Raw genomic sequence first — 230,686 nt, 5'->3', positions numbered from 1 at the left:
TTCAAATTGATGAATTATTTTCATATTAAGACCTCTTTGTTTCATCAAATAAATCAATCCTTTTTCTTGGCCTTCTTTTGTGTAAGACAATTGTTTCATGAAAAAAAATTTTGCATAATCTTGTATTAAGTATAAATTTTCATGATCTATTTTCCTAATAAATGTATTCTTATTTTCTTCCTGAATTTTAATATCATACTTTTTAGCTAAATAATGTAATGATTCTACATAAGTATAATTTTCGTGTTCCATAAGAAAAGTGATAATATTTCCCCCTTTTCCAGAACTAAAATCCTTCCATATTTTTTTTATAGGAGAAACTATTAGAGACGGAGTTTTTTCATTGGAAAAGGGACTAAGTCCTCTATAATTTAATCCGCTTTTTTTTAAGGAAATAAAATCTCCAATGACTTCTTCTATACAAGAAACGGAAAATATTCTTTTTATAGTTTCTTTAGATATCATGATATCTTATCTGATAGACTAAATTAAGTTTTTCCAAATTTCATTCTATGAATCATTTTTTGTGGATTTTCATTAGAAAAAATAGTAGTTCCTGCTACTAAGATATCCGCTCCATTTTTGAACAATAAAGAAGCATTTTCTAAATTCACCCCTCCATCCACTTCTATAAGCGCAGAAGAATGTTTTTTTAAGATTAAATCTTTAGTATCTTCTAGTTTTTGATAGGTTTTTTTGATAAACTTTTGTCCACTAAACCCAGGATTTACGCTCATTAACAAAACGAAATCTATATCTTGAATAAGATCTTGTAACAGATAAACTGGAGTGTGAGGATTGACTGCTATCCCCGCTTTCATTCCAGATTCTTTAATAGAAAAAATAGTTCTGTTTAAATGAATACAAGCTTCATAATGAATATGTAAGTGATCTGCTCCACATGCTTTAAATTGTTCTATGTAGCGTTCCGGTTGCATAATCATTAAATGAACATCCATGGGTTTATTTTTATTGGCATATTTTTTGACATATTTGACAAAGGAGCTTCCAAAAGAAATATTAGAAACAAAAGAGGAATCCATAATATCAATGTGGTACCAATCCGCTTCACTTTCATTCAACATTTTTATATCACGATATAGAAAGGCTAAATCTGCTGAAAGTAGAGATGGAGCAATAATTCTTTTCATATGATATTATATTTGGTTTCTAATTTTAGATATTTTTTCTCAACGGATAGGAGTAAGTAATCAAGAAATCATCGTTTCACTAATTCCTGTATTAGAAAAACCTCCATCATGATACAAATTTTGCATAGTCACTTTTTTTGTCAAATCCGAAAAAAGTGTAATGATATAGTTTGCACAATCTTGTGCAGATGCGTTTCCTAAAGGGGATATTTTTTCAGATAATAGAAAAAATTTGTGAAACCCTTTAATAGACTTTGCTGCTTTAGTTATAGTAGGGGATTGTGAAACTGTATTTACCCTAACTTTTTTTTTAACTCCCCAATGATAACCAAAATTCCGTGTAATGCTTTCCAGATAGGACTTATAATCCGACATATCTCCATAATGAGGAAAACTCCGTTGAGAAGCAATATATGTGAGAGCCACTATAGATCCCCATTTGTTCATCGCGTTTTTATCCCATGCGGTTTGCATGATCTTGTGATAGGAAACGGCAGATATTTCCCACCCCTTTTTCAAGAATTCATAGTTAATAGATGTGTAAGAACATCCTTTTCGAATATTTATGGACATAGCTATGGAATGCAAAATAAAATCTATTTTTCCTCCAAAATGATCTAAAGTTTTATCAAACAAAAAATTAAGATCCGCAATAGAAGTAGCATCTGCCGGAATCACTCTAGATTTTGTCTTATGAGATAATTCATGAATTTTCCCCATTCTCAAAGAGGCAGGAGTGTTTGTTAAAATAAAAGACGCCTTTTCTTCATAAGCACGTTCTGCTACTTTCCAAGCAATAGAATTTTCATCTAAAGCACCAAATATAATTCCTTTCTTTCCCTTCAATAAATTGTAAGACATAGTGAAATGAAAAATTTAACTAAAAATACCTATTTTTTTTTGAAGAATTATTCCATGTTAAAAACTTTTTTGATCACAGGCAAATAATCCAATTTTTCCCAGGTAAACAGTTCTACTTCTTGTTTTTTTTGATGACCTTCTATATCCGAAAAACATTTCCATACTTTTCTTGGTTTTTTCCCCATATGTCCATATACAGCTGTTTCTTCATACATTGGTTGACGTAATTTTAATCTTTTTGTAATAGCATAAGGACGTAAATCAAAAATTTTTTGGATCTTTACTACAAGATCTTCATCAAGAAGTTCTCTTTTAGAGGTTCCATAAGTATTTACATAAATCCCCATCGGCTCAGACACTCCAACTGCATAGGAGATTTGTATCAACAATTCATCTGCAATTCCTGCTGCTACAAGATTTTTAGCAATATGTCTAGCAGCATAAGCTCCAGATCTATCCACTTTAGAAGGATCTTTTCCAGAAAAGGCTCCTCCTCCATGAGCCCCTTTCCCTCCATAAGTATCCACAATGATTTTTCTTCCGGTAAGGCCAGTATCTCCATGAGGTCCTCCAGTAACAAATTTTCCTGTAGTATTTATGTAATATTTTGTTCTATCCGTAAATAATTTTTTAATCTCCTTAGAGAAGAGATTCTTGACTCTTGGAATCAAAATATTTCTAATATCTTGAACTATTCGTTCCTGCATTCTTTCTTTTGTATCGAATTCATCATGTTGAGTTGAAATAACAATCGCGTGAATATGTATAGGGACATTATTATCCGAATATTCTAAAGTTACTTGAGATTTAGCGTCTGGACGTAAATAAGGCATTTTTTCTCCTTCATTTCGTATAGAAGAAAGTTCCCTTAGGAGATGATGTGACATCTCTAATGAAAGAGGCATATAATTCTCTGTTTCCTTAATGGCGTAACCAAATACAATTCCTTGATCTCCAGCTCCTTGATTATCTTTATTCAAACTTTTTATCCCCTGTAATAGATCCATAGACTGTTCTTGAATAGCAGAAAGTATTCCACAAGAATCAGCATTGAACCTGTATTCATTTTTAGTATATCCAATTTTTCTAAGGAGATCACGAGCTATTTTCTGAACATTTACATAAGTTTTAGAATTTACTTCTCCAGATAAGATGATTTGCCCTGTGGTCACTAAAGTTTCTATAGCGACTTTTGCTTCTGGATCATATGCTAAAAAATGATCTAATATCGCATCCGATATCTGGTCCGAAATTTTATCAGGATGTCCTTCTGAAACAGATTCGCTAGTGAATAAATAAGCCATTTTTTTTTCTTTGATGACGGATCTTTGAACTTTTCCTTCATCCATTCTAGAATTAGATTCTATTTTGAATATTAATGGATTCTTGATGCAATAGTTTGAAAACCCCTTCAAGGAGTTCTTCCGAAATCCCTAAACTTTTACCTAATTTTAGATATTTTTTCATAATAGAATCCCATCGATTTGGTTGAAAAATCGTTATATCTTCGGCTTTCTTAAAGGTTCCTAATTTTTTGGAAATTTTCATTCTTTCTGCTAAGAGAGCAATAAGATTTTCATCTATTTCATCAATAAATATTCTTAAAGAATCTAAATTCTTCTGATTTTTCTCATGACATGTATTAGAACCTGTCAACTGTTTTAACATTTCTAAAAGTTTTTCCGGAGTAATCTGTTGTTGTGCATCACTCCATGCATGATCTGGATCACAATGACTTTCTATCATCAATCCATCATATTTAAAATGATAAGCAGTTTTTGCAATATCTAAAATTCCTTCTTTATTTCCGCAAATATGTGAAGGATCACATATCACAGGAATTCTAGGAAGAAGATTCCTAAATCTGAACAAAAGATTCCAGTTCGGTTGATTACGGTATTTCGAGGTTTTATAAGTGTAAAAACCACGGTGAATCACACCTAACTTCCTTATCCCTTTTCCTAACAAACGTTCTAAAGCTCCTATCCACAATTCTATATCGGGATGTATAGGATTTTTTACTAAAATAATTTTATCTTCTTTCCCTTCTAAAGAATCTGCTATCTCTTGAACCGTAAATGGACTGGCCGTACTTCTTGCTCCTATCCAAAGAACATCTACATCAAAAGATAACGCCAATTTTACATGTTCTGCATTAGCTATTTCTGTAGAAACCATTAATCCTGTACGTCTTTTTACATTCTTGAGCCATTTAAGTCCCTGTTCCCCTATCCCTTCAAAATTATTTGGTTTAGTTCTAGGTTTCCATATCCCTGCTCTAAATACTTGTACATAAGATGGATCTAACTTTCTAGCGGTTTCCATTATTTGTTGTTCGCTCTCTGCACTACAAGGACCAGATATGGTTAGAGGTTTATCAAATTTTTCAATCCAAGACCTGTCTATCCTATTATTCATAATATCTTTTTCCATCACAATACATTTAATTTATACATATTTTTTTTTTATATCGTTTGCCTTTTTTATATACTGATCAATTTTATGAAATTCTTTATTTCTTAAATAGTTACGAAATATTTCTAAATGATTCATATAAGCATCTATAGCTTGAATCAAATTTTTTCTATTAGAAATAAAAATAGGTAACCACGTTTCAGGATTGCTTCTCGCCAAACGTGTAGTAGAATACAATCCACTTCCCATTATATTATTAAAAATATCTTCCTTATTTTCAAATTTTTTTAAAACTGTATTAGCTAAAGAGAAGGAGATGGCATGAGGTAAATGAGATCCATAGGAAATATAAAAATCATGTTCTTTAGAGGTTAAATAAATCCTACGCATTTTCATAGTAGAGTAAATTCTTTCTGCCATATAAATCGCATCTGGAGCACTGAGTTCAGAATCGCAAAAAATACAATTCTTTTTATAAAAAAGATCTGACTGAGCTGAAATAGGTCCAGAACTTTCAATTCCTGCAATAGGATGTGTAGCCACAAAACGACTTCTTTTTGGATGAGAAAAAACCCGATTACAAATATCATACTTAGTAGATCCAGTATCTAAAATAACTGTATCATTCCTGATTTTGTTTAGAATAATTGGAAGGATTTTTTCTATCCCATCTACAGGAATAGATAAAATGATAACGGAAGATTGTATAAGAAGATCCTGTAAAGGGATTATTTTATCTACAATTCCAAGTTTTACGGCATTCAAAGCATTTTCTTGATTAGAGTCTGTTCCTAGATATTTATCTCCAAAATTGTATTTTCGTAACCCTAAACTCATCGAACCACCGATCAAACCTAATCCTATAATTCCAATATTCATGAAATAATTCTATTTTTTGCTTCTTCCAAAGTATTTACAGGACGACACATAGACAATCTTACATATCCTTTTCCCTGATCCCCAAAAATGCTTCCAGGTGTAATAAATATGTGATAATTTTTTAGAATTTTCTCTGACCATTCACGATCATTTTTATCTACATCTGTAATTTTTGCCCAAACAAAGATTCCAGAACTATTTCTCCTATATTCTAAATATAGACGATCACATATTTCCCATAGAATTTTTTGACGTTTTAAATATTCTGTATTCAGTTTTTTAAACCATTCAGAATCATGATTCATGGCTTCTATAGCCCCAATCTGTATAGGATAATACATCCCAGAATCCATTTGGCTTTTTACTTTTATGATATTTTGAATAAATTCAGGATTCCCTATTACCATTCCAACACGCCATCCTGCCATATTATAACTTTTACTTAAAGAATTTAATTCTAAAGCAATATCTTTAGCTTCTTTAATATTAAAGATACTCAATGGACGTTGATTATTTAAAATGAAACTATAAGGATTATCATGAACAAGTAAAATATGGTTTTTTTTAGCAAAGAAAACCACTTCTTCTAATTGTTCAAAAGTAATAGCGGCGCCTGTAGGCATATGAGGATAATTGATCCACATAATCTTTACCTTAGACAGATTTTTATTCTCCAAAAAGTGGATATTTGGGAACCAATCATTGCTTTCCTGAAGATCATAATAAATAATTTCCGATTCTAAAAGTTTAGAGATAGAGGAATAAATTGGATATCCTGGATTTGGAATTAATACTTGATCTCCTTTTTCTAAATAAGACATGCTTATATGCATAATTCCCTCTTTAGACCCCATTAAAGGCAATATCTCCTTGTTAGGATCCACTTTCACTTGATAGGTCTTTCCATACCAATTAGCCATGGATTTACGCAAATTTTCTATCCCTACATAGCTTTGATAAGTGTTTGCCTCCTCCAATTCAGATGCTTCTTTCATTTTATTAATCACCTCATTTGGAGGAAGAAGATCCGGATTTCCAATTCCTAAATTAATCACTTTTATTCCTTGATTTTCAAGAAGATGTATTTCTTTCATTTTTTCGGAAAAGAAGTATTCCGATATTTGATGCATTCTTTTTGCTGCTCCAATCATTAAGATCTGATTCTACCATTTTTATATTCTCCCATAATAGAAAATTTATGAAGACATGGAATTTTTTGTATACGTTCTTTCATCATCTCATAATCTTTTATACTATTGAATATAATATCTACATAAAATGAATATTCCCAAGGTCTTTGTATAATAGGAATAGATTGTATTTTAGTCATATTAATTCCAAGACTGGATATAAGACTCAAAATCTTAGATAGAGTTCCAGTAGTATGTAAAATTTTGAATCTTAGTGAAGCTTTATTAAAATTATTTTCTTTTTTCGAAGAATTTTTAATGACAAAAAACCTGGTAAAGTTCCTTGTAATGGTTTGTATATTTTTAGAAAGGATTTCTAACCCATATTCTTTAGCCGCATCTTCAGAGGCAATCGCCGCTAAACCTTTTTTATTACATTTAGAAATGTATTTAGCAGCAGCTGCCGTATCCGAGTATTTGGAGATTTTTATATCAGAATGTTCCTCTAGAAAGGATTCACATTGTAAAAGAGCCATGGGATGAGAATAAATTTCCTTAATATCTTTTACTTTCTGTCCAGGAAAAGCCATTAAATGATGTTGTATAGGCATGTAGATTTCTCCCACTATTCTTAAATTGTATTCAGATAAAAGACTATAATTTGTCAATATAGTCCCCGCTATGGTATTTTCTATAGCCATCACTCCAATATCCACATCGGATTTAGCCACGGAACTGGAAACTTCTCTAAATGAAGAACACTCCATCAATTTATAATGACAACCCTCAAAATATCTGGAAACTGCTGCATGATGAAAACACCCCTTTACTCCTTGTATAGCTATTTTTATCATTTAATCAATCTACACATACATAATATAGTACGTACAGATCAAAGGTATAAAATAATTTGATTTTATGCAATTTCATTCTTTTTTTCAGGAAAATAAGAATGAAATTTACCATTCCTATTGGCCTTCCACACAAATAAAAACAAGTAAAACGGTTAACTTTATATTATTTTCATTTCATATTTATTTTATATGCCAAAAAAAAGGTATTCTATAAAAGGATGGAGAAAAGAGAATAAGTCCCCTTCCCTATCGGAAGTTTTTTCTTCTGTTTCTGTTCCTCAAAAACAGGGAAAATGGAAAAAATTATTGGCTTTCACTGGACCAGGATTATTGATTGCCGTTGGATATATGGACCCAGGAAATTGGGCGACAGATATTGCTGGAGGAGCTAAATTCGGATACATGCTTTTATCCGTTATTTTTATATCCAATCTTTTTGCTATAATCTTACAACATTTGGCTCTTAAATTAGGAATTGTTTGTGAACGAGATTTAGCACAAGCTTGTAGAGACCATTATCCCCCATTTATTAGTTTTATCTTATGGATTTTATGTGAAGTAGCTATTGCGGCTTGTGACTTAGCAGAAATTATTGGTTCTGTGTTAGCCTTAAAATTGCTTTTTGGGATTCCCATAACATGGGGGGTTTTAATTACTGCTATAGATGTTTTGCTTATTTTATTTTTTCAATACAAAGGATTCAGATACATTGAAAGTGTAGTTGCTGCGTTAATCTTTACAATTTTAGTTTGTTTTAGTTTTGAAATTATTAGTTCTAAACCAGAAATTATTCCCATTTTAAAAGGAATTATCCCTAATCCGGAAATAATCAAAAATTCGCATTCTTTCTATATATCTATTGGAATTCTAGGGGCGACAGTCATGCCTCATAATCTATACCTACATTCAAGTATTATACAAACTAGAAATTATCCACGTACTATTGAAGGGAAAAAGATGGCCATAAAATATGCCACTATAGATAGTACGTTATCTTTATCCTTAGCTTTTTTTATCAATGCAGCTATATTAATTATATCTTCCGCTACTTTTCATAGATCTGGACATACAGAAGTAGCAGATATTATGGACGCACATAAACTTTTAACCCCTATACTCGGTTCTAGTCTCTCTGGAATTTTTTTTGCTTTAGCTTTACTAGCCTCAGGACAAAATTCAACACTTACTGGAACTCTATCTGGACAAATTGTAATGGAAGGGTTTCTTCACATTCGATTAAAACCATGGATAAGAAGATTAATAACAAGACTCATCGCTATTGTTCCAGCTATGATTGCTTCTATTATTTATGGAGAGAAAGGAACTGCTGAATTACTAATAATTAGTCAAATTATTTTATCAATACAATTAAGTTTCGCTATTATTCCCTTAGTAAATTTTACAGGAAATTCTGATAAAATGGGATCATTTGTAAATGGACCTGTTTTAAAAATATTAGCTTGGATTATCACCGTTATTATCGTGATACTCAATTTATTCTTATTATATGACACTTTAATAAATTAGTCAGATACTACTTCAAAATTTAGGGGAATTTCCCGTTGACGAGGTAAACGTATACAGGCCTGATGTTTTCCAATCGTTTTAATAACTCTATTTCCAGGAATTCTGATAAATTTTTTTTCTATAGAAATCCCTTCTTTGTGCAAAGCTACCATCAATTCTTGATTATTAATTGAACCGAACAATTTTCCTCCTCTTCCTACTTTAGCTGTTATTTTTATAGTCAATTGTTTTAATTTTTTTTCTATTTCTTTGGATTTTTCAATGAAAAAACTTTCCTTTTTAGAGCGTTGTTTTAAGATTTCTTGAATATTTTTCACTTCTCCAGGTAAAGCGATAATAGCATACCCTTTAGGAATTAAATAGTTTCTAGCATATCCTGGTTTCACATTTAATTCATCATATTGAAACCCCAAATTTTCAACGTCTTTTTTGAGAATAATTTTCATTTTTTTATCTTAAGTCATCTGTAACAAAAGGTAAAAGTCCAATTTGTCGGCATCTTTTTATAGCCGCATTTAATTTATTTTGATTCTTTTGTAAAGTTCCTGTAATACGACGTGGCAATATTTTACCTTGCGCATTCAGAAATTTGATCAAAAATATCGGGTCTTTATAATCTATATACTTAATATTTCTTTGTTTAAAATAACAATATTTTTTTTCTATTTTAGTTTCTATCTTAAGAGGAGACAAGTATCTTAAATCGCTGTCTCCCCCTTGTTGTTGTTTTGTATGATGGGGTTGATTGATCTCCTCTTCTAAAATCATAATTCTTGGTCTTTTTTTAATAATTTATTTCTCCTTCTTTCTGCATATTCTATTCCATATTTATTTAATTTTACAGTGATAAAACGTAAAATACGTTCGTCTTGTCTTAATTTCAATTCTAAATCAGATACTAAATTAGAACTTAATAAAAACTCAAATAAATGATAACATCCACTTTGTTTTTTTTGAATAGGATAAGCTAATTTTTTTAATCCCCAATGTTCCTGATGAACTATTTTTCCATTTTTTTGGATGAGATAATTTTCATACTCTTTTGCCGTTTTTTTGTCTTGATCATCAGACAAAATAGGAGTGATTATCATGATATTTTCATAATGTCTCAGCATTGGAATTTTTTTTGCAAAAGTGTAAATCTATGTTTTTATGTTCTTTTTTCAAAAAAATCTAGATCTTTTCTCTTATTTTTTTCATTAATTTCTCTATCCGATGGATACTTTCTTTCTTTCCTAACATTTCAAAAATCATAAAAAGATCAGTCCCTTTTAGGCTCCCAACTAAAGCTAAACGAAATATTTTCATCATTTTATGTCTATTTTTTTGATTGTATTTATGAAATAATAATCTCAAATCTACGGATGTAAATTGAGGAATATTTAATAATGATTTTTTACAAGACTCTAATTGATCAATGATATTTTGATGAAAAATTTGATTAAAAAAACTGTATTCATAAGAATTAGGAGAAATAAAAAAGTAAAAAGTATGTTCCCAAATTTCATGGACAAAATGTAGCCTATCGATTGTGAGATGGATGACTTTATATAAATAATCTATTTCATAGGAAATAGAACGTTTTTGCAGTTCCATAGAAAGATAAGAAAATATTTCTTCCCCTTTTTTTTTCAAGTATTGTTTATTGAACCAATTGGCTTTTTTTAGGTTAAAATAAACTCCAGATTTAGTGATTCTTTTTAAAGAAAAGAAATTAATTAATTCTTGTAAGGAAAAAATTTCTCTTTGGATTCCTGGATTCCATCCCAACAAAGCTAACATATTAACGAAAGCTTCTGGAAAATATCCTAGCTCTCTGTATCCTGGAATAATCGTCTTAGTTTCTGGAACTTTCCATTGTAAAGGAAATATAGGAAAATCTAAATCTTCTACGTTTCTTTTGCTAAGCTTTCCTTTTCCATCCTCTCTTAATATTAAAGGCAAATGTGCAAAACTAGGCGGAATCCAACCAAAAGCACGATATAATAATAAGTGTAAAGACATAGATGGTAGCCATTCTTCACCTCTGATCACATGAGTGATTTTCATTAAATGATCGTCTATAGTATTAGCTAAATGATAAGTAGCTATTCCATTAGATTTTAACAATATTTTATCGTCTAAACTATCTGTGTTGACTACAATATTTCCACGTATCATATCCTCCATTTTCAATTTTTCTCCAGGTTGAATTTTAAATCGAATAACATAGGAAAAACCAGAATTTAATTTTGTATACAATTGTTTTTTCGTCATGGTCAAGGAATTGTTCATATCCATTCTTATACTCGCATTATAAGAAAAGGTTAATCCACGATTTTGATATTCCTTTTTTTTTATATAAAGTTCCTTATCTGTGTCAAAAGCGTAATATGCATACCCTTTCTCTAATAATTTAGAAAGATGGAAACGATAAATATCTCCACGTTTAGATTGATGATAAGGGAGATGAACTCCTCCATAACCAACTCCTTCATCAGGTTCTATCTGGCACCATTTTAATGTTTCCATAATATAGGATTCAGAATTAGGAACAAATCTTTTTCGATCCGTATCTTCTATTCTAAGAATAAAGGATCCTCCATATTTTTTAGCAAAAAGATAATTGTATAAAGCGGTTCTTATTCCACCTAAATGTAATGGACCTGTTGGACTAGGAGCAAAACGAACTCTGACAAGATTGTGTTTTTTTTGCATCATGAATCTTACTTTCCAATACAAAATTTGGAGAATATGTTTTTTAGGATCTCTTCATTTGTTATTTCTCCTGTTATCTCTCCTAAATACCGCAAAGCTTCTTTAATATGTATAGAAATTAAATCTTCTGAAATCCTTTTATTGAAAGCTTCATGAGCTAGAAAAACTTCTTCTAAAGATTTTTTCAAAGCTTCATAGTGTCTGTTTTGTGTCACAATAATATTTTTTTCTTGTAGTTTTTTTATGAATAAATTACTTAAAGTATAGAGCATTTTTTTTATTCCGTGATGATTTTTTGCAGAAATTTCAAAAAAATAAGGAATCTTTGACTTTATCTTGTAGAAGTCTTTAAAAGAGGATACATCTGATTTATTAGCAATAGCTAAAATTTTTTTCATTGGATATTTCTTGTGAAGAAGTTGAATTTCATGAAGAATTTTTTCTTGTTTTTTTTCTTCCTTGGTAGAGGCTTCAAAAAGATATAAGAGAACTTGAGATTCTTGTATTTTTTCCATCGTTTTTTGAACTCCCATCATTTCTATTGGATCTTTAGTTTCTCTAATTCCTGCAGTATCCACAAAGTGAAAATGGATCCCATTCAAAACAAATTCTCCTTCTATACTATCTCTAGTAGTTCCTTCTATATGAGATATGATCGAACGGTTCTCATTAATCACGTAATTAAATAACGTAGATTTCCCTACATTTGGTTCTCCAATAATAGCTACATAGATTCCTTTTTTTATCGCATTTCCTAGTGAAAAAGATTCAATTAAATCTTTTAATGTTTTTTCTAAATCCTTTAAGAAAGAAAAAAGTTCTGATCTTTTGGCAAAGATCACATCTTCTTCTGAAAAATCCAATTCCAATTCTAGGAGAGATGCAAAATCCAATAATTTTTTTCGTAAATCTTTAATGGTATGAGTCAAGGATCCTTTTATTTGTTGCAAAGATATTTCATGATAAGCTTTATTTTCCGATAAAATCAGATCTGCTATAGCTTCAGCTTGTGATAGATCTATTTTCTTATTTAAAAATGCACGAAATGTAAATTCTCCAGGACGAGCTAAACGTAATCCTTTTCTAATCAGCAATTGCATTATTTTTTGTTGAATATAATAAGATCCATGACAAGATATCTCTATCATATTTTCTCCTGTGTAAGAAGAAGGAGATCTAAATATAGATACTAATACTTGATCCAATAAAACATTTTCATCCACAATAGACCCTAGATGAAGAGTATGTGTGGATTGATTTTCTAGTTTTTTTCCATAGATAACGGAAACAAAAATTTTTTCAACAGTGGATATGGAATTATTTCCAGAAATACGAATAACAGAGATAGCGCTTGATCCCATAGGAGTAGCCAAAGCAACAATGGTATCTTCATCTAACATAGGAAAAAAAATTCTAATACTAAACTAAGGTAGAAAAAATAAATATTTTTTTTAATTCGTACATTGTAGAATGTCTATCGAGGAATTCTACCATCTATTTTATGAGGATCTTCAAGAAGTCTATCAAGACTCTAAAGAGTTAGAAAGTCTCTTTTTTTTGCTGACAACCCACGTGTTTAAATGTGATAAAACCACAATTATCTTAAAATTAAGTAAAAAAGAAAAAATAGAAGATTATATCTACAAAAAATTGATAAAAAAATTATGGGAATTGAAAAAAAATAGACCCATTCAGTATATAATTGGAAAGACTTATTTTTTTGGAATGGATTTTTTAGTTAATGAAAAAGTCTTTATTCCAAGACCAGAAACAGAAGAACTTGTATCCTGGATTATACAGGATCACAAAAGAAATAGTGAAAACGTTCAAGTATTTGATCTTGGAACAGGAAGTGGATGTATTGGGATTACTTTAAAAAAGAAACTTCCTAAAATACGTCATATTCATGCCGTAGATATTTCTCCTGAAAGTCTTTTTATAGCAAAAAGAAATTCAAAATTTCACAAAGAAAAAATTTTTTTAAGAAAAGTGGATATATTGCAAAATTTAATTTCTCTTCCCATTATAAAAAAATATCCTGTTAACATTGTCGTAAGTAATCCTCCTTATGTAAGAATCTCTGAAAAAAAATTACTGCATCCGAATATTTTTCAATATGAACCTTTTCAAGCTTTATTTGTTCCTGATGAGGCCCCATTCATTTTTTATCAAAAAATTCTTTCCTGGATCAAAAAAAAATTTACTGGAGTATTAGTATGTGTTTACTTTGAAATTAATCAATTTCTTCATCTAGATTTCATTGAATTTATGAAAAAAAAAGGATTCAGAAATTTAGAAATTAGAAGAGACTTTCTAGGTTTTTTCCGAATGATTCGTGCTATATATTACCAAAAAACATGAAAAGGATAGAAATAAAAAAGACATCAAAGAAAAAATATATAAGTTAAGAAAAAAACTTTCGGAATATAATTATCAATATTATGCCCTGGATACTTCTGAGATATCTGATTACAATTTTGATAAAAAATTAAGAGAATTATTTCTATTGGAAAAAGAACATCCAGAATTCTATGATCAGAGCTCTCCCACTCTGAGAATAGGAGTAGAGGGAAAAAAATATGCAGATTCTTCCATTTATTATCATAAATATAAAATGTACTCTCTTCAAAACACCTATTCTAAGAAAGAGTTAATGACTTGGAAAAAAAGGATTCAGAAATCCATTTCTTCTTCTTCTTTCGTATGTGAACTAAAATATGATGGAGTGTCTGTTAATTTAATTTATAAAAACGGATTTTTAACTCATGCTGTGACTCGTGGAGATGGAAAAAAAGGAGAGGAAGTCATAGAAAATGTACGGACCATCCAATCCATTCCCCTAAAATTAATAGGGAAAAACCATCCGGAATATCTTGAAATCCGTGGAGAGATTTTTCTTCCTATAAAAAAGTTTTTAGAAATCAATGCGAAACGCACAATAAGTGGAAAGAATCCTTATGCTAATCCTAGAAATACGGCAAGTGGAACTCTGAAAATTAAGAATAATAAAGAAGTATATAAACGGACTCTATCTTGTATCGTCTACTCTATAATGGGAACAAATTTGCCTTTTGATACACAATATCAAGCTTTACAAACCCTACGAAATTGGGGGTTTGAAATATCCGAAAAGGTTTTACTTTGTAAAAAAATCAAGGATATATTTCATTTCCTGGACTATTGGAGTCAATGGAAACAAACACTTCCCTATCAGATTGATGGAATAGTCATTAAGGTCAATGAACATAAGAATCAATCTCTTTTAGGATATACGAATAAATATCCCCGTTGGGCTATAGCTTACAAATTTAGACCAAAAAAATTATCTGAGACAAAATTATTAAACCTGAAATTTCAAGTAGGACGCACTGGAATCATTACTCCTGTAGCCGAGGTAATCCCAAAAAAAATTTCTGGAACAATAGTGAAAAGAGTGACGCTTTATAATGATCATTTTATTCAAAAAATGGGGATTCATTATGGAGATGCTCTTTTATTAGAAAAAGGAGGGGACATTATTCCTAAAGTAGCTAAAATAAATTTAAAAAAAAGATTAATCAATGCATCTCCTATATATTTCTTAACAAAATGTCCCTCATGTAGGAGCCATTTAAGAAAAAAAAATGAATCGTTCTACTGTCCCAATAATTTGTGTCCTTCTCAAAACATGAGAAAAATACAACATTTTGTGAGTGAAAGGGCTATGAATATAAAAGGAATTGGAAATGAAATGATAAAAAAATTGTACCAAAAAGGTTTTTTATATAATATTTTCCGATTTATATCAATTAAAAAGGAAAAACTTCTTCAAATAGATGGAGTGAAAGAAAAATTAGCAGATTCTTTAATAAAGAACATAGAAAAATCCAAAGAGAATCCCTATCAAAGAGTCTTATATGCTTTAGGAATTCCTCATGTAGGAGAATATATTTCTAAAAAATTAACAGAAAATTTTTTAAATATAAATTCCTTAATACAGGCGGAGGAAGCACAATTAACCTCTATTTCAGGAATAGGAAAAAAAATTTCCGAAAGTATAAAAACTTATTTTTCCACTAAAGAGAACAAAAAAATTGTGGAAATTCTGATGAAACATGGATTAAATTTTTCCGATTTCTATAAAAAAAATCCAGCAAAAAGCAAATATTCTCCTATTGAAGGAAAATCTTTTTTATTTACAGGAAGACTGTCTAGTATGACTCGTAATAAGGCTAAAAACTTGGTAGAACTTTTAGGAGGAAGAGTATTTCATACGGTGAATAACCAAATTAATTTTATTGTTGTAGGAAAAAACTTTGGTTCTAAACTTGAAAGATGTATGAAAAAAACCCATATAAAAATTTTAACGGAAGATATTTTTATTAAACTCCTTGAACAAGAAAAAAAAGAAAAATAAATCAATTTTTCATACTGAATAATCGTTTTTTCAAAAGAAAATAAGTCCGCCATTAGGGTTTTTTTTTTCATATAGAAAACAGTATATTTAAGGTGGTGGTTCCTCTAGAATAGTAAAGAATAGGATAGGAATCCTCATTTAAGTAAGAAATCTATTTTTTTATGTTACTAAAAAATATATTTACCGAATCTGGATTCGAGTCTGAAGCAGAATTTATTCCTTTAATGAGTCAGGATGAAGAAGATCAACTTCTTAAAGATGACATTCCGGAACAATTATGTATATTAACAGTGAGAAATATGGTTTTATATTCTGGAATTGTTTTTCCCATTATAGCAGGAAAAAGTGGATCTATCCAATTATTACAAGATGCTTATGGATTGGATAAAACCGTTGGAGTATTAACACAGAAAAATTCAGGAATAGAAAATCTTAGTGAAAAAGATTTATACTCTATAGGAACAGTGGCTAAAATCTTGAAGTTATTGAAAATGCCTGATGGAAATACCACTGTTATTTTACAGGGAAAAAGAAGATTTAAGGTCAGTCGTTTTATTCAAAACGATCCATATTTTAAAGCAGAAATTATAGCTTTAGAAGAAAACAAACCTTCTTGTAAAGATAAGGAATACCTTGCTTTGGTAGAATCCATCAAAGAAATTGCCATAAAAATTATTCAGGATAATCCAAATATTCCATCAGAAGCAAGCATTGCTATTCGCAATATAGAAAGCCCTTCTTTTTTAATCAATTTTGTAGCAGCCAATATGAATTTAGCTACTAGAGACAAACAAAAATTGTTAGAGTATGATGATTTAAAAAAGAGAGCCATGGAGACGCTGCGTTTTCTGAACGTAGAACATCAACAAATAAAGTTAAAGAACGATATTCAGTCCCGTGTTCGTAGTGATATGGATCAGCAACAAAGAGAATATTTTCTACATCAACAAATTAAAGCTATACAAGAAGAGTTAGGAGATATTTCTTATGAAAAAGAGATTGATGAAATGCGTGCAAAAGCTTCCAGAAAAAAATGGTCTAAGGAAGCTAAAAAACAGTTTGATAGAGAGTTAATAAAAATGCAAAGGACTAATCCTCAAATGCCAGAATATACTGTTCAAAGAAATTATCTAGAATTGATGATTGATCTCCCCTGGGGAAAATACTCAAAAGATAGTTTTGATTTAGAATTTGCTCAGAAAATATTAGATAGAGATCATTACGGGTTGGAAAAAGTTAAAGAACGTATTATAGAATATTTGGCAGTTTTAAAATTAAGAGGAGATATGCGTTCCCCTATTCTATGCTTTTATGGTCCACCTGGAGTGGGAAAAACTTCTTTGGGTAGATCTATAGCTACTGCACTTAAAAGAAAATACGTACGTATTTCTTTAGGTGGATTACACGATGAGTCTGAAATACGTGGTCACAGAAGAACTTATATTGGAGCTATGCCGGGAAGATTATTGCAATCCATCCGAAAGGTAGGAACTTCCAATCCTGTTTTTGTTCTTGACGAAATTGATAAAATAGGTTTAGGAGCGAATGGAGATCCTTCTTCTGCCATGTTAGAAGTTTTGGACCCAGAACAGAATACCTCATTTTATGACAATTTTTTGGAAATGGGTTATGATTTGTCCAAAGTATTGTTTATCGCTACAGCCAATTCTCTTTCTAATATACAACCAGCTCTTATAGATAGAATGGAGGTTATAGAGATGAATGGATATACGGTAGAGGAAAAGACCCAAATCGTCAAAAAACATATCCTTCCTAAACAATTGAAAGAAAATGGATTGAAAAAATCAGACTTGATACTTGGAACTCAACAAATTGAAAAAGTTATAGAAAGTTATACCAGAGAATCCGGTTTGAGAACTCTGGAAAAACATATGGCTAAATTAGCACGTTATGCCGCTAAGCATATTGCTATGGATAGGAAATATGTGAAACGTTTAAGTATTGAAAAAATAGAGGAAATTCTGGGAATTCCAAATGATCCGGATCGTTATGAAGAAAATAAAGTTCCAGGCGTTGTTACAGGTTTAGCTTGGACTAATTTTGGTGGAGATATTTTATACATAGAATCCAGTTTGTCCAAGGGAAAAGGAAATTTAAGTATTACTGGAAATTTAGGAGAAGTTATGAAAGAATCTGCCACAATTGCTTTGCAATATATTAAAGCTCATTATAAGGATTTTAACATAGATCCTAAAATGTTCGAAGAACAAAATGTACACGTTCATGTTCCTGAAGGTGCTGTCCCTAAAGACGGTCCATCTGCAGGAATTACTATGTTAACTTCTCTAGTATCAAGTTATACTAAAAGAAAATTAAGACCTCATTTAGCTATGACAGGAGAAATTACATTAAGAGGAAAGGTTCTTCCTGTGGGAGGAATAAAAGAGAAAATTCTAGCTGCTAAACGGGCTAATATAAAAGAAATTATCCTTTCACAGGATAATAAAAAAGATGTAGAAGAAATTAAACAAGACCACTTAAAGGGATTAACCTTTGATTATGTTAGAGACATGAATGATGTGATTCATTTAGCCCTGATATAGATAGATGATATAATTATGAATGAAAATAGGAATTATTCAGTTTCTAGAGACCAGTTAATGCAACTAGGAAAAAAATACGGAACTCCTCTTTATATATATGATTCTAGAAAAATAGAAAGACAATATCTAAAGATGAATAAGGCTTTTAGTGAAGTTGGACGTTTAAGAATTAACTATGCTTGTAAAGCAAACACTAATTTGAATGTTTTAAAATTTTTACAAAAGTTAGGAAGTGGATTAGATACCGTTTCTATTCAAGAAGTAGAACTAGGGTTAATAGCTGGATTTTCTCCAAAACATATTATATTCACTCCAAATTGTGTTTCTCTACAAGAAGTTAAAAAAGCGGTTGATTTCGGAGTCAGAATTAACATAGATAATCTATCTCTTTTAGAACAGTTTGGAAGTGAAAATCCAGATTATCCTATAGGAATAAGAATCAATCCTCATATTATGGCAGGAGGAAATTATAAAATTTCAGTTGGACATGTCGATTCCAAATTCGGAATATCTTACTATCAAATTCCTCATCTAAAAAGGATCTTAAAAAATACAGGACTGAAAATAGAGGGATTTCATATGCATGCAGGATCTGATATATCAGATATAGAAGCCTTTTTACAAGGAGCTAAAGTGATATTTCAAATAGCTCTGGATTTTCCAGATATTGATTATATAGATTTTGGAAGTGGATTTAAAGTTCCATATAAAAAAGATGACATAAAAACGGATTTGACTTTTTTAAGTCGTTCTATTATAGAAAAGTTTGAAATTTTTTGTAAAGTGTATGGAAAAAAAGTAACTTTAATATGGGAACCTGGGAAATTTTTGGTGAGTGAATCTGGGTACTTTTTAGTTCATGTCAATGTCATTAAACATACTACTTCTACCGTATTTGCTGGAGTAGATTCCGGTTTTAATCACTTTATTCGTCCCATGTTTTATGAAGCTTATCACTGCATAGAAAATATTTCTAATCCTAACGGACGTTCTCGTTTCTACACAATAGTAGGATATATTTGTGAGTCGGATACATTTGGATTCAATCGTCAAATTGCAGAAATCCGTGAGGGGGATATTTTATGTATTAAAAATGCAGGAGCTTACTGTTTTTCTATGTCCTCTAATTATAATTCTCGTTATAGACCTTCTGAAGTTATGATTGTAAAAGGACAAGATTTTCTTATTAGAAGAAGAGAAACTATGCAAGATCTTCTTAGAAATATTGTAGAAATTCAAATTTAGGAGAGATGGCAGAGTGGTTAATTGCGTCGGTCTTGAAAACCGTTGAGGTTTTTACTTACCTCCGGGGGTTCGAATCCCTCTCTCTCCGCTGATTAATTATGTGATGAAGGATGGAAAAATATTTGTATATGATCTAATTTATTCCTTAAAACTTTTTGTTTTTCATCAAAAAAGTATAAAGATATAGGATCCTTTCTTTTTATAGAATATTGTAAGCATAATTTATCATTTTTTTTTACTGGGATTTTTAAATGGAAGTTTCCTTTTAAATCTAATTTAGAGATCTTTTTATCCTCCTCATTTATAAAATCTTTGAAATAAGTTTTATACTTTAAAAAATTATTAATAAATACATCGACTCCATAACTTATAGTGTGATATTTTTTTTTTTTCTATTCTGAATATTATTCAATCTCATAGTGCCCCATATAAAAAAAATATCCATCTAAAGGAGCTTTGATCATATTATCAGAAATAAAAAACCGTAATTTATCCGAATTTTTATTATTTTTTTCATGATAATGAAATATGGAATTTTCATCCATATTTTGAAAATTTTCTTTGTTTTTTAAGAAATCTTCATCATTACATGAAAAAAATAACAAAAAAAATACAAAGAGTAACTTATTTTTCATAAGTCACTTTTCCTAATTTTACTAGTTGATTTTCAACACTTTTATCTGTTATTTTGTGAAATAACAATGTAGACTTTCCTAAAACATGTCCTGGACGTAAAAATTCCTTCACGTTTTCTATTTTTTTCCAAAAAAAAGCTTCCAAACGAAGCATTTTTAATAGTTTCTTGGAAGTATATGGAAGAAAAGGCTCTGCTAATTGCGCTAACATCCCAACAATTTGCAAAGAAACGTAAAGGATGGTCTCTATCCGTTGTTCCGTTTTTTTTATATTCCAAGGTTCCTCTTCCGTTAAATACTTGTTTCCAAGCCTAGCTAAATCCATAAAACAAATTAAAGCTTCACGAAATCGAAAGGATTCGATCAAATCCCCTATATTTTCCGGATATTTCCTTATTTTTTTTAAAATAGATTTATCTGTGATGGAAAAAATACCAGGAGGGGGAATAATCCCATTGTTGTATTTTTGAATTAAAGTCAAACTACGATTAACGAAATTTCCTAATATAGCTACCAGCTCCGTATTATTTGTTTTTTGAAAATCCTTCCAATTAAAATTGTTATCTTTTTTTTCTGGCATCTTAGCTATAAGAATGTAACGAAGTGTATCTTGTTGATTTGGAAAATCCATTAAGTATTCATGAACCCATACTCCCCAATTTCTGGAAGTAGAAATTTTTTCATTTTCTAAATTTAGGAATTCATTAGCAAGTATTTTATCCGGTAAAATATATCCATGATTATATGCTTTAAGTACAGATGGAAAGATAATGCAATGAAATACAATATTATCTTTTCCTATAAATTGAATTAATTTTGTCCTTTGATCTTTCCAATAAGGTTTCCAGTCCTTTTTTTTCCGTTTTGCCCATTCTATAGTAGAGGAAATATAACCTATAGTAGCCTCAAACCATACATATAAAACTTTTCCTATCTCTTTCGGAATCGGAATAGGAATTCCCCAATCCAGATCTCTTGTAATAGCACGAGGTTTTAATCCTTGATCTAACCAAGATTTAGCTTGTCCATAAACATTCACTTTCCAGTCTTTTTGATGATCCATTAAAATCCATTTTTCCAAAAAATTTTGATATTCATTTAATGGAAAATACCAATGTTTAGTTTTTTTTAAAACTGGATTGCTTCCACTTATAGTAGAAAGAGGATTTATTAATTCTTCAGGACTTAACGAAGAACCACAACTTTCGCATTGATCTCCATAAGCTTCCTTGTGTTTACAATGGGGGCAAATTCCATATATATATCTATCCGCTAAAAATTGTTTAGCTTGATTGTCATAGTATTGTTCAGATACTTTTTCAAAGATTTTTTTTTCTTTATGTAGCTTCTTAAAAAAAGAAGTAGAAATTTTTTGATGAATAACTGTAGAAGTTCTGGAATAGTTATCAAAATGTATCCCAAAATTTTCAAAACAATCTTTAATCATGAAATGATATTTATTGACTATTTCTTTAGGAGTCGTATTCTCTTTTTTAGCTTGTATCGTAATCGGAACCCCATGTTCATCGGACCCACATATAAAAATAACCTCCTTTTTTTTCCTTCTAAGATAACGAACAAAAATATCTGCAGGTAAATAGACACCAGCTAAATGTCCTATATGAATGGGTCCATTTGCATATGGAAAAGCAGCAGTTACTGTATATTTATTATTTGATTTTTTCATACTTATTTATGACATCCTCTACCTAGAGAAAGGAAAACGGTTGTGATTATAAAAGCTCTTTTTTCTACATATTTACATAATAAAAATAAAATATGAATAATAAAAAATTATTTTTAATAGATACATACACTATTCTTTATCAAGGCTATTATGCCTATATAAAAAATCCACTTTTTACTTCCCAAGGAATAAACACTTCTCCTATCATCCATTTTACTTATTTTTTGATTAATACTTTAAATGAGGAAAAACCTTCTTATATGGCTGCTTTTTTTGATACTAGTCGAAAAACTTTTCGAAAAAAAGAATATCCTAAATATAAAGCTCATAGAAAAAAAACTCCAAGAGATATTTCTATTGCTATGCCTTATGTTGTAAATATTTTAAATTCTTTTCGAATTTCCTCCTTTTATGCAAAAGATGGATACGAGGCAGACGATCTCATTGGAACTATAGCAAAAAAAGCAGAAAAAAAAGGATATATGATTTATATCATTACTTTTGACAAAGATTTTAGCCAACTTGTCACAAAAAACATACAGATTTATAGACCTCCTTTTAAAGGAAATCCAAAAAAAATATTAGGAATTGAGGAAATAAAAAAAAAATTTGGAGTGATAGAACCTAAACAAGTTATAGATTTATGGAGTATGATGGGAGATTCTTCTGACAATATACCAGGATTACCGGGGATAGGAGAAAAATATGCTAGAAAATTTATTCAAAAGTATGGAAGTCTTGAAAAATTTTTAAATTCTACCCATGATCTTAGCGGAAAGATTAAAAAAAATATTGAAAAGAATAAAGAATTAGCTCTTCTATCTAAAAGATTAGTTACCATTATTACTAACGTTCCCTTCTTTTATTTTCAAGAGGAAAAATTTTCTGTAAAAAAACCCAATTGGAATTCCATAAAAAAAATATTTTGTGAACTTGAATTTCAAAGATTATTAAAAAAGGCTTACCAATACAAAAAAAAAGAAATGGGAGAATAATCCATCCCATTCTTAATTTCATTATTTTCTATAAAATTTATGTTTTTTCATATACTTCCATACTTTTGGTTGAAGCAAAGGTTTTATATTCTTTCCTTTTTGAATAGAATTTCGAATAAAAGAAGAAGATATTTCAATCATAGGCGCTTTTAAAAGATAGATATTTTCCTTTTTAAAAAAAGGATTAGAGAAAGAACCAATACGAGGGTATACGAAAATATCATATTTATTTAAAATAGTTTTATAACTCTTCCATTTTTTTAATGAATATAAAGTATCTCTTCCTATAATGAGAGTAAATTTCTCTTTAGGATATCTTTTCTCTATTACATCAAGCGTATGAATAGTATAAGAAGGAGAACATTCAGATTCTATATCTAAAACACTCATTTTCTTATAACCTTCAACGGCGATGCGGACCATCTTTATTCTATGGACATAATCTAAAAGATTCCGTTTTTTTTTTAGTGGATTTTTTGGAGAAACAACAAACCAAATATGATCTATATCCAAAAACTCTACTATGTGATTAGCAAGGATTACATGACCTAAATGAATGGGATTAAATGATCCAAAAAAAAGTCCTATTCTCATTCTCATGCATAGAAAAATATCGAGAATCCTGCTCGATATTTTTCTTTTTGTTATTAAAATAATTTGATGCGATAACTTAATCCCAAAGCCATAGAATGATTATCCTTATTTTCTTGTTTTATATTTATAAAATTCATATAATAATCAACTTTTTGTTTTTTATATAAAAAATATAAACTTAAATCATCCTTACAAGGCATATATTCTATCCCCCCATAATAAGTATATGCTTTTTTTAGTAATTGATCTTTAACCAGTCCATAAATTTCATTAATGTCTTTTTTAGATCTTCCAACCTCATATACTCCTTTCGCAAATAAATTCCATTTTGGAATGAAGTTATACTTAAATTTTAGAAAATAAGTTCCATATTTTGTAGAGGCAAAATCCTTATAATTATTATTATTTGATGAACGTAAAATTTTTGTAAAAAAACCGTTTTTTTCTATATCTTCATCACTCAATATGTAATCCGCTTCTATAGAAATCGGTTTTAAATCTAATCGACTCCCCAATGCTAATAATTTCCAAAATTTATCCTTTTCACTTTCTTGAAAAATAGAATAAGACCATCTATTTTGAATGATTTTATTAAATAAATTCCAATTCCAATTCGCAGAATATCCCATAGGATGATTGACATTTTCAGGGTGTATATCTTCATTTAGTTTTCTAGAATGGCTATTTACAATCTGAAACTGTAATTCATGATTTTTTTCTGGAGTATAAATAAAATTTATCCCAACAGGATTTTCCTTATTTTTGTATACATCAGGATACTGATAGATATGAAGATCTTTAGAATTATATTCCATACTTCCAAAAGAAACTGGTTGTTTTCCTATCAAAAACGATAGTTTATCATTATGCTTATATTTCAAATAAGCTAAATTAATGATGAGAGGATCATACATCTTATGGTCTTCCACATTATCTAAATCTTCCTCCTTATCCACATGGGTTTTCTTATTATTAAATTTTTGTACAAAACGATAACTGATTTTATCATTCGCCTTTCCTATCAGGTCTAATTTGAAAGATTCCATAGAAAAAGGAGATCCATCAAAAATCTCTTTTTCTGCTTCTACTGTAGAATGAATACTACTCGTAAAATCCATGTAAATATTAAAATTACGATGGGGATTTACATTTTTTTCCATTGTTGTTCTTAGCTTTTCTCCTTTTTTTATCATTTCACTATGGACATCATGCCAAGGATAAAAAAATCCCAAAACAATAAAAAGAGAGATCATTCTTGTTTTTTTCATTTTTTTTTAATATTTATCGCAATGTTTTTCTAATAGAATAGCCCTAAGATAGTATAAAAAAACTTTTTTTTCAAAGAAAGGATAATTAATTATGGATAGAAAGATGGAAATTTCAATTCAAAAACATGAAAAAAAATTTCAAAAATCTTAAAAACAGAGAGAAAATAAATATGATTAGAACTATTTCTGGTTTTTTTTTATTAGGAAATAGTCTTTTCTTATTTTTAAGTTTTTCTCTTTTCTTTTTCATTGGAAAAATGATCAAAGTCAACTGGATAAACTTTTTGATAAAGAAATAAGAGCGGAAAATTTACTTGGAAAAAATAGGAGCTATTCTATCTCACTATTTTATATACTGCGGAATAGGAATTAGCGCATTTTTTTTTCCCTTATTATTGTTCCTCACAGGATTCATAATCCTTTTGGAAGGAAGATTTTTACGGAATAAGTATCAATCCATAATATGGAAATTTCTATTTCTAAGCATATGGATTCCTATAACCTTTTATCTGATTTTTCCTGAAAACGGAATACTAAGTGGTATTTTTGGTTTTGAAATAGGAAATTTTTTGATCAGCTTATTTGGAAAGGTAGGACTAGGATTCCTAGTCCTTACAAGTATCATCCTTTATTCAATCATCATATTCCGGATTACTACTCCAAAGTTAAAAAATGGAATAAAAAAAAAAATAAAATATGTTCATGAAGATATGGGGTGGATAATCCAATTATGGGAATTATTAAAAAATTTTTTTAATTATAGAAAAAAGGATTTATCCATTGATCCCCCTCCATTTTTTGAAGAAAAAAAAATAAAAAGTTCTATCATAAATTTTCCTATACTTTCTTCTTCTAAAAATGAAGATTTTCTATTATCTCTATCTGGAGAAGATCTGGAAAATAATAAAAAAAAAATTATTCATCTCCTCAACTATTATAAGATCACAGTAGATAAAATTAAGGCTACTATAGGACCTACTATCACTTTATACGAAATATTTCCTCAGGTAGGCGTGCGGATTTCAAAAATAAAAAACTTAGAAAAGGAAATCGCTTTAAATTTATCTGCTTTATCTATAAGAATCATAGCTCCCATACCTGGAAAAGGTTCTGTAGGGATAGAAATCCCCAATAATAAACGTTCTCTCGTATATATGAAAAACATCCTTGATTCTGAAGAAAGTTTCAAAAAAAGTCATAAAATGGAACTCCCTATTTCTTTAGGAAAAACCGTATTTAATGAAATTTTTATGATAGATTTAGCCAAGATGCCACATCTACTTATAGCAGGATCTACTGGACAAGGGAAGTCAGTTGGATTAAATGCTATGATAGTCTTCTTATTATATAAAAAAAAACCAGAAAATCTAAAATTTATTTTGATCGATCCAAAAAAAGTAGAGTTATCTATCTATAAAAAAATTTCTAAATCTTATTTTGCTCTTTTACCTAATTCTATAAATCCGATCATTACAAACATACATGAGGTAAGAGATATATTAAATTCTTTATGCAAAGAAATGGATAATAGATATTCTCTTTTAGAAAGAGCAATGGTTAGAAATATTCAAGAATACAATGGTAAATATGAAAAAAAATATCATATCCCTTATATTATCCTAATTATTGATGAATTTGCAGATTTAAGTCTTTCTTTTAAAAAAAAACAAATAGAAATATATATAACCCGTTTAGCACAGTTAGCTCGTGCTGTGGGGATTCATTTGATTATAGCTACACAAAGACCCTCTGTTGATGTCATTACTGGATTAATTAAATCTAATTTTACCGCAAGAATTGCGTTTAGAGTAAGTTCTAAAATAGACTCTATAACCATTCTAGATTGTACAGGAGCGGAACAATTAATTGGAAAAGGAGATCTTTTATTTTCTAATAAAAATGAACTAATTCGATTACAAGGTCCTTTTATCGACCTATCAGATATTCAAAAAATCGTTGATTTTTATGGAAGAAATACTTTTCAAAAAACGGATATTTTTCTTACCAGAACCGGATGATAATAAATATAAATGAGTAAAATACTTTTCTTATATTATAGGAAAAGAAGAAATCCATGAGTATAAGGATTCAAATAAAAAAATTAGATCTATACATGATTCGTTTATTTATGGCTCCTTTTTTGATCATTTTTTTTTCTATTTTTTTTGTATTTATTGTTCAATTTTTTTGGAGTAAAATGGATGAATTAACAGGAAAAAATATTAACATTTTAATTATTCTAAAGTTTATATATTATTTTGGAATTTCAATTACCCCATTAGTGATCCCCATTTCTATATTGCTTACTTCTATCATAACTTATGGATATATTTCAGAATCCCAAGAACTTATAGCTATTAAATCTTCTGGAATCTCCCTTTTTAGAGTCATGAAACCTCTTTTATGTATAACATTCCTTCTATCCGTTGGACTATATTTTTTTTCTGATTTTTCCATTCCAGAGGCAAAAAGAAAAGCTCAAGAACTAGGATATCAAATTTCAATAGCTCATCCCTCCTTGAGGTTAAAAGAAGGAGTTTTTGTTAACCTTTTTCCAGATTTTTTCATAAGAATAGGCAAAAAAAAAAATAGTAATTTACTAGAAAATATATTCATTTTTTTTTACGGAAAAAATTTAGCAATCAATACGATCCTTGCCGAAAAGGGAGTTTTAATTCCAAATAAAAAGGAGGAGGGTTTTCAAATTAAACTCATGAAGGGATTTTTCTATAGGGATAATCCTTATGAAGGAAAAACTTATTCGTATCAAATGGTCTATTTTGATTCTTTCATTCAATCTTTTAAAAAACCTTTAATAGAATACAAAAACTTAGATTATTATTATGATGATTCCTATAAAACTCTTGATACAAAAAAACTGATGGAAAAAATACATTTTTTAAAAAAAGAAAATTGTCAATTGTATTCTGATTTTAAAAAATTGAATTATAATTCCCTTTTTCAGAAAAAAAAATTTTTTTCAAAAGATCCAAGAATAAGAATAGATCTCTTCTCCTACATAAGAAAGATCATTTTATCCCTTTTAATAAATGAACTTCAACATCAAAAAAAGTTTCTTCAGAATAGAAAAAAATACTTAGCTAAGTATCAATTCGAATTACAGAAAAAATTTACCTTTCCAGTAACATGCATTATAATGTTTCTTATTGGAGCCCCGCTAGGAGCTATCATTCGAAAAGGAGGGATGGGGCTTCCCACCCTGATAGCCATAATTATATTCATTATTTATCATACTTTACTTACCATTACACAAAATCAAGGAGAAAAAGCAGAAATATGGCCATGGATGGGGGCTTGGATTCCAAATTTTGTTTTTTTCCCACTGAGTATATGGATTACTTATAAAACTGTAATGGATGATTTTTATTATATGTAACAATAGTTAAAACTAAAATATAAAATAGAGGATTTATTTATGGTTTTTTATTCTTCTGATAAAGGGAATCTAAATTGTATAGAATCTGCTTTGCAGGATATTCAAAATGGAAAACTTATTATTGTGGTGGATGATGAAAATCGTGAAAATGAAGGAGATTTTGTAGTGGCCGCAGAAAAAGTAACCCCTAAAATTGTCAATTTTCTAATTACTCATGGTAGAGGATTAGTTTGTGTTTCCTTAACAGAGGAAAAATGTGATCAATTAGAACTTCAAATGATGGTGAACAATAACACAGATCCTAGAAAAACAGCTTTTACAGTATCCGTAGATGTACGAGGTTATGGCGTAAGTACAGGGATATCTGTTTCAGATAGAGCTAAGACTATATTGGCACTAGTTCACGAAGTAAAACCAGAAGCTTTTAACAAGCCAGGTCATATTTTCCCTCTTCGCGCAAAAAAAGGAGGTGTCTTAGAAAGACCAGGACATACAGAAGCGGCAATAGACATAACTAGAATGGCAGGATGCATACCTGGAGGGGTATTGGTAGAGATTCTGAATAAAAACGGATCTATGGCGCGTCTTCCACAATTAATTCAAATGTCCAAAAAATTTCATATGAAAATTATATCGATAGAAGATCTAATCAAATATAAAATAAAAAACAAAATATAAAAAGTTTAAAGGCGGTCTGGACGGGACTTGAACCCGCGACCCCATGCGTGACAGGCATGTATTCTAACCAACTGAACTACCAGACCAAAAAAAGTATTAAATCAAAGCCTCTAATTTTTTTCTGATATCTTCCTTAGAAGATACTCCAATCTGCATATCTTTTTTTTCTCCGTTTTTAAAAAAAAACATGGTAGGAATACTACGTATTCCATATTGAGAAGAAGTTTTTGGATTGTTATCTACATTTAATTTAACAACCAATGCTTTCCCTATATATTCAGTAAATATATCTTCTAATATAGCAGATAAGGTTCTACATGGAGCACACCATGGAGCCCAAAAATCCACTAAAACCGGCTTATTCGATTCAAAAACAATTTTTTCAAAATTATCATCGTTTATTTCTTGTATCATACTTTTTCTGTTTATAAAGAGAACAAATTTACCTTTTTTGTTTTAAAATTGAAGTCTTTTAACAAACGGATATAAATATCTATTCCATCTAGGATTTCATAAATATGAATATACTCATTTGTCGTATGAGAACGGTTGCTATCTCCCACACCCATTTTAATAGTTGGAAAAGACATAATACTTTGATCCGAAAGAGTAGGAGATCCATAAATTTTTCTTCCTATGAACTTAGCTTTTGATACAATTGGATGCGATGGATTTATGAAAGAATAATTTGAATGAGAAGAACGTGGTTTCATTTTAGAATGAATTTTTTTTCGGATCATTTCAATCAATTCCTCATTTTTATATAATTCATTAGTTCTAATATCTATGACAAAAGAGCAAGAATCCGGAATCACATTATGTTGTATACCTCCTTGTATTTGAGTGACTGTTAATGTAGGATAACCTAGAAATTTAGACTTTCTATCAAACTGAAGATTTCTTAAACATTCTATATCTTTTGTAGCTATATAGATAGCATTAACCCCTATATATCTTGCAGAATGTCCGGTTTTTCCTTCAGCTAGGCAATCTAAAACTACTAACCCTTTTTCCGCAATAGCTACTTGCATTTTTGTTGGTTCTCCTATTATCCCTAAATCTATTTCTCCTAATTCAGATAAAATGGATCTTACACCTAATGGTCCAGAAATTTCCTCTTCTGCTGTAAGAGCAAGTACCAATTTGTAAGGTAAGACAGATAAACTGTTTAAGTATATAAAAGTTGAAATTAATGAAACAACAGAAGCTCCCGCATCATTACTTCCTAAACCTATTAATTTATCTCCTTGTCTTATAGCCGTAAAAGGATTTGTTTTCCAGTTTTTTCCTGGTTTCACTGTATCATGATGAGAATTTAATAAAATCGTACGAATATTTTCTTTTTTAGCATCATAATTAGTATTTTCTGTCCATATATTGTTAAATTTTCTTTTTATATGGAATCCATATCTAGAAAGATAGTCTTCTATCAGAAAAGATACTTTTTTCTCTTGCTTAGATATAGATGGCGTATTTATCATTTTTATAAGAAGTTGTATAGCTTCTTTCTTTAATATTTTTAAATCTACTACAGACATAAAACGGTCTTATTATTCAAGTCATTTAAATAATAAGGTTGACCTATACTTACCTTAGAGACTCCATTTTTTAATGCAAAAAAAGCATTTTCCAATTTCGGAATCATTCCATTTTTAATAGTATGATTTTTTTTGATTATTTGAAATAAACGAAAATCTATTTTTTTATAATAAGATTCAGCATCATGTAAGTATCGTAATACTCCCTTTTTTTCAAAACAAAAATGCAATTCTATTTCATCCCCTTCTTTGGTTAAAGATATGGCTATACATGCCGCTATAGTGTCTGCATTAGTATTTAGAAGAACCCCTTTTCCATTATGAGTAATAGAACAAAATACAGGAACAATCTTTTTTTTCAAAAGAAATTTTAGAAAAGAAGTGTTAACACTTCTACTGTTGATATCCCCTACGTATCCATAATCAATATCCGTTTCTATTTTTTTTAAACGAAAGGAAGACTTTATACTATTTCCATCCGCTCCACATAATCCCAAAGCATTACAGTCATAAGATTGAAATTTCGCTATAATGTTTTTGTTTATTATACCTGCATAGGTCATAACCACTAGATCAAGTGTTACTTTATCCGTAATCCTTCTTCCTTGCATAAATTTTTGAACAATTCCCATTTTATCAGCAATAATGTTTGCCTTACTCCCTCCTCCATGAACGAATATTTTATTCCCTTGTAGTTGCAAAAAGGACTCTAAAGAAGCATTAAGCCATTTTGGATCATTAATTAAATTTCCTCCAATTTTTACTATATGGATTTTCATGATAAAGATTGTAAAATTTTCAAAAAAATTATTTGCGCCGCATAAATTCTATTTTCTGCTTGTTGCAAAACAATGGAATTTGGACTATCCAAAACTGCATCTTCCACTACCATATTTCTTCTTACAGGTAAACAGTGCATAAATTTAGCTTGATTAGTCAACTTCATTTTTTTTTCAGTAATCATCCAACTAGAACTAGAACAAAGTATTTTTCCATAATTTATATAACTGCTCCAATTTTTTGCATAGATAAAATCTGCATTTAAAAATGCTTCATTTTGGTTATGGATAGTATAAATCCCGTCAGAAAATTTTTTACATAAGTCATACTTTTCAGGACAAGTAATGAGAAAATCTATTTCTTCTATTTTTGAGATCCATTGAGAAAGTGAATTGGGCACGGAATGCGGTAATGGTTTTATATGAGGAGCCCAACTTAACACCACTTTACATTTTTTTTTAGCAGAAAAGGGTCTTATTTCTTCGATAGTCATCACATCAGCTAAAGACTGTAAAGGATGCAAGGTGGCACTTTCCATGTTGATTACTGGAACTTTAGAATAGTTCAAGATCTTATTAAAAATTACTTCTTGATAATCCTCATTTCTGTCTAAAAGATTTGGAAAAGTTCTTACTGCTAGAATATCACAATAGGTACTCAGGACAGAAATAGCTTCTTTTAGATGTTCTTGAGTATTTCTCATGACACTTCCATTACTCATTTCTATTTTCCAGGAATCTTGATGAATATCTAATACCCAAGTATTACATCCTAAGTTAAAAGCCGCTTTTTGACAACTAATCCTTGTACGTAAACTAGGATTAAAAAATACCAATCCAATTGTTTTATTTTTTCCAATATGTTGAAAACAATAAGGATTTTTCTTCAAATTAATTGCTCCTCTAATAAGATCAGATACATTTAAAACATCTTCTACGCTAAAAAATTTTTTCATAAATTCATTTATTCATATTCATCCCAAGCTGTTATAAAAAGTTTATCCATAGATAAATGACAAAAAGCTTGTATAAAAGCCTTTGCTAAACGAGTATTAGTGAGTAGAGGAATATTAAAATCTACGGAAGAACGTCTTATAGCATAATCATTATTCAACTCTGATTTACTTAAATTTTTGGGAATATTAATAATCAGATCTAATTTTCTATCCTTTATCAAGTCAAGAACATTTGGATCTTTTCTAACATTTGGCCAATGGACCCTTATAGAGGGGATTCCATAATCAGATAAAAAATTATTTGTTCCTTCTGTCGCAAATAATATATATCCTCTTTGATGCAAAAGCTTCACCATATCTAAAAGATCTAATTTTGATCCCATTGGACCTCCTGATATAAGAATATTTTTTTTTGGAATAGTATAACCAACAGAAAGCATAGATTTTAAAAGGGCTTCATCAAAAGTATATCCTAAACATCCTACTTCCCCAGTAGAAGTCATATCTACTCCTAAAATAGGATCCGCATCTTGCAAACGGGAAAAAGAAAATTGTGAGGCTTTTATTCCTAAGAAATTTGTTGTAAAGAAATTAGGTTCCTTTTTCTTCTTTTTCTTTCCAAGAAGGACTTGGGTGGCTAGTTCTATCATGTTGAAATGAGATACTTTTGATACGAAAGGAAAACTTCTAGAGGCTCTCAAATTGCATTCAATTACTTTTACTTCATTATCTTTAGATAAAAATTGAATATTAAAAGGTCCAGATATATTAAAATATTTGGCTATTCTTTTAGATATACGAACTATTTCTTTTAATGTAGATAAATATAGATTTTGTGGAGGATATACTAACGTAGCATCTCCTGAATGTACTCCTGCAAACTCTACATGTTCTGATATAGCATAATATAAAATCTCTCCAGTTTGAGAAACTGCATCTAATTCAATTTCTTTGGCATTTTTTATAAACTCTGTAATAACTAATGGGTGCTCTGGAGAAACCGATACTTTATCTCTAAGATAACGATGAAGTTCTTCTTGATTAGAAATCACATTCATATCCGCACCTGATAGAACATAGGAAGGTCTAACTAATATAGGATAGTCTACTTCTTCTACAAATTGATAAATCGTTTCAAAATCTGATAATTCTTTCCATTTAGGTTGGCCTATCCCTAAATGATCCATTGCATGAGAAAATTTGTATCTATTTTCCACTTCGTCTATAGAAAGTGGTGAGGTCCCTAATATCTTGACTTTGTTTTCATAAAGCTTTAAAACCAAGTTATTGGGGATTTGTCCTCCCATAGATACTATGGTCCCTTTTGGTTTTTCTAAATCAATAATATCTAAAACACGTTCTAAAGTTAATTCCTCAAAATATAATCTATCACACACATCAAAATCGGTACTAACTGTTTCTGGATTGTAATTAATCATTATAGATCTATAAGATTCTTTCTTAATAGCATTTAATGCATTAACACAACACCAATCAAATTCTACACTACTTCCAATTCTATAAACTCCAGATCCTAAAGTTATTACAGATTTTTCATCCTTTTCGTAAAGAACGTCATGCTGAATGGAATGATAAGTCAAATACAAATAATTTGTATATGCTGGATATTCAGAAGCTAAAGTATCAATTTGTCGAACATATGGGAGAATACTTCTTTTTTTTCTATATTTTCTTATTCTTTTTTCCAGATCATAAATACTCTCTTCCTTCTCTTTTTTATGAATAAAAAGACTAGCTATTTGCATATCAGAAAAACCTTCTTTCTTAGCTTTATGGAATAATTCATCTGGAATATCCATCCAACTTTCATAAGAAGAAATTTCTTTTTTTGTTTGAAAAATGTTATTCAACTGGTATAGAAACCACGGATCTATTTTGGTTAAATCATGAATTTCTTTGATAGAAAAACCTTCTTCTAAAGCTTCTTCTAGAAATAGAATTCTTTGATCGGTAGGTTTTTTCAAAGCATCTTTGAGCAGATGAAGGGATCCAATTTTTTTTTTATTTGTATTTATAAATCCTAACATTCCAATATCTAACATACGAATCCCTTTCTGTAAGGATTCCTCAAAAGATCCTCCAATAGCCATAACTTCTCCTACACTTTTCATACTACTTCCAATTCTATTGGAAACTCCATAAAATTTCTTCAGATCCCACCTAGGAATTTTGCATACAACATAATCCAATGCTGGTTCAAAAAAAGCACAAGTAGTTTTAGTCACAGAATTTTTTAATTCATGTAATCCATATCCTATAGCTAATTTTGCAGAGACAAAAGCTAAAGGATAACCAGTTGCTTTAGAAGCAAGAGCGCTAGAACGAGAAAGACGAGCGTTCACTTCAATAACCCTATAATCTTCCGATCTTGGATTTAAAGCAAATTGAACATTACATTCTCCTACTATTTCAAATTTTCTGGCTATCTGTAGAGATAATTGTCTTAATTTATAATATTCTGAATTTGTTAAAGTTTGCGAAGGAGCTATTACAATACTTTCTCCTGTATGAATCCCTATGGGATCAAAATTTTCCATATTGCACACAGAAATACTACTATCATATTGATCTCTAACTATTTCATACTCAATTTCTTTCCATCCTTCCAAATACTCTTCTACAACTACTTGAGAAGAATAAGAAAAAGCCTTATTGACAATTTTTTTTAAATCATGAATATTTTTTGCAAAACCACTTCCTAAACCTCCAAGAGTGTAAGCTGATCTAATTATAACAGGAAAACCAATCTTTAAAGCATAGGATATGGCATGATCCATGGAATACACCACAAAACTTTTTGCCGTTTTTATATTCATACGGCTCAATCTCTTTCGAAAGAGATTTCTATCTTCACTCTGTATAATCGATTCAATAGACGTTCCTAAAACTTGAATTTCATATTTTTCTAGAAGACCTTCTTTAAAAAGTTGAATACCACAATTCAAGGCGGTTTGTCCTCCAAAAGAAAGCAAAATTCCTTTCGGTTTTTCCTTCTCAATAACCTTTTTTATAAAAAAAGATGTGAGAGGAAGAAAATAAACTTTATCAGCCACTTCTTTCGAAGTTTGAACAGTGGCTATATTTGGATTAATCAATATAGTATAAATCCCCTCCTCTTTAAGGGCTTTTAAAGCTTGTGTTCCAGAATAATCAAATTCTCCGGCTTCTCCTATCTTTAAGGCTCCTGATCCCAGGATAAGTACTTTATCTATTTTCATACTTGGAAGATTCTTTTTTTAATTATTTTCCATAGAATTGATAAAAATATCGAATAAAAATTCCGTATCTGCAGGTCCACTTGATGCTTCTGGATGAAATTGTACCGAAAAAAAAGGTTTGTAATCATGAATAATTCCTTCGCAAGTGTTATCATTTAAATTTTTGAAGAACACTTTCCACTCTTTAGAAATATTTTTAGTATCCAAAACATATCCATGGTTTTGTGATGTGATAAAATTTTTTCCTTTTTCTAATAAGACCACTGGTTGATTATGTCCTCTGTGTGCATATGGAAGTTTGTAAGTATCTCCTCCTGCAGCAATTCCCAAAAGTTGATTTCCTAAACATATCCCAAATATAGGTCTTTCTTTTTTCATAGCTTTACGAAGATAATATATGGGTTTTTCATAAATTTTTGGATTTCCAGGACCATTAGAAAGGACCAACCCGTCATATTCTTCCTTCGTAAAATCATAATCCCATGGGACCCTTATGATAGTGCAATCTCTCCGTAAAAGACAACGCAAAATATTATTCTTTAATCCAAAATCTACAAGTAATATTTTATATTTTCCTTTTCCATATAGAATTTTATTCTGTACAGATACTTTTTCAGAAAGATTTTCCTGGTTAGGATCATAAAAAGGAAGATCTTCTTTTTCCATTAAAATTTTACCTAACATGCTTCCCCTTTTTTCTAAGTTTTGTGCCATAAATCTAGTATCTATTCCATATAATCCAGGTACGCCATTTTCTTTCAACCAATCCGATAGAGAGAAGCACATATTCCAATGATACGGACGATTGGAATAATAGGAAATAATAAGGCCGGATACTTGAACCTTATCGGATTCATAGAATTCATGAATTCCTTCCTTACAAGAGGAAGAGGGGACTCCATAATTTCCTATTATAGGATAAGTATAAGTCAATATTTGACCTTTGTAAGAAGGATCAGTTAAACTTTCCGTGTAACCTACCATAGCTGTATTAAAAACTACTTCTCCAGAAGAAGAGACTTTCGCTCCAAAATGATAAGCTGGATACTCTGTTCCATCTTCCAGTACAAGCATAGCCTTTTTTATATTATTTTTCATTTTTTAGATATGCTAAGGCATTTTTTAGTTTTGTTAGAAATAATTTAATATGATTTACGTTAATAATCAGTGGAGGGAGTAATCGTAAGACATATGAATTGTTAGATGTTCCTACAAATACTTTTTCTTTGTATATTAAAATATTTTTCAAATCCTGAATAGGAAAATCAAATTCTAACCCTAACATCAATCCTCTTCCTCTTATTTTTTTGATTTGAGGAATCATCCGCAATTCTTGCAACAGTATATTTCCCATTTTTTTAGCATTTTCAATTAAATTTTCTTTTTTCATAATCTCCAATACCGCAATACCAGAAGCACAAGCTAGATGATTTCCACCAAATGTAGTACCTAACATTCCATAATAAGGGATAAATTTAGGATGTATAAGCACTCCTCCTATTGGAAATCCATTTCCCATTCCTTTAGCGATAGTAATTAAATCTGGCTTAACAGAATAAAACTGGTGAGAAAAAAAAGATCCAGTCCTTCCATATCCACTCTGAACTTCATCAACAATAAAAATTGTATCGTACTTTTTGCAAAGTTCCCAAACTTTACAAAAAAAATTTAAACCAGGATCTCTAATTCCAGATATCCCTTGTATTCCTTCCGTGATTAAAGCACAAATCTCTCCAGTTTTTAATTCTCTTTCTAAGAAATTAATATCCTTATAATCTATAAATATAGTTTCATGTTGGGCATCAAAAGGAGATACTATTTTGTAATTATCCGTCACGGATACACTTCCACTTGTTCTTCCATGAAAAGCTCCTTTAAAAGCAATAATTTTTTTCTTTCCTGTATGAAAAGAGGCTATTTTCAAAGCATTTTCATTGGATTCAGTTCCTGAATTACAAAGAAATAACGAATATTTTTCATATCCTGAAAGAAGACCAAGTAAATTAGCCAATTTTTTCTTTTGAGAAATAAAAACACTATTCGAATAATAAGATATTTTATGAATTTGTTCTGTTAAGGCTCTCAAATAATATGGATGCGAATGACCAATGGAAATAACGGCATGTCCTCCATAAAAATCTAAATACATATGACCTTGTTTATCAAAAACATAAACCCCTTCCCCCTTGGTTAATTCTATATCTAAAATAGGATATACGTCAAATAGCTCCATTTTTTTTCAATTAAAAACGAACGGATTTTAATTTTAAGCCACAAGTTTCATCCAAATTAAACATAAGATTCATATTCTGGACAGCTTGACCGGAAGCTCCTTTTATAAGATTATCTATCACACTAAGAACAATCAATTGATTCTTTTCTTTCAGAAGATGTAAAATACATTTATTGGTATTTACTACTTGTTTTACATCTATATTTAGATCAGAAATTTCCACAAAAGGATGATTCTTATAATAATCTTTATAAATTTCCTTATTTTCTTCCAAAGAAAAACTAGAATGAGTATATAAAGTAGTTATAATTCCTCTAGAAAAATTTCCCCTATAAGGAATCAAATATACTTCCGATGAAAAATTATTTTGTATTTGATGAATAGTTTGTTGGATTTCTTGTAAATGCTGATGATTAAATATTTTATAAGTAGAAATATTATTGTTTCTCCAACTAAATTGGTTAGTCTCACTCATGGTCTTTCCCGAACCTGTGGAACCAGTTATAGCGCTAATATGAATATTTCTTTTCAATAGTTTTTTTTTAGCTAAGGGTAATATAGCTAAAAGAATAGCTGTAGCAAAACATCCTGGATTAGCAATATTGCTAGATATTTTTATAATCTCTTTTTGTAATTCTGGTAATCCATAGATAAATTTTCTTCCTAAAAAAAACGATTGATTGATTATTCTAAAATCTTGACTAAGATCAATAACTTTTATAGTTTCTAATAGATTTTTTAATTCTTTTCTAGATTGTCCATGTCCTGAACAAATAAATACTACATCAACATCCTTGTTTAAAGAATCGGTAAACTTCATATTATCTATTTCTCCTAATAGATCTTGATGAACTGAATGAATTAAATCTCCTGATTTACTCCTGCTTACCACACTATTTATCCTTACTTTTGGATGATTAATCATCAATCTCATTAATTCTCCAGCAGTATATCCAGTTCCTCCTATAATGCCTATCTTAATCATTCTTCTTTTTTATTTAAATTATGATACATTTTCATTTGATTACTCAATATTTTTGTAAAACCTTTAACATCTTCTGCTGTCCAAGCATGATTTATTTCTCCATATTGAGCCATGTTAGAATCCATTAAATCAAATTTAGATTTAATTCCAACTAAATGAAATCTATAAGGATATAGAATGATATGCACTGTTCCAGTCAATCTTTCTTGTGTACTCCTTAAAAACATCTCTATATCACGCATGACAGGATCTAAATATTGTGCCTCATGAAGTAACATTCCATACCAATTAGATAATTGTTCTTTCCAATAAAGTTGCCATTTTGTAAGAATATGTTTTTCTAACAAATGATGAGCTTTAATAATAATAATAGCAGCTGAAGCTTCAAAGGCTACTCTTCCCTTAATACCTAAAATCGTATCCCCTATATGAATCCCCCTACCTATAGCAAATTCTGAGGCGATTTTTTCAATTTTTATGATATTTTTTATGGCCTTTCCCTTTTCTCTGTTAACACTTACTAATTCTCCTTTTTCAAATTCTAATTCTAAATTTTCACTTTTTTTTCTCCTTAACTTTGTCGGATAAGCTTCATCTGGAAAATCGTTAGAAGAGGTAAGAGTTTCCTTCCCACCAATACTAGTTCCCCAAATTCCTTTATTAATAGAATATTTTGCTTGATCCCCACAAATATTATAAACTCCATTATTTCGCAAATACTCTATCTCTTCTTTTCTAGAAATTTTTAGATCTCTTATAGGAGATAAAGTTATTTTTTCTGGACAAATAATTTGAAAGGCTATATCGAATCTAATCTGATCATTTCCAGCGCCTGTACTTCCATGAGCTATCGCTTTTGCCTTTATATTAGTTGCATATTTCGCAATTTTAATAGCTTGAAAAATTCTTTCTGAACTTACTGAAAGTGGATAAGTGTTATTTTTAAGAATGTTTCCAAATATAAGATATTTTATGCAATTTTGATAATATTCCTCGATAGCATCAATAGTTCTGTGTGATATAGCTCCAATATTTAAAGCTCTCTCTTGAATCTTTTTTAATTCCTCTTCTTTAAATCCTCCTGTGTTGATAATTACTGTATGAACTTCATATCCTTCTTGAAGTAGATATTTTAAACAATAAGACGTATCTAACCCCCCGCTATAGGCCAAAACAATTTTATCTCCAGGAATTAAGTAATCTATATTTTTTTGTTTTTTAAGAATATTTTCCTTTTCATATGGATTATATAAAAGTCCTGTGCAAAGACACATTTTTTTTTGTTTCCTAGTTAATATATCGAAATTCGCACAACTTTGACATCCTTTCCAAAAATCTTCTGATTTGGTCAGTTCACTAAAAGCTACAGGTTTAAACCCCAATTCCGTATTAATTCTGATCACTGGATGACTTGTTGTAATACTAAATATTTTAGAATTCGGATACTTTTTTCTAGAAAGTTTAAATATTTCAATTTTTATAATTTTTGCCAATCCTTGTTTTCTAAATTCAGGAAAAACAATCAAACCAGAATTAACTACAAATTCTTTATTTTGATAAATTTCTAGATAACTAAAACCTGCTAATTTTCCATCAAAAAATGCAATCACCGCGTTCCCACTAATCATTTTTGATTTAATATATTCTGGATCTTTTTTAGCAATACCAGTTCCTCTAATTTTTGCTGATTCCTGGATCTTTTGGCAAATTAAGGAAGCATATTTTGTATCCTGATCATGAGATACTCTAACTTTTATTTTCATCTTTAGTAAAGAACCCAAAAACCATAAAAATAGACGCGTTTTATTGAAATGTAATATGATGAATGATTCCTCATAATATTTCTTTAATGTACTGTCCTAATAAGTACAAAGTTAATAAAGTCTTTTTAATAAATGTAAAGTTTTAATTTAAACAAAAATCCAAGCCTTTTATTTTTTCTAATTTTTTTAGAAAATCAGAGTTAATATTAATTCCATACATTTTAGATTCTAAATTTAAAGAAATATGATCGTCCTTATCATAAAGAAAAACATAAAGTTTTTTATTTCCTATTTGTTGAGAAAATAGCCGATCTATATTATCAATGATTACCTGGTCTAAATCATCTAGATCAATTTTTATTATCAATTTTTCGGCTAATTTTTTTAGAACATTTTGTAAACTTTCCATATGAATAATATGGACTTTACAGCTATTATATTTCGATTGAGAAATAGAAATATATAAATGTAACAGGCTATTATTAAATAGTAAATGTTCATATTTTAAATACTGTTGTCCAGAAATACAAAACTCCTTAGAAGAATGATAATCTTCTAATAAAAAAATTCCATATTTTTTTCCACTTTTTATATAGATCTTTTTTTCTATTTTCGATAGAATACCACATATATAAATTTCTTTTCCTATAAGTTTTTGTTCATTCTTATTTAATTGATCTAAAGATAAATTAGTAAAATATTTTCTTTCATAAGAATAATCATCCAAAGGATGCGAAGAGGCATAAATCCCCAATACTTCCTTTTCTTTGGATAATTTATATATATTATTCCACGGTTCACTTTTTATAATTAGGGGTTTTTCTACTTCAATTTTTTTCTTCTTTTTTGGAGAATTTTTCTCTTGTATTTTCCTTTTTTGGAATTTAGATCCAAATCGAATGATATTCTCTAGAGTGCTTAATTTTTTTTCTTCTTCAAAATGAAAATATTCCTCTCTATGTATATGAAATTTATCCAAGGATCCGGATAAAACTAAACTTTCCAAAGTCTTCTTATTCACTATACGCAAGTCAATCCGTTTTACCAAATCAAAAATAGATGTATATAATCCGTGATTTTCTCTTTCCTGAATAATATTTTTTACTGCATTTTCTCCAACTCCTTTTATTCCCCTCATTCCAAATCTAATGCAATTAGAATCTGTGACTTTGAAAAAGGCGTCACTTTCATTGATATCCGGACCTATCACAGAAATTCCCATACGTTTGCTCTCTTTTATAAAGTAAGTAAGCTGTTTAATATTATCCATATTGTGACTTAATACAGACGCCATATATTCAGAAGGAAAATGTGCCTTAAGATAAGCCGTTTGAAACGCTATATAGGCATAACAGGTAGCATGAGATTTGTTAAAAGCATAACAAGAAAAATACTCCCAGTCCTTCCATATTTTTTCCAATATTTTTTTCGGATATCCTTTTCTAGAAGCTTGAATGATAAACTGATTTTTCATTTTATTTAATACCTCTTTTTGTTTTTTCCCCATAGCTTTTCTAAGAAAATCTGTTTCTCCTTTACTAAACCCAGCTATTTTTTGGGCGATTAACATAACTTGTTCTTGATAGATGGTTATCCCATAAGTCTCTTTTAAGAATTCTTCCATTTCTGGCAAATCATATGTAATGGGTTCTTTTCCATGTTTTCTGTATATAAAATTAGTAAGATATTGTAATGGCCCAGGTCTGTACAAGGCGTTCATGGCAATGAGATCATCAAATTTATCCGGTTTTAGCAACCGTAAATATTTCTGCATCCCCGTAGATTCATATTGAAAAACAGCTACAGTTTCTCCTTTCTGAAAAAGAGAATAAGTCTTTGCATCTTCCAAAGGGAATGAAATTTTTTCAATACTAATACGTTTTTTGATAATATTTATAGCTTCCTTGATAATAGTAAGGGTTTTTAATCCTAGAAAATCCATTTTCAACAATCCAGCTTGTTCCACTACATGGTTGTCAAATTGCGTTATCAATAAATCAGATTCTTTTGAAATAGAAACTGGAACATATTCTTTAATATCATATGGACTTATAATAATCCCACAGGCATGTATTCCTGTACTTCTTATAGAACCTTCTAAAATTTTTGCCTGTTGTAAGACTTGTCCTTCCAAAGTATCTTTTTTCTCTGAAATGCTTTTCAATTTTTTAACATTCTCCATATCTTCTTTACTCATCTTTTCTAGAAGATGATCTTTTTTTGACAAGAGAACTTTTAATGAAAGCAAATTTGGGACCATTTTTGCGAGATAATCTGTTTCCTTTAAAGATAAATCTAACACTCTTGCTGTATCACGAATAGCGGATTTTGCTCCCATAGTGGCATACGTGATAATTTGTGCAACTTGATTTTTCCCATATTTTTGAACTACCCATTCAATAATTTTTTCACGTCCTTTATCATCAAAATCAATGTCTATATCTGGTAAAAAAATCCTATCTGGATTGAGAAATCGCTCAAAAAGAAGATTGTATTTTATGGGATCTATATCGGTAATTCCTATACAATAAGCTACTACAGATCCAGCAACAGATCCTCTTCCTGGTCCTACGGATATATTCATTTTTTTAGCTTGAGAAATAAAATTTTGAACAATTAGAAAATAACCAGGATATCCAATTTTTTCAATTGTTTTTAATTCGAAATGAATTCTTTCTTGTATTTCCGGAGTCATATGTGGATAACGTTTTTTAGCCCCTTCATATGCGAGGCTTCTTAAAAAAGAATTTTCTCCCCTGTGACCTCCATCTATTTTATCTAGAGAATTTTCAAAGGATTCTGGAATTTTGAATTTTGGAAGCAAGACTTTTTGTGAAAGATGATAAGATTCTACTTTATTAACTAATTCTTCTAAAAAATCAAAAGATTCCGGAAAATCCGAAAAAATTTCTTTCATCTCTTCTGGACTTTTAAAATAAAATTCATGATTTGGAAATCCGAATCTATAACCTTTTCCCCTGCCTATAGGAGTTGATTTTTTTTCTCCATTTTTTACGCAAAGTAAAATATCATGAGCATAAGATTCTTTTGGATCTAAATAAAAAGTATTATTTTGCACAATATATTTTACATGATATTTTTCGGAAAACTTCAGTAAAACTTTGTTTACATAATCCTCTTCTTCCAATCCATGACGTAACAATTCTATATAAAAGTCTTCTTCAAAAAGTTCTTTCCACCACAAAAAACTTTTTCTGCCTTCATTTTTCCTTTTATTTAGGATCGTTTGTGGAATCTCTGCATATAGATCTCCCGTAAGAGCTATCAAATTTTTCTTATATTTTTCTATTAAATCTTTTCCCACTCTAGGAACTCCCGCATAAAAACCTTCTATGAATCCATGAGAACATAGTTTTGACAAATTTTGATACCCCGCTTTATTTTTAGACAAAAAAACTTGATGATAACGTTTATCCGGCTGTTCTTTAGTAAACTTTTTCTGTGAATAAAAATCAGAAATAAACACTTCACATCCTACGATCCCTTTGATGGATTTTTTTAAGGAAGAATATTTTTTGTTTGCAGAATGAATAGCATTTAAAAAATGGAAAGCTCCCATCATATTTCCGTAATCCGTTATTCCTACGGCTGGCATATCAAAATATATAGCTCTTTCAATCAAAGATTGAATATCTATGGTAGAATAAAGTATGGAAAAAGAAGTATGATTATGAATATGAGAATTATTTTTTTTTTTAATTTCTTCATGATTAATCTTCTTCTTTTTTTTATTTTTTTTATTAGATATATATGAGGAATAAGGTTTATTAAAAGAAACCATAGAAGAAGATATTGTAGACTGATGTAATGTTCTGAACTTTAAAATAAAATTTTCATCTATTTTAAGATTTTCGGATGAGATAATTCCTAAACGCAAAAGTTCTAGAAAACAACGAGCTGTTGCTTTTACATCATTTGCTGCATTATGTGAATGGGACAATTTTGTTCCAAATAACTTATAATATAATTCGGTTAATGTGGGCCATTTAAATTTTTTTCTTATCCCAGGTAATTTGCAATAAGAAACAGATACTTCTTTAGTATCTAAAATTTTCTTTCTTTTAAAAGAAATTTGTTCTTTTTTTCTAAAGAATTCACACTCAATAACTCTTATATCAAATTCTAAATTGTGTCCAATTAAATATTTAGATTTCTCAAAAGATTTCTTAAATTCTTTAAGAACGAAAATTAAATCCTCTCCATTTTTTTCCGCTATTTCATTAGTGATTCCATGAATTTTAAAAGCATTGAAAGGAATGTCATAATGATCCGGTTTTATAATAAAATTTTTAAATTCCACTAAGTCCCCTGAAAAATCGTGTAGTTGCCATGCAATTTGAACAACTCTTGGCCAGTTCTCCGTATTGGATATAGGAAAATTATAATTTACAGGTAATCCCGTAGTTTCGGTATCAACAATAAGATACATGTTTTTTTAACGAATTATTTTTTATGAACAAAATGATCAATTTACATCATCATGATGGATTTTCGGGAATTATTCACAATGAGTAAGTATTTAAAGATCTTATAAAAGATATTAGTAGATATAAAAACTTATGTGATGAAAAATTATTAGTTTTGTATTATCTTTTTTTTATACAACAATAAGCTTGCTAATCCTAATCTAGTGGATAGATACAATTCTTCTCTTTATTTCATATTTTGAATAAATATTTTAGATAGCAGTAGTAGCAAGTTTCGATATTCTTACAAAAATTAAAACATATGTCTAATCAAACCGAAGAAATTAAAAAAGATACCAAAAATTCATCTGAAAATAATGAGAATATAGGATTAAAGGATAAAAGAAAAAGTTTCGATTGGACGAAATACGAAACTCATTTGAACAGTGAGCAAAAGGAAGAAAGAAAGAATTTTGAAAAAATCTATGCAGAAACTTTGCCAAAAATACAAGAGCTAGAAATATATCCGGGAACTATCACACATATCACGGAAAAAAATCTGATTGTGGATATAGGATTTAAAGCGGAAGGAGCTATTCCTATTAGTGAATTTCGAGAGGATTTTAATTTTAAAGTAGGAGAAAAAATGGAAGTTATGGTGGTAAAAATGGATTATAAGGGACAATGTATTCTTTCATATCAAAAAGCAAAAACTATGAGAAATTGGGAAAGAATCAATAAAGCACATGAGAAAGGAGAAGTTATATTAGGTTATGTAGCTGCTAGAACTAAAGGAGGTTTAATCATAGAAATTTTTGATATTGAATGTTTTTTACCAGGATCCCATATTAATGTAAAACCTGTTAGAGATTATGACACATATGTCGGAAAGACAATGGAAGTAAAAGTGGTCAAAATAAATCAAAAAACTAAAAACGTTGTGGTTTCTCATAAAGTATTGATAGAAAGAGATATAGAAGAACAAAGAAAGGAAATGATCTCTAAACTTGATAAAGGTCAGGTTCTAGAGGGAAAAATAAAAAATATTCTTCCTTATGGAGCTTTCGTAGATTTAGGTGGAGTAGATGCTTTGTTACATATTACTGATATGAGTTGGCCTCACATCAATCATCCCACAGAAGTGGTTCAATTAGAACAAGAATTAAAATTTGTAGTTTTAGGTGTAGATAAGGATAAAAACAGAGTTCAACTAGGATTAAAACAATTGCAACCTCATCCTTGGAACTCTTTAGACAAGAATTTAAAAGTAGGAAACAAAGTAAAAGGAAAAGTAAGCGTTTTAGCTGATTATGGAGCTTTCGTGGAAATCATCCCTGGGGTGGAAGCTTTATTACATATTAGTGAAATGTCTTGGTCTTATGATTTATCTTCCATACAAGACTTTGTGCAAATAGGAGATGAAATAGAAGCCTTTATACTGACTATAGACAGACAAGAACGAAAAATGTCTTTGAGTATTAAACAATTGACTCCAGATCCTTGGATAGATATTCAAAATAAATACCCTATAGGATCAAAACATGTGGGAGTTGTTCGTAAGTTTACTAATTTTGGAATTTCTTTGGAATTAGAAAAAGGAATATCTGGAATCATTTATGCGAATGATCTTTCATGGGGAAAAAAAATAAAACATCCCTCTGAATTTTGCAATATCAATGATAAATTAGAAGTAATAATTTTAACTTTAGATCCTCTAACTAGAAGATTAAATTTAGGTCACAAACAAATTACTGAAAACCCATGGGAAAAATATGAAAAAATCTATTATGTAGGAAGTATTCATAATGGATTTATCGTCAATTTATTTGATAAGGGAGCTTCTGTTAAATTATTAAATGATCAAATAGGAGATTTTCAAGAAATAGAAGCATTTGCTCCATTGCGTTTCTTGGAAAAAAAAGATGGAAGTACTCTGAAAAAAGAAGAAAAAAGCAATTTTAAAGTGATTGAATTTAATAAAGAAACAAAAAAAATTGTAGTTTCTCATACTTCTATTTATCGTGAAAAAAATCAAAAGAAAGAAAAAACACGTGTGAGAAACAGAAAATTCGAGAGATCTACGCTTGGAGATATTGCTGGATTAGCAAAATTGAAAGAACAAATAGAAAAGGAAAAGAAATAAAAAAAAAGGAAATTTCAGTACTAAAAAAATGGAAACACACCCTATTGCAGAAAAGAAAGGATGGAAAGTAGGAATAGATTTTCCTGTATGGGCAAATAATGAACTGTATCTGACTACAATTAAAGGTGGATATTTATTAAATGGAGAAACTCCTTTTGAAGCATATAAAAGATTGTCTGAAAATGCGGCAAAAATTCTTAAAAAGCCAAAAATAGAAAAGAAATTTTTTAATATTTTATGGAAGGGATGGCTTATCCCCTCTACTCCAGTTATGGTGAATCTTGGAACGGAAAAAGGATTACCTATTAGCTGTTTTTCCGGTCGTGTTGGAGATAGTATGTATGAAATCTATAGGAAAAATTTGGAAATGGCTATTTTGAGCAAACATGGAGGAGGTACCTCTTATGATTTTAGTCTTATCAGACCAGTAGGAAGTCCTATAAAAAATGGAACATTAGGAACTTCTGATGGAATTATTCCTTTTGTGAAATCATATGATAGTGCCATTATTGCTAGTAAACAAGGAAGTACACGAAGAGGCGCAGTAGCTATTTACTTGAATATAGAACATCAAGAATATCCAGAATTTTTAAAAATAAGAGAACCTAAGGGAGATATTAATCGTCAATGTCACAATGTTCATCAAGGGGTTATTCTTTCTAATTCTTTCATGGAAAAAGTGTTAAAAAAAAATGGAAAAGAAAGAAGTTTGTGGATAAATACCCTCAAAGAACGTGTAAAAACGGGAGAACCTTATTTATTCTTTAAAGACAATGCAAATAGAAATCTTCCAGAAAATTGGAAAAAAAACGGATTAAAAATACATCACAGCAATCTTTGCTCAGAAATAATGTTACCAACAGATAAAACTCATACACTTGTATGTTGTCTCTCTTCTTTAAATTTATATAAATATGTAGAATGGAAAGATACTCAAACTGTATTTTATGCTATTTTGTTTCTTGATGCAGTTTTGCAAGAATTCATTAATAAAGGAAAAAACATTAAAGGAATAGAAGATGCTGTTCGTTTTGCAGAGAAAAGTAGAGCTTTAGGTTTAGGAGCCTTAGGCTGGCATTCTTATCTACAATCTAGAATGATTCCCTTTATTTCTGTAAAATCTGAAATATTAACTCATGACATCTTTGGAAAGATTCGATCAGAATCTCAAAAAGCAACTCGATATTTAGCTAAGGAATATGGGGAGTCAGAATGGAACATAGGCACAGGAAGAAGAAATTTGACCTTAATGGCTATGGCTCCCAATAGGAGTTCCGCAAAATTAGCTGGAGGTCTATCTCAAGGGGTTGAACCATTAGCAGCCAATATATATGTAGATGATGACGCAAAAGGTATGCATATTCGAAAAAATCCTTGCTTAGAAAAAATCCTTATAAAAAGTGGATGTAATTTACCAGAAGTCTGGGAACAGATAGCCAATGAAAAAGGATCTTGTCTAGGATTAACAGGTCTTAGTGAAAAAGAAAAAAATGTATTTCTATGTTTCAAGGAAATAAATCAATTGGAATTAATCAAACAAGCTAGTATACGACAAAAATATATTGATCAAGGCCAAAGTATTAATCTTGCTTTTCACCAAAATACTCCAGCTAAATTTATCAACAAAGTCCATTTAGAAGCCTGGAAAATAGGATTAAAAAGTCTTTACTACTATAGAAGCGAAAGCATTCTCCGTGCAGAAAACACAAAAAGCAGAGATCTCTATTCAGAATGTCTGTTGTAATGTTGTAATAAAGAAAAAAGGGCGGCGACTTACTCTCCCGGAATAACCAGTACCATCAGCGCTAACGTGTTTAACTTCTCTGTTCGGAATGGTAAAGAGGTGGGTCCACATTGCTATAGCCGCCCATAAAAAAAATTAAAAAAACATAACATACAACAAAGAAAAAAGGAAAAAATAAAAGCCTACGGGTAATTAGTACTACTCAGCTATGACATTACTGTCTTTACACTTGTAGCCTATCTACGTTGTGATCTTCAACGACCCTTAAAAGAAGCCTTATCTTGTGGTGAGTTTCGCACTTATATGCTTTCAGTGCTTATCTCTTCCGAACGTAGCTACTCAGCAATGCATCTGGCGACACAACTGATACACCAGAGGTTCGTCCAATTCGGTCCTCTCGTACTAGAATCAGCTCCACTCAAGCTTCTAACGCTCGCAATAGATAGAGACCGAACTGTCTCACGACGTTCTGAACCCAGCTCGCGTGCCACTTTAATGGGCGAACAGCCCAACCCTTGGGACCTTCTCCAGCCCCAGGATGTGACGAGCCGACATCGAGGTGCCGAACCTCCCCGTCGATGTGAGCTCTTGGGGGAGACTAGCCTGTTATCCCCGGAGTACCTTTTATCCTTTGAGCGATGGCCCTTCCATACGGAACCACCGGATCACTATGCCCTACTTTCGTACCTGATCGACTTGTATGTCTCACAGTCAAGCACCCTTATGCCATTACACTCTACACACGATTACCAAACGTGTTGAGGGTACCTTTGGGAGCCTCCGTTACCTTTTTGGAGGCGACCACCCCAGTCAAACTACCCACCACGCAATGTCCTCAATAGATTTGATTGAGTTAGATTTCAAATAAAAAAAGGGTGGTATTTCAAGGTAGACTCCATATTGCCTGACGACAATACTTCTAAGTCTCCCACCTATCCTACACATTTTTTAATCAAAATCAATACGAAGCTATAGTAAAGGTTCACAGGGTCTTTTCGTCCCATTGCGAGTAATCGGCATCTTCACCGATATTACAATTTCACCGAGCTCACGGCTGAGACAGTTTCCAGATCGTTACACCATTCGTGCAGGTCGGAACTTACCCGACAAGGAATTTCGCTACCTTAGGACCGTTATAGTTACGGCCGCCGTTTACTGGGGCTTCAGTCAAAAGCTTTGCCTAAGCTAACCTTTTTCTTTAACCTTCCAGTACTGGGCAGGTGTCAGACCCTATACATCATTTTTCAATTTAGCAGAGTCCTATGTTTTTGATAAACAGTCGCCTGGATCTTTTCACTGCGGCCTTCTTTATGGGAAGGCAACCTTTCTCCCGAAGTTACAGGTTCATTTTGCCTAGTTCCTTAGCCGTGAATCACTCGAGCACCTCAGGATTCTCTCCTTAACTACCTGTGTCGGTTTTGGTACGGATCACTTTTATCTGAAGCTTAGAGGCTTTTCTTGGGAGCTCTTACCTGTACTATCCACTCTCCCGAAGGTTTGTGGTACTATCATAGATCAGCAAAACATACGGATTTTCCTGTATATTTTAATACCTAACTATTTCAACGTACACTTCCGTCCGTACGCGACAGTTTCATTTCTCCGTCCCCCCTATCGCAATAAAAGCAAGTACCGGAATATTAACCGGTTTTCCATCGACTACACCTTTCGATTACGTCTTAGGATCCGACTAACCCTCAGTTGATTAACATAGCTGAGGAAACCTTAGTTTTTCGGTGTGCGGTTTTCTCTTCCGCATTATCGTTACTTATACCTACATTTTCTTTTGTAATCACTCCACTAGATCTCACGATCTAGCTTCATTGTCATTACAATGCTCCCCTACCGATTTTTCAATCCCATAGTTTCGGCGATATATTTATGCCCGATTATTATCCATGCTCAATCACTCGACTAGTGAGCTGTTACGCACTCTTTAAATGAATAGCTGCTTCCAAGCTAACATCCTAGCTGTCTGTGTAACTGAACTTCGTTTGTTCAACTTAATATATACTTTGGGGCCTTAACTGATGATCTGGGTTGTTTCCCTCTTGGACATGGATCTTAGCACCCACGCCCTCACTACCGTGAAACATAATGACAGCATTCGGAGTTTGTCAGGAATTAGTAGGTGATGAAACCCCTTCATCCAATCAGTAGCTCTACCTCTGTCTTATTTTAACACGATGCTGCACCTAAATGCATTTCGGGGAGTACGAGCTATCTCCGAGTTTGATTGGCCTTTCACCCCTACCCACAAGTCATCCGAAGACTTTTCAACGTCAACCGGTTCGGTCCTCCACTATGTGTTACCACAGCTTCAACCTGCCCATGGGTAGATCACTCGGTTTCGCGTCTAATTCTTCCGACTAAACGCCCTATTTAAGACTCGCTTTCGCTACGGCTCCATAGCTGAACTACTTAACCTTGCCGGAAAAATTAACTCGTAGGTTCATTATGCAAAAGGCACGTCGTTACCTTACTGAAAGGCTTCGACAGCTTGTAAGCGTATGGTTTCAGGATCTATTTCACCCTTCTATTCGAAGTACTTTTCACCTTTCCCTCACGGTACTAGTTCACTATCGGTCTCTGAGTAGTATTTAGCCTTACCGGATGGTCCCGGTCGATTCAGACAAGATTTCCCGTGTCCCGTCTTAATCAGGTTACTACTGAGGTTATTTTTTTATTTCGCATACAGGATTATCACCTTCTATGATTGATTTTTCCAAATCATTCTACTATAAAAAAATATTCCTCATATTATGTAGACCTACAACCCCACTATGGCCGTAACCATAATGGTTTGGGCTATTCCGATTTCGCTCGCCACTACTAACGGAATCACTTTTGTTTTCTCTTCCTCTAGATACTTAGATGTTTCAGTTCTCTAGGTTCGCCTTACTTTAAAAAAAGTAATATCATATGATTAATATGATAGGTTTCCCTATTCGGAAATCTGCGGATCAATTTGTATGTGCCAATCCCCGCAGCTTATCGCAGCTTATCACGTCCTTCATCGCCTCTCAGAGCCAAGGCATCCACCATACGCCCTTACTTAGCTTTTATTTTCCCTGTATCTTATGTAATATGTATGTTATGTTAAAGAACTTTAAATGGAGAATATCGGAGTCGAACCGATGACCTCCTGCGTGCAAAACAGGCGCTCTATCCAGCTGAGCTAATCCCCCTCCACGATATATATAGTCTCGCGCGGAATTGAACCGCGGACCTCTACATTATCAGTGTAGCGCTCTAACCAGCTGAGCTACGAGACTGATATCAAAATCAATCTCCAATATTTATAAAAAACTTCTAGCCCAATTCTTCAAATTCTTTTAATAAACTCTAAAAAAGAGATGTTCCAGCCGCACCTTCCGGTACGGCTACCTTGTTACGACTTAGCCCCAGTTATCGATTTTACCTTAAGCAGTTCCTTTTATGGTCACCGATTTCAGGTCCCCCCGACTTCCATGGCTTGACGGGCGGTGTGTACAAGGCCCGGGAACGTATTCACCGCATCATGGCTGATATGCGATTACTAGCGATTCCAACTTCATAGAGTCGAGTTGCAGACTCCAATCCGAACTGAGATCGACTTTTAGAGATTAGCTTCTGATTGCCCAGTAGCAAAACCCTTTGTACCGACCATTGTAGCACGTGTGTAGCCCAAGGCATAAGAGCCGTGATGATTTGACGTCATCCCCACCTTCCTCTCGACTTACGTCGGCAGTCTTGTTAGAGTCCCCGACTTTACTCGCTGGCAACTAACAATAAGGGTTGCGCTCGTTGAGGGACTTAACCCAACACCTCACGGCACGAGCTGACGACAACCATGCAGCATCTTGTACTCCGTCCGAAGACTAAACTATTTCTAGCTTATTCGCAGTACATTTAAACCTTGGTAAGGTTCCTCGCGTATCATCGAATTAAACCACATGCTCCACCGCTTGTGCGGGCCCCCGTCAATTCCTTTGAGTTTCAGCCTTGCGACCGTACTCCCCAGGTGGATCACTTATCACTTTCGCTTAGCCGCTGAATACAAAATCCAACAACTAGTGATCATCGTTTACGGCGTGGACTACCAGGGTATCTAATCCTGTTTGCTCCCCACGCTTTCGTGCCTCAGCGTCAGTATAGACTTAGTAACCTGCTTTCGCGATCGGTGTTCTGTGTGATATCTAAGCATTTCACCGCTACACCACACATTCCAGTTACTCCAATCTCACTCTAGCTTATCAGTATCAATAGCCATTTTAACAGTTAAGCTGCAACATTTCACTACTGACTTAATAAACCGCCTACGCACCCTTTAAACCCAATAAATCCGGATAACGCTTGTGTCCTCCGTATTACCGCGGCTGCTGGCACGGAGTTTGCCGACACTTATTCGTATAGTACATTCACAATTTTTATCTCGTAAAAATTTTTATTCCTATACAAAAGCAGTTTACAACCCATAGGGCCTTCTTCCTGCACGCGGCGTGGCTGGTTCAGAGTTTCCTCCATTGACCAATATTCCTCACTGCTGCCTCCCGTAGGAGTCTGGTCCGTATCTCAGTACCAGTGTGGGGGATCACCCTCTCAGGCCCCCTACCGATCATTGTCTTTGTAGGCTATTACCCTACCAACTAACTAATCAGACGCACGCCTATCTTTTGCCGCATTATATGCTTTAATAATATTATCATGCAATAATATTATATTATAGAATATTAATCCAAGTTTCCTCAGGCTATTTTCTAGCAAAAGGTAAGTTACGTACGTGTTACGCACCCGTTCGCCGGTCGCCATCAAGATCTAAAAAATAGATCTTATGCTGCCCCTCGACTTGCATGTGTTAAGCCCGCCGCTAGCGTTCATCCTGAGCCAGGATCAAACTCTCCGTTGTAATAAAATAAATCAAAATACGCAAAAAATTTCATTAAAAAATCCTCAGAATCAGGCATAGAAGCTCCTTATTCAACATGACAAAGAACAACTTAAAAAGTTTTTTTTAAAAAAACTTTATTAGCATACACAAATGTATATATATTTTTTTGTTAAAAAAAAAATAATCTAATTTTATCAAAAAAAAACCTATAGTATTAATTTGTCTAAACAAACTCTTTGCTAATCTAAATTATGAGAACTTCAGATTTCGATTTCGGTCTTCCATTAGACCTTTTAGCTAATCAACCTACTGAGGAAAGAGATGAATCTAGGTTAATGATTATAGATAGAAAAAATAATGGCATTAAACATGAAATTTTTAAAGATTTACATCAATATTTCGAAGAAGGTGATACTATTATTTTTAATAACACAAAAGTATTTCCTGCAAGATTATTCGGAAACAAAGAAAAAACAGAAGCAAAAATAGAAGTTTTCTTACTTAGAGAATTAGACCCAATAGATAGAACTTGGGACGTATTAGTTGATCCAGCAAGAAAAGTTAGAGTAGGAAACAAATTAAACTTTGGACATGGATTGACAGGAGAAGTCATAGATAATACAACTTCTAGAGGAAGGATATTACAACTTCATTTCAGTGGAACACATAATGAACTCATAAAAAAAATTAAAGAATTAGGAAAAACTCCTTTGCCAAAATACATTAAAAGATTGCCTGATAAAAATGATGAAGAAAGATATCAAACTATTTATGCAAAAAAAGAAGGATCTGTTGCCGCACCTACAGCAGGATTACATTTTTCAAAACACTTATTAAAAAAATTAGAAATAAAAGGAATAAACTTGGTAGAAATAACTTTACATCTTGGGTTAGGAAGTTTCTTACCCGTGGAAGTAGAAGATATATCTAAACATAAAATGGATTCTGAAAAATGTTTTATAAAAAAAGAAACATGTGATATTATTAACAAAAGTATTCAACAAAAAAAACGGATATGTGCTGTAGGAACTTCATCCATGCGTTCCATAGAAAGCTCTGTATCTTCCAATAAATATTTAAATCCTTTTTCTGGATGGACCAATAAATTCATTTTTCCTCCTTACAATTTCAGCATAGCCAACTCTATGATTACAAATTTTCACATGCCAAAATCGACTTTATTAATGATGACCGCCGCATTTACTGGATATGATCTTCTTATGAAAGCATATAAAATAGCTACAAAAGAAAAATACAGATTTTATTCCTACGGAGATTCCATGTTGATTTTGTAAATATTATAATCTTTAATTACAAAAAAACATAATCTTAAAAAAAAGATCAAAATATTATGAAGAAAATACTTGAAAAAGTTAAAGAATCTATAAATGAAGAAATGAAAACTTTTGAAAAAAAATTTCATACCATTATAAAAAGTGATGTACCTCTTATAAATAAAATAACACATTATATTGTTCATAGAAAAGGAAAACAAATTCGACCTATGTTTGTCTTCCTAATTGCAAAAATGCTAGGAACTATTCAAAAAAAAACCTATCATACAGCCTCTTTAATAGAATTGATACATACTGCTACTCTTGTTCATGATGATGTTATCGACAATAGTTATCTTCGTCGTGGTTCTTTTTCCATAAATGCTATATGGAAAAATAAAATAGCTGTTTTAGTAGGAGATTACTTACTTTCTAAAAGTCTTTTATTAGCTACAGAAAATAATTATCATGATCTTCTAAAAATTATTTGTAGAACAATTAAAGATATGAGTGAAGGGGAATTGTTACAAATGGAAAAATCTAAAAAACTTGATATCACTGAAAGAATTTATAATCAGATCATTTATCATAAGACTGCAAGTCTAATTGCAGCTTCTTGTGAAGGGGGAGCTCGTTCAGTAAATGCTAATGAAGATATCGCATTAAAAATGCGAAAATTTGGAGGATTAACGGGGGTTGCTTTTCAAATAAAAGATGATTTATTTGACTACAATGAATCTAATAAAAATTTAACAGGAAAACCTATTGGAATTGATTTTATGGAAAAAAAAATGACTCTTCCACTTATTTATACAATTCAAAAAGCATCTCAGAATGATCAAAAATGGATATTAAATTCTATAAAAAATTATGATGAAAAAAAAAGACATCAAATTATTGCTTATGTGAAAAAATATGGAGGCATAGAATACGCAATCCAGAAAATGATAAGAATACGTAATAATGCATTAAAAATATTAGATCCTTATCCAGATAGTATAATCAAGAAGTCTTTAAAAACAATGGTAAATTTTATTATTGAAAGGAATATCTAATAAAAAAAACATGAAAAAAAACTTAGTAATTGTTGAATCTCCTACTAAAGCTAATACCATACAAATATTTCTTGGAAAAGAGTTTTATGTAGTTCCAAGTTACGGACACTTAATAGATCTTCCAGAAAAAAAAATAGGAATCGATATCAATAAAGATTTTCAGCCCAATTATGTAATTCTCACCAAAAAAAGAAAAATAGTTCAGAATTTAAAAACTTTAATAAAAGATTTCAATCTAATTTGGTTAGCTTCCGATGAAGATCGTGAAGGAGAAGCTATTGCTTATCAAATTTACAAAATCCTAAACATTCCTTCTGAAAGATTTAGAAGAATAGTCTTTCATGAGATTACAAAAAAAGCTATTCTACATGCCATAAAAAATCCTAGATTAATTGATTATAATTTAGTTTATGCACAACAAGCAAGACGAATTTTAGATCGATTAGTAGGATTTCAATTATCTCCTATTTTATGGAAAAAAATTAACGCTGGACTTTCTGCGGGAAGAGTCCAATCTGCAGCACTTAGACTTATAGTAGAAAGAGAAAAAAATATTCAAAACTTCATCCCAACTCCTGGATATCAAATATTTGGAATATTTACCAATAAGAATGAAATGACTATGAATGCAAAGTTGGAAAAAAAAATAGAAGGGGTGAAAAAAATGAAAAACATTTTACAAGCATGTATTGATTCTTCTTTTTTCATTAAAAAAATTGTTACTAAACAAGAAAAAAAAACTCCACCACCTCCATTCACAACTTCTTCTTTGCAACAAGAAGCTTGTAAAAAATTAAATTTTTCTATATCAAAAACTATGTTTTTGGCACAAAAATTATATGAAAAAGGATACATTACATATATGCGTACAGATAGTACTAATTTATCCAAAGATGTTTTATCAGAAATAAAAAACTATATTCTCTCTTCATATGGAAAATTGTATTTATCTCCAAAAGAGTTTTCATCTAAAAAAAAATTTTCTCAAGAAGCTCATGAAGCTATTCATCCCACCGATATAGAAAAAAATTCTTTGGAAAATTTAGATACGTATCAAAAAATCCTTTATAAACTCATATGGGAAAGAACTATAATAGGACAGATGACGGACGCAAATATTGAAAAAAAAATTTTTTATATTCAATCTTCAAACTTTGAGATTCCTTTTGTCTTTACCCAAAAGACTATCATATTCGATGGGTTTATGAAAATCCATGGAAAGGAGGATTTAAAAAAAACAGAAAAAATTTATCAGAAATTAAAAAGGAACACTTTTACAAAAAAAGTAATTACAGCAAAACAAGTTTTTACAAAACATTTACCAAGATACAACGAAGCTTCTTTAGTAAAAAATTTAGAAAAACTAGGAATAGGAAGGCCTTCTACTTATGTTCCCATTATTTCTACTATCCAAAAAAGAAACTATGTCAACCTGCAAAAATCTATTAAGAAGAAAGAATATCGTGAGTCTTTCATTCTAAAAAATAATAGAATCATTGAAAAAAAAGATGAAATTACAGAGATAGAAAAAAACAAATTTATCCCAACTGAAATAGGTGTTCTAACTACTAATTTCTTGAAAAAGAATTTCCATGAAATTGTCGATTATGATTTCACAGCAAATTTAGAAAAAGAATTTGATAACATAGCTAAAGGAAAAGTTTCTTGGAAAAAAATCATAAAAAATTTTTATGATGGATTTCATGAAAAAATAGAACACGTTGAAAAAAACGTAGAAAAAGTTCATAAAAAACGTTTTTTAGGCATAGATCCAATATCTAAAAAAAAAATTTTTTCCCAAGTAGCCAGATTTGGACCTATTGTTCAAATGGGAGAATTTAAAGACAAAGAAAAACCTAAATTTTCTCCATTGCTCATTAGTCAAAAAATTGATACAATCTCCTTAGAAACTGCATTAAAACTTCTAGAATTGCCTAAATTCTTAGGAATTTTTGAAGAAGAAAAAGTTTTATTAAAAATAAACAAGTATAATGTCTATATTAGACATAAAAATAAATCCATTCCAATTGAAGAAGAAATTTTTTTTAATTCCTTTCATTTAAAAGATGCTATTGATGTGATCAAAAAAAATAGAAAAAAATAAGAGTTTTTAACTCTCAAAATATCTTTGATTTAAATATGTAGTAGGATATGCTTGATCATGTCCTGTTCTTTTCACATGGTCTAAATACTTAGGTATATAAGACAAGGCTTTTATTCTATCAGATAAAGACATTCTATCCCATAAATTTTCCGCCATCTTTTTTTTTCCTACTTTATATTTATAATCTGTCCAAAAACGATTAAAAGATAAGTCTACAGGAATTTCTTCTATAGAAAACGCTGCTTTTGCATTTTTCATTTTATTTATAATAGATTCGTTATAAGGAATATATTTTCCTATCCATACATAATGTGATAAAGAAAGTTTTTCTGGAAACACGACTTCTCTCAAAAAACCATTTAAATCATACTTAAATATGATCTCTCCAGATACCAGGGGACTTCTAAATATATATTGTTTACCTTTCATTCCTTTTTTTATTTCACCATCATCTATTAATTCTTTTAATTAATAAAAATACCATGAACAACTATCATAAAAAAATTTTACATATATACAATGATAATGAAATGTCAATCTGAAATATGCTTAAATACAATAACGATTTAATTAAAAAAAATAATATAATAGAAAAACTATAAGGAAAGTTATAGATTTTTTATCTAGGAAAAATCTAAACAAAATCTATCATTATAAGATCTTTTTTTCATATATTATGAGATAAAATGCTGTATATAATTCCTACCCCTATAGGAAATAGAGAAGATTTAACTTTTAGAAGTTTGCGTATCTTAAATGAGGTAGATCTTATTTTAGCAGAAAATAAGAAAATTTCTAAAAGATTATTGAATTTTTATAACATTAAAACCCACATAAAAACTTATCATGCATATAACGAACATAAAATGATTTCTTCTATTTTGGAAAAAATAAAAAAAGGAAAAAAACTGGCGTTAATTTCCAATGCAGGGACTCCAAGTATATCCGATCCAGGATTCTTGCTTATTAAATCCTGTATTAAAGCTTCTATTTCCATAGAATGTTTACCTGGACCAACCGCCCTTATCCCAGCTGTAGTAATTTCTGGATTTCCTATTAATGAGTTTACTTTTGTTGGTTTTTTGACCCAAAAAAAAAGAAAAATACAATTGAGTAATTTGTCAAAAGAAAATAGAACAATCATCTTATATGAATCTCCTCATAGATTATTACGAACATTAAACGACTTAAAAGATTTTTTTGGATTAAAAAGAAACATTGTTATCTGTAAAGAAATATCTAAGATGTTTCAGGAAACTTTAAGAGGAAATATTGAAGACATAATTCTACATTATAAAAATATAAAGAAAGTATTGGGAGAATATGTCATAATTATAGAGAGAAAGCTCTAAATATATTTTTTTTCAATCAAAGATTCCACTATTTGTATTGCATTTGTAGCTGCCCCTTTACGTAAATTATCTGCAACAATCCAAAAATTTAGAGAATTTGAACAAGAATAATCTTTACGAATACGCCCAACAAATACTTCATCTTTTCCATGAGCAAACAATGGCATTGGATAAATATTTTTTTTTGGATTATCTTGAACCACAATTCCTTTCTTTTTAGAAAAAATTTCATAAATATGATCAATATTAGGCTCTCTTTTAAACGTGACATTCACACTTTCCGAATGTCCACCTATAACAGGAACACGTACGGCCGTAGCTGTTATAGCTATGTTCTGATCATTTATGATTTTTTTTGTTTCTCTCATTAGCTTGATTTCTTCTACGGTATAACCATTTTCTCCAAATGAATCACAATGTGGTAATACATTTTGATAAATAGGATATGGATATACTTTTTCATAAGTCATTAATGATTTCTTTTCACTATTTAATTGATCTATAGCTTTTTTTCCTGTACCTGTCACGGATTGATAGGTAGAAACAATAACACGATTTATTCCATACTCCAAATGCAAAGGATGTAAAATCATAACCAGTTGTATTGTAGAACAATTTGGATTAGCTATGATCTTATCTTTTTTAGATAAAGAAGATATATTAATTTCAGGAACAACTAACTTTTTATCAGGATCCATTCTCCATGCAGAAGAATTATCTATTACAGTAGTCCCTATTTTGGAAAACCTAGGAGCCCATTCTTTGGAAATAGAAGATCCAGCCGAAAATAAAACAACATCAAGATTCTTTAAAATCAAATCTTGAATTCCAATTATCGGATATTTTTTTTTTCGAAAAAAAAATTCTTTTCCTATTGATTTTTCGGAAGCGGATAGATACAATTCTTTTACTGGAAAATTTCTAGTTTCTAAAACTTCCATCATTACACGTCCTACCATTCCTGTAACACCTACTATTCCTAATTTCATAAACTTGTTAAATTTATTCCTAGATTTTCTTATTTTCCATATACTTAGTCCATGTTAAGGAAAAAATGACCAAAGTATGAACAAAGTTAGGAAATAATAACGAAGAAATGAAAATAAATTATAATATTCTTATTTTTTAATTCAATAATCCTGATAATAGTTTATAATGATAAAGATGAAAAAAGGAAAGATGATTATTTTATCAGGTCCTTCAGGATCTGGAAAAACGACTATTTCAAAGCATATACTTTCAAAAGTTACAGAATTAAAATTTTCTGTTTCATGTACTACACGTCCTATAAGAAATAAAGAAAAACATGGGATAGACTATTATTTTATTTCTACGAAAAAATTTATTTCTAAAATAAAAAAATATCAGTTTGCAGAATGGGAAGAAGTTTATCCAAAACTATTTTATGGAACCTTAAAAAGCGAGATATCTAAAATATGGAATGAAAATAAACATATTTTATTTGATGTCGATGTGAAAGGAGGATTACATTTAAAAAAACTATATCCAAATAATTCTCTATCTATATTTGTTCTGGTACATTCCATAGAAATATTAAAAAAAAGATTATTAAAAAGAAATCACGAAAATTTATCTAAGATAAAAACACGTTTAGAGAAAGCTAGCATAGAATGGAGATATGCAAATTTATTTGATGTAATATTGCTAAACCTAAATTTGTATCAAACAAAAAAAAAGACTGTAAATCTAGTATCAAATTTTATTTACAATCGGGGTGACTGGACTTGAACCAGCGACCACACGTCCCCCAGACGTTTACTCTATCCCAACTGAGCTACACCCCGAAGAGCTCCTCAGGCTGGATTCGAACCAGCGACACCCTGATTAACAGTCAGGTGCTCTAACCAACTGAGCTACTGAGGATTTTCATTTTTATTGGTAATTTTTTCTATCCTTCTTTTATGTCTTCCACCTTCAAAATCTGTTTTCAAAAACATTTCTACTATTTCCAAAACCTCTTTTTTACTTTCTAAAAAACGCGCAGGCAAACTTAACACATTAGCATTATTATGTTTTCTAGCTAAAAATGCGACTTCTTTATTCCACACTAATGCCGCGCGGATCTTTTGATATTTATTAGCAGTCATAGAAGCTCCATTTCCGCTTCCGCAAATAATAATCCCAAAATCCATTTCCCCTTTATCTACTGATTCAACTGTAGGATGGATGAAATCTGGATAATCAACTTTCTTTCCATAGCTAGAAAAACCAAAATCCTTTATATGATAACCCTTCTTAACTAAAAAGTCAATTATCAGATGTTTATAATCTACTCCTGTATGATCAGATCCTATTGCTATTTTCATTCATTTCTTATTAAGAAACATAATATAAAAATACATGAAAAATTACATAATTAAAATCTATTTATTTTTGTATATTTCATATGAACATTTCAATATTGGTTATGATAGAGAATATAAAAACCGCAAATGATTTCAATTTTAAAAATAAAATAGCTTTAGTGAGAGTAGATTTCAATGTTCCTGTTAATAATAATCAATCCTATCAAATTATCGATGATACACGTATTCTATATAGTCTTCCTACCATTCAAAAAATAATTTATGATTCCGGAAAAGTAGTTCTTATTTCTCATTTTGGAAGACCAAAAGGAAAATGTTCAAAAATTTATTCCTTAAGATTCATCATTTCTTATTTATCCAAAAAATTAAAAACCCCTATACAATTTTCGGAAAATTGTATAGGAAAAGCAGTAGAAAAAAAAATTTCTGAATTAAAAAATGGAGAAGTTTTACTATTAGAAAACATTCGTTTCTATAAAGAAGAAGAGGAGGGAAATGAAAATTTTGCTTTCCAATTATCCAAACTTGGAGATATTTATGTAAACGATGCTTTTGGCGTATCTCATCGTCCACATGCTTCCATTAGCATAGTTCCTAAATTTTTTAGAGGAAGAAAATGTATAGGATTTCTTATGAAAAAAGAAATTCAATCTTTAAAAAAAGTTTTAGGAAAAGGGATGGCTCCCATTACAATCTTATTAGGAGGAGCAAAAATTTCTTCTAAAATAGCTATCATTGAAAATCTAATTAACTTGGTAGATTACATATTGATAGGAGGAGCAATGTCTTATCCTTTTATTAAAGCCAAAGGAGGAAAAGTTGGGGATTCCCTTGTAGACGAATATAAAGATCTTAAAATATTGCAAAAAATTATTGAACAATATCAAAAACAAAAGAAAACAAAAATTTTTTTCCCAAAAGATGTGATCATCGCCGATTCTTTTAAAAACTCTGCTAAAACTAAAATCGTTTCTATTCACTCTATCCCTAATGGTTGGATGGGATTGGATATAGGTCCTGCATCCATAAAACATTTTTGCGAAATCATAAATTATTCTCGTACAATTCTTTGGAATGGACCATTAGGAGTTTTTGAATTTCAAAATTTTTCTTCAGGAACTACTTCCATAGCAAAAGCTATCGTGAGAGCTACTGAAAACGGAGCCTTTTCTTTAGTAGGAGGTGGAGATTCTATTGCTGCATTAAAAATGAAAAAATATGAAACTAAAATTAGTTATTTATCTACTGGTGGGGGGGCCATGTTAGAAAGCCTAAAAAATAAAATTCTTCCTGGAATAAAAGCAATAATTTCATAGTTTTTCTTGTATTTTTAATTTTAATTATATTTGTTCATTAAAACAATTGCATTAAAAAAATAATGAATATGTCATTCAAACTTCCAAAATTATCTTATAATTATAAAGATCTAGAACCTTATATAGATCAAAAAACTATGGAAATCCATTATACAAAACATCATGCAGGATATACTAATAATTTAAATAAAGCTATTGAAGGAACAGATCTTACACTTCTTTCTATAGAAGAAATCCTGCGAAGATCTAATATTGAAAAGCGAATAGTACGTAATAATGGTGGAGGTTTTTATAATCATAATTTTTTTTGGGAAATATTAATTCCTCATTTAGATTATACCCCTCCAAGCAAATATATAAAAAACGCCATTGAAAAAGACTTTAAGTCCTTTGACGCTTTTAAAGAAAAATTTACCTCTATTGCTATGAATCGTTTTGGTTCTGGATGGACTTGGTTATGTGTAAAAGAAAAAAAGTTAACTATTTGTTCTACAGCTAATCAAGACAATCCTGTTATGTTAGGAATAGGTTGCGAAGGAGTTCCGATATTAGGATTAGATGTTTGGGAACATGCCTATTATCTTCAATACCAAAACCGTCGTGCTGATTACATCTCTTCTTTTTGGAAGATTATCAACTGGAAAAAAATAGAAGAAAATTACAAAAAAGCCATATAAGAATAGGATATAGAATGGGGAAGATTCTTGTTGAAAATATCAAATTATTTGGATTTCACGGATGCATGCCAGAAGAAGCCACTTTAGGGTCATATTATACGGTAAATTTAGAAATTGAATTAGATCTTTATAAAGCTTCAATAAGTGATGATTTATCAAAAACTATTGACTATGTGCATTTATATCGCATTGTAAAAGAAGAAATGGCTATTAATTCAAAATTATTAGAACATTTAGCTCAAAGAATTATTCAAAGAATCAAAAAATATAGAATAGATTTAGTAAAATCAACAAGAATAAAAATTTGCAAAGAAAATCCACCTCTACAAAGCCGTGTGGATAGAGTTTGCATTGTTTTAGATGGATGATAAATTAAGGCACTGTGGCCGATTGGAAAGGCAGAGGTCTGCAAAACCTTTTATAGCGGTTCGATTCCGCTCTGTGCCTCTTTGATAGATTCTCTTGCACTTTTCTTAAAATATTAATATGATTTTCTATTTTTTTTGTATAAAAAAAATAATTGTACAAAAAATCTTTCTCTGTAATATTATATTTTTTATATATTTTATCCTCTTTCTCTTTACAAAACGGACCATCCAAAGGAGAAAATAAATTATTCAAAAGAAGTTCCGTTATCAGATTTACCATTTTTTTATGAGGAATAATAAGACTAATGGGAATACTTTTTTCTGAAAAAACAAAAAAAACAGTAATAGAATTATTTTTTTCATTTGCAATGATATTTTCTACTTGTTCATTATCAGTTGTTATGTTAATTTATCCTAACTTTTTTGTACATTTGCAAATTTAAATCTTTATTCCTGTGATTTTTCAATAATACAATGATATAATGAAGATCAATAATATTCTCGTTTCACAAGCATTTACAAGTTCAAATTCTCCCTATATAGAACTCAGTAAAAATGAAAATGTAAAAATAGATTTTAGATCTTTCATAGAAGTAAAAGGAGCATCATCTTCTGATGTAAGAAAACAGAAAATAAACTTTTCTGATTTTACTGTAGTTCTTTTCATAAGTAAAAAATCCATAGATCATTATTTTAGATTAGCAGAATCAATGCGTTTCAAAGTTCCTATTTCTATGAAGTATTTTTGTCAAACAGCAGCCATAGCTTATTACTTACAAAAGTATATAGTGTACAGAAAAAGAAAAATATACATTGGAAAAAAATCCTTTCAAGACATTCTCCCTTACATTAAGAAACATTCAAAAGAAAAATTCATTTTACCCTCTTCAGATATATTAAAACCAGAAATTCCAAAAATTCTGAAGAAACTCAATATTTTTTGGAAAAGAGCTATTTTATACAAAACTACTTCTAGTGATTTATCTGATTTAAAAAATATTTATTATGATATTTTAGTTTTCTTTAGCCCAGCATGTATAAAATCTTTATTTGAAAACTTTCCTAAGTTTGATCAAAATAACATAAAAATCGCAACTTTTGGTAAAAATACTTTAGATGCAGCTTACAAAGCCGGATTAAAAATAGAAATAAAAGTTCCAACCAAAAAATAATCCTTCCATGGCTAAAGCTTTAGAAAAATACATACAGGAATATCGTTATAAAAATTATTCCACTGTGACAGATTTAGCCAAATTCCTTGGCTGATCTACATTTTCTCCACGTATAAAAGCTATCTGATAAGCCAATAATTGAAGAGGAATCACCGTGACTAATGGACTAAGTTCTTCAGATATTTCTGGAACTTGTATTACATGATCTGCTAACATACTTACTTGTATATCCCCTTCATTAACTATTGCTATTATTTTTCCTTTCCTTGCTTTAATTTCCTCAATATTTCCTACAATCTTATCATAACATCCTTTTTTTGTAGCTATAATTATAACAGGGATCTTTTCATCTATTAAAGCAATAGGTCCATGCTTCATCTCTGCAGCAGGATACCCCTCAGCATGAATATAGGAAATTTCTTTCAATTTTAAAGCTCCTTCTAAAGCTACTGGAAAATTAATTCCTCTACCTAAATAAAGAAAGTTATTTACATTGTAAAATATTTTAGATATTTTTTTTATAGTTTCATCCATTTTTAATGTCCTGCTCACTTTATCTGGAATAGAACCCAATTCTTGACATAAATATTTGTAACGACTATCTGTAATCGCTGATCTATGTTTTCCTATTTTCAAAGCTAGCAAAACAAGAACAGTGATTTGTGCTGTGAAAGCTTTTGTAGAAGCCACTCCTATTTCAGGTCCAGCATGTGTATAAGCTCCTGCGTCTACATTTCTTGCTATAGATGATCCAACTACATTACAAATTCCAAAAACAAAAGCTCCTTTTTTCTTAGCTAATTTTAAAGCAGCTATAGTATCTGCGGTTTCTCCAGATTGGGAAATCACTATAACAATATCCCTTTTTTCTATAATAGGATTCCTATATCTAAATTCAGAAGCATATTCTACTTCTACTGGAACATGAGCTAATTCTTCTAATAAGTACTCTCCAATTAAACTAGCATGCCATGAAGTTCCACAAGCTACTATAGTTATACATCTAGCATTAATAAATACGTCCTTATTAGATTCAATTCCATCAATACAAATAACTCCCCCATCTGCAATTAATAATCTTCCACGTAAAGTATCTAAAATCGTTTTTGGTTGTTCATAAATTTCTTTTAACATGAAATATTTGTATTCTCCTTTTTCAATCTTTTGAAGATTAATTTTAAGTTCTTTAATAATTGGATTAAGTTTATGATTATCTATAATCTTACGAAGATCTAATTCTTTATCTTTTCTAAGAATAGCCATTTCACCATCTTTCAAATAAAGAGCATTTTTAGTATAATCAATAAAGGGAATAGGATCAGAAGCAATAAAAAACTCCCTTTCATTTATTCCCAATGCTAGAGGACTTCCTAATTTTGCAATAACAATTCTTTCTGGATTTGATTTTTCTACTATAGCTATAGAATATGCTCCAATCACTTCATTCAGAGAAACTCGTACAGCTTCTTCCAAAGATAATTTATTTTTTTTTTGAATATATTCAATCAAGTTTACTAAAACTTCTGTATCTGTTTTACTTTTAAAAGTGAAACCATTTTTCAATAAAATTATTTTAATTGCATGATAATTTTCTATAATTCCATTGTGAATTAAAATAAGTTCATTAGAATTGGAAACATGAGGATGAGCGTTAATATCATCCGGAATTCCATGTGTAGCCCATCTAGTATGTCCTATTCCAGTTGTTCCTTTTATTTGAATTTTACAAGAAGAAATTTTTTTCTTTAATTCATCAACTTTTCCTTTAGTTTTGTATAGATTATATCCATTTTCATAAAAAATAGCTATTCCAGAACTATCGTACCCACGATATTCCAATTTTTTTAATCCATTAATAAGAATCGGATATGCTTCTCTATATCCCAAATAACCAATTATACCACACATTCTAACTGATAAAATTAGAATTTTTTTTAAAATTAATCTGTTTCTAAAACAGTTTCTTTATAAAATTGTTGATAAACGGTTTCTATTTTTTCTACAGGATAATATTTTAATACTAATAATTTATTTTCATCTATATAGTCTTCTATTTCTTTAGGAAAAGAAAGATCTCCTTTAATTATGGCATCGGAAAAAAACATACATAATTTTATCAGATTAAAATAATTTGGATTTTCTAACAATTTTAATTTTCTAGATTTAATTCCATCAAATTTTACCTTTTTAATAATATCCTTGTTAATAATTCCTTTAAAAGGATTATTATAAATAGAAACCACTATTTTCGTATTCTGGTAAACAGGATCATTTTTGTAAAAATTCTTAATATACAGTGGAATAAAAGAACTAATCCAACCATATATATGAATAATATCTGGCTTCCAATTCAATTTTTTAACAGCTTCCAAAACTCCTTTTGTTAAAAAAAGGGCTCTTTCATCATTATCATGAAAAAATATTCCATTCTCATCTTCATATATAGCTTTTCTTTTAAAATATTCTTCATTATCTATAAAATAAACTTGCAGCCTTGCATCAGGAATAGATGCTACCTTAATTAATAAAGGTTGATCCATCTCATTAATAATTAAATTCATTCCTGACAAACGAATGACTTCATGCAATTGATGTCTTCGTTCATTTATTACTCCAAAACGGGGCATGAATATACGTACATCGTTTCCTATAGACTGCATAAACTTGGTAGCCTTTAAAACTGACAAAGAAATAGGATTCTCTGAAGAGAAAGGAAATAAATCTGAAGAAACATATAATAGACGTTTACCTGTCATTTTATGGAGCTAATTTTTTTTATGTTTTGATATATGTATAGTAAGTAAAAAAAAGGATCATTGCAAAGATAATAAATAATATCAAATGCGTAACTGAAAATGAAAAATGTATAATATTTATTTTTTACAAATTACTTGTAGATTGTAGATTTTTAAATGTTAATTGACATGTTTTTTTTATTCATGAAATTAGAAAATAAAATCAATAAGTTTTCAGGATTATCTAATAATAATTTAGCTATTGGATTTATTAATATTACTAGTTATGGATATGCTTTTGTAAATATAAAAGGATTTCCTAAAGACATTTTTATTCCTAAAAAGAAAACGAATAGAGCTATAGAAGGAGACTTAGTCCAAGTAAAATTTAAAAATCGTAAATCAGGAAGAAAAATAGAAGGAGAAGTCATAAAAATTCTGAAAAGGAAAAGAAAGAATTTTACTGGAATATTAAAAATGGAATCTCAATCTCAATATGGATTAGTTATAGTACACAACAATACTATTCACGTGGATATATTGATTCCAATCAACGAATTCAAAGGATATCAACACAATGAAAAAGTATTGGTAGAAATCGTAAAATGGCCAAAAAATTTCAAAAATCCTTTAGGAAAAATAATTAAAGGATTTGGAGTATCTGGAGAATATAAAACAGAAATTTTTTCTTTATTGTCTGAATATGGAATATCCTATGAATTTCCTAAAGAGGTAGAGAAAGAAGCGAAAGAAATAGTACTGAAAAAAAATTCTGATCTAAATATGAGAAGAGATATGCGGAATATTAATACTTTCACTATAGATCCTCTTGATGCAAAAGATATAGATGACGCACTTTCCATTAGAAAATTAAATTCTAATATTTGGGAAATTGGAATTCATATAGCCGATGTTTCTCACTATGTAAAAAAAGGAAGTTTCTTGGATAAAGAAGCATATACACGTGCTAATTCTATTTATTTTGTAGGAAAAGTTATTCCTATGCTTCCAAAAATATTATCCAATGATCTTTGTTCTTTACACCCAGAAAAAGATAAACTAAGTTTTTCTTCCATTTTTAATATGAATAATCAAGGAAAAATTTTAAAAAGTTGGTTTGGGAAAACTATTATACGATCAAATAGAAGATTTACATATGAAGAAGTACAAAAAATCATAGAAAGAAAAAAAGGAGATTATCACGAAGATATTTCTACACTATTCTTTTTTTCTAAAATTTTAACCAAAAATAGACTAAAAAATGGAGCAATTTCTATAGAGAAAGTAGAAATAAAGTTTCATTTAGATAAAAAAAATAATCCTACTAGATTATACTTAGAAAAAAGCAATGAAGCTCATCGTTTGATAGAAGAATTTATGCTATTAGCTAATAGAAAAATTTCAGAATTTGTTAGCTTAAATTTAGATGGAAAACCTTCTAATAGAACCTATATTTACAGAGTTCATGATGAACCAGATTTTCAAAAAATTTTCATTTTAAAAAAAATCATAGAGCCTTTAGGTTATTTTTTAGATCTAAAAAATGTAAAAACATCTATTAATCATTTATTAAAAAGTATTCAAGGAAAACCAGAAAAAAATATGATCGAAAATTTAATTCTTCGAACCATGAGCAAGGCAAAATATTCTACAAAAAATATAGGACACTATGGATTATCTTTTGTTTATTACACCCATTTTACTTCTCCTATTAGAAGATACTCAGATATCATAGCGCATCGTTTATTAAATTATTATTTAACAAAAAAGAACAACAATAAATTAAATTCCATAGAATTTTATGAAGAACAATCTAAGCATTGCAGTGAAAAAGAACGTTTAGCAATAGATGCAGAAAGAGAATTTTTAAAATATTTACAGGTTAAACATATAAAAAAATACCTAGGAAAAGAATTTGAGGGAATTATTACAGGATTTACCGAATGGAGTGTTTATATTGATTTACTCGTATTCCAAACAGAAGGAATGATCCGATTACGTGATATAAAAGAGGATTTATACACTTTACATTCCAATAATTACAGTATAATTGGTAGAAAAAAAAGAAGAGTTTACTATTTAGGAGATAGAGTTAAAGTAAAATTGATTGACGCTGATATAGAAAAAAAACAAATCACTCTTGGTTGGATAAAAAAAGAGTGATAGATCCATTAATTAAATTCTTACATAAGGAGGAACAAAAATAGTATAATCCCCGCCATTTTTCATAATTTCTCTTACAATTCTAGAACTTATATAAGATTTTCCGTAAGAAGAAAGAATAAAAACGGTTTCGATACAATTTCTTTTCTCTAATTCTCTATTAGCATAGAAAACTTTTCTTTCAAATTCAAAATCTAATTGGTCTCTTAGACCTCTCAATATAAATTGAGCCTTCTTTTTTCTACAAAAAGAGATAGTCATTCCTTGAAATAAATCTATTTCTATTTTAGAAAATCCTAAAAAAGTTTTTTGGATCCATTCCTTTCTCCTGTTAATAGAAAACATATTGTTTTTTTCTGAATTTATCCCAATAGCTATAACAATTTTATCAAACAAATTTAAAGATCTCACAATAACATCATAATGTCCTAAAGTTATTGGATCAAAAGATCCAGGAAATACTGCTATTCTCTTATTCATATCTATAAATATAAATTTTTATCAAAAAATAAGAAGCAGAATAAAAGTTTTATTTTTGTTTTTTAAATCATTAAAATAATGGAAAAATTATGTTCAAGTTGCTTAAAAAACGAATGTACTAATAATAGAAATAATATGTTTACAAAAAAAAAATGTGTCAAAAAACTGCATGTAGTAGATTGGTTATCTAATATTAAACCTCCTTTTTTATTAGATAATTTTGATCTTATAGAAGTACAATTTAAAAATGACAGAAAAGAATTTTTCCATAATGCAGAAAAAATAAACCTTTGCAAAGGTGATTTTGTAACTGTAGAATCGAAATCTAGTGGATATGACATCGGAACAGTAACTCTAACCGGAGAATTGGTAAAATTGCAAATACGTAACAAAAATAACCCGTTTTCAAACATAAAAAAAATATACAGAAAATCCACAGAAAAAGAGATAAACATATGGAATTTTTATAAAAAAAAAGAATTGAAAGGTCTTTTAAAAGCTAAAAAAATTGCAAAGCATTTAAATCTCTCCATGAAAATTTGTGATGTGGAATATCAAGGAGATGGAGAGAAAGCTACTTTTTATTATACGGCTGAAAATAGAATTGATTTTAGAAAGTTGATTAAAGAATTAGCTTTAACTTTTCGCATACGTATAGAGATGCGTCAGATAGGATACAGACAAGAAGCCGCAAAAATTGGAGGAATAGGTTCTTGCGGTCGTGAACTTTGTTGTTCCACATGGTTAAAAAATTTTAAAAGTGTCACGACTAATTCGGCTAGATATCAACAATTATCTCTAAATATAGAGAAATTAACTGGACAATGTAGTAAATTAAAATGTTGTCTAAATTATGAATTAGATGCTTATTTATCAGCTATAAAAGATTTTCCAGATTTTAACTGTAAAATACACACAGAAAAAGGAATAGCACAATGTATGAAAATTGATGTGTTTAAAAAAAAAATGTGGTTTTCTTACATTAAAAATCCAAATACTTGGTTTAGAATAGAAATAAAAAAAATAAAAGAAATTCTGGAAAATAATAAAATTTCTCCTCCTCTAGAGAAATTATCAACAATTGACGTGATTCAAAAAACAGAATTAACATTCAAATAACAGATGTTTAGAATATTAATTAAAAAAGATAAGTGTCTAATAAAAAAAATAGAAAAATAAGTTTTTACTTTCGTTTGCTTCTTTTTTACTTTTGGTTTTTCTATTTTCTAGGAATAGGAGCTGCTTTTATAATTTTTTATGCAGCTTCTAAAGGTTATCTAGGCACTCTTCCTAGTACAAAAGATATTGAAAATCCTATAATGGAAGTTGGATCAGAAGTATATGATTCCAATGGGATTTTATTAGGAAAATTTTTCTCAGAAAATAGAACTTTGATTACTTATCAAAAACTTCCAAAAAATCTTGTTAATGCTCTCATGTCAAAGGAAGATATTCGTTTCAAATATCATTCTGGAATAGATGCAAAATCTCTCCTTAGAGCTATTTTTTCTTTAGGAAAGAAAGGAGGAGGAAGTACGATTTCTCAACAATTAGCCAAACTTTTATTTACAGGTCCATCTGCAAAAAATAAGTTACAAAGAATGCATCAGAAACTTTTAGAATGGGTAATGGCTATCGAATTAGAGAAACGTTACACAAAAGAAGAAATCATTACAATGTATTATAATAAATTTGATTTTTTATATAATGCAAAAGGAATAGAAACGGCTTCACATACTTATTTTAATAAAAAAGCCTCCGAACTTAATTTAGGAGAGTGTGCAACATTAGTAGGAATGTTAGAAAATCCATCTTTGTATAATCCAAAATTATATCCTAATAGAGCTAAAAAACAACGAAACCTAGTTTTATATCAGATGAAAAAGTATGATTTTATAAACAATAAGAGATATAAAGATGAGTTAGAAAAACCCGTTAAAATAAATTTTAAAATACAAAAAAAAGATTTTGAATTATTAACTTATTATGGTGAATTTTTAAAAAAAGAAATTCAAGAAGCATTAGATGATTACGAAAAAAAAACCGGACAAAAACTTAACCTTTATTCTAGCGGGTTAAAAATATATACATCTATTGATGCAAAAATGCAAGATTATGCCGAAAAAGCAGTAAAAAAACATCTTAGCCAATTGCAAATTTTATTTAATAATTCTCAGAAGAAAAATAAAAACGCTCCATTTTTAAATATCACTCCAGAAAAAACAAAGAGAATTCTTCTATCAGCTATGCATAGAACTCAACTTTATCAGGATTTACGACAAAAAGGGATTTCAGAAGAAAAAATTATAGAAACGTTTAAAAAACCACAAAATACAAAATTATTCACATGGAATGGATATAAAAAAGTATTCATATCTCCATGGGAATTCATCCGCTATCAAAAGAGCATAATACAAGCTGGATTGATTTCTATAGAAGCTTCTACTGGATATATAAAAGCATGGGTGGGAGGAGTAGATTTCAATTATTTCCAATATGATCATGTAGCAAAAACACAACGTCAAGTGGGTTCTGTTTTCAAACCTATTTTATATGCAGCCGCAATCAATGAATTGCATTATACTCCTTGTACGAAAATATCAAATGAAAAATTTCATTTAGGAAAATGGAGCCCAAGAAATTCCAATGGAAAATATGGAGGTTTTTTAACTTTAAAAGATGGTCTAGCTCTATCTGTTAATACTATTTCCGCTCGTCTTATTTCTCAAATAACTACAGGGCCAGTGATTAATTTAGCAAGAAAAATGGGAATAGACTCCTTAATCCCTAAACATCCATCTATAGCTCTTGGATCTTCGGATTTAACTTTATATGAAATGACAGGGGCTTTTAATACATTTACTAATTATGGAATTTATGTAAGACCCAGTATTTTAGTAAAAATAGAAGATGAATACGGAAAATTAATTAAAGAACATATAGATCTTAGTAGGAGGCAAGTATTTAGTGAAGAAGTAGCATATATTATGTTAAAATTAATGCAAGGAGTAGTCCAATACGGAACCGCCAAAAGATTACATAAATATAATTTTTTTGTAGGAGATATAGCAGGAAAAACAGGTACTACTAATGAAAATTCCGATGGGTGGTTTATAGGAATGACCCCTAATTTAACTACTGGAATTTGGGTAGGATGGGAGGATAGATTTGCTCATTTTGAAAGCATAAAATTAGGACAAGGAGCAAATATGGCATTGCCTATATGGGCCTATTATATGAGAAGTCTCTATAAAGATTCCAGTCTGATTTATCATGAAAAATTATTATTTCACAAACCAGAAAATTATCATTGGGATAATTGTGAAGAAGATCACAATAATGATAAAGAAAAAAATAAAAATATTATAGATTTAGATGAAAATTTAAATCTTGAAAACGGTAGTAAAAATGATGAAAATTTAAATCTTGAAAACGGTAGTAAAAATGATGATCAATAATCAATTGATATGATAAAAAGAATATTAATTTTAGATAAAGATCATCCTTATATTATATATAAATTAAGGAAAGAGGGATTTATTTGCGACGAAAATTATTCTGATCCTATAGAAAAAATTATAAAATTTATCTCCCTATATGATGGAATTATTTTAAGAAGTAGATTGAAATTAAATAAAAACTTGCTTAAAGAAGCAAAAAAATTAAGATTTATAGCTCGTATCGGATCTGGAGTAGAAAATATAGATAAAGACTATGTTTATAAAAATAGGATCACCTTAATTTCTACTCCAGAAGGAAATAGAGATTCCGTGGCAGAACATGCAATAGCTATGCTTTTATCTATAATGAATCATCTCTTTATTTCTAACCAAGAAATCATAAAAGGTAAATGGAATAGAGAATCTAATAGGGGAAGAGAAATTAAGGGAAAAACTATAGGAATTATTGGATATGGAAACACAGGAAAAGCTTTCGCTAAAAAACTTTCAGGATTCGAAGCTACAATATTATGTTATGACATTTTACCTAAAGTAGGAAATATTTATGCACAACAAGTAGATATGAATACAATTTTTCTGAAATCAGATATAATTAGTTTACACGTTCCTTACACAAGGAAAACTAAAGGGATGATTAACGAACATTTTATAAAAAAATTCAGTAAACCTTTTTATTTTATTAACACCTCTCGTGGAGGATGTGTAATTACCGATCATTTAGTAAAAGCATTAAAAAATGGAAAAATATGTGGAGCATGCTTAGATGTGATAGAATACGAAAAATGTTCTTTTGAAAATTTTTTTTATCATCGAAAACTCCCTAAAAATTTTTTTTATCTTATTCATTCTAAAAAAGTTATTCTTACACCACATATAGCTGGATGGACCAAAGAATCAAAATATAAAATGGCTCAAATAATTGTAAAAAAGATTCTTTCTCTCAAAGAAAAAAACTCTATATTGAAAAAAATTATATAAAACTTTAATAATCAATCTTAGTAACTAAAATTTTTTATAGGAAAACACATGATTTTTAAAGAAATTTTTTCTTCATCTAACCAAATTTCATAATAAGCCATTTTTTTGGAAAGTAACATTTTACTAATTTTAGAAGCATATCTATATATTTCTTCATAAGAATGTTTTTCCTACATAGGAACTGTCTATTACATTTCTATTCACATCCTCTTTTTTATAAAGATTAAAAGATTGAATAGTAGGTTTTATTTTATATTTAATTAATCCATGTAATTAAATAGTTTGTCTAATTATTATTTTAATGACTCCTGTTGAATTTTTTCTGAAATTTTATGGATAGCCATCCATTGCTTCGAATTAATAAGACCTCATGGAGTTCGTAAACGAATCATAAAAGAGGATAAACGATCTAATTTTTTTCTTAGAACGTATTTCTCTTATATCTCTATATCATCTTTTTGATATAATCCATGAAATTTTACAACAATTTGATCTTTATCATAACCAACAGACAGTTTTTCTTTCAAGCTGTATACAATTCTTTTTTTATTTTTTCTTCTATCGTTGTCATCTTTTTTTGTAATCACGATCTTTTCTCATTCTATTTTCAAATTTTTTTGGAAAAAATTAATAGACATCTTTCAGATAGCGTCCACTTTCTTTCATTTTTCTTATAAAAAACTCTGGAGAAGTCCCGAGACTTTCTTCTATTACACGAAATATAGTATTTTCAACATCGATACTCATTGGTTTTTTTTGACCACAAATGTATACATACGCTCCATTCTCTATCCATGCAAAAAATTCTTTACGATTTTCCCATATTTTATTTTGTACATATATTTTTTCTTCTTGATCTCTAGAAAAAGCAAGACTCACACGATGAAGTACACCGTTTTTTTTCCAATTTTGTATTTCCGTTTGATATAAAAAATCAGAAGAAAAATGCTGATCTCCAAAAAAAAGCCAATTTCTTCCAGTTGCCCCTATTGCTTCTCTTTCATATAAAAAGGAACGAAATGGTGCTATTCCTGTTCCAGGTCCAATAAGAATAATATCTTTGTCTGATTCTGGTAACTTAAATAAGTAATTTTTATGAATAAAAAAAGATAAAATATCGCCTTCCTTTAATTTAGAAATAAAATCAGAACAATAACCATATCTAATATTTCCATTTATTTGAAATTTATGACGTGATACTGTAATATGGATCTCAGAATCATGAACTCTTGGAGAAGAAGAAATGGAATATAATCTGGGTTTTATAGGATCCAAAATTTCAACTAAATCTTTCGGTTGAATTCTATTTTTCATAGGAAAATTTTTCAAAAGATCAAGAAGATTCCATACTCTATCATGAAGAATGTCTTTTTTTGCCAACGTAGAATATTTTTTTAAAACCTCTTTAGATAAATTAAATATATTTGTTTTTTTTAAAAAATTTGAATATCCTGAAATATCATCCTTTTTTCCTTGAAAATGATTCATAATTTTTTTTACTTCTTCTGAAGGATTTTCCGCTAAAACTCCTATAGAATCCCCTGGTTTATAATCTGCATCTTCAGGATTTTTTATTAAAATTTCAATATGATGAATTTCTTTGTTAGAACCTCTTTCTTTATCGTTTAAAAGTATATTAGTTAGAATAGTTCCATAAATTTTTTTTTTTTCTACATTTTTTTTGAGAATTTTTTCCTTAAATTTGTCTTTTTCAAAAAAATTGTAAATTTTTTTTAACCATTCTTCTGCTTTATCTTCATAAGATACATCACATTTATGTAACGGAATTAATCTACTAGCTCCCACTTCATGTAAACGTTTATCTACATCTTCTCCTGCTTTGCAAAAAAAAGGATAAGAACGATCTCCTAATGCTAATACACTATATTTCATATTATCTAAATGAAGGTCTTTTTCTTGATGAATAAAATCAAAAAAAGATTTAGCAGATGATGGGGGGTTCCCTTCTCCATGGGTACTAATAATTATGAAAAAATAATTTTCTTTTTTCAAATCAATCAAACGGTATTGATCTAAACTTATCAATCTCATTTGTAAATTTCTATTGTTAGCTTTTCTAACAATAGAAAAAGCTAAATTTTTTGCATTTCCTGTTTCTGTCCCATAAACAAGTGTAATTTTTTCTTTGAATTTCCTCAATTTTTTTAAATTTCCATAAGAAGAAATCATTCCAGATAAAAATCCAGACATCCAAATAATTTCTTCTTTAGAAGAATTTTTTATGAATTCAATGAATGCTTTATTTTTTGATTCAGATAACATTTTTTTAAGTTTAAAACAGATATGAATTACAAAAAAACAGAATATTAATACAAAAAATAATTTTTTTTCTTTTCTTATTAACTCTTTACAATTATAAAGAAAACTTGTATATACTTTTTTCATAAGTTTAGTAGTAGCTTGTTCTACTACTATCGCTACCAATTTATCCGTATAAATATTTCTTTGAATACACATATAAATATATAATAAAAATATCTGAATTCTTCAGAAATTTAATCCATTGATGTTTATGAATTGAATTTGGATTATGAAGTGTTATTATAACGAACTGAATAAGCGTATCCCCCTCGCTGTAAGAGGAATTTCTGTATAAGAAGCAGCACCTACAGAAGCAGTAACTCATGGGATATTTTCATAAGAAATATGATATTTTTTTAATTCAATTAATTCATCCATAATATTAGAAAAAATGGAAACATATCCTCCTTTTAGTCTAACTACACATATTTTCCTTGTAAAGCATGATAAATCATGATCTCATGGATTCTCTTTTGAGTCAAATATAATAGACTTTTTTTTCCTACATAAATAATTTTTTTTTAGTATTTATAATTTGAGTACTTTTTTAGTATTTCAGGACTGAAAAAACGATCCACTAACACTATTTCTGATTTTCTTAAATGATAACCGGATTTAAGAGTTATCAAATCAGGGTCTCCTGGGCCTTCTGAAATAAAAATTACTTTTCTCATTTTTTTTTATTATTTTGAATCAAAAAGATCATCCACAGAAAAATACCTTTCTCCAGTATCATAATTGAATGTCAATATTGTAGAATTTTCAGAAAAATTTGATAATTCTTTTGCAATAGCAGACAATACTGCTCCTGTAGAAATTCCTACCAAAATTCCTTCTTTTTTTGCAACTTTGCGAACATAACTAAATGCTTCTTCTTTAGAAACTAAAAAAGTTCCATCTAATATTTTAATATTTAAAATAGAGGGAATAAAACCTGCACCTAATCCTTGTAAGGCATGAGGATTAGGTTTTCCTCCAAATATTACCGGAGATTCTACAGGTTCTACAGAAAATATTTTTACAGTTGGAAATTTTTTCTTTAGAACTTCTCCTATTCCAGTAATATGTCCTCCAGTTCCTACTCCGGTAATAAAATAATCAATCCCCTCAGGAAATGATTCTAAAATTTCCCTAGCCGTAGTATATTTATGTATATTAGAATTAGAAATATTGTCGAATTGTTTTGGAATCCATGAATTAGGAATTTTTTTCACCAATTCTTCCGCTTTTTCAATAGCTCCCTTCATTCCTTCATCTCTAGGAGTAAGAACAAATTTTGCTCCATAAACTGAAAAAATCTTTCTTCTTTCAAGACTCATAGATTCAGGCATTACTAAAATAAGACGATATCCTTTCACAGAAGAAACCATAGCTAATCCAACTCCAGTATTTCCAGAAGTAGGCTCAATGATAGTATTTCCCTTCTTAAGAATTCCTTTTTTCTCTGCATCTTCGATCATGGATAATGCTATTCTATCTTTAATGCTTCCTCCTGGATTATTTTTTTCCAGTTTCATCCAAACTTTATGATTTGGATATAAACGTAGTAGACGTACATGAGGGGTATTTCCAATAGTTTGCAAGATACTTTCTGCTTTCATCTTTTTATTTTTTTATTATATCATATAATTAATAGGATCGGGAAAAGGACTGTTATTTCGCATTCTTATTTCATTTTTTTGATAAACTATAGAATATGGAGGAATACTATGGGTCACCCATACATTTCCGCCAATAACACTATCATGTCCAACTATCGTCTCTCCTCCCAATATAGTTGCTCCCGCATAAATAGTGACTTTATCTTCTATAGTAGGATGACGTTTTTTATTTGCTAATTTTTTATCTACATAAATAGCTCCTAAAGTTACTCCTTGATATATTTTGACTTTATTCCCTATTTTCGTACTAGATCCTATCACTATTCCTGTTCCATGATCTATCACAAAAGCTTTTCCTATTTCTGCAGAAGCATGAATGTCTACTCCAGTTTTACTGTGAGCATATTCTGTGATCAGTCTAGGGAGTATTGGAACTTTTAGAATCCATAATTGATGAGCCATTCTATATAATGCAGTAGCAAAAAATCCGGGATAGGACAAATAAATTTCTTCTATTCCGGTTGCAGCTGGATCAAAATCTAAAATAGCATTAGCATCTGTGATCAGTGTTTGATAAATATTAGGAATCTTTTCAAAAAATTTTGGTAAATGTTTTTGACGGGATTCTTCAAAATTTAATTCTAGAAGAATGTTATATAACTCCTGTTGTAATTTTTGATAATTTTTCTTTAAAGATTTTCTATTTTCTAGAATATTCTGATCAGGGGTAAAAAGAAGATGAAATAAACCTTCCACAAATTTTTCGGACATTTTTTTGTGAGGGAAAGGATAAAATCCTTTTTTTTTATTTTCAAACAAATTATTTAAAAAATCTGGATTAGACATAATAAAAATTATTCAATAATCTATTCAATCATACAAGTGGCTACTGTGACATAACTTGTCTTTGTCTCATCTATCAAAATGGATGCTCCGTTATCTTTTATCTTTTTTATTAACAGCTAGAATAATTTTTTGAATATTCAACAATCCAAGAATTAAAGAATGTCTTTGTATTTGTTCTACTACTCCACCATAACGAGCATCTATCAATATAATAGCTAAAGAAGGCCGTATTCCCATATTTTTAGTATATTGGAAATGTTCTGGAATATCTGCTATAAAAAATTTTCTAATTTTTTAGTATTCGGATAATATGCAGAAATGGAATAATTATAAAACTTATTTGTATCTGACCATACTTGATAAGTTTCTTTAAAAATTCTTTCCGTATCTAGGATGAATATTTTTAATTGATCTTCTATAGAATAAGATTCAATTTTTTTAGCAATATCAAACAAACATTTTTCAGATGGATTTTTCCATTTCATATTTTTATTCATTCCCATTTCTTCTTTGAAAAAGAAGACTAATAATTCTAACCAAAAAAACAAAAAACCCTTCGAATTCTATCAAATCAAAGGGAAGGCGCATTATGCACAAATATATAAAGAAATATTTTATATTCATAAAATATAACAGAGGTTTTACCAATTGAATAAATTCTAAAAAAATTTTCTTAACTTACAAGAAGATTTTTTATTACAAAATTTCTTATTTCTTTTCTTTTCAACTTTCCAAAAGAATTTTCTATAAAATTTTTTACAAAAAAAATTCCTTTCGGTTTATAAAATTTTTTTTTCCCCAGGAAAATAGATTGAGGTATTTTCACAGAAAAAAAATGACCTTCAATGATTAATACTATTTTTTCTCCAAAAATTTTATCAGGAATTGAAGAAATTAAAAATCTTTTATGAGAAGGAATAAATGGAGATATTTCCTTTTCTATTAATTCAGGAAGTATTTTAATTCCTCCACTATTAATAATATTATCAAATCTTCCTATCCAATTAAATTTATGTATAGAGATTAAATGAACTATATCATTGGTTTGAATAAAGGTTCCCATATCATATATACCTAAACAATTTCTTTTATCCACGCTTAGATATACATCTTCGAATGATTGAAAATATGGAGTTCTATCTAATCCATTAATTTTTTTAAAGGCTATATGACCTAATGTTTCTGTCATTCCATAAGTAACATAACATATAGTTGAGATTTTTTGCAATCTTTCTTCCAATTCAACAGAAATAGAACTTCCTCCTATCAAAACAATTCGAATTTTATCCAAATGATTTAAACTTGAAAAAACTTGCATGGGAACCATGGAAACAATATCAAAATATCCTTCAATATTTTCTAATGGAGTAGATGAAGGTGGAATGCAATAGATATCCCACTGAAATATCATTGCACGTATCAAAAACATTTTGCTCGCTATAGAATTTGGAGATAGACATAATAAACCTCTAGTTCCTCTTTTTTTTAGATTTAAAAAATTTACGGTTCTTTTTGCCGATTCATACATACATTCTTTTTTCAGAAAAATTTTTTTAGGATAACCAGTGGTTCCAGAAGTAAAACTCATTAATACTGTTTTATTTTTATCATTCCAATTCTTTAAAAAAGAAAGAATGGATTCTTGCCACTGGTATAAAGGATGTCCTTTTAAAACTAAATTAATAATAGATATTTTCTTTGAAGAAAAATGAATCCACATTCCTAGAGAAAATTTTTTATGTTCCATTGATGTAAAGGATTGTACCAAATAGAACCTTTTTTTATCTGAAGAGGAGAAAAAAAATCATTACAAAAATATCCTATATTTAATCCATGTACCCCTCTACTATTTTTGTGTTCTCGTTCCATTTTAAAAGTCCATTGAGCCATAGCATTAATTCCTATATGACTCTCCAAAGAAGAACTAATCCACCATCCAATTTTTCTCTTATTGGCCTCTAATATCCATTCTTTACATCCGTAAAAACCTCCACATATACTTGGTTTTAATACTATATATTGAGGTTTTATAGTATCCAATAGTTTTTTCTTCAACTTTAAATCATTAATACCTATTAATTCTTCATCTAATGCTATAGGAATTTTTGACACTTTACATATTGTAGATATTTCTTTCCAATTTCCGGATTCTATAGGTTGTTCTATGGAATGAATAATATTTATATCATAAAACTTATTTATACAAGAAATAGTATCTTCTTTTTTTTTAAAAGAACCATTTGCATCCATTGATATTTTTATATGTGGATATTTATTTTGAATCTTTTTTAACAAAAAATACAAATATTGATTATGAAAAAGAATTGGATTTATTTTCATTTTGATAAATGAAAAACCTTTAAATATTTCCTTTTCTATTTTTTTTATTTTATATTCTGTATTTCTTATAGAAGAATACCATATTAAACTATTTATAGAAAGTCCTATTTTTCCATCAGTAAATTTAGAATCATATAAGATCTGAAACTTTTTCTTTAAACTCAAAAAAGCCTGCTCCAATCCAAATAAAATCGAAGAATAAGAAATATAAGGACGATAATAATCAATTTCCGTTTTCTTGATAGCGTTTATTTTTCTAGAAATAAACAATAATTCTTTTTCGTAAAAATTTAAATTATACAATTTTTCCAATAATGGATTACATTCTCCAACCCCTATCTTTTCTTCTTTTTTTATAATGAAAAACCAAATTACACTATATTCAAATGTTTTATTGGCATTTTTCACTTCTTTTTTGAAAAAAAATTGATGCTTCTTTAGTTTGGATTTGATTATCATAATATATAATACATAATAATAACCTCATATCTTTATGGATTCTCCCATTCTCAATAAAAATAATTCTTTTCCATTTTCAGAAAACTTTTTTTTTGCCTGTTCTTTATCAATTTCTATAGATTCAAAAGTATCATAATGGACTCCCAATATTTTATTGCATTGTAATAAATTCGAAGCAATAATAGCCTCTTCAACATCCATAGTATAATTTCCCCCTATGGGAAGAATAGATATTTTTAACTTTCCAAAAATAGGAATAAAACTCATTTCATTGGTTAAAGAAGTATCCCCGGATATATAGATATTTCCTTTTTTTGTATGTAAAAGAAAACCTCCCGGATTTCCTCCATAAGTTCCATCATTGAAAACACTAGAATGAACGGCCCAAACGTACTTTAATTTTCCAAATGGAAAAGATATAAAAGATCCATAATTTATTCCATAAGTTTTTAATCCTTTTTTTTCAAAAAAATTGGATATCTCATAGTTTGAGATGATCATAGAATTTAACTTTCTTGCAAAGAATTCTACATCACATACATGATCATAATGTGCGTGAGTTATCAAAATGTAATCAACTTTATTAATTTGACAAATCGTGTTATTTAGCAATAAGGTATTTTTTTTGAATATAGGATTTTCAGAAAAAAAAGGATCTATTAACAAACAGATTTTTTCTATTTCTAATAGACATGTACTATGCGTAAAAAAAGTTATTTTCATTTTCAAATCACGAATATAAGTATTACAATAAAATTATTCTATGAAATAGGAATTTTTCGCATTTTAATAAAAAAAACTCCCAACCCCTATACACATAGAATAAAAAAAAGTGATTAAAACTAATTTTTTCAATTCTGAAGTAAAATCCTTATAATTTTTCATAAAAAAAATTTTCTTTAAATGTTGTGCAAAAAAAGGAAGACTTAATATAAAAAAAAACCATTGATAAATACTTTTATGAGTTAAATAAATAAACCATCCTCCTAAAAATATAGAAATTAATATAGAAAAAATATGATATAATTTTGCATATTTGAGACCAAGTATTCCGGCTATTGTGTATTTTCCATTTTTATAATCATTTTTAATGTCTCTCATGTTATTAACATTTAAAACAGAAAGACTCAAAAATCCTACTGATAATGATAAAAAAATCATTTCCAATGAAAACACATGAGTATACAAAAAATAACTTCCTTCTACAGAAACTAAACCAAAAAAATAGAAAACAAATAAATCTCCCATTCCCATATATCCATATGGATAAGGACCAATGGTGTATTTAATTGAACTATATATGCAAATCAAAAGACCTATAAAATAAAGTAGAAAAATAAAAAGACCATTCTTATTTAAAGATTTATAAATTAAAGAAATACCGGAAAAAAAAGATAATATAGAAAATATATTTATAGCTCTTTTCATAGCTAATAAAGAAATCCATCCTCTTTGAATAATTCTTTTTGGCCCCATACGATAATCATTGTCTACTCCTTGAATACTATCTCCATAATCATTTGAAAAATTAGCCAATATTTGCAATAATATAGCAGTAAAAAGACACAGAAAATAAGTTATAAAATCTCCAAAACCTCTAGATTTAGAAATTAAAAAACTTAAAGTGATTCCAGAAAAAGAAAGGAGTAAAGTTTGAAAACGAACGGCATAAAACCAATATTTTAATTTCATAAAAATCTTGGAAATTTTTTAAAATCTGGATTTCTTTTTTCTAAAAAAGCATCTTTTCCTTCTTTAGACTCTTCCGTCAAATAAAACATTAAAGTAGCGTCTCCAGCTAATTGCATCAATCCATGTTGTCCGTCTAATTCTGCATTTAAACAACGTTTAATCATTCTTAAAGACATAGGACTTCTTTTTTGTATAGTTTGACACCATTCTATAGTTATTTTCTCTAAATCTTTCAAAGGAACTACTTTATTAATCAAACCCATTTTGAAGGCTTCTTCCGCAGAATATTTTTTACATAAAAACCACATTTCTCGTGTTCTTTTCTGACCAATATGACGTGCTAAATAAGAGGAGCCAAACCCACCGTCAAAAGATCCTACTTTAGGTCCTACTTGACTAAAAATAGCGTTATCAGAAGCTATAGTTAAATCACAAACCACATGTAAAACATGTCCTCCTCCTATAGCAAAACCATTGACCATAGCAATAACTGGTTTAGGGATCTCTCTTATTTTTTTATAAAAATCTAAAATATTTAATCTAGGGATTCCATCTTTTCCTAAATACCCTCCCTTTCCCCTAGTTTTTTGATCTCCTCCAGAACAAAAAGATTTATTTCCAGATCCAGTAATAATCAATACATCAATATCTTTTCTTTCATTACATATATCTATAGCATCGATCATTTCTTTTACAGTTTCTACACGAAAAGCATTATGACATTCAGGTCTATTTATTTCTATTTTAGAAATTCCTTTCCAAAAAAGAAATAAAATATCTTCATACTTTTTTATCGAAATCCAATCTACTGTAGAATGCATATTAAAATTGATGTTTATTTTTATATACAAAATAACAAAAAAAATCATTTTTTTAATGAGGTTATTATGTACCGTAATATTTTTGCCGTAATAATAGGATTATCAGTAAGTCTTTCTGAAATATTTTATGCTATAAAATGGATAAAAAAGTGGTTTTCCAAAATACAATTTATTCCACTGAAACAATTACAATATGTATTCATTTATGCTCCTACTGAATTTTTTATAACTTTATTTTTTTTCTATATTTTCAGCGCTTTAATAGGAGGATTAACTACTGCTTTTTTCGTACAAAACGCTAAAAAAGCTTATGCATTATTAACTGGTTTTATTTTATTTATTATTGCTTTCATTCACATATTGTTATATACTTTACCATTATGGTTTGAAATAATTATCCTTCCTATTTTTTTTCCATTTTCATATTTGGGAGGAGAATTTATAGAATTTTTACAAAAAAAGAAACGGATAAACTAATAAATATAAAAATCCAGATAAATAACCTATCATAGCTAGCCAACTAATTTTTTTAAATACCAAAAAAAATACTATTTTTTCCATTCCCATTGCTGCTACACCAGCAGCAGATCCTATAAGGAATATACTTCCTCCTGTTCCGGATACATAAGCTATAAAATGCCAAAATTCATGATCTTTAGGATAAGAAAACATGGCATTAGTAGCTGCTACTAATGGAACATTATCTATAAAAGAAGACATTAATCCAAATAAAAATGTAGTTAGTTTCCATGTGGGAACTATATTATTAATCCAATGAGATAAATTATATAACATACCTAAAGATTCCAAAGATGAAACAGAAAGCAAGATTCCGAAAAAAAATAAGATACTAGAAAAATCTATATTTCGAAATACTTCTTCCATAGAAAAATCTCTTTTTTGCATATTAGTAATCAGTCCTAGTATTCCAAGAGAAAAAGTCATTCCCATATATGGAGGGATTCCAGTGACGGTTTTAAAAATAGGAACAAATAACAAAAGACCCAGTCCAATGTTCAACATACAAAAACCTTTTTTACGATCAAATTTTGATAATTTGCTTTTTTTTATTTGAATGAATCCATCAAAAATAGGCATTAATGAACCGACTAATGTAGAAAAAAACATACATAAAGTAGATGGAATCAATATCCTTTTAATAAGATTAACAGTAGTTACTTTATTAGATATCCATAGCATAGTAGTAGTAATATCACCCATAGGAGACCATACTCCACCTGCATTCGCGGATATAATTACTAAGCCTAAATAATATAAACGTTCTTTATAATCAGAAATTACTTTTTTTAAAATGGTTGCTACAACTATGGTTGCTGTTAGATTATCTATAATAGCAGATAAAAAAAAAGATAATAAACTTATTATCCATAAAAATTTTCGCTTTGTATTAGTAGGAAATAAATCCCTTAATACTTCAAAACCAGAATATTTATCAATAATAGAAATAATAGACATGGCTCCAATAAGAAAAAAGACTATTTCAGATGCTTTTCCCAAATGGAATAACAATAAAATTTTAGGATCTTTATTATTCAATTCAAAAATAGGAATATTCCAAAACATAATTAAAGACCAACAAATAGAAGCCATGAGAAGGGATGGAATAACCTTATTCAAGGATATAATATTCTCAATAGTAATAAAAAAATATCCAATGATAAAAACCAATATTATCATTGATTCCATAGCTAATTCTCTTTAATTGGAGATAAAAATTAACAATTTATTTCCATCCTGTCCATTCTGGATAATGAGAATTTTTACCTAGCATATCTTCGATACGTAATAATTGATTATATTTAGAAGTTCTTTCTGAACGGCAGATAGAACCTGTTTTAATTCTTCCAATATTCAATGCTACAGATAAATCAGCTATAAAAGGATCTTCTGTATCTCCAGAACGATGAGAAATAATGTTACAATATCCATTTTCTTTTCCAGTATTTATGGTTGCTATTGTTTCTGTCAAAGTTCCCACTTGATTCACTTTTATAAGAATAGAATTGGCTATTCCTTCTTTTATTCCCTCATTCAATTTTTCTACTTTCGTTACAAATAAATCATCTCCTACTAACAAAACTTCTTTTCCCAACTCTCTAGTTAATATTTTCCACCCCTCCCAATCATTTTGATCCATTCCATCTTCAATAGATATAATAGGATAACGTCTTGTCAAATAAGACAAGTAATTAACATGTTCTTCTTTAGATCTTTCTACCTTTTCTTTATTTCCCTTTTCAAATTTGGAATAATTATATTTTTCATCTTGATAAAATTCAGATGCTGCACAATCCAAAGCTAAACCTATTTGTTCATAAGGTTCATAATTGGCTTGGTGTATAGCTTCCAAAATATTATCTAACACATCTTCAATTCCATTAAAATTAGAAGAGAAACCACCTTCATCTCCAACATTTGTTGATAAACCTTTTTTAGATAAAATATTTTTTAGTTTATAAAAAACTTTATATCCCATTTGAATAGCATCAAGAAATGTATTAGCCCTCATAGGGACTATCATAAATTCTTGAAAAGCGATAGGAGCATCTGAATGTCTACCCCCGTTAACAATATTCATTAAAGGAATTGGAAGTATATGCGCATGGACTCCTCCTATGTATTTATAAAGGGGGATATTTAACTCCTTAGAAGCTGCTTTTACTACAGCCAAAGAAACTCCTAAAATAGCATTTGCTCCTAGTCTTTTTTTATTTTTTGTTCCGTCTAAATCTAATATTAATTTATCAATAGATATTTGATCCATTATAGAAAAACCTATTAATTCAGGAGCTATAATATTATTCACATTATGAACTGCTTTCAGTACCCCATTCCCTAAAAATTTCTCTCCACCATCCCGCAACTCAAAAGCTTCATTTTCTCCTTTAGAGGCTCCAGATGGAACAGAAGCACGTCCTAATATATTTTTTTCTGTTACCACATCTACTTCTACAGTAGGATTCCCTCTAGAATCTAATATTTGTCTAGCTTTAATAGTTTTAATTTGACTCATAGTTATTTATCTATTTGATCCTTCCTCTTCCTTTTATTACTACGCCTTATAGATTTCTTATTTTTTTTGGAATTATAAATATCATTAAAATCAACTAATTCAATCATAGATAACTTAGCCATATCCCCAAAACGAGATTGTATTTTTATAATTCTTGTATAACCACCAGGACGTTCAAGGACTTTTTGAAAAGATTCTTTAAAAAGTTCTGATACTGCAATTTTATCTCTTAATAATGCAAATATATTCCTTCTAGAATGAAGAGTTTTTATTTTAGATTTAGTAATAATAGGTTCTATATATTGTTTCAGAGCTTTTGCTTTAGCTAAAGTAGTAAAGATTCTTTTTTCTTTAATTAAAGATGAAGACATATTAGAAAGAGTAGATTTTCTGTGTCCGAATTTTCGTCCTAAATGATTGTTTTTTCTCCTATGATTCATAAATCAAAAATCTATTCCTGGTTTAACTTATACTCGGAAATATCCATTCCAAAATACAAACCTTTTTCTTTCATTTTACTTTCTAATTCCTCCAAGGATTTTTTTCCGAAATTTCTCATTTTTAACATATTAGATCTATTGCAATTAACCAAATCTGCTACAGACTGTATAGATGCAGATTTCAAACAATTTTTTGTTCGTACAGATAAATCCATATCAGTCAATTTGGATTTTAATAATGTACGTATACGCAAAAATTCTTCATCATATTTTCTTTCTTTACTAATTTCTTCATGTTCTTTTTTTCCTATTTTTTCATGAGAAAAAATAGAAAAATATTTTATTAAAATTTTAGAAGCTTCCATTAAAGCTATTTTTGGAGACATAGATCCATCTGTTATTATTTCTAATGAAAGACTTTCAAAATCTGTTTTCTGACCCACACGACAATTTTCTATTGTATATTTTACATTTTTAATAGGTGTATAAATAGAATCTATAGGAATATTCCCTATTAAATCATCATTGTTTTTTTTATTTTCTTCTGCTGGAACATAACCTCTTCCTTCTTCAATAGTAAAACTCATTTCTAAGGGGATAGATTTTTCTTTATGGCAAACAACTACATCCGTATTTAAAACTTGAAAACTAGAAATAAATTCATTTAAAATTTTTCCAGTAATTTTTTCTTTATTTTTGATTAATACATTGACTGTTTCTTTCGTTATTCCTTTAACTTTCCGATGAAAACGAATTTTTTTGAAATTCAATATAATTTCAGTGACATCTTCTACTACTCCTTCTATAGTAGAAAACTCATATTTAACTCCTTTAATTTTTATGGAAGTTACCGCAAAACCTTTTAAAGAACCCAAAAGAACTCTCCTTAAAGCATTTCCCAATGTCAGACCATATCCAGGTTCTAAAGGTTTCAAATGAAAAATACCCTTTTGATCTGTAAATTCCGATATCGTGATTCTATCAGGTTTAACAAAATCTAAAATAGACATAATATGATTTTTCCTTATTTTGAATATAATTCAACAATGAGTTGTTCTTTAATATTTTCAGGTATTTGTTTCCTTTTTGGCATAATTCTAAATACTCCAAACATATTCTTTTCATCTAAAATTAACCATTCTACTAATGAGCCTACTTTATTACTTATAGATTCCAATATAACTGGATGTTTTTTAGATTTTTCTCTTATTCCTATTTTATCACCAGGCCTTAATCTGAAAGATGGAATATTGACTATACGATCATTTACTGTAATATGTCTATGAGAAACTATTTGACGAGCAGAAGATCTGGATGGAGAAAATTTCAATCTAAATACAATATTATCCAAACGAGATTCACATGCTTGTAATAATAGTTCTCCGGTAATTCCCTTCTTTCTTGCGGCTTCAAAAAATAACTTTTCAAATTGACGTTCTAATATACCGTAAGTATATTTCGCTTTTTGTTTTTCTATTAGTTGTATAAAATATTCCGATCGTTTCCCTCTGCGACGATTATTTCCATGTTGACCGGAAGGATATTTTCTTCTTTCAAAATACTTGTCTTCTCCGTATATACATTCTCCAAATTTTCTAGAGATTTTTGTTTTTGGTCCTATATATTTTGCCATACAAAAAAATATTAAACTCTTCTTCTTTTAGGAGGACGACAACCATTATGTGGTAAAGGAGTAATATCTTTTATTAAAGTAACTACAATTCCAGAATTACTTAATGCTCTTATAGCAGCATCTCTACCAGCGCCAGGACCTTTTACCTTTACTTCTACTTTTTTTATTCCCGCATTTAATCCTTTTTTGTCTACGTTTTCCGCAGCCATCTGAGCTGCATAAGGAGTATTTTTCTTAGATCCTTTAAAATTCATTTTTCCAGCAGAGGACCAAGCTATTACTTCTCCTTTTTTATTTGTCAGTGTAATAATAATATTATTAAATGTAGATTGAATATGGGCGATCCCCAATGAATCTATTACAATAGATTTTTTTTTCCCCAATGATGATTTTGCCATATATTATTATATGAAATAATTTTATTTTACTGCTTTTTTCTTGTTTGCTACAGTTTTTTTTCTTCCTTTTCTAGTTCTACAATTATTTTTAGTTTTCTGTCCTCTTAAAGGTAAACGTTTTCTATGTCTAGTTCCTCTATAACAACCAATATCCATTAAACTTTTAATACTTAATTGTATTTCAGATCTTAATTCTCCCTCTATTTTCACATGATTTGAAATATATTTCCTAATATTGCTGATTTCTTCATCTGACCAATCCATCACCCTTATATTTTCATTTATTCCAACAGATGATAAAATCTTCTTAGACAGACTTTTACTTATTCCATATAAATACGTAAGTCCAATGATCCCTCTTTTAGATTTAGGTAAATCAACACCTGATATTCTGACTGACATAACATATAAAATTAACGATTAACCTTGTTTCTGTTTAAATCTAGGATTTTTTTTATTGATAATTCGTAAACGTCCTTTTCTTCTAATTATTTTACAATTATCAGTTCTTTTTTTTAAAGAAGTTCTTACTTTCATAATATAAAATTAATATCTATATGTTATTCTTCCTCTTTTTAAATCATAAGATGACATTTCTAATCTCACTTTATCTCCAGGTAATATTTTTATATAATGCATTCTCATTTTTCCAGAAATATGTGCCTTAACAATACATCCATTTTCCAATTCAACACGGAACATGGCATTTGGAGAAGATTCTATAATGGTTCCATCAACTTCAATATGCTTTTGTTTAGCCATATACAAATTAATTAATTACGTTTATTCTTCTGCTACACAATATACAAAAAAAAGAATTATTACTATAATTTACTGCTAATAGTATATCTGCTGTTACGATTTTTCATCATCATCAAATCATCATAATAATAATTCAATAAATATATATCAACTTGTTGTATGATATCTAAAATTACTCCAACTACAATTAATAAAGATGTTCCTCCATAAAATAATGCAAAGTTTTGAGTGATACCTAAACGAAAAACTATAGATGGAAGTATGGCTATTATAGCTAGCAATATAGCTCCAGGAAATGTGATCTTTGATAAGACAGAATCTATATATTCTGCTGTTTCTTTTCCCGGTTTTATCTTTGGAATATGTCCTCCGTTCCTTTTTAAATCATCAGCCATTTGATTGACCGGAATTGTAATTGCAGTATAAAAAAAAGTAAAAATTATCACTAATAAGGAAAAAGTTAAATTATAACATAATCCATAAACATCTTGAAAAAGATAAAAGAATTTTTTCATTTTATCATTATGAACATAATCGTAAAAAGTCAAAGGAAAAAGCATAATAGCCTGAGAAAAAATAATAGGCATTACACCTGCAGCCGTCATTTTTAATGGAATATACTGATGTTTTTTATGAATCAATTTAGAATCAAAACCTAAAGATTTGTAATGAGAAACATATTGCACAGGAATTTTTCTAATAGCTTGAATAATTACAATAGAAAAAAGAATTACTAATAACCATAACAAAATTTCAAAAAACAAAACTATTAAGCCTCCATGACCAACCTCCAATTTACTAAAAATCTCTTTAGTTATAGCATCCGGAAAACGAGCTATAATTCCGGACATAATAATTAAGGAGACCCCGTTTCCTATTCCTTCTTCTGTTATTTTATCCCCTAACCACATAGTAAACAAGGTTCCAGAAGTTAAGATAACAATTCCTATTGTCCAAAACAAAGTTTTTCCATAAAAAGTATTTATTTTTAGAAGATAAGCGTTGGATAAAACTGAATTTGAAAAAGGAATAAACTGTTTGGTTAAAGAAATTAAATATAAAGGAGCTTGTATTAGGCATATGCCTACAGTTAACCATCTTGTAAGAAAATTAATTTGCCTTCTTCCGGTTTCTCCATCTCTTTGCAATCTTTGCAAATAAGGAATAATTATACACATTAATTGTATAATAATAGATGCAGATATATAAGGCATGATTCCCAAAGCAAAAATAGAAGCTCGATTAAAAGCTCCTCCTGTAAAAGAAGAAAGAATTTGCATAAGACCTTTAGAACCTGAATTCAGACTTTCTAAAAAATTACTGATTCCTAATGGATTAATACCAGGAATAGGGATATAAGCCCCAAAACGATATACTAATAAAAAACTTAAAGTGGTTATAATTTTCTTTCGTAATTCTTTCGCATTCCAAATATTATGAAATGTAACTAAAAAATTATTCATTATGATTTTTATCTACTTATGAATAATGCTTCTCCACCAGATTTTTTTATGAAAAAAACCGCTTTTCTACTAAATTTGTGTGCCTCTATTTTTAAAGAATACTGCAATTTTTTTCTTCCTGACAAAATTTTTATCAAATTCTTTTTTTTTCTAACTAGATTATTATCTAATAATACTTGTTTATTAATAATTTTTTTATCCGAAATTTTTCCTTTTTTTATCCAATCTTGCAAAGTATCTAAACTAATTACAGAATATTTCTTTCTGGAAATATTTATAAATCCGAATTTAGGAATCCTTCTTTGTAGGGGCATTTGTCCGCCTTCAAAACCAGGTTTTTTAGAATATCCGGAACGAGACTTAGTCCCCTTATGTCCTCTTCCACAGGTTCCTCCCTTTCCAGATCCTTGTCCTCTTCCCAATCTAGTTTTTTTTTTTCTAGATCCTATTTTTGGCGTTAAAAAATTTAATAATTGCATAAATTAAAAATCGTATTTTATCCATTATATACTTTTCTAATAGAAATTCCTCTTTGTTTAGCTATTTTTTTTGCATCTCTCATATAGCTAAGCGCCTTTATCGTAGCCTTAATAACATTATGTGGATTGGATGATCCTTTAGATTTTGATAAAACATTTCTTAATCCGGCGGCTTCAAGAACAGCCCTCAGAGGACCTCCTGCTATAATTCCGGTCCCTTCAGATGCAGGTTTAATAAGAATACGGGCTCCACCATATTTAGCTTCTTGTTCATGAGGAATTGTTCCATTGGATATGCAAACTTTACATAAACTTCTTTTTGCTTGCTCTCCTGCCTTATGGATTGCATCTGGTGCTTCTTTAGATTTTCCAAATCCATAACCAACCATCCCATTTTCATTTCCTTTAATAACAATAGCACTAAAACTAAAATATCTTCTTCCCTTAGTTACTTTACAAACTCTAGTCACCCCCACTAATCTTTCTTTCAATTCTAATCCTGAATATTTTGTTTTTTTTTCTTTTTCAGATAAAAATGCAGCCATATATTTTTTTTATAATCTATAAATCTAAACCCATTTCTCTTATTCCTTCTGCTAAAGATTTTATCCTTCCATGATATAAATATTTCCCCTTATCAAAAACAACTTTTTTTATTTTCAACATTTTTGCTCTTTTTCCCAAAAGTTTTCCTACTTCGTTAGATAATTCTACTTTTGTTTTCTTTTTATCTCCAAACACTTTTTCTCTAGATGAAGATGAAACTAAAGTTTTTCCAGAAGCATCGTCAATTACTTGCGCGTATATAGCCTTATTACTTCTAAAAACAGATATTCTAGGTCTATTAGAAGTTCCAAATACTCTTTTTTTGTCCTTTTTTTTAATCATAATAATCAATAATCAAGCAGATTTTCCTGCTTTTCTACGAACTTCTTCTTTTAAATATCTAACCCCCTTTCCTTTATATGGTTCTGGTTTTCTAAATGAACGAATTTTAGCAGAAATTAAACCTAATAATTGCTTATCATGAGATTTTAGAATAAGAATAGGATTTTTTCCTTTTTCTGTTTTTGTTTCTATACAAATTTCCTTAGGAATTTGAATCATAATATTATGAGAAAAACCTAAATTTAATTCTAATATTTCTCCATGAAAAGTGACTCTATATCCAATCCCCACTAACTCCAATTTTTTTTTAAATCCCTTGGAAACTCCTTTTATCATATTATAAATTAACACACGATATAATCCATGTAAAGATTTAGATTTTTTATCTTCTTGAGTTCTTCTTAAATTCAATTTTCCTTTCTGTATGGTTAATTTAATTTTATCAGAAATTTCTTGGTTCAAAACTCCTAATTCTCCCTTTACTATTATTTTATTTCCAATAATTCTTAAATTCACATTCTCGGGAATATAAATCGGGATTTTTCCAATTCTAGACATAATTATATTTTAATACACGTAACACAAAACCTCTCCCCCCAACTTTTTTCTTCTAGCTTGTTTATCTGTTATAACACCATGAGAAGTAGAGATAATAGCTATACCCAATCCATTCAATACACGAGGCAAATTTTTATATTTTAAATACTTTCTTAATCCTGGTCTACTGATCCTGATTATTTTTTGAATCACGGAAATGTTTTGATAATATTTTAAAGCTATTTTAATTACTTCTCCTTTTTTATTTTCTAATTTATAATCCAAAATATAACCATTATCTAATAAAACTTTTGTGATTTCTTTTTTTAATTTAGAAGAAGAAACCTCTAGAAGAGGATGTTTTGCAAGACTAGCATTTCTAATTCTAGTTAAAAAATCAGCAATGGAATCAGTATGCATAATCACTATTTTTATTACCAACTTGCTTTTTTCACCCCAGGAATAAGGCCTTGAGATGCCATATTTCTAAAAACGATACGAGATATTCCAAATTGACGCATATACCCCCTACATCTTCCTGTAATGGAACATCTGTTTCTTAAACGCACTGGAGAAGCATTCCTTGGTAATTTTTGCAATAACTCATAATTACGAGAATCTTTTAAAAACTTTCGTTTTTTGTCATATTTTAATACCATTTTTTCTCTTTTTCTTTGTCTCGCTTTTACAGATTCTTTAGCCATTTTTCTTTATTATTTTTTTTATAAACGGTATTCCAAAATGAGATAAAAGACTTTCAGATTCTGTATTTGTTTTAGCAGAAGTAACAAATGTAATATTCATTCCCATATTTTTTTTAATTTGATCTATATTTATTTCAGGATAAATAACTTGTTCAGATATTCCCATGTTATAATTTCCATTTCTATCAAAACTGCTTGTTTTTACCCCATTGAAATCTCTTACTCTGGGTAAAGAAACAGTAATAAGTCTTTCTAAAAATTCATACATTTTCATTCTTCTTAAAGTAACTTTTACACCTATAGGCATTCCTTTTCTTAATTTAAATCCAGATTCATCATGTTTTGAATAACAAAAAATTGCTTTTTGACCTACAATAGCCGTAATTTCTCCCATAGAAGCATCTAAAAACTTTTTATTTAATACAGATATCCCTACACCTTGATGAACAACTATTTTTTTTAGTTTAGGAACTTGCATAATAGAGGGATACTTAAATTTTTTCATTAAACTCTGAACGATTTCTTTTTCGTACAATTTTTTCATCCTAGATTGATAAATCATAGTTTCTCCTTTTTAAGATTGGATATATGTATTGGAGATTCTTTTTCTATTATACCTCCTTTAGTTTTTTTTGCACTAGGTTTAACATGTTTTTTTACTATATTAATTCCATGTATAATAGCCTTTTCTTTTTTAGAAAAAACTTTAAGAACAATTCCTTTATTTCCTTTAAAATTTCCTGACAAAATAGAAACTTTATCTCCTTTTTTTATCATACAAAAAAATTTTTTTATAAAACCTCCTGTGCCAAAGAAATAACTTTCATATACTCTTTATCTCTTAGCTCCCTAGCAACTGGACCAAAAACTCGAGTCCCCATCATCTCTCCAGAAGGATTGATAAGTACACAAGCATTATCATCAAAACTTATGTAAGATCCATCCTTTCTCCTGTTTTTTTTTGTTCTAATTATTATAGCTTTAGCTACTTGACCTTTTTTTACAATTCCTCCACCAGATATAGCTTCTTTTATAGTAACAATAACAGAATCTCCTAATGAAGCATATCTTTTTTTAGTTCCTCCTAAAACTCTAATAATTAAAGCTTCTTTAGCCCCTGTATTGTCTGATACTTTACATCTAGATTCCTGTTGTAACATTTTATGACTTTTCTAAAATAGAAACTAATCTCCAACATTTATTCTTACTAAGAGGACGCATTTCCATGATACTAACTTTATCCCCATTTTTTGAGACATTTTTTTCGTCATGAACCATGTATTTTTTCTTTTTTAAAATGCTTTTTCCATAATATTTATGTTTCACTTTTTTAGTTTCAGAAACAATAATTGTTTTATCCATTTTATCACTAGTTACTATACCGATTCTTTTTTTTCTAATATTCCTACTAACATTAGTAGTAGAAGAAGAATTTTTATTCTTTTCTTTTTCATGAATCATTTCTTCTTTTATTTAATTCAGTTTTTAATTTAGCTATATTTTTTCTAAAAATTCTAATTTCCATAGGATTTTTAATCAAACCAAAAGCATGATCAAATTTTATCTTTTGATAATTATCTTTTTGCTTTTTTATGTGATTTTTAATATCTTTTTCGGATAATGCATTAATATCCGGATATTTCATTATTTTCATTATTTTATATATTCTTTAGAAAAAATAAATTTCATTTTGATAGGAAGTTTTTGAGAAGCTAATCTTAATGCTTCTTTAGCGATTTCCATTTCTACTCCATCTATTTCAAATAGGATCCTACCAGGTTTTACTACAGAGACCCAAAACTCTACAGGTCCCTTTCCTTTTCCCATACGAACTTCCTGTGGCTTTCTTGTGATAGGTTTATCCGGAAAAACATTTATCCATAATTTTCCTTCTCTTTTCATATATCTAGTAGCCGCAACACGAGCAGCTTCTAATTGTCTGGATGTTATCCAAGCACCTTCTAAAGCTTTTATTCCATATAAACCTCTTGATAAAGAAATTCCTTTTGAAGAATTTCCACGTATACGTTCCTTTTTGTTTTTTTTATATTTTGTTTTTTTTGGTTGTAACATGATTCCTCTATCTAAAATTTATAATTTTTTCTTCCTAAAAAAAGAAGCTTTATTATTAGAAAATCTATGTCTTTTTTGCATTCCGAATAGAGGCGATAATTCTCTTTTTCCATATATTTCTCCTTTCATAATCCAAACCTTAACCCCTATGCTTCCATATACAGTATGAGCAACCGCTATATGATAATCCACATCTGCTCGAAAAGTTCCAAGAGAAATCCTTCCCTCTTTATAAGACTCGCATCTAGCCATTTCAGATCCATTCAATCTACCAGATATTTGTATTTTTATCCCTTGAGCATTCATTCTCATAGCAGAAATTATGGATAATTTTATGGCTTTTTTATAAGAAATTCTATTTTCTAATTGTCTCACCAAACTTTTTGCTACTAAAGGAGCATCCAATTCAGGACGTTTCACTTCAGAAATATTAATTTGAACTTCTTTTTTCGTTAGTTTTTTCAATTCTTTTCTAACTGTATCCACCTCGTCTCCTCCCTTTCCTATAACAAGAGCAGGACGTGAAGTTCTAATAGTTATGGTTATAAATTTAAGAGTTCTCTCTATAAAGATTCTAGAAACTATCCCTTTCGGAAGACGAGCCTCTATATATCTTCTTACCTTGAAATCTTCTTGTATTCTATCTTTATAATTATTACACCAACTAGATTGCCATCCCATGATAACGCCAAGACGGTTAACAATTGGATTTGTTTTTTGTCCCATATAACTAACTTATTTATCTTTTCTCTAAAAGAACTAAAACTTTACTTGATTTTTTTCTAATTCTATGACCTCTTCCTTGAGGTACTGGACGCAATCTTTTCAGAGTTCTCCCTTGATTGACTCTAATTTCTTTTATGTATAAGGAAGAATTATTATCTAATGATAAGTTTGAATATTTTTTATGCCAATTAGACAATACTGAAAGAAGTAATTTTCTCAAAAAAATAGAAACTCTTTGTTTTTTACTATATTTCAATATATCCAAAGCTTTTTGTATTTTTTTATTCCGAATTAAATTGACTACTAATCTCATTTTTCTCGGAGAACTATGAACCCCGTTCAAGGAAGCAGATATGATCGCTTTCTCTTCCATATATTACTTGCTTACTACTGTTAATTTTAATTCTTAACTTTTAATTTATTTTTAGATCCAGCATGTCCTCTAAAAGTACGAGTAGGAGCAAATTCCCCTAATTTATGTCCAATCATATTTTCCGTAATATACACATTAATGAATTGTCTTCCATTATGAACTGCAAAAGTTTGTCCAACAAAATCAGGAAGAATGGTTGAGGGCCTAGACCAAGTTTTAATAATAGACTTCTTTTCAGATTTAATATTATTCAAAACTTTATTATATAACTTTTGAGAGACATATGGACCTTTTTTTAAAGATCTTGCCATAATAATAAAAATTTTTATTTCTTTCTTCGTTGTAAAATATATTTATCCGAATGTTTTTTTCTAGTACGAGTTCTAAAGCCTTTAGAAGGTAATCCTCTCCTATTCCTAGGAATTCCACCAGATGCTTTTCCTTCTCCACCTCCCATTGGATGATCTACAGGATTCATTGCCACTCCTCTTGTTCTGGGTCTTTTTCCATAATGTCTATTTTTTCCAGCCTTTCCATATATTTCTAATTGATGATCTGTATTAGAAACTATTCCAATAGTAGCCATACAATTAATCATCACCATTCTTATTTCTCCAGAAGGGAATTTAATGGTTGCATATTTTCCATCTTTTGCAAATAATTGCGCATAAGATCCAGCGCTTCTAGCTATTTTAGCACCTTGTCCAGGTCTTAATTCTATACAAGAAATATTTGTTCCTAAAGGAATTTCGCTCAAATAAGTAGAATTCCCTACATTAAAAGGAACATTTCTTCCAGAAATCACTTTTTGTCCTACTTTAAATCCATCCATAGCTATAACATATCTTTTTTCTCCATCTTTATAATGAAGCAAAGAAATAAAGGAAGATCGATTAGGATCGTATTCTATAGATTTTATGATAGCAGATATCCCCAATTTTTTTCTTTTAAAGTCAAGAATTCTATATTTTTTTTTATGTCCTCCTCCAAGATAACGCATAGTCATTTTCCCATAATTATTTCTTCCTCCAGATTTACACTTTCCTTTTGTCAAAGATTTTTCAGGACAAAATTTCGTAATTTGATCAAAGCTGTTGACTATTCTAAAACGTTGACTAGGTGTTGTTGGTTTTAGCTTTCTTATTGACATTAAATTTATTTTTTATTAAAAAAATCAATTTTTTGATTTTCTTTTAATTGAATAGTGGCCTTTTTTAATCTATTTGTTCTACCATATAAAAACCCTTTCTTAGTATATTTGGATTTATCTTTTCTAGAATAAATCATTGTTCTGATTTTTTTAACAGAAACTCCGAATATTCTAGATATCTCTTCTTTTATCTGATTTTTATTGCAATCAATATATACAGAGAATGTATAACAAGAATTTTCTTCTTTCAAAGAAGATTTATCTGTAAGAAAAGGTTTAATCAAAATCATAGAATTCGCAATTTATGAAATATTTAAAATTCTTTCTATTCTTTTTACCGACTTTTCAGAAAGTATAACATATGAAGAATTTAATAAAGAATAACTATTCAATTCTTCTACGTTTAACAACTGAAAATTTTTTAAATTTCTAGCAGATAAATATAAATTTCTATCTGCTTTTTCTACAATCATCAATAATTTTTCATTCATTAACTGTAATGATTTTAATATGTTTAAAACCAATTTAGTTTTAGGTTTTTTCAATTGAAAATCCTCTATGATTTTTACTTTATTTGTTTTTAATTTATATTCTATAATATTTTTTTTTGCCAAATTTTTTGTTAATTTATTGATTTTCAAAAAATACTTTCTAGGAACAGGACCAAAAACACGTCCTCCTCCTCTAAAGATAGGATTTTTTATATCTCCTTTTCTAGAACCGCCAGTTCCTTTTTGTCTATGTAATTTTCTTCTACTTCCAGATATTTCTCCTCTTTCTTTAGATTTATGAGTTCCTTGACGTTGTGCAGACAGATACCTTTTTACTTCTAAATAGATAGGATGATCATAAGATTTTTTAGAAAAAAATTTTTCATTAAATAGAACTTTACGATTAGTAGAATTTCCTTTAATATCTAAAATTTCTAGTTCCATTTTTTTTTCTTAATCATTAAATATGAATTTCTATTACCAGGGACCGATCCATTTAATATAAAAATATTTTCAGTTACATCAATTTTCAATATTGTTAAATTTTTAATAGTTACATGTTTTCCTCCCATTCTTCCAGCCATTTTCTTTCCTTTAAAAATTCTAGATGGATCGGAACCGGCTCCAACAGATCCAGGTGCTCTCAATCTATTATGTTGTCCGTGACTTCTCTCTCCTACACCTGAAAATTTATGTCTTTTTACTACTCCTTGAAATCCTTTTCCTTTAGTAATTCCTCTTACATCTACCAATTCTCCTTCTACGAAAGAATTTATATTTATTTGACTACCTAATTTTATAGAAGGGATCAAAACATCTTTAAATTCTAACAATTTTTTTTTCGGAAAAACCCCAGATTTTCTAAAATGACCTTGTAAAGCTTTAGTTGTATGTTTTTCTTTTTTATCGATTATTCCTAATTGAATAGAAGAATAACCATCCTTCTCCATTGTTTTTACCTGAATAACATAACAAGGACCTACTTTTATAATAGTACATGGAATATTTTCTCCATTCTTGGAAAAAAGACTAGTCATTCCAAGATTTATACCTATTAAACCAAACATTTTTATTATACTTTAATTTCTGCTTCTACTCCACTCGGCAATTCTAACTTCATCAACGCATCCACTGTTTTAGATGAAGCATTGTGAATTTGTAAAAGTCTTTTATGAGTAGGAAGTAAAAATTGTTCTCTTGATTTTTTATTAACATGAGGAGAACGTAATACTGTAAATATCTTCTTTTCGGTAGGTAATGGAACTGGACCATTAAGCACGACTCCTGTAGGAAGAACAGAATTTACAATTCTTTCAGCTGACTTATCTAACAAATTATAATCATAAGATTTCAATTTAATTTTTATATCATGACCCATGGTATTGATATTGTTAATTTTTTTCTATTTTTTTTTACTTTTTTATCATACTCTCTATATTTATCATTCCCTATGATAATGTTATCCAAAATATTCCTTGGAACTACATCATAATGATAAAATTCCATAGTAGATGTTCCTCTTCCAGAAGAAAGAGTCCTTAATACCGTTACATATCCAAACATCTCAGATAATGGAACTAGGCCTTGAATTATCTTTATATTTCCACGATTACTCAGATTTTGAACTATTCCTCTTCTACGATTTAAATCCCCTATAACATCTCCCATATTTTCTTCTGGAACTAATACTTCCAATTTCATAATCGGTTCTAATAAAATAGGCTTCGATTTTTTGTCCGCTTCTTTGAACCCCAATTTTCCTGCTATTTCAAAAGACAACTGATCAGAATCTACTGGATGATAAGAGCCATCTAAAATAGTGATTTTAGCGCTCTCTATTTCATATCCAGAAAGAGGTCCATTTTTCATCATTTCTTTACATCCTTTTTCTATAGATGGAATGTATTCTTTTGGAATATTTCCACCTTTTATTTTATTGATAAATTCTAAACCACACTTCCCAGGATTACCTGGTTCTAAACGAAACAAAATATCTGCAAATTTTCCACGACCTCCTGTTTGTTTTTTATAAATTTCCCTGTGTTCTACTACATCTGTTAGAGCTTCTTTATATTCTACTTGCGGCTTCCCTTGATTTACTTCTACTTTAAACTCTCTTTTCATTCTATCTGCAAGGATTTCTAAATGCAACTCTCCCATCCCAGATATAATAGTTTGTCCTGTATAATTATCTGTACGAACTTGAAAAGTTGGATCTTCTTCCATTAATTTAGATAATGCAAAACTCATCTTATCTATATCTGATTTAAACTTAGGTTCTATAGCTAAACCAATCACTGGTTCTGGAAAAGAGATATTTTCTAAAAGAATTGGAAATTTTTCATCACATAATGTATCTCCCGTTTTAATATCTTTAAATCCTACTACCGCTGCAATATCTCCAGCGCCTATTTTACAAATAGGGTTTTGTTTATTAGCATGCATCTGATATATACGAGAGATGCGTTCTTTATTTCCAGATCTTGTATTCAAACTATATGATCCCGCGTTAATCTTTCCGGAATATACTCTAAAAAAAGCTAAACGACCTACGAAAGGATCACTGGATATTTTAAAAGCCAAAGCAGAAAATGGCTCTTTTTCACTAGGTTTTCTTGTTTCTTTTGTTTGATTGATCGGATGAATTCCTACTATGTCTTTCACTTCTAACGGAGAAGGCAAATAACGACACACAGCATCTAACATAGCTTGCACTCCTTTATTTTTAAAAGAAGAACCACACAATATAGGGATTATTTTCATTTTGATAGTGTTCTTTTGAACGGAAGAAATAATATCATCTTCTGAAATAGAATAATTATCATATAAGAACTTTTCCATAATAGAATCATCATGTTCCGACAAGGATTCAATCAGTTTATTATGATAATCATTTACCATATTTTTCATTTCATATGGAATAGGTATTTCTTGAAATGTTACTCCATAATTATTATCATCCCAAACAATGGCTTTATTGGCTATTAAATCTACAACTCCTCTAAAATCATCTCCAGACCCAATAGGAATTTGCAATGGAACAGAATTTGCCCCTAACATTTTTTCTATTTGCAAACAAACATTGAAAAAATCAGCTCCTTGACGATCCATTTTATTTACAAAAGCAATTCTAGGAATATCATATTTATCTGCTTGCCTCCATACTGTTTCTGATTGAGGCTCTACACCATCAACTGCACTAAATAATACCACCATTCCATCTAATACTCTTAAAGATCTTTCTACCTCTACTGTAAAGTCAACGTGACCTGGAGTGTCAATAATATTTATCTGATATTTCTTATTTTTATAAATCCAATTACAACATGTTGCGGCAGAAGTAATGGTGATTCCACGTTCTTGTTCTTGCAACATCCAATCCATAGTCGCTGCTCCATCATGAACTTCTCCAATTTTATGATTGATTCCTGTATAAAATAAAATCCTTTCTGTAGTTGTTGTTTTTCCTGCATCAATATGTGCTGCTATACCTATATTTCTTGTATACTTTAAATCTTTTGACATGATATTAATTAAAATCTAAAATGTGAAAAAGCTTTATTGGCTTCAGCCATTTTATGTATACTTTCTTTTCTTTTTACTGCTTCTCCCTGTTCTCGAAAAGCATCAAATATTTCAGAAGCTAATTTACTAGCCATTGTTTTTTCATTTCTAATAGAAGCACAAGATATAAGCAATTTCATGGCTTTGGTTATTTTACTATTAGAAGAAATAGGAACGGGAACTTGAATATTAGCACCTCCCATACGACGACTTCTTACTTCTACATAAGGCATTACATTTTTTAAGCCTTCTTTCCATATTTCTAATGCAGATTTTTCTTCCTTTTCTTTTATGGAATCTATTCTTTCCATAGCCTTATAAAATATTTTATAGGCTAAGTTTTTTTTTCCATTTTTCATCAAATGATTAACAAATCGTGTTACCAGAGAATCGTTAAATTTTGGATCAGGAAAATATACTTTTCTTTTTCTTTTCGTCTTTCTCATTTTTTTATTTCTTCTTTTCTATTTTAGCTCCATATTTACTTCTACTTTTTTTTCTTCCATTTACTCCAGCTGTATCCCTAGCTCCACGTATTATCTTATATTTTACTCCTGGTAAATCTTTTACTCTTCCTCCTTTCACCAAAACTATAGAATGCTCTTGAAGATTATGTCCCTCTCCAGCAATATAGCTAATAACCTCTTTTCCATTTGTAAAACGAACACGAGCTACTTTACGCATAGCAGAATTTGGTTTTTTTGGAGTAGTAGTATAAACACGTATACAGACTCCTCTTCGTTGAGGACAAAATCCCAAAGCTATGGATTTCCTCTTTTTAGAAATGGAAGATCTACCTTTTCTAATTAATTGTTGTATGGTAGGCATATGTTTTTAGAATTAGAACGCAAATTATATTATTTAAGAAGAAATTACAAAAAATAAAATTAATTAATTTTTTCGTTTTGAAAAGGGACCTCTTCCAAAGATTGAATATTAAGTTCTTGATATATGTAACGGTAAGTAGAAAGTAAACATGGATATCCATCTACAATAGCTACATTGTGTTCGAAATGTGCTGATATATCTTTGTCTGAAGTGGTCACAGTCCATCCATCATCATGAAAAATAACTCCTGGAGTTCCTCTATTGACCATGGGTTCTATCGATAGAACAAAACCTTCTTCTAATTTTAACCCTCTTCCTTTTTCCCCAAAATTAGGAATTTGAGGATCTTCATGCATTTTTTTTCCTAAACCATGTCCAACAAGATCTTTTACCACACTATATCCATAATTTTCAATGCAAGATTGTATGGAGTAACCTATATCTCCAATAAAATTCCCCTGTTTGCATTTAGATAGACCTATATACAAAGATTCCTTTGAACGATTAAGAAATTTTCTAACAGTATTTGGAACTTTTCCTACCTCAAATGTATAGGCATGTTCTCCATAAAAACCATTCATGTAAACTCCGCAATCTATAGATAATATATCCCCATGACATAAAGGTTCTTGATTAGGGACCCCATGTACAACTTGAGAATTAGGAGAAACACATAAAGTATTTGGATAATCATATAGACCTAAAAAAGCTGGAATTCCGCCATGATCACGAATAAAACTTTCTGCAAGATGATCTAAATAAAGTGTATTTATGCCAGGTTTCACTTCTTTAGCTAACATTCCCAATGTTTTAGATGCTAATAATGCGCTTTTTTTGATAAGAATTATTTCTTCAATGGTTTTTATCATAATACTTTTATTATAGAATCTCCACTCATTATACAAGGTTTAGGTAATCCCATTAATTGAAGAATAGTAGGAGAAACATCAGATAAAATAGCTTCACTTCTTAATACATTTTTCTTTCTAAATGTTGGATCTAAAAGAATGAAAGGAACTAAGGAATTTGTATGAGTGGTATTAGGACTCCCATCTAGATTAATCATGCAGTCAGCATTTCCATGATCTCCAACTATAACAACTGTATACGAATTTTTTATGGCTTCTTCAGAACAAACTTTCGTACAATTATCAACAAATTCACAGGCTTTGATAGTTTCAAGCATTTTTCCAGTATGACCTACCATATCCGGATTAGCAAAATTCAAACATATAAAATCCGTTTCTTTTCTCCTTAATTCAGGAATAATTTTATTCATTATTTTTTTTGCACTCATTTCTGGTTTTAAATCATAAGTCGAAATTTTAGGAGACTCGCATAAAATACGAGTTTCTCCATTAAAAGGTTTTTCACGACCTCCTGAAAAGAAAAAAGTTACATGGGGATATTTTTCTGTTTCAGCAATACGAATTTGCTTTTTACCATTTTTTTCTAATATTTCTCCCAATGTATTTGACAAATTTTTTTTTCTAAAAAGAACATAAATATCTTTATATACAGAATTGTAACACGTCATTGTTACATAATATAAATTCATCTTTTTTACATTTAAAGAAGAACTATTATTACTGTTATTCGTTAGTAATTCAGTAATCTGTCTTGAACGATCTGAACGAAAATTAAAGCAAAGAACAATATCTCCTTTTTCTATTCTGGAAAAATGATTTCCAGAATGATCTCCAACTATTATGGGAGTTATAAATTCATCAGTTATCCCTCTATCATAAAAAGAGTTCATGCATTCTAGAATGTTATCAGTATAAAAACCCTTAGAATGAACAAGAGCATCATATGCTATTTTAGTTCTTTCCCACCTTTTATCTCTATCCATGGAATAATATCTCCCAATAACCGATGATAATTTTCCCACGGATCTTTTTGTTTTTTCTAACAGTTTTTTTATATATTTTATTCCACTTCTAGGAGAAGAATCACGTCCGTCTGTAAATGCATGTATAAATACATTTTTAATGTTCTTTTCATAGGAAGCATCCAATAAAGCAAAAAGATGATTTATATGTGAGTGAACTCCTCCATCAGATAATAGTCCAAAAAAATGGATTTTTTTCCCAGAAGATATCACATAATCCAGTATAGGATTAATTTTTTTCATAAAAATTTTATTTTTGATGGATTCATCTATTTCTTCTAAACTTTGAATAACTTTTCTTCCAGATCCTAAATTTATATGACCTACTTCAGAATTTCCCATTTGACCATCAGGTAATCCCACAGGAATTCCAGAAGCATGTAATTTGCTAAAAGGATATTGTTGGTAACACGAATCTATAAAAGGTGTATTTGCTTGATTAATAGCAGAATAAAAAGAATTTTTATTTGATAAACCCCATCCGTCTAATATGATCAATATTAATTTTTTCATTTTTTTTACGGAAAAGTAATCCTCTTATAAATCTTTATCTTCAAATTTTTATGAAATTTATTTATATATTCTCGAATAGTAATTTTGTTATCTTTTATAAATCTCTGATTGAGAAGAGTATTTTCCAATATAAACTTCCTAATCTTTCCTAAAATGATTTTCTTCTTTATGTCACTTGGTTTATTTTCTTTTTCTACCTGATATGAAACAATTTCCTTCTCTTTTTCTATAACAGAATTCGAAATTCCTTTCTCATCTATAGCTATAGGATTCATAGCAGTGATATGCATAGCAATATTTTTAGCCATAGTTGAATTAATTCCTTCAGGAGAAGAAAAACCCACTAAAGTGGCTATTTTTTGATTATTATGAATATAACTTGCGACAAATGGAGATTCTATTCTTTCAAATATTTTCAATTCTATTTTTTCACCTACTACCCCCATTTTTTCTATAATCAAGTCTTGAATCGTTTTTCCACGATAAGAACTAGATAAGAACTTTTTTTTATTGTTATATAACAAAGAAATTTTCGATAACATGGATAAGAAATCCAAAAAATTTTTGTTTTTAGAAAGAAAATCAGTTTCACAACTCAATCCAATAGTAACTCCAAAAGTTTGATCATAATTAATAGAAGAATGTAAAGCTCCTTCTTTGACTTCTAAAAAAGAACGCTGTGTAGCAATATTTTCTCCTTTTTTTCTTAAAAAATTAATGGCTTTATCGAAATTCCCCTCAGACTTTATTAGAGCTTCTTTGCAATCCATGATTCCAATTCCAGTTAATTCTCTAAGCTTTTTTATTTGAGTAGCTGGAATTTTCATGATTTTTCAGATATTTTTCCATTTTTTAATTCGTTCCTATCTGTTTTCCCTACCGAAGAAAAGCCTTCTTGAATAGCTTTTGTTATGAATTTTAGAATGATATCAATAGATTTGGAAGAATCATCGTTAGATGGAATAGGAAATTGAATTCCATTTGGATTTGTATTTGTATCTACCATAGCAAAAACAGGTATATTTAATTTCATGGCTTCCGATAAAGCTATTTTTTCTTTATATGGATCTACTAAAAAAATTCCACCAGGTAAGTGGTTCATTGAAGATATACTCCCTAAATTTTTGTACAATTTTGCATATAATCTGCTTATTAATAATCGTTCTTTTTTAGATAAAGTATCAAATGTTCCATTTTTTTTCATTTTTTCTATATTGTTCATTTTTTTCACAGATCTACGAATAGTTGCAAAATTTGTTAAAAAACCTCCTAACCATCTTTCTGTAACACAAGGCATATTTACACTTCTAGCATAGAAAAGGACTTTTTCCTTAGCCTGTGCTTTCGTACCTACTAATAAAATTTTTTTTCCCATAGATACTATTTTTTTTAAACCTATACAGGCTTCTTCCAATTTTGTGATAGTTTTTGATAAATCGATAATATGAATTCCTCCTTTTTTCATAAAAATAAAAGGACGCATATTCGGATTCCATTTACGTGCAATATGTCCAAAATGAACTCCAGCTTTCAATAAATCTTGAGTATTAATTTTTTTTTCCATTTTTGTTCTGATTTTCTAACGTTTTGAAAACTGAAATTTTTTCCTTGCTTTTTTTTACCAAATTTTTTCTTTCAACTTCTCTAGAATCACGAGTTAAAAGGCCTTCATCTTTTAATAAGCTTCTATTATTTGAATCCAATTTACAAAGAGCACGAGATATAGCTAAACGAATAGCTTCAGCTTGACCGTTAAAACCTCCTCCATTAACTTTAATTTTTATGTTAAATTTTTTATTATCTATTTTTTTTAATGGATACAAAATTTTTCCGTGAACATTTTTTGGAAAATAATTTTCTAAGTTTTTAGAATTTATTGAAATAGATAATTTTTCTCCTGATTCTAAGTATACTCTAGCAAGAGATCTTTTCCTTCTTCCTATGGAATGTATTATCATTCTTAAAAGTTTATTTGATTAAAATAGGTTTTTGTACCTGATGTTTATGCTCTGATCCCTGATAAATATGAAGATTTTTAATTATTTGATGTCTTAAACGATTTTTTGGAAGCATCCCCTTAACCGCTTTGTAGATTAATAATCTTGAATCTTTATTAAAAACTTCTTTTACAGAGGAAATTTTCTTTCCTCCAGGATAACCAGTATAACGGACATATTTTTTGTAATTCCATTTTTTTCCAGTTAGTTTAATTTTTTCAGAATTAATCACAATAACATGATCCCCACAATCCACATTTGGAGAAAAACTAGGTTTATGTTTTCCTCGTATTCTTAATGCTACTTTTGAAGAAAAACGTCCAAGACACTGATGAGATGCATCCATTATCACCCAAATTTTTTCCTCAACAGAACTTTTTTTCCCATAAATAGTTTTAAAACTCAACGAATCCATTTTTCAATTTTAACTGTAATATAAGATTTTTTCAAAAAAAATTTAATATTAGTGACTTTTTGTCATATAAAAACTCAATTTCTTTATTGATGTAAAAGCTTATTTTTGTCATAGATTCTATAACTTCATTATGGCATAATGATTGGAGTGTGAAAGTTTATATGAAAAAAATGTAATAAAAATGAGTAAAATTATAGGAATAGATTTAGGAACAACAAATTCTTGTGTTTCCGTCATGGAGATAAATGATCCTGTTGTTATACCTAATTCAGAAGGAAAAAGAACTACTCCATCTATAGTAGCTTTTGTAGAAGGTGGAGAAAGAAAAATAGGAGATCCTGCAAAAAGACAAGCAGTTACAAATCCACAAAAAACTGTTTTCTCGATCAAACGTTTCATGGGGAGGATGTATTCTGAAATAACGGAAGAATTAAAACATGTTCCTTACAAAGTAGTAAAAGGAGGAAATAATACACCTCGTGTTGATATAGAAAATCGGTTATATGCTCCTCAAGAAATATCTGCTATGATTCTTCAAAAAATGAAAAAAACTGCTGAGGATTATTTAGGAAAAGAAGTGAATAAAGCAGTGATCACTGTTCCTGCATATTTTAATGACGCTCAAAGACAGGCTACTAAAGAAGCAGGAGAAATAGCTGGACTACAAGTAGAAAGAATTATTAATGAACCTACTGCGGCTGCATTGGCATATGGATTAGATAAAAACAATCAAAATAAAAAAATAGCGGTATATGATCTAGGAGGAGGGACTTTTGATGTTTCCATACTGGAATTAGGAGATGGAGTTTTTGAAGTTCTTTCTACTAATGGAGACACTCACTTAGGAGGAGATGATTTTGATCAAGTTATCATAGATTACTTCGCGAATGAATTTAAATCTAAAGAAGGAATAGATTTAAGAAAAGATCCTATGGCATTACAACGTTTAAAAGAAGCTTCAGAAAAAGCAAAAATTGAATTATCTTCTTCTACTCAAACAGAGGTTAATCTACCATACATTACAGCTACAGAATCAGGTCCAAAACATTTAGTTCTTACATTAACTCGTGCTAAATTTGAACAATTGTCTGAGAATTTAATACGTAGATCCATTAATCCTTGTACTAAAGCCTTGAAGGATGCTGGACTAACTACTAAAGATATTGATGAGGTTATTTTGGTAGGAGGATCGACTCGGATTCCTAAGGTTCAGGAAGGAGTTGAAAATTTTTTTCAAAGGAAACCATCCAAAGGGGTTAATCCGGATGAAGTAGTTGCTATTGGGGCGGCTATACAAGGAGGTGTTTTAACTGGAGATGTTCAAAACGTCTTGTTACTTGATGTAACTCCTTTATCTTTAGGAATTGAAACATTAGGCGGTGTTTTTACGAAACTGATTGAATCAAACACTACTATTCCTACTAAAAAATCAGAGGTTTTTTCTACAGCAGCAGATAATCAGTCTGCAGTAACTATCCGAGTAGGACAAGGAGAAAGACCTATGTTTAATGATAATAAGGAAATAGGGAGATTTGATTTAGTAGATATTCCTCCTGCTCCTAGAGGAACCCCTCAAATAGAGGTAAGTTTTGATATTGATGCCAGTGGAATACTTCATGTTTCCGCAAAAGATAAAGGAACAGGAAAAGAACAATCTATACGTATTGAAACTTCATCTGGATTAAGTCAAGATGAAATAGAAAAAATGAAAAAAGAAGCAGAAGAAAATGCTCAAAAAGATGAAAAAATTAAAGGAGAAATAGATAAATTAAATGTCGCAGATAATCAAATTTTTCAATCAGAAAAACAATTAAAAGATTATGGAGATAAATTATCTGATAATAATAAAAAAAATATAGAAAATTCTTTGGAAGAATTAAAACAAGCGTATTCTAAAAAAGATTTTTCGAAAATTGAAATTTGTATGAAAAAATTAAACGAAGCTTGGACAAATGCTTCGCAAGAAATCTACGCGGCTTCCAAAACAAAGAGTCATACAGATAATTCTGAAAATGAAGAAAAAAATAATAAAGGAAACAAAGGAAATGAGAATGTACAGGATGTGGATTATGAAGAAGTAAAATGAAACATTTTTTCTCTTTTTGTTAGAAGATTAGATTTAGAAAAAGGAGTAGAATTATTATTGTGGAATAATAGAAATAACAGTTTTTCCGCCAATTACTTTCTCTCCTTTTTTTATGAGAACAAAGGTATTTAACGGCAAATAAATATCTACTCTGGATCCAAACTTAATAAATCCAAATTCTTCTCCCTTTTTTGCTAGAGAATTTTTTTTTGCATAAAAAACTATACGACGGGCTAAAAATCCTGCTATTTGTCGAAATAGGATTTCTTTTTTTGTTCTCGTTTCTACCACAGTAGTGGTACGTTCATTATTTAATGAAGCTTTTTTATCCCATGCTAACCAGTATTTTCCTGGATGATATTTTGCATAAATTATTTTTCCAGATACTGGAAATCTATTTATATGAACATCAAAAGGAGACATAAAAATAGATATGCATATACATTTTTTCTTTATAAATTCGTTTTCCAAAGTTTTTTTTATTCCTATGACTTTTCCATCAGCAGGAGAAAGTACTTTACTTTCATCTTTATAATGACTTATAGATATTATTCTTTTAGGATTTCTGAAAAAAGAAATAAGAAAACAATACAACATAATAGAAAATGAAAAAATAAATAAATTAAGAAACTTAGAGAATAAAATAGCTGAAATAGAAACCCCTATTAATATTAGAATTAATGCATAGATTAAAAAAGGAAAACCTTCCTTATGAATCATAAAAATTCTTTTACTATAAAAAATGAGTAACCCCAGCAGCTATTGTAGCTATAATAGGTATTACAAATATAAAGCTATCTAATCTATCTAAAAATCCTCCATGTCCAGGAAACCAGATTCCTGAATTTTTGACACTATAAGATCTTTTAATAGTAGATTCTACTAGATCTCCAATAGTTGCAAAGATAGGGATAGAAATAGCTAAAATGAACCAATATTTTTCCCCCCATATCTTATATAAAAAGAAACCAAAAATCAAGCAAAAAAATAAACCTCCTATAAATCCTTCCAAAGATTTCTTAGGAGATATAGATACAGCTATTTTTCTCTTTCCCCACTTTTTTCCTATTAAATAGGATAATGTGTCATTAGTCCATATTAAAATAAAAGTTCCCAAAATTAATTTTCTTCCTCCATATATAGTATATATATAAGAAGCCAACAGAAAAGGTATAATTATGTATACGAAACCGAAAATTAAATGGCTGATTTGTGTGATTTTTTCTTTATGAGAAGAAGTTTTAGAAAATAATTGAATGGTAAAAAATATTATAGAATAAGGAATAAAACATATAATATATAAAATTAAACCTTCTTTTCTTAAAAAATCTAAAAATATAGAAAAAAGTATAAAAAATGAAGCTATTTTAATCAAAAAAGTATTCGTTTTTAAAATAACTAAAAATTCAAATAAACAAAAAAAAGATAATATCATCATCACAATTCTGAAAATCTTTTCTCCTTCTTTTATAGAAAAAATGATTAAAAAAACATAAATCAATCCGGTGAAAAATCTTATCAGAAAGTCTAATTTCTTTTTTTTCTTCATTAACAATATTTTTTAAGAAGAAGGAAGATTACTTACTGAAGTAAAAATATCTCCTAAATCCTCGGAAAAAGGTCTTTCTCCAAAAATTTTTTTCAAATCTTCCCTGAAGATCACTTCTTTTTCTAGAAGTTCATTAGCTAGCATAGATAATTTTTTTTCATTACTTTTTAATAGATTTTTTGCTCTTTGATATTGTTCAGCAATAATTTTCGAGATTTCTTCATCTATGATTTGTGCTGTTTTTTCACTATAAGGTTTTGAAAAAGAAAATTCACTTTGCCCCGTAGAATCATAATAAGAAATATTTCCAATTCTATCATTTAACCCAAAAATAGCTACCATAGATTGTGCTTGTTTTGTAACTCTTTCCAAATCATTCAATGCCCCTGTTGAAATACTGCTGAAAATAACTTCTTCTGCAGATCTCCCTCCTAATAGAGCACAAATTTCGTCTTTCATTTGTTCTGGAGTGGTAAGTTGTCTTTCTTCTGGAAGATACCAAGCGGATCCCAAAGATTTTCCTCTTGGGACAATAGTCACTTTGACTAAAGGAGCCGCATGTTCTAATAACCAACTTACAGTAGCATGTCCCGCTTCATGATAAGCTATTCTTTTTTTCTCATTTGGTTTTATTATTTTATTCTTTTTTTCCAGTCCTCCTATAATACGATCTATGGCGTCTAAAAAATCCTGATTTTCTATCTTGGATCTATTTTTTCTCGCTGCGATAAGAGCCGATTCATTGCAAATGTTTGCTATATCTGCTCCACTAAATCCTGGGGTTTGTTTAGCTAAAAAAACTATATCAACTTTATTAGATAATACAAGCCTTTGTAAGTGAACACGAAATATTTCTTTTCTTTCATTCAATTCCGGAAGATCTACTAATATAGTACGATCAAATCTACCTGGACGAAGCAACGCTTTATCTAATATATCAGATCTATTTGTAGCAGCTAACACAATAACATTTGTGTGAGTCCCAAATCCGTCCATTTCTGTAAGTAGCTGATTTAAAGTGTTTTCTCTTTCATCATTAGATCCTGCTATACTACTTTTTCCTCTAGCTCTTCCTATGGCATCTATTTCATCAATAAATATGATACAGGGATATTTATCTTTTGCTTTTTCAAATAAATCTCTTACTCTAGAAGCTCCTACTCCTACAAACATTTCTACAAAGTCAGAACCAGATAAGGAAAAAAAAGGAACTTTTGCCTCTCCAGCTACAGCTTTTGCCAATAAAGTTTTTCCAGTTCCAGGCGGTCCTATTAAAAGGGCGCCTTTCGGAATTTTTCCTCCTAACTTAGTATACTTTTGAGGACTTTTCAAGAATTCTACAATTTCTTGTACTTCTTCTTTGGCACCTTCCAAACCAGCAACATCTTTAAATGTGATTTTCACATTATCATTTTCATCAAATAACTTAGCTCTAGATTTTCCAATATTAAATATTTGCCCTCCAGGACCTCCTCCAGTAGCTCCAATTCTACGAAAAACAAAAACCCAGAAGATAATCAGCAAAATAAAGAATATCCCATAATCAAAAAAAAATTTTGTAATAGTATATTCTTGTTGATTTTTAAAATCAATAAGAGTATCCAGATTATATTTTTTTTTATATTCTTCAAATTTTTTCTGAAAAAACTGTAAATCTCCTATTTCAAATTCGTATTGTAAAGGATGCGAAATAAACTTCTTTTTGCGATCATTTTTTATTATATCATGTGGTGAATGAAGAATATCATGAGATGGCAAAAATTCTTTTTTTAAATAAACATGTACAATTTCCCTATGTTTTACTATAATTTTTTGTACTTCTCCTTTCATAAGAATATCAAAAAAAGTGTCCTGATCTATTTTTTTAGGATTAGAAAAAGAAGATTTAAAGAAAAATATCCCTAGAAATATGGCTAGTATAATTGCATATATCCAAAAAAAGTTGTTTTTACTTTTTACTTTTTTATCTATCATAGGTTTTCTTCATTTATTTAAATATAAATCAAGCATGGCTATAAATTTATTGTCCAAATATTTTCTATGTTATAATATAATCTGACTCTTTTTTGAAAAACATGTACAACAATAGAAACATAATCTATCAATATCCATTCTCTATTTTTTAAACCTTCTATATGCCAGGGTTTTTTTTTTAACTTTTCAATTGTAATCTTTTCTATGGATTTATATATAGCATAAACTTGATTTTTAGATTCTCCATTACAAACAACAAAATAGTCACAAACAAAATTATTTCTATTTTTTAAGTTTAAAACAGAAATATCTTCACCTTTTACTATTTGAATCCCTTCTATAATTTTTTTTAATAGCAAAACGGATTTTTTTAGTAGAAATATTCTAGTAATTTACTTGTTAAGCGTTTTTTACTAACTAACTCAAAAACAAAAATAAGGTTTTCACTTTAAAGAAGTTAAATTTTTCAACATAAAATATTTTGAAAAGATTTATTTGGCCAATATATTTAATTTTTCTACAAAAAGTAGATTCTACTAATCAATACATAAAAAGGAAAATTTCAAAATGTATGAATAACTGGACTGTTATTTGGTCCATGCATCAAACAAATGGAAAAGGAGTAGGTAATAATTTATGGGAAACAGAAAAAGAAAAAAATTTAACTTTCAGCATTTTTTTTAAATCGATTCCCTTATCTATTGATAAAGGATATGTAATGAATATGATTGTAAGTAACGCTATTCATAAAACTTTATTTAGTTATAGCGAATTCATTTGGATTAAATGGCCTAATGACATTATTCTAATGAACAAAAAAATAGGAGGAATACTAATTGAGAATAAAGTTCTTAATAAGAAAATACATACAACAATTATCGGAATAGGATTAAATGTTAATCAATTAAAATTTAATTCTAAATTTAAAGCTTCTTCTTTAAAAAAGATTCTTAACAAGGATTTTGAATTAGACAAATTATTTTATAACATAATTTATTCCATACAAAAAGAATATTTTCTTTTTACAATTCACGGAGAATCGGATATAAGAGATTATTACGTAAATCATCTTTATATGAAAGATAAAATCTCTTTTTTCTATATAAGAAAAAATATTCATTGTGAAATCAATGGATTTTCTAAAGGAATTATTCGAAATATAACAAGAAGAGGAAATTTAGTGATTGAATTTAACAAGAATAAAAATTTTTTTTTCTCAAAAGAAGTACAATTGATTTTTTAAAAATCAGAAATTTTTTCCATTCTTTTTTTTTTCATGATTTCTTTTATTCTATATTTCCAATAATGGCGTTTTTTTGGTTTTTTTGATTTTCTTGAATTTTCTGACGAATCTTATTTTCATCTAACAAAAATTTTTTAATAAAGAAAATTAAACCAATATTAATAATATTAGATATAAAATAATAAAGAGAAAGTCCAGAGGCATAACTATTTATAAATAAAAGCATTATGATAGGCATTAAATATAATATAAAAGGCATATCGGATGCATTATTTTGATTATTTAAAGTATCATTACTGCCTACGTTATTACTTAATTTTGTATAAACTAAAAGAGCAAATGAATACAATAATGTAAGTAAACTCACATGACTTCCATAAAAAGGAATAGAAAATGGTAACTCTAAAATAGAGTCATATGAAGTGAGATCATCCACCCACAAAAAAGATTTTCCTCTGAGATTAATCAAAGTTGGAAAAAATTTAAATAAGGAGTAAAAAATAGGAATCTGAAATAGAGCAGAAAAACATCCAGACATTGGGTTTATTCCTGCTTTTTGATATAATTCCATCATAGCCCTTTGTTTTTTTAATGGATCCGAATTCCTGAATTTATTATTAATCTCGTCAATTTCTGGACGAATCAACTTCATCATAGCGCTTAACTTATATTGTTTATAGGTTATTGGTGATAATATTAATTTCACTACAATTGTCATTAAAATAATGATTACTCCATAATTCAAATTTGTTTTTTCTAAAAATTGAAAAATTGCCAAAAAGAAATATTTATTAATCCATTTTAAAAAACCCCAACCAAATGGAATAATATTTTCTATTTGTTGATCAAACTTTTTCAATAAAGAAAAATCTATAGGTCCAAAATATAATTGAAAAGGGATATTTACTTCTTCATGTTCTTTTATCTTTAATAAAATATTAGATTGAATTTTTTTTAAAAAAACTCCTGAAGAAAAATTTTCAGAACGTATAAAAAAATCTTTTAAAGGTTTTTTGGTATAAAATTGTTGCAAAAATTGTTGTTTATAAGCTACCCAATTCAAATTATATATATTTTTTTCTTCCGATTTTTTTTCGGATAAAAATTGAATCTTGGAATGAGAATTCTTTTTGTAAGAATAATAAACTTGTGTGTAAGAATTTTCCCAATTTCTATCCTTTTCTAGGGAAAAAACTTTTTGTTCTAAATTAATTGAAATAGTTTTATTTCCTTTTTCAGGAAATAAATTCACTGTTCGTACATAAAAGCCTACATGGTATTGGGCTCCTTCACTTAAAGTGTATATATGATCTATAAAACCTACACCATAAGGATTATGAGCTCTCATTATAAGAATTATAAGTTTTCCTCTTTTCTGAAAAAAAAAAGGATGAAAATACAATGAGTTTGTAGTGATTAAATTTTTCTTAGAATGTTTATTATTAGAATTAACCCAAAAAATCATTTTATATAAAAAACTAGAATCTTTTATTAAGTAAAGATTTTTATTATGTGATAAATGAGTCAAATCATAAGCTTTGTATTTTTTTAAAAAAACTTCATCTATCATTCCTCCTAAACTAGAGATCCTTAGTCTTAAAACTTCATTTTCTAAAACACAATCCTTCTTTGTATTTTTTTTTGAAACGAAAGATGATTTATCAGATAAGGAAACTCTTTTTTCTGGAAATCTATTTGATATAAATTCTTTATCGCTATATGTGTTAAAATATGTAAAAACAGTCAAGATTAACAATATAAGAAATAAACCAATTGTAGAATTATAATCCAAATTTTTTTCCTTCATACATAATGATAATCAAATGATTTATGATTTTTAGAAATTTGTACAAAATAAGTAAACAAAGGATGAGGATGAGTTACTGTACTATTATACTCAGGATGATACTGAACTCCTAAGAAAAAAACATGATTATCTAATTCAATCGCTTCTACTAAACCTGTTTCTTGGTTTATTCCCACGGCTTTCATTCCAGCATTAGAAAAACTTTCTAAATAAGCATTATTAAACTCGTATCTATGACGATGTCTTTCAAAAATTTCTTTCTTTCCATAAATAGAAAAAATTTTAGATTTCTCTATTAAAGAACATTTCCAATTTCCTAGTCTCATTGTCCCACCTTTTTGCATTATATTTTTTTGTTCTTTCATTAAACTAATAACTGGATGAGATGTCTTTGGATTAGTTTCAGAACTTTCTGCTTTTTGTATTTTCAATACATTTCTAGCAAACTCTATTACTGCTATTTGCATTCCCAAACATATACCTAAAAAAGGTATTTCATTTTCTCTAGCATATCTTGCAGCTAGTATTTTTCCTTCTATCCCTCTATTTCCAAATCCAGGAGTAATTAAAATTCCAGAAATTCCTTCAAAATATTCTTTTATATTTTTTTCTTTGATCATTCCGGAATAAATCCATTTTATATCTACATAAGTTTCATTTTCTGTTCCAGCATGAATTAACGCTTCTGTAATAGATTTATACGAATCACGCAAAGAAACATATTTTCCAACTAGGGCAATTTTTATCCTACATTTAGGATTTTTATGTTTCTTCAAAAAAACTTTCCATTTTTTTAAATTTGGAGTAATCAAAGTAGACAAATTTAAATGATTTAAAACTACTTTATCAAAATTTTGTACATGTAATAAACATGGAATATCATAAATAACTTTAGTATTAATAGATTCAATAACATTCTCTGGTTTCACATTACAAAATAAAGCTAATTTATTACGAATACTTTTAGATATATGTTTTTCTGTTCTACAAATTAAAATATCTGCTTGAATTCCATTCTCCATTAAATTTCTAACAGAATGTTGTGTAGGTTTTGTTTTGATTTCTCCAGTTACTGATATATAGGGTAGTAAAGTTAAATGAATAACCAATCCATTGGATTCTCCTAATTCCCATTTCAACTGACGAACAGTCTCGATATAAGGAAGAATTTCTATATCTCCTACTGTACCTCCTATTTCAGTAATAATAATGTCATAATCATTGGATTTTTCAAGCTTTTTAATGCGTTTTTTAATTTCATTAGTTATATGAGGGATGACCTGCACGGTTTCTCCTAAATAATTTCCTTTTCTTTCATTATCAATAACAGTTTTATATATCATCCCAGATGTCACATTATTATCTTTTGTTGTTTGTTGGTCTAAAAAACGTTCATAATGTCCTAAATCTAGATCCGTTTCCGCTCCATCACTAGTTACAAAACACTCTCCATGTTCATAAGGATTTAAGGTTCCTGGATCTATATTGAAATAAGGATCCATTTTTTGAATTGTGACTTTATAACCTCTATGCTTTAATAACATGCCTAAAGAAGCAGATACAATTCCCTTTCCTAAGGAAGAAGTTACTCCTCCTGTAACAAAAACATATTTTGTTTCCATAAAAAATGTTGTGAAAAAACTCTTCCGTATTTTATAATTTCATTAGATTTCATTAGAAAAAATTCATATCGAATTGAAAACTTGGAATAAAAAAGAATTTATAATTTTTTTTATATTTGCCAAACTTGGAGCAAGTTCTACACAATCAGCTCCCTAGTCAAATCCTCCAGGGTGGGAACACAGCAAAGGTAATTAGGTAGTAGCGATGTGATGTAGATTCGCTTGCTCCTTTTTTATGTAAAAGGAATCTTGAAAAATTTATGGAAGATTCATTGAAATGCAATTTTTGTGGAAGAAGAAAAAATGAAATAACTTTCCTCATATCAGGTGTGAGTGGTCATATTTGCAATTTTTGTATAGAAAAAACATACTCCATAATTCACAGGAAATTTTCTACAGAAAAAGAAAAAAAAAATGTAGAAGAAAAAAAAATAATAGAAATAAAGAAACCAAAAGAAATAAAAAAATTTTTAGATAAATATGTGATAGGACAAAATGAAGCGAAAAAGGTTATATCTGTAGCTGTATATAATCATTACAAACGTGTAATTCATTTTCTTAATAATAAAGAAGAAAATAATGATGTAGAAATAGAAAAGTCTAATATTCTATTGATAGGAAATACAGGAACGGGAAAAACATTACTCGCTAAAAGTATTTCTAGGCTTTTAAAAATTCCTTTTACCATAGCAGATGCTACAGCATTAACAGAAGCAGGATATGTAGGAGAAGATGTAGAATCTATTTTAACTAGATTGTTGCAATCAGCAAATTACGATGTAAATTCCGCGGAAAAAGGAATTGTATTTATAGACGAAATAGATAAAATATCTAGAAAAAAAAATAATCCATCTCTCACCAGAGATGTATCTGGAGAAGGTGTTCAACAAGCTTTGTTAAAAATTCTAGAAGGATCAATTATTAACGTTCCACCACAAGGAGGACGCAAACATCCTGATCAAAAAATGATATCAATTAATACGGAAAATATCTTATTTATAGCTGGAGGGACCTTCGACGGAATAGAAAACATTTTATCTGATAGAATTCATCAATTTTCTATAGGATTCATTAATCCTAATAAAAAAAACAAAAATGAAAAAAATTTTTTGAAGAATATCACCGCGCATGACCTAAGAAAATTCGGATTGATTCCTGAACTTATAGGAAGGTTTCCTATTATTACTTACTTAAATTCATTAGACAAAATCATGTTAAAAAAAATATTAATAGAACCGAAAAATGCTTTAATTAAACAATATAAAAAACTGTTTGATTTAGATCAAATATCCATCGAGATTACAGATGAAGTTTTAGACATTATAATAGATAAAACCCTTGAATTAGGTTTAGGAGCAAGAGGATTACGTTCTTTCTGTGAAAAAATATTTGTAGACTACATGTTTAATATAGAAGAAATAAATAAAAATAAAATATTAAACATAGATAAAGAAATGGTCATAGAAAAATTCAATGGATTGTAGTCTTTATCTCTTTGCATTTTCCCTAACCAAACTCCATAATTCCGATTTTAGCTGAACAAGTCCATCTCTTGTAAAAGAAGAAATAAAAATAATATTTTCTTTTAAAAAAAGAAAATTTTTTTTTATTTCTTCTTTCGTTCTCTTATCAATTAAATCTGATTTAGAAACTGCTAACAAACGTTTCTTATTTAATAATTTCGGATTAAATTTTTTCAATTCATTTAATAAAGTTGAATATTCCATTTTATGATTTTCTGTATTTGAAGAAATTAAAAACAGCAAAATAAAATTACGTTCTACATGTCTCAAAAATTTATATCCTAATCCTTTTCCCTCCGAAGCTTTTTCTATAATTCCCGGAAGATCAGCAACTATAAATGAATCATAATTCATTTTAACTATTCCAAAATTTGGAATTGTAGTAGTAAAACAAAAATTTCCTATTTTTGGTCTTGCTTTTGTAATTTTGGATAGCAAAGTGGATTTTCCTGTATTAGGAAATCCAATGATTCCAACGTCTGCTAGTATTTTCAATTCCAAAATTATCCAATTCCCCTTAGTCTTTACTCCAGATTGCGCATAATAAGGAGATCTTCTTTTCGAACTCTTAAAAAAAGCATTTCCTTTTCCACCTATTCCTCCTTGGAATAAAACTTCTTCTTGAAAATTTCTAGTAATTTCTGCTAATATGTTCTGATTAACATCTTTAACGATAGTTCCTACAGGAACTTCTATGAATAAATCTTTCCCATTAGCTCCGGTTAAATTTTTTTTCCCCCCTGGAAAACCAGAATTTGCGATCCAATGTCTATTATATTTTAAATGAATAAATGTATGAATATTAGAATTTCCTCGCATAATAATATTTCCTCCTTTTCCTCCATCTCCACCATCAGATACTCCTCTCCTTATAGATCTTTCTCTATGAAAGTGTATTGCTCCTTTTCCTCCATCTCCACTTTTACAGTAAATCTTTATAAAATCTATGAAATTATCTTTCATCAAAAAAAATTCATGATTTTCTTCTTAATAAAAAGAGATACATTTTCTATAGAAGAAGAAGCTGGGACATTTACAATAATATTTTTCCATTTTTCTTCATTCCAAATACATGCAGTTTCTTTATTATATTCTTCTATCCTTCTTTGAACTGTTATAATATCCGTATCATCATCACGATAACTTGTTTTTCCTCTGTTCAATAATCTATTGATTAACAATTTTTTTTCAATAGAAAAATAAAAAATCACATCTATCTTTCCTATAGATTTCTCTTTTAATATTTTATCTAGAGAAGAAACTTGATTTTTTGTTCTAGGATATCCATCATAAATGATCCCCCTAGATGAAATATTCTTTTTTATTTCTACATTTAACATATTTATAGTAATGTGATCAGGAACTAATAATCCTTGTTTAAGATAATAACGAACTATTTTTCCCAAATTTGTTTTGCACTTTATATGATGTCTAAACATGACGCCAGTAGATAAATGAATGAATCCTAAATTTTTTTTTAAAATTTTTGCTTGAGTTCCTTTTCCACATCCTGGTGGACCAAATAATACTACATGTATCATAAATAACATATGAATCTTATACTTAGAAATTTTTATAAATGAATAGCTTTTCCATAAGCGTGAGCAACAGATTCTAAAATAGATTCACTTAACGAAGGATGAGGGTGAATGCATGTTATTATCTCATGATTTGTTGCCTCTAACTTTCTAGCAACCACTACTTCGGAAATTATATCGCTCACATGATTTCCAATCATGTGACAACCTAACCATTCATCATATTTATCATCAAAAATAACTTTAACAAATCCTTCCGTGTTTCCATCACAAACAGATTTTCCGATAGCACTAAAAGGAAATTTTCCTATTCGAATTTTATATCCTTTTTCCCTAGCTTCTTTTTCTGTATAACCTACTGAAGCAATTTCAGGTAAGCAATAAACACATTTAGGAATATTGTTATAATCTATTTTTTGAGGATTTAATCCTTTTATATTTTCTATACATACAATGGCTTCATGTGATGCAACATGAGCTAAAGAAGGTCCTTCTATTACATCTCCAATTGCATAATATCCATCCACATTAGTTCTATAATTTTCATCTACAGAAATAAAACCTTTTTTAGTATAAATTCCTACTTCCTCTAGTCCTATGAACTCAATATTGGATACTGTTCCAATAGCAGAGATAACTATATCTGCTTCCAAAAGAAAGTCTCCATCAATAGTATGAATATCAGCTACAATTCCTTTATTCGAACAATTAATTTCTTTTACAAAAGAAGAAACATAACATTGAATTCCTATTTTCTCAAAAGAAGATTTTAATTGATCAGATATTTCCTCATCTCCATTTGGAAAAAGTTGAGAACATTGTTCTATAATGGTGACTTTTGATCCCATGGAATGATAAAAATAAGAAAATTCTAATCCAACAGAGCCAGATCCAATAATAATTATTCTTTTAGGCAAAAACGGAAGAGAAAGAGCTTCTTTATATCCTATTATTTTTTTTCCATCCTGAGGAATTTTTTTATCTATTCTAGATCTAGATCCCGTGGCTATGACAATATGAGAAGCGTAAAATTCTTCAAATTTTTCTCCATTTCTAAAAATATCAATTTTTTTTCCATTTTTTAACTTAGCGTTTCCATAAATAACATGAATTCCATTTTTTTTCATTAAAAATGATAGACCATTTCTCATTTTATCCACTACTTGTCTACTTTTAGATATGATTTTAGAAAAATCGATTTCTAATGGATTTTTTATTCCAAATAAATCCTTATTTTCCCTTATTTTTTGTAATTCTTTAGCAGTATTCAAAAGAGATTTAGTAGGAATACATCCCCAATTCAAGCAGACACCACCCAAAGATTCTTTTTCAATCAAAGCTGTTTTCATTCCTAATTGCGCTGCACGTATGGATGCCACATAACCTCCAGGTCCACTTCCTAAGACAATAACATCAAAATACATAATATTTATGTTATTCAATAACAATGATAAATTTACGGATTTTTATTTATCAATTTTTAACGAACGAAGAAATCCATTGTTGAGAAATATAACTTTTTTTTTCATAAATTTGTTCTTTAGCATTGTGTTTTACAATTATGAAATTTTTTATAGATACAGCTAATTTAGAAGAAATTAAAAAAGCTAAAGCATTAGGAATATTAGATGGGGTCACAACTAATCCTTCTTTAATATCTAAGGAATCTATTGATAAAGAATCAATAATGAATCATTATGTATCTATTTGTAATCTTTTAGAAAATGAAGAAGACTTGAGTGCAGAAATAATTAGTACAAATTATATGGATATGATTCAAGAAGGTGAAAAACTTTCACTTTTGCATCCAAAAATTGTAGTAAAAATTCCCATGTGTGAAGAAGGAATTAAAGCTATAAAATTTTTATCAAAAAAAAATATTAAAACTAATTGTACTCTTGTTTTTTCCATAGGACAAGCTATTCTAGCAGCAAAATCTGGTTCCTATTATGTATCTCCATTTTTAGGGAGACTAGATGATATATCATATAATGGATTGAATTTGATAAAAGACATTAAGAATATTTATGAAAATTATCATTTTGAAACAAATATTTTAGCCGCTTCAATACGTCATCCATTACATATCATAGAATGTGCTAAAATAGGAATTCACGCAATTACTTCTCCTTTAAAAGTTATATGCGATCTTACAAAACACCCACTTACGAATATTGGACTAGATAAATTTTTGGAAGATTATAAAAGAAAATTTTAATTAATTTTTATTTTTCTATCTAACAGATATTGAATAGAAATAGAAGTAGGCTTGGGAAGTTTTTCATAAAATATGGAAAGATTTATTTGTTCTTTATTCTCAAAAATCTCCTCTAAATTATTTTTGTTCATAAGATTAAATTCTTCCAATTTTTTATCTAAATCTCCTTTAATCCAATAATTAATTTTTTCACTAATTTTCTCTAAAATACAAATAGTTTCATATATATTTTTTTCAGATTTTTTTTCCAATTCTATACGATCTATAGTGATTGTATCTATTGGAGCATTAATTTCTTTGAAATTCATAATTTCAATAATTCTTTATAATATGTTTTCAATTTTTTTATTTTGTAATGAGAATCAGGATATAATTTTACATATTTTTGATAGGCTTCAAAGAAATCTAAGGCTTTTTCTTTGTTTTCTGCCATTTTATATGTAATAATACAAGTTTTGTATAAAGCTTTTTCTTTATAGATACTTTTTGGATATTTTTTGACAAAGTCCTTAAAGTAAATTGAAGCCGCCTTATATTTACGCATAATGAAATAAGTGTTAGCTATATAATAATCTCTTTTTTCAAGTTTTTTTATCAGTTTGACTATAATATTCCTAATTTCTTGTATTTTTTGACTATTTGGATATTTTGTGATAAATTGATTTAAAGTATCAATAGCTGCATGAGTTTTTGCCTGATCCAAATCAAAATTTAATGAATGAATAAATTCATTAAATCCACGGTCAAATAAACGATCTTCTTCCGAATTATGACCATTAAAATTAGAAAGATCCTTTTTTGAAAAAAAATTCCAATTTTTGAAAACATTTTTCAATATTGAAATTTCATTTTTAGAAAAATTAGAATTGGAAGGATTTCTATGAAAAAAAGAAGTAAAAATATGACTATCATAATTTTTTAATACATGTTGGTCTTTGTAACAAGAAAATATTATAAATAATGATAAAAAAATTATTTTATTATTCACGATTCAGATGAAAATTTTTTATATCTCGATCAAATAAATATAATCCAGCCTTATCTTTTTCAACTAATTTGATCTTAGATAAGATCATTTTAGTCAAAGCTTCTTCTTCTATTTGTTCTTCAACATACCATTGCAAAAAATTATAAGTAAAATAATCTCTTTCTTGTAAAGATAATTCTACTAAAGAATTAATTTCTTCAGAAATTATTTTTTCATGTTCAAATAATTTTTGAAATAATTCTTTTAAAGAATTATACGAAACATTCTCAATGATAGTTTTTTCCATAAAAGCATCTGCATATCCACCTCTTTTATTAATATATCTTATTAATTTTAACATATGTTTTCTTTCTTCATCCGAATGATCATATAAAAAATTAGAGATTCCCTCCAAACTCTCATGTTTGCATTCCACCCAAGATGCCATAGATAAATATAATTGAGAAGATTCTAATTCTCTATTTAATTGTTTTTTTAAACCTATCTGTATTTTTTCACTGAACATGATTTATACTATTTTTGATATTAATTATTTGAGTTATATAAATTTAACTCCTTTTTTATTTTTTTCTCTAGAAAAGAAGTTCCATTTATCAATGGCAATCTGACATAAGAATTACATATTTTTAGAACTTTTAATAAAGTTTTAATTCCCGTAGGGTTTCCTTCTTCATAAATCAGTTCAATCATATTGATTATCTTGTAAAAAATGGAGAAAGCTTCTTGAATCTTATTTTCTTTTGCTAAAGATACCATTTCAGAAACTTCTTTTGGAAATCCTTGAGCAATCACTGAAATCACTCCATCTCCTCCTCCTAATATTACAGGTAAAGTAATAAAATCATCTCCTGATATTAAACTGAAACTTTTTGGTTTTTTCTCAATGATTTTATAAGATTGTAAGAGGCACCCAGAAGCTTCTTTTATTCCTATTATGTTCTCAAAATCATTAGATAATCTAATAACTGTGTCTGGAAGAATATTAGTTCCAGTTCTCTTAGGGACGTTATAAATAATTATTTTAGCATCCGTATTATTGACAATAGATTTAAAATGCTGATATATTCCTTCTTGAGAAGGTCTATTATAATATGGAGAAACAGAAAGAATTGCAGAAAAATCGTCCAAATTTATATTCTTTATTTTTTCTATAATGTCTTCTGTATTATTTCCCCCTATACCTAATATTAAGGGCAATTTTGTCTGATTAATATTTTTAACGCATTCAATTATATTTTTTTTTTCTTTCTTTTTTAAAGTAGACGTTTCAGCTGTAGTACCTAATACTACTAAATAATCTACTTTTTTTTCTGCGACATGTTTTACAATTTTTTCAAGCCCTTCGAAATCAATTTTTCCATCTCTTTTAAAAGGAGTAACCAACGCTACACCTGTTCCGTATAATTTTTTCATATATTAGTTTACTACATTTGGTATAAATATCGTTGTTATTTCATATTGAAAAATCATTCACTCTTTATTTTTTTTCCATATAATAAAAAACAGATGTAGACGTAGATGACGTAGATAATAAATATTAAGAATTTAATAGTCTTTTTTCGCTCTTGGTCTCGCTGCAGAAACAATAATATTTCTTCCCATAAATTCTGTTCCATTTAATTTTTCTATAGCCTGTTTTGCGTTTTCTTCATTAGACATTTCTATAAATCCAAAACCTTTGCTTCTTTTATTAGATGTAGATTCATCAAAAATAATTTTTGCATGGGTGACTTCTCCTATAGATTCAAAATAGTTTTTTAATTCTTGTTCTGTCATCTCATAAGATAAATTTCCAACGTATAATTTCGTATTGTCCATATTAAAAATAAATTGTTTTAAAAGCAAATTTAGAGAAATATTTTTTCTAAAAAAGAAAAATATTCTACTTAAATAAGTTTTTTAATTCTATAAAAAAAAGTACTATTCAGATTAAATTTCTATGAATAATAATTTATTAAAAATCTCAAATATTTTATCTTAAAAAATTTTTAAGAATTCCAAAGAATGCATTTGATGAAAATGAAAGAATTCCCTATTGTATGGTCTTTATTAGACAATGACTTTTACAAGTTTACTATGCAAAATGCTATAATAAAATTATTCCCCTCAGCAAAAGCAAAATATGAATTGATTAATCGTGGAAAACACTCTTTTCCAAAGGATTTTTCCAAAATATTAAAAAATCATCTAAAAAAAATGTCTAACTTAAAATTATCAAATAAAGAAAGAATTTTTTTAGAAAAAAACTGTCCTTACTTAGACTCTTCTTATTTAGATTATTTAGAAAAATACCAATACGATCCAAAAGAAGTTAATATATCTCAGAATGGAAAAAATATACAAATCTATATAGAAGGATTATGGAGTAGAACTATTTTATGGGAAGTTCCTTTAATGGCAATAATATCTGAATTGTATTATCATTTGACAGGAGCAAAACGTATTTCCAATAATAAGATTATTTTTCTAACAAGAAAAAAATTAGCCGAATACAAAAAGTTAAATGTTAAAATCGGAGAGTATGGAACTAGAAGAAGATATTCTTATGAAGTTCAAAAATTAGTTTTGAAAATTCTCAAAGAAGATGGAACTCCTTTCTTTATGGGAAGTAGTAATGTTCACCTATCTCAAGTTTTTTCCATTAAACCTCTTGGAACCCATGGGCATGAATGGGTGATGTTTCATGCAGCTAAATATGGGTTCAATATAGCTGATCGAATAGCTATGGAAAACTGGTTAAACATATATGGGAGGAATCTAGGAATTGCCTTATCCGATACATATACCTCTTCTATATTCTTCAAAAATTTCGATAAAAAACTAGCAAATATCTTCGAAGGAATTAGACATGACAGTGGAAATCCTATTTCATTTATTAATGAAACTATAAAACATTATAATAGATTTAAAATAAATCCTTTGAAAAAAAAAATTATATTTTCTGATAACCTAGATCCATATAAAGTAGCTAGTATTTCCTCTTTTTGCAAAAAAAGGATAAATCCATTTTTTGGAATAGGAACTAATTTTACTAATGATGTAGGACCACCTTCTATGAATATAGTCATAAAAATGGTAAAAGCTCTACCGGAAAAAAAATGGATATCGGTTGTGAAACTCTCTAATGTGGAGGAGAAATCCACAGGAGACAAAAACATGATTCTTTTGGCTAAAAAAATTCTTCATCTTCCATTTCCATCCTAAAATTTCAAGGATATTTTTCAATTATGACATAATGACATTTTATTTTTTTACCTTTATTATAATCATTCATAAATAATTTTATAAATGAGATGAAAAAAAATTTTTTAAGCACATTAAAAACTCCATTTTTCTATTATATAGAAAGTTATGGCTGTCATATGAATACTTCTGATACTGAAATAATAATTTCAATCCTATCAAAAAATGGATTTTTATTAACAAATAATTTAAAAAAAGCTCATATTATCCTACTCAATACATGTGCAATACGGAAGAAAGCAGAACTATCTATTGAAAAAAGATTAGATAATTTAAGATATTTAAAATCAAATAATCAAAAAATTCCATTATTTGGGATTCTTGGATGTTTATCAAAATCAGAAAAATATTCAAATCTAATAGATTTTTCTATAGGTCCAAATTCTTATAGAAAGATACCTGATATCATTCGTTTAGTTATGATGAATGATGAAAAAAAAATAAAAATCCATTTTTATTATCTGATAATCAAGATGAAACATATGAAAATATTAGTCCCTATCCATAATAAAAAAAAGATAACCACTTTTTTAAGTATAACAAGAGGATGTGATAATATGTGTACGTTTTGCATAGTTCCTTTTACAAGAGGAAGAGAAAGAAGCAGTAGTCCATATTCTATAATTAAAGAATGTGAAAACTTATACGAAAAGGGATATAAAGAAGTAACTCTGTTAGGTCAAAATGTAGATTCTTATCTTTGGTTTGGGGGTGGTTTAAAAAAAAAGATAAAAATAGATAATAGCAACGAAAAAATAATTGATTTTTCAAGACTTTTGGATTTATTAGCTTCAAAAATACCATTTATGCGAATTCGATTTTCCACATCTAATCCTCATGATATGTCTGATAGAGTGATAGAAGTTATTTCAAAACATTCTAACATATGCAAACACATTCATTTACCAGTTCAATCAGGAAGTAATAAAATATTAAAACTGATGAATAGAAAATATACCATAGAAAAATATCTTTCTCTAATACAGAAAATTAGATCTATAGTCCCTGAATGTTCTATTTCACATGATATTATAACAGGTTTTTGTAATGAGGAAGAAGAAGATCATCTAGAAACTATTAGCTTAATGAATAAAGTGAAATATGATTATGGGTACATGTTTTCTTATTCTCCTAGGCCTGGAACCTATGCTTATAAAAAATTAAAAGATAATGTTCCAGAAAATGTAAAAAAAAGAAGATTAAAAGAAATTATTGATTTACAAAGAATTCATTCTATTTTTCGAATGAAAAAATATTTGGGAACAATACAAGAAGTTTTAATAGAAGGAAAATCCAAAAAAAACAATCAAGATTGGTATGGACGGAATACGCAAAATATTGTGGTAGTTTTTCCAAAAAAGCTATCAAAGATAGGAGAAACAGTTTTTGTGAAAATAACTAATTGTACATCTGCCACATTAATAGGAAAAATAGATGACAATGAAAATAAATAATAAAATCCATTCCATACATGGAATCTATTCACAATATAAAACAAAAATTTAGTATTGTTGGAAATGAATATTCCTTGCATAGAGCTTTGGAAAAAGCTGTTCAAGTAGCGCCTACAGATATTTCTGTATTAGTTCTTGGAGAGAGTGGAGTAGGAAAAGAATTCATTCCAAAAATTATTCATCAATTTTCTTGTAGAAAACATCATTCTTATATAGCTGTAAATTGTGGGGCTATTCCAGAAGGAACAATTGATAGCGAATTATTTGGACACGAAAAAGGATCTTTTACAGGGGCTACAAGTATGCGTAAAGGATATTTTGAAGGGGCAGATGGAGGAACTATTTTTTTAGATGAAGTAGGAGAACTACCTTTAACTACACAAGTTCGTCTTCTTAGAGTTTTAGAATCCGGTGAATTTATTAAAGTAGGATCTTCTCAAATACAAAAGACTAATATACGCATTGTAGCTGCTACTAATTTGAATATGATAGAATCTATTCAAAAAGGAAAATTTAGAGAAGATTTATTTTATCGTCTAAATACTGTACAAATTAATGTCCCTCCTTTACGTTTTCGTAAGAACGATATTAGATTATTGTTTAAAAAATTTTCTAATGATTTTGCTGAAAAATATCACATGCCTCCAATAAAACTTACTGAAGATGCCTTTAAGTATTTAGAAAATTATCCTTGGCCTGGAAATATTAGACAATTAAAAAACTTAACAGAACAAGTATCTGTAGTTAGAAAAAAACGTGAAATTTCTATAGAAAAATTAAAAGAATATCTTCCAGAAAATATTCCTTCTTTATCATTTTCTAGTTCAAATAACGAACAATTCTTTCATGATTTTTCAAATGAAAGAGATTTTCTTTATAAAATTTTGTTTGACATGAGAAAAAATTTGAATAATCTAAAAAATTTAACCTTTCAATTGATAAAAAGTAAAAATAATACTAATAATAATTTTTTAGAAGAAAATCAACAACTTATGGAAAAAGTTTTTGGAAATATGATCAAACCCTCCAATAATCCTGTAAAATCTATAGTAGAAGATTCTATATTTAGATTAGAACATTCTTCTAATTCATCTAAAAATCCATCGACAAATGAAGATTTTGATTATGAAGAAGTAGAAGAAGATTCTACTAATAAAAACGAATCAAACACTTTTTCTTTACAGAAAAAAGAAATAGAATTTATTCAAAAGGCTCTAAAAAAAAATAATGGAAAAAGGAGAAAAACAGCTAGAGAGTTAGGGATTTCAGAAAGAACATTGTATAGGAAAATCAAACAATATGGTCTGTAAGAAAATTCTGATTATTTTTATCACTGGTTTAACTGTATTTTTTAATCATGTATATTCCTCCAAAAGAGAAAAAACAATAGAACTTGGAAATTTTTCGGAAGAAATAAATATCCCAGGAAAATCTCTTTCATTTGAAATGAAAAAAAAATTCGAAGATTATATCCTTTTGCATAATCCTTTAGGTTTAGTTTTGAAAAATGGAGATCTTCTTTTAGAGGGGAAAATTACTGATTATAAAATACATTCAATAAAAAATTATCCATTGAAAATAATTGAAATAAAAGCAAAAATTTTTTGCAAAGATAATTCTAATCCAGAGAAAAATTGGACTCAAAATTTTGAAATTTTAGAGAAAGTTCCTCATGAGGAGGTTTTTTTCCTGGATAATTCTTATATAATAGATCGAATTACAAAAAATTTTGTAGTAAAATTATACAATAGAATATTTAATAATTGGTAAAAAAAACGATTAATGTATTTAACTATACTTATTGGATTTTTTATTATTCTAACATGTTTGTTTCTTATTGGGATAATTTTGATCCAAAATCCTAAAAAAGGATTTATTTCTCAATCTTTTATGGAGAAAAATTTTAGATTTTTTGGAATAAAGAGAACTAATATTTTTTTGGAAAAAATAACTTGGACCTTATCTATCATTATCTTGTTTTTAACTTTTTTTTCAATTTATTATTAAAATACAAACAGTAAATATGTCATTATGGCATTAAATTTTATACAAATGTAAAAAATTCGAATTTTTTACATTTGGCATGTTTTTGGCTTTGAACGATAAGTATCGTTAACCTTAAAAATTATTTTAAATATGGGGAAAGTAAAGATTAAACCTTTAGCAGATCGTGTTTTAGTGCAACCTGATCCTGCTGAAACAAAAACAGCTTCAGGTATTATCATTCCTGATACTGCAAAAGAAAAACCACAAAAAGGCACTATAATAGCAGTTGGAAATGGAAAAAAAGATGAACCTATGATCCTAAAAGAGGGAGACAGAGTTTTATATGGAAAGTATTCAGGAACTGAACTGAAATGGGAAGGAGAAGAATATCTTATTATGAGAGAGTCTGATGTTATAGCTATTATATGATTTTAGGATAATAAATCCACAAATTACAACTAATAAAAATATAAAAATTATGGCAAAAGATATTAAATTTGATATTGAAGCAAGAGATAAGTTAAAAAAAGGTGTAGATGCATTGGCTAATGCTGTTAAAGTAACTTTAGGGCCAAAAGGACGTAATGTGGTATTGCAAAAATCTTTTGGAGGTCCTCAAGTAACCAAAGATGGAGTTACCGTGGCTAAGGAAATAGAGCTAGAGGATCCTATAGAGAATTTAGGAGCTCAAATGGTTAAAGAAGTCGCCTCTAAAACGAATGATGTCGCAGGAGATGGGACCACAACTGCTACTGTTCTAGCGCAAGCTATTGTTAGAGAAGGATTGAAAAATGTTGCTGCTGGAGCTAATCCTATGGATTTAAAAAGAGGAATAGATAAAGCTTTGGAAGTCGTTATTTCGGATTTGAAAAAACAATCTAGAGAAGTTGGAGGAAATACAGAAAAAATTAAGCAAGTGGCTTCTATCTCTGCAAATAATGATGAAAAAACTGGTGCATTAATAGCAGATGCTTTTGAAAAAGTAGGAAAAGAAGGAGTTATTACTGTAGAAGAAGCTAAAGGAACAGATACATCCGTAGATGTAGTTGAAGGTATGCAATTTGATAGAGGATATCAGTCTCCTTATTTTGTCACAAATACAGAAAAAATGATAACAGAATTTGATCAACCGCAAATTCTTTTATCCGATAAAAAAATAGCTGCTATGAAAGATTTGCTGCCTATATTAGAACCTGTGGCACAATCTGGAAAACCTTTATTAATTATTTCAGAAGAAGTAGAAGGAGAAGCTTTGGCTACATTAGTCGTTAACAAAATACGTGGAACCTTGAAAGTAGCAGCTATAAAAGCTCCTGGTTTCGGTGACAGAAGAAAAGCTATGTTGGAAGATATTGCAATTCTTACAGGAGGTACCGTAATTTCTGAAGAAACTGGCAGCAAACTAGAAGATGTTAAACTTAACATGCTAGGAAAGGCAGAAAGGGTTATTATTGATAAAGATAATACAACTATTGTTAATGGTGGCGGAAGTAAAAAAGATATAAGAGCACGTGTTGATCAAATAAAAGCTCAAATAGAAACTACTACATCGGATTATGACAAAGAAAAATTGCAAGAACGTCTTGCTAAATTGGCAGGAGGGGTTGCAGTTCTTTATGTAGGCGCAGCATCTGAAGTAGAGATGAAAGAGAAAAAAGATCGTGTAGATGACGCTTTGAATGCTACTCGTGCAGCTGTTGAAGAAGGAATTGTAGCGGGAGGAGGAGTAGCACTAGTTCGTGCTATAAAATCGTTAGATCATTTTATGGGAGAGAACCCAGATCAAGATACTGGAATACAAATAGTTAGAAGGTCATTAGAGGAACCTTTGCGTCAAATAGTGGCTAATGCAGGTGGAGAAGGATCTGTAGTAGTGGCTAAAGTAGCCGAAGGAAAAGGAGATTTTGGTTATGATGCAAAAATTGGAGAGTATAAAAACATGATAGTAGAAGGGATTATAGATCCTACTAAGGTAGCTAGAGTAGCATTGGAAAATGCGGCTTCAGTATCTGGAATGTTGTTAACTACTGAATGTGTTGTTACAGAAATTAAAAAAGAGGAAATCAATACTCCTCCAATGCCTGGAGCTGGAGGTGGAGGAATGGGAGGAATGATGTAGTTAAAGAAAAAAAATAGTGTCTGCTTATTTAGGACACTATTTTTTTTTTAAAACCAGTTTTTTTGAATTTTTAAAGTTTGTTCAATTACATCTCTTACGCATCCTTTTCCGCCTTCTTTTGGAGAAATATATTTAGATATTTCTTTAACCTCTTGAACAGCATCTATCGGGGAGCAAGGCAATGCGACAGATTTCATAATTTCCATATCTGGAATATCATCTCCCATATATAGTATACTATTCCTGGCAATATTCAAAGTATGACAATATTCATCTAAATATTTCTTTTTATTATTAACTCCTTGATAAATATGACGAATATTCAAACCTCTTAGACGTCTAAAAACCATCAAATCTGATCCCCTTGTTATAATACACAAATTATAGCCTTTTTTTTTTGCTAATTGCATGGCATATCCATCTTTAGCAAACATTTGACGAACCATATTTCCGTCAGGAAATAGATTTAAAGTACAATTTGTTAATACCCCATCAACATCAAATATAAAAGTATTAATATTATTCATTATATTCCTATAGTTATCCATAAAAATCAATCAATAACAACTTAAAAAATCACTATAAAAACTATAATGAATGAATACTGCTTTTGCCATTATATATCTTCAAAATCAATATTTGTAAAATTTTTCGTTTCTGATGTTTTTTTTTGCACATCTTTAATTTCTTGATTAAAAGCATGATTTTTAAAATCTTTTTGATGACGCTCTGAGATGACTTCTCTTCCTTTTTCATTAATGATAAATCGAATCATATCATCTAATATGCTCTGAAACTTTGAAAAATCTTCTTTATACAAGTATATTTTATGTTTTTTATAAGTAACTTCACCAGTTTCAGAAAAGTTTTTCTTACTTTCAGTTATAGTTAAATAATAATCTCCTGCTCTAGTTTCTCTTGCATCAAAAAAATAAGTACGACTCCCAGTCTTTAGAGTACGTGAACAAATTTCATTTCTTTCTTTAATATTTTCTTTTTCGTCCATTTCAAACAATATTATATTCCTAATTAAGCAAATCTAAATAAAAAAAACGGTCTATACCACGTTTTCCTGAAATTATTCTAAATAATTTTTTTTAAAAAAAGATACTATGATTTCCTATTTTAGATATTTTTCCATTTTTCAAAACAATAATAAGATCAAAATCAGATATATATGAAATATCATGTGTAATAATGATAATAGTAGTATTTTTCATATCCTCTTTTATATAACGAATGATTGATTTTCTAGTTTTTTGATCTATAGCAGAAAAACTATCATCAAATATAAGAATGCTTGGATTTCTTATAATAGCTCTAGCTATACATATTCTTTGTTTCTGACCTCCAGATAAAGTTATTCCTCTTTCTCCTATAACAGTTTCGTATCCGTTTTTAAAATTAAGAATATCATTTTCTATCATAGCCTTTTTCGCTGCATCATAAACTTTACAAGGTTCCACTTTTTCTATACTTCCTAAAGCTATGTTATTATAAATAGAATCCGAAAATAGAAAGGATTCTTGAGGGACGTAACCTATTTTACTTCGGAAATTATAAAGATCATGATTTTTCAAAGATAGATTATCGATAAGAATTTCTCCTTTATAAGGATCATATAAACGGGATATCAATCTCCCTATAGTCGTTTTTCCAGATCCTGTTTCTCCAGTCAATATTAAAGTTTTCCCTTTTGGAATAGTAAAAGATACTTTACTTATAGTTTTCGTAGGTTTGTCTTTTCTGTTGTAAATAAAGCTAACATTTTTAAATTGAACCTTTCCAAAAATTTTAGTTTTTATTAAATTATTATTATTAAATATTTCAGGCGTTTCTTTTAAAAATTCATTAATACGTATTTGTGATACTTTCGCTCTTTCTACAATAGAGACCACCCATCCTAAAATAATAAAAGGAAAAATCAAAACATTTATATACGTAAAAAATTCTGCAATAGTTCCTATTTCTCTTATTTCTCCTTTAAAATATTTTTTACCTCCAAAAAAAAGAATTAATAAATGACTTGTTCCAATAAGAAAAATAATAACAGAAGATAGAATGGTATCAATTTTTGCCAATTCTATATTTTTATTTCGATATTCCAATATAACTTTTTTATGTTTTTCTTGAAAAAATTTTTCAGATACAAATGATTTAATTACTTGAATCCCAGAAAAAGTTTCTTGCATAAAAGAACAAATAATAGATTGATAATTTTGAACTTCTTCACTTTTTTTAGTTATGTAAATACTAATATAATAAATAGAAACAAAAAGAATTGGTATAGGTAATATTACATAAAAGGTTAATGTTCGATCTATACGAAACATTTGTATGATAACCATTAAAAATAAAACTACAAGATTGATAAAATACATGACTCCTGGACCTATATACTGTCGTATAAAAGAAACATCTTCTGTAAGACGATTCATTAAATCTCCTGTTGAATTTTTTCTGTAAAAAGATAAATTAAGTTTTTGATAATGCGAAAATATTTCATTTTTTATATCAAATTCAATCATTCTAGATGTAGTAATAATACATTGCCTCATGTGATATTTTACAAATCCACCTATAATTGGAATTATCAATATAATACCTGTATAGATGCAGATCTTCATTTCTAAATTGGAATAATCCCTTGTATCATGTTTTGAAAAACTTGTGAAAATATTTTTTATGATATTAATAGATTTTCCTATATATGGAATAGGCAACAAAGTTAAAACATTGGATATTAAAATTAATATAAACCCCATGCACAAACGTGATTTATATTTACGAAAATATTTCTTACTAAAAGACAGTAAACCCCCCATACAAAACACAAAATTACAAACTTTTTAAGTTTCACTTTTTATTTATATAATTGCAAAAATTGCAAGACTTACGTTATTGTATAAAAAAAATCTATGCCATTTAAAAAAATGTTAATTAGGCGATATTTCAGAATAAGAAGTTTGCAATTTTTATATGCTCAACATCTATCTAAAATGGATTCAAGTAAAGTAGAAAAAAACATGCTTCAAAGCATTGATGAATTGCATGATTTGTATATATCGCTTCTTCATTTGATCTTAAAAATTAGAGATAAAGCACTAAAAATAAATCGATTTATTCCTAAAAATAAAATTAGTCCTGTGCAAAAAATTGCATATAATTCTGTAATAAAAATATTGTCTAATAATAAATATTTATTGGAATATGATTACAAGAAAAAAAATTCTGAAAAAATCTTATGGGAAAAACAAGATCAATATGTTCTTTTTTTATTAAAGGAAATACAAGAATCCAATTTTTTGGATATTCAAGAGCCTAATTCTTCTTTTGAAAAAGATAAAAATTTTCTCATCAAATATTACAAAAATTTTGTCATTCCTAATAAAAAATTGGTAGAATATATAGAAGATCTGTATATAAATGGATCAAATGACTTATATATAGCACATATGATGGTGTGTAAAACTTTGCAATTTATTCAATTATCTACTCCAAAAAATTTTAAATTGTATAATGTTTATAGGAACGATGAAAGTAAAAAATTTATCGTTAGTTTATATAGAAACACAATTTTTCATAAAAGGGAATTTAATGAATTAATTAGCAATATATCCAACAATTGGAATATAGAAAGGATAGCCATAATTGATTTAATCATATTACAAATGGCTATTTGTGAATTCTTATATTTTCCAAATATTCCCCCAAAAGCAACGATGAATGAATATATAGAAATTGCAAAAATTTTTTGTATGGATAAAAGCAAAACTTTTATTAATGGAATTCTAGATCAAGTATTCAAATTGTTACATAAAAATAATAAAATTTTCAAAGTAGGAAAAGGATTAAAGTAATTAATTTATTCTTATGTTTATTTATTTTATTATTATTTATAAAGAAATATTAATTTTTATTTTATGTTTTCCATATTACAACAAAATCCTATAACAAATACTCTTTGGATGTTTGCTCTAATATTTATTGTATTTTATTTTTTCATGATACGTCCCCAAATACGAAAACAAAAAATAGAAAAGAAATTCCAAGAAAATATAAAAAAAGGGAATCACATAGTAACGAGTTCAGGGATACATGGAAAAATTATAGAAGTTACAGATCACTTCTATATATTAGAAACCATTGTAGGAAAAATAAAACTTGAAAGAAATACTATATCTAAAGAATTAACTCAATTACGTTATGGAAATACTTTTAGTGCAAAAACACCTAAAATAGAAAAGAAATGAAATATTTTTTAATAGGAGTTACTGGAAAGATGGGCACTGGAAAAAGTTTATTTTCCTCTTTTTTTGAAAGAAAAGGAATTCCTGTTTATTCCTCTGATAAAAGAGGAAAAATATTAATGAACAAAATCGAGAATATAAGAAAAAATATTATAAAAATTTTTGGAAAAAAATCTTATGAAAAAAATAGAATAAACACAAATTTTTTATCTGAAAAAGTATTTAGAGATCCTATTGCATTAAAATTGTTATGTTCCATTGTTCACCCTTGGGTTTTTTTAGATTTCAAAAATTGGATTTTATCTCAAAAAAAAACTTTATATTTCATCAAAGAATCTGCTATTTTATTTGAAAGTGGAGCATATAAAAACTGTGATTTAATTATCACTTTAACTTCCCCCGTAGAAACAATGATTGAAAGAGTTATGAAAAGAGATAATTTAAAAGAAGATCAAATTCTGAATCGTCTCAATATTCAAATTTCTAATAGAAAAAAAATAAAACATTCTAATATAATCATTAAAAATATCCAAGATATTTCTTTCTTAGAAAAGAAAGCAAAAAAAATACATAAAGAAATTATTTCAAAAATTTATAAAAAAAATGGGAAAAGGAGATAAAAAAACTAGAAGAGGAAAAATAAGAAACAAAACATATGGAAATCTTCGTCCAAATCCAAGAAATACAAGGAAGAAAAAAAGAGAAACTAATAATCACTAATCATCTTTTTTATCAGTAAAAATAGACATAAAATATATCAATTGGGCTAAACTTCCCAATGCAGAAACCACATATGTCATAGATGCCCATTTCAGAGAGTCTTTCGCAGTATTATATTCTTGATAGGAAACTATATTTTTAGTTTTTAACCAATTTAAAGCCCTTCTACTTGCGTCGAACTCTATTGGAAGAGTTATAAAGGAAAAAATCACAGCTAAGGAAAACAAACCTATTCCTAATTTTAGAAGAAATGCATTTTTTCCTCCTGAACTATAGAAAATCGCAAGTCCAGACATGAGTACTATATTCGTAAATTTTGAGCTAAAATTCAAGATAGGAACTAACTGATTTCGCAATTTTAACATATTGTAACCTAACTTGTGTTGTAATACGTGACCACACTCATGAGCGGCGACTGCAGCTGCAGCAGCCGTTTTTTCATGATAAACCCTATCACTTAAATTAACTGTTTTATTCATAGGATTATAATGATCTGTTAATTCTCCATCAACAGATATAACAATGACGTCATAAATCCCATTATCAGTTAACATCTTCTCTGCTATTTCTTTTCCACTCATGTGATTGTGTAAATACAACTCAGAATAAATTCTAAATTTATTTTTTAATATTTTACTAATAATAACACTAAAAAAAAATGTTATCCCTACAATCCAATAATAAGTCATAAAAAATACAGATCTATTTTTTTATTAACAAAATTATTAATTTATTAGTTAAAATGAAAATATAATTTTTATAAATTTATAACGTCAAACTTTTAACCATGAATATCCCAACAGTAAATAGTCTAAAAAGAGTCGTTATTATTGGTGCAGGATTTGCTGGGTTACAAGTTGCAAAAAAATTAAAAAGGGATAGGTTTCAAGTAGTACTTATAGATAAAAATAATTATCACACCTTTCAACCTTTATTATATCAAGTAGCTACAGCAGGATTAGAGCCAGATTCTATTGCACATTCTATTAGAACAATTATCAAAAAAACAAAAAATTTCTTTTTTAGACTAGCTTATGTTCATTATATCAATACAGAAAAACAAAAAATATATACAAATGTTGGAGACTTGTTTTATGATTATTTAATTATGGCTACTGGTTCAGTTACCAATTATTTTGGAAACAAAAATATTGAACATTTTGCTTTTCCTATGAAATCTATTCCAGAAGCTTTAAATTTAAGAAGTCTTATATTGCAAGATTTTGAATCTGCTTTGCTTACTAAAGATTCTAAAGAAAGAGAAAGACTTATGACTTTTGTTATTGTTGGTGGAGGACCTACTGGAGTAGAATTAGCAGGAGCGCTAGCAGAAATGAAAAAATACGTATTACCAAACGATTATCCAGATTTGGATATACAACGTATGAATATTCATTTGTTGCAAGCCACTCCAAGATTATTAGACGGAATGTCTGAACCCTCTGCGAAACAAGCTTTTAAAAATTTAAAAGAATTAGGGGTTAATATTTGGTTAGATTGCTTAGTTAAAGATTATGACGGAAAAATTGTTTTTATAGACAAAAATAAAAGCATAGAATCTGCTAACGTTATATGGGCGGCTGGAGTAAAAGGTGCTATTATAAAAGGATTTTTAAAAGAAGATATGGAAGGACAAAGAATTTTGGTGGATGATTATTTAAAAACTTTAAGATATAAAAATATTTTCGCTATTGGCGATGTTGCTTATATGATTAAAAATTCCTCTTATCCAAATGGACATCCTATGATGGCACAACCAGCTATTCAACAAGGAAATTATTTAGCGGATAATTTTAATCGTTTTCTAGAAAAAAAACAGATTAAACCTTTTCGATACAAAAATTTAGGAACTATGGCCACTATTGGCAGAAATAAAGCGGTATGTGATTTTCCATATTTTAAATTAAAAGGTTTTTCAGCTTGGATTGTTTGGATGTTTGTCCATTTAGTTAGTTTAGTAGGTTTTAGAAATAGAGTTATCGCTTTAATGAATTGGGTCATTCAATATCTTCATTATAATAAAAGTGTAAGACTTATTATAAGACCATTTCACAGAAAAAAAATCAATCAAAAATAAATTTAGAAAGAATGTTTTTGAATTTATTTTCTGTTTCTGCATATTCTTTATTAGCTTCACTATCCTTTGTGATTCCGCTCCCTGCATATAAAACAATTTCTTTTTTGTCCATTTTTATTTTTGCACATCTTAAGTTAAGATATAATTCTATTCTACTCCCTCCATCATAAACAGGACCAAAATAACCTGTATAGAAATTTCTTTGATATCCTTCATATTTACGTATATAATCTAAAGAATTATTTTTAGGAAATCCACATATAGAAGGTGTTGGGGATATCTCGTCTAATATTTTGAAATAATTTGGTTTCTCCAAAAAAGAAAAACTAATAGGAGTTTCTAAATGATGCAAATGTCCTATATTTAAAATTCTAGTTTTTTCAACACAAAGATTTCCAGAAAATTTTTTAAAAAAATTGACAAAATATTTTATTACTATATTATGCTCTTCTACTTCTTTTTTAGTCCATCTATGATTGCCCCAAATAGTTCCAGCTAATGCTACAGTTTTTAACTTTTTTTCATTACATTTTACTAGTAATTCCGGAGAAGCTCCTATCCAAAAACCATAATTAAAGTCATACCATAAAGTAACAAATGCATTCGGATATGAATAAATAAGCTTTTGAAAGGTTTTCTTCAAGTAAAAATTTTGAAATGGAATTTTAATACATCTAGATAAAACTACTTTTTCAAAATCTCTATTCTTTTTTATAGTTTCAATAGCATTTTCAATCAAATTCTTATATTTTTTCGAATAAATTAATAAAGAAGATCCACTATTTTGCAATGGAAAAATGAAATTATCCATTTTTTTTGGATTTTCTATATTTATAGAATAAATTTTTTTTGTATAAATCCTTATGGTATAATTTCGATTAAAACTGACAATTAAGAAAAAGTTATTTTCTTTTTTAGATTTCTCTTCTTGAGAAAAAAAATATATTTTTTTTTCATAAGGTTTTTTAAATAGTACAAAACTTTTATTGTTCCAATAATTTTCAATTATTTTTTTATATAAGTTTATCACATTTATCTTTACCATTTTACTTAGTTATTTTTTTTCTTTGGGAATTATTATGTTAGTCATTTTACAATAACTAATTTTTTCCTTTTTTTCATTATAAATACTAATTTGAATGAAATGAATTGTTTTTCCTTTATGAATTATCTTTGCTTTTGCGAAGATTACACCTTTTATGACTTTTTGTATGTGATTAGCTGAAATTTCAATATTAAAAACATTAAAAACGTTTTTATTTATATTTATGATAGACAAAGAACTTCCAACACTTTCAGCTAAGGCTATTGTAGCACCACCATGAAGAAAACCTATAGGTTGTAGTTTTTTCTTGTTTACAGGCATTTTTGCCACTAAAAAATTTAATCCTAAATAGATATATTTTATTTGAAGAGTATTCATCAATGTATTCTTTCTTAAACTATTTAACTCTTTTAAGATTTTTTTATTTTTTTTCTCCATAATTTCAAAATTTCTAACGTCATTACTTACATATCCTCCTAAACCTATAGAATTAGGTAAGATTTTTAAGTTATTTCAAAAAAATCAAATGTAAAAATTAAGAGATAAATCCTCATTAAGTGCAATACTATAAGCGTAAGAAACATTCAAGTTTATATTATAGAATTTCTACTACCCGTATCATTATCAAAAATGAAAAAAATAGTTTTAAAAAAAAACATATTCCCATACTAACACGTACATTTGCCCGTTAAAAAATTAACCATGGCGAGAAAACAAGAGGATTTTATTCCTTTGATAGGAAAAAAAAACAAAATTATCGGGTTCGAAAAAAAAGAAAAAATTCATACAAAAGGGTTATTACACAGCGCGGTATCTGTTTTTGTCTTTAATGATAAATCCAAAAAAGATGACAATAGGTTGTTAATGTTGCAAAAAAGATCTTCAGAAAAATATCACTCTTCACTTTTATGGACTAATACCTGTTGTAGTCATCCTCGGAAACATGAATCTGTTTTGACAGCTGCACATCGTTGTTTAATAGAAGAAATGGGTTTTGATTGTTTTCTAGAAAAAAAATTTTGTTTTACCTATCATGAATTATTAAATAATGGATTAATAGAAAATGAATTAGATCACGTATTCGTAGGATATCACGCTTATTCTCCTATCATTAATTCTAAAGAAGTAGATAATTGGAAATGGATCACTCTAAAAGGATTAAGAAAAGATATTCAACTTTATCCGAACTCTTACACCATTTGGTTAAAAATTATTATTAAAAATTATCTACAAAAATTAATTTAGATTAAAAAAAAATTATATGAAAGCAACTATAAGTAGAAAAGGATATTTCAGTTCCGCGCATAAACTATACAATCCTCAATGGGATTATCATAAGAATATTGAAATATTTGGAAAATGCGCTTATTTAAATTATCATGGACATAATTATGAATATATAGTAAGTCTTACAGGAAAAATAAATCCGGAAACTGGATTTGTTTTCAGTTTACAAAAATTAAAAAATATTCTTCATGAAGAAATAGAAGAACTTTTTGATCACAAAAATATTAATCTCGATATTAAAGATTTCTCGATAATTAACCCTACTGCAGAAAATATTGTTATTTTCTTATGGAATCGAAATAAAAAAAAAATATCGTCTAACTTACATTTAAAAATAACTCTGTATGAAACTAAAAATAATTTTGTAGAATATGATGGATCATAATGTAAAAAAAACAGCTCTATATAACAGTCATATAAAATTAGGAGCTAAAATGATTTCTTATTCTGGTTTTTATATGCCTCTTCAATATGTTTCTTCATTAATAGAACATATGTCTGTAAGAAAAAATGTTGGAATTTTTGACGTAAGTCATATGGGAAAATTTATTTTAAAAGGAAAAAATTCTCATAACTTTTTACAATATTTTACAACTAATGATCTGTCTAATATAAAGACAGGTCAAGCTCAATACTCTTGTTTCATCAATCACTTAGGAGGAATTATAGATGATTTAGTCATTTACAAAATTTCAGAAGAAAAATTTTTACTTATAGTTAATGCGGCTAATATTGAGAAAAACAAAAAATGGATAAATGACCATTTGAATTATCAAAATTTAACATTTATAGATTCATCTCAAGAATATTCTCTTCTAGCTATCCAAGGGCCAAAATCTTTGTCTTCTATTCAAAAATTAACAAATATTTCTTTGTCTAAAATTCCTTTTTATTGTTTTGAAATAGGAAAATTTTCAGAAATAGACAATGTTTTGATATCTTGTACGGGATATACTGGATCTAAAGGAGTGGAAATTTATATCCGCAATGAATATGCAGAAAATATTTGGAATGAAATTTTAAAAATAGGAGAATCTTTTCAAATAAAACCTTGTGGAATAGCTAGTAGAGATTCTTTAAGATTGGAAATGGGGTATCGTTTATATGGTCAGGAATTATCTGAAGAAATAACACCTATAGAAGCTGGATTATCTTGGATTACAAAGTTTAATAAAAAATTTATAGGAAGAGAAATATTGTTGAAACAAAAAAAGAAGGAAACTATAAAAGTTTATACCTTTTCTTGTAGAAAAAAAGGAAAAATACCTAGATCAGGATATTCATTCAAAAACGAAAAAAACTTCACAGTTGGAAAAGTAACTTCTGGAGGATATTCTCCAGTCCTAAAAAAAGGAATAGGATTAGGATATATAAAAAAAAATAATTGGAGTTTAGACAAAAATTCTATATTTGTTTCAATAAGAAACAGAAATATTCCTATTCAAATAGTAAAACTCCCCTTTATAAAAAAACATAGAAATATTCTGTATTTCCTTATTTCAACATAAAAAATATAAAAAATAACATATTTACAACATATCAAAAAAAATTTTTTATTAGCCATTCCTGTTACTTTTACTCAATTAGGGGTCATATGTGTTGGTTTTTCTGATAATATAATGGTAGGTATTTTAGGAAAAAAAGCTTTAGCCTCAGTTTCTTTAGCCAATTCCGTTTTTTTTATTATCATCATTTTTGGACTTGGAATTTCCACATCAATTTCTTCTTTAATAGCATCTTTGGATGCTAAACATGAATATAAAAAAGGAGCCATGATTTTTTATCATGGTCTAATTCTTAATTTTCTTTTGTCAATTCTTATGTATGTTTTTATACATGTTTTTTTCTATGTTATTCCATATTTAGGACAACCTCAAGAAATTTTAAGTGACACCATATCTTTTTTAAGAATTATAGCTTTATCTTTTATTCCATGGATGGCTTTCGAAGTTTTCGAAATTTCCGAAGGATTATCTTTAGTTGTTCCTAGCCTGATTATTACTTGGATTTCGGCTTTTATCAATATAATATTAAATTATTCATTTATTAACGGATTTTATGGATTTCCAAATTTAGGAATAAAAGGAATCGCTTATGCTACTTTAATTTCTCGTATAACTATGCTCATAGGTCTTTATCTTCTATTATATAAGTATAAAAAAGTTCGTATTTACTACAAGTATTTTCATTGTTTTTTTAAGAAAGAATATTTTGAAAAAATCCTGAAAATAGGAATTCCTTCTGGACTACACATGTTATTTGAAATGAGTGCTTTCTCTATATCTTCTTTTATCACTGGAAAATGTGGAATCAAAGAATTAGCAGCACATCAAATAGTAATTAGTCTTGTTACTTCTACTTTTCTTCTAAGTACAGGATTTTCTGTAGCTGCAACAGTAAGAATAGGAAATCAATTAGCATTAAAAAATTATTCTGAATTAAGAAAAATAGGATGGTCTGTTCTATTTATGGAAATGACATTTATGCTGGTATGTAGTTTTTTCTTTATCTTATTTAGAAATCATATTCCATATATATATATAAAAAACGACCATGAAGTTGTTGGTATAGCAAAAAAAATGATTATCATTGCTAGCATTTTTCAATTATTTGATGGATTACAAGGAATAATTCTTGGAGCTTTGAGAGGAATACAAGATGTTAAAATTCCTATGTGGATAAGTTTTTTTTCTTATTGGATTATAGCATTGCCCATAGCATGGATTTTTTCTATATATCTAAAAATGGGGGGGAAAGGAGTTTGGATGGGTTTAGGAATAGGTCTTACTATTTCATCTATGCTACTGATGATAAGATATGAAACTATAACTAAAAGACTCATAAAAATGAATGATAATTGAATTTTCATTTAAAGATTAAATATCTATATTTGTCAGAACATGTATAATTATGTATTAATGTGGAAATCTTAATTAAGTGTTCTTAATTAATTTCATTCGTTTATGAAAACATTCAAAGATTATAATTTTTTAAACGATAAAATTATTCAAGCTTTAGAAGATATAGGAATAAAAACTCCTACACCTATACAAAAAGAAGTTATTCCCTATTTGTTAAAATCAGGAAAAGATCTAATAGCATTGGCACAAACCGGAACTGGAAAAACAGCTGCTTTTGGCTTGCCGATCATACAAAAAATAAATTTAGAATTCCGCTTTCCTCAAGCATTAATTTTATGTCCTACAAGAGAACTTTGTATACAGATAACACGTGATCTTTCCCGTTTTTCTAGATATATTTCATTAATAAAAATTATCCCCTTATATGGAGGGGTTAGCATCGAGAATCAAATGCTATCTTTACAAAAAAAGACTCACATTATTGTCGGGACGCCAGGTAGAATTATTGATTTAATTGAAAGAAAAAAATTGCATTTATCCGATATAAAATATTTAGTACTTGACGAGGCGGATGAAATGTTGAATATGGGGTTTAAAGAAGAATTAGATTCCATTATAATAAAACTACCGAAAAAAAGACAAAGTCTTCTATTTTCTGCCACGATGTCTAAATATATGAATGGAATAGCACATAATTACTTAATAGATCCTATAGAAATTATTACAGGAAAACGAAATTTTGCATCTGATGATGTGAGGCATATCTATTATATAGTGAGCAATCAAAATAAATATCTTGCTTTAAAACGTATCGTAGATATCAATCCAGATATTTATGGAATTATCTTTTGTAAAACTAGAAAAGAAACTAGAGAAATAGCAGAGTCTTTAATACAAGACGGTTATAATGCAGATGCACTTTATGGAGATCTTTCGCAATCACAACGGGAATCCGTTATGAACCGGTTTAGAAATAGAATTTTACAATTCCTTGTGGCGACAGATATAGCGGCACGTGGAATAGATGTAAATGATGTGACTCATGTCATTAATTACAATATTCCAGATGAAAGTGAAATCTATGTACATAGGAGTGGTCGAACAGGAAGAGCTGGAAATACGGGAATTTCTGTTTGTATTATTCATTCTAGAGAAACTAGAAATCTACGAGAATTTGAAAAAAAAATAGGAAAAAGTTTTGAGAGAATTATGATTCCTTCTGGAGAAGAAGTCTGTGAAAAAAAACTCTTTCATTTTATAGAAAAAGTAAAAAAAGTAGTAGTGGATGAACAATCTATGAAAACATTTCTTCCAGAAATCCAAAAAAGATTGGAGGTATTTGATCGAGAAGAATTAATCAAACGTTTCTCTTGGATAGAGTTTAATCGTTTTTTTTCCTATTACAAAAACTCTAAGGATCTAAACAATCCTATTTTTTCGTACAAAAAAAATTATTCTGTAAAAAAAAAATTTCTCTCAAAGAGAGTGAAAAAAGAATCTTTTTCAAAACTTTTTCTAAATATAGGATATAAAGACAATTTAACAAAATTAGGCCTGATTAATCTAATCAATCAAGCAGTTAATAATTCACGTATTAATATTGGAAATATAGAAATTTTATCCAACTTTTCTTTATTTGAAGTAGAAAAACGTTATCAAAAAAAAATATTAATAGGAATGAGTAGAATCCATCATTTTGGAAGACCTATTTCTATAGAGATAAAAAATTAAAATTTGATTTATGGCTGGTAATATTTTTGGGAATTTATTTAGAGTTACTACTTTCGGAGAAAGCCATGGAAATGCTTTAGGAGGTATTATTGATGGATGTCCCGCTGGAATAGAATTGAATCTTGAAGAAATTCAAAATGAATTAAATAGAAGAAGACCAGGTCAATCCTCTATTGTTACTCAAAGAAATGAATCGGATAAAGTAAATTTTCTTTCTGGAATTTTAGACAATAAAACTACAGGGACTCCTATTGGATTTATTATCTACAATAAGGATCATCAATCAGATGATTATAGACATATTCAAAATATATATCGTCCTTCTCACTCAGATTTTACCTATGAAAAAAAATATGGAATAAGAGATTATAGAGGTGGTGGGCGTTCTTCTGCACGTGAAACAATATGTAGAGTTGTAGCTGGATCCATTGCTAAACAATTAATAAAAGACATAAAAATTATATCTTATGTTTCTTCCGTGGGAAACATATCCATAAACAAACCTTATCAAGATTTGGACTTATCCAAAATAGAAGAAAACTCTATCAGATGTCCTGATCCATACACTGCTGAAAAAATGATATCTCTAATCCGTAAAATTCAGAAAAAAGGAGATACCATAGGTGGGACTATAACCTGTGTCATAAAAAATGTTCCAGTAGGGATTGGAGAGCCTGTTTTTAACAAATTACATGCTGAATTGGCAAAAGCTATGCTTTCTATTAATGCTGTAAAAGGTTTTGAATATGGTAGTGGATTTTTTGGATCTGAATTGACCGGATCTAAACATAATGATTTATTTAATAGTGACGGAAGCACTAAAACAAACTTTTCCGGAGGGATTTTAGGTGGAATTTCAAATGGAATGGATATTTATTTTAGGATAGCATTTAAACCTGTAGCTACAATAATGCAAAAACAAAAAACTATAGATAAAGAAGGAAATCTAGTTTTTATGGAAGGAAAGGGGAGGCATGATCCTTGTGTACTTCCTCGTGCTATTCCCATTGTAGAATCTATGACGGCTTTAGTTTTGGCAGATTATTGGATGTATAGAAAATTATCTAAATATTCTTCAATAAGAAATTGAAACCTTATTTTATAATTTTTATTTTAGGTCCAACTGGTGTTGGAAAAACGTCTATATCCATTTTTTTAGCAAAGAGATTAAAAACTGAAATTTTATCTTGTGATTCTAGACAATTTTATCAAGAATTAAAAATAGGATCTTCCCGACCTACTATAAAAGAGCTTGAATCGGTTCCACATCATTTTATAGGACATTTAACTATTCATGAGTCTTATAATGCCAAATGTTTTGAGAAAGATTCATTAAAAAAAATGAAACAATTATTTAAAAAATATTCTATTTTAATTATGGTAGGAGGATCTGGATTATATGAAAAATCGATAACAGAAGGTTTGTCGGATATTCCTAATATTGATTTGAATATTAGAAATAATCTAATCTATAATTTTAAAAAAAAGGAATTCTTTTCTTCAAAAGAAATTCAAAAATTATCCAAAATCCCTACAAATATAGACAGGAATAATCCAAGGCGTTTGATAAGATATCTAGAAATAGTTAGATCTACAGGAAAAAATCCTTCTTTCTTTTTTAAGAAGAAAAATTTAAGATTTTTTTTAACCCTAAAAATTGGATTAACTTTGCCAAGAGAAGAAATCTATATTCGAATAAATAAGAGAGTAGAAAAAATGATTCAAATGGGGTTATTAGAAGAAGCTTGTAGGTATTATCCTTACAAACATTTAAATAGTTTACAGACCATAGGGTACAAAGAAATTTTTGATTTTTTATCTAAAAAGAAACAATCCTTCCATGAAGCAATAGAAGAAATAAAAAAAAACACCAGAAGATATGCAAAAAGACAATTGACTTGGTATCGAAAAGACCCTTCTATTACATGGTTTCATCCAAAAGAAAAAGAGAAAATATTTTATTTTATTTTGAATAAAGTGGAAATGGGCAATACTGGATTTGAACCAGTGACCCCCTGCTTGTAAAACAGGTGCTCTAAACCATGCTGAGCTAATTGCCCTAAAAATATCTTCAAATGTAAAGAAAAATTTATAAATTCAATAAAGCTTCAGATACAGTAAAAGTGCTTCCACTTATTAAAATTAGATCTTTTTTTTAGCTTGAGATTTTGCTGATAAAAAAGCTTTCTTTACAGAAGGGAAAAAACATATTTTTCGGTTATTTTTAAACATTTTTTTTACCAAAATTTTCAAATTTTGAATAGAAAATTTTCTTTCTATATTAGGTTGACAAAAGTAATAAAAAGCTTCAAGAGGAAAATATCTTAACATTATTTCTACCTTTTTTTCTTTTACGAAACCTAATACTAAATGCAAATTTTTATATGATTCTTTTTTCAATTGTTTATTGATCATAAGAACACCTTCTTCATTATGAGCTATATCACAAATGATTTTTGGATTTTTTCGTTGTAAAATATGCCAACGTCCTTTAAAATTAGTATTTTCAATAACTTTTTTTAACCCGCTCTTTATAGATTCATTAGAAACTATTATATTTTTTCTTTTTTGTAAAATATCTATAGTTTTTAAGACTATAATTCTATTCAAATTTTGATAATCTGCTTCAAAAGGCATTTGATATTTGGAATAATCTTTTACATAATTTGAGAAATATATTGGAGCGTTTTTTTTTAAGGCTTCTTTAAAAAAAACAAATTGGATTTCTTTAGAAATCTCGCTCCCAATTATAACCGATATGTTCCTCTTTATAATTCCTGCTTTTTCCAAAGCTATTTTTAATCTATCATCTCCCAATGATTCTGTATGATCTTCACTAATATTAGTAATAATGGAAATTTCCGGATTTATAATATTAGTGGAATCTAAACGCCCTCCCAATCCTACTTCAATAATAGCTAGATGAACTTTCTTTTCCTTAAAGTATTGAAATGCTAAAGCCGTATTCATTTCAAAAAATGACATTTTTTCTTTTTCAATAATTTTCTTATTTTCTGCAATAAAATTGATAATGAAATCTTTTTCTATTAAAATACCATTACAGCTGATTCTCTCTCTAAAGTCTATTAGATGAGGAGAAGTGAATAAACCTATGTTATATCTTTCTTCTTGCAAGATAGAAGATAACATATGTACTGTTGACCCCTTTCCGTTAGTCCCTCCAACATGAATGCTTTTAAAAAAATTTTGTGGATTTCCTAAATGAGAGCAAAAAGATTGTATTCTTTTCAAACCAGGTTTATAGGATTTCAATCCTTTTTTTTGATAAATGGGAAGACGGTTAAAAATCCATTGAATAGTTTCAGAGTAATTCACTAAATATAGAAGTTTAATAATATAGCAAAAATAGATTTTTTTAAAAAAATTCATTAAATTTATCGAGTAGTATTATTACACTCTGAAATAATAAAAACACATTTACACTTTATCGAAAAAATTATAGAAGAAGATTTAAAAAGAGGTTTACCTATTGAAAAAATTAGATTTCGATTTCCTCCAGAGCCAAATGGGGTTCTTCACATTGGACATGTTAAAGCTATATATCTGAATTTTGAATTAGGAAGAAAGTATAAAGCACCTGTCAATTTAAGATTCGATGATACAAATCCTATTGGAGAAGAAAAAAAATTCATAGAATCTATCAAAGAAGATATCAGATTTTTGGGATTTGAATGGAATAAAGAATGCTATGCTTCGGATTATTTTCAAAAGCTTTATGAATGGGCCGTAGAACTTATTAAAAAGAATAAAGCTTATGTAGACGACCAATCTAAAGAAATCATACAAAGTCAAAGAAAAACTCCTTTTGAAGGGGGGATAAACAGTCTATATCGTAATAGATCTGTAAATGAAAATTTGTATTTATTCGAAAAAATGAAGAATGGATTTTTTGAAGAAGAATCATGTGTCCTAAGAGCTAGGATAGACATGAAATCTTCAAATATGAACATGCGAGATCCAATTATGTATAGAATTTTGAAAAAAAGACATCCTCGTACTAAAAACGAATGGTGTATTTATCCTACTTATGATTGGACCCATGGTCAATGTGATTATATTGAACAAATATCTCATTCTTTATGTTCTTTGGAATTTGAAAATAGACGTCCATTATATAATTGGTATCTAGATCAAATTTGTGAAAGCAATAAAATAAGGCCAAAACAAATAGAATTTTCAAGACTAAATATGAGTCATACCATAACTAGTAAAAGAAAAATACAATACTTGATTGAAAAAAATGTGATTTCATCATGGGATGATCCCCGGATTTTAACAATATCTGGATTGCGTCGTAGGGGGTACACATCTTTAGCTATAAAAAATTTTATTCAAAAAATAGGAATAACAAAAAGAAAAAATCTTATTGACACCTCTCTTTTAGAATTTAGAATTAGAGAACATTTGAACAAAATTGCTCCTAGAGTAATGGTGGTATTAAAACCAATAAGATTAGTCATTGATAATTATTCTATAAATTCTACTGAATGGCTAGAAGCAGATAATAATCCAGAAAATAAGAAATTTGGATGTAGAAAAATTCCTTTTTCAAAATTTTTATATATTGAGGAAAATGATTTTCTAGAAAAAAAAGTAAAAAAATTTTTTAGACTTTCAATTGGACATGAAGTCAGACTTAAAAATGCTTATATCATTAAAGCAAATTTTGTTGTAAAAGATTCTAATGGAAAAATAAAAGAAATACATTGTACTTATGACCCAACAAGTCAATCTGGAAAAATTGTAAAAAATGAAGATAAAAAAAGAGTAAAAACTACCTTACACTGGGTTTCTATAAAACATTCTATTCCCATAAAGATATATTTATATTATCCACTTTTTTCAATAAAAAATCCAGATAAAGAAAATTTTAAAGAACACATAAATTCAAAATCTATAGAAAAGATTGTAGCCTATGCAGAACCTATCTTACAAAAAGCTAAAAGTGGAGATTGCTTTCAATTCCAAAGAATTGGATATTTCTATGCAAATATTGATCTAAATAATAATAAAGAAGAACTAATCTTTCATAAAACCGCTTCTCTTAAAGATCAATGGAAAAAAATAAATAAAAAGTAATTACAAAATTTCTATATCCTGATTTTCATATTCTCTTAATCCAGTTCCTGCAGGTATTTTATGTCCTACAATTACATTTTCCTTTAATCCATACAAATGATCAGTCTTACTACTTATAGCTGCTTCACTTAAAACTTTAGTTGTTTCTTGAAAAGAAGCTGCAGATATAAAAGATTTAGTCTGCAAAGCTGCTTTGGTTATCCCTTGTAATATAGGTCTTGCAGTAGCTGGTATAGCATTTCTAGTTTTCATCAGTTTCTTATTCTTATATTTTAAAACAGCATTTTCATTCCGAAAATCTCTATAACTAATCAAATCTCCAGATTTAAAATTTTGAGAATCTCCATGATTTTCAACTACTTTCATCTGAAAAATTCTATCATTTTCTTCTATAAAATCGTCCTTATATTCAATATTTCCTTCTAAAAATTTAGTATCTCCTACTTCAATCACTTCTACTTTACGCATCATTTGCAAAACAATCACTTCAAAATGCTTATCGTTAATTTTAACACCTTGCAAACGATATACTTCTTGTATTTCTTTCACCAAATATTCTTGAACAGCTCTTGGGCCCCTTATATTTAAAATATCATTCGGAGTAACTGCTCCATCGGATAAAGGCATTCCTGCTTTTACATAATCATTCTCTTGAACTAGAAGTTGATTAGAAAGTTTTACTAAATACTTTCTAATTTCCCCTGTTTTAGATTCTACTATAATTTCTCTATTTCCTCTTTTTATTTTTCCATGACTGACTATTCCATCCATTTCTGATACTACAGCAGGATTAGAAGGATTACGAGCTTCAAACAATTCAGATAAACGAGGTAACCCTCCTGTAATATCTCCAGACTTAGCGGACTTCCTGGGAACTTTAACCAAAATTTTTCCTACTTTTATTTTCTCTTGATCTTTTACCATTAGATGAGCGCCTACTGGTAAATTGTAAACCTTCAATTCTTCATTATTTTCATCCAAAATTTTTAATGTAGGTATTAAATTTTTATTTCTTACTTCTGTAATAACTTTTTCTTGAAATCCAGTTTGCTCATCTATTTCCACTTGAAAGGTCACCCCCTGTTCTAAATGTTGATAAGAAATTTTTCCAGTATACTCTGCCACAATAACAGCATTATACAGATCCCACTGGCAAATTATATCTCCTTCTTTTAACTCATCCCCATGTTTAACATATAAAGTAGCTCCATAAGGAATATTATTATTCATTAAAATGGATGACTTATTCTTATTAAATAGTTTCATTTCTGTAGAACGAGATACAACAACTCCAACTTTTTCTCCATAATCATTTTTAGTTTGAACAATTTTTAAATCCTCAAATTCTATAATTCCATCATATTTTGCTCGTATCTGTGAAGATTCTGTGATATTCCCAGCTGTTCCTCCAACATGAAAAGTACGTAAAGTTAATTGAGTTCCCGGTTCTCCAATGGATTGTGCGGCAATAACTCCTACAGCTTCTCCTTTTTTAACTATCTTTCCTGTAGAAAGATTCCGTCCATAACATTTAGAACAAATGCCCATTTTAGCTTCACAAGTAAGAGGAGAACGTACTTCCACGAACTCTATTCCAGATTTTTCAATTAAATCTGCAATTCTTTCATCAATCATTTCTCCAGAATGAACTATTAATTCATTGTTTTTTGGATGAAAAAGATCATTTAAAGATATACGCCCCAAAATTCTATCAAATAAAGTTTCAACTACTTCTTCGTTTTTTTTCAATGCTGATATTTCTAAACCACGTAACGTGTTACAATCTTCCATTTTTATAATTACATCTTGAGCCGCATCTACTAGACGTCTTGTCAAATATCCGGCATCTGCAGTTTTCAATGCGGTATCAGCCAATCCCTTACGAGCTCCATGAGTAGATATAAAATACTCTAAAATAGAAAGTCCTTCTCTAAAATTAGACAAAATAGGATTCTCAATGATTTCTCCACCAGAAGATCCTGCTTTTTGAGGTTTAGCCATTAATCCGCGCATTCCAGAAAGCTGACGAATTTGTTCCTTAGATCCTCTTGCTCCAGAATCTAACATCATATATACGGAATTAAAACCATGCCTATCTTCACGCATATGCTTCATTACTTTTTCTGTTAACATAGCATTTGTATTTGTCCATATATCAATAACTTGGTTATAACGTTCGTTATTTGTTATTAACCCCATATTATAATTCATTTTCACATTGTCTACTTGTTTTATAGCATAATTTACCATGTTTTTTTTATCACTTGGAATGATAATATCTCCTAATCCAAAAGAAAGACCTCCTTTGAAAGCATTATAAAATCCTAATTCTTTGATGTCATCTAAGAATTTTGCAGTAGTAGGAACATCTGTTAAATGCAAGATCTTTCCAATAATTTCCCTTAAAGATTTTTTTGTAAGGGATTCATTAATGAATCCTACTTTTTTAGGAACCACTTGATTAAATAAAACTCTGCCTACAGTAGTTTCTATCAATTGATCAAATAAAGTTTCTTTCTTTCGAACACTAACTTTCACTTTTATTAAAGCATGTAATTCCACCACATTTTGATTATATGCTATTTCTACCTCTTCTGGAGAATAAAAAATAAGTCCTTCTCCTTTTACTTTCCTAGAAGAAGAAACTAATGGTTTAGTCATGTAATATAAACCTAATACCATATCTTGAGATGGAACAGTAATAGGAGAACCATTAGCAGGATTTAAAATATTCTGAGAAGCTAACATAAGAAGTTGAGCTTCTAAAATAGCTCCAGAAGATAAAGGAAGATGTACGGCCATTTGATCTCCATCAAAATCTGCGTTAAAAGCAGCACAAACTAAAGGATGTAATTGAATCGCTTTTCCCTCTATCAATTTTGGCTGAAAAGCTTGAATTCCTAATCTATGTAAAGTTGGTGCTCTATTCAACAAAACAGGATGTCCTTTTAATGCATTCTCTAAAATATCCCAAATCATTGGATCTCTTTTGTCTATAATTCTTTTAGCAGATTTTACAGTTTTTACAATCCCTCTTTCAATTAACTTTCGTATAACAAAAGGTTTATAAAGTTCAGCGGCCATATCTTTAGGAAGTCCACACTCATGTAATTTTAAATGTGGTCCTACTACAATAACTGAACGAGCAGAATAATCTACTCTCTTTCCAAGAAGATTTTGTCTGAAACGACCTTGTTTTCCTTTTAAAGAATCAGATAAGGATTTTAAAGGACGATTCGCCTCAGATTTCACTGCGGATACTTTTCTGGAATTGTCAAAAAGAGAATCTACAGCTTCCTGAAGCATCCTTTTCTCATTTCGTAAAATAACTTCAGGAGCCTTAATTTCTATAAGCCTTTTTAAACGATTATTTCTTATAAGAACACGACGATATAAATCCGTCATATCAGAAGCCGCATAACGACCTCCATCTAGAGGAACAAGAGGACGTAATTCAGGAGGAATAACAGCTAAAATATGAATAATCATCCAAGAAACATTTCCCCCATTCTTTTTTCCCTCTCTAAAAGATTCTACTACTTGTAAACGTTTTAAAGCTTCAATACGTCTTTGTTTAGAAGTTTCATTATGAGCTTGATTTCTCAAATCAAGAGATAATCTATCTAAATCTAAACGAGTCAAAAGATCTTCTATACACTCAGCTCCCATCTTAGCTATAAATTTCTTAGGATCCGTATCTTCTAAATAAAAATTTCCTTTTGGAAGTTTATTTAAAACATATAAATACTCTTCCTCTGTAAGAAAATCTCCTTTTTGAAAAAATGAACCATCTGAACGAGTAGACTCCCCTCCCTGAATTACCACATATCTTTCATAATAAATAATCATCTCAAGCTTTTTAGATGGCAATCCTAATAAATATCCAATTTTATTGGGGGAAGAACGAAAACACCAAATATGAACCACGGGGACTACCAAATTAATATGCCCCATGCGTTCTCTTCTTACCTTTTTCTCTGTGACTTCTACTCCACATCTATCACAAACAATTCCTTTGTAACGGATTCGTTTATATTTTCCACAAGCACACTCATAATCCTTAACTGGACCGAAAATCCGCTCACAAAAAAGACCATCTCTTTCTGGTTTATGAGTTCTATAATTGATGGTTTCCGGTTTTAAAACCTCTCCATGAGATTCTTTCAATATAACTTCTGGAGATGCTAATCGAATAGTAATTTTATTAAATTTTTTATTTCTTTTTCTATTCATTTTTTCATAAAATATAAGAAACTGAAAACTTTCATTCTTCTAAATTAATATCCAGTCCAAGTCCTTTTAATTCATAACACAAAACATTAAAAGATTCTGGATTATTGGGTTCAGGCATGGGATCCCCTTTTACTATAGCTTCATAAGTTTTAGCTCTTCCTGTTACATCATCAGATTTAACAGTTAATATTTCACGCAAAATATTAGAAGCTCCAAAAGCTTCTAAAGCCCAAACTTCCATTTCTCCAAAACGCTGTCCTCCAAACTGAGCCTTTCCTCCTAAAGGCTGTTGGGTGATCAGAGAATATGGACCTATAGAACGAGCATGCATTTTATCATCAACCATATGACCTAGCTTTAACATGTATATTACCCCTACTGTTGCTGGTTGATCAAATCTATCTCCTGTCCCCCCATCAAACAAATAAGTAGTTCCGAAACGAGGAATATTAGCTTTATCTGTAAATTCAGATATTTTCTCTATAGTAGCTCCATCAAATATAGGAGTTGAAAATTTAATATTTAACTTGTAACCAGCCCAACCTAATACAGTCTCATATATTTGTCCAATATTCATTCTAGAGGGAACTCCTAATGGATTTAAAACTATATCTACAGGACTACCGTCTTCTAAAAACGGCATATCTTCCTCACGAAGAATACGAGCCACTACTCCTTTATTTCCATGTCTACCAGCCATTTTATCTCCAACTTTCAATTTTCTTTTCTTTGCAATATAAACTTTAGCCATTTTAATAATCCCAGAAGGCAATTCATCTCCAACAGTAATAGAAAATTTTTTGTGTTTCAACATACTATTTAAATCATTAACAGAAATTTGATAATTATGTAGTATTTCCGATACAAGATTATTAGTTTCTACATCAAAAGTCCAACCTCCCTCCGGGAGGTCTATATAATCAGATATTTTATTAAGTAATTTCGCAGTGAATTTAGTTCCTTCTTCTATAATTTCCTGTTTTTTTTCATTAATAATAATTTTCTTAGAAATTTTTCCATGTAAAACGGTATGCAATTTTTGTAATAATTGATTTTTTAAATCAGAGAATTTTTTATCATATTCTTTTTCTATGCGCTCTAACTGTATTTTATCCTGAACTCTAGATTTTTTATCTTTTATACTACGAGTGAATAATTTCGTATCTATTACCACACCAAATAAAGAAGGTTCTGCTCTTAAAGAAGCATCTTTTACATTTCCAGCCTTATCTCCAAAAATAGCTCTCAATAATTTTTCTTCTGGAGTAGGATCAGATTCTCCTTTAGGGGTGATTTTTCCAATCAAAATATCACCAGGTCTTACTTCCGCACCTACTCGTATAATTCCATTTTCATCTAAATCTTTAGTAGCTTCTTCACTAACATTTGGAATATCATTTGTTAATTCTTCCATTCCTAATTTTGTATCACGTACATCTAGAGAATACTCATCTATATGTATAGAAGTAAACCAATCTTCACTTACTACTTTTTCTGAAATTAAAACGGCATCTTCAAAATTATATCCATTACATGGAATAAAAGCAGCTCTTAAATTTCTTCCTAAAGCTAATTCTCCATTTTCAGTAGCATATCCTTCACATAAAATCTGTCCTTTTACTACTTTCATTCCCTTTTTAACAATAGGTTTTAAAGTAATACATGTATTTTGATTAGTTTTTCTAAATTTAATCAAATCATAAGTTTTCACTTTAGGTTCAAAACTGACCAAAGCTTCTTTTTCCGTTTTTTCATAACGTATAATTATTTTTCTTGCATCAAGATATTCCACTAATCCATTGCTTTCTGCATTAATTAAAATACGAGAGTCTCTGGCTACCTGTTTTTCTAATCCAGTTCCTACAATTGGGGCTTCAGGTTTTAATAAGGGAACAGCTTGACGCATCATATTAGAACCCATGAGAGCTCTATTCGCATCATCATGTTCCAAAAAAGGAATTAAGGAAGCAGATATAGAAGCGATTTGATTAGGAGCTACATCTATATAATCCACTTTTTTTGGAGTGACTATAGGAAAATCTCCATCTTCACGAGCTATTATTCTATCAGAAACAAAATTTCCATATTGATCTATAGCATTAGCTTGTGCTATGATTTTTCCTTCTTCTTCTTCTGCACTTAAATATTTAACCTTAGATTTTAAATCTACTTTTCCATCATGAATAGCTTGATAAGGAGTTTCTACAAACCCCATATCATTAATCTTTGCAAAAACAGAAAGAGAAGAAATTAAGCCAATGTTTGGACCTTCTGGAGTTTCAATGGGGCAAAGTCTTCCATAATGAGAATAATTTACGTCTCTAACCTCAAATCCAGCCCTTTCTCTGGATAACCCTCCAGGACCTAAAGCAGACAATCTTCTCTTATGAGTAAGTTCAGATAATGGATTTGTCTGATCCATAAATTGGGATAATTGATTAGTTCCAAAAAAAGTATTTATAACAGAAGATAAAGTTTTTGCATTAATAAGATCTACCGGCATAAAAACTTCATTATCACGAACATTCATCCGTTCTCTTATTGTTCTAGCCATTCTGGCCAAACCAATACTAAATTGGGCATAAAGCTGTTCTCCTACAGTTCTTACACGTCTATTAGATAGATGATCTATATCATCCACTTCTCTTTTAGAATTGAACAAAGCATTCAAATGTTCAACTATAGCAATAATATCTTCTTTAGTTAAAACTAGATAATCCGGATCAATATTTAATCCAAGACGTTTATTCAAACGATATCTCCCCACAGGTCCTAAACTGTATCTAGTATCAGAAAAAAAAGACTTATCTATAACTCCTCTAGCCGTTTCTTCATCTGGAGGTTCTGTATTTCTAAGCTGTCTATATATATACTCTACAGCTTCTTTTTCAGAATTAGTGGGATCTTTTTGCAGAGTGTTATAAATGATAGAATAATCTTTCTTCTTTCCTTCCTTTTTATGTAATAAAATTGTTTTTATCTCATGTTGGATCATCAAATCAATATGCTCTTGTGTTATGGTGACATCTCTATCTATCAAAACTTCATTTTTCTCTACAGAAATCACCTCACCAGTATCTTCATCTACAAAATCTTCATGCCAAATATTCAATATTCTAGCGGCCAAAGCTCTTGATAAAATAGATTTTTTGTCTTCTATTTCTGTTATTTTTACTTCTTCTGCTAAATCAAATATTTCTAATATATCTTTATCTCTTTCATATCCAATAGCACGAAGTAAAGTGGTCATGGGTAATTTTTTCTTTCTGTCTATATAGGCATACATAACATTGTTGATATCCGTAGCAAATTCAATCCAAGATCCTTTAAAAGGAATTATTCTTGCGGAATATAACTTCGTTCCATTAGCATGATGAGATTGTCCAAAAAATACTCCAGGAGAACGATGCAATTGAGAAACTATCACACGTTCTGCTCCATTGAATATAAAAGAACCAGAAGGAGTCATATACGGATAAGTCCCTAAATAGACATCTTGATATACAGTCTCAAAATCCTCATGTTCTGGGTCTGTACAATATAACTTTAATTTTGCTTTTAAAGGAACATTATAAGTTAATCCCCTTTCAATGCATTCTTCTATAGAATATCTGGGGGTATCGATAGAGTACCCTTTGAATTCTAAAACGAAGGAATTTCTCGCATCAGAAATAGGAAAATTCTCTGTAAAAGCTTTAAATAGACCTTCATTTTTTCGATTTTCTGGTTTTGTATCTAATTGAAAAAATTCTTTAAATGATTTTATTTGAATATCCAAAAAAATCAGGATACTCTACTTGTTTTGCCACTGAGGCAAAAGTTATTCTTTCTGAGACATTTTCTGTGTTCACCAAATCTAACAGTAATTTTAACTTAAAAACAAAAAAATAAATCTTGATTTATCATTTCAGTTCAACATCAGCTCCTATTTCTTCTAGTTTCTTTTTTAATTCTTCTGCTTCTTTTTTATCAATAGATTCTTTAATAACGTTTGGAACATTATCTACTAATTCCTTAGACTCTTTGAGTCCTTTTCCAGTGATTTCTTTAACTAATTTCACCACAGATAATTTAGAATTTCCTGATGATTTTAAGATTAAGTTAAAAATATTTTTTTCTTCTTTTTCGGAAGATATTTCCTTCTTTTTTGAAGAATCAACCACTAAAGTATCAGATGGTTCAATCCCATACTCATTTTTTAAGAGATTAGATAATTCATTAACTTGTTGAACAGTTAAATTAACCAATTGTTCCGCTAGCTTTTTTATCATTTTATTATTTTTTTTAATTGTTAGAAAACACGTTTATTTTTAGATATAGATAACGTCTTTAGAATTCTAAAAATCTGATTTTCTCCATTTTTTATGGATAAAATAACCTGTTCAATAGTGGATTGAAGCATTTTTAAAATATCTATTATGAGATCTTTTTTGGATTTAATATTAATTAATACATCTAAATCTTTATTTCCAAAATAAAAAGATTCTTCTATATATGCTCCTTTTAAATAAGGTTTTTCTATTTTTTCGGAAACATGAAAATTTCTTATAATTTTTGATGGAATATTCCCTAAATCTGAATTGCAAGCTAAAACAGAAGTATTTCCATTTAAAATAGAAAAAAAAGAATCTAATTTTTTATTTTTAATATTTTCTAAAGCTTTTTTCAATAAAGTATTTTTGACTACTCTCATTTGAATATTATATTCATAAAAATTCTTTCTTAGAATAGAAATTTGATTAGAATTTAAATCGGATACATCAATTAAATATATTGTATCATTATCCGATAATATAGAAATTAATTTTGATAATTCTGTTCTTTTTTTTTCTTTCTTCATTTGTTTATAAAACTTTTAAATTCTACTAAAACACTACTACTCATAGAAGTCGATAAATAAATACTTTTTATATAAGATCCTTTAGAAGAAGAAGGTTTACTCCGAGTAATTTTATTCATGAGGGCTTTTACATTATTTGATATATATTGAGAATTAAAAGAGATCCTTCCGATAGAAGCATGAATAATTCCATAACGATCCGTTTTAAACGAAATTTTTCCAGATTTAATTTCCTTAATAGAATTTCCTGGATTCATAGAAACTGTATCCACTTGAGGATTTGGCATTAGACCCCTGGGTCCTAATATTTTTCCTACAGAACTCAATTGATCCATAACAGATGGCATAGCTACAATAACGTCAATATCCAGCCATCCAGATTTAATTTTTTCTAGATAATCCAATCCTACATAATCTGCCCCAGCTTCTTTAGCTTCCAATTCTTTATCTTTTGGAACTAGAGCTAAAACACAAACGTTTCTTCCTGTTCCATGTGGTAATCGAACAGTTCCTCGTACCATTTGATTTGGAATACGTGTATCTATATTCAGATGAACAGAAATATCCACTGAAGCGTCAAATTTAACAAAAGATATTTCTTTAAGAAGAATAGATGCTTCCTCTAAAGAATATTTCTTATTCTTATTAATTTTTTCCAGAATTTTTTTTCTATTTTTAGTTAACTTCTTTGACATGAGTATTTATTTATCGACTTCTATTCCCATAGAACGTGCAGTTCCAGAAATCATAGATATAGCAGAATCTATGGAAGAACAATTCATATCTTCCATTTTATTTTTCGCAATCATTCTAATTTGATCCAAACTAACTTTTCCAATTTTAGAACGATTTGGTTCTCTGGATCCTTTTTCTGCTTTTATCAGATTCATTAACTGAATAGATACAGGAGGTTTTTTAATTAGAAAAGAAAAAGATTTATCTTCATATATAGTAATAATCACTGGACATATCTCTCCCTTCCATTTTTGAGTCCTAGAATTATATTGTTTACAAAATTCCATAATATTCACTCCTGAACTTCCTAAAATAGGACCAATAGGAGGTGATGGGTTTGCATTTCCTCCATTGATTTTTTGTATTTTTATTTTTTTGACTATTTTTTTTTGACTAATCATTATTCTGTTCTAAATTTTCTCTATTTGTGTAAAATTCAATTCCAAGGGGGTTTTTCTCCCAAAAATCAAAACTGCTAATTCCAGTTTTCTTTTTTCTTCATTAATTTTTTCAATAGTTCCATTAAAACCGCTAAAAGGGCCATCTATTACTTTTATAGTTTCTCCAACTACAAAAGGAATGCAAAAATTTTCATAACTTTCGGATAATTGATCTATCTTTCCTAACATTTTATTAACCTCTTCTTTTCTCATAGGAATAGCAGAACCTCCTTTTCCTTCACTTAAAAAATTTATCACACCAGGAACATTTTTGATGGCATGGACAGCCTCTCCCTCAAGATGGACTTCTATCATAACATATCCTGGAAAGTGCACTTTTTCCCTATGAATTTTTTTCCCTTTTCTCATTTGGATAACTTTTTCAATGGGGACTAAAACCTTTCCTATATATTCTTGAAATCCATTATCTCTAATTTCATTCTCAATATAGGATTTTACCTTACTTTCTTGACCACTAATGGTTTTTAAAACATACCATTTTCTTTCAAAATCACTCATCGATACTTAACTTTTATGTTTTATTTTAAGGAAAATAATTTTTTAATAAAAAAAATAAAAAAACCATCCACTCCATATAGAAACAGAGATAAAAATATAGAAAAAAACGACACTATTATCGTAGTAATTTGTAAATCAACCCACCTTGGCCAGGTGATGCAATAAACAAATTCATCGTAAATTTCCAAAAAAAATTTTTTTTTCATGCTCTATCTACGATTTTCGCACGGATGGTAAGAATCGAACTTACGACATTCGGTTTTGGAGACCGATGCTCTACCAACTGAGCTACATCCGTATGTATATAATTAATCCATAATCTTAGTAACTTGTCCTGCTCCAACAGTCTTTCCTCCTTCACGAATAGCAAAACGCAAATTTTCACTTAAAGCTACCGGTTGATGTAAATCAACTTCCATAGAAATATTATCTCCAGGCATAACCATTTCTATTCCATCAGACAGATGAATTTCTCCCGTAACATCTGTTGTTCTCAAATAAAATTGTGGACGATATTTATCATGAAAAGGAGTATGTCTACCTCCTTCCTCTTTTGTAAGAATATATACTTCCGCTTTAAATTTCTTATGAGGTTTTATAGATCCTGGTTTTCCAATAACCATTCCACGTCGGATATCTTTTTTTTCTATTCCACGCAATAAAAGTCCTACATTATCTCCAGCTTGACCTTTATCCAAAATTTTACGAAACATTTCTACTCCTGTTACGGTAGACGATAATTTTTCTTCTCCCATTCCAATAATATCAACTAAATCTCCTGTATTAATGATTCCACTTTCGATACGACCAGTGGCTACTGTTCCTCTCCCTGTAATGGTAAACACATCTTCTACAGGCATTAGAAATTCTTTATCCATTTCTCGAACTGGTTCTGGAATATACTCATCTAATACATTCATCAATTCTTGTATCTTTTCTACCCATTTCTTTTCTCCATTTAAAGCCCCTAAGGCAGATCCTTTAATCATAGGAATATTATCTCCATCATATTCATATTTAGAAAGTAACTCTCGGATTTCCATTTCTACTAATTCTAATAATTCTGGATCATTTACTTGATCTACTTTATTCATAAAAACAACTATTTTGGGAACTCCAACTTGACGTGCTAATAAAATATGCTCTCTAGTTTGAGGCATAGGTCCGTCTGTAGCGGCAACCACTAAAATAGCTCCATCCATTTGAGCTGCTCCAGTAATCATATTTTTAATATAATCCGCATGTCCTGGACAATCTACATGGGCATAATGCCTCTTCACTGTTTCATATTCTACATGAGAAGTATTAATAGTTATTCCTCTAGCTTTTTCCTCTGGAGCATTATCGATTGCATCAAAGCTTTTCTCCTCTGCCAATCCTATTTCTGATAATACTTTTGTAATGGCAGCTGTTAAAGTTGTTTTTCCATGATCTACGTGACCAGTTGTACCTATATTTAAATGTGGCTTGTCACGTTTAAATTTTTCTTTTGCCATGATAATTTCTAAAATTTTTAATAATTTTTATTCAAGAAAAAGCCAACGGCGGGATTTGAACCCGTGACCTCTTCCTTACCAAGGAAGTGCTCTACCCCTGAGCTACATTGGCCTTCATTCATAATTAAGTAGAGCGGAAGACGGGATTCGAACCCGCGACATTCAACTTGGAAGGCTGACGCTCTACCAACTGAGCTACTTCCGCCTAATATGGGGAGAGCAGGATTCGAACCTGCGAAGGCAAAGCCAACAGATTTACAGTCTGTCCTCGTTAACCAAACTTGAGTATCTCCCCAAAATAAAGCCGGTGGAGGGATTCGAACCCACGACCCCGAGATTACAAATCACGTGCTCTTGCCATCTGAGCTACACCGGCTGTTTTTATTTTATCATAGAATTAAATAATTATTCACTAAGGAAATCAGGTAGGTACAAATCTATAGAGATTTTTATAATTCTCAAAAAAATAATGAGTCTCAAAAAATTTTTACATGTTTGATTTTATTTTTGAAAATAAACAATAAAATAACTCCGAGAAATATTATAAAATCTGAAAAATTGAAAACTGGTTTAAAAAAATGAAAATGAGATCCTCCAAAAAATGGAATCCAAGCAGGAATATAAGTATCTATTATAGGAAAATAAAACATGTCTACTACGCATCCTTCCATGAAATTTGCATATCCATTATTTGATAAATAAAGATTTATTTTAGATATCCCTGCATAAGAAATCCACTTATGAGATCCTCTATCATAAATAGTTCCTGTATCAAATAACAATCCATATAAGGCGCTATCTAAAAAATTTCCTATAGCTCCCGATAAAATAAAAGTGGTAGGAATTATCAAATAATTAGAAGATTTTTTTTTATTCTTTTTATAAAGAAAAATAGACAGAAAAAAAACTAAAATGATACGAAAAATACTTAAAATAATTTTTCCTAAATATCCAGGAGCGAGATAAATCCCATAGGCCATTCCAGGGTTTTCTACAAAAAAAATCCAAAAAAATGGAAAAATAGACACTCCACTCCCTAATTCAAAATGAGTTTTTACATAAATTTTTAAAATTTGATCTGTTAATAAAATAGAGGAAATACTTAGAAAAATTTTTTTCAAAAAATTAAAAATTTACTTTTTTTTTCTTCAACTTTCTTTTTCCTTCAATACTTAAAGTAGTATGTGGAACGGCCATTAAACGTGCTTTAGGAATCAATTTTTTTGTTATGCGACAAATTCCATAATCTTTGTTTTCAACTCTAATTAAAGCTGTATTCAAACTTCGTATAAATTTTTGTAAGTGTTCTATGATTTGAGCATTTTGTTCTTTACTAAGCGTTTCTGATCCTTCTTCAAAAGCTTTAAATGTAGGATAAGTATCATCTGTTCCATTATTTTGATCATTAGCAAAGGATTCTTTAAGGATTAACAAATCTTTTTTGGCTTTTTCTAGTTTTTCAAGTATCAGTTTCCGAAACTCATTCCTCTCTTCCATCGAATATCTTTGTTTTATTTTCATTTTTATATATTTTCGACTTTTCGAATCAGTATATATATGGAATTTTCTTCAAAATTAACCATTATCCCTTTTTTTTCTATATCTTCTTCTAACAAAAGATCTACAGCTAGAGTTTCTTGACAAATATAATCTTTGTGTTTCTGTATGAGAGATTTTATTTTTTGAATGGCATTTATATAGATTAATATCTTTTCTAAAACCTCATAGTTACACTTTTTTCTCAATTTCTGTATATCCCTAACCAATCCTCTTATAACCCCTTCTTCCCAAAGAGAATTAGTCACGCGAAGATCTAAAGCGATTGTCAATTCATTATCAAATAGAATAGACCAATTTTTAATAATTTCAGTGGTTATTTTAACATCTTTTAAAAAAAGTACAACCTTTTCTCCTTGAAGAAAAAAAACATATTTCTTTTTAATTTCTATTTCTTGAATCTCCTTCTGAGTGAATCTTTTGATGATTTCAGAAATTTTTTGAGTTCTATTTCCAAATCTAGGACCTAAAGATCTATAATTTGGTTGAATACGCTTTTTTAATTCTAAAGATTTATAAGAATCCGGATATTCAATTTCCTTGACATTAATTTCTTGTTTAAGAATCTCAGATATTTTTTGTAATCCGAAACGGATTTTAGAATCATGAACCAAAACAAGTAATTTTTGTAAAGGTTGACGAATTTTTATCCCATTCTTTTTTCTAACAGAAAAAACCATAGCAGTAATTTTCTGAACAAGTGCCATTCTTTCTTCCAATTCTTTATTTATAAAATTTGAATTATAAACTGGAAAATCAGCTAAATGAATACTTTCAAAAGTTTCTTTTTTTGTAACTGAGTTTAAATCCATATATAATCTCTCTGAAAAAAATGGAGTAATAGGAGAAATTAATTTAGCGACTGTAATCAGACATTTATAAAGAATTTGATACGCAGATATTTTACTTTTCGTATATTTTTCTTTCCAAAATCTTCTTCTACATAACCTGACATACCAATTACTTAACTTATCTAATACAAAATAGAAAATAAAACGAGCGGCTTTAGTAGGATTATAATTTGAGTAATGTTCATCCACTATCTTAATCATTGTATTCAATTCAGAAAGAATCCAAAAATCTAATTCTGTGTTGTTTTCTGAATAACAATCTTCTTCTTTATAGTAAAATCCATCTATATTAGCATAGAGAACAAAGAAAGAATAAATATTGTAAAGGGTTCCAAAAAATTTATTGATTCCTGTATGAATTTCTTTTATGTTAAATTTTAAATTATCCCAAGGTTCAGAATTAAATACAATATACCAACGGATAGCATCCGGTCCATAATCTTCTATCAAATTGAATGGATTTATAGCATTCCCTTTGCTTTTAGACATTTTATGTCCTTTTTCATCCAAAACTAACCCAGTAGATATAACATTTTTATATGCTTTAGAATTAAATAAAATAGAACTAATAACATGTAATGTAAAAAACCATCCTCTTGTTTGATCTATCCCTTCTGCAATAAAATCTGCGGGGAAAAAAAAATTCTTATCTATAAAATCTTTATTCTCAAATGGATAATGAAATTGAGCATATGGCATAGCTCCAGAATCAAACCATACATCTATTAAGTCAGGTTCTCTATTCATTGGTTCTCCTTGACTAGAAACTAATATCACCTTATCCAAAAAATGTTTGTGTAAATCTATTTTTTCGTAATTTTCATCTTTCATATCACCTGGAGTAAAATTCTTCCATGGGATGTTATGCATAAATCCATGTTCAATAGATTTTTGAATTTCCATAAATAATTCTTTAATAGATCCTATGACTATTTCTTCATTTCCGTTTTTTGTTCTCCAAATGGGTAATGGTGTGCCCCAATATCTAGAACGTGATAAATTCCAGTTTTTTACATTTTCTAGCCAAGATTCGAAACGTTTTTTTCCTATAAATTTCGGATACCAATTGACTCTTTTATTTAAAAGAATCATCTTATTTTTTATTTGAGTAGTATTTATAAACCATGAATCTAAAGGATAATAAAGTATAGGTTTTTCTGTTCTCCAACAATGTGGATAAAAATGTGCATACATTTCTACTTGAAATAGTTTCTTTTCTTTCTCAAGAAAAGAAACTATTTCTTGATCTACAGAAACTTGTTTTTTATTTTTTTTTGAATCAAAATCCTTCTTGACATATTTTCCACCAAATCCATGAGGAAAATTTTTTAAAAACCTTCCTCTCATATCTACTAAAGGAACTAGTTTTTTTTCCTGATTTAAGACTAACAGAGATGGAATATTATGTTCTCTAGCTATTTTTAAATCCTCTATTCCAAATGTAGGAGATACATGAACTATCCCTGTCCCTTCTATTGCATTTACATAATCACCTTCTATAACTCGAAAGGCTTTTTCTTCTTCTTGATGAGGTTTAAACCAAGGAAGTAATTGTTCATATCTACTTTGAATTAATTTACTTCCTTTAAATTTATATTCAATAAAATAAGGAAATCTATTTTTTTTGATTTTTATATGATCAAATTCACTACTATTTGAAACGGGATAAAATTTTTTTGGAGATAAGACTTTATGAATTAACCTTTCAGAAAAAATAATGTTTTCTTTTAAAAAAGTATAAGGATTATAAATTTTCACTAAGAGATAATCTATATTCGACCCGATAGCTAATGCAGTATTAGATGGAAGAGTCCAAGGAGTAGTAGTCCAAGATAGAAAATAAATGTCTCCTAAGAAATTACGAATTTCTTTTGGTAAGGTTTCTTTTTTTGCTTTAAATTTTAAAGTAGGAGCTATTTGTTTTACCTCCTTATAGGTTCCTGGCATGTTTAACTCATGATGGCTTAATCCAGTTCCTGCAGCAGGGGAATATGGTTGAATTGTATAATCTTTATAAAGAATCTTTTTTTGATAGAATGTTTTGATTAACCACCAGACACTTTCTATATATTTTGGATTATATGTAATGAATGGATCCCTCATGTCTAACCAGTATCCTATTCTATTCGTAAAATTAATCCATTCTTTCATCGATTCGTTCACGAAACTTTTACAAAGTTTATTATATTCTTCTATACTGATATTTTTCCCTACATCATTTTTAGTAATTCCCATTTTTTTCTCAACATTCAGCTCAATAGGTAACCCATGAGTATCCCATCCTGCTTTTCTAATCACTTTTTTTCCTTTAATAGTATGATATCTACAAAAAATATCTTTTATAGTTCTGGCTACCATATGGTGTAGTCCTGGACTTCCATTTAAAGAAGGTGGTCCTTCATAAAGAATATAGGTAGATATTTTCTTCTCAGAAATATTTCTAGATTGAAAACTTTTTTGAGAAATATTGTTTTTTTTCCAGTATTGATATATTTCTGCAGAAATCTTTTTAAGGTCTAGTTTTTTATACTCTCTAAATATTTTTGACATAATGAATAAAAATTACAAAAAAAAAGGTCTTTATCCTTCCAATTAAACTTTTTTATAAAAAAATACCCTATTTTATTTAATTACTACTATAATATTATGAATAAAAAAAAGAATTCTAATTCTCAAAAGGAAGAAACTCCATTATTCAAACAATATAATGATATAAAAGCTAAATATCCAGATACTATATTATTATTTCAGGTAGGAGATTTTTATGAAACTTTTGGAGAAGATGCCATCAAGTGTTCTAAAATATTAGATATAGTTTTAACTAGAAGATCAAATAATCACAAAAATACTCATTTAGCTGGTTTTCCTTATCACTCTTTAAATAATTATTTACCAAGACTAATACGATCAGGACATCGTGTTGCTATTTGTGATCAATTAGAAGAACCAAAAAAAGGAAAAAATATTGTTAATAGAGGAGTTATAGAACTAGTAACTCCGGGAATAGCTATAGACGAAAATATTTTACAAACTAAATCCAATAATTTCTTAGCCTCTATTCATGCAGATAAAAAATACTTAGGATTAAGTTTTTTAGATATTTCTACAGGAGAATTTTTTATAGTAGAAGATACTAAAGAAAATCTTCTACACTATTTAAAACATTTTAATCCAAGTGAAATTATTTTTCAGAGAAAAGAAAAAAAGTATTTTGATGAATTATTTAAAAACAAGTATTATACCTTTCTTATGGAAGATTGGATGTTCAATTACCCATTTGCATATGAAAAATTAATATCCCATTTTCAAACAAATTCTTTAAAAGGATTTGGAATTGAAGATCTAAAATTAGGAATTATAGCATCCGGAATTATATTAAGCTATTTATATGATACACAGCATTATAAAATAAAACATATTTCTAACATAAAAAGGATTAAAAAAGAAGAACACATGTGGATTGATGATTTTACTTTCCAAAACTTGGAAATATTTCATGGTCTGAATAAACAAGGAGTGTCCTTAATTGATATCATAGATCAGACATTAACTCCTATGGGAAGTAGATTACTAAAACATTGGATTTATTTTCCATTAATCAATGTCCCTTCCATACAAAGACGTCACCAAATTGTAGAAGAATTATTTTCGAATATTTCAATTCGTGATTTTATCCAAAAAAAACTTAAAGAAATCTCTGATATAGAACGAATGATTTCAAAAATGGCTATTGGAAGAATTTCTCCACGTGAAATCATTACATTACATAAATCTTTGACAGCTATTTATGAGATAAAAAAAATTTTGTTATCCCAAAAATCTAAAATTCTTTTAGAACTAGGAAATAGCTTTCAAAATTGTCATATAATATCTAAAAAAATTACAGAAACTATCCATCCGGATCCTCCAAATCATATTGAAAAAGGAAATGTAATTGTAAAAGGATTTTCTCAAGAATTAGACAAAATTCGTTTTCTATATTTTTCCAAAAAAGAATATCTGGAAAAACTCCGTTCTATTGAACAATCAAATACAGGAATTCCCAATTTAAAAATTGGTTATAATAACATTTTTGGATATTTTTTTGAAGTGAAAAACACAAAAAAACACAAAGTTCCATCTCATTGGATACGAAAGCAAACATTAACTAACTCAGAAAGATATACTACTGAAAAATTAAAAAATTATGAGTTGCAAATTTTAAATTCCGAACAAAAAATATTCTCTCTTGAAAAAGAAATTTTCCATAATCTGATCAACAAACTATTAAAATATATAAAACCTTTACAGGAAAATGCGAAAATAATTGCAAAACTAGATGTTTTATGTTCATTTTCTATTTCTGCATTAGAAAATAATTATGTAAAACCAAAAATAAATCATTCTTTTGAACTATGTATAAAAAAAGGAAGACATCCGGTAATCGAAAGACAATTCATTTCTAAAATCTCTTATATTCCTAATGATCTGTTTTTAAATAAAACAGATCAACAAATTATGATTATAACAGGACCAAATATGTCAGGGAAATCAGCTATTTTACGTCAAACAGCTATCATTATATTAATGGCGCATATTGGAAGTTTCGTTCCTGCTCAATATGCAAAAATGGGTTTAGTAGATAAAATATTTAGCAGAGTTGGAGCTTCCGATAATATTTCTTTAGGGGAATCCACTTTCATGGTAGAAATGAATGAAACTGCTAACATATTAAACAATCTTTCTAAAAGAAGTTTTATTATTTTAGATGAAATTGGACGAGGAACTAGTACATATGATGGAATATCCATTGCTTGGTCTATTGTAGAATTTTTACATGAAAACTCTTTTAGACCTTTAACTTTGTTCGCCACTCATTATCATGAATTAAACAAAATGAGTTCTTTTTTCAAAAGAATTAAAAATTACCACATTTCTGTAAAAAAAATTAATGAAAATATTATTTTTATGCGAACATTGATTGATGGAGGCAGCGAACATAGTTTTGGAATTCATGTAGCAAAAATTTCAGGAATGCCCACAAGAGTAATCCACAGAGCAAAAGAAATATTAAAAACGTTAGATAAAAAAAATCAAGTCTTCCAAGAAAATCCTAAAATTTTATTCAAAAAAAAAGCCTTTTTTATCCTAAAAAAGGATTATGAATTATTTCCTTAAAAATAAAATAAATTTGCGACATATATTAAAGTATTTTTACCTTTATGTAGTCATTCTTTTTTAACAAGCGAGAATAGCTCAGGTGGTAGAGTACGACCTTGCCAAGGTCGGGGTCGCGGGTTCGTAACCCGTTCTCGCTTTTTACTAAAACCCGGGTGGTGGAATCGGTAGACACACAGGACTTAAAATCCTGTGATCTGTTAAGATCGTACGGGTTCAAATCCCGTCCCGGGTATTATTTGCTATTCGCCTATTTTTTTATAATTGAAATAATTTGGAGATTCTTTTGTAATACTTACACTATGTGGGTGATTTTCTTTTAATCCAGAGTTAGTGATTGTTACAAATTTTCCCATTTTCATTAATTCTGGAATAGTAGAAACTCCACAATATCCCATTCCAGAACGCAATCCTCCACAAATTTGATAGAGAACATCTTTCATTTTTCCTTTATAAGGAACTTTTGCTTCTATTCCTTCTGGAACATATTTTTCTTTAAATTGAAAATATCGGTCTTTACTTCCTCTTTTCATAGCTACTAAGGACCCCATCCCTACATAAGTTTTGAACTTTCTCCCCTGAAAAATTATTTCTTCACCTGGAGCTTCATCAGTTCCTGCAAATAGACTTCCAATCATTACAGAACTAGCTCCAGCAGCAATAGCTTTTACTACGTCTCCAGAATATCTGATTCCTCCATCCGAAATTACATTTACATTTCTTTTTTTTGCATATTCATAAACATCTTGTATAGCAGTTATTTGAGGCATTCCTACTCCAGCAATGACTCTTGTTGTACAAATAGATCCGGAGCCAATTCCCACTTTCAAAATAGTAGAACCAGCATCTATTAAATCTTTAGCAGCTTCCATAGTAACTATATTTCCAGCTATTAAAACTACTTCAGGAAAAGAAGTTCTGATGGATTTTATCATTTTTAATACACTGAGAGAATGACCATGAGCCGAATCTATAGAAATAAGATCTACTCCTACTTTTACTAAAGAGGCTACTCGATCCAAAGTATTTTTTTCTATGCCTACAGCTGCTCCCACACGTAAACGGCCTTTAGAATCTTTGCAAGCATTTGGATGTTCTATCAAATTATCTATATCTCTAATAGTAATTAAACCTACCAATTTTTTCAAATCATCTACAATAGGTAGTTTTTCTATTCTTTCTTTCAAAAGAATATTTTTTGCCTCTTCTAAAGTTATGTTCTTTTTAGAAGTAATTAATTTTTCTTTGGTCATTACATCTTCAACCAAAGAATCTAAATCCATGCGATATTTAATATCTCTGTTAGTTATAATCCCTACTAAAGTATGATCTTTTTCAATTACGGGAAGTCCAGATATATGATACCTCTTCATAAGATATTGAGCCTCTCTAAGTGTTGATTTTCTGGATAGTGTAATGGGATCATCAATCATTCCACTTTCACTTCTTTTTACTTTGTAAACCTCTTCCGATTGGTTTTTTATATTCATGTTTTTGTGAATAATCCCCATTCCGCCTTCTCTAGCTATGGATATAGCTAGAGAAGATTCCGTAACTGTATCCATAGCAGCGCTTAATATGGGGATATTAAGAGTTATATCAAATGTTAAGGAAGTTTTAAGAGATACTTCTGATGGAAGAATAGAAGAGAAAGAGGGAACAAGTAATACATCATCAAAGGTTAATGCTTCCTTTAAAATTTTTTTATTTAAAGACATAATCTTGATAGTTTTTCTTAAAATATATATAATTTTGAATAGTTAAGTGATTTAGAAGGATCTAATATTCTTATTTTCAAACTAAATAAAAAGAAGAAATTAGTATTCAATATGTCATTTTTCAATTTTTTTAAAAAAAATTCAAATAATGATATATTTTTTCATTCCAAATTTTTATATAAATTTGCCCAGAATATGTTATAACTGAAATACTATTGATTATGATGAAAAAATTAAGAATTACTGTAACCACAATTTTTTTAGCAATATTTTTATTTACAAGTAGTTGTAATAACAAGTCTAAAAACGAAAATGGAAATCCTACTACAACAGAAGAGGAAAAAACAGCTAATACAAATGAAAATACAACAAATTCTACTCCTACTACTCCTCCTTCTACATCTAGTGAGGAAGAAACTTCCAATTCAAATTCAAAAAATGAAGATTCAACATCTAATAACAATAAAGAAAAAGATAAGGTAACTTCCGAAGAGAACGAAAAGAACAATAAATAAAAAAAAGAGTAACCAAAAGGAGAAGAGAGAGAAGAGAGGAGGAGTAACCAAGAAGAGAGGAGAAGAGAGGAGAAGAGAGGAGAAGAGAGGAGAAGAGAGGTTCAAATTTTTCTCTTTTGGTTCTACAATATCCTTATCTATTTTTCACTCTTGCCTTTTTCCTCGAAGAAATCTGAAATAATAAATTTTTGATCTACGTACTTTTCCTTTTTTATTTATCACAATATTTTGTATATTAGGTTGATTGAAAATAAATATACGTTCTATTCCTATTTCTCCGCTCATTTTACGAACAGTGAAAGTTTTTGTTAATCCTTTTCCTTGTTTCTTAATAACTACTCCTTTAAAAGATTGAATCTTTTTTTTCTCCTTCTCTAATTTCAAAAAAACAGTGATAGTATCTCCAGAACTAAATGGAGGAAGATCATTCTTTTGAATACATTTTTCTTCTATATAATTCACACAATTTTTATTTGACATACGTTATAAAATTAATTAGTATTTTTTACTTCACATAGAATCTTTTTTGTCAAAAAATTTGTTCTTTTTTTGAGGAACTTTCTATATGTAACCGAAGAATATTTTCTGTATTAGATTTTCTTACATGGATCCATTCATTATTTAGCAAATAAATCTTAATTCCATCTTCAAGATCCATATTCTTTCCTTTATATTTATCTTTTATTTTTTCTAGGATTTCTCCAATTTTTTGATTAGAAGATAATCGAATTTTACTTTTAGACATAAAGTAATTAGGATATCTTTTTTTTAATTTAGTTAACGATATTTTAGAAAGTTTAGCTACATGAGTTAAAAATAAAGCAATACCTACCAAAGCATCTCTTCCATAACGTAAGTCTGGGTAAATAACCCCACCATTGCCTTCTCCTCCAATAATAGCCTGAACTTCTTTCATTTTTTTCACAACATGCACTTCTCCTACAGAAGTAGAATAATAGGGAGCTCCTTTATTCATAGATAAGTATTTTAAGGCATGAGAAGAAGATGAAGTAGAAACAATAGGTCCTATTTTATTTCCTAATAGATAATCTGCAATTGATACCAAAGTATATTCTTCTCCAAAAAAGTCTCCATTTTCACAAATAAATACCACTCTATCTACATCTGGATCTACAGATATTCCTAAATCTGCTCTCATTTCTGGTACTTTTTTACAAATTTCTTTTAGATTCTTCTCAATGGGTTCAGGATTGTGAATAAAATCTCCATGAGGATCACAATACATTTTTATTACTTTTACTCCCAAACATTTTAAAAGAATAGGCACTGCTATTCCTCCAGTAGAATTAATTCCATCTACAACAATTTTAAATCTAGCTTCTTTAATAATCTCTTTATCTACCAATGGTAAAGAAAGAATAGTATCTATATGTTTATGAATATAATTTTTTTTATACCGATGAGTACCTAATTTATTAAAAGAAGCAAAATAGAAATACTCCTTTTCCACTATATGAAATACTTTTTGAAAGTCTTTTTCAGACAAAAATTCCCCTTGGGAATTAAACATCTTTAATCCATTCCAATTTTTTTGATTATGGCTAGCTGTTAACATTACACCTCCATCTGCTTTTTCATTCATAACGGCTATACCAACAGTAGGGGTTGTAGATAAACCAATGTCAATGACATTTATTCCAAGACTCTGAAAAGTTATAACCAAAAATCGTTGAAAAATGGAAGAAGTCATACGTCCATCTCTGCCTAATACTACTAAATATTTATTTTTATACTTATATTTCCTTTTCATCCAGGAAACATATCCTGCTGAAAATTTGATAATCTCTAGAGGAGAAAAACCTTCCCCTTTTTTCCCTCCCAGTGTACCTCTTATTCCAGATGAAGATCTTACAAGTGTCAAGAATTAATTCGTATTTTTCTATATAACAAAAATACAAAATTAATTTTTGAGAATTACTCAAATTTAATCACTTTAATAGGAGGAATTTTACTAATAATAAATAAAAAAGGAAAAAAAACGGAAAAAAACATATTAATATAATAGATATATTAACACATAAAAAGTGATTTATATTTAAATAAACAGGAACAACATCAACATAATATTGTGTTTGATTTAATGATATAAATCTAAATTCTTTTTGCAGTATTAAAAATAAAAAACCAATACTATTTCCTATTATTAACGGAGGTATTAAAATATGCATAATATAATATAAAAATATTTTATGTATAATTTTGTTTCTAGCTCCTAAAGTTTTTAAAATTCCTATAGTTTTCATTCTTTCTAAAAGGAGTATTAGAGAAAATACAATTATATTAAATATAATAGCTATAATGACAACAAAAATAATAACAAAAACATTAACATTAAAAACATTTAACCATTCTATAATATCTTGATTATATTGATTGTATATAGTTTTAACTAGAAATTTATCAGAATATTTTCGATCTATTTCTTTCTTTATAGATTCCATCCTCTTAAAATCAAGAGAAGATATAAAAATTTCAAATCCTTCTACAAAATTTTCTTTCCATCCGTTAATACTCTGTATATGTTTCATATCGCCAATCAGATAAACATTATCAAATTCAGGAATTCCTGTATCGTATAAACCACATACATAAAATTTTTTATAAAAAACAAAAGGTTTCCCATTTTTTATGGAAATAAAACCTATTAAAATAGAGGATCCTTTGTTTAATTTCAATAAATTATAAATTTTTTTGGATAAAAGAATTTCAGAACGAGAAAACAAATTTTTTTTTGACCCTGATACCAAAAAATTTTTAAAAAAAACAGGATTATAATCTTTGGATATCCCTTTGAAAACAAATCTATCCACATTTTTTTTTCCCCCATTTTTACATACTATGACTTCTTTTTCAGAAAAAGGATAAACAAAATTAACGGAATTAAAAAAATAAGTTTTCTTTTCTAAAGAAAGAAAACAGGTCTCTTTTTTCGGATTATTTACAACAATAATTGGACCTTGAATATTTAAGAATTTCTGGTTGATTACTTTTTTAAACCCAAAACCTACAGAAAAAGTTAAAATACTTATAATTACACTAAATACTATAGTAGATTGTGTCACTAAAACTATAGTGCGTAATATTTTCTTTTTTCTACAATCTTTCCAATTGTTTTCTGGAAAAAACCATTCAAAATTCAATGATTTTTCATTTAAAATGAAAAATCATCCTCATCTTTCAAAGATTCCTTATTATAATTAAAATTTTTTTCTTTTTCCAAAACATTTTTTTGATAATCTTCCTCCCATATTAAAGAATAATTTTCCTTTTTTTCAAAATTTACAAATTTTGCTTGATCACTTACAAACTTTAAACGAAACCGATCCAAACATCCATTTCTATGTTTAGCTATAATTATTTCTGCTTGACCTATGCAAGAATCCTTCTCCTCTGTATCCCAAGTATTAAATCCATAATATTCAGGTCTATAAATAAATAAAACGATATCTGCATCTTGTTCAATAGCTCCGGATTCACGCAAATCAGATAGCAATGGCCTTTTACTCCCCCCTCTTATTTCCACTGCTCTAGACAACTGTGATAAGGCTATGATAGGAATGTCTAATTCTTTAGCAAGAGATTTTAAACTACGAGAGATTATGGATATTTCTTGTTCTCTATTTCTAAATTTTGAACCAGAATCGCTAATTCCCATTAATTGCATATAATCTATCATCACTAATTTTACTCCATGTTGAGAAATTAAACGACGACATTTTGCGCGCAAATTAAATATAGATAAAGATGGAGTATCATCTATAAAAAGTGGAGCATTTTTTAATTTTTTAGTTTTATAAAACAAACGTTTCCAATCTAAATCAGAAAGACTAGCACTTTTAAGTTTTTCGGAAGAAATTCCAGTTTCTGAGGAAATTAATCTCGTTATTAATTGAATAGAAGACATTTCCAATGAAAAAATCACCACAGGAACCTTTTGTTCAATAACAATATTTCTAACCATAGATAACATAAAAGTTGTTTTTCCCATTCCAGGTCTAGAAGCAAGTATTATCAAATCTGAATTTTGCCATCCAGAAGTAACTTTATCTAATTTTTGAAACCCAGATGGAATACCACTCAAACCTTCTTTATTATTTTCTACTTCTTTTATCCTATCAATAGCCTTTCTTATAAGATATTGAGTAGTCTCATACTTTTTTGTTCTCAAATATTTTTGATTTATCTCAAAAAGTTTAGATTCTGCTTTATCTAAAAGTTCGAAAACATCTGTACTATCTTCATAACAATGTTCTATAATATTTGAAGAGATGCTAATCAATTTTCTTAGAATAAATTTTTGTTGGACAATCCGACTATGATATTCTATGTGAGCAGATGAAACAACTTTCTGTGTTAATTCTATTAGATAGAACTCTCCTCCTGATTTTTCAAGTTTTCCATTTTTACGAAGTTGATTAGATACAGTATAAATATCTACTGGTTTAGAATCCTGATATAATTGTTGTATTGAACGAAATATTTCTTGATGTTCTTTTTTATAAAAGACTTCTGGAACAAGAATATCTATAATCTCATCTAATCCCTTTTTATCAATCATAACAGAACCTATAATCGCCTCCTCTAAATCCAATGCTTGAGGAGGTATTTTTCCATTTTTCATAAAATCAGGACTAGGACGAAGTATACTCTCTTCCTCTTGGATCAGATGACTCATTTTTTTCATGATATACTTTTAGCTTTTCTAATCATTAAAAACCCCTATGGAAATATACTTATTTTTTCTAGTTCTGATAAGTTCTTCTATATCAATACAAGATAATTCTTTATAGTATTTTATTATTTTTGTTTTTATAGTTTTATAAGCTTGTTCTGGACAAAAATGCGCTCCTCCTAAGGGTTCTTTTATCACATCATCTATAAGATTTAATTTATGCATATCTTCTGCTGTGAGTTTCAATGCTTCTGCAGATTTTTCCTTATTCTTCCAATTCCCCCAAAGTATTGTAGAACAACTCTCAGGAGAGATAACAGAATACCATGAATTCTCCATCATAGAAACTTTATCTCCTATTCCTATTCCCAAGGCACCACCACTAGCTCCTTCTCCTATAATTAGAACAATAATAGGAACTCTTAGGCACATCATTTCATAAATATTTTTTCCAATAGCTTCTCCTTGACCTCTTTCTTCTGCTTCTATTCCAGGAAAAGCTCCTGGAGTGTCTATAAATGTTACAATAGGTTTGCGGAATTTTTCCGATAATTTCATAAGACGCAGCGCTTTTCTATATCCTTCAGGATTAGGCATCCCAAATCTTCTGTATTGTCTATCTTTCGTATTTTTTCCTTTTTGTGTTCCTATAAACATAAAAGTCTGATTTTCTATTTTACCAAATCCCCCTATCATAGCCTTATCGTCTCCAATATGACGATCTCCATGCAATTCAATAAAAGACTCTTTTTTTGTAATAGATAATATATAATCTAAAGTATAAGGTCTATTAGGGTGACGAGACAGTTGCACTCTTTGCCAAGGAGTTAATCGACTATGTAGTTGTTTGATAGTTTTTTCTAACTTATGTTGCAACTGATTACAGACTTCTTTCATATCCACTCCACTCTTTTTTTCTATCATCAAACAATTAATGTATTGATCCTGAATTTCTTGTATAGGTTTTTCAAAATCTAAATATTCCATGATTATATAAAAGACTGAATATACTCTCTATTCATAAAAGAGATATTTTCTGTAGAAATCCCTTTTGGACAATCGATTTCACAAGCTTGAGTATTAGTACAATTTCCAAAACCCTCTTCATCCATTTTTTTTACCATATTCAATACACGTTTTTTTCTTTCAATCTTTCCTTGAGGTAACAAAGCTAATTGCGTTATTTTTGCAGAAACAAATAACATGGCAGATCTATTTTTACATGTAGCGACACAAGCTCCACAACCAATGCATACAGCGGAATCAAAAGCTTTATCTGCATTTTCTTTTGGAATAGAAATCATATTTCCATCCACCGTTTTTCCAAAAGTATTTACAGAAATAAAACCACCTGATGTAATAATTCTATCAAAAGAAGATCTATCTACAACAAGATCCTTAATAATAGGAAAAGACTTAGCTCTCCAAGGTTCTATGTATATGGTTTCTCCATTATTAAAATGACGCATGTGAAGCTGACATGTTGTAATCAAGTCTTGAGGTCCATGAGCTCTACCATTAATATACAAAGAACACATCCCACAAATTCCTTCACGACAGTCATGATCAAATGAAATAGGAAGTTCTTTTTTTTTAGATAAAATTTGATTATTTAACAAATCTAACATCTCTAAAAAAGAACTATCAGGTGAGATCTCATCAACTTTATAAGTTTTAAACTCGCCTTTTTCTTTACTATTTTCTTGTCTCCATACTTTTAATATAAAATTGAGTAATCCTTTCATGATAATTTATTTATAAGAACGCGATTGCGGTTGAACAAAATTAAAAGTTAAGTCTTCTTTATGCATAATTTCTTCACTAATAGATTTTCCTTCTTGATATTCCCATATAGAAACATATTTATAATGAAGATCATCACGAAGGGCCTCTCCTTCTTTTGTTTGAAATTCTTCTCTGAAATGACTTCCACAAGATTCTTTTCTATTTAAAGAATCCATAGCTATGAGTTCTCCCAATTCTAAAAAATCTGCTACACGTCCTGCTTTTTCCAATTCTGAATTGAATCCATCTCGAATATTTCCAGGAACAAAAACATTTGTCCAAAATTCTTCACGAAGTTCTTGTATTTTTTTTATCGCCTCAGATAACCCATTCTCATTTCTACTCATTCCAACATATTTCCACATGATAGTTCCAAGTTTTTTATGGAAAAAATCAACAGATTCTTTTCCATTGGAGAAAAAAAATTTTTGAATTCTTTCTTTTACATTTTTCTCGGATTTATCAAATTCTTTATGTTTTGTGGATATTGTTTTTGTCCTTCCTATATAATATCTAGACAAATAATCTGCTATAGTATAAGGCAAAATAAAATAACCATCAGCTAAACCTTGCATTAAAGCAGAAGCTCCAAGACGATTAGCACCGTGATCGGAAAAATTCGCTTCTCCTATAACATAACAACCTTTTATTGATGATGTTAAATTATAATCTACCCATATTCCTCCCATGGTATAATGAACAGCTGGATAAATCTTCATAGGAGTTTTATAAGGATTTTTATTAGTAATTTTTTCATACATGTGAAATAAATTCCCATATTTAGACTCTATAAATTCTTCTCCAAATTTTTTAATTTCCATGTCATTTGAATTTTTTATCCCAAGTTCATTTGCTTTTTCTATTCCATATCTTTCTATGGAAGAAGAAAAATCCAAAAAAACTCCTTCTTTTGTTTCATTATTTTCTATTCCAAAACCCTTATCACAACGTTCTTTAGCCGCTCTAGATGCTACATCTCTTGGAACAAGATTTCCAAATGATGGATAACGTCTTTCAAGATAATAATCTCTTTCTTCTTCTTTAAGATCTTCAGGATTTTTTTTTCCATTTCGTATAGAAATAGCATCTTCTATTTTTTTTGGAACCCATATTCTTCCGTCATTTCTCAATGATTCTGACATTAATGTTAATTTAGATTGATAGTTTCCATGTACAGGAATACAAGTAGGATGTATTTGAGTATAACAAGGATTAGCAAAAAAACCTCCTTTTTTATGAACTTTCCATATAGCGCTAGCATTAGATCCCATAGCATTAGTAGATAAAAAAAACACATTTCCATAACCTCCTGAGGCAATGACAACAGCATGAGCTGCATGACGCTCAATTTCTCCAGTAATCAAATTTCTAGCAATAATCCCTCTAGCTAAACCTTCTATTACCACTAAATCTAACATTTCATGACGGTTGTACATTTTTATCCTTCCTTTTCCTATTTGTCTAGACATAGCTGAATAGCAAGCAAGCAAAAGCTGTTGTCCTGTTTGTCCTTTAGCGTAAAAAGTTCTTGAAACTTTAGTTCCCCCAAAAGATCTATTTTCAAGATATCCTGCATAATCCCTAGCAAACGGAACTCCCTGAGCTACACATTGATCAATAATGTTTGAAGATATTTCTGACAAACGATAAACATTAGCCTCACGAGATCTGTAATCTCCTCCTTTAATAGTATCATAAAAAAGTTGATAAACAGAATCATTATCTCCCTTATAATTTTTAGAAGCATTAATACCACCTTGAGCGGCTACAGAATGTGCTCTTCTTGGGGAATCTTGATAACAAAAAACTTTTACTTTATATCCTAATTCAGCTAGAGTAGCCGAAGCAGATCCCCCAGAAAGGCCTGTTCCAATTACAATAATCTCCATATTAGATCTATTGTTTGGAGAGACTAATTCTAAAATAGATTTATGATGAATCCATTTATGAGTCAAAGGACCACTTGGAATTTTAGAATTTAATTTTAAAGAATTTTTAGTCATTGAGATATATTAATTTCCATTGAAAAAAAACCAAATAGCGATAATCGAAAAACCAGAACAAATAAACAAAAAATAAAAAAAACTAAACTTTCGTATCCAAAATAATTTCTTTTTATTAGATAATCCCAACGATTGAAAAGAAGATTGAAATCCATGGTTTAAATGAAATCCCAAAACTAAAAAAGAAAAAACATAGATGAATGTATATATAGGATTTTTAAATAAGGAAATGACTAAAATATAATCTGAAGTATGAGAATATTTCATAGGAATCATAAAATTCATTAAATGCAGAACTAAAAAACACAAGATTAAAACCCCCGTATGAACCATAGTCAGACTACTAAATGTTGATAAAGGTTTTTTTATAGCATAATCCATTTTTCCTTTTGATTTTTTATTCTTTAAATGTAATCTAATTCCAAAAAAAATATGAATAATAAAACCTAAAGCAAGAACATATTCTAGAATTTTTACAAGAAAATTTCTTCTCATGAAAGACACTGCGTTATTAAACGCTTCTTCTCCAGAAAAAAGAAAAAGATTAACACTCAAATGTAATAACAAAAAAGACATAAGGAAGATCCCTGTAGTCGCCATAACTACTTTTCTTCCAAGAGAAGATTGAATAAAACGACACTGAATCACTGATTAAATTGCGAATTTATATCTTCGTAAAGATATTTTATTTTTTTTCAAAAAATTATCAATTTTTTATTTTTTGAAAGGCTTCAATTAATAAATCAACATCTTTTTTTTCATTGAAAATTCCAAAAGAAATTCTTACAGGCATCATTTTTTTTAATAAATGTTTGCTAGTTATAGAAAGAATGACATGAGAGAATTTTTTCAAATTTCTTGAGTGACAAGAACTTCCCTTAGAAATAGCTATTCCCATTAGATCTAAATGAAAATATAATAAATGATCTTTTTTTGGATAAAAAATATTTAATATGTTAGGAATACTTTTATCCATAGATTCTGATAACCCATTAAAAATAATGTCTGGAATGATTTTTTTCAATTCTGAAATACAATAGAATTTTAAATCCCTAATTTTTTCTATATGATTGGGAAAATCACAACAGGATAAATGTAAAGCTTCCGCTAGTCCTACTATTCCATAAATATTTTCCGTCCCTGAACGAATCCCATATTCTTGATAACCTCCTGTGATAAAAGATTTTATATTTTTTATAATTTTTTCTCTAATAAAAACAAAACCTATCCCTTTTGGTCCATAAAATTTGTGTGCACTAGCAGTAGCAAAATCAAAAGGTAATTGTCTCATATTGACAGGAAAATTTCCAATGATTTGAATAGTGTCCGAATGAAAATAAGCTTTGTATTCTTTGCAAAGAAATCCAACTTTTTCTATATCCAATAAATTCCCAATTTCATTGTTAGCGTACATTAAACTTACAAGTATTTTATTCGGATAATTTTTTTTTAATATTTTTTCGAGATGATTTAAGTCTATAACTCCTTTATCCTGAATTTGAAGAAATTCTACAAAAACTTTATTTTTCTGAACTAAATCTATAACGGTTTGTAATACAGAATCATGTTCCAGTGGAGAAGTCAAAATATATTTGACTTTTAAATCAATAACAGAAGATCTCAAAACTAGATTGTTTGCTTCAGTTCCACTAGAGGTAAAAAGAATCTCAGATGGGGAAGCATTTATATCCTTTGCTATACGTATTCTTGACTCTTCTATTATGGAACGTGCTAGCCTTCCATAACTATGTTGTGTGGAAGAAGGGTTTCCAAATGAATATTTTAATGTATTTACCATGACTTTTCTAACTTCGCTCCTTACAGGAGTGGTAGCTGCATTATCTAAGTATGCTCTTTTCATAAGAATTAAGAATAGAATTAAGTTGCATAGTTAGTTACAAAAATAGAAAATTATGTTATAATTTATTCAAATTCCGTTGATTAAAAAATATATAAAAAATTTCCTCGTTATTAATTTTGTATATTTATCCTTGTCTTAAGATCTTTTTTTATAAAGCTTCTACTTATTACCTTTTGTTTTAAAAATGTTATTAAAATGTCTATTTTATTTTTATTTAAATTGAGTACATATGAAAATAAATGTTGGATTTTCGGTTCTCATGGGGTTTATAATTGGAATTATTACATGTTATTTATTTGGAAAAAAAACCATCTTGAAAAAGTATATTCATTTATTAGAAAAATCTAAAATTCAAGCAAAAAAAATTATAAAAAATGCAGAAAAAGAAGGAGATTATATAAAAAAAAATAAAATTATTCAAGCAAAAGAAAAATTTATAGAACTTAAATCTAAACATGAAAAAGATGTTCGTCTTAGAGAAAAAAAAATAACGGATATAGAAAATAAAACAAGAGAAAAAGAATCTAGATTATCTAAAGAAATTGAAATTTATTTTAAAAGAAATAATCGTCTAGAAAATCAAATACATGATTGTGAAAAAAAATTCAAAATTCTTCAAAAAAAACAAGAAGAATTTAAAAACATGCAGATAAAACAAGTAGAACTACTTGAAAAAATATCCAATTATTCTTCTGAAGAAGCTAAAAATGAATTAATTGAAGCACTTAAAGGAGAAGCGAAAGTCAAAGCACAAACACATATACAAAATATTATAGAAGAATCCCAACTCACTGCAAAAATGGAAGCCAGAAAAATAGTCATTCAAGCTATTCAAAGAATGGGGACAGAACAAGCTGTTGAGAATGCAGTTTCTGTATTCAATATAGAATCGGATGACGTAAAAGGTCGCATTATTGGACGAGAAGGAAGAAATATAAGAGCTCTGGAAAAAGCAACAGGAGTAGAAATTATTGTAGATGATACTCCAGAAGCTATTCTATTATCTTGTTTCAATCCTATACGTAGAGAAGTAGCTAGGTTATCACTTCATAAATTGGTAATAGACGGACGAATACATCCAGCAAGAATTGAAGAGATCGTAGCAAAAACTAGAAAAAAAATTGAAGAAGAAATAGTAGAAATAGGAAAAAAAAACATAATCGATTTAGGAATTCATGGGATACACCCAGAATTAATTAGAATGATAGGTAGGATGAAATACCGTTCTTCTTATGGACAGAATCTATTACAACATTCTAGAGAAGTGGCTCATTTAGCAGGAATATTAGCCTCTGAATTAGGATTAAATGCAAAATTAGCTAAGCGGGCGGGTTTATTACATGATATAGGAAAAGTTCCTGAAACAGAATCAGAGCTCCCTCATGCTATTTTAGGAATGCAATGGGCTGAAAAATACGGAGAAAATATGGAAGTTTGTAATGCAATAGGCTCTCATCATGATGAAATAGAAATGAAAGTTCTAATATCTCCTATCGTACAAGTATCGGATTCTATTAGTGGAGCTCGTCCTGGAGTAAGAAGGAATTCTTTTGAATCTTATTCTAAAAGATTAAAAAATCTGGAAGATATTGCTTTGAGTTTTGATGGGGTAAATAAGGCTTTTGCTATACAGGCAGGTAGAGAACTGAGAGTTTTAGTGGAAAGCGAAAAAATAGATGATAAAAAAGCTTTTCAGTTATCTTTTGATATAACAGAGAAAATAAAAAACGAAATGACCTATCCTGGTCAAATAAAAGTAACAGTGATCAGAGAAACCAGAGCTGTACAAATAGCTAGATAAAATCTAATTATAAATTATGAAAGATTCTATTACTTCCTTTATCGAAAAATATTTTCTTCATTTTAATGCTCTAACTTTATCAGAAGCAGCTAAAGCTTATAAACATCATATTAAAAATGATGGAAAAATGATGATTACATTGGCAGGTGCAATGAGTACTGCAGAATTAGGAAAAATATTAGCTGAAATGATCCGAAAAGATAAAGTTCATATTATTTCTTGTACTGGTGCTAATTTAGAAGAAGATATAACTAATTTAATAGCTCATTCACATTATAAGAAAATTTCTAATTATAGAGATTTAACTCCTAATGAAGAAAAAAATTTTTTAAAAAAAGGATTTAATCGTGTTACAGATACTTGTATTCCAGAAGATAAATCCTTTAAATTTCTACAAAAACATATTCTCAATATATGGAAAAGAGCTAAGGAAAAATCTGAACGATATTTTCCCCATGAATATATTTATCAATTATTATTAGAAAATATTTTAGAACCATATTATGATATCAATTCAAAAGATAGTTGGGTTTTGGCTGCCGCAAAAAAAAATTTACCCATGGTTGTTCCAGGTTGGGAAGATAGCACAATAGGGAACATATTCGCTTCATATTGTATGAAAAAATTATTTTCACCAATTCTTGTAAAGAATGGAATCGAATATATGATTTATTTAGCTAAATGGTACCAAAAAGAATCTGTGAAAAATAAAATAGGATTTTTTCAGATAGGCGGAGGAATTTCCGGAGACTTTCCTATCTGTGTAGTTCCTATGCTTTCTCAAGATATAGGATGGATCCCTACTCCTTATTGGGCTTATTTTTGCCAAATTTCTGATTCTACTACTAGTTATGGATCCTATTCCGGAGCTATTCCTAATGAAAAAATAACTTGGGGAAAATTAGATAAGGACACTCCTAAGTTTATCATTGAATCGGATGCTACTATTGTAGCACCATTAATTTTTGCTTATATATTAGATATGTAAGAAAGCAGATTTGTATAACTTTATTAAATAAAATACATTAGTAATGAATAATTTATATGATCTTGTTGTTATCGGTTCTGGCCCAGGAGGTTATGTTTCAGCTATTCGTGCAAGTCAATTAGGAATTCATACTGCTCTTATAGAGAAATATCAAGATTTAGGCGGAACCTGTTTAAATGTGGGCTGCATTCCTTCAAAATCTCTTTTATATTCTTCTAAATATTTTTTATTTGCAAAAAATCATCATCATTCCCATGGAATTATTTATGATAAATTATCTTTGGATTTAGAAAAAATGATGAAAAGGAAAAATGAAATCGTGAAAAAAACAAATGAAGGAGTGAAATATCTCATGAAAAAAAATAATATTGATTTATATAAAGGCCTAGCTACATTTAAGAAAAATCATGTGATTTCTATCACAGAAAGAAAAACTTTTAAAAAAATACAAGAAATACAATTTAAATATTGTATAATATCTACAGGTTCTAAACCAAGAGGTCTCCCATTCTCAAATTTTGAGAAAAGAAAAAGAATTATTTCCTCTACGGAGGCTCTTTCTATGGATGAAATTCCAAAAAAATTAATAATAATTGGAGGAGGAATAATCGGATTAGAATTAGCTTCTATTTACCATAGGTTAGGAAGTCAAGTAACTATTATTGAAACCATGGATAAAATAATTTCAAATATGGATCATTCTTTAAGTCAAGAGATTCAAAAAATATTAGAAAAATCTGGAATTCAAATAGAAACATCCTTATTAATCCAGGATATAGTTTCATTAGATTCTAATGAAATTTCAGTTTATGTTAAAAATAAAAATAATGGAAAAAAAATGAAATATATAGGGGATTATTGCCTCATATCAATTGGAAGGACCCCTTATACAGAAAATCTTGGATTAGAACATATAGGAATTCAAAAAGATCAAAAAGGTTTCATTTTAGTTAATGATTTTTTACAAAGTTCTGTAGAAAATATCTATGCGATAGGAGATGTCATAGGCGGAAAAATGTTAGCACACAAAGCGGAAGAAGAAGGTTTATATGTAGCAGAACATCTAGCTGGACAAAAACCAAATAAAATAAACTATAATTTAGTCCCATCTGTTCTATATACTAATCCTGAAGTATCTAGTATTGGGTTTACAGAAAAAGAAATCAAGAATAAAGGAATAGAATACAATATAGGTTTCTTTCCTATGAGAATATTGGGAATAGCTCGTGCTAGCGGATCTACAGAAGGTTTTGTAAAAATGCTATCTCATAAAAAAACAGATGAAATATTAGGAGTTCATATGATAGGCGATCATGCCTCCGATATGATAATGGAAGCTTCTGTCGCTATGGAATTTCGTGCCTCTTCAGAAGATATCTATAGAATTTGCCACCCACATCCTACTTTTAGCGAATCTTTTAAAGAAGCTGCCTTGTTGAGTTTTGAAAATAAAGCCATACACATGTAATTACCAAATTATAGGCTTTTTTCCCATTTTTTTCAAAAATTGATTAGTTTTTAAAAACTGTTTAGATCCTAAAAAACCAAAATTTGCAGAAAGAGGAGACGGATGTGATGTTTTTAATATATAATGATTATTAAAATCAATTAGAGAATCTTTTTTTTTGGCTAACTCTCCCCACAATAAAAAAACAATATGCTTTTTTTTATTCGAAATTATTCGAATGATTTTATCCGTAAAAATCTCCCAACCTTTATTTCTATGAGATCCAGGAAGTCCTTTTCTTACCGTTAAGACAGAATTAAGTAATAAAACACCTTGGATTGCCCAAAAAATTAAAGAACCACTAATAGGAAATGATTTGTTTTGAAAACAATTATTCACTTCTATAAAAATATTCTTTAAAGAAGGAGGAATTTCGACTCCATCCGGAACAGAAAAGGATAAACCATCAGCTTGATCATCTTTATAATAAGGGTCTTGCCCTAGAATAACTACTTTTAGTTTAGAAAAAGAACAATAATTGAAGAAGAAAAAATATTTTTTTTCTGGAAAACAAACATAATTTTTATATTCAATCCTAAGGAATTTTAATAATTTTTGAAAATAAAGCTTATCCAATTCCTCTTTTATGAAAAAAAACCAATCCTCATTTATGTTCAGAAATTTTTTTATTAATATTTCTTTTTTCATAAGATCTAAAACTTATCATTTTTTTATTTTCCTCATCCCAAAGTTTATATTTTGCGCATTTTAAACTTCCTGAAAAGTTCATTTTTGTTACATATTTATCGAAAATAGGATTTTTACTATGACAATCAGGTAAATAATAAAATGGAATACTGGGAGCTAAATGATGGATGTGATGATATCCAATATTTCCTGTAAACCAATGAATTATTTTAGGTAATTTGTAAAAAGAACTACCTTTTATAGCGGCTATACAGTAATCCCAATTAGTTTTCCATTCTTTGTAATTAGGATTATGTTGATGTTGAACATAAAAAACCCATATAGCTACAATAGAAAATAAAACAATAGTTGGAAATTGAATAAATAATAATTTAAAAAAACCAATAAAATTTCCTATAAAAATATAAAAAAATAAAATACAAAAATTGCTGATCCAAAGATTTACTTTTGCTTTTTCCCAACCTTTTATATGAATTAATGGTAATCTATTGTGTATAAAAATATAATAGATAGGTCCTAAAAAAAACATGACGATAAAGGATCGATACATTCTATACTTTATTTTTTTCCAAAAATTCAATTTTTGATATTCCCTAACAGTTAAAATAGTTATATCACCTATATCTCTAAAATCCAATTGAGAATTATGTGCATGATGATAATTATGTGATTTAGCCCAATATTTAAACGGAATTAAAGTAAAAAGGCTACAAATAAAACCTATGATATTATTAATTTTTTTTGAAGAGGTAAATGATTGATGTCCACAGTCATGTTGAATGATGAATATTCTAATCAAAAAAAAGGAGTTGAATATAGATAAGAAAATTGTTAGATACTTTGAATAATTGAAGATGCAAAAGACTATTGTTATCCAAATGAAAACAAAAGGAAAAAAAGTATTTAAAATTTGAATAAAAGCTTTCCAATTATTTTGGATAATAAAGTTTTTGCTATATCTTTCCAATTTTTAAATGCTTTCTTAATTTCTAAATATTGAGAATTCATTGAAATGAAAAATTCTTTTAAAAAGAATCATGCAAAAAATTTTTCTTTTTAAGAAGATCTTCTTTAGATTCTACATGGCTATCATCTAGAACGCAACAATTTACTGGACAAATTGTTACACATTGTGGTTCTTCATAAAAACCAACACATTCTGTACACTTTTCTGCTACTATAAAATATATATCCTTTTTTTTTGGTTTCTGAGGAAATATTGGATCCAAAAAAAAATCTTCTGACATTTTTTTCTTCCACAAAGAAGTTCCATCTGACATTCTCCATACTTTTCCTCCTTCATAAATTGCATGATTAGGACATTCAGATTCACAGGCCCCACAATTTATACATTCTTCTGTGATTTTTATAGACATTTAAATTAAATTTAATGTAGATTCTATAATATAATGAACAATCTGATTCAGACTTTCGATAAGTTAGGTCTTTTTCTTAGAGAATTTAAGAAATTTTATGCACATGAAAAATATATTTCTGGAAATTTTAAAAAATTTTTTTTTCCATTTCAGAATATTATAAAAAAAATCCCCATTATCAATAGCTGGTTTAGGACAGAAGATTTATTCATCACTATTGAACAATGGGGGAAAATACTTACAAAAGAAAAACTAGAATATTGGTTGAATAAATATTCTTTTATCAAGAAAAAGAATCAAATCAAAACTATTTTAGTTATTATGCCGGGAAATATTCCCATAGTAGGGTTTCATGATTTTTTATGTGTCCTTTTATCAGGACATCGAATTTTAATAAAATTGTCCGAAGAAGATAATTTGTTACTTCCTTTTTTAGGCAAAATAATTACTCATATAAATCCTTTATTAGAAAAAAAAATAAAATTTTCTAAAAATTTTTTTAAAGAAAAATATGATTCGGTTATAGCAAGTTGCAGTAATAATACAGCTCGTTATTTTGAATACTACTTTAGAAAATATCCTATGATACTTAGAAAAAGACGAACTTCTATAGCTATTCTACAAGGAAATGAAAGTAAAAAAGATTTAATCTCTTTAAATAAAGACATTTTAACTTATTCTGGAAGAGGATGTAGAAATGTGGGAAAGATATTCATTCCTAACAATTATGATCTTCATCTCATCTTGGATCAAAATTTATTATCCTATGTAATGAAAAATTATAAGTACATTGATAACTACAATTATTATCTTTCCATATATACTCTAAATAACATAGTCATTAAAAGAAACCCTATGATGATTTTAATAGAAAACAAAGATTACCATAGTCCAATCTCAGTGGTATATTATGAATTTTATTCCAATTTAAACCAATTAAAAAAATTGATACACAAAAATAGAAAACATTTACAATGCTTAGTATCAAGAAATATTTGTAAAAATGAAGTTGATTTTGGAAAAACTCAATTCCCTAAATTATGGGATTATTCAGACAATATTGATACAATGAAGTTCCTTACAGAAAAAAATTAAGATGGAATTTTAATAATAAGTTTATCCTTTTCTCCTATATACATATTTTTTATAACTCTTCCATCTATTACAGGAGCCCTTAATCCATCTTTCAAAAAGATATTACAGATGAATATTCTAGATTCATCCCAAATATTTTCTTTGAGAAAACTCTCTAAAGTCATTCTACCTCCTTCTACAATTAGAGATAAAATGTTTTTCTGATATAGATAATTTAAGATATTTTTTATAATCTCTTTATCAAAAGAAATCTGAACAAATTCTGTATTTTTCTGATTTTCTTTTTTCTTTTCGGTAAAAACAATTGTTTTTTTCGTTCCATCCAAAATAAAATAAGAAGTAGATATACTCAATTTTCTATCCATAAAAATTCTAATTGGATCTGATCCGAACCATTCTCTAACATCTAATTTTGGATTATCATTAAACACGGTTTTTCTTCCTACTAAAATACTATCCTCTTCAGATCTCCATTTATGACTCAATTGTCTAGAATAAATTCCACTAATCCATGAAGGTTTTTCTTTCTCATTCCCTTTCAAAGAATCCATAAAACCATCATCACTTTGCGCCCATTTCAATATAATATAAGGTCTCTTTTTTTCATAAAAAGTAAAAAAACGTTTATTTAAAATGCGACACTGATCCTTTAAAACATTTTCTATCACTTCTATTCCATTTTCTCTCAATTTTTTTATCCCCAAACCGTTTACCTTATGACAAGGATCTTGTATTCCTATTACCACTCTAGGGATCTTACTTTTAATGATTAAATCAACACAAGGAGGAGTTTTTCCAAAATGTGCGCATGGTTCTAATGTGACATAAAGGGTCGAATCAGTTAATAAAGATGGATTTTCAACCCTATTAATAGCATTTACCTCTGCATGATCCATTCCTACTTTATAATGCCATCCTTCTGATAAAATCAAACCATTTCTTTCTATTAAACATCCTACCATAGGATTAGGAGAAGTGGATCCTAATCCATTTTTTGCCAGTTGAATAGCCCTATACATAAAGATTTTTTTATGGTTCATTTTTCATAAACCTATTTTAATGAATTCCAGATCTTCCAAGATTCTTCTGCTTGAATACGTAACATTTCTAAACCATTTCTGATCGTAGACCCTTTTTCTTCTCCTTTTTTTAAGAACAAAGTTTTAGATGGATTATAAACCAAATCATAGAGATAGTGTTTAGAAGAAAGGAATTTATAAGGTAAAGGTGGGCATAAATGGATATTTGGAAAAGTCCCCAATGGAGTGCAGTTAATAATAATTTTATGATCTTCTAAAAGACATTGGTTCACTTCTTCATAAACCAAAAAATTTTTATTTTTTCTTCTAGAAACATATCTGTATGGGATTCCCATTCTTTTTAGAATAAAGGAAACTGATCTAGATACCCCACCTGTTCCAAGAATCAAAGCCTTTTGATTTTTATATGATAATTTATTTATGTCCTTTTTGAAAGAAAACTCAAAACCTAAAACATCTGTATTATAACCAATCCGATGTTTCTCTTCATTTATCTTTACTACATTAACAGATCCAATAAATTTTGCTTCTGGCATAAGTTTATTTAAAAAGGGAATAATGCTCTTTTTATATGGAATAGTAATATTGCATCCTTTCAAGAATGGGTTTTTAAAAATCCGTAAAACATCTTCTATTTTTGGAATATCGAATATTTCATAAGTGACTTCAGAAATAGATTCTTTTTTAAATTTTTTCATGAAATAGTCTCTTGAAAAAGAATAACTGATTTCTCTTCCTATCAATCCAAAAATTCGTTTATAGTTTTTACAGAAGCTATACATAGAATTAAAGATGCATCTATATTTTTTTTTATTCCTCTTTCTTTAATCGCATACGTTCTCTATATCTAGCTCGTAAAATTTCATTTCTCCTACCTTCAGAAGGTTTTATATATTGTTGTTTTTCTCTAAATTCCTTTAAAATCCGCGTTTTATCAAATTTCTTTTTGCATTTCTTCAAGGCTTTATCAATAGATTCTCCCTCTCTAACTGTTGTAATTAATACCATACTACAAAAATAATGTAAAAAAAACAATGTGGACACTATCGGATTTGAACCGACGACCTCTACTCTGTCAAAGTAGCGCTCTAAACCACCTGAGCTAAATGTCCATTTTTCAGGACAAAATTAAATATTTTTTATTATTATTATCATTTTAATGCGATAGATAATATAAAAAAAATGTCACATAATGTATTAGAAAAATCTATAGAATATTTAAAGGGATTCAGTTTAAAAAAACACGTTTATTTAATATAGAATTACAAATTCATACATATGAAGATCTTACTTTTTTTTTATCCTACAAAATATGTCCGTTATTTTATATTAAATAATATATCAGAGTTAATAAAAAAAAATCATCCCGAAAATCTCCTTATACAAATAACAGGAAAAATTACCCATTTAGAAGAAATAAACTATCAAAATAAAAAAAGAAAAGTATTGGTAGCACATTTAGAGAATGAAACAGGATCTGTTGAATTGGTCTGGTTCCAGACCATAAAGTTTTTTAGAAAAATCATCAAAAAAAACATGACGATAACAGTACACGGGAGGGTAAAACATTTTCAAGGAAAAATTCAAATCATTCATCCAGATATTCAAAAATTTAAATTTTCAGAAAAAAATTACTCTATATATCCTATATATTCCATCCCTAAAAAACTTAGGGAAAATGGAATAAATAATTCTTTTATGATAGAAATCTTGAAGAATCTAATAGAAGAATCAAAAAATGATATAGAAGAAATATTTCTTCAGGATATTATGAAAAAAGAATTAATGCAAAGGAAGGAAGCATTGATTCAAATACATTTTCCGCAATCTTTAGAAAAATTATTTCAAGCAAAATATCGTTTAAAATTCGAAGAATTATTTTTTTTAAAATTATTCCTTTTATCCAAAAAAAACAGAAATAAAAGTTCTTCATCTAACAGTTATCCCTTTTCAAGATTAGGAAAAAATTTTTATAACTTCTACAAATATTGTTTACCATTTCCTTTAACAGAGGAACAAAAAAGAGTATTCAGAGAAATACGCAATGATTTAAAAAAACCTATGCAAATGAACCGATTATTACAAGGAGATGTAGGGTGTGGAAAAACTATAATAGCTGTTTTATCCATGCTTCTTGCTTTAGATAATGGATTTCAATCTTGTTTAATGGTTCCTACTGAAGTTTTAGCAATACAACATTATTCTTCTATAAAAAAAATGTTTTCTGGAATTGGAATTCAACTAGCTTTATTAACTAGTTCCACCTCTATTCAAATGAAAAAATGTATATATCATGATGTTTTTATCGGAAAAATTTCCATTCTCATAGGAACACACACTTTGATTCAAGATACAGTCCATTTTAAAAATCTTGGATTAGCTATAATTGATGAGCAACAGCGTTTTGGAGTGGAACAAAGAGCTAAGATTTTAGAAAAAAATGAAAACCCCCCTCACATATTAATCATGACGGCCACTCCCATTCCTAGAACTTTAAGCATGACTCTTTATAATGACTTAAAGATATCCATTATAAGGGAATTTCCCATAAATAGAAAACCTATTAAAACTGTTCACTTTCGCAATAAAAATAGATCTAAAGTCCTTGAAATTATAAAGAATCAGATTAAAAAAGGAAGACAAATATACATTGTTTATCCTACTATAGAGAAATTCAAAAAAAATGGGTCGAAATATTTAATGAATTTAATGAGAGGTTATCAATTTATAAAAGAAAACTTTCCAAAATTAAAAGATCGAATTGGAATTCTACATGGTAGAATGAGTTATCAAGAAAAAAACATTCAAATGAATCGATTTTTACGTGGAGAAACTCCAATTATGGTCTCTACTACTGTTATAGAAGTAGGAGTAGATGTTCCTAATGCTTCAGTGATTTTAATAGAAAATGCAGATTGCTTTGGTTTATCTCAATTACATCAATTAAGAGGGAGGGTGGGAAGAGGCCCACATCAAAGTTATTGTCTTCTTATGACTAATGACAAAATTAGTGTAGAAAGCCATTTTAGAATGCAAATTATGTGCGAAACTAAAGATGGTTTAGAAATAGCTAAAAAAGATCTTCAATTAAGAGGAAGTGGAGATTTAATAGGAACTAAACAAAGCGGAAATGCTTATTTTCGAATTGCAAATCTTCTTAAAGATTACAAATTAATAAAAGAAGTCATTCCTATTGCTAAAAAATTTTTTAACAAAAATCCTAATTTTCTGTTAAATCATAAAACCACTAAAAATCATTTCTATAAATGCTACAAGTCTTTTTGGGGAAAAATAAGCTAAAAATAAAAAATATGGATTATAGATCATCACTTAATAGTTCCCAACGAAAAATTATAGAAACAATTCATGGGCCTGTTCTAGTGATTGCTGGAGCTGGATCCGGAAAAACCCGTGTAATTACACATCGTATAGTACACATGATCAATAATATAGGAATAAGTCCCTCTAGAATATTAGCTTTAACTTTTACTAATAAAGCAGCTAAAGAAATGAAGATGCGCATTTCAAATATGTTGAATCAAACGGATTTTAATCAGATCTCCCTTGGGACTTTTCATTCTATATTTTCAGGGGTTTTGCGAAAAGAATCTCATTGGCTTGGTTACAAATCAAATTACACTATTTACGATCAAAGAGACTCAGAAAATGTAATAAAAAAAATATTAGATGACTTCAATTTTAAAACATCTCTCAGTCCTACGAAAATCAGAAGAAAAATATCGGAATATAAAAATAACTTGAAGTCTATCAACAATGAAAAATCATATCAGGATATAAAAAAAATATATGAATATTATGTAAAACGTTGTTTAAAATCAGAAGCTTTAGATTTTGATGACATATTACTTCATACAAATTATTTATTTTTTCATTTTCCTAAAATACTACATAAATACCAAGAAAAATTCCAATACATATTAATCGATGAATATCAGGATACAAATTTTTCTCAAAATACGATCATTAAAAATTTATCTTTAAAACATAGAAATATTTTTGCCGTAGGTGATGATGCTCAAAGTATATATGCTTTTCGTGGGGCGAACATCTCAAATATTTTAAATTTTCATACGGATTACAATGAAGCAAAAATTTTTCGTCTTGAACAAAATTATCGTTCTACAAATCACATAGTGCAGGTCTCTAATAAGATTATTTCTTTTAATAAAAATCAAATCTTTAAAAAAATTTGGACAAATAACGAAAAAGGTGAGAAAGTAAAAATATATGGAGCTTCTTCTGAAAAGATAGAAGCGCAATACATTGCTTCTTCCATCTATTTCACTAAAAGAAATACAAAATTTCAAAATAAAGATTTTGCTATTCTCTATAGAACCAATACACAATCAAATATCCTAGAACAAGCTCTAAAAGAAAAAAAAATACCATACAAAATATACGGATCCATATCCTTCTATAAAAGGAAAGGAATTCTAGATTTTTTAGCTTATTTAAAAATCATCACGAATCCTAACGAAGAGGAATCCCTATTACGTATAAATAAAAAAAAAATAGGAAATAAAAAAGCTATTAAATTAATATTAAATTTCTCTAAAAAGGAGAAGAAAACTTTTTATAATCTTTTAAAGAATCTGATAAATTATTATCCTTTCCTAAGAATCAACAAAAAAACAAAAGAAAAATTAGAAAATTTCATTTTAACAATAGAAAAATTTCGTTTGGAATTAAACGAAAAAAATACCTATACAATAGCGAAAAACATAGCAAATTTCTTCTTAGAAGAAGATAAAAAAAATTTTTATAATGCTGATGATTTTCAATACATATTAGAGAATATATCTATATATCTAAAAGAGCAAAAAATATTAAAGAAAAATGGAGATATGAGTTTATCTGGATTTTTGCGATATTTTTCTTTAAAAGAAGGAATCGATGAGGAAAATGAAGAAAATCAGGTATCCTTAATGACTATACATTCATCTAAAGGTTTAGAATTTTCCGTGGTTTTTATTGCAGGATTAGAAGAAAACTTATTTCCATCAAAATCTAGTTTAGAAAATGAATTGAAACTTGAAGAAGAACGCCGTCTATTCTATGTTGCTATAACAAGAGCTCAAAAAAAAGCTATATTAACATATGCAAAATCTCGTTTTTTATGGGGAAAAAAAATCAGAACGGTTCCTAGTCGTTTTATTCAGGAAATAAGCGAGAAATTTATTGACAGAGAACATGGAATTAATAATTCAAATAAAGCCAATCCTATATCAAAAGATTTGTATCCTGATGAAAAGAATACATTATCCATGTTTAAAAAAGGAGTTAAAGTATTTCACAAAAATTTTGGAATGGGAATAATACTAGACATTCAAAATGGAATAGCTATAATTAAATTTCAACAATTAGGAATAAAAAAAATTTTACTAAAAATAGCTAAACTTGTTATTTATTCCTAATTATTAAATTTCTTTTTATGTTATGGAAGATAAAAAGATGAAACTAAATTTTAGTCTACAAAAATTAATTTTTTTTGTAGCTATTCTTTTATTTCTCATCAAGTTAATTACTTGGTATATCACTTCTTCTCTTTCTATATTTAGTGATGCAATGGAAAGTATAACCAATATTATTAGTGGATTTATCGGTTTGTATAGCCTGTATATATCCTCTTTACCCAAAGATAAAAATCATCCATATGGTCATGGGAAAATAGAATTTATATCAACAGCTATAGAAGGATTCTTAATTTTTTTTGTAGGAATGGCTATTTGCATAAAAACTTTTATACATGTAAAACATCATGATCCTATTCTATTAAAATTAGATTATGGAATTCCTCTGATGTCATTTACCGCTATTGTTAATTATGGGTTAGGTTTTTTAGCCTGTAAAATAGGAAATAAAAATGGAGCTTTAACGTTAATAGCTAGTGGGAAGCATCTTCAAACAGATACTTATTCTACTTTTGGAATAGTGATAGGATTAATATTGTTAAATATTACAAAATGGATATGGATAGACCCTATTATTTCTGTTATTTTTTCCTTTGTAATTTTATATACAGGATTAAAATTGTTAAGATATGCTACAGCTGGTATTATGGATGAGTCTGATAAAGAACTTTTAAAAAAATTATCTTTTTATATAAATGCAAAAAGAGATATTCATTGGATTGACCTTCATCATTTAAAAATTATTAAATATGGAAGTGCTTTACATGTTGATTGTCATTTAACTGTTCCATGGTTTTTTAATGTCAAAGAATCCAATAAAGAAGTCCAAAAGTTGACAACTTTAACAAAAGATAAATTTGGACATAAAGTAGAATTATCTGTACATGTAGATGCTTGCACAGATAATCATTGCATATCCTGTTTCAATCCTTTCTGTAAGGAAAGAAAAAATTTTTTGCAGAAAAGATCTTATTTTTATAAATAAAAAATCAATATGGAATATAATACTAATCGTTTCAAATTGGTTATCCCAGAATATGGTAGAAATATTCATAAGATGATTGCTTATGCAATACAAATAAAAAATAGGAAAAAACGTAATCGTTGCGCTTGGAGTATCATTAAATTGATGACGGATTCAAATCCTAGATTGAATAATCCATATTTTCAACATAAACTATGGAATCAATTATTTATTATGTCTAAATATCAATTAGATGTTGATCCTCCTTTTCCAAAACCTCATCCAGAAAAAATAAAAATTTTTTATTATAAAAAAGTGGAATATCCTGAATATTTAACTGATTTCCGATATTATGGAAAAATCATTAGAAACATGATCCATGTAGCAATACATTGCAAAAATAGACAAAAAAAAGAAGGGTTATTTTATGCGATAGCAAATACTATGAAGAAAAATTATTTGAGATGGAATAAAAACCTTGTAGAAGATGATATTATCTTTAAAGATTTAAAAGTCCTTTCAAAAGGAAAAATCTGTTTAATGAATAATACAGATCCGTTATTACAATGCTCCTATCTTTTAAATCCAAAAAGAAAAAAAAACTATATGAGAAAAAAGAAAATAGGATGAATTATGGCTTCTTTTAAGATAGAAGGAGGATCTCCTCTAAAAGGAGAAATAAAACCACAAGGAGCAAAAAATGAAGCTTTGCAAGTTTTATGTGCAGTCTTGCTAACCTCTGAGAAATTGAGAATAAAAAATATTCCAGAAATAGGAGATGTAAAATGTTTGATGCAAATACTTCAACACTTAGGAGTTGTAGTAAAAAAAAATGATATTGGAGATTTTACTTTTCAAGCTAAAAACATTTGTCTAGAATATTTAAATACGAAAAAATTTCGTGAGGATGGAAAATGTATTAGAGGATCTGTCATGATTGCGGGACCTTTGCTAGCTAGATTTGGAAAAGGGTGCATGCCGATCCCAGGAGGAGATAGAATTGGTCGTAGACGTTTAGATGCACATCTAAGAGGTTTTGAATCTTTAGGAAGTCATATAGATTATAATAGAGAAAATCAGTATTTCTATCTGACCTCTAAATATTTAAAAGGAAAATTTCTTCTTCTAGAAGAAGCCTCTATAACAGCTACAGCTAACATTATCATGGCGGCATCTTTAGCTAAAGGAAAAACCACTATTTATAATGCGGCTTGTGAACCATATATTCAACAATTATGTAGGTTATTAAATAGAATGGGGGCAAAAATAAAAGGCATAGGTTCTAATTTAATCCATGTTACTGGAGTTACAGAATTGAGAGGATGTATCCATACTATTTTACCTGATATGGTAGAAATAGGAAGTTGGATAGGATTAGCCGCTATTACTAGTTCTGAGATAATAATTCGGAATGTTAGTTGGAAAAACCTAGGAATCATTCCGAATATATTCCAAAAAATGGGAATCTCCTTAGAAAAGAAAGACGATGATATTTATATCCCATCTCAAAAATCATACCAGATAAAAAAATTATTAAATAACGCCATATTAACAATTTCTGACGCGCCATGGCCAGGTTTAACTCCAGATTTACTAAGTATTTTAACTGTGGTAGCTACTCAAGCGAAAGGAAGTGTCTTAATCCATCAAAAAATGTTCGAAAGTAGATTATTTTTTGTAGACAAATTAATTGAAATGGGTGCACAAATAATATTATGTGATCCTCATAGAGCAACCGTTATTGGTTTGAATCATCAATCTTCTTTACGAGGGACTCTATTAAACTCTCCAGATATACGGGCTGGAATATCTCTTCTTATAGCTGCACTTTCTGCTAAAGGAACTAGTAGGATAAAGAATATAGAACAAATAGACCGAGGATATGAAAATATTGATCAAAGATTACGTCTTTTAGGAGCAAATATTGTAAGGATAGAATGATCTTTTTTTTCTCCAATTGTAGGGATCTATAGGGTTATTTTTTTTCCATAGTCCAATTTTCTTTTTCTCGCTTGAGATTCAATTCTTTTATATAGAACATTTTTAGAAAATTTCCAAACCCAAGCAAATCCAGACTCTATAATATCCTTTCCTAAATCTTTATTTTTATCATAAATAACCAACCCAACAATACGATTATATTTGTCTCTTTTTAGATTCTTGATTAAAACTGTTTTATTTAGAATTTTTTTGTTAAAAAATTTTTTGCTTCTATTCCATAAGATTGATTTTTTTCTGGACAATCTATATCAGAAATTCTTATTTTATATTCTTCCATTTTTTTCGTATCAATTCTAAAAGTATCTCCATCATAAATTTTGATCACTTTTCCCGTAATTGAGGATACGATGGACAATGAAATAATAAGAAAAAACTGAACAATAAACACTATATTTTTAATAAGGAGAAAAAAATAATTTACATAATAATTCACAAAATCAACTAACTTTATAATTGGATGAAAAGATCGAAAAATGAAAAAATACTATGGAAAAAGAAAAATTCGAATATATCACTAAAGAGGGATTAAAAAACTACAACAAGAAATAGAAAGATTAGAAAACATTGAAAGACCAAAAATATCAATGCAAATAGCAGAAGCCAGAGATAAAGGAGATCTTTCAGAAAATGCAGAATATGATGCTATAAAAGAAGCACAGGGTTTTTTAGAAATGAACATAGCCAAATTAAAAAAAAAACTATCCAATGCAAGAATTATTGATGGATCAAAAATCAATAGAAGCAGAGTTTCTATTCTATCTACAGTTAGGGTAAAAAATTTAACATATGGAGGAGAACAAATATATACCTTAGTTCCAGAAGGAGAAGCAGATTTAAAATCTGGTAAAATTTCTATAAACACTCCTATATCTACAGGATTACTTGGAAAACAAGTAGGACAAATTGCTCATATTAAGTTACCTAATAAAATGATACTTGATTATGAAATTTTAGAAATAGCATTTAGTGAATGAAATGAATCGTAAAAATATATTTACACATATAATAAGAAACGAAGTCCCTGCTTATAAAGTCGCAGAAGATTTTGAAAATCTTGCTTTTTTAGATATTTATCCAATAAAAATTGGTCATACTTTAGTGATTCCAAAAAAAAATAATCCAGAAAAAATATTTTCTCTTCCAGAAAAAGATTTTTTATCTATCATGTCTTTTACTAGAAAAGTAGCTATAGGCATTGAAAAAATAATTCCTTGTAATCGTGTTGGAATATTTGTGATGGGTTTTGAAATTCCACATGTTCATATCCATTTAATCCCTATGGATCAAGAAAGTGATGGGGATTTTTCTAAGAAAAGAATATCTTTATCTGCAAATCATTTCAAGATTTTATCAGAAAAAATTAAAAAATCTATTGGTTTGTAAATTAACATTCTCTATCTATTCCAATGAAATAGAATTTTTAAACCTTTTATTGTATGCAACTTATCTTTAAGATGAATTTTTTTAGTTAAAGGAGTATAAATATGAGAAAGCCCTCCTGTAGCTATAACAAAACAGTTTGTTTTTAATTCTTTATTAATTCGGTTAATGAGTCCTTCTACCATACTGATGTATCCATAAATAATTCCACTTTGGATACAGGTTTCAGTATACTGTCCTAATATACTAGGGGGTTTTTTTAATTCTATTTGCGATAGTTGAGCCGTATTTCCTATCAATGCAGATAAAGAGCTATTGACTCCTGGAGCAATAATAACTCCTTGAAGAGTTCCAGATTTATCTATGCAGGTTAAACTTAAAGCAGTTCCAAAATCGACCACTAGAGTATTTTTTTTATTATGTGTATATGCAGCTATAGCATTAGCATATAAATCTGTTCCTAATTGATGAGAATAATGTTTTATTGGAGAAGCGGAATATCTATCTACTACTATCGGTTTTATTTTATGAATTTCATATAAAGATTGTTCTACAATGTTTGTAAGAGGAGGGACTACGGATCCAATCACAATATTTTGTATTAATTTGGATAGGATTCCATATTGTTGATAAATATTCCTAAATAATAAAATATATTCATCCAATGATCTATGTGGATTACTGTTAATAATCCATGAACAATTACATTTTAAATTATAATTATTATTAAATAGTCCAAAACGAAGACTGGAATTTCCAATATTTATAGTTAACAACATTATTAACTTCATTTTTGAATAAGAAAAACGTAATTTCTATAATAACTATATTTTAATATAAGAATATGTTCATATATTTTCATAAGAAAAAAAATATCTATTATAAAACAAAAGGAAATGGAATCTCCATGGTTTTTTTACATGGATTTATGGAAAGTTTAGAAATTTGGAATTATATATATGATATTTTTTCAAAAAAATACAAAGTCCTTTCAATTGATTTACCTGGTCATGGAAAAAGTTTTCTAGAAAAAAAAGATTCTTCCACTACCACAATGGAAGAAGTGGCTGATACTATTAAATTTCTTTTACAAAAAGAGAATATAGAAAAAGCTGTTTTTATAGGTCATTCTATGGGAGGATATATAGCTTTAGCGCTTGCAGAAGAATATCCAGAGATATTTTTAGGTTTATGTTTACTTCATTCTACCGCAGAATCAGATACAAAAGAAAAAAAAAATAATCGTATTCGATCCATAAAATTCGCAATAGATCATTATCCATTATTTGTATCTACTAGTATTAATACATTATTTGATCCTAATAAATTAAGTTCTTTCCAAAAAGAATTAAAATTTTTAAAAAGAATAGCTATTTCAACTCCTATTCATAGTGTAATATCTTTTTTGCGTGGAATGTCTATTCGTAAAGATAGAAGATTTTTATTAAAAAGAACTAAATTTCCAAAATTATATGTGGTCGGAATATATGATTTAATACTTCCTGCAAAAAAACTCCGTGAAGAAGCAAAAAGCGGATATAACAGTCATTTTATTGATGTTCCAACTGGTCACATGGGGGCAATAGAAAACCCTCAAAAAATAGTAAAAGTATTAGAAAGTTTCATGGAAACTATAAAAAATAAAGATTCATAGATAATGAATGAAAAAAAAATTACGAAAAAAATATCTTTTTTACAGAAAATCACTTACTAAAAAAGAAGTATTGAAAAGTAGTTATGATATATTTATTCAATTCAAAAAACTTTTCTTTATATGGGAGAAAACATATTATCATATTTTTTTACCTATACAAAAATATAACGAAATCAATACTTTCCTCATTACTAACTTTCTTTTTCAAAAAGGGAAATATATAACAGTTCCTTACTCAAATTTTCACAGTTTATCCATAGAAAATTGTCTTCTTGATAGAAAAACTACCTTAAAGAATAACAAATATGGAATTCCTGAACCTGTACAAAAACATATTATTCCTCCTTCCTTTATTGAAGTGATATTTGTCCCTTTATTAGTTTTTGATTTAAAAGGATATCGTATTGGTTATGGAAAAGGATTTTATGATAGATTTCTTACACTATGCAAAAAAAATGTTCTAAAAATAGGATTGAGTTTTTTTAACCCAATAGATAATATTCCATCAATCCATAAAAATGATCTTATGATCGATATAGGAATTACTAGAAAGAAAGTTTTTTTCCTTAAAAATTTTTAATAGAAAAAACTTTAAAAATATCCCAAATAATAACCATAATCATCATCAAACTAATCATTAGAAATCCAATGATGGTACAACATTCAAAAATTCTTTCATTTATTCTTTTTTTAGTGATCATTTCTATCAGAATAAATAAGATATAACCGCCATCTAATGATGGAACAGGAAATAAATTTAAGAAAGCTAACCATATGGATAAAGTGGCTGTTAAAGTCCAAAAAATCCCCCAATTCCATTGAGAAGGAAATTCTTTAGCCATAGAAAAAAAACTCCCAACCTGTTTATAAGCTTTAGTTTCTAAATGAAAAACGTTTTTTAAAAAAAATATTTGATTTTTTAAAACCTCCCAAGTTTTTTTTACTCCATAAGGAAAACTTTCAATTATGGAATAATTCTTTTTTTCGAATAAAAAAATATTATCCATTTCCATAAAATTTTTGAGAGAAATTCCTAAAATCCCTTTTTGATCTAAAAAAACTTCTTTTTGAAGTAGTCTCCCATTTCTATTGATAGAAATAAAAATGGTTTGGTTATTATATTTTGATAAAATATCTTTTAGTTGATCGGAAAATAAAAGAAACTCTGAATTGATCGCTAAAATTTCATCATTATTTTTTAATCCAGATTTATAGGCTCCTGAATCTTTTACTACGTAATTTATAATAGGTGGAACACGAGGTTTTATTATAAAATAACTGAATTCTTTTCTATCAAAAAAAAATCTTTTTTTATCATCATTTAATGATAAATGGATAATTTTTCCCATGCGATCTATAGTAATGGAATTACCTAAAAGAATTGCTTTAGGGATTTCATGAAAATAAGGGATATATTTTCCGTTGACAAGTAGAATGTTGTCCCCATTTCTTAACCCTATTTTTTTTCCTAAATAATCTACCTCAATTCCATATTTAACATTTTTTGTAGGAAGATAAGTTTCTCCATATTTAAATAGCAAAAAAGAAAAAATCACAAAAGAAAATAACACATTCGAAATAATTCCTCCGGATACAATCAATAGTCTTTTTATTGCAGATTTTGAACGGAATTCCCAATCTATTTTTTCTTTTTCTGAATAATCTCTCTCTTCATTTGTCATCATTCCAGATATTTTAACATATCCTCCTAAAGGGATCCAACCTATTCCATAAATAGTATCTCCTATTTTTTTTTTGAAAATAGAAAACCAAGGATCAAAAAACAAAAAAAATCTCTCTACACGTACTTTAAATGCTTTAGATAATAAAAAATGACCTAATTCATGAATAAGAATTAATATAGATATACTTAGTAGTAACTGTATGGATCTAACAAAAATAGACGTCATAAGTTATAACATATTTTTAAAGATAAATTTAAACCTTTATTTCATTTTTTCTATCGACAAAAAGTAATTTCATTTGTTTATAAAAACAACATAAAATATTCTTTGCATAAAGAAAGTATATTTAACAAAGAATAAAATTTTAAATACATATAAATTTGAACTTATCTAATCTTAAAAAAGGAGAAAAAGGGATTATAAAGGGATATAAAAATGAAGATTTTCCTATAAAATTGTTAGAATTAGGTGTTTTACCTGGTGTTAAGTTTGAAATACTTTTTGTTTCTATTTTTTATGATCCACTATGTATTATTTATGATCAATCTTGTTTAGCTTTACGTAAGAAAGAAGCGGAAAATATTCTCATAGAACCTATTATTTAGAAATGCGGAAAAGAATAATTAAATTAGCTCTTATTGGAAATCCAAATGTCGGAAAAACTTCTTTGTTTAATCAATTAACTGGACTCAACCAAAAAGTTGGAAATTATTTAGGAGTCACAGTAGATAAAAAAATAGGATTTTTTTCTTATGAAAAGACCCACTATCAGATAATAGATCTTCCAGGAACCTATAGCATATATCCCTCATCTGAAGATGAGGAAATAGTTTGTAAATTACTAAACAATATAGATGATATTGATTATCCAGATAAAATCCTTGTTGTAGCTGACTCATCGAATATTAAAAAAAGTCTTTTATTATTTAGACAGATACAAGATTTAGGTTTTCCTGTTCTCTTTATTTTGAATATGCTTGATGAAGACAAAAAAAAAGGGGTTTTTATTGATATAGAAAAACTTAAGAAATTTCTTCTAACTGAAATCGTCTTAATCGATGCAAGAAAAGGAATAGGAATAGATAAGATAAAACAGAAAATAAGTAGTCTGAACCATAAAAATAAATTTTCCTTTTTCTTTAATCCAGGATCATCTCATTCCATTGCTATTCAAGATGTAAAAAATGGTTATCAGGTCAACACTTATAGAGCTTGGTATTATTTAGCAAATAATAAAAAATTCTTAAAAGAGGATGAACTTTTGAAGGAGATTAAGAAAAAACACAATATCATTTCTAAAAAATTACAAATTAGAGAAACATTAGATAGATATGAAGAAATAGGAAAAATTTTTTCTAAAACAGTTTCTGAGTTTCTTTTGGATCCCCAAAGAAATTCTTTAGATTTTTCTAAAAAGATAGATAATTATTTATTATTACATCCTTTTTGGGGTTATCTCATTTTCTTTTTTTTCTTGTTTATCATATTTCAAAGTGTCTTTTTTTGGGCAGAAAATCCTAAAAAAATTCTAGAATTTTTTTTTTCTATTCTTCAAAAAAAACTAGAAAATATTTATCCAGGTCCCCTAAACAATTTCTTTGTACAAGGTTTTTTACCTGGAATTAGTACTATTATCACTTTTATCCCCCAAATTTTTCTTTTATTATTTTTCCTTCTTCTTATGGAAGAAAGTGGTTATATAAGCAGAGTGATATTTTTAATGGATAGAATTATGCGGCCATTTGGATTAAATGGAAAAAGTGTAGTTCCTCTTATTTCTAGTGTAGCCTGTGCCATCCCTGCAATAATGTCTGCTAGACATATTGAAAATTATAGAGATCGTTTAATCACCATTTTAGTAACTCCTTTTATAACCTGTTCTGCTAGATTACCTGTTTACACATTAATAATTTCTCTCATCATTCCGGATAAAAAATGGTATTTCATTCAGTTGAGAGGATTAGTCCTTATGGGAATGTACCTTTTAGGTTTTTTTTCTGCTTTAAGTATATCCATGATTCTTCATCTATTTCTTAAAAAAGATTATCAAAGTCATCTTATTATGGAAATGCCTACTTATAAATGGCCCATATTCGGAAATATATTGATTACTCTATGGATAAATATCAAATCTTTCATGTATAACGCTGGAAAAATAATTGTATTATTAAGTGTATTAATTTGGGGGTTAGGATCTTTTGGTCCTAAAAAAGATTTTTCCCCATCCAGTAAATATTCAATTAGTTTTGAAAATATATTTGAAAAAAAAGAATTACCCAATTCTTATTTGGGTTTACTAGGAAAAAAAATGGAACCCATTCTTCTTCCATTAGGATATGATTGGAAAATAGGAATAGGTTTAATCTCTTCTCTTATAGCAAGAGAAGTATTTGTTAGTACTATGGCTTCTGTATATAGTATAGAAAAAAATGGAAATTTTTTCTTAAAAGAAAAAATGAAAAAAGAAATATTCAGTGATACAGGTAAACCCGTTTACAATTTTGCTACAGGATTTTCTTTGCTTTTTTTCTATGCTTTTTCTATGCAATGTTTAAGTACCTTATCTATAGTAAAAAAAGAAACAAAGTCTTGGAAATGGCCCATAATACAATTCTTTTTTATGACCACATTCGCTTATATTTCTTCTTTTTTTATTTATCAAATATTAAAAACCTAAAATGTGGCAGTATATTATTATTGGTTTATTTTTTTTGTATTCCATATTTCATTTTTTCAAAAATTTTTTGAAATTTTTCTCTACTAAAACTAGTAGTTTTTGTAGAAAGAAATGTAAATGTAATTGTAGATTATGAATTTTTTTTCTTGAAAATTTCAATAGAATCGTATATATTTTTTTTAAATAATTCAGATAAAGATATTCCGGCTATTTTTAATTGCTTTGGAAGTATACTTTCTTCCGAAAGTCCAGGAATTGTATTAATTTCTAAAAAAAAAGGATCTCCATTTACCAGTATATATTCCGATCTAGATATCCCTGATAAATTTAAAATTTCATAGACCTTTTTTGCCAATTTTTGTATTTTTTTTTCAAGACTTGGTAATAATCTAGCAGGTGTGATTTCTTGAGATTTTCCAGAATACTTCGATTCAAAATCGAAGAAATCATTTCTACTGATAATTTCTGTAATAGGTAAAACTTTAATATCCTGATTCCAGGAAATAACTCCTACTGAAACTTCAGTCCCTTTCAGAAATGATTCTACAATAATTTCTTGATCTTTTCTAAAAGCATGTTCTATAGCCTTGGCTAGTTCTCTTTCTTGATAGACTTTAGATATCCCTAAACTAGATCCGGATCTATTAGGTTTTACAAAACATGGTAATCCTACTTTTTTTAGTAATTTTTTTTCACAAAAAGATTGGTTTTTATTTAAAAAAAAGGAAGGAGCTGTTTTAATTCCAAATTCTTTCAAGAAAGTTAAACAATATTTTTTATTAAAAGTGATACTGGCATGATGAAAATGGCATCCTGTATAGGGAATTTTCAGTAAATGAAAATAAGCTTGTAAAACTCCGTCTTCTCCTGGAGTTCCATGTATAGCATTAAAAACACAATCAAATTTCAAAATTTGATCATTTGTAATACGAACGGTAAAATCATGTTTATTCACAGGATACTCTTTATTATTTTTATCCTTTAAAATCCATTTTTCTATGAATAAATAGATTTTATAAACTTCAAATTCTTCTTTACTTAGATTTTTGTAAACTACTTCTCCGCTTTTTAACGAAATAATAGATTCCTCTGTATAACCTCCCATAACAATAGCTATTTTTTTCATTATTCTCTATTTTTTTTATATTAATCAGTTACATTTTATTTTATTCTTACATGAAGTATTCAAAATATTGTTTGATTTTACTTCTAAATTTATTAATTGCTATATTTATTTTATATAAAATAACTAGCCTTGCATTAAAATGGGTCGATATTTACACAAAACACGGTTCTTACGTGATTGTCCCAAATCTCCGATATTTAACTTTAAACCAATCTATATCTATTTTAAAAAAATTAGGATTAAAATATGATGTAGATACATCACATTATGATCCATCTTTTAAACCTTATCAAGTACTTTCCTTTTTTCCAGAAGCAGGAGATCCTGTGAAAGTAGGAAGATCTATATACATACAAGCTAATGCAAAAAAATTTCAAACTACAGTTCTCCCCAATATAATTAATAAAAACAAACGTATAGCGATCAAATTACTTCATGCTCACCATATCTTGGTGAAAGATATAAGATATGTAAATGATCTTTCTAAGGATACGGTTTTAAAAGTAGTTTATAAAGGAAAAATCATTCCTTCTGGATCAATTCTTCCACATCAAGATGGAATTACATTAATAATAGGAAAAGGATACAAAAAAAATAATTATTCCTATACGGTTCCAAATGTAACTGGAATGTCTTTATCTAATGCCACCTATACTTTGAAAGAAAAATTATTTAACATCATTAATTTTTATTATGAAGATCCATTGGATGATGCTTCTGCTACGAAAGCAAAAGTATATCGTCAGGAACCTACTCCTGGAAAGATGCAGGATAACAAAAAACCCATTTATCTATGGTTAACTACCAAACCTTTAGATAGGTTAATAAAAACATCTGAATCCAACAAAGATGATTCAAAAAAAACATGAAAAAAGAAAAAATTCCAATAAACGAAGAAATGGATGAACAAAAGACTAAAACGAAACCTCCTGTTTTTGGAAAATAAAAATAAAAAAAATGTCTATAAAAAAATTTAAATTTTTTGTAGAAAAACATCAAAAAACTATTCGAATTGATAAATTTTTGAGGAAATCTATTCAAAATATCAGCAGAAACCAAATTCATAAGGCTACTAATTCTGGAAAGATTTTAGTAAATCAATGTATTATAAAAAAAAATTATAAAATAAAACCTTTTGATCTTGTGGAAGCAGAGATTTATTATCCTCCCATTTTAGATTCAGAATATAAAAATATTATTGCAGAAAATCTCCCTCTAAATATTCTTTATGAAGATGAAGATATTCTTGTTATCAACAAAGCTGCAGGAATGGTAGTACATCCAGGTTTTGGAAACGAAAAAGGAACCTTAATTCATGGAATTAAATATCATTTTAAAAATAATCATCAATTATATCGATTAGGTTTAGTACACAGAATAGATAAAGATACTACAGGTTTACTTGTTTTAGCTAAAAATGAATATGCACAAAAATATTTATTTCAACAATTTATTTCTAAAACTATTCAAAGAAAATATCTAGCCTTAGTATGGGGAGACATACAAAAAAAAGAAGGAACTATAAGTGGTTTTATAGGAAGAGATCCTAATAATAGAAAGAGAATGACTCTTTTTCAAAGAAATTTTTACAGAAGTAGGTATTCCGTTACTCATTATAAAGTTTTGGAAAGATTTAAATATCTAACCTATGTTTCTTGTAATTTAGAAACAGGAAAAACGCATCAAATAAGAGTTCATTTCAAATATTTAGGACATCCTTTGTTCAATGATTCTACTTATGGTGGAGATAAAATATTTATGAAAAAATATTTATCGAAAAAATCGATAAATTTTTTCAAAGATTCTTTAAATCTTTTAAAAAGACAAGCTTTACATGCAGGATCCCTTTCTTTTATTCATCCAAAAAATGGAAAATGCCATTTTACCTGTTCAATTCCTGAAGATTTTAAAAAAGTTCTCCAAAAATTAAGAAATCAATCTTTTATAACAAAGTCCCCTGAAGAAGAATATAAGAGATTGAAAAATATATAATTAACCCGACAACATCTACCAATGTAGCTACGAATGGTGCAGAAGAACTAGCTGGATCTCCCCTAAATTTTTTAATAACAAAAGGTAACATAGATCCACTAAATGTTCCCCATAGTACAACTCCAATTAAAGATAAAAAAATAGTTACCCCAACTAATATCCAATGAGGTCCATAATTAAAAAAATTTATCTTATGCCATGTCAAAACACGTATAAAACCCGTTAAACCCAAAATACTTCCTAAAAAAAAACCACATATGATTTCTCTTCGCATTACTATCCACCAATCTTTCATTTTCACTTCTCCTAAAGCCATTGCTTGAATAATTAGACTAGCTGCTTGAGATCCGCTATTTCCCCCGCTAGAAACAACTAAAGGAATAAATAAGGCTAAAACAACCGCTTTTTCTATAGCACTAGAAAAATACTGCATTACTGTGGTCGTCAACATCTCACCTATAAATAACAATGTTAACCATCCAGCTCTTTTCTTAATTAGTTTGGATAAAGGAACATTCAGATAAGATTGATTCAAAGCTTCCATTCCACCTATTTTTTGGATATCTTCTCTATAATTTTCATTTACGACCCATAAAATATCATCTATAGTAACTATTCCAAGCAAAATTTTTTGATCATCTATGACAGGTAGTGAGACTCGATTATTCATAGAAAATATCTTAGTAGCTTCTTCTTCTGTATCAATAACACTTAAAGCTGCTGTGTATCGTCCATCCATCAAATCAGCTACTTTTGTAGCTGTATCTACTAATAAAAATTCTTGTATTTTTATGTCATCCACTAATTTTCCTTTTTGATTTACTATATAAACTATTTCTATCACATCACTATTTTTACCTTCTTTACGTATATAGTCTAATACTTCTTGTACACTCCAAGTGTCTTGGACAGCAAGATAATATGGAATCATTAAACGGCCTACACTGTTCTCAGGATATCCTAAAGAAACTAATGTATTACGTTTTTCTTCCGGATTTAAATATTTAATTAAATCTTTCAAAGAATTTTTTGGAAGATTTTCCAAGAAGGAAACACGATCGTCTACTGATAGTTTATTCAATAATTCCATCATTTTAATTGAAGGAAGACTTTCTATAATTTTTTTTTTTATAGGAAAATCTAAAACTTTAAAAACTGAAGTTCCTCTATTTATTTTCAACAAAATGAATATATCTACAACCTTATCCGGATGATCTTGGATTAATTTAACTAGGAAACTAATAGTTTGATTATTTAAAAAATTTTCGTCAAAATGATTTTCTAAACATTCTTTATGGTGATTAAACATTTCTTTTCTTTTTTGTAGAAAAACTTTTTTTTCATTATCATAAAATTTTTAGATTAAAAATTTCCTCCAGTTAGAAATTACTAAAATTACGTAATAAAATCATTAGTAATTTTACAAAATTTAAAATAGAATAAACATGGAATATAATTTTCGTGAAATAGAAAAACGTTGGCAAATATTTTGGAAAAAACATAATATTTTTCATACAAAAGAAAATAACGGAAATAAATCTTCCAAATACTATATATTAAATATGTTTCCTTATCCTTCTGGTTCAGGACTCCATATAGGACATTGTTTAGGATATATAGCTTCAGATATTTATGCACGATACAAACGGACAACAGGTCATAATGTTCTATTCCCTATAGGATTTGATTCTTTTGGGCTTCCTGCAGAACAATATGCTATTCAAACTGGACAGCATCCTTTTAAAACTACTCGTCAAAATGTAAAAAAATATCAAAGTCAAATGGATAAAATAGGACTTTCTTTTGATTGGAGTCGAAAATTATCTACTAGCGATCCTACTTATTATCGTTGGACTCAATGGATGTTTATCCAAATATTTAATTCTTGGTATGATAAAACTAGTGAAAAAGCTAAATCGATAGATCTTTTAGTAGAAGAATTTAATAAAAATGGAAATTTATTGGTTAATGCTAGTCATTCTTTAAACTATAAATTTGATTCTAAAATGTGGAAAGAATTCAATTCTTCTAAAAAGGAATCTATTCTTTTGAATTATCGTTTGGCTTTTTTATGTGAAAATACAGTAAATTGGTGTCCAGGATTAGGAACAGTTTTAGCCAATGATGAAATTACAAATGGAAGAAGTCAAAGAGGTGGGTATCCTATTCATAGAAAAAAAATGTTACAATGGCATATAAGAATTACCGCTTATATAGAAAGACTTTTAAAAGGATTAGAATCTGTTGATTGTTCCAAGTCTTTAAAAAAATTACAATATAATTGGATAGGAAAAACATTAGGATATTCTATTTTTTTAGAACTTTTTTTCCAAAACCAAAAAGAGAATATCAAAAGAATAGAACTTTTCATCTCTCGTCCAGAAACTATATTTGGAATGACATTCATTATTTTATCTACAGATCATCCAATGGCAGAAAAAATTTCTATTTCCTCTCATAGAGAAGAAGTTTCTCTATACTGTAAAAAAAATCTTGTAGAAGAAAAAAATATTTCTGGTGTTTTTACAGGAAATTATGTGATCCATCCTTTTATTAAAAAAAAGAAAATCCCTATTTATGTTAGTAATAGTTTTTCTGTAGATCATGAAACCCTATCTATAATAGGGGTCCCTGGTCATGAAAAAATTTGCAAAAAATTTGCAAAAAATATGGATTTAGAAGTTTTATCTGTTTTGACTCCTGAAAAAAAAGAAGAGAATACTAATAATGAACTTTATGAAGGAAAAAATGGAATATGCATTAATTCTGATTTTCTAAATGGGTTAAAAGTTCAAGAAGCTAAAAAAAAAGTCATTCAAATCTTGGAAGAGAAAAATATAGGGTTCAAAAAAAATAGTTATCGATTACGTGATGCTATTTTTTCTAGACAAAGATATTGGGGGGAACCCATTCCTATTTATTTTAAAAATAAAATTCCAAAAACCATTCCCCTTGAAAAACTTCCATTGCTTCTTCCAGAAATAAATAATTATCATCCAAAAAATGGAAAATCTCCATTAACTAGAGTAAAAAATTGGGCTTGGGACGAAAGAAAAATGAAAATAGTTTCCAATACTCTTGTGGATAATAAATATGTCTTTCCAATAGAAACTAGCACGATGCCAAGTTGGGCTGGATCAAGTTGGTATTTTCTTCGCTATATGGATGCTCATAACAATCAATTCTTTTTGGATAAGAAAAAAGAACATATTTGGAAAAATATTGATTTATATATAGGAGGAGCTGAACATTCTACGGGTCATTTGATTTATGCAAGATTTTGGCATAAATTTCTGAAAGATAGAGGATGGGTTAGTACAGAAGAACCCTTTAAGAAAATATTCAATCAAGGAATGATTCTGAATTATTCAGCTACTATACTAAAAATTATTGGAAAAAATATATTTATTTCCTATGGATTAAGAAACTCTCATAATCAAGGAGAAAATTTACAAAAAATATATGTAGATATATCTCTAGTAAATTCTAATAATGAATTAGATATCAATAAGTTTCAAGATTCTAGACCTGAATTTTCTCAGGCAAAATTTTTTTTAGAAAAGGGACGTTTTTTTTGTCAAAGACAATTAGAAAAAATGTCAAAATCTAAATATAATGTCATCACTCCAGATAAGATTTCTGAAAAATATGGATCAGATATATTTCGTCTTTATGAAATGTTTTTGGGTCCTGTTATGGAATCAAAACCTTGGAATGAGGAAAAAATCAATGGAATAAAAAATTTTTTAAATAAGTTTTTGCGTTTATTTCATATAAATAAAGTATTTCAGGTTAGTGACTTAGATCCGACATTTCAAGAACTAAAAATTTTACATCACACCATCAAAAAACTACAGGAAAAAATTAATTCATTTTCTTTTAATACATCCATTAGTTATTTGATGATAATGGTTAATCAATTAAGTATTTTAAAATGCAATAAAAGAAAAATATTGGAACCGTTAGTGAAATTAATAGCGCCTTTTTCTCCTCATATAGCTGAAGAACTTTGGAGAAAACTCGGAAAAGAAAAATCTATTATTTTTTATCCATTTCCTGTTTATGACCAAAAATTTCTTGTGAAAGAAAAAATTACTTATCCGATTATGTTTAATGGAAAATTAAAATTCCAAGAAACGTTTGAATCCAAACTAACAATTGAGGAAATCCGAAAAAAAATTTTAAATCATCCTAAAATAAAGTTCATTTTAGATGAAAAAATATTACAAAAAATTATCATCATCCCAAAAAAAATAATAAATATTTTATTTATTTAAATCATATTTTATAATTTAAAATTAATCGATGTTTGATGAAAGTTTTATTGTTATAAAACGTAGATTTGTATCTGGTCATCCGGCAGTCGTTTTGAAATTTTTTTCATTAAATGTGTAAAAACTTTTTTTATGTCAAAAAAAACCAAAAGTAAAGCTGATGCGTATAGTTTTTTTAGTTGTATAGAAAAAAATTTTGATAAAGCTGCACGGTACCTTTCTATTAAAAAAGGTCTTTTAGAGCAAATTAAATCTTGTAATGCTGTGTATCGCATGCATTTTCCTGTAAAAATAGGAAAAGAAATTCAAGTGATTGAAGCATATAGGGTTCAACACTCCCATCATAAACTTCCCTGCAAAGGAGGCATTAGATATAGCATAAAAGTAAACCAAGATGAAGTGATGACTTTAGCTGCATTGATGACGTATAAATGTGCTATAGTAGATGTTCCTTTTGGTGGAGCTAAAGGGGGGATTAAAATTGATCCACAAATTATCTCTACAGAAAATATAGAAAAAATAACCCGTCGTTACACTTCTGAATTAATAAAAAAAATTTTAATAGGTCCAGGGATAGATGTTCCAGCCCCTGATTATGGAACCGGAGAAAGAGAAATGAGTTGGATTTTTGACACCTTTTTATCTCTTAGTCCTGGAGAAGTGGATGCTCTAGCCTGTGTTACAGGAAAACCTGTTTCTCAAGGTGGAGTAAGAGGAAGAAAAGAAGCAACAGGATTAGGAGTATTTTATGGAATTAGAGAATTATGTAAGATGAAAGAAGAGATGTTATCTGTAGGTCTTGATGTAGGATTAAATGGAAAAAAAGTGATTATCCAAGGTCTAGGAAATGTAGGTTATCATGCGGCAACATTTTTTCATGAAGCAGGAGCTATTATTGTAGCTTTAGCAGAAAGGGAAGGAGCTATTTACAATAAAAAAGGTTTGAATGTCTCAAATGTGATTATTCACTTGAAGAAAACCGGATCTATATTGAATTTTCCAGAATCAAAAAATATAGAGGATACAGAAAAAGCCTTAGAATTAGAATGTGATATCCTTATTCCAGCTGCGTTAGAAAATGTGATTCATAAACATAATGCCAATCGGATTAAGGCAAAAATTATTGGAGAAGCCGCTAATGGACCAGTGACTCCTGAAGCTGATGATATATTAGGGAAAAAGGGAGTTCTTATAGTTCCAGATATTTATTTGAATGCTGGAGGAGTCACTGTCTCTTACTTTGAATGGTTAAAAAATTTAAGTCATGTTCGTTATGGACGCATGGAAAAACGTTTTAGTGAAAATATGAATACAGAATTGCTGCAAGTTATAGAAACTAGTTGTAGAAAAAAAATTCCAATAGAAGAAAAAAAAATGATTTTAAGAGGACCAAGAGAAATAGATCTAGTACGTAGTGGACTAGAAGATACAATGATCAATGGATTTCATAAGATTCGTGATCTAAAAAAATCCTTAAAAATAGAAAACATGCGTACTGCGGCATTTGTTCTTGCTATAAACAAAATCATAGATTCTTATGAAAAATTAGGTATTTTTCCATAATCTTTAATCTTTTTTTAAATATCTTTTTCATGAAGTACAAAAGATCCTTGTTGAAATTAAGCGGAGAAGCTCTTATGGGAAATAACGAATTCGGACTTCATTCTACTCGTCTTCAACAATACGCTGAAGAAGTCAAAAAAGTAGTAGAAATGGGGGGACAGGTAGCTATAGTGATTGGTGGAGGAAATATATTTAGAGGATTTTCTTCTAGAATAAAGGAAAATACGATAGATAGGATAGGAGGAGATTATATGGGGATGTTAGCTACTGTTATAAACGGAATAGCTTTCCAAGCTTACTTAAAAAATGTCGGAATATGTACTTCTATACAAACAGCTATTAGAATGGATCAAATAGCAGAACCATTTGTAAAAGATAAAGCTATTCATCATCTTGAAAAAGGAAGAGTGGTGATATTCGTGGCAGGTTTAGGAAATCCATATTTTACCACAGATACAGCTGCCGTATTACGTGCTATAGAAATTAAAGCCGATGTTTTATTAAAAGGAACCAGAGTAGATGGAATCTATACCAAGGATCCAGAAAAAGATAAATATGCTAAAAAACTTAAGAAAATATCCTTTGATATGGCTTATCAAATGGGAATCAAGGTAATGGATCAAACAGCTTTTATTTTAGGAAATGAAAATAATTTACCTATTATTATTTTTGATATAAATAGAAAAGAAAATTTTAAAAAAGTAATTTCCGGAGAAGAGATAGGAACTCTGGTTTCTAACGAAAAATAGAAAAAATTATGGATGAATTAAATGTAAATTTTTTTTCTTGCAAAAAAGATATGGAGAAAATTTTTAAACAACTTCAAGAAGAAATCCATCGCATTCGATTGGGAAGCAAATCCGTTGTTCCCCTTTTAGAAAAAATAAAAATAAAGTGTTATGCTTCTTTTTTTCCTTTAATTGAAGTGGCCACAATTACCATTGTAGATAATATGAATATTACGATTCATCCTTGGGATCGTGCTATCATCTCCTATATAGACAAAGCAATTATAGATGAAAATCTTGGTTTTATGCCAACCAATAAAGGAGAATCCATTCACATTCGTCTTCCTATTCTTACGGAAGAAGGAAGAAAGAACTTAATGAAAAAATTAAAACAAAAACAGAAAAGCAAAATATTCGTGAGAACCACACGAAAAAAGTATAACCAATCTATAAAAAGATTGAAAATATCTGAAGATTTATCTAAAACAGGAGAAAATCGTATACAAAAAATTACCAAGGTCTCTATTCAAAAAATAGATGTTCTTTTTTTTTCCAAAGAAAAAGAAATATTAAGTATATAATTCGTTGATCCATGATAGAAAAATATTCAATTAAAGAATTATTGGAAAAAGGAAAAAAATTTTTAAATAAAAAAGTTTTAGTTGAGGGATGGATTCGTTCTTTTCGAAATTCCATTTTCATCACATTAAATGATGGATCAACAATAAAAAATATTCAAATTATTTTATCTAAAAATTTAGAAAAGGAGTTTTTGAAAAAAATTACCATTGGGAGTTCCATTAAAGTTATAGGTATAATCATAGAAAGTTTAGGAAAAAAACAATCTATAGAATTAAAATCTTTAGATATAAGGATCTATGGAGAAGTAGACCAAAAAAGTTTTCAAAAAACTATTTTACAACCGAAAAAACATAGTTTAGAAACCTTACGAAAACAAGCACATCTACGTTTTCGTACAAATATTTTTAGTAGTATTATGCGTGTCCGTCATCATGTAGCTTTTTCTATACATAAATATTTTCATGAACATGGTTTTTTTTACATCAATACTCCAATTATTACCACTTCAAATGCTGAAGGAGCTGGAAAAATGTTTCAGGTAACAACTATGGATTTAAAAAATATTCCACATATAAGAGAAAATGTAGATTATGCAAAAGATTTTTTTCAGTGCAAAACCTACTTGAGTGTATCTGGACAATTAGAAGCAGAAACCGCTTCTTTAGCTTTAGGAAAAGTATATACATTTGGACCTGCTTTTCGTGCAGAAAATTCCAATACTTCACGACATTTATCTGAATTTTGGATGATAGAACCAGAAATGGCCTTTTATCATTTAGAAGAAAATATGGATATAGCTGAGGATTTTTTAAAATTTGTTATACGATATACCATTGAAAATTGTATAGAAGATCTATCCTTTTTAAAGGACCATATAAAAAAATGGAATCAAAAACAGAAATCTACACTTTTAGAAAGATTAGAGCTTATATTAAAATTTCCGTTTCAAAGAATTAGTTACACGGAAGTAATAAATATTCTGGAAAAAAGCATCCAGAAAAAAATGGTAAAATTTGTTCATCCAGTTATTTGGGGAATGGATTTACAATCAGAACATGAACAATATCTAGTAAAAAAATGTTTTCAATGCCCTGTAATTGTTTTTGATTATCCTTCTTGTATTAAAGCCTTTTATATGCGTATAAATAATGATGGAAAAACAGTTAGAGCTATGGATATTTTATTTCCAGAAATAGGAGAAATCATTGGAGGCTCTCAACGGGAAGAACGTTATGATATTTTATTAAAGCGTATCAAAGATAAAAACATAGATGATAGGAAACTTTGGTGGTATTTAGATACACGTCGTTTTGGTTCTGTTCCTCATAGTGGATTTGGCCTAGGATTTGATCGTTTAGTTCAATTCATTACAGGGATGAAAAATATTCGGGATGTTATTCCTTTTCCAAGAACTCCACATAATGCAGAATTCTAAAAAATGTTAAAACAGAAATTTTTACAAAAAGGACAACAAAAACTTTCCCCACAACAAATAAAACTAATGAAATTAGTGCAATTATCTACTTTAGATTTTGAACAAAGAGTGAAACAAGAATTGGAAGAAAATCCAGCATTAGAAGAAATAGAAGAAGAGCCTTCTTCTATAGAAGAGTCAGATACATCTGTCATTGATTTTGATCTTCCAGAACAAGAAGATAAATCCATAGATATTTCTGAAATAAATATAGATGAATATTTAAGTGATGATGAAATTCTAGATTTCAAAAATAATAACAAAAATAATCACAATGAAGAAAAATATATCCCCATAGTTTCTGGAATTTCTTTTCAAGAATATTTAAAAAGTCAATTACATACTTTTCGTTTAAATCAAGAAGATTTGTTAATTGCAGATTTTATATTAGGAAATATAGACGAAGATGGCTACATAAGAAGAAAAATTACAGCCATCGTAGATGATATTCTTTTGATACTTGGGATTCCAGTAACTGCAGAAAAAGTGGAAAAACTACTTGTAAATTATATCCAAAAACTAGAACCCATAGGAATAGGAGCTAGGAATTTACAAGAATGTCTTTTTATCCAATTAGAAAATAAAAAAAAATACACACGATGTAAACTTAGCAAAAAGGATAATAAGAAACAATTTCGAATTTTTTACAAAAAAAATTATAAAAAACTGCAAAATAAATTAGGAACAACAAAGAATGATTTACGAAAAGCTATCTATCAAATAGAAAAATTAAATCCAAAACCAGGAAAAATTTACTCTGGAAATCCTAGAAATTTAGATCATCTGATTCCAGATTTTACTATTTGTATTTCAGATGGAAAATTAGAATTATCTTTAAATCATAGAAATACTCCAGAAATAAAAGTATCCTCCTTATATTTAGACATGTTAAAATCTTATAAAAGTTCAAAAGAGAGGAACATGAAAAAAAATGAAAATACGATTTTGTTTTTAAAACAAAAAATAGATTCAGCAAAATGGTTCGTAGACGCTATAAAACAGCGTCAAAATACATTAATGTTAACAATGAATGCCATTATGGATTATCAAAAAGAATACTTTTTCACTGGAGATCCATATAAAATAAAACCGATGATTTTAAAAAATATATCTCAAAAAATAGGTGTAGGGATATCCACTGTATCTCGTGTTGCCAATAGTAAATATGTCAATACCCCATATGGAACTTTTTTGATCAAAAGTTTTTTTTCTGAAAAAATGATAAACGAAGAAGGGATAGAAATTTCTTCTATTGAAATAAAAAAGTTATTGGGAGAATCTATTGCTAAAGAAAATAAAAGAAGACCACTAACTGACGAAAAATTATCGAAAATTCTCAAAAAAAAAGGTTATCTGGTGGCCCGTAGGACTGTAGCTAAATATAGAGACCAAATGCAAATTCCAGTTGCAAGAATGAGAAAAATCCTTTGAGAATCATTTATTGATAATAATAGTTTTACAATTAGAAAACTCTTTAAGAGATAGAACAGATAGTTCTCTTCCGTATCCAGATTTTTTTTATTCCTCCAAAAGGAAAACGAGGATCAGATTTTACTATTTCATTGATAAAAACCATACCTGTATTTATTTTCTTGGATAAAAATTCCGCTTTTTTTAAGTCTTTAGTCCAAAGAGAAGCCCCTAGACCATAACAGGTTGCATTTACCATAGAAGGAATTTCTTCCTCATTAGAAAAAGTATAAACGATTCCTATTGGTCCAAATATTTCCTCTTGATTGTAAGAAAAATTCTTATCTTCCATTTTCAATAAACAAGGAGAAAAAAAATTTTCATCTCTTGTAGTTTGTAAACATACTTTTCCTCCATTTGAAATAATATCTTTATATTGTTTATATAATTTTTCAGATAAGTCTACACGAGAAATATACCCTATTTTAGTAGATTCCTCATGTACATCTCCCCTATGATACTGTTTCATTTCTTGAATAACCAGATCTATAAAATCATCTACAATAAAATTATCTACTATAAATCTTTTAGCGGAAATACATGTTTGTCCTGTATTATTCAATCTAGATTCCGTAGCTAATTTAGCCGTTTTTTTTAGATTCTCTACATCTCTCATAACTACAAAAGCATCATTTCCACCTAATTCTAAAACAGATTTTTTAATATATTTTCCAGATAAATATCCTATATGACTTCCAGCTAAATGACTTCCTGTAAAAGAAACACCTTGTATAATTGGATGAGCTATAACAGATTTTATTTTAGGTATATCTATTAAAAAAACTTGAAAAAGTCCTCTTGGAAAACCAGATTCAATAAATATTTTTTCTAAAAGAAGAGAACATCCAGCCGTATTAGTAGCAGGTTTAAGTACTATTACATTCCCTAATAAAATATTAGGAATTGCATATCTTATGGTTTGCCAAATAGGATAATTCCAAGGCATAATTCCTAATGTAGCTCCTATAGATTCAAATCGAATATAAGATTTTTCATATTCAGTAGATATATCCTGAAAAAAGATCGATTCTTCTAAACTAGAATAATACTCGCATAATTTGATACACTTTTCTACTTCCAAACGTGATTGAGTTATAGGTTTTCCCATTTCTTGAGTTATTAAATAGGCTATAATGTCTATGAGATCTTGCATGGAAGAAGATAATTTCATTATATATCCTATCCTAGAAGAATAGGAAAAATTTTTCCATTTTTCATAAGCTTTTTGAGCTAGAGAGAGCTTATCCATAATATCCTTATCCTCTATAAAAGAATAAGTATTTAGTATATGATTATCAACAGGATTAATAGTATGAAACCTCATATTTTCTTTTTTTTTATAAAATAAAGAAAAGAATGGTAAAATTTTTACGAAATTTTACCATTCAATCTAACAGATAATTTTACATTAAAAGCAATGGCATAAAACTTTATTTTTTTTAAAAATAAAAGTATCCCATTAGCTCGAATCGGAGATAAAAATGTTTGAAATCCTATTTCAGAAATAAAATTCGCCTTCGAAGAAATAATTTCAAAAGGAGAATGTCCAGAATAAACAAAAATCATAAGAGCCGCCATTCCTTTAGGTAATAAGGCATCACTATCTGCATCAAAAAAAACCAGTTTTCCTCTTAATTTAGAATCTAACCAAACTTTAGATTGGCATCCATGAATCAATTTATCTTCAGATCTAAATTTATCAGATTTTTTTGGTAATTTCATTCCTAAATCTATAAGATATTCATATTTTTCTTCCCAATTTCTTAGAAAAGAAAATTCTTTTTTGATTCTTTCTTCTTTATCCTGTAACGTCATTTCAAAGATTTTACACAAATATATCCTTTTTGATAAGATATTTTTCTACCTAATTTTTTCTCTTGCCTTTTTGCTGCTTCTGTCATATTTTTAAGTGAAGGAAGAACTTCTTCCCATTTTCTAGTTTTTAATCCACAATCTGGATTAATCCAAATATTTCTGATTGGTAATTTATTAGAAGCTTTTTGAATTAAATCAAATATTTCTTCCACAGTAGGAATTCTTGGAGAATGAATATCATATACTCCTGGTCCAATTTCATTAGGATAAGAAAATTCTGAAAATGCCTGTAGCAATTCCATTTTAGACCTTGAAGTTTCCATAGTAATGACATCGGCATCCAAATCCGCTATATGTTCTAATATATCATTAAATTCACTATAACACATATGTGTGTGAATTTGTGTTTCATCTTCTACCCCGCTTGAAGAAATACGAAAAGCTTTAATAGACCAATCAAAATATCCTTTCCAATCCTTTTTTTTTAAGGGAAGTCCTTCTCTAAGAGCTGGTTCATCTATTTGAATTATTTGAATTCCAGATTTTTCTAAAGATTCTACTTCATCTCTAATAGCCCAAGCAATCTGATAAGCAGTAGTAGAAAGGGGTTGATCATCTCTGACAAAAGACCATTGTAAGATAGTCACAGGTCCGGTTAACATTCCTTTCATTAACTTATTTGTTTTAGACTGTGCAAAACAAATCCACTTAACTGTCATATCATTAGATCTGCTTACATCTCCATAAATCACAGGAGGCTTCACACAACGACTTCCATAACTCTGAACCCATCCATTTTCAGTAGTAAGAAATCCTTTTAATTTTTCTGAAAAAAATTCTACCATATCATTTCTCTCAAATTCTCCATGCACAAAAACATCTAGATTTATTTCTTCTTGTTTTCGAATAAGATCTATAATAAATTCTTCAATTCTTTTTTCATATTCTTCTTGACTTAATTCGTTTTTCCGAAATTTACTCCTTAAAGTACGAATTTCTTTTGTTTGAGGAAAAGAGCCGATCGTAGTAGTAGGAAACAAAGGAAAAAGAAATTTTTTATTCTGTTTTTTCTGACGTATTTTAAAAGGACTTTTCCTTTTTGTCTCCTCTTTTTTTACTTGTAAAACTCTTTTTTTTACCTCTTTATTGTGAATAATTGAAGAATCTTTTGCTTTTTCCAAAGAATCAAAATTTTTCAATAAAATCTTCTGATTTCCCTTTATGATATTTTCTAAATCACTTAATTCATAAATTTTTTGTTTTGCAAAAGACATTCTGTTTTTTACATCTGGATGAATAGATCTCTCTTCTTCTATATCTAAAGGAACATGTAAAAGAGAACAATTAGGTGCAATCATCACTTTTTTTTCTCCTAAAATTTTGATTGCTTTTTCTATGTGTTTAATGGAATTCATATAATTATTCTTCCAAATATTTCTTCCATCGATTAATCCTAAAGATAACATCATATCTTTGTTTCTTAAGAAATTCAATATCTCTTCCAATTGTTCTGGATTTTCTATCAAATCAATATGTAAAGCCTTTATAGAAATATCCCTAAGAAGAAATAGATTTTCAGAAATTCCATCGAAATAAGATGTTAATAAAATATTAATTCCGGAAAAAATATTGGATATTTTTTGGTAGGCATATTGAAAAGCCTCTATTTCTTTTTTAGTTAAATCTAAAACTAAAATGGGTTCATCTATTTGAATCCAAACAGCTCCTTGATCTATCAATCTTTGTATTATTTGTATGTAAGTAGGAAGAATGTTTTCTATTAAATCCATTCTATGAAAAGATTTATTCTTCTCCTTTCCCAAAAAAAGAAAAGAAACAGGACCAATCAAAACTGGTTTTGGAATTCCATTCTCTAAAAATTTTCTAGCTTCTTCAAACTCTTCGAATACTTTTTTAGAGAAAACATGAAATTTTTGATCTTTTTGAAATTCTGGAACTATATAATGATAATTCGTATTAAACCATTTAGTCATTTCCATCGCCTTGATATCCCATCCATTTTTTTGAAATCCTCTAGCCATAGAAAAATAAAGATCAATATCATCATGTATGATGGGAATTGAAGAATAGGATTCTGGGATTACTCCCAATAATAGAGACATATCCAATATCTGATCATAAAAACTAAAATCATTACACGGAATCAAATCTAAACCAGATTTTTCTTGCATTTTCCAATTTTCTTCCCGTATTTTTTTACCAATGTGGAATAATTCATTAGGAGTAATTTTATGATTCCAGTAAGCTTCACAAGCTCTTTTTAATTCCCTTCGGATTCCTATACGAGGATAACCTAAATTATGTTTCAGCATAAAATCATTTTATTTATTATATACAATCTAAACTAAATAACTAAAAAAATTAAGGGTTTATATAACCATTATTTATAGAAAAAGAAATAAAAAATATATTTCATTCATACATAGAATTATATAAATATTCTAAAATCTCCTTATCTGAAAGAGAAAAAGGAACATTTCTTCTCTTCATCATCCTTTCAGCTGTTTCACATACTTTTTTAAAAGAAATTACTTTTCTTTCTTGTATTCCACCTAAGGTGAAAGAAGGAATGTATCTAGGTGGAAATCCATATCCAAAAATATTAGCATTTATGCCTACTATTGTAGCTGTATTAAATTGAGTATTAACCGAAGATTTCGAATAATCTCCCATAATTAAACCAAAAAATTGAACCTCAATAGGAAAAAAGTCTTTTTTTTCATAATTCCAAACTGTCACTTTAGAATAATCATTTCTTAAATTAGAGATATTAGTTCCAGCACCTAAATTACACCATTCTCCCAAAATAGTATTTCCCAAAAAACCATCATGAGCTTTATTAGAATAAGAAAATATTACAGAATTGATTATTTCCCCCCCTACTTTACAAAATGGACCAATAGTTGTAGATCCATACACTTTAGTTCCCATATTTAATGTAGATTTTTTACAAATAGCTACCGGGCCTCTAATCATAGATCCTTCCATAATTTGAACTCCTCTTTCAAGGTATATTGGACCTAATTTTGCATTTAATACGATATTTTCTGCTATGATATCTTCTTCTAAAAATATCTTTTCCTTAAAAAGTAGGTTATTCTTTCCAAACAAAGAAAAGGAATTTTTTCCTTTTGTTAAAAAAGAAAAATCTTGTTTCAATACAATTTCATTTTTGATAAAAATATCCCATGGATATTGGATATAAATCACTTGATTAATATGATATATTTTTTTATACTTTTTCAGATAGGGAGGATCTATTCTATATCTATAGTGAGATCTTCGTACTGCTACCATTTTCTCCTTGAAAAATATAGCTTCATCCTCTTTCAACTTATAGATTATTGAAATCAATTCTTCATTAGGAATAAATGAAGAATTGATTAGCAATATATTTTTGAAAACGTCTTTAACAGTAGTAGTATTTTTTTCCATTCCATATTTTTTTGAAAGATATGGCTTAGTAAGAACAAAAGCTTTTCCTCCAAAATATTTTTCCCATCTTTCTCTTATGGTTAAAATTCCTAAACGAATTTCTGATATAGGCCTGGTCAAGGTAATAGGCCGCAAATTTTTCCATTCTGTACTTCCATCATATAATATAAAAGAATCCATTTATCCAATTTTTTTATATTTTTCATATTTTTTCTTAAATCTTTCTGCTGGTCCTGTTCTTCCTAAAAATCTCTTTTCTCCAGTAAAAAAAGGATGGGAATAGCTAGAGATTTCCATTTTATATAGTGGATAGCTAGATCCATCTATTTGAATAGTCTCTTTAGTTTTCACTGTAGATCTACAAATGAACATTTTTTCATTATTAATATCTTTAAAGACTACAGGTCGATAATTTTCAGGATGTATTTTTTTTTTCATAATAATAATTTTTTTGTAGGAAAACGATAAATCATCCCATTTATATTCATTCCTGCCCCTAACGAAGCCATCATGATGGTATCTCCAGGTTGAATTTCATGAGGAGGCATTTTTCCTTGAAGAATCAAATCTAACAAAGTTGGGACCGTGGCTACAGAAGAATTTCCTAATTTTTGAATAGTCATAGGCATTAAATTTTTACAAAAATCTTTGTTAAAAGATGAATAATCATATAATTTCAATAATCTTTTTAAGATGGCATAATCCATTTTTGCATTAGCTTGATGAATAAGAATTTTTTTTATATCCTTAAGATGTAAATTTGCACGATCTAATATACTTTTTAGCATATTTGGAACTTCTGTCAATGCATATTCATAGATCCGTCTTCCATTCATTCTAATATTTACTAAAGATTTTTTATAGTTAGGGTTTAAAGAAGGTCCATTAGTCAAATAATGTAATTCCTCATTATTATCGCACTGAGAGTCATAATAAAGAATTCCGTGATTTCCTCCTTTTATTTCAATAGCAGACAAAACGGCTGCCCCCGCTCCATCTGAAAAAATCATAGCATTTCTATCATGTGGGTCTATTACTTTAGATAAGGTTTCAGAACTAGTAATCAGTATATTTTTTGCGTATTTAGATCTTAATAATTGATCAGCTAATATCATTCCTTCTATCCATCCTGGACAACCAAAAATCATATCATAGGGACGACATTTCTTATTTCTTATTTGAAGTTTATTTTTTACTCTAGCAGCTATAGAAGGCACTAAATCAGATTGAAAAGAAATAGGATGTATATCTCCATAATTATGGGCAGATATAATGTAATCTATTTTTTCTTTATAAATTTTTGAATTAACTAAAGCTCTTTTTGCAGCTATAGTGGCCATATCAGAATTAAATAAAGTGTTATTTACATATCTTCTTTCTTTGATCTCTGTAATTTTTTGAAACTTTTTAATAATATCTTCATTTGATTTATCAATTTTTAACCCCTTCTTATTGTAAAACGTATGTTTTAAAAAATGATTACTTTTTATAACCTTTTCTGGAAAATAATGCCCAGTCCCTGTAATGATTGATCGAATCATTTTTTTATTTGTAAATAATAACTAAAAAGTAAAAAAAATTA

At 28.6% G+C, this 230,686-nt stretch carries 215 protein-coding genes, 16 tRNA genes, 3 rRNA genes, 1 other RNA gene and 5 pseudogenes (1 of these 240 running past the window's edge); 79 read left to right on the top strand and 161 right to left on the bottom strand.

The window, feature by feature from the left end:
* The 8 genes in view from dnaG to BLBBOR_RS01685 are tightly spaced (at most 60 nt apart) and all read right to left on the bottom strand, a layout consistent with a single transcriptional unit that may run on beyond the window.
* Positions 1-465, bottom strand: partial view of a DNA primase gene (dnaG, locus tag BLBBOR_RS01720; RefSeq protein WP_015370719.1) — the 5' end (the start) only. Its footprint begins 1,380 nt before the window's first position; the window shows 465 of its 1,845 coding nt (coding positions 1-465); its start codon is at positions 463-465; its stop codon lies beyond the left edge, outside the window.
* A gap of 23 nt (positions 466-488) precedes the next feature.
* On the bottom strand, positions 489-1,151 hold the full coding sequence (gene rpe, locus BLBBOR_RS01715; protein ID WP_015370718.1) for a ribulose-phosphate 3-epimerase: 663 nt from the start codon (positions 1,149-1,151) through the stop codon (positions 489-491).
* 60 nt (positions 1,152-1,211) lie between these two features.
* Positions 1,212-2,012: an enoyl-ACP reductase gene (locus BLBBOR_RS01710; protein ID WP_015370717.1), complete on the bottom strand. Its 801-nt coding sequence runs from the start codon at positions 2,010-2,012 to the stop codon at positions 1,212-1,214.
* A gap of 47 nt (positions 2,013-2,059) precedes the next feature.
* On the bottom strand, positions 2,060-3,316 hold the full coding sequence (metK, locus tag BLBBOR_RS01705; protein ID WP_015370716.1) for a methionine adenosyltransferase: 1,257 nt from the start codon (positions 3,314-3,316) through the stop codon (positions 2,060-2,062).
* A 52-nt stretch (positions 3,317-3,368) separates the two neighbouring features.
* Positions 3,369-4,445, bottom strand: coding sequence for a bifunctional 3-deoxy-7-phosphoheptulonate synthase/chorismate mutase type II (locus BLBBOR_RS01700; RefSeq protein ID WP_015370715.1), 1,077 nt, complete (start codon positions 4,443-4,445; stop codon positions 3,369-3,371).
* Between the two features lie 15 nt (positions 4,446-4,460).
* Positions 4,461-5,306 carry a prephenate dehydrogenase/arogenate dehydrogenase family protein gene (locus BLBBOR_RS01695; protein WP_015370714.1) on the bottom strand — a complete coding sequence of 282 codons (846 nt, stop codon included), beginning with the start codon at positions 5,304-5,306 and terminating at the stop codon, positions 4,461-4,463.
* Positions 5,303-6,457 carry a pyridoxal phosphate-dependent aminotransferase gene (locus BLBBOR_RS01690; protein ID WP_015370713.1) on the bottom strand — a complete coding sequence of 385 codons (1,155 nt, stop codon included), beginning with the start codon at positions 6,455-6,457 and terminating at the stop codon, positions 5,303-5,305. Before BLBBOR_RS01690 ends, BLBBOR_RS01695 begins: the two co-directional genes overlap by 4 nt.
* Positions 6,457-7,290: a prephenate dehydratase gene (locus BLBBOR_RS01685; protein WP_015370712.1), complete on the bottom strand. Its 834-nt coding sequence runs from the start codon at positions 7,288-7,290 to the stop codon at positions 6,457-6,459. Before BLBBOR_RS01685 ends, BLBBOR_RS01690 begins: the two co-directional genes overlap by 1 nt.
* 189 nt (positions 7,291-7,479) lie before the next feature.
* Between BLBBOR_RS01685 and BLBBOR_RS01680 the strand changes: the two genes are divergently transcribed.
* Positions 7,480-8,817, top strand: a complete 1,338-nt coding sequence (locus BLBBOR_RS01680; protein WP_015370711.1) for an Nramp family divalent metal transporter — start codon at positions 7,480-7,482, stop codon at positions 8,815-8,817.
* Here the strand turns inward: BLBBOR_RS01680 and rplI are convergent.
* The 5 genes from rplI to mnmE are packed head-to-tail and all read right to left on the bottom strand — an operon-like array spanning position 8,814 to position 12,914.
* Positions 8,814-9,263 (bottom strand): 50S ribosomal protein L9, encoded by a 450-nt coding sequence (gene rplI / locus BLBBOR_RS01675; RefSeq protein ID WP_015370710.1) that lies wholly within the window; start codon positions 9,261-9,263, stop codon positions 8,814-8,816. The genes BLBBOR_RS01680 and rplI overlap by 4 nt on opposite strands.
* Before the next feature lie 4 nt (positions 9,264-9,267).
* Positions 9,268-9,585, bottom strand: a complete 318-nt coding sequence (gene rpsR, locus BLBBOR_RS01670) for a 30S ribosomal protein S18 (protein WP_015370709.1) — start codon at positions 9,583-9,585, stop codon at positions 9,268-9,270.
* A complete protein-coding gene (rpsF, locus tag BLBBOR_RS01665; protein WP_015370708.1) occupies positions 9,582-9,932 on the bottom strand; it encodes a 30S ribosomal protein S6 in 351 nt (116 codons plus the stop codon). Before rpsF ends, rpsR begins: the two co-directional genes overlap by 4 nt.
* A 58-nt stretch (positions 9,933-9,990) precedes the next feature.
* Complete coding sequence (gene gltX / locus BLBBOR_RS01660; RefSeq protein WP_015370707.1) at positions 9,991-11,517, bottom strand: glutamate--tRNA ligase; 1,527 nt, start codon at positions 11,515-11,517, stop codon at positions 9,991-9,993.
* 5 nt (positions 11,518-11,522) lie between these two features.
* Positions 11,523-12,914 (bottom strand): tRNA uridine-5-carboxymethylaminomethyl(34) synthesis GTPase MnmE, encoded by a 1,392-nt coding sequence (mnmE, locus tag BLBBOR_RS01655; RefSeq protein ID WP_015370706.1) that lies wholly within the window; start codon positions 12,912-12,914, stop codon positions 11,523-11,525.
* Between the two features lie 70 nt (positions 12,915-12,984).
* On the opposite strand from mnmE, the gene BLBBOR_RS01650 reads away from it, so the two are divergent.
* From BLBBOR_RS01650 to BLBBOR_RS01630, 5 genes are all read left to right on the top strand, one after another.
* Positions 12,985-13,875: a HemK/PrmC family methyltransferase gene (locus BLBBOR_RS01650; RefSeq protein WP_015370705.1), complete on the top strand. Its 891-nt coding sequence runs from the start codon at positions 12,985-12,987 to the stop codon at positions 13,873-13,875.
* The gene (ligA, locus tag BLBBOR_RS01645; RefSeq protein ID WP_015370704.1) at positions 13,850-15,910 is read left to right on the top strand and encodes an NAD-dependent DNA ligase LigA; all 2,061 of its coding nucleotides are present in this window, start codon (positions 13,850-13,852) and stop codon (positions 15,908-15,910) included. The genes BLBBOR_RS01650 and ligA overlap by 26 nt, the downstream gene beginning before the upstream one ends.
* Positions 15,911-16,071: 161 nt before the next feature.
* Positions 16,072-18,474 carry an endopeptidase La gene (gene lon / locus BLBBOR_RS01640; RefSeq protein WP_015370703.1) on the top strand — a complete coding sequence of 801 codons (2,403 nt, stop codon included), beginning with the start codon at positions 16,072-16,074 and terminating at the stop codon, positions 18,472-18,474.
* A gap of 15 nt (positions 18,475-18,489) precedes the next feature.
* Positions 18,490-19,719: a diaminopimelate decarboxylase gene (gene lysA, locus BLBBOR_RS01635; protein WP_015370702.1), complete on the top strand. Its 1,230-nt coding sequence runs from the start codon at positions 18,490-18,492 to the stop codon at positions 19,717-19,719.
* A tRNA-Ser gene (locus BLBBOR_RS01630) sits at positions 19,719-19,807 on the top strand. Before lysA ends, BLBBOR_RS01630 begins: the two co-directional genes overlap by 1 nt.
* 316 nt (positions 19,808-20,123) lie before the next feature.
* On the opposite strand, the gene BLBBOR_RS01625 is transcribed toward BLBBOR_RS01630, so the two are convergent.
* Entirely contained in the window at positions 20,124-20,354 is a 231-nt protein-coding gene (locus tag BLBBOR_RS01625) for a hypothetical protein (protein WP_045118225.1), read from the bottom strand.
* Positions 20,344-22,041, bottom strand: a complete 1,698-nt coding sequence (gene metG / locus BLBBOR_RS01620; protein ID WP_015370701.1) for a methionine--tRNA ligase — start codon at positions 22,039-22,041, stop codon at positions 20,344-20,346. The genes BLBBOR_RS01625 and metG overlap by 11 nt, the downstream gene beginning before the upstream one ends.
* A gap of 92 nt (positions 22,042-22,133) precedes the next feature.
* Here metG and BLBBOR_RS01615 point away from each other — a divergent pair, with 92 nt between their 5' ends.
* Positions 22,134-23,036 (top strand): 5'-3' exonuclease H3TH domain-containing protein, encoded by a 903-nt coding sequence (locus BLBBOR_RS01615; protein ID WP_015370700.1) that lies wholly within the window; start codon positions 22,134-22,136, stop codon positions 23,034-23,036.
* A gap of 21 nt (positions 23,037-23,057) precedes the next feature.
* On the opposite strand, the gene nadD is transcribed toward BLBBOR_RS01615, so the two are convergent.
* Positions 23,058-23,630: a nicotinate (nicotinamide) nucleotide adenylyltransferase gene (gene nadD / locus BLBBOR_RS01610; RefSeq protein ID WP_200858162.1), complete on the bottom strand. Its 573-nt coding sequence runs from the start codon at positions 23,628-23,630 to the stop codon at positions 23,058-23,060.
* Between the two features lie 53 nt (positions 23,631-23,683).
* The gene (locus BLBBOR_RS01605; protein WP_015370698.1) at positions 23,684-24,898 is read right to left on the bottom strand and encodes a porin; all 1,215 of its coding nucleotides are present in this window, start codon (positions 24,896-24,898) and stop codon (positions 23,684-23,686) included.
* A 314-nt stretch (positions 24,899-25,212) separates the two neighbouring features.
* Between BLBBOR_RS01605 and BLBBOR_RS01600 the strand changes: the two genes are divergently transcribed.
* From BLBBOR_RS01600 to ribB, 3 genes are read left to right on the top strand one after another with little or no spacing between them, the layout of a single operon-like run.
* Positions 25,213-26,916, top strand: coding sequence for a DNA translocase FtsK 4TM domain-containing protein (locus BLBBOR_RS01600; protein WP_015370697.1), 1,704 nt, complete (start codon positions 25,213-25,215; stop codon positions 26,914-26,916).
* Positions 26,917-26,972: 56 nt separating this feature from the next.
* Positions 26,973-28,295 (top strand): LptF/LptG family permease, encoded by a 1,323-nt coding sequence (locus BLBBOR_RS01595; RefSeq protein WP_015370696.1) that lies wholly within the window; start codon positions 26,973-26,975, stop codon positions 28,293-28,295.
* Between the two features lie 39 nt (positions 28,296-28,334).
* Positions 28,335-28,973 carry a 3,4-dihydroxy-2-butanone-4-phosphate synthase gene (ribB, locus tag BLBBOR_RS01590; protein ID WP_015370695.1) on the top strand — a complete coding sequence of 213 codons (639 nt, stop codon included), beginning with the start codon at positions 28,335-28,337 and terminating at the stop codon, positions 28,971-28,973.
* Between the two features lie 12 nt (positions 28,974-28,985).
* Here the strand turns inward: ribB and BLBBOR_RS01585 are convergent.
* The 11 genes from BLBBOR_RS01585 to dnaE all read right to left on the bottom strand — a co-directional run bounded on the left by BLBBOR_RS01585 (position 28,986) and on the right by dnaE (position 44,916).
* A tRNA-Asp gene (locus BLBBOR_RS01585) sits at positions 28,986-29,059 on the bottom strand.
* A gap of 10 nt (positions 29,060-29,069) precedes the next feature.
* Positions 29,070-29,387 carry a thioredoxin gene (gene trxA, locus BLBBOR_RS01580; protein ID WP_015370694.1) on the bottom strand — a complete coding sequence of 106 codons (318 nt, stop codon included), beginning with the start codon at positions 29,385-29,387 and terminating at the stop codon, positions 29,070-29,072.
* Between the two features lie 11 nt (positions 29,388-29,398).
* Complete coding sequence (locus tag BLBBOR_RS01575; RefSeq protein ID WP_015370693.1) at positions 29,399-30,511, bottom strand: M20 family metallo-hydrolase; 1,113 nt, start codon at positions 30,509-30,511, stop codon at positions 29,399-29,401.
* Complete coding sequence (gene argB, locus BLBBOR_RS01570) at positions 30,502-31,290, bottom strand: acetylglutamate kinase (protein WP_015370692.1); 789 nt, start codon at positions 31,288-31,290, stop codon at positions 30,502-30,504. The genes BLBBOR_RS01575 and argB overlap by 10 nt, the downstream gene beginning before the upstream one ends.
* A complete protein-coding gene (locus tag BLBBOR_RS01565) occupies positions 31,287-32,246 on the bottom strand; it encodes an N-acetylornithine carbamoyltransferase (protein WP_015370691.1) in 960 nt (319 codons plus the stop codon). The genes argB and BLBBOR_RS01565 overlap by 4 nt, the downstream gene beginning before the upstream one ends.
* Before the next feature lie 8 nt (positions 32,247-32,254).
* Positions 32,255-35,485, bottom strand: a complete 3,231-nt coding sequence (carB, locus tag BLBBOR_RS01560) for a carbamoyl-phosphate synthase (glutamine-hydrolyzing) large subunit (protein WP_015370690.1) — start codon at positions 35,483-35,485, stop codon at positions 32,255-32,257.
* A gap of 18 nt (positions 35,486-35,503) precedes the next feature.
* The gene (gene carA, locus BLBBOR_RS01555; protein ID WP_015370689.1) at positions 35,504-36,583 is read right to left on the bottom strand and encodes a glutamine-hydrolyzing carbamoyl-phosphate synthase small subunit; all 1,080 of its coding nucleotides are present in this window, start codon (positions 36,581-36,583) and stop codon (positions 35,504-35,506) included.
* On the bottom strand, positions 36,573-37,718 hold the full coding sequence (locus BLBBOR_RS01550) for an aspartate aminotransferase family protein (protein ID WP_015370688.1): 1,146 nt from the start codon (positions 37,716-37,718) through the stop codon (positions 36,573-36,575). The genes carA and BLBBOR_RS01550 overlap by 11 nt, the downstream gene beginning before the upstream one ends.
* A gap of 10 nt (positions 37,719-37,728) precedes the next feature.
* Positions 37,729-38,703, bottom strand: a complete 975-nt coding sequence (argC, locus tag BLBBOR_RS01545) for an N-acetyl-gamma-glutamyl-phosphate reductase (RefSeq protein WP_015370687.1) — start codon at positions 38,701-38,703, stop codon at positions 37,729-37,731.
* The gene (locus BLBBOR_RS01540; protein ID WP_015370686.1) at positions 38,700-40,466 is read right to left on the bottom strand and encodes an argininosuccinate synthase domain-containing protein; all 1,767 of its coding nucleotides are present in this window, start codon (positions 40,464-40,466) and stop codon (positions 38,700-38,702) included. Before BLBBOR_RS01540 ends, argC begins: the two co-directional genes overlap by 4 nt.
* Before the next feature lie 142 nt (positions 40,467-40,608).
* On the bottom strand, positions 40,609-44,916 hold the full coding sequence (gene dnaE, locus BLBBOR_RS01535) for a DNA polymerase III subunit alpha (RefSeq protein WP_015370685.1): 4,308 nt from the start codon (positions 44,914-44,916) through the stop codon (positions 40,609-40,611).
* Positions 44,917-45,215: 299 nt separating this feature from the next.
* On the opposite strand from dnaE, the gene rpsA reads away from it, so the two are divergent.
* Complete coding sequence (rpsA, locus tag BLBBOR_RS01530; protein ID WP_015370684.1) at positions 45,216-47,036, top strand: 30S ribosomal protein S1; 1,821 nt, start codon at positions 45,216-45,218, stop codon at positions 47,034-47,036.
* A 28-nt stretch (positions 47,037-47,064) separates the two neighbouring features.
* Positions 47,065-48,780, top strand: a complete 1,716-nt coding sequence (locus tag BLBBOR_RS01525; protein ID WP_015370683.1) for a ribonucleoside-diphosphate reductase subunit alpha — start codon at positions 47,065-47,067, stop codon at positions 48,778-48,780.
* A 16-nt stretch (positions 48,781-48,796) separates the two neighbouring features.
* On the opposite strand, the gene rrf is transcribed toward BLBBOR_RS01525, so the two are convergent.
* From rrf to BLBBOR_RS01500, 5 genes are all read right to left on the bottom strand, one after another.
* Positions 48,797-48,907 (bottom strand): 5S ribosomal RNA (gene rrf / locus BLBBOR_RS01520).
* 45 nt (positions 48,908-48,952) lie between these two features.
* A 23S ribosomal RNA gene (locus BLBBOR_RS01515) occupies positions 48,953-51,846 on the bottom strand.
* Positions 51,847-51,894: 48 nt separating this feature from the next.
* Positions 51,895-51,968, bottom strand: a tRNA-Ala gene (locus BLBBOR_RS01510).
* Between the two features lie 13 nt (positions 51,969-51,981).
* Positions 51,982-52,055 (bottom strand) — tRNA-Ile (locus tag BLBBOR_RS01505).
* Positions 52,056-52,129: 74 nt separating this feature from the next.
* Positions 52,130-53,668 (bottom strand): 16S ribosomal RNA (locus tag BLBBOR_RS01500).
* The 16S, 23S and 5S rRNA genes sit together here with 2 tRNA genes alongside, the layout of an rRNA operon.
* A 233-nt stretch (positions 53,669-53,901) precedes the next feature.
* Here BLBBOR_RS01500 and queA point away from each other — a divergent pair.
* The 3 genes from queA to topA are packed head-to-tail and all read left to right on the top strand — an operon-like array spanning position 53,902 to position 58,083.
* Positions 53,902-54,945, top strand: coding sequence for a tRNA preQ1(34) S-adenosylmethionine ribosyltransferase-isomerase QueA (gene queA / locus BLBBOR_RS01495; protein ID WP_015370682.1), 1,044 nt, complete (start codon positions 53,902-53,904; stop codon positions 54,943-54,945).
* Between the two features lie 56 nt (positions 54,946-55,001).
* A complete protein-coding gene (locus BLBBOR_RS01490; protein ID WP_015370681.1) occupies positions 55,002-55,979 on the top strand; it encodes a polyprenyl synthetase family protein in 978 nt (325 codons plus the stop codon).
* A 10-nt stretch (positions 55,980-55,989) separates the two neighbouring features.
* Positions 55,990-58,083, top strand: a complete 2,094-nt coding sequence (gene topA, locus BLBBOR_RS01485; protein WP_015370680.1) for a type I DNA topoisomerase — start codon at positions 55,990-55,992, stop codon at positions 58,081-58,083.
* Positions 58,084-58,089: 6 nt separating this feature from the next.
* Here topA and BLBBOR_RS01480 read toward each other — a convergent pair whose 3' ends face one another.
* Positions 58,090-58,512, bottom strand: coding sequence for a hypothetical protein (locus tag BLBBOR_RS01480; RefSeq protein WP_015370679.1), 423 nt, complete (start codon positions 58,510-58,512; stop codon positions 58,090-58,092).
* A gap of 257 nt (positions 58,513-58,769) precedes the next feature.
* On the opposite strand from BLBBOR_RS01480, the gene rsmI reads away from it, so the two are divergent.
* Positions 58,770-59,435 carry a 16S rRNA (cytidine(1402)-2'-O)-methyltransferase gene (gene rsmI / locus BLBBOR_RS01475; RefSeq protein ID WP_015370678.1) on the top strand — a complete coding sequence of 222 codons (666 nt, stop codon included), beginning with the start codon at positions 58,770-58,772 and terminating at the stop codon, positions 59,433-59,435.
* On the opposite strand, the gene asd is transcribed toward rsmI, so the two are convergent.
* Entirely contained in the window at positions 59,432-60,424 is a 993-nt protein-coding gene (gene asd, locus BLBBOR_RS01470) for an aspartate-semialdehyde dehydrogenase (protein ID WP_015370677.1), read from the bottom strand. The genes rsmI and asd overlap by 4 nt on opposite strands.
* A gap of 175 nt (positions 60,425-60,599) precedes the next feature.
* Between asd and gmk the strand changes: the two genes are divergently transcribed.
* Entirely contained in the window at positions 60,600-61,184 is a 585-nt protein-coding gene (gene gmk / locus BLBBOR_RS03220; protein ID WP_083891311.1) for a guanylate kinase, read from the top strand.
* Here the strand turns inward: gmk and BLBBOR_RS01465 are convergent.
* The 3 genes from BLBBOR_RS01465 to rpiB all read right to left on the bottom strand — a co-directional run bounded on the left by BLBBOR_RS01465 (position 61,166) and on the right by rpiB (position 61,762).
* A tRNA-Pro gene (locus BLBBOR_RS01465) sits at positions 61,166-61,240 on the bottom strand. The genes gmk and BLBBOR_RS01465 overlap by 19 nt on opposite strands.
* A 5-nt stretch (positions 61,241-61,245) precedes the next feature.
* A tRNA-Asn gene (locus BLBBOR_RS01460) sits at positions 61,246-61,319 on the bottom strand.
* Entirely contained in the window at positions 61,310-61,762 is a 453-nt protein-coding gene (gene rpiB / locus BLBBOR_RS03215; protein WP_015370675.1) for a ribose 5-phosphate isomerase B, read from the bottom strand. Before rpiB ends, BLBBOR_RS01460 begins: the two co-directional genes overlap by 10 nt.
* Positions 61,763-61,842: 80 nt before the next feature.
* Here rpiB and pgk point away from each other — a divergent pair, with 80 nt between their 5' ends.
* The 4 genes from pgk (at position 61,843) to BLBBOR_RS01435 (ending at position 64,202) form a co-directional block, all read left to right on the top strand.
* Positions 61,843-63,078: a phosphoglycerate kinase gene (gene pgk, locus BLBBOR_RS01450; RefSeq protein WP_015370674.1), complete on the top strand. Its 1,236-nt coding sequence runs from the start codon at positions 61,843-61,845 to the stop codon at positions 63,076-63,078.
* A 68-nt stretch (positions 63,079-63,146) separates the two neighbouring features.
* Positions 63,147-63,755 carry a superoxide dismutase gene (locus tag BLBBOR_RS01445; protein WP_045118222.1) on the top strand — a complete coding sequence of 203 codons (609 nt, stop codon included), beginning with the start codon at positions 63,147-63,149 and terminating at the stop codon, positions 63,753-63,755.
* Positions 63,756-63,769: 14 nt separating this feature from the next.
* A complete protein-coding gene (folB, locus tag BLBBOR_RS01440; RefSeq protein ID WP_015370672.1) occupies positions 63,770-64,123 on the top strand; it encodes a dihydroneopterin aldolase in 354 nt (117 codons plus the stop codon).
* A gap of 8 nt (positions 64,124-64,131) precedes the next feature.
* A tRNA-Cys gene (locus BLBBOR_RS01435) sits at positions 64,132-64,202 on the top strand.
* A gap of 54 nt (positions 64,203-64,256) precedes the next feature.
* On the opposite strand, the pseudogene BLBBOR_RS03340 reads toward BLBBOR_RS01435, so the two are convergent.
* A pseudogene (locus BLBBOR_RS03340) lies at positions 64,257-64,403 on the bottom strand (hypothetical protein); the annotation flags it as partial.
* A gap of 202 nt (positions 64,404-64,605) precedes the next feature.
* Here BLBBOR_RS03340 and BLBBOR_RS01430 point away from each other — a divergent pair.
* Positions 64,606-65,389: pseudogene (locus BLBBOR_RS01430) on the top strand (uroporphyrinogen-III synthase).
* On the opposite strand, the gene glmS reads toward BLBBOR_RS01430, so the two are convergent.
* Together glmS and BLBBOR_RS01420 are read right to left on the bottom strand one after the other, a co-directional pair.
* Positions 65,350-67,203 carry a glutamine--fructose-6-phosphate transaminase (isomerizing) gene (gene glmS / locus BLBBOR_RS01425; RefSeq protein WP_015370670.1) on the bottom strand — a complete coding sequence of 618 codons (1,854 nt, stop codon included), beginning with the start codon at positions 67,201-67,203 and terminating at the stop codon, positions 65,350-65,352. The pseudogene BLBBOR_RS01430 and the gene glmS sit on opposite strands and share 40 nt — an antisense overlap.
* A 32-nt stretch (positions 67,204-67,235) precedes the next feature.
* Positions 67,236-68,051 carry a glycogen/starch synthase gene (locus BLBBOR_RS01420; RefSeq protein WP_015370669.1) on the bottom strand — a complete coding sequence of 272 codons (816 nt, stop codon included), beginning with the start codon at positions 68,049-68,051 and terminating at the stop codon, positions 67,236-67,238.
* 183 nt (positions 68,052-68,234) lie between these two features.
* Here BLBBOR_RS01420 and rnr point away from each other — a divergent pair, with 183 nt between their 5' ends.
* A complete protein-coding gene (rnr, locus tag BLBBOR_RS01415; protein WP_045118247.1) occupies positions 68,235-70,193 on the top strand; it encodes a ribonuclease R in 1,959 nt (652 codons plus the stop codon).
* 12 nt (positions 70,194-70,205) lie between these two features.
* Here rnr and coaD read toward each other — a convergent pair whose 3' ends face one another.
* Positions 70,206-70,673, bottom strand: a complete 468-nt coding sequence (coaD, locus tag BLBBOR_RS01410; protein ID WP_015370667.1) for a pantetheine-phosphate adenylyltransferase — start codon at positions 70,671-70,673, stop codon at positions 70,206-70,208.
* A 78-nt stretch (positions 70,674-70,751) separates the two neighbouring features.
* Between coaD and BLBBOR_RS01405 the strand changes: the two genes are divergently transcribed.
* From BLBBOR_RS01405 to BLBBOR_RS01395, 3 genes are read left to right on the top strand one after another with little or no spacing between them, the layout of a single operon-like run.
* The gene (locus tag BLBBOR_RS01405; protein ID WP_015370666.1) at positions 70,752-71,792 is read left to right on the top strand and encodes a regulatory iron-sulfur-containing complex subunit RicT; all 1,041 of its coding nucleotides are present in this window, start codon (positions 70,752-70,754) and stop codon (positions 71,790-71,792) included.
* A gap of 32 nt (positions 71,793-71,824) precedes the next feature.
* The gene (locus tag BLBBOR_RS01400) at positions 71,825-74,131 is read left to right on the top strand and encodes a transglycosylase domain-containing protein (RefSeq protein ID WP_015370665.1); all 2,307 of its coding nucleotides are present in this window, start codon (positions 71,825-71,827) and stop codon (positions 74,129-74,131) included.
* A gap of 9 nt (positions 74,132-74,140) precedes the next feature.
* Positions 74,141-75,112 (top strand): NAD(P)-dependent oxidoreductase, encoded by a 972-nt coding sequence (locus tag BLBBOR_RS01395; RefSeq protein WP_015370664.1) that lies wholly within the window; start codon positions 74,141-74,143, stop codon positions 75,110-75,112.
* A 437-nt stretch (positions 75,113-75,549) separates the two neighbouring features.
* Here the strand turns inward: BLBBOR_RS01395 and BLBBOR_RS03255 are convergent, their stop codons facing one another.
* The 12 genes from BLBBOR_RS03255 to menB form a co-directional block, all read right to left on the bottom strand.
* Positions 75,550-75,699, bottom strand: a complete 150-nt coding sequence (locus BLBBOR_RS03255) for a hypothetical protein (protein ID WP_158320634.1) — start codon at positions 75,697-75,699, stop codon at positions 75,550-75,552.
* A 40-nt stretch (positions 75,700-75,739) separates the two neighbouring features.
* Positions 75,740-77,590: a sulfite reductase flavoprotein subunit alpha gene (locus BLBBOR_RS01390; protein WP_235043239.1), complete on the bottom strand. Its 1,851-nt coding sequence runs from the start codon at positions 77,588-77,590 to the stop codon at positions 75,740-75,742.
* Positions 77,591-77,955: 365 nt separating this feature from the next.
* Positions 77,956-78,108 (bottom strand): hypothetical protein, encoded by a 153-nt coding sequence (locus BLBBOR_RS03270; RefSeq protein WP_200858161.1) that lies wholly within the window; start codon positions 78,106-78,108, stop codon positions 77,956-77,958.
* A gap of 9 nt (positions 78,109-78,117) precedes the next feature.
* Entirely contained in the window at positions 78,118-79,035 is a 918-nt protein-coding gene (gene cysK, locus BLBBOR_RS01380) for a cysteine synthase A (RefSeq protein ID WP_015370662.1), read from the bottom strand.
* A 15-nt stretch (positions 79,036-79,050) separates the two neighbouring features.
* Positions 79,051-79,881 carry a serine O-acetyltransferase gene (locus BLBBOR_RS01375; RefSeq protein ID WP_015370661.1) on the bottom strand — a complete coding sequence of 277 codons (831 nt, stop codon included), beginning with the start codon at positions 79,879-79,881 and terminating at the stop codon, positions 79,051-79,053.
* Between the two features lie 90 nt (positions 79,882-79,971).
* Entirely contained in the window at positions 79,972-80,118 is a 147-nt protein-coding gene (locus BLBBOR_RS03205) for a hypothetical protein (RefSeq protein WP_235043238.1), read from the bottom strand.
* Between the two features lie 35 nt (positions 80,119-80,153).
* A complete protein-coding gene (locus BLBBOR_RS01370; RefSeq protein WP_045118221.1) occupies positions 80,154-80,429 on the bottom strand; it encodes a hypothetical protein in 276 nt (91 codons plus the stop codon).
* A 125-nt stretch (positions 80,430-80,554) separates the two neighbouring features.
* Complete coding sequence (locus BLBBOR_RS01365) at positions 80,555-81,628, bottom strand: AMP-binding protein (RefSeq protein WP_045118220.1); 1,074 nt, start codon at positions 81,626-81,628, stop codon at positions 80,555-80,557.
* Positions 81,604-82,680, bottom strand: coding sequence for an enolase C-terminal domain-like protein (locus tag BLBBOR_RS01360; protein ID WP_015370659.1), 1,077 nt, complete (start codon positions 82,678-82,680; stop codon positions 81,604-81,606). The genes BLBBOR_RS01365 and BLBBOR_RS01360 overlap by 25 nt, the downstream gene beginning before the upstream one ends.
* 24 nt (positions 82,681-82,704) lie before the next feature.
* Complete coding sequence (locus BLBBOR_RS01355; protein ID WP_015370658.1) at positions 82,705-83,403, bottom strand: metal-dependent hydrolase; 699 nt, start codon at positions 83,401-83,403, stop codon at positions 82,705-82,707.
* Between the two features lie 63 nt (positions 83,404-83,466).
* A complete protein-coding gene (gene menA / locus BLBBOR_RS01350; protein ID WP_015370657.1) occupies positions 83,467-84,372 on the bottom strand; it encodes a 1,4-dihydroxy-2-naphthoate octaprenyltransferase in 906 nt (301 codons plus the stop codon).
* Positions 84,369-85,193, bottom strand: coding sequence for a 1,4-dihydroxy-2-naphthoyl-CoA synthase (gene menB, locus BLBBOR_RS01345; protein ID WP_015370656.1), 825 nt, complete (start codon positions 85,191-85,193; stop codon positions 84,369-84,371). Before menB ends, menA begins: the two co-directional genes overlap by 4 nt.
* Between menB and BLBBOR_RS01340 the strand changes: the two genes are divergently transcribed.
* Positions 85,188-85,670 (top strand): hypothetical protein, encoded by a 483-nt coding sequence (locus BLBBOR_RS01340; protein ID WP_015370655.1) that lies wholly within the window; start codon positions 85,188-85,190, stop codon positions 85,668-85,670. The two genes, menB and BLBBOR_RS01340, sit on opposite strands and share 6 nt — an antisense overlap.
* Here BLBBOR_RS01340 and BLBBOR_RS01335 read toward each other — a convergent pair.
* The 39 genes and pseudogenes from BLBBOR_RS01335 to rplM all read right to left on the bottom strand — a co-directional run bounded on the left by BLBBOR_RS01335 (position 85,644) and on the right by rplM (position 109,552).
* Positions 85,644-86,900: an SLC13 family permease gene (locus tag BLBBOR_RS01335; RefSeq protein ID WP_015370654.1), complete on the bottom strand. Its 1,257-nt coding sequence runs from the start codon at positions 86,898-86,900 to the stop codon at positions 85,644-85,646. The genes BLBBOR_RS01340 and BLBBOR_RS01335 overlap by 27 nt on opposite strands.
* A gap of 37 nt (positions 86,901-86,937) precedes the next feature.
* On the bottom strand, positions 86,938-88,227 hold the full coding sequence (gene eno / locus BLBBOR_RS01330) for a phosphopyruvate hydratase (RefSeq protein WP_015370653.1): 1,290 nt from the start codon (positions 88,225-88,227) through the stop codon (positions 86,938-86,940).
* Between the two features lie 2 nt (positions 88,228-88,229).
* Positions 88,230-88,667: a 50S ribosomal protein L17 gene (rplQ, locus tag BLBBOR_RS01325; RefSeq protein ID WP_015370652.1), complete on the bottom strand. Its 438-nt coding sequence runs from the start codon at positions 88,665-88,667 to the stop codon at positions 88,230-88,232.
* Between the two features lie 11 nt (positions 88,668-88,678).
* Positions 88,679-89,677, bottom strand: a complete 999-nt coding sequence (locus tag BLBBOR_RS01320) for a DNA-directed RNA polymerase subunit alpha (protein ID WP_015370651.1) — start codon at positions 89,675-89,677, stop codon at positions 88,679-88,681.
* Between the two features lie 14 nt (positions 89,678-89,691).
* Positions 89,692-90,300, bottom strand: coding sequence for a 30S ribosomal protein S4 (gene rpsD, locus BLBBOR_RS01315; RefSeq protein WP_015370650.1), 609 nt, complete (start codon positions 90,298-90,300; stop codon positions 89,692-89,694).
* Between the two features lie 11 nt (positions 90,301-90,311).
* Positions 90,312-90,698 (bottom strand): 30S ribosomal protein S11, encoded by a 387-nt coding sequence (rpsK, locus tag BLBBOR_RS01310; RefSeq protein ID WP_015370649.1) that lies wholly within the window; start codon positions 90,696-90,698, stop codon positions 90,312-90,314.
* Positions 90,699-90,719: 21 nt separating this feature from the next.
* The gene (gene rpsM / locus BLBBOR_RS01305) at positions 90,720-91,100 is read right to left on the bottom strand and encodes a 30S ribosomal protein S13 (RefSeq protein ID WP_015370648.1); all 381 of its coding nucleotides are present in this window, start codon (positions 91,098-91,100) and stop codon (positions 90,720-90,722) included.
* A gap of 18 nt (positions 91,101-91,118) precedes the next feature.
* Positions 91,119-91,235, bottom strand: a complete 117-nt coding sequence (gene rpmJ / locus BLBBOR_RS01300; RefSeq protein ID WP_012821519.1) for a 50S ribosomal protein L36 — start codon at positions 91,233-91,235, stop codon at positions 91,119-91,121.
* 9 nt (positions 91,236-91,244) lie between these two features.
* Positions 91,245-91,460 (bottom strand): translation initiation factor IF-1, encoded by a 216-nt coding sequence (gene infA / locus BLBBOR_RS01295; RefSeq protein ID WP_012821520.1) that lies wholly within the window; start codon positions 91,458-91,460, stop codon positions 91,245-91,247.
* A 62-nt stretch (positions 91,461-91,522) separates the two neighbouring features.
* The gene (gene secY, locus BLBBOR_RS01290; protein ID WP_015370647.1) at positions 91,523-92,923 is read right to left on the bottom strand and encodes a preprotein translocase subunit SecY; all 1,401 of its coding nucleotides are present in this window, start codon (positions 92,921-92,923) and stop codon (positions 91,523-91,525) included.
* Between the two features lie 8 nt (positions 92,924-92,931).
* Positions 92,932-93,402, bottom strand: coding sequence for a 50S ribosomal protein L15 (gene rplO / locus BLBBOR_RS01285; RefSeq protein WP_015370646.1), 471 nt, complete (start codon positions 93,400-93,402; stop codon positions 92,932-92,934).
* 17 nt (positions 93,403-93,419) lie between these two features.
* Positions 93,420-93,947, bottom strand: a complete 528-nt coding sequence (rpsE, locus tag BLBBOR_RS01280) for a 30S ribosomal protein S5 (protein ID WP_015370645.1) — start codon at positions 93,945-93,947, stop codon at positions 93,420-93,422.
* A gap of 16 nt (positions 93,948-93,963) precedes the next feature.
* Complete coding sequence (rplR, locus tag BLBBOR_RS01275) at positions 93,964-94,290, bottom strand: 50S ribosomal protein L18 (protein ID WP_015370644.1); 327 nt, start codon at positions 94,288-94,290, stop codon at positions 93,964-93,966.
* Between the two features lie 12 nt (positions 94,291-94,302).
* Positions 94,303-94,848, bottom strand: a complete 546-nt coding sequence (gene rplF / locus BLBBOR_RS01270) for a 50S ribosomal protein L6 (RefSeq protein ID WP_015370643.1) — start codon at positions 94,846-94,848, stop codon at positions 94,303-94,305.
* 9 nt (positions 94,849-94,857) lie between these two features.
* Positions 94,858-95,247 carry a 30S ribosomal protein S8 gene (rpsH, locus tag BLBBOR_RS01265; protein ID WP_015370642.1) on the bottom strand — a complete coding sequence of 130 codons (390 nt, stop codon included), beginning with the start codon at positions 95,245-95,247 and terminating at the stop codon, positions 94,858-94,860.
* A 14-nt stretch (positions 95,248-95,261) separates the two neighbouring features.
* A complete protein-coding gene (gene rpsN / locus BLBBOR_RS01260; RefSeq protein WP_015370641.1) occupies positions 95,262-95,531 on the bottom strand; it encodes a 30S ribosomal protein S14 in 270 nt (89 codons plus the stop codon).
* Positions 95,524-96,093 carry a 50S ribosomal protein L5 gene (rplE, locus tag BLBBOR_RS01255; protein ID WP_015370640.1) on the bottom strand — a complete coding sequence of 190 codons (570 nt, stop codon included), beginning with the start codon at positions 96,091-96,093 and terminating at the stop codon, positions 95,524-95,526. Before rplE ends, rpsN begins: the two co-directional genes overlap by 8 nt.
* On the bottom strand, positions 96,090-96,308 hold the full coding sequence (gene rplX / locus BLBBOR_RS01250) for a 50S ribosomal protein L24 (RefSeq protein WP_015370639.1): 219 nt from the start codon (positions 96,306-96,308) through the stop codon (positions 96,090-96,092). The genes rplE and rplX overlap by 4 nt, the downstream gene beginning before the upstream one ends.
* Before the next feature lie 14 nt (positions 96,309-96,322).
* Positions 96,323-96,691 (bottom strand): 50S ribosomal protein L14, encoded by a 369-nt coding sequence (gene rplN, locus BLBBOR_RS01245; protein WP_015370638.1) that lies wholly within the window; start codon positions 96,689-96,691, stop codon positions 96,323-96,325.
* A gap of 1 nt (position 96,692) precedes the next feature.
* A complete protein-coding gene (rpsQ, locus tag BLBBOR_RS01240) occupies positions 96,693-96,992 on the bottom strand; it encodes a 30S ribosomal protein S17 (RefSeq protein ID WP_015370637.1) in 300 nt (99 codons plus the stop codon).
* Complete coding sequence (rpmC, locus tag BLBBOR_RS01235) at positions 96,982-97,185, bottom strand: 50S ribosomal protein L29 (RefSeq protein WP_015370636.1); 204 nt, start codon at positions 97,183-97,185, stop codon at positions 96,982-96,984. The genes rpsQ and rpmC overlap by 11 nt, the downstream gene beginning before the upstream one ends.
* Positions 97,185-97,604 carry a 50S ribosomal protein L16 gene (gene rplP, locus BLBBOR_RS01230; protein WP_015370635.1) on the bottom strand — a complete coding sequence of 140 codons (420 nt, stop codon included), beginning with the start codon at positions 97,602-97,604 and terminating at the stop codon, positions 97,185-97,187. Before rplP ends, rpmC begins: the two co-directional genes overlap by 1 nt.
* A gap of 18 nt (positions 97,605-97,622) precedes the next feature.
* On the bottom strand, positions 97,623-98,330 hold the full coding sequence (rpsC, locus tag BLBBOR_RS01225) for a 30S ribosomal protein S3 (RefSeq protein WP_015370634.1): 708 nt from the start codon (positions 98,328-98,330) through the stop codon (positions 97,623-97,625).
* A gap of 13 nt (positions 98,331-98,343) precedes the next feature.
* Positions 98,344-98,703, bottom strand: a complete 360-nt coding sequence (gene rplV / locus BLBBOR_RS01220; RefSeq protein WP_015370633.1) for a 50S ribosomal protein L22 — start codon at positions 98,701-98,703, stop codon at positions 98,344-98,346.
* A gap of 26 nt (positions 98,704-98,729) precedes the next feature.
* Complete coding sequence (gene rpsS / locus BLBBOR_RS01215; protein ID WP_015370632.1) at positions 98,730-99,014, bottom strand: 30S ribosomal protein S19; 285 nt, start codon at positions 99,012-99,014, stop codon at positions 98,730-98,732.
* A 14-nt stretch (positions 99,015-99,028) separates the two neighbouring features.
* Positions 99,029-99,853 (bottom strand): 50S ribosomal protein L2, encoded by an 825-nt coding sequence (rplB, locus tag BLBBOR_RS01210; RefSeq protein ID WP_015370631.1) that lies wholly within the window; start codon positions 99,851-99,853, stop codon positions 99,029-99,031.
* A gap of 5 nt (positions 99,854-99,858) precedes the next feature.
* Positions 99,859-100,143: a 50S ribosomal protein L23 gene (rplW, locus tag BLBBOR_RS01205; RefSeq protein WP_015370630.1), complete on the bottom strand. Its 285-nt coding sequence runs from the start codon at positions 100,141-100,143 to the stop codon at positions 99,859-99,861.
* A 12-nt stretch (positions 100,144-100,155) separates the two neighbouring features.
* On the bottom strand, positions 100,156-100,788 hold the full coding sequence (rplD, locus tag BLBBOR_RS01200; RefSeq protein WP_015370629.1) for a 50S ribosomal protein L4: 633 nt from the start codon (positions 100,786-100,788) through the stop codon (positions 100,156-100,158).
* A complete protein-coding gene (gene rplC / locus BLBBOR_RS01195) occupies positions 100,779-101,411 on the bottom strand; it encodes a 50S ribosomal protein L3 (protein WP_015370628.1) in 633 nt (210 codons plus the stop codon). Before rplC ends, rplD begins: the two co-directional genes overlap by 10 nt.
* Before the next feature lie 5 nt (positions 101,412-101,416).
* Positions 101,417-101,722, bottom strand: a complete 306-nt coding sequence (gene rpsJ, locus BLBBOR_RS01190) for a 30S ribosomal protein S10 (RefSeq protein WP_012821541.1) — start codon at positions 101,720-101,722, stop codon at positions 101,417-101,419.
* Complete coding sequence (fusA, locus tag BLBBOR_RS01185; protein ID WP_015370627.1) at positions 101,707-103,869, bottom strand: elongation factor G; 2,163 nt, start codon at positions 103,867-103,869, stop codon at positions 101,707-101,709. The genes rpsJ and fusA overlap by 16 nt, the downstream gene beginning before the upstream one ends.
* An 8-nt stretch (positions 103,870-103,877) precedes the next feature.
* Positions 103,878-104,354 (bottom strand): 30S ribosomal protein S7, encoded by a 477-nt coding sequence (rpsG, locus tag BLBBOR_RS01180; RefSeq protein WP_015370626.1) that lies wholly within the window; start codon positions 104,352-104,354, stop codon positions 103,878-103,880.
* Between the two features lie 4 nt (positions 104,355-104,358).
* On the bottom strand, positions 104,359-104,736 hold the full coding sequence (rpsL, locus tag BLBBOR_RS01175; RefSeq protein WP_015370625.1) for a 30S ribosomal protein S12: 378 nt from the start codon (positions 104,734-104,736) through the stop codon (positions 104,359-104,361).
* A 59-nt stretch (positions 104,737-104,795) separates the two neighbouring features.
* On the bottom strand, positions 104,796-105,605 hold the full coding sequence (gene map, locus BLBBOR_RS01170) for a type I methionyl aminopeptidase (protein WP_045118218.1): 810 nt from the start codon (positions 105,603-105,605) through the stop codon (positions 104,796-104,798).
* On the bottom strand, positions 105,602-107,140 hold the full coding sequence (gene gpmI, locus BLBBOR_RS01165; RefSeq protein WP_015370623.1) for a 2,3-bisphosphoglycerate-independent phosphoglycerate mutase: 1,539 nt from the start codon (positions 107,138-107,140) through the stop codon (positions 105,602-105,604). The genes map and gpmI overlap by 4 nt, the downstream gene beginning before the upstream one ends.
* 5 nt (positions 107,141-107,145) lie before the next feature.
* Complete coding sequence (tsf, locus tag BLBBOR_RS01160; protein WP_015370622.1) at positions 107,146-107,967, bottom strand: translation elongation factor Ts; 822 nt, start codon at positions 107,965-107,967, stop codon at positions 107,146-107,148.
* Positions 107,964-108,704 (bottom strand): 30S ribosomal protein S2, encoded by a 741-nt coding sequence (gene rpsB, locus BLBBOR_RS01155; RefSeq protein ID WP_015370621.1) that lies wholly within the window; start codon positions 108,702-108,704, stop codon positions 107,964-107,966. Before rpsB ends, tsf begins: the two co-directional genes overlap by 4 nt.
* 15 nt (positions 108,705-108,719) lie before the next feature.
* Positions 108,720-109,098: pseudogene (gene rpsI, locus BLBBOR_RS01150) on the bottom strand (30S ribosomal protein S9).
* 10 nt (positions 109,099-109,108) lie between these two features.
* A complete protein-coding gene (gene rplM, locus BLBBOR_RS01145; RefSeq protein WP_015370619.1) occupies positions 109,109-109,552 on the bottom strand; it encodes a 50S ribosomal protein L13 in 444 nt (147 codons plus the stop codon).
* 181 nt (positions 109,553-109,733) lie between these two features.
* Between rplM and dnaK the strand changes: the two genes are divergently transcribed.
* On the top strand, positions 109,734-111,638 hold the full coding sequence (gene dnaK, locus BLBBOR_RS01140) for a molecular chaperone DnaK (protein ID WP_015370618.1): 1,905 nt from the start codon (positions 109,734-109,736) through the stop codon (positions 111,636-111,638).
* Positions 111,639-111,692: 54 nt separating this feature from the next.
* Here dnaK and BLBBOR_RS01135 read toward each other — a convergent pair whose 3' ends face one another.
* From BLBBOR_RS01135 to rsfS, 4 genes are read right to left on the bottom strand one after another with little or no spacing between them, the layout of a single operon-like run.
* Positions 111,693-112,358: a phosphatidylserine decarboxylase family protein gene (locus BLBBOR_RS01135; protein WP_015370617.1), complete on the bottom strand. Its 666-nt coding sequence runs from the start codon at positions 112,356-112,358 to the stop codon at positions 111,693-111,695.
* A gap of 13 nt (positions 112,359-112,371) precedes the next feature.
* On the bottom strand, positions 112,372-113,187 hold the full coding sequence (locus tag BLBBOR_RS01130) for a phosphatidate cytidylyltransferase (protein ID WP_015370616.1): 816 nt from the start codon (positions 113,185-113,187) through the stop codon (positions 112,372-112,374).
* A gap of 12 nt (positions 113,188-113,199) precedes the next feature.
* Positions 113,200-115,161: an ATP-dependent zinc metalloprotease FtsH gene (ftsH, locus tag BLBBOR_RS01125; RefSeq protein WP_015370615.1), complete on the bottom strand. Its 1,962-nt coding sequence runs from the start codon at positions 115,159-115,161 to the stop codon at positions 113,200-113,202.
* Between the two features lie 38 nt (positions 115,162-115,199).
* On the bottom strand, positions 115,200-115,520 hold the full coding sequence (rsfS, locus tag BLBBOR_RS01120) for a ribosome silencing factor (RefSeq protein WP_015370614.1): 321 nt from the start codon (positions 115,518-115,520) through the stop codon (positions 115,200-115,202).
* 212 nt (positions 115,521-115,732) lie between these two features.
* Between rsfS and BLBBOR_RS01115 the strand changes: the two genes are divergently transcribed.
* Positions 115,733-116,404 carry a biotin--[acetyl-CoA-carboxylase] ligase gene (locus BLBBOR_RS01115; protein WP_235043237.1) on the top strand — a complete coding sequence of 224 codons (672 nt, stop codon included), beginning with the start codon at positions 115,733-115,735 and terminating at the stop codon, positions 116,402-116,404.
* A gap of 43 nt (positions 116,405-116,447) precedes the next feature.
* On the opposite strand, the gene BLBBOR_RS01110 is transcribed toward BLBBOR_RS01115, so the two are convergent.
* Together BLBBOR_RS01110 and BLBBOR_RS01105 are read right to left on the bottom strand one after the other, a co-directional pair.
* A complete protein-coding gene (locus BLBBOR_RS01110) occupies positions 116,448-118,211 on the bottom strand; it encodes a YidC/Oxa1 family insertase periplasmic-domain containing protein (RefSeq protein WP_015370612.1) in 1,764 nt (587 codons plus the stop codon).
* Positions 118,208-119,833 (bottom strand): CTP synthase, encoded by a 1,626-nt coding sequence (locus BLBBOR_RS01105; protein WP_015370611.1) that lies wholly within the window; start codon positions 119,831-119,833, stop codon positions 118,208-118,210. The genes BLBBOR_RS01110 and BLBBOR_RS01105 overlap by 4 nt, the downstream gene beginning before the upstream one ends.
* 128 nt (positions 119,834-119,961) lie before the next feature.
* On the opposite strand from BLBBOR_RS01105, the gene ffs reads away from it, so the two are divergent.
* Positions 119,962-120,064, top strand: an RNA gene (gene ffs / locus BLBBOR_RS03200) — signal recognition particle sRNA small type.
* 29 nt (positions 120,065-120,093) lie between these two features.
* The gene (gene clpX, locus BLBBOR_RS01100) at positions 120,094-121,317 is read left to right on the top strand and encodes an ATP-dependent Clp protease ATP-binding subunit ClpX (protein ID WP_015370610.1); all 1,224 of its coding nucleotides are present in this window, start codon (positions 120,094-120,096) and stop codon (positions 121,315-121,317) included.
* Positions 121,318-121,320: 3 nt separating this feature from the next.
* Here clpX and obgE read toward each other — a convergent pair whose 3' ends face one another.
* Genes obgE through lpdA (BLBBOR_RS01085) form a run of 3 tightly spaced genes read right to left on the bottom strand, consistent with a single transcriptional unit; the run spans position 121,321 to position 124,318 of the window.
* Positions 121,321-122,319 (bottom strand): GTPase ObgE, encoded by a 999-nt coding sequence (gene obgE / locus BLBBOR_RS01095; protein WP_015370609.1) that lies wholly within the window; start codon positions 122,317-122,319, stop codon positions 121,321-121,323.
* Entirely contained in the window at positions 122,319-122,897 is a 579-nt protein-coding gene (locus tag BLBBOR_RS01090; protein WP_045118215.1) for a nucleoside monophosphate kinase, read from the bottom strand. Before BLBBOR_RS01090 ends, obgE begins: the two co-directional genes overlap by 1 nt.
* Before the next feature lie 32 nt (positions 122,898-122,929).
* Positions 122,930-124,318 carry a dihydrolipoyl dehydrogenase gene (lpdA, locus tag BLBBOR_RS01085; RefSeq protein ID WP_015370607.1) on the bottom strand — a complete coding sequence of 463 codons (1,389 nt, stop codon included), beginning with the start codon at positions 124,316-124,318 and terminating at the stop codon, positions 122,930-122,932.
* Between the two features lie 137 nt (positions 124,319-124,455).
* Here lpdA (BLBBOR_RS01085) and fsa point away from each other — a divergent pair, with 137 nt between their 5' ends.
* Positions 124,456-125,112, top strand: coding sequence for a fructose-6-phosphate aldolase (fsa, locus tag BLBBOR_RS01080; RefSeq protein ID WP_015370606.1), 657 nt, complete (start codon positions 124,456-124,458; stop codon positions 125,110-125,112).
* Here the strand turns inward: fsa and BLBBOR_RS01075 are convergent.
* The 5 genes from BLBBOR_RS01075 to BLBBOR_RS01055 form a co-directional block, all read right to left on the bottom strand.
* The gene (locus tag BLBBOR_RS01075; RefSeq protein WP_015370605.1) at positions 125,109-125,420 is read right to left on the bottom strand and encodes a hypothetical protein; all 312 of its coding nucleotides are present in this window, start codon (positions 125,418-125,420) and stop codon (positions 125,109-125,111) included. The two genes, fsa and BLBBOR_RS01075, sit on opposite strands and share 4 nt — an antisense overlap.
* Positions 125,417-126,100, bottom strand: a complete 684-nt coding sequence (locus tag BLBBOR_RS01070; RefSeq protein ID WP_015370604.1) for an outer membrane protein assembly factor BamD — start codon at positions 126,098-126,100, stop codon at positions 125,417-125,419. Before BLBBOR_RS01070 ends, BLBBOR_RS01075 begins: the two co-directional genes overlap by 4 nt.
* Positions 126,093-126,605: a ferritin gene (locus tag BLBBOR_RS01065; RefSeq protein WP_015370603.1), complete on the bottom strand. Its 513-nt coding sequence runs from the start codon at positions 126,603-126,605 to the stop codon at positions 126,093-126,095. Before BLBBOR_RS01065 ends, BLBBOR_RS01070 begins: the two co-directional genes overlap by 8 nt.
* 20 nt (positions 126,606-126,625) lie before the next feature.
* Positions 126,626-127,513, bottom strand: a complete 888-nt coding sequence (gene dapA / locus BLBBOR_RS01060) for a 4-hydroxy-tetrahydrodipicolinate synthase (RefSeq protein WP_015370602.1) — start codon at positions 127,511-127,513, stop codon at positions 126,626-126,628.
* Between the two features lie 132 nt (positions 127,514-127,645).
* Positions 127,646-127,918: an RNA-binding protein gene (locus tag BLBBOR_RS01055; RefSeq protein WP_015370601.1), complete on the bottom strand. Its 273-nt coding sequence runs from the start codon at positions 127,916-127,918 to the stop codon at positions 127,646-127,648.
* Positions 127,919-128,104: 186 nt separating this feature from the next.
* On the opposite strand from BLBBOR_RS01055, the gene pncB reads away from it, so the two are divergent.
* From pncB to groL, 7 genes are all read left to right on the top strand, one after another.
* The gene (gene pncB / locus BLBBOR_RS01050; protein WP_148283263.1) at positions 128,105-129,304 is read left to right on the top strand and encodes a nicotinate phosphoribosyltransferase; all 1,200 of its coding nucleotides are present in this window, start codon (positions 128,105-128,107) and stop codon (positions 129,302-129,304) included.
* Between the two features lie 89 nt (positions 129,305-129,393).
* On the top strand, positions 129,394-130,797 hold the full coding sequence (miaB, locus tag BLBBOR_RS01045) for a tRNA (N6-isopentenyl adenosine(37)-C2)-methylthiotransferase MiaB (protein ID WP_015370599.1): 1,404 nt from the start codon (positions 129,394-129,396) through the stop codon (positions 130,795-130,797).
* Between the two features lie 17 nt (positions 130,798-130,814).
* Complete coding sequence (locus BLBBOR_RS01040) at positions 130,815-132,107, top strand: sigma-54-dependent Fis family transcriptional regulator (RefSeq protein WP_015370598.1); 1,293 nt, start codon at positions 130,815-130,817, stop codon at positions 132,105-132,107.
* A complete protein-coding gene (locus BLBBOR_RS01035) occupies positions 132,097-132,567 on the top strand; it encodes a hypothetical protein (RefSeq protein WP_015370597.1) in 471 nt (156 codons plus the stop codon). The genes BLBBOR_RS01040 and BLBBOR_RS01035 overlap by 11 nt, the downstream gene beginning before the upstream one ends.
* A 12-nt stretch (positions 132,568-132,579) precedes the next feature.
* Positions 132,580-132,804 carry a preprotein translocase subunit SecG gene (gene secG, locus BLBBOR_RS01030; protein ID WP_015370596.1) on the top strand — a complete coding sequence of 75 codons (225 nt, stop codon included), beginning with the start codon at positions 132,580-132,582 and terminating at the stop codon, positions 132,802-132,804.
* A gap of 129 nt (positions 132,805-132,933) precedes the next feature.
* The gene (gene groES / locus BLBBOR_RS01025; RefSeq protein WP_015370595.1) at positions 132,934-133,212 is read left to right on the top strand and encodes a co-chaperone GroES; all 279 of its coding nucleotides are present in this window, start codon (positions 132,934-132,936) and stop codon (positions 133,210-133,212) included.
* A 49-nt stretch (positions 133,213-133,261) separates the two neighbouring features.
* Complete coding sequence (gene groL / locus BLBBOR_RS01020) at positions 133,262-134,902, top strand: chaperonin GroEL (protein WP_015370594.1); 1,641 nt, start codon at positions 133,262-133,264, stop codon at positions 134,900-134,902.
* Between the two features lie 47 nt (positions 134,903-134,949).
* Here the strand turns inward: groL and BLBBOR_RS01015 are convergent, their stop codons facing one another.
* From BLBBOR_RS01015 to BLBBOR_RS01005, 3 genes are all read right to left on the bottom strand, one after another.
* Positions 134,950-135,429, bottom strand: coding sequence for an HAD family hydrolase (locus BLBBOR_RS01015; protein ID WP_235043236.1), 480 nt, complete (start codon positions 135,427-135,429; stop codon positions 134,950-134,952).
* Positions 135,430-135,518: 89 nt separating this feature from the next.
* Positions 135,519-135,908 (bottom strand): DUF3276 family protein, encoded by a 390-nt coding sequence (locus BLBBOR_RS01010; RefSeq protein WP_015370592.1) that lies wholly within the window; start codon positions 135,906-135,908, stop codon positions 135,519-135,521.
* A 91-nt stretch (positions 135,909-135,999) separates the two neighbouring features.
* Positions 136,000-137,667 (bottom strand): ABC transporter ATP-binding protein, encoded by a 1,668-nt coding sequence (locus tag BLBBOR_RS01005; protein ID WP_235043235.1) that lies wholly within the window; start codon positions 137,665-137,667, stop codon positions 136,000-136,002.
* 168 nt (positions 137,668-137,835) lie between these two features.
* Between BLBBOR_RS01005 and nusB the strand changes: the two genes are divergently transcribed.
* The 4 genes from nusB (at position 137,836) to BLBBOR_RS03265 (ending at position 139,872) form a co-directional block, all read left to right on the top strand.
* Positions 137,836-138,762 (top strand): transcription antitermination factor NusB, encoded by a 927-nt coding sequence (nusB, locus tag BLBBOR_RS01000; protein WP_045118244.1) that lies wholly within the window; start codon positions 137,836-137,838, stop codon positions 138,760-138,762.
* A 63-nt stretch (positions 138,763-138,825) separates the two neighbouring features.
* On the top strand, positions 138,826-139,155 hold the full coding sequence (gene yajC, locus BLBBOR_RS00995) for a preprotein translocase subunit YajC (protein ID WP_015370589.1): 330 nt from the start codon (positions 138,826-138,828) through the stop codon (positions 139,153-139,155).
* On the top strand, positions 139,152-139,772 hold the full coding sequence (coaE, locus tag BLBBOR_RS00990) for a dephospho-CoA kinase (RefSeq protein ID WP_015370588.1): 621 nt from the start codon (positions 139,152-139,154) through the stop codon (positions 139,770-139,772). Before yajC ends, coaE begins: the two co-directional genes overlap by 4 nt.
* Entirely contained in the window at positions 139,756-139,872 is a 117-nt protein-coding gene (locus tag BLBBOR_RS03265; RefSeq protein ID WP_015370587.1) for a 30S ribosomal protein THX, read from the top strand. Before coaE ends, BLBBOR_RS03265 begins: the two co-directional genes overlap by 17 nt.
* Here the strand turns inward: BLBBOR_RS03265 and BLBBOR_RS00985 are convergent.
* Positions 139,869-140,561, bottom strand: coding sequence for a zinc metallopeptidase (locus BLBBOR_RS00985; RefSeq protein ID WP_015370586.1), 693 nt, complete (start codon positions 140,559-140,561; stop codon positions 139,869-139,871). The two genes, BLBBOR_RS03265 and BLBBOR_RS00985, sit on opposite strands and share 4 nt — an antisense overlap.
* 98 nt (positions 140,562-140,659) lie before the next feature.
* Here BLBBOR_RS00985 and BLBBOR_RS00980 point away from each other — a divergent pair, with 98 nt between their 5' ends.
* Positions 140,660-141,949, top strand: coding sequence for an NAD(P)/FAD-dependent oxidoreductase (locus BLBBOR_RS00980; RefSeq protein ID WP_015370585.1), 1,290 nt, complete (start codon positions 140,660-140,662; stop codon positions 141,947-141,949).
* Here the strand turns inward: BLBBOR_RS00980 and BLBBOR_RS00975 are convergent.
* Positions 141,936-142,994, bottom strand: coding sequence for a chorismate-binding protein (locus BLBBOR_RS00975; RefSeq protein WP_015370584.1), 1,059 nt, complete (start codon positions 142,992-142,994; stop codon positions 141,936-141,938). The genes BLBBOR_RS00980 and BLBBOR_RS00975 overlap by 14 nt on opposite strands.
* Positions 142,995-143,003: 9 nt before the next feature.
* Positions 143,004-143,432 (bottom strand): PaaI family thioesterase, encoded by a 429-nt coding sequence (locus BLBBOR_RS00970; protein WP_015370583.1) that lies wholly within the window; start codon positions 143,430-143,432, stop codon positions 143,004-143,006.
* 264 nt (positions 143,433-143,696) lie between these two features.
* Here BLBBOR_RS00970 and BLBBOR_RS00965 point away from each other — a divergent pair, with 264 nt between their 5' ends.
* The 7 genes from BLBBOR_RS00965 (at position 143,697) to miaA (ending at position 150,898) form a co-directional block, all read left to right on the top strand.
* Positions 143,697-144,239, top strand: coding sequence for an isopentenyl-diphosphate delta-isomerase (locus BLBBOR_RS00965; RefSeq protein WP_015370582.1), 543 nt, complete (start codon positions 143,697-143,699; stop codon positions 144,237-144,239).
* 16 nt (positions 144,240-144,255) lie between these two features.
* Positions 144,256-144,666, top strand: a complete 411-nt coding sequence (locus tag BLBBOR_RS00960; RefSeq protein ID WP_015370581.1) for a 6-carboxytetrahydropterin synthase — start codon at positions 144,256-144,258, stop codon at positions 144,664-144,666.
* The gene (gcvT, locus tag BLBBOR_RS00955) at positions 144,656-145,789 is read left to right on the top strand and encodes a glycine cleavage system aminomethyltransferase GcvT (RefSeq protein ID WP_045118243.1); all 1,134 of its coding nucleotides are present in this window, start codon (positions 144,656-144,658) and stop codon (positions 145,787-145,789) included. The genes BLBBOR_RS00960 and gcvT overlap by 11 nt, the downstream gene beginning before the upstream one ends.
* Positions 145,790-145,900: 111 nt before the next feature.
* A complete protein-coding gene (locus BLBBOR_RS00950) occupies positions 145,901-147,142 on the top strand; it encodes an MATE family efflux transporter (protein WP_015370579.1) in 1,242 nt (413 codons plus the stop codon).
* Between the two features lie 102 nt (positions 147,143-147,244).
* Entirely contained in the window at positions 147,245-148,873 is a 1,629-nt protein-coding gene (locus BLBBOR_RS00945) for a DEAD/DEAH box helicase (protein ID WP_015370578.1), read from the top strand.
* Between the two features lie 10 nt (positions 148,874-148,883).
* Positions 148,884-149,963 (top strand): chorismate synthase, encoded by a 1,080-nt coding sequence (gene aroC / locus BLBBOR_RS00940; RefSeq protein ID WP_015370577.1) that lies wholly within the window; start codon positions 148,884-148,886, stop codon positions 149,961-149,963.
* The gene (gene miaA, locus BLBBOR_RS03190; RefSeq protein ID WP_015370576.1) at positions 149,960-150,898 is read left to right on the top strand and encodes a tRNA (adenosine(37)-N6)-dimethylallyltransferase MiaA; all 939 of its coding nucleotides are present in this window, start codon (positions 149,960-149,962) and stop codon (positions 150,896-150,898) included. The genes aroC and miaA overlap by 4 nt, the downstream gene beginning before the upstream one ends.
* On the opposite strand, the gene BLBBOR_RS00935 is transcribed toward miaA, so the two are convergent.
* Together BLBBOR_RS00935 and BLBBOR_RS00930 are read right to left on the bottom strand one after the other, a co-directional pair.
* Positions 150,858-150,933: transfer RNA gene (locus tag BLBBOR_RS00935), tRNA-Val, on the bottom strand. The genes miaA and BLBBOR_RS00935 overlap by 41 nt on opposite strands.
* 82 nt (positions 150,934-151,015) lie before the next feature.
* Positions 151,016-152,263, bottom strand: a complete 1,248-nt coding sequence (locus tag BLBBOR_RS00930) for a folylpolyglutamate synthase/dihydrofolate synthase family protein (RefSeq protein ID WP_015370575.1) — start codon at positions 152,261-152,263, stop codon at positions 151,016-151,018.
* A 57-nt stretch (positions 152,264-152,320) separates the two neighbouring features.
* Between BLBBOR_RS00930 and glnS the strand changes: the two genes are divergently transcribed.
* Positions 152,321-153,973, top strand: a complete 1,653-nt coding sequence (gene glnS / locus BLBBOR_RS00925; protein WP_045118214.1) for a glutamine--tRNA ligase — start codon at positions 152,321-152,323, stop codon at positions 153,971-153,973.
* On the opposite strand, the gene rpoC is transcribed toward glnS, so the two are convergent.
* The 17 genes and pseudogenes from rpoC to ileS all read right to left on the bottom strand — a co-directional run bounded on the left by rpoC (position 153,974) and on the right by ileS (position 171,194).
* The gene (rpoC, locus tag BLBBOR_RS00920) at positions 153,974-158,206 is read right to left on the bottom strand and encodes a DNA-directed RNA polymerase subunit beta' (protein WP_015370573.1); all 4,233 of its coding nucleotides are present in this window, start codon (positions 158,204-158,206) and stop codon (positions 153,974-153,976) included.
* A 31-nt stretch (positions 158,207-158,237) separates the two neighbouring features.
* Positions 158,238-162,060: pseudogene (gene rpoB / locus BLBBOR_RS00915) on the bottom strand (DNA-directed RNA polymerase subunit beta).
* A gap of 48 nt (positions 162,061-162,108) precedes the next feature.
* Positions 162,109-162,477 (bottom strand): 50S ribosomal protein L7/L12, encoded by a 369-nt coding sequence (gene rplL, locus BLBBOR_RS00910; RefSeq protein WP_015370571.1) that lies wholly within the window; start codon positions 162,475-162,477, stop codon positions 162,109-162,111.
* A gap of 20 nt (positions 162,478-162,497) precedes the next feature.
* A complete protein-coding gene (gene rplJ / locus BLBBOR_RS00905) occupies positions 162,498-163,046 on the bottom strand; it encodes a 50S ribosomal protein L10 (protein ID WP_015370570.1) in 549 nt (182 codons plus the stop codon).
* The gene (gene rplA, locus BLBBOR_RS00900) at positions 163,043-163,741 is read right to left on the bottom strand and encodes a 50S ribosomal protein L1 (RefSeq protein WP_015370569.1); all 699 of its coding nucleotides are present in this window, start codon (positions 163,739-163,741) and stop codon (positions 163,043-163,045) included. Before rplA ends, rplJ begins: the two co-directional genes overlap by 4 nt.
* Before the next feature lie 6 nt (positions 163,742-163,747).
* Positions 163,748-164,182 carry a 50S ribosomal protein L11 gene (gene rplK, locus BLBBOR_RS00895; RefSeq protein WP_015370568.1) on the bottom strand — a complete coding sequence of 145 codons (435 nt, stop codon included), beginning with the start codon at positions 164,180-164,182 and terminating at the stop codon, positions 163,748-163,750.
* A gap of 9 nt (positions 164,183-164,191) precedes the next feature.
* Entirely contained in the window at positions 164,192-164,740 is a 549-nt protein-coding gene (gene nusG, locus BLBBOR_RS00890; RefSeq protein ID WP_015370567.1) for a transcription termination/antitermination protein NusG, read from the bottom strand.
* A 20-nt stretch (positions 164,741-164,760) separates the two neighbouring features.
* Positions 164,761-164,946 (bottom strand): preprotein translocase subunit SecE, encoded by a 186-nt coding sequence (locus BLBBOR_RS00885; RefSeq protein ID WP_015370566.1) that lies wholly within the window; start codon positions 164,944-164,946, stop codon positions 164,761-164,763.
* A 19-nt stretch (positions 164,947-164,965) separates the two neighbouring features.
* A tRNA-Trp gene (locus tag BLBBOR_RS00880) sits at positions 164,966-165,038 on the bottom strand.
* Positions 165,039-165,048: 10 nt separating this feature from the next.
* Positions 165,049-166,236, bottom strand: a complete 1,188-nt coding sequence (gene tuf / locus BLBBOR_RS00875) for an elongation factor Tu (protein WP_015370565.1) — start codon at positions 166,234-166,236, stop codon at positions 165,049-165,051.
* A 40-nt stretch (positions 166,237-166,276) separates the two neighbouring features.
* Positions 166,277-166,348, bottom strand: a tRNA-Thr gene (locus BLBBOR_RS00870).
* A gap of 20 nt (positions 166,349-166,368) precedes the next feature.
* Positions 166,369-166,441: transfer RNA gene (locus BLBBOR_RS00865), tRNA-Gly, on the bottom strand.
* 6 nt (positions 166,442-166,447) lie between these two features.
* Positions 166,448-166,531 (bottom strand) — tRNA-Tyr (locus BLBBOR_RS00860).
* A 7-nt stretch (positions 166,532-166,538) separates the two neighbouring features.
* A tRNA-Thr gene (locus BLBBOR_RS00855) sits at positions 166,539-166,612 on the bottom strand.
* A gap of 100 nt (positions 166,613-166,712) precedes the next feature.
* The gene (locus tag BLBBOR_RS00850; protein ID WP_015370564.1) at positions 166,713-167,357 is read right to left on the bottom strand and encodes a lipoprotein signal peptidase; all 645 of its coding nucleotides are present in this window, start codon (positions 167,355-167,357) and stop codon (positions 166,713-166,715) included.
* A gap of 4 nt (positions 167,358-167,361) precedes the next feature.
* A complete protein-coding gene (locus BLBBOR_RS00845) occupies positions 167,362-167,757 on the bottom strand; it encodes a TraR/DksA C4-type zinc finger protein (protein WP_015370563.1) in 396 nt (131 codons plus the stop codon).
* A gap of 2 nt (positions 167,758-167,759) precedes the next feature.
* Positions 167,760-171,194 (bottom strand): isoleucine--tRNA ligase, encoded by a 3,435-nt coding sequence (gene ileS, locus BLBBOR_RS00840; RefSeq protein WP_015370562.1) that lies wholly within the window; start codon positions 171,192-171,194, stop codon positions 167,760-167,762.
* Between the two features lie 96 nt (positions 171,195-171,290).
* On the opposite strand from ileS, the gene mutS reads away from it, so the two are divergent.
* From mutS to BLBBOR_RS00825, 3 genes are all read left to right on the top strand, one after another.
* A complete protein-coding gene (gene mutS, locus BLBBOR_RS00835; RefSeq protein ID WP_015370561.1) occupies positions 171,291-173,801 on the top strand; it encodes a DNA mismatch repair protein MutS in 2,511 nt (836 codons plus the stop codon).
* A gap of 66 nt (positions 173,802-173,867) precedes the next feature.
* Positions 173,868-173,941 (top strand) — tRNA-Gly (locus BLBBOR_RS00830).
* Positions 173,942-173,950: 9 nt separating this feature from the next.
* Positions 173,951-174,036 (top strand) — tRNA-Leu (locus BLBBOR_RS00825).
* A 7-nt stretch (positions 174,037-174,043) separates the two neighbouring features.
* On the opposite strand, the gene guaB is transcribed toward BLBBOR_RS00825, so the two are convergent.
* Positions 174,044-175,519, bottom strand: a complete 1,476-nt coding sequence (gene guaB, locus BLBBOR_RS00820; RefSeq protein ID WP_015370560.1) for an IMP dehydrogenase — start codon at positions 175,517-175,519, stop codon at positions 174,044-174,046.
* 221 nt (positions 175,520-175,740) lie between these two features.
* Between guaB and BLBBOR_RS03250 the strand changes: the two genes are divergently transcribed.
* The gene (locus tag BLBBOR_RS03250; protein ID WP_045118213.1) at positions 175,741-176,034 is read left to right on the top strand and encodes a hypothetical protein; all 294 of its coding nucleotides are present in this window, start codon (positions 175,741-175,743) and stop codon (positions 176,032-176,034) included.
* A 144-nt stretch (positions 176,035-176,178) separates the two neighbouring features.
* On the opposite strand, the gene rplS is transcribed toward BLBBOR_RS03250, so the two are convergent.
* The 9 genes from rplS to BLBBOR_RS00770 all read right to left on the bottom strand — a co-directional run bounded on the left by rplS (position 176,179) and on the right by BLBBOR_RS00770 (position 186,376).
* On the bottom strand, positions 176,179-176,514 hold the full coding sequence (gene rplS / locus BLBBOR_RS00810) for a 50S ribosomal protein L19 (RefSeq protein ID WP_015370558.1): 336 nt from the start codon (positions 176,512-176,514) through the stop codon (positions 176,179-176,181).
* Positions 176,515-176,563: 49 nt separating this feature from the next.
* Entirely contained in the window at positions 176,564-177,916 is a 1,353-nt protein-coding gene (gene glmM / locus BLBBOR_RS00805; protein ID WP_015370557.1) for a phosphoglucosamine mutase, read from the bottom strand.
* 67 nt (positions 177,917-177,983) lie between these two features.
* Positions 177,984-179,195 (bottom strand): ABC transporter permease, encoded by a 1,212-nt coding sequence (locus BLBBOR_RS00800; protein ID WP_015370556.1) that lies wholly within the window; start codon positions 179,193-179,195, stop codon positions 177,984-177,986.
* Positions 179,196-179,206: 11 nt separating this feature from the next.
* Positions 179,207-180,739, bottom strand: a complete 1,533-nt coding sequence (gene dnaB / locus BLBBOR_RS00795) for a replicative DNA helicase (RefSeq protein WP_015370555.1) — start codon at positions 180,737-180,739, stop codon at positions 179,207-179,209.
* 18 nt (positions 180,740-180,757) lie between these two features.
* Positions 180,758-181,714, bottom strand: a complete 957-nt coding sequence (locus tag BLBBOR_RS00790; protein ID WP_015370554.1) for an acetyl-CoA carboxylase carboxyltransferase subunit alpha — start codon at positions 181,712-181,714, stop codon at positions 180,758-180,760.
* A gap of 2 nt (positions 181,715-181,716) precedes the next feature.
* On the bottom strand, positions 181,717-182,472 hold the full coding sequence (locus tag BLBBOR_RS00785) for a succinate dehydrogenase/fumarate reductase iron-sulfur subunit (RefSeq protein ID WP_015370553.1): 756 nt from the start codon (positions 182,470-182,472) through the stop codon (positions 181,717-181,719).
* A 6-nt stretch (positions 182,473-182,478) separates the two neighbouring features.
* On the bottom strand, positions 182,479-184,515 hold the full coding sequence (locus BLBBOR_RS00780) for a fumarate reductase/succinate dehydrogenase flavoprotein subunit (protein WP_015370552.1): 2,037 nt from the start codon (positions 184,513-184,515) through the stop codon (positions 182,479-182,481).
* A 9-nt stretch (positions 184,516-184,524) separates the two neighbouring features.
* A complete protein-coding gene (locus tag BLBBOR_RS00775; RefSeq protein ID WP_015370551.1) occupies positions 184,525-185,163 on the bottom strand; it encodes a succinate dehydrogenase cytochrome b subunit in 639 nt (212 codons plus the stop codon).
* A gap of 58 nt (positions 185,164-185,221) precedes the next feature.
* The gene (locus BLBBOR_RS00770; RefSeq protein ID WP_015370550.1) at positions 185,222-186,376 is read right to left on the bottom strand and encodes a cysteine desulfurase family protein; all 1,155 of its coding nucleotides are present in this window, start codon (positions 186,374-186,376) and stop codon (positions 185,222-185,224) included.
* 229 nt (positions 186,377-186,605) lie between these two features.
* On the opposite strand from BLBBOR_RS00770, the gene rny reads away from it, so the two are divergent.
* The 3 genes from rny to lpdA (BLBBOR_RS00755) are packed head-to-tail and all read left to right on the top strand — an operon-like array spanning position 186,606 to position 190,633.
* Positions 186,606-188,177: a ribonuclease Y gene (gene rny / locus BLBBOR_RS00765; protein ID WP_015370549.1), complete on the top strand. Its 1,572-nt coding sequence runs from the start codon at positions 186,606-186,608 to the stop codon at positions 188,175-188,177.
* 16 nt (positions 188,178-188,193) lie between these two features.
* The gene (locus BLBBOR_RS00760) at positions 188,194-189,165 is read left to right on the top strand and encodes a deoxyhypusine synthase family protein (protein ID WP_015370548.1); all 972 of its coding nucleotides are present in this window, start codon (positions 188,194-188,196) and stop codon (positions 189,163-189,165) included.
* A gap of 43 nt (positions 189,166-189,208) precedes the next feature.
* The gene (gene lpdA, locus BLBBOR_RS00755; protein ID WP_015370547.1) at positions 189,209-190,633 is read left to right on the top strand and encodes a dihydrolipoyl dehydrogenase; all 1,425 of its coding nucleotides are present in this window, start codon (positions 189,209-189,211) and stop codon (positions 190,631-190,633) included.
* On the opposite strand, the gene BLBBOR_RS00750 is transcribed toward lpdA (BLBBOR_RS00755), so the two are convergent.
* The 3 genes from BLBBOR_RS00750 to BLBBOR_RS00740 all read right to left on the bottom strand — a co-directional run bounded on the left by BLBBOR_RS00750 (position 190,634) and on the right by BLBBOR_RS00740 (position 192,696).
* Complete coding sequence (locus tag BLBBOR_RS00750; RefSeq protein WP_015370546.1) at positions 190,634-191,320, bottom strand: uracil-DNA glycosylase; 687 nt, start codon at positions 191,318-191,320, stop codon at positions 190,634-190,636.
* Positions 191,277-192,119, bottom strand: a complete 843-nt coding sequence (locus BLBBOR_RS00745) for a fatty acid desaturase (RefSeq protein WP_235043234.1) — start codon at positions 192,117-192,119, stop codon at positions 191,277-191,279. Before BLBBOR_RS00745 ends, BLBBOR_RS00750 begins: the two co-directional genes overlap by 44 nt.
* Before the next feature lie 226 nt (positions 192,120-192,345).
* Positions 192,346-192,696: a 4Fe-4S dicluster domain-containing protein gene (locus BLBBOR_RS00740; protein WP_015370544.1), complete on the bottom strand. Its 351-nt coding sequence runs from the start codon at positions 192,694-192,696 to the stop codon at positions 192,346-192,348.
* A 33-nt stretch (positions 192,697-192,729) separates the two neighbouring features.
* Here BLBBOR_RS00740 and BLBBOR_RS00735 point away from each other — a divergent pair, with 33 nt between their 5' ends.
* Positions 192,730-193,791 carry an acyl-CoA reductase gene (locus BLBBOR_RS00735; protein ID WP_015370543.1) on the top strand — a complete coding sequence of 354 codons (1,062 nt, stop codon included), beginning with the start codon at positions 192,730-192,732 and terminating at the stop codon, positions 193,789-193,791.
* Here the strand turns inward: BLBBOR_RS00735 and ribD are convergent.
* The 4 genes from ribD to BLBBOR_RS00715 form a co-directional block, all read right to left on the bottom strand.
* Entirely contained in the window at positions 193,788-194,831 is a 1,044-nt protein-coding gene (ribD, locus tag BLBBOR_RS00730) for a bifunctional diaminohydroxyphosphoribosylaminopyrimidine deaminase/5-amino-6-(5-phosphoribosylamino)uracil reductase RibD (protein WP_015370542.1), read from the bottom strand. The two genes, BLBBOR_RS00735 and ribD, sit on opposite strands and share 4 nt — an antisense overlap.
* Before the next feature lie 11 nt (positions 194,832-194,842).
* Positions 194,843-195,613 carry a shikimate dehydrogenase gene (locus BLBBOR_RS00725; RefSeq protein ID WP_015370541.1) on the bottom strand — a complete coding sequence of 257 codons (771 nt, stop codon included), beginning with the start codon at positions 195,611-195,613 and terminating at the stop codon, positions 194,843-194,845.
* 28 nt (positions 195,614-195,641) lie between these two features.
* Complete coding sequence (rpsU, locus tag BLBBOR_RS00720; RefSeq protein WP_045118242.1) at positions 195,642-195,839, bottom strand: 30S ribosomal protein S21; 198 nt, start codon at positions 195,837-195,839, stop codon at positions 195,642-195,644.
* A gap of 29 nt (positions 195,840-195,868) precedes the next feature.
* Positions 195,869-195,943, bottom strand: a tRNA-Val gene (locus BLBBOR_RS00715).
* A 166-nt stretch (positions 195,944-196,109) separates the two neighbouring features.
* Here BLBBOR_RS00715 and recG point away from each other — a divergent pair.
* From recG to murA, 5 genes are read left to right on the top strand one after another with little or no spacing between them, the layout of a single operon-like run.
* Positions 196,110-198,131 (top strand): ATP-dependent DNA helicase RecG, encoded by a 2,022-nt coding sequence (recG, locus tag BLBBOR_RS00710; protein ID WP_015370539.1) that lies wholly within the window; start codon positions 196,110-196,112, stop codon positions 198,129-198,131.
* An 11-nt stretch (positions 198,132-198,142) separates the two neighbouring features.
* A complete protein-coding gene (locus tag BLBBOR_RS00705; protein WP_015370538.1) occupies positions 198,143-200,266 on the top strand; it encodes an ATP-dependent helicase in 2,124 nt (707 codons plus the stop codon).
* A gap of 22 nt (positions 200,267-200,288) precedes the next feature.
* Complete coding sequence (locus BLBBOR_RS00700) at positions 200,289-201,248, top strand: cation diffusion facilitator family transporter (protein ID WP_015370537.1); 960 nt, start codon at positions 200,289-200,291, stop codon at positions 201,246-201,248.
* A gap of 9 nt (positions 201,249-201,257) precedes the next feature.
* Positions 201,258-201,857: a DUF4290 domain-containing protein gene (locus BLBBOR_RS00695; RefSeq protein ID WP_015370536.1), complete on the top strand. Its 600-nt coding sequence runs from the start codon at positions 201,258-201,260 to the stop codon at positions 201,855-201,857.
* A 3-nt stretch (positions 201,858-201,860) separates the two neighbouring features.
* Positions 201,861-203,168 (top strand): UDP-N-acetylglucosamine 1-carboxyvinyltransferase, encoded by a 1,308-nt coding sequence (murA, locus tag BLBBOR_RS00690; protein WP_015370535.1) that lies wholly within the window; start codon positions 201,861-201,863, stop codon positions 203,166-203,168.
* 26 nt (positions 203,169-203,194) lie between these two features.
* Here murA and BLBBOR_RS03300 read toward each other — a convergent pair whose 3' ends face one another.
* A complete protein-coding gene (locus BLBBOR_RS03300; RefSeq protein ID WP_235043232.1) occupies positions 203,195-203,470 on the bottom strand; it encodes a thermonuclease family protein in 276 nt (91 codons plus the stop codon).
* On the bottom strand, positions 203,407-203,553 hold the full coding sequence (locus BLBBOR_RS03295) for a thermonuclease family protein (RefSeq protein ID WP_235043231.1): 147 nt from the start codon (positions 203,551-203,553) through the stop codon (positions 203,407-203,409). Before BLBBOR_RS03295 ends, BLBBOR_RS03300 begins: the two co-directional genes overlap by 64 nt.
* Positions 203,554-203,714: 161 nt before the next feature.
* Between BLBBOR_RS03295 and greA the strand changes: the two are divergent.
* Together greA and BLBBOR_RS00675 are read left to right on the top strand one after the other, a co-directional pair.
* Positions 203,715-204,202 (top strand): annotated as a pseudogene (gene greA, locus BLBBOR_RS00680) (transcription elongation factor GreA).
* 1 nt (position 204,203) lies between these two features.
* Positions 204,204-204,611, top strand: coding sequence for an HIT family protein (locus tag BLBBOR_RS00675; protein WP_015370533.1), 408 nt, complete (start codon positions 204,204-204,206; stop codon positions 204,609-204,611).
* A gap of 11 nt (positions 204,612-204,622) precedes the next feature.
* On the opposite strand, the gene BLBBOR_RS00670 is transcribed toward BLBBOR_RS00675, so the two are convergent.
* Positions 204,623-205,387, bottom strand: coding sequence for a type III pantothenate kinase (locus BLBBOR_RS00670; RefSeq protein WP_045118212.1), 765 nt, complete (start codon positions 205,385-205,387; stop codon positions 204,623-204,625).
* A gap of 65 nt (positions 205,388-205,452) precedes the next feature.
* Between BLBBOR_RS00670 and BLBBOR_RS00665 the strand changes: the two genes are divergently transcribed.
* A complete protein-coding gene (locus BLBBOR_RS00665) occupies positions 205,453-206,262 on the top strand; it encodes an alpha/beta fold hydrolase (protein ID WP_015370531.1) in 810 nt (269 codons plus the stop codon).
* A gap of 7 nt (positions 206,263-206,269) precedes the next feature.
* Positions 206,270-206,842 carry a 5-formyltetrahydrofolate cyclo-ligase gene (locus tag BLBBOR_RS00660; RefSeq protein ID WP_015370530.1) on the top strand — a complete coding sequence of 191 codons (573 nt, stop codon included), beginning with the start codon at positions 206,270-206,272 and terminating at the stop codon, positions 206,840-206,842.
* Here BLBBOR_RS00660 and rseP read toward each other — a convergent pair.
* Positions 206,829-208,172, bottom strand: a complete 1,344-nt coding sequence (rseP, locus tag BLBBOR_RS00655; protein WP_015370529.1) for an RIP metalloprotease RseP — start codon at positions 208,170-208,172, stop codon at positions 206,829-206,831. The two genes, BLBBOR_RS00660 and rseP, sit on opposite strands and share 14 nt — an antisense overlap.
* Before the next feature lie 155 nt (positions 208,173-208,327).
* On the opposite strand from rseP, the gene BLBBOR_RS00650 reads away from it, so the two are divergent.
* Both BLBBOR_RS00650 and feoB read left to right on the top strand, forming a co-directional pair.
* On the top strand, positions 208,328-208,552 hold the full coding sequence (locus BLBBOR_RS00650; protein ID WP_012821639.1) for a FeoA family protein: 225 nt from the start codon (positions 208,328-208,330) through the stop codon (positions 208,550-208,552).
* A 2-nt stretch (positions 208,553-208,554) separates the two neighbouring features.
* Complete coding sequence (gene feoB / locus BLBBOR_RS00645; RefSeq protein WP_015370528.1) at positions 208,555-210,624, top strand: ferrous iron transport protein B; 2,070 nt, start codon at positions 208,555-208,557, stop codon at positions 210,622-210,624.
* Between the two features lie 130 nt (positions 210,625-210,754).
* On the opposite strand, the gene BLBBOR_RS00640 is transcribed toward feoB, so the two are convergent.
* Positions 210,755-211,750, bottom strand: coding sequence for a D-alanine--D-alanine ligase (locus BLBBOR_RS00640; protein WP_015370527.1), 996 nt, complete (start codon positions 211,748-211,750; stop codon positions 210,755-210,757).
* Between the two features lie 50 nt (positions 211,751-211,800).
* On the opposite strand from BLBBOR_RS00640, the gene BLBBOR_RS00635 reads away from it, so the two are divergent.
* Both BLBBOR_RS00635 and BLBBOR_RS00630 read left to right on the top strand, forming a co-directional pair.
* On the top strand, positions 211,801-212,619 hold the full coding sequence (locus BLBBOR_RS00635; protein WP_015370526.1) for a PASTA domain-containing protein: 819 nt from the start codon (positions 211,801-211,803) through the stop codon (positions 212,617-212,619).
* Positions 212,620-212,707: 88 nt separating this feature from the next.
* Positions 212,708-213,742, top strand: a complete 1,035-nt coding sequence (locus BLBBOR_RS00630) for an RluA family pseudouridine synthase (protein WP_015370525.1) — start codon at positions 212,708-212,710, stop codon at positions 213,740-213,742.
* Here the strand turns inward: BLBBOR_RS00630 and mgtE are convergent.
* Positions 213,693-215,051 carry a magnesium transporter gene (mgtE, locus tag BLBBOR_RS00625; protein WP_015370524.1) on the bottom strand — a complete coding sequence of 453 codons (1,359 nt, stop codon included), beginning with the start codon at positions 215,049-215,051 and terminating at the stop codon, positions 213,693-213,695. The two genes, BLBBOR_RS00630 and mgtE, sit on opposite strands and share 50 nt — an antisense overlap.
* A 136-nt stretch (positions 215,052-215,187) precedes the next feature.
* On the opposite strand from mgtE, the gene leuS reads away from it, so the two are divergent.
* From leuS to rpoN, 6 genes are all read left to right on the top strand, one after another.
* On the top strand, positions 215,188-218,019 hold the full coding sequence (gene leuS / locus BLBBOR_RS00620; RefSeq protein WP_015370523.1) for a leucine--tRNA ligase: 2,832 nt from the start codon (positions 215,188-215,190) through the stop codon (positions 218,017-218,019).
* Positions 218,020-218,148: 129 nt separating this feature from the next.
* Positions 218,149-219,579, top strand: a complete 1,431-nt coding sequence (locus BLBBOR_RS00615) for a Glu/Leu/Phe/Val dehydrogenase (RefSeq protein ID WP_015370522.1) — start codon at positions 218,149-218,151, stop codon at positions 219,577-219,579.
* 29 nt (positions 219,580-219,608) lie between these two features.
* The gene (pyrH, locus tag BLBBOR_RS00610) at positions 219,609-220,328 is read left to right on the top strand and encodes a UMP kinase (RefSeq protein ID WP_015370521.1); all 720 of its coding nucleotides are present in this window, start codon (positions 219,609-219,611) and stop codon (positions 220,326-220,328) included.
* Between the two features lie 8 nt (positions 220,329-220,336).
* A complete protein-coding gene (locus BLBBOR_RS00605; RefSeq protein WP_015370520.1) occupies positions 220,337-220,888 on the top strand; it encodes a ribosome-recycling factor in 552 nt (183 codons plus the stop codon).
* 11 nt (positions 220,889-220,899) lie between these two features.
* Positions 220,900-222,324, top strand: a complete 1,425-nt coding sequence (asnS, locus tag BLBBOR_RS00600; RefSeq protein ID WP_015370519.1) for an asparagine--tRNA ligase — start codon at positions 220,900-220,902, stop codon at positions 222,322-222,324.
* 3 nt (positions 222,325-222,327) lie between these two features.
* A complete protein-coding gene (rpoN, locus tag BLBBOR_RS00595; RefSeq protein WP_015370518.1) occupies positions 222,328-223,794 on the top strand; it encodes an RNA polymerase factor sigma-54 in 1,467 nt (488 codons plus the stop codon).
* Between the two features lie 43 nt (positions 223,795-223,837).
* Here rpoN and BLBBOR_RS00590 read toward each other — a convergent pair whose 3' ends face one another.
* The 6 genes from BLBBOR_RS00590 to BLBBOR_RS00565 form a co-directional block, all read right to left on the bottom strand.
* Positions 223,838-225,157: an aldehyde dehydrogenase family protein gene (locus BLBBOR_RS00590; protein WP_015370517.1), complete on the bottom strand. Its 1,320-nt coding sequence runs from the start codon at positions 225,155-225,157 to the stop codon at positions 223,838-223,840.
* Between the two features lie 44 nt (positions 225,158-225,201).
* Entirely contained in the window at positions 225,202-225,648 is a 447-nt protein-coding gene (locus tag BLBBOR_RS00585) for a SufE family protein (RefSeq protein ID WP_015370516.1), read from the bottom strand.
* Positions 225,645-227,981 (bottom strand): 5-methyltetrahydropteroyltriglutamate--homocysteine S-methyltransferase, encoded by a 2,337-nt coding sequence (gene metE, locus BLBBOR_RS00580; protein ID WP_015370515.1) that lies wholly within the window; start codon positions 227,979-227,981, stop codon positions 225,645-225,647. The genes BLBBOR_RS00585 and metE overlap by 4 nt, the downstream gene beginning before the upstream one ends.
* 100 nt (positions 227,982-228,081) lie before the next feature.
* Positions 228,082-229,284 carry a putative sugar nucleotidyl transferase gene (locus BLBBOR_RS00575; protein ID WP_015370514.1) on the bottom strand — a complete coding sequence of 401 codons (1,203 nt, stop codon included), beginning with the start codon at positions 229,282-229,284 and terminating at the stop codon, positions 228,082-228,084.
* Positions 229,285-229,542 (bottom strand): type B 50S ribosomal protein L31, encoded by a 258-nt coding sequence (locus BLBBOR_RS00570; RefSeq protein WP_012821655.1) that lies wholly within the window; start codon positions 229,540-229,542, stop codon positions 229,285-229,287. It lies immediately after the preceding gene.
* Positions 229,539-230,645 (bottom strand): 3-oxoacyl-ACP synthase III family protein, encoded by a 1,107-nt coding sequence (locus tag BLBBOR_RS00565; RefSeq protein ID WP_015370513.1) that lies wholly within the window; start codon positions 230,643-230,645, stop codon positions 229,539-229,541. Before BLBBOR_RS00565 ends, BLBBOR_RS00570 begins: the two co-directional genes overlap by 4 nt.
* Positions 230,646-230,686 lie beyond the last annotated feature (41 nt).

It is taken from the genome of Blattabacterium sp. (Blatta orientalis) str. Tarazona, from assembly GCF_000334405.1.
Classification (GTDB): Bacteria; Bacteroidota; Bacteroidia; order Flavobacteriales; family Blattabacteriaceae; genus Blattabacterium.
Note: the sequence above shows the minus strand (reverse complement) of the source record. Positions and strands in the feature narration are given on the sequence as shown.

Bases quoted from the DNA above. Each gene is read 5' to 3' on its own strand.
- rpsJ (WP_012821541.1), bottom strand. From the start codon at position 101,722: ATGGGTCATGATATAAAAATTAAATTGAAATCTTATGATTATAATTTG.
- map (WP_045118218.1), bottom strand. From the start codon at position 105,605: ATGATAAAAACCATTGAAGAAATAATTCTTATCAAAAAAAGCGCATTA.
- BLBBOR_RS03250 (WP_045118213.1), top strand. From the start codon at position 175,741: ATGATGAAAAAATTAAGAATTACTGTAACCACAATTTTTTTAGCAATA.
- BLBBOR_RS00770 (WP_015370550.1), bottom strand. From the start codon at position 186,376: ATGAAAAGAGCATACTTAGATAATGCAGCTACCACTCCTGTAAGGAGC.
- BLBBOR_RS01390 (WP_235043239.1), bottom strand. From the start codon at position 77,590: ATGTGTATTCAAAGAAATATTTATACGGATAAATTGGTAGCGATAGTA.
- rpsK (WP_015370649.1), bottom strand. From the start codon at position 90,698: ATGGCAAAATCATCATTGGGGAAAAAAAAATCTATTGTAATAGATTCA.
- asd (WP_015370677.1), bottom strand. From the start codon at position 60,424: ATGAAATTAGGAATAGTAGGTGTTACAGGAATGGTAGGACGTGTAATG.
- BLBBOR_RS00760 (WP_015370548.1), top strand. From the start codon at position 188,194: ATGAAAGATTCTATTACTTCCTTTATCGAAAAATATTTTCTTCATTTT.
- BLBBOR_RS01420 (WP_015370669.1), bottom strand. From the start codon at position 68,051: ATGACAGGTAAACGTCTATTATATGTTTCTTCAGATTTATTTCCTTTC.
- murA (WP_015370535.1), top strand. From the start codon at position 201,861: ATGGCTTCTTTTAAGATAGAAGGAGGATCTCCTCTAAAAGGAGAAATA.
- BLBBOR_RS00740 (WP_015370544.1), bottom strand. From the start codon at position 192,696: ATGTCTATAAAAATCACAGAAGAATGTATAAATTGTGGGGCCTGTGAA.
- BLBBOR_RS00750 (WP_015370546.1), bottom strand. From the start codon at position 191,320: ATGAAAAAAGAAATATTAATAAAAAAATTTCTGAACATAAATGAGGAT.
- rplQ (WP_015370652.1), bottom strand. From the start codon at position 88,667: ATGAATCATAGGAGAAAAAACAATCATTTAGGACGAAAATTCGGACAC.
- rseP (WP_015370529.1), bottom strand. From the start codon at position 208,172: ATGACGTCTATTTTTGTTAGATCCATACAGTTACTACTAAGTATATCT.
- rpsD (WP_015370650.1), bottom strand. From the start codon at position 90,300: ATGGCAAAATATATAGGACCAAAAACAAAAATCTCTAGAAAATTTGGA.
- rpsL (WP_015370625.1), bottom strand. From the start codon at position 104,736: ATGCCTACCATACAACAATTAATTAGAAAAGGTAGATCTTCCATTTCT.
- BLBBOR_RS03205 (WP_235043238.1), bottom strand. From the start codon at position 80,118: ATGGGAATACGGCCTTCTTTAGCTATTATATTGATAGATGCTCGTTAT.
- rpmC (WP_015370636.1), bottom strand. From the start codon at position 97,185: ATGAAAATAATGAAATATCCGGATATTAATGCATTATCCGAAAAAGAT.
- lysA (WP_015370702.1), top strand. From the start codon at position 18,490: ATGAATGAAAATAGGAATTATTCAGTTTCTAGAGACCAGTTAATGCAA.
- BLBBOR_RS01405 (WP_015370666.1), top strand. From the start codon at position 70,752: ATGGAAAAATTATGTTCAAGTTGCTTAAAAAACGAATGTACTAATAAT.
- rpsS (WP_015370632.1), bottom strand. From the start codon at position 99,014: ATGGCAAGATCTTTAAAAAAAGGTCCATATGTCTCTCAAAAGTTATAT.
- rplF (WP_015370643.1), bottom strand. From the start codon at position 94,848: ATGTCTAGAATTGGAAAAATCCCGATTTATATTCCCGAGAATGTGAAT.
- nadD (WP_200858162.1), bottom strand. From the start codon at position 23,630: ATGAGAATAGGACTTTTTTTTGGATCATTTAATCCCATTCATTTAGGT.
- BLBBOR_RS01105 (WP_015370611.1), bottom strand. From the start codon at position 119,833: ATGGAAACAAAATATGTTTTTGTTACAGGAGGAGTAACTTCTTCCTTA.
- gltX (WP_015370707.1), bottom strand. From the start codon at position 11,517: ATGATGCAAAAAAAACACAATCTTGTCAGAGTTCGTTTTGCTCCTAGT.
- rplK (WP_015370568.1), bottom strand. From the start codon at position 164,182: ATGATTAGTCAAAAAAAAATAGTCAAAAAAATAAAAATACAAAAAATC.
- obgE (WP_015370609.1), bottom strand. From the start codon at position 122,319: ATGAAAGATAATTTCATAGATTTTATAAAGATTTACTGTAAAAGTGGA.
- rplW (WP_015370630.1), bottom strand. From the start codon at position 100,143: ATGATTTTGATTAAACCTTTTCTTACAGATAAATCTTCTTTGAAAGAA.
- BLBBOR_RS00590 (WP_015370517.1), bottom strand. From the start codon at position 225,157: ATGAGGTTTCATACTATTAATCCTGTTGATAATCATATACTAAATACT.
- BLBBOR_RS01375 (WP_015370661.1), bottom strand. From the start codon at position 79,881: ATGTCTAATCCAGATTTTTTAAATAATTTGTTTGAAAATAAAAAAAAA.
- BLBBOR_RS01130 (WP_015370616.1), bottom strand. From the start codon at position 113,187: ATGAAGAAAAAAAAGAAATTAGACTTTCTGATAAGATTTTTCACCGGA.
- argB (WP_015370692.1), bottom strand. From the start codon at position 31,290: ATGAAAATCCATATAGTAAAAATTGGAGGAAATTTAATTAATGATCCA.
- rplI (WP_015370710.1), bottom strand. From the start codon at position 9,263: ATGAAAATTATTCTCAAAAAAGACGTTGAAAATTTGGGGTTTCAATAT.
- BLBBOR_RS00630 (WP_015370525.1), top strand. From the start codon at position 212,708: ATGTCTATAAAAAAATTTAAATTTTTTGTAGAAAAACATCAAAAAACT.
- dnaE (WP_015370685.1), bottom strand. From the start codon at position 44,916: ATGTATCTTATTGTTGATACCGAAACTACGGGATTACCTGTAAATTAT.
- BLBBOR_RS01135 (WP_015370617.1), bottom strand. From the start codon at position 112,358: ATGATTCATAAGGAAGGTTTTCCTTTTTTAATCTATGCATTAATTCTA.
- carA (WP_015370689.1), bottom strand. From the start codon at position 36,583: ATGAAAAATAATATAAAAAAGGCTATGCTTGTACTGGAAGATGGAACA.
- carB (WP_015370690.1), bottom strand. From the start codon at position 35,485: ATGAAAATAGATAAAGTACTTATCCTGGGATCAGGAGCCTTAAAGATA.
- BLBBOR_RS00615 (WP_015370522.1), top strand. From the start codon at position 218,149: ATGTCAAAAAAAACCAAAAGTAAAGCTGATGCGTATAGTTTTTTTAGT.
- rplC (WP_015370628.1), bottom strand. From the start codon at position 101,411: ATGTTTGGTTTAATAGGTATAAATCTTGGAATGACTAGTCTTTTTTCC.
- BLBBOR_RS01565 (WP_015370691.1), bottom strand. From the start codon at position 32,246: ATGAAAAAATTTTTTAGCGTAGAAGATGTTTTAAATGTATCTGATCTT.
- BLBBOR_RS01550 (WP_015370688.1), bottom strand. From the start codon at position 37,718: ATGGAGCTATTTGACGTATATCCTATTTTAGATATAGAATTAACCAAG.
- BLBBOR_RS00735 (WP_015370543.1), top strand. From the start codon at position 192,730: ATGAACAATCTGATTCAGACTTTCGATAAGTTAGGTCTTTTTCTTAGA.
- ribD (WP_015370542.1), bottom strand. From the start codon at position 194,831: ATGAACCATAAAAAAATCTTTATGTATAGGGCTATTCAACTGGCAAAA.
- BLBBOR_RS01710 (WP_015370717.1), bottom strand. From the start codon at position 2,012: ATGTCTTACAATTTATTGAAGGGAAAGAAAGGAATTATATTTGGTGCT.
- rplX (WP_015370639.1), bottom strand. From the start codon at position 96,308: ATGATAAAAAAAGGAGATAAAGTTTCTATTTTGTCAGGAAATTTTAAA.
- tuf (WP_015370565.1), bottom strand. From the start codon at position 166,236: ATGGCAAAAGAAAAATTTAAACGTGACAAGCCACATTTAAATATAGGT.
- rsmI (WP_015370678.1), top strand. From the start codon at position 58,770: ATGCTGTATATAATTCCTACCCCTATAGGAAATAGAGAAGATTTAACT.
- BLBBOR_RS03265 (WP_015370587.1), top strand. From the start codon at position 139,756: ATGGGAAAAGGAGATAAAAAAACTAGAAGAGGAAAAATAAGAAACAAA.
- BLBBOR_RS00845 (WP_015370563.1), bottom strand. From the start codon at position 167,757: ATGAAAATAAAACAAAGATATTCGATGGAAGAGAGGAATGAGTTTCGG.
- rpsC (WP_015370634.1), bottom strand. From the start codon at position 98,330: ATGGGACAAAAAACAAATCCAATTGTTAACCGTCTTGGCGTTATCATG.
- metE (WP_015370515.1), bottom strand. From the start codon at position 227,981: ATGCTGAAACATAATTTAGGTTATCCTCGTATAGGAATCCGAAGGGAA.
- cysK (WP_015370662.1), bottom strand. From the start codon at position 79,035: ATGAAAGCAGAAAGTATCTTGCAAACTATTGGAAATACCCCTCATGTA.
- BLBBOR_RS01365 (WP_045118220.1), bottom strand. From the start codon at position 81,628: ATGGAACATAAAAAATTTTCTCTAGGAATGTGGATTCATTTTTCTTCA.
- BLBBOR_RS00980 (WP_015370585.1), top strand. From the start codon at position 140,660: ATGAATATCCCAACAGTAAATAGTCTAAAAAGAGTCGTTATTATTGGT.
- BLBBOR_RS00885 (WP_015370566.1), bottom strand. From the start codon at position 164,946: ATGAAAAAAAAATTTTTTTTGGAAATTTACGATGAATTTGTTTATTGC.
- BLBBOR_RS01355 (WP_015370658.1), bottom strand. From the start codon at position 83,403: ATGAAAATAACTTTTTTTACGCATAGTACATGTCTATTAGAAATAGAA.
- BLBBOR_RS00965 (WP_015370582.1), top strand. From the start codon at position 143,697: ATGGCGAGAAAACAAGAGGATTTTATTCCTTTGATAGGAAAAAAAAAC.
- BLBBOR_RS01480 (WP_015370679.1), bottom strand. From the start codon at position 58,512: ATGAAAGGTAAACAATATATATTTAGAAGTCCCCTGGTATCTGGAGAG.
- BLBBOR_RS01055 (WP_015370601.1), bottom strand. From the start codon at position 127,918: ATGGACAATACGAAATTATACGTTGGAAATTTATCTTATGAGATGACA.
- BLBBOR_RS00950 (WP_015370579.1), top strand. From the start codon at position 145,901: ATGGTAGGTATTTTAGGAAAAAAAGCTTTAGCCTCAGTTTCTTTAGCC.
- fsa (WP_015370606.1), top strand. From the start codon at position 124,456: ATGAAATTTTTTATAGATACAGCTAATTTAGAAGAAATTAAAAAAGCT.
- BLBBOR_RS00780 (WP_015370552.1), bottom strand. From the start codon at position 184,515: ATGACTAAAAATTCTTTAAAATTAAATTCTAAAATTCCAAGTGGTCCT.
- BLBBOR_RS01395 (WP_015370664.1), top strand. From the start codon at position 74,141: ATGATAAAAAGAATATTAATTTTAGATAAAGATCATCCTTATATTATA.
- rplE (WP_015370640.1), bottom strand. From the start codon at position 96,093: ATGATTTATCAATCTAGGATGAAAAAATTGTACGAAAAAGAAATCGTT.
- BLBBOR_RS00700 (WP_015370537.1), top strand. From the start codon at position 200,289: ATGGAAGATAAAAAGATGAAACTAAATTTTAGTCTACAAAAATTAATT.
- fusA (WP_015370627.1), bottom strand. From the start codon at position 103,869: ATGTCAAAAGATTTAAAGTATACAAGAAATATAGGTATAGCAGCACAT.
- ribB (WP_015370695.1), top strand. From the start codon at position 28,335: ATGGTTTTTTATTCTTCTGATAAAGGGAATCTAAATTGTATAGAATCT.
- rplB (WP_015370631.1), bottom strand. From the start codon at position 99,853: ATGTCAATAAGAAAGCTAAAACCAACAACACCTAGTCAACGTTTTAGA.
- ftsH (WP_015370615.1), bottom strand. From the start codon at position 115,161: ATGATAGATAAAAAAGTAAAAAGTAAAAACAACTTTTTTTGGATATAT.
- BLBBOR_RS01680 (WP_015370711.1), top strand. From the start codon at position 7,480: ATGCCAAAAAAAAGGTATTCTATAAAAGGATGGAGAAAAGAGAATAAG.
- argC (WP_015370687.1), bottom strand. From the start codon at position 38,703: ATGATTAAGATAGGCATTATAGGAGGAACTGGATATACTGCTGGAGAA.
- folB (WP_015370672.1), top strand. From the start codon at position 63,770: ATGGGGAAGATTCTTGTTGAAAATATCAAATTATTTGGATTTCACGGA.
- infA (WP_012821520.1), bottom strand. From the start codon at position 91,460: ATGGCTAAACAAAAGCATATTGAAGTTGATGGAACCATTATAGAATCT.
- BLBBOR_RS00635 (WP_015370526.1), top strand. From the start codon at position 211,801: ATGAAGTATTCAAAATATTGTTTGATTTTACTTCTAAATTTATTAATT.
- groES (WP_015370595.1), top strand. From the start codon at position 132,934: ATGGGGAAAGTAAAGATTAAACCTTTAGCAGATCGTGTTTTAGTGCAA.
- rplS (WP_015370558.1), bottom strand. From the start codon at position 176,514: ATGTCAAATAAAAATTGTGTGAATTATATAGAAGAAAAATGTATTCAA.
- rplN (WP_015370638.1), bottom strand. From the start codon at position 96,691: ATGTTACAACAGGAATCTAGATGTAAAGTATCAGACAATACAGGGGCT.
- rplP (WP_015370635.1), bottom strand. From the start codon at position 97,604: ATGTTACAACCAAAAAAAACAAAATATAAAAAAAACAAAAAGGAACGT.
- BLBBOR_RS00930 (WP_015370575.1), bottom strand. From the start codon at position 152,263: ATGAATTTTTTTAAAAAAATCTATTTTTGCTATATTATTAAACTTCTA.
- BLBBOR_RS01360 (WP_015370659.1), bottom strand. From the start codon at position 82,680: ATGATAATCAAATCCAAACTAAAGAAGCATCAATTTTTTTTCAAAAAA.
- queA (WP_015370682.1), top strand. From the start codon at position 53,902: ATGAGAACTTCAGATTTCGATTTCGGTCTTCCATTAGACCTTTTAGCT.
- rpsA (WP_015370684.1), top strand. From the start codon at position 45,216: ATGTCTAATCAAACCGAAGAAATTAAAAAAGATACCAAAAATTCATCT.
- nusB (WP_045118244.1), top strand. From the start codon at position 137,836: ATGTTAATTAGGCGATATTTCAGAATAAGAAGTTTGCAATTTTTATAT.
- rpoN (WP_015370518.1), top strand. From the start codon at position 222,328: ATGTTAAAACAGAAATTTTTACAAAAAGGACAACAAAAACTTTCCCCA.
- BLBBOR_RS01625 (WP_045118225.1), bottom strand. From the start codon at position 20,354: ATGAAAAATAAGTTACTCTTTGTATTTTTTTTGTTATTTTTTTCATGT.
- lon (WP_015370703.1), top strand. From the start codon at position 16,072: ATGTTACTAAAAAATATATTTACCGAATCTGGATTCGAGTCTGAAGCA.
- BLBBOR_RS01340 (WP_015370655.1), top strand. From the start codon at position 85,188: ATGCATATTAAAATTGATGTTTATTTTTATATACAAAATAACAAAAAA.
- glmS (WP_015370670.1), bottom strand. From the start codon at position 67,203: ATGTGTGGTATAATTGGTTATTTGGGATATAGAGAAGCATATCCGATT.
- metG (WP_015370701.1), bottom strand. From the start codon at position 22,041: ATGAAAAAATCAAATAATAAATATACAGTAACTGCTGCTTTTCCATAT.
- feoB (WP_015370528.1), top strand. From the start codon at position 208,555: ATGCGGAAAAGAATAATTAAATTAGCTCTTATTGGAAATCCAAATGTC.
- rplL (WP_015370571.1), bottom strand. From the start codon at position 162,477: ATGATAAAAAAGCTAGCGGAACAATTGGTTAATTTAACTGTTCAACAA.
- metK (WP_015370716.1), bottom strand. From the start codon at position 3,316: ATGGCTTATTTATTCACTAGCGAATCTGTTTCAGAAGGACATCCTGAT.
- BLBBOR_RS01615 (WP_015370700.1), top strand. From the start codon at position 22,134: ATGAATAATAAAAAATTATTTTTAATAGATACATACACTATTCTTTAT.
- coaD (WP_015370667.1), bottom strand. From the start codon at position 70,673: ATGAATAAGAGAATAGCAGTATTTCCTGGATCTTTTGATCCAATAACT.
- dnaB (WP_015370555.1), bottom strand. From the start codon at position 180,739: ATGAAAAAAATGAGTCATCTGATCCAAGAGGAAGAGAGTATACTTCGT.
- BLBBOR_RS01075 (WP_015370605.1), bottom strand. From the start codon at position 125,420: ATGAATTTCAAAGAAATTAATGCTCCAATAGATACAATCACTATAGAT.
- coaE (WP_015370588.1), top strand. From the start codon at position 139,152: ATGAAATATTTTTTAATAGGAGTTACTGGAAAGATGGGCACTGGAAAA.
- rpsM (WP_015370648.1), bottom strand. From the start codon at position 91,100: ATGTCAGTCAGAATATCAGGTGTTGATTTACCTAAATCTAAAAGAGGG.
- gmk (WP_083891311.1), top strand. From the start codon at position 60,600: ATGAAAAAAGGAAAGATGATTATTTTATCAGGTCCTTCAGGATCTGGA.
- BLBBOR_RS01690 (WP_015370713.1), bottom strand. From the start codon at position 6,457: ATGATTGGAGCAGCAAAAAGAATGCATCAAATATCGGAATACTTCTTT.
- rnr (WP_045118247.1), top strand. From the start codon at position 68,235: ATGAAATTAGAAAATAAAATCAATAAGTTTTCAGGATTATCTAATAAT.
- BLBBOR_RS00725 (WP_015370541.1), bottom strand. From the start codon at position 195,613: ATGTATAGCTTCTGTAAAAACTATAAACGAATTTTTGGATTGATAGGA.
- BLBBOR_RS01110 (WP_015370612.1), bottom strand. From the start codon at position 118,211: ATGAAGGAAAAAAATTTGGATTATAATTCTACAATTGGTTTATTTCTT.
- BLBBOR_RS00945 (WP_015370578.1), top strand. From the start codon at position 147,245: ATGAAAACATTCAAAGATTATAATTTTTTAAACGATAAAATTATTCAA.
- gcvT (WP_045118243.1), top strand. From the start codon at position 144,656: ATGGATCATAATGTAAAAAAAACAGCTCTATATAACAGTCATATAAAA.
- mutS (WP_015370561.1), top strand. From the start codon at position 171,291: ATGAATAAAAAAAAGAATTCTAATTCTCAAAAGGAAGAAACTCCATTA.
- clpX (WP_015370610.1), top strand. From the start codon at position 120,094: ATGGAAGATTCATTGAAATGCAATTTTTGTGGAAGAAGAAAAAATGAA.
- BLBBOR_RS01605 (WP_015370698.1), bottom strand. From the start codon at position 24,898: ATGAAAAAAACAAGAATGATCTCTCTTTTTATTGTTTTGGGATTTTTT.
- BLBBOR_RS01010 (WP_015370592.1), bottom strand. From the start codon at position 135,908: ATGGACGAAAAAGAAAATATTAAAGAAAGAAATGAAATTTGTTCACGT.
- menA (WP_015370657.1), bottom strand. From the start codon at position 84,372: ATGAAATTAAAATATTGGTTTTATGCCGTTCGTTTTCAAACTTTACTC.
- BLBBOR_RS01595 (WP_015370696.1), top strand. From the start codon at position 26,973: ATGAGTATAAGGATTCAAATAAAAAAATTAGATCTATACATGATTCGT.
- eno (WP_015370653.1), bottom strand. From the start codon at position 88,227: ATGAGTCAAATTAAAACTATTAAAGCTAGACAAATATTAGATTCTAGA.
- miaB (WP_015370599.1), top strand. From the start codon at position 129,394: ATGAAAAAAAATTTTTTAAGCACATTAAAAACTCCATTTTTCTATTAT.
- rplJ (WP_015370570.1), bottom strand. From the start codon at position 163,046: ATGAAGAAAGAAAAAAAAAGAACAGAATTATCAAAATTAATTTCTATA.
- BLBBOR_RS01115 (WP_235043237.1), top strand. From the start codon at position 115,733: ATGAATAACTGGACTGTTATTTGGTCCATGCATCAAACAAATGGAAAA.
- BLBBOR_RS00640 (WP_015370527.1), bottom strand. From the start codon at position 211,750: ATGAAAAAAATAGCTATTGTTATGGGAGGTTATACAGAGGAATCTATT.
- mgtE (WP_015370524.1), bottom strand. From the start codon at position 215,051: ATGTTTAATCACCATAAAGAATGTTTAGAAAATCATTTTGACGAAAAT.
- BLBBOR_RS00585 (WP_015370516.1), bottom strand. From the start codon at position 225,648: ATGACGTTACAGGATAAAGAAGAAAGAATCAAAAAAGAATTTTCTTTT.
- lpdA (WP_015370607.1), bottom strand. From the start codon at position 124,318: ATGTATTTTGATGTTATTGTCTTAGGAAGTGGACCTGGAGGTTATGTG.
- rpoC (WP_015370573.1), bottom strand. From the start codon at position 158,206: ATGAATAGAAAAAGAAATAAAAAATTTAATAAAATTACTATTCGATTA.
- guaB (WP_015370560.1), bottom strand. From the start codon at position 175,519: ATGTCTTTAAATAAAAAAATTTTAAAGGAAGCATTAACCTTTGATGAT.
- BLBBOR_RS03270 (WP_200858161.1), bottom strand. From the start codon at position 78,108: ATGAGAAAAGTAATTTTTATTTCAGAAGGCCCAGGAGACCCTGATTTG.
- BLBBOR_RS00665 (WP_015370531.1), top strand. From the start codon at position 205,453: ATGTTCATATATTTTCATAAGAAAAAAAATATCTATTATAAAACAAAA.
- BLBBOR_RS01065 (WP_015370603.1), bottom strand. From the start codon at position 126,605: ATGTTCAGTGAAAAAATACAGATAGGTTTAAAAAAACAATTAAATAGA.
- rpsB (WP_015370621.1), bottom strand. From the start codon at position 108,704: ATGGAAAAAAAAATTAATACTCAAGATTTATTGAAAGCTGGAGTTCAT.
- tsf (WP_015370622.1), bottom strand. From the start codon at position 107,967: ATGAAAATTCCAGCTACTCAAATAAAAAAGCTTAGAGAATTAACTGGA.
- rplV (WP_015370633.1), bottom strand. From the start codon at position 98,703: ATGGAAGAGAAAGCGATCATATCTGCTTCCTTGAACGGGGTTCATAGT.
- rpsN (WP_015370641.1), bottom strand. From the start codon at position 95,531: ATGGCTAAAGAATCTGTAAAAGCGAGACAAAGAAAAAGAGAAAAAATG.
- BLBBOR_RS00790 (WP_015370554.1), bottom strand. From the start codon at position 181,714: ATGGAATATTTAGATTTTGAAAAACCTATACAAGAAATTCAGGATCAA.
- BLBBOR_RS01575 (WP_015370693.1), bottom strand. From the start codon at position 30,511: ATGTCTGTAGTAGATTTAAAAATATTAAAGAAAGAAGCTATACAACTT.
- BLBBOR_RS01490 (WP_015370681.1), top strand. From the start codon at position 55,002: ATGAAGAAAATACTTGAAAAAGTTAAAGAATCTATAAATGAAGAAATG.
- rpsQ (WP_015370637.1), bottom strand. From the start codon at position 96,992: ATGATTCATGAAAAAGAAAAGAATAAAAATTCTTCTTCTACTACTAAT.
- pncB (WP_148283263.1), top strand. From the start codon at position 128,105: ATGCATTTGATGAAAATGAAAGAATTCCCTATTGTATGGTCTTTATTA.
- gpmI (WP_015370623.1), bottom strand. From the start codon at position 107,140: ATGAAAAAATTAATATTGATCATATTAGACGGATGGGGTTTATCAAAT.
- BLBBOR_RS00975 (WP_015370584.1), bottom strand. From the start codon at position 142,994: ATGGTAAAGATAAATGTGATAAACTTATATAAAAAAATAATTGAAAAT.
- BLBBOR_RS01090 (WP_045118215.1), bottom strand. From the start codon at position 122,897: ATGATACATGTAGTATTATTTGGTCCACCAGGATGTGGAAAAGGAACT.
- aroC (WP_015370577.1), top strand. From the start codon at position 148,884: ATGGCTGGTAATATTTTTGGGAATTTATTTAGAGTTACTACTTTCGGA.
- BLBBOR_RS01035 (WP_015370597.1), top strand. From the start codon at position 132,097: ATGGTCTGTAAGAAAATTCTGATTATTTTTATCACTGGTTTAACTGTA.
- BLBBOR_RS01685 (WP_015370712.1), bottom strand. From the start codon at position 7,290: ATGATAAAAATAGCTATACAAGGAGTAAAGGGGTGTTTTCATCATGCA.
- groL (WP_015370594.1), top strand. From the start codon at position 133,262: ATGGCAAAAGATATTAAATTTGATATTGAAGCAAGAGATAAGTTAAAA.
- BLBBOR_RS01695 (WP_015370714.1), bottom strand. From the start codon at position 5,306: ATGAATATTGGAATTATAGGATTAGGTTTGATCGGTGGTTCGATGAGT.
- yajC (WP_015370589.1), top strand. From the start codon at position 138,826: ATGTTTTCCATATTACAACAAAATCCTATAACAAATACTCTTTGGATG.
- asnS (WP_015370519.1), top strand. From the start codon at position 220,900: ATGATAGAAAAATATTCAATTAAAGAATTATTGGAAAAAGGAAAAAAA.
- lpdA (WP_015370547.1), top strand. From the start codon at position 189,209: ATGAATAATTTATATGATCTTGTTGTTATCGGTTCTGGCCCAGGAGGT.
- rplA (WP_015370569.1), bottom strand. From the start codon at position 163,741: ATGTCAAAGAAGTTAACTAAAAATAGAAAAAAAATTCTGGAAAAAATT.
- BLBBOR_RS01650 (WP_015370705.1), top strand. From the start codon at position 12,985: ATGTCTATCGAGGAATTCTACCATCTATTTTATGAGGATCTTCAAGAA.
- BLBBOR_RS01525 (WP_015370683.1), top strand. From the start codon at position 47,065: ATGGAAACACACCCTATTGCAGAAAAGAAAGGATGGAAAGTAGGAATA.
- recG (WP_015370539.1), top strand. From the start codon at position 196,110: ATGAAGATCTTACTTTTTTTTTATCCTACAAAATATGTCCGTTATTTT.
- pgk (WP_015370674.1), top strand. From the start codon at position 61,843: ATGAACATTTCAATATTGGTTATGATAGAGAATATAAAAACCGCAAAT.
- BLBBOR_RS00970 (WP_015370583.1), bottom strand. From the start codon at position 143,432: ATGGAGAAAAAAAATAAAAAAATCTTAAAAGAGTTAAATAGTTTAAGA.
- BLBBOR_RS00670 (WP_045118212.1), bottom strand. From the start codon at position 205,387: ATGTTGTTAACTATAAATATTGGAAATTCCAGTCTTCGTTTTGGACTA.
- BLBBOR_RS00660 (WP_015370530.1), top strand. From the start codon at position 206,270: ATGAAAAAAAAATTACGAAAAAAATATCTTTTTTACAGAAAATCACTT.
- rpiB (WP_015370675.1), bottom strand. From the start codon at position 61,762: ATGAAAATAGCAATAGGATCTGATCATACAGGAGTAGATTATAAACAT.
- mnmE (WP_015370706.1), bottom strand. From the start codon at position 12,914: ATGTTAGATGAAGATACCATTGTTGCTTTGGCTACTCCTATGGGATCA.
- BLBBOR_RS01540 (WP_015370686.1), bottom strand. From the start codon at position 40,466: ATGAAAATAAAAGTTAGAGTATCTCATGATCAGGATACAAAATATGCT.
- nusG (WP_015370567.1), bottom strand. From the start codon at position 164,740: ATGAGTGATTTTGAAAGAAAATGGTATGTTTTAAAAACCATTAGTGGT.
- dnaK (WP_015370618.1), top strand. From the start codon at position 109,734: ATGAGTAAAATTATAGGAATAGATTTAGGAACAACAAATTCTTGTGTT.
- BLBBOR_RS01015 (WP_235043236.1), bottom strand. From the start codon at position 135,429: ATGAATAATATTAATACTTTTATATTTGATGTTGATGGGGTATTAACA.
- secY (WP_015370647.1), bottom strand. From the start codon at position 92,923: ATGAATAATTTTTTAGTTACATTTCATAATATTTGGAATGCGAAAGAA.
- BLBBOR_RS00565 (WP_015370513.1), bottom strand. From the start codon at position 230,645: ATGATTCGATCAATCATTACAGGGACTGGGCATTATTTTCCAGAAAAG.
- rpsR (WP_015370709.1), bottom strand. From the start codon at position 9,585: ATGATTTTAGAAGAGGAGATCAATCAACCCCATCATACAAAACAACAA.
- topA (WP_015370680.1), top strand. From the start codon at position 55,990: ATGAAAAAAAACTTAGTAATTGTTGAATCTCCTACTAAAGCTAATACC.
- BLBBOR_RS00705 (WP_015370538.1), top strand. From the start codon at position 198,143: ATGGATTATAGATCATCACTTAATAGTTCCCAACGAAAAATTATAGAA.
- BLBBOR_RS01700 (WP_015370715.1), bottom strand. From the start codon at position 4,445: ATGGAAAAAGATATTATGAATAATAGGATAGACAGGTCTTGGATTGAA.
- pyrH (WP_015370521.1), top strand. From the start codon at position 219,609: ATGAAGTACAAAAGATCCTTGTTGAAATTAAGCGGAGAAGCTCTTATG.
- BLBBOR_RS00985 (WP_015370586.1), bottom strand. From the start codon at position 140,561: ATGACTTATTATTGGATTGTAGGGATAACATTTTTTTTTAGTGTTATT.
- rpmJ (WP_012821519.1), bottom strand. From the start codon at position 91,235: ATGAAAGTAAGAACTTCTTTAAAAAAAAGAACTGATAATTGTAAAATA.
- BLBBOR_RS01335 (WP_015370654.1), bottom strand. From the start codon at position 86,900: ATGGAATCAATGATAATATTGGTTTTTATCATTGGATATTTTTTTATT.
- BLBBOR_RS01005 (WP_235043235.1), bottom strand. From the start codon at position 137,667: ATGGGGTTTATATTAATTTTAATATCCAATGTTTTAACTTTGTTGCCT.
- rpsH (WP_015370642.1), bottom strand. From the start codon at position 95,247: ATGCATACTGATTCCATTGCTGATTTTTTAACTAGAATTAGAAATGCT.
- BLBBOR_RS00605 (WP_015370520.1), top strand. From the start codon at position 220,337: ATGGATGAATTAAATGTAAATTTTTTTTCTTGCAAAAAAGATATGGAG.
- rplM (WP_015370619.1), bottom strand. From the start codon at position 109,552: ATGGATTCGTTGAGTTTTAAAACTATTTATGGGAAAAAAAGTTCTGTT.
- BLBBOR_RS00695 (WP_015370536.1), top strand. From the start codon at position 201,258: ATGGAATATAATACTAATCGTTTCAAATTGGTTATCCCAGAATATGGT.
- rpsU (WP_045118242.1), bottom strand. From the start codon at position 195,839: ATGGTATTAATTACAACAGTTAGAGAGGGAGAATCTATTGATAAAGCC.
- BLBBOR_RS00785 (WP_015370553.1), bottom strand. From the start codon at position 182,472: ATGAAAGGATTACTCAATTTTATATTAAAAGTATGGAGACAAGAAAAT.
- BLBBOR_RS00675 (WP_015370533.1), top strand. From the start codon at position 204,204: ATGAATCGTAAAAATATATTTACACATATAATAAGAAACGAAGTCCCT.
- BLBBOR_RS01320 (WP_015370651.1), bottom strand. From the start codon at position 89,677: ATGTCTATTTTAGATTTTGTTAAACCTGATAGAATCACGATATCGGAA.
- BLBBOR_RS00570 (WP_012821655.1), bottom strand. From the start codon at position 229,542: ATGAAAAAAAAAATACATCCTGAAAATTATCGACCTGTAGTCTTTAAA.
- ileS (WP_015370562.1), bottom strand. From the start codon at position 171,194: ATGTCAAAAATATTTAGAGAGTATAAAAAACTAGACCTTAAAAAGATT.
- leuS (WP_015370523.1), top strand. From the start codon at position 215,188: ATGGAATATAATTTTCGTGAAATAGAAAAACGTTGGCAAATATTTTGG.
- rplO (WP_015370646.1), bottom strand. From the start codon at position 93,402: ATGCAATTATTAAATTTTTTAACGCCAAAAATAGGATCTAGAAAAAAA.
- BLBBOR_RS00575 (WP_015370514.1), bottom strand. From the start codon at position 229,284: ATGGATTCTTTTATATTATATGATGGAAGTACAGAATGGAAAAATTTG.
- rpsF (WP_015370708.1), bottom strand. From the start codon at position 9,932: ATGCTGAGACATTATGAAAATATCATGATAATCACTCCTATTTTGTCT.
- rpe (WP_015370718.1), bottom strand. From the start codon at position 1,151: ATGAAAAGAATTATTGCTCCATCTCTACTTTCAGCAGATTTAGCCTTT.
- rpsE (WP_015370645.1), bottom strand. From the start codon at position 93,947: ATGGCTGCATTTTTATCTGAAAAAGAAAAAAAAACAAAATATTCAGGA.
- secG (WP_015370596.1), top strand. From the start codon at position 132,580: ATGTATTTAACTATACTTATTGGATTTTTTATTATTCTAACATGTTTG.
- menB (WP_015370656.1), bottom strand. From the start codon at position 85,193: ATGCATTCTACAGTAGATTGGATTTCGATAAAAAAGTATGAAGATATT.
- trxA (WP_015370694.1), bottom strand. From the start codon at position 29,387: ATGATACAAGAAATAAACGATGATAATTTTGAAAAAATTGTTTTTGAA.
- dapA (WP_015370602.1), bottom strand. From the start codon at position 127,513: ATGAAAAAATTATACGGAACAGGTGTAGCGTTGGTTACTCCTTTTAAA.
- BLBBOR_RS01040 (WP_015370598.1), top strand. From the start codon at position 130,815: ATGGAATCTATTCACAATATAAAACAAAAATTTAGTATTGTTGGAAAT.
- rny (WP_015370549.1), top strand. From the start codon at position 186,606: ATGAAAATAAATGTTGGATTTTCGGTTCTCATGGGGTTTATAATTGGA.
- BLBBOR_RS01445 (WP_045118222.1), top strand. From the start codon at position 63,147: ATGTCATTCAAACTTCCAAAATTATCTTATAATTATAAAGATCTAGAA.
- rplD (WP_015370629.1), bottom strand. From the start codon at position 100,788: ATGGAACTAGAAATTTTAGATATTAAAGGAAATTCTACTAATCGTAAA.
- rpsG (WP_015370626.1), bottom strand. From the start codon at position 104,354: ATGAGAAAGACGAAAAGAAAAAGAAAAGTATATTTTCCTGATCCAAAA.
- rplR (WP_015370644.1), bottom strand. From the start codon at position 94,290: ATGATTAAAAAAAAGGACAAAAAAAGAGTATTTGGAACTTCTAATAGA.
- BLBBOR_RS00960 (WP_015370581.1), top strand. From the start codon at position 144,256: ATGAAAGCAACTATAAGTAGAAAAGGATATTTCAGTTCCGCGCATAAA.